Here is a 230686-nt window from a genome sequence, read left to right on the forward strand (position 1 = left end):
ACAGCACGCCATGGCGCATGCCCGAGTCTTCCAACTGGGTGAAGGTGCCATCATAGCTTTCGCGCAGCTCATAGCCGTAGCCATTGCCGCCACTGCCTTTGTTGAAGGAGCCGTGAGCACCAAGTTCATCGGCCTCGATATCCAGAGAAAGCGCAATCTCGAAGGCGACGGAAGGACCGTTGATGACCTGAATATCCGAGAGTTCGCCATCGACCGTGCCGTTGAACTCTACCGCATGGTAATCCTTCAGGCCGGAGAGGGTATTGCTGAATTTGCCGTTATCGGGCGTACCGAGTTCGTACTCGATCGTGAAGCCCTCGAGTGTCACGTTCTTGAGCGCCTCCATCTTCTCGACCTTGGCATCGCCACCCTCGAAATCGAAGTGCACGCCGCGATCGAGCGTTACGGTGCTGCCCTTGACGGAGGCGACCTGGGCCATGCTCGTGCGCAGCGGCGCATCATTCTTCTGCCATGAACTGTCGCCGATCCCGGCAAAGAAATCCCGATCGTTGTCCTGCCATACGCGCACCGTGTCACCCGTTTCGAGCCCGTGGCCGCCCTTCAGGGACAGGGTACGGTCGTTATCATCGGCATCGCTCTTGAGCGTACCGACGAATTCCGTATCGTCGCCCACTACATAGATACCATGGGCATCGTCATTGTCGAGCGCTTCATCGGTGAAGGTTATGGTGGTCTTGTCGGCGCCGGCCCCCACCAGCGATACGTCGGAGCGGGTAATGGTAATCGAATCGTCGAAGACATAGTCTCCGGCAGACAGCTTCACCGTGGCGCCTGAGGGAGCATCGTCGAGAAGTTTTTCGAGCTTGGCGGCGGTAATGTTGGTGTTGGCAGTGATGATCTTGGAACCGGTACTCATGCAGCATCTCAATCAGTAAAGTCTAATATAAAGGAGTGCGGATAGGCTCCACACGCCATGTCTTGTCACGTCGCTGGAAGGAAGGGCTGCCCCGAGGGGGCCCGATCAATGACAGAGGCTTGGTCGAGACCTGCGTACGGTGTCGCGAATACCGGGTTCCATTTCGCGGTGTTCGTGGTAGGCGCGCTGCTCCACGCCCCCAAGCTCATGTTTCTTTATTAGCCAGCACTTTGACAGCGGCGGCGATGCTACTGGCCTAGCGGAGCGGGAGGCAAGAGGAATTACCCTCTGGAGACTATCCGGAACCGAGCGTTACATGCGGCGAAAATATGGTTAAAAGTAAAATATTTTCAATGAGTTAACTGGGTTTCCTGTTGCCGTGTGCCGAATTCGAGTTAGGACGACCTCAGGTTTTATCTAGGGTGAAGCCTCTCATGGCGGAAGGCTGCTTTCGCATGATGAAATTAAGTGTAAAAATAGTGAAGTTTTTTGTCACAAATAAGGTTAGCATGCGGATGTGAAGCCATAGTGCCGTCTGAGATCCATTTTTTGTGTCGCCGGTATCACCCCAACACTGATTCTGCAGTAACGAATCTGATACCCTTGCAGCCAATTCGGCACGGCTGGGTTTTCGCCGCCTGATTCCGTTTCATCCAACCGATTCGATAGTGAGCATCCCATGGCCACTCCCCAGAACGCCACTGACCTGCAGCTCGCGTTGCGTGCCTGCAAGAGCTCGTTCCTTACGGTGGGGTTTTTCAGCATGTTCATCAACTTGCTGATGCTGGTTCCCCCTCTCTACATGTTGCAGGTCTATGACCGCGTCATCTCCTCGCGCAGTGAAGAGACGCTGCTGATGCTGACACTGGTCGTCGTCTTCCTGTTTGCGGTCATGGGCGGCCTGGAGATGGTCCGCTCGCGCATTCTGATCCGGGTGGGCAACCGTCTCGACACCCTGGTCAATCAGCGCCTCTACAGCGCCATGTTCCGCAAGAGCGTGGCGATGCCGGGCCAGCAGACCGCCCAGCCGCTGAGCGACCTGACCAACCTGCGCCAGTTCCTCACCGGCAACGGCCTGTTCGCCTTCTTCGATGCGCCCTGGGTGCCGATCTACATCGCCGTACTGTTCCTGTTCGACTTCTGGTTCGGCGTGTTCGCCATCTTCGCCGGCATCGTGCTGCTGACGCTGGCCATCGCCAACGAGAAGGCCACCAAGAAGCTGTTGGCCGAGGCCAATGCCGAGCACATCAAGGCCCAGGAGCTGGCCAACAGCAACCTGCGCAACGCCGAGGTGCTGCACGCCATGGGCATGCTGCCCGGCATCATGGGGCGTTGGGCGGCCAAGCATCATGTCTTCCTGGCCCGGCAGTCCCAGGCCAGTGATCGTGCCGGCGTGCTGACCAACACCTCCAAGGTGCTGCGCATGATGTTCCAGTCGCTGATTCTCGGACTGGGGGCGCTGCTGGTACTCGAGGGCGACCTGACACCGGGCATGATGATTGCCGGCTCGATTCTCATGGGACGTGCCCTGGCGCCTATCGACCAGATGATCGGCAGCTGGAAGGGCTTCGTCAGCTCCCGTGGCGCCTATCAGCGCCTGAACGAGCTGTTCACGCAGATCCCCGCCGAGCAGCAGCGCATGTCGCTGCCCGCACCACAAGGCGACGTGAGCATCGAAGGCGTGGCTGCCGCGCCTCCGGGCGCCAAGCTGGCCGCCATTCGCGGCATCAATTTCAGTGTCGAGAAGGGCGAGCACATCGGCATCATCGGGCCCAGTGCGGCGGGCAAGTCCACGCTGGCGCGCGTGCTGCTGGGCATCTGGCCTTCCCAGGTCGGCAAGGTACGCCTCGATGGTGCCGACATCTCCCAATGGAACCGTGACGAACTGGGCCCGCATATCGGTTACCTGCCGCAGGATATCGAGCTGTTCGACGGCACCATCAGCGAGAACATCGCCCGCTTCGGCGAGGTCGATGCCGAAAAGGTGGTCGCAGCCGCCAAGAAAGCCGGCGTGCACGACATGATCCTGCGTCTGCCCAACGGTTACGACACCTACATTACCGCGTCCAGCGGTGCTCTTTCCGGCGGACAGCGCCAGCGGGTGGGGCTGGCAAGGGCGCTCTACGGCAATCCGGTACTGGTGGTGCTCGACGAGCCCAACGCCAACCTCGACGAAAGCGGCGAACGCGCTCTGAGCCAGGCCCTGATGCAGTTGAAGAAGGAGGGCACCACGCTGTTCGTCATCAGCCATCGGACCAGCGTGCTCAAGTCCGTCGACAAGCTCCTGGTGCTCAAGGAGGGTCAGGTCAGCATGTTCGGCCCGCGTGATCAGGTCGCCGCGCAGTTCGCCAAACCCTCCGCGCAGGCGGGCAAGCAGCCCGGCCTGGCGGCGCAGCCGGCACGCGCATCGTCCGGCAAGCAACGGCTCTCCGCCATTAACGGCGGCGCGCCCTCGACGGATTCCCCCCAGGAGCAGAACTGATGGCTGGCAATCGACAACTTCCCAGCATCGACGTGACGCCGCAGCCGGCCAAGCGGCAGGACGTCATCGAAGACTCGTCCGGTACCAAGCTGCCGATCAGCGACAAGGGCTATCGCCGCGTGGGGCTGATCATTCTGCTGGTGGCTTTCGGCGGGTTCGGTGGCTGGGCGCTGGCGGCCAATCTCGCGGTGGCCGTCGTGGCGCCGGGTGCCGTCTCGGTCGAATCGTTCAAGAAGACCATTCAGCATTACGAAGGCGGCATCGTCAGCGACATTCGGGTCAGCGATGGTGATCACGTTACCGCCGGCGACACCCTGATCGTGCTCGACAATACCCAGTCGCTGTCGCAATTGCAGATCGCCCAGGCGCAGTACGACATCAATCGGGCCAGTGAGGTGCGTCTGCTGGCCGAGCAGAGCGGCACTGAAACGCTGTCATTCCCCGACGAGCTTCTCGACAGCACCTCGCCGCGGGTCAAGGAAGTGCTGGCGGTACAGCGTGGCCTGTTCCTCGCCCGGCGTCAGGCATTGCAAGGCACGCTGGAGGCGCTCGACCAGCAGATCGTGCAGATGAATGAGCAGATCGAGGGGCTTCAGGCGCAGACCGACATCAACCAGAAGCGTATTGCCTCACTGCGTGACGAGGCCGCCGACTTTCGCTCGCTGTTCAAGGAGGGGCTGGGCGACAACCAGCGCCTGCGCGAGCTGGAGCGTCAGATCCTGCAATATCAGGGGGAGAACGCTCAGCACAAGGCCGAGATCGCACGCCTGAAGTCGCAGATCAGCGAGAACGAGGTACAGAAGCAGGTGCGTATCCAGGAGTTCCAGAAGGAAGTGGGCGAGCAGCTGCGTCAGGCCCAGGCCCAGATCGCCGATGCCGAGGAGCGCATCACCGCACTCAGCGATCAGGTGCGCCGCACTACCGTCACCGCCCCGGTGTCCGGCACCGTGGTGGGGCTGAAAGTGCATACCATCGGCGCCGTAGTGCGGGCGGGCGATCCGATCATGGACATCGTGCCCTCCGGCGACGGGTTCGTCGTCGAGGCGCGGATTCCGGATCGCGACATCGACAACATCTATCCCGGCCAGTTCGCCGAGATCCGCTTCAGCGCCTTCAACCAGCGCCTGAGCAATGTCATCAAGGGCGAGGTCATCAATGTCTCCGCCGACAGCTTCGAGGACGAAGCCACCGGCGCGCGCTATTACAAGGCGCGGGTCAAGGTCACCGAGCAGGGCAAGCGGGAAATGACAGAAAACATGCAGCTACTCGCCGGCATGCCGGCGGAAGTGATGATCCGCACCGGTGAGCGAACCTTCGCCAGCTACATCGCCAAGCCGATCACCGACATGCTGGCACGTGCGATGCGGGAGGAATGATGCGGTCCCGAAACGCACTGGAAGAGTTATATCGCTGGTTGGGAAATGCAGTATTGGGGGGCACGGCGTTGTTGGCCGGCGTGGGCGTGGCCCATGCGCAGGCGCCCGGCGTGACGCCGCAGCCCGCCGTGACTGGTGCCGCGGCATCGGAGGCGCCGGTTCAGGGCGCGTCGCGTGCGCTGCCCTCGCTGCCCCGGCTGTTCGTTTTGGCGCTGGAGAATGACGCCGATCTCTCCCGTCAGCGCTTCGAACTGGAAGCCACCGAGCAGGAAGTTCCCAAGGCCTGGGCCGGGCTCAAGCCGCAGGTAGATGCCAGCTACTCCTACAGTTATCAGGAGTCGAGCAACATCTATACCGAGAATCCCGAGAACTACGCGCAGAACGATCTCTACGACGAGCGTGTGTCCGGGGAGCTGACCGAGAACTACTGGCAGGTGCAGCTCACTCAGCCGCTGTTCAGCCTGGAACGCTGGCGTCAGGTGGGCAAGGCCAAGGCGCAGGTCTCCGCGGCGGAGCTGCAACTGGCCGTGGTCGAGCGCGACCTCGCCCTGCAGGTGATCGAAGCCTATCTCAACGCCTATCTCGCCTCGCGCAAGCTCGGCCTGCTCGACTCCAAGCGCGAGGCGCTATCGCTGCAGAGCCGCCAGGCAAGCCGCGCCTTCGATCTCGGCGTGGGCGATCGCATCAATCTTCTGGAGGCCCAGTCCCGTCTGGATCAGGCAATTGCCGATCAAGTGCAGGCCGAGAACGAACTCAACAACGCACTCGGCGTGCTCGAACGCCTGACCGGGGTGCTGCCCGACTTCAGCGGCTACACCCTGCGCGATCTGGAAGACCTCAAGGTCGACGCTCAGTGGGGCGAGCCCGATGCCTGGCTGGCCCGTACCGCGGACAACGTGCAGGTCCTGCTGGCCGAGCAGCAGCAGAAGGTCGCCGAGGCGGATACCGACGTGCGCCGTGCCGGGCACTACCCGCAAGTCAACCTCAACCTGAGCTACTCCGACCGCAACAGCCCCGATGCCCTGCGGGCCAGCGAGGATACCCGCGCCAGTGTCGAGGTCCGCCTGCCCATCTATCGTGGCGGCTACACCTCGGCCAATGCACGCCAGGGGGAGCTCACCGTCGAGGCCGGGCGCGCCTCGGTCAACAACGAACGCAACCTCGCCCAGCAGGAAGTACGCCAGCGTCTGCGCAACCTCAATGGCGACGCGCGCCAGCTCGAGGCGCTCAAGCGCTCCATCGAGTCCAGCCAGCTGTTCCTGCAGGCCGCCGAGAAGGGCGAGCAGCTCGGCCTGCGCGATCTCGTCGACGTGCTCGACGCCCGCGCCGACCTTTACGATCTGCGTATTCAGTTCGTCGAGGTCATCCGCCAGTACCTGCTCGACAGATTGAACCTCGAAGCCGCCGTCGGCGGGCTGGAAACGAGCGACCTGCAGGAGGCCATGACGCTGCTGGCGAGCATCACTGACGGGACGGGGGAGGAGGGTGGAGCCGTAAGTCAGGTGTCGCAACTCGCGCCGTAGAACGATGTAATGACGATGTGCGGTTTGCTGCCATCGTCATCCCTCTTAGTAAAGACATGCTCAGAGAAGGCCCGCTACTCGGCTCTCACGGGGCGAGCCCTCTCCGACTAGACTCTCGCTTAATAGCCTTGACGGGGCATGCTTCCTGCGTTTTGTTAACTGTCGTTTGTTCTTACCAGGCATTATTCATGACGTCGAATCCCTCTTGCATGACTCCGCCCCCTGCCTATCCGCGACATGTTGCGATTCTGATGGGAACCTACCAAGGTGAGAAATATCTTGCCGAGCAGTTGGATTCCATTTCCAAGCAAACATATCCAAACTGGTCGCTTTGGGTGTCCGATGATGGTTCTACTGATGCCACTTGGGACATTCTGCGTGACTATCAGGCTAGGTGGGGGGAGGGCAAGCTGCATCTGCGCCGCGGTCCGCAGCGGGGGGTAGTGGCTAATTTTCTTGGCTTGCTGTGTGATGCAAAGATTCAGGCGGATTATTTCGCCTATGCTGATCAGGATGATATCTGGTATGAAAACAAGCTAAGCCGTGCCCTTCAGGCCCTCGATCCTATACCGGCGTCCCGCCCTGCACTGTATGGGGCACGTACATTGCTGGTTGATTCTCATAATCAGCCTATTGCCCTATCACCGCCAAGCCCAAGAACGCCTGCCTTCGCAAACGCACTAGTACAAAATATTGCGAGCGGAAACAGTATGGTGATAAATGCCTCTGCACGAGAGTTGCTCCGTCGTGCAGGGCCCGATATCGATATTAGTGTCCATGATGGATGGACGTACCTTCTGATAACCGCATGTGGCGGGCATGTTATCTACGATCCTGAACCCAGCCTACGTTACCGTCAGCATGATGCCAATCTCATCGGTATGCAGTCAGGATGGAAATCCTATGTCAAGCGTGCCCGGCTACTATGGGCTGGGCAACATAGGCAACATGTTCAGCGTAATCTGACGGCGCTCATGCCCTTGCAGGGATGGCTGACTCCTGCCAATCGTCGGCGTCTGGAAATCTATGCAGGTACGCGCCAGCGTAGTTTACCGTTGCGCTTGCTGGGGTTATGGCGTGCAGGTATTTATCGCCAGACCTGCCTGGGTACGTTGGGCATGCTGCTGGCAACAATTCTCAAAAAAACCTGAGTACTGTAAGATGCCAAGCCGCCTTGAAAGGGCCGGTTTCACAGGTCGCGTGGCTGGCCTGATCCACTTACATGAAGGTTCCGATGAATTTACACGCTCATCAATCGGTCTCGCCAAAAACGATGCTTGCCGACCTTTGGCAGTACCGCGAACTGATCGTACGCATGGTCCGTCGCGATGTAACGGGACGCTACAAGGGCTCTATGCTGGGGCTGGCCTGGTCGTTCTTTACTCCCATCATCATGCTTGGCGTCTATACTTTTGTTTTTACAGTAGTCTTCAACGCCCGCTGGGGAGTCGAGGCAGGGCAGGGCAAAAGCTACTTTGCCCTGCAACTATTCGCCGGGCTCATTGTGCATGGCCTTTTTGCCGAAGTTCTCATACGTACTCCTGGCCTTATCCTGACCAACACCAATTACGTCAAGAAAGTCGTCTTTCCGCTAGAAGTGCTGCCTCTGGTGCCCTTGGGCTCCGCCCTGTTTCACGCCGCAGTCAGCCTTGTGGTGCTATTGTTCGCACAAGGTGCCATTACCGGTAATATGCCCGTTACCATATTTCTGATACCGCTAGTGTTGCTGCCGCTGATCATTCTGGCCATGGGGCTTGCCTGGTTCCTGGCTTCTCTGGGGGTCTTCCTGCGGGACATCGGCCAGACTACAACGCTGTTGTCCACCGTATTGCTGTTTTTATCACCGGTCTTCTATCCGCTCTCCGCGTTGCCGGAATCTTTTCACCCTATTGTGCTTTCCAATCCTTTGACTTTCATTATCGAACAGAGCCGTGCGGTGCTGATTCAAGGCGACATGCCTGACTGGACAGGGCTTGCCACTTATACTCTGGTTGCGCTGGGGCTAGCCTGGTGTGGTTTTGCCTGGTTCCAGAAAACGCGAAAGGGATTTGCCGATGTACTCTGAGACAACTACTGAACGTGCTCTCTCGGAGGCTCGCGTCAGTGAAGAGGCACAGCAGCATGAGTCAGGCAGTGGCGAAACGGTTATCAGTCTGAGCCGCATTGCCAAGCATTATCAGATTTACGAGGCCCCGCGCGATCGCCTGAAGCAGTTTGTCATGCCACGCCTGCAACGACTGACGGGACGTCCTCCTAAGTCCTACTGTCGTGAATTTCATGCATTGGATGATATCTCTTTCGAGATCGCCCGAGGCGAGACGGTCGGTATTATCGGGCGCAACGGTTCAGGGAAATCCACTCTGTTGCAGATCATTTGCGGTACGCTCAGCCCTACCAGCGGACAGGTGAATACTCATGGGCGTATCGCTGCACTGCTGGAACTGGGGGCCGGGTTCGATCCGGAGTTCACGGGACGTGAAAACGTCTATATGAACGCTGCCCTGCTAGGGTTGAGCAAGACCGAAATCGATGCGCGTTTCGATGACATCCTTACCTTCGCAGAGATCGGCGATTTCATCGATCAGCCGGTCAAGACCTACTCCAGCGGCATGTACGTTCGTTTGGCCTTTGCCGTGATAGCTCATGTCGATGCCGACATTCTTGTCATCGACGAGGCGCTTGCCGTAGGAGATGCTTTCTTTGTGCAGAAGTGCATGCGCTTTCTGCGTAAATTCATGGAGACGGGTACCGTTCTGTTCGTTAGCCATGATACCTCGGCTGTGCTCAGTCTTTGTCAACGAGCGATCTGGATCGATGCAGGACGTATCGTATCTACCGGCGCGCCCAAGGAGGTCGCCGACGATTATCTCAAGGCCTATTTCGAATCCAACCAGGGTGAGAGCGCTTCAAGCGGTTCAGGCACCTCACGTGAGGATGAAGATCGTACCCGCCCCGTGGCGCGGGACATGCGGCTGGATTTCATCAATACCACACCCCACCGCAACGATATCGAACTGTTCGAATTCGATCCGTCAGCCAGCGGATTCGGCAAGGGTGGAGCGAGCATCGAAGATGTCGTTCTGATGGACGTCGAGGGCCATCCTCTAACCTGGGTGGTGGGTGGAGAAGAAGTCACCTTGCATGTGCGGGCCCGTACACAAGGGGAGCAGCCCCTAGTCAGCCCCATCATAGGGTTTTACGTCAAGGATCGCCTGGGCCAGACATTGTTCGGCGATAACACCTTTCTTACCTATCGCGACAATCCTGTAGGTGCCCATCCCGGCGAGTATCTGGAGGCCAGCTTCACCTTCCGTATGCCGATCCTGCCGCAAGGGGATTACAGCATCAGCACGGCCATCGCCGATGGTACCCAAGACGAACATGTCCAGCATCACTGGCTTCACGATGCCCTGTTTTTCAAATCTCACTCCAGCAGCATGAGTCACGGCCTTGTCGGTATCCCGATCCATGACATTTGCCTAAAGGTTAGTAGTCGCACATGAACCAGACGCAACAGGAATCTCTCCCCGGTACCGGGGAACGTTTCATTCCCGAATTCGAAGGTGACATCGTTGCCGAGCATCTGCATCGGTACCTGATGGCGAGACAGTATGTTGCAGGCAAGACGGTTCTCGACATCGCAAGTGGTGAGGGCTATGGCAGTGTCTTGCTGGCCGAGGTTGCTGAAAAGGTGGTGGGAGTCGATATCGACCGTCAGGCTGTGGACCACGCCTGCCGAAAGTATCGTCGCGACAATCTAGAGTTTCGTATCGGTAGTTGCACGGAAATCCCCTTGGCTGATGACAGCGTAGACATCATCATCAGTTTCGAAACTATCGAGCATCATGACCAGCATGATGAAATGATGATCGAACTCAAGCGTGTGTTGCGCCCGGGTGGGCTGCTCATCATTTCGAGCCCGGACAAGTACGAATACAGTATCGTCCCTGATTATCAAAATCCCTACCACATGCTCGAACTGTACCAGCACGAATTCGAGTCACTTCTGGAGGAGCATTTCCAGCATCATCTTCTACTGGGGCAGAGAGTCATCTATGGATCGGCAATTTTCACTGAGGCCGAATCCCATATCGTGAACTATACGCAGGATAAGCTCAATGGACGGCTTGGGCTGCCGCACCCTATGTACTTCATTGCCCTGGCTTCCGATGAGAAGCTGCCGGCCATCGGTAACAGCTTCTATCAGCAGGATGTCAATGACAGCAGTGCAGTACATGAGCGTGAAACCATTATTCATGCGCGGGAGCTCGAGCTGGAGGAACGGGGCGTTGTCATTGGCGAGCGTGATTGGCAGATCGGAGAGCTTCAACAGACTGTAGACGAGCGTAATAGGCAGATCACCGAACTTCAGCAGACTGTAGAAGAGCGTGATGGGCAGATCACCGAGCTTCAGCAAACTGTAGACGAGCGTGATGAGCAGGTCACCGAACTTCAGCAGACTGTAGAAGAGCGTGATGGGCAGATCACTGAGCTTCACCAGACGGTGGCTGAACGCGACAATGAAATTGCAGGGCTTCATCAGGTAGTGGAGGAGCGTGACGGGCGGATTGCCGCTCTTGTCGCTCAGCATGATCACCTGCTGAATTCCAAGAGCTGGAGGCTGACTCAGCCAATACGCAACAGCCGCCGTTATCTGACCGAGAAAGGCTACCAGATGTGGCGCAGCTTACCCCTCTCGGCCCAGCGCAAGCGGCAAGTCAAACATCGGCTATTTACACATTTACCCTTTGCCTTCCGTTGGAGCGGCGCCTACAAGCAATGGGCCGATCTGAATGCGAATGACGATGTTCAAGTGGCGGAAATTCAGGGGGCGGAGGAGTACCGCCCGGGATTCTTCCCCGACTTGGATACAGATGTGTATGTACCACGGCTCGAAGCTGAGCCGCTCGATGCTGTACCCGTCAGGCTGATTGCGCTCTACCTGCCTCAGTTCCATCCGATTCCCGAGAACAGCGAGTGGTGGGGAGAGGGATTCACCGAATGGACCAACGTGCGTCCGGCCCAACCTCAGTTTGAAGGCCATTACCAGCCCCATGTTCCGGGCGAGCTGGGCTATTACGACCTGCTTGAGGACGAGGACACCCAGCGCAGGCAGGTGGAATTGGCGAAGCTCTACGGTATCGGCGGTTTCTGCTTCTACTTCTACTGGTTTGGTGGCAAAACTCTGCTGGAGTCGCCGATCGAGAAATACTTGAACGACCCCGAGCTCGATCTGCCGTTCTGTCTCTGCTGGGCCAATGAGAACTGGAGCCGCCGCTGGGATGGCCTGGATCAGGACATCCTCATCGCCCAAGACCATTCTCTTGACGATGATCTGGCCTTCATTGAACACATCGCCCGCTATATGCGCGACGAGCGGTACATCCGTATCGAGGGTAAGCCGCTACTAGTGGTGTATCGCCCCAGTCTGTTGCCCGATGCTCAGGTGACCGTAAGCCGCTGGCGCGACTGGTGCCGACAGAATGGCTTGGGTGAGATCTATGTAGCCTGCACGCAGTCGTTCGATGCGGGGAATCCCAGTGAACATGGCCTGGATGCAGCGATCGAGTTTCCGCCCAACAACTCGGCGCCACCCGATGTCACGGATCAGGTGCAGCCCGTCACCGATTTCGCCGGCACCGTATACGACTGGCGCGTCTTCGTGGAGCGTTCACGGCACTACAAGGACCCCGGCTATACGCTGTTCAGAAGCGTTTGCCCCGCCTGGGACAACACGGCGAGAAAGAAGAATCGGGGAATCATCTTTGCCAACAGCTCGCCGCGTGGTTACCAAGAATGGCTGATGAACGGTATAGAAGATACCTTCACACGCTTCAAAAAGCCCGACGAACGGATAATGTTCGTCAATGCCTGGAATGAATGGGCGGAAGGGGCGCATCTGGAACCTGACCAGCGATACGGCTATGCCTATCTCGAAGCGACCCGCATGGCCATGCAGCGCGAAAAGTTGAAGCACAACGCCAAGGGATTGGAGTCGCAGCCAGAGCTGGCGGTGATCGTGCATGCCTTCTACCCCGAAATCCTCGAGGAAATTCTTGTCCGCCTGAAGTCCATCGAACATACAGCCAAGCTGTTCGTGACGACGGTGGAGGAACATACCCAGGAAGTGGAAACGCTGCTTCAGCAGTCAGGGATTGAGTACTTCCTGTTGGCCTGTGAAAACCGCGGGCGCGACATACTGCCTTTCCTAAAGGTTCTTCCCGAGGTGAAGCGACAGGGGTACCAGTGCTTTGTCAAGCTGCATACCAAGAAATCCCGTCATCGCCAGGATGGCGATACCTGGCGCCAGGATCTGTTCGACAAGCTGCTCGATGCCAAGAACGTGACCAAAAATATGGACCTTCTGCGTCATCGGGATATCGGCGTCGTCAGCCCTGACGGCCATTTGGTGCCAATGCAGACCTACTGGGGCTCGAACGCCGAGCGTGTCGAAAAGCTTTCCGAGCGTCTGGGCATTACACGCCAGCACTGCTCCACCTTGCCGTTCGTCGCTGGCTCCATGTTCTATGCCAGGCTGGAAGCCATGGAGCCCTTGCTGAATCTCGCCATCGATGCCGAGGACTTCGAGGAAGAGGCCGGCCAGGTGGACGGCACCCTGGCTCATGCTCTGGAGCGCGCCATCGCTCTCAGTACAGAGTCGGCGGGTTACCGCGTGGTCACGCAAGGGGGCTGTAGCCAGGCCAACGACCAATATGCGTTTGCCCAGCGCTCCCATTGATGTTGACCAAGCCGTGACTTTTTCGTAAACCGAGCGCGGCGCTGGATGCCCAGGGGGGCCAGCGCCGCTCGCTTGCGTACATGTCACTGCCTTCCATTCTTGCCATCCCCCCAAGCCACGGCACCTCTACTCAGCGGGCATTCAGTGCCTAACCCTGCTACCGGTGTCCTGCTGGGCCAACTTCCCCTCCTAGCCCACTCTCTATTGTCAATTTCAACTCTAGCCCTTTGTTATGTGTCGGTATGCGTCGACCAGCGGAAATTGAACGTAACCCTTCAGTTGCATGCGTGCCAGCCGATAGCCTTATTGTGGTTAGTAAGCGTGAACTATCAGTGCGGTGAAATAGACCCTCAAGATGTGTTAGTTCACGTTAATGAAAGAGTAGAACGATCGTAAAAAAAGGTGGTAGTCTGTCACGCAGTGAACAGCGCTGTTCACTTTTGCTGAGTTTCCGTATCACTTTGATTCGTAGCGTACAGCGCCGGCAGGGTGAGTAATGTGAACTTGGGTTAGCTCGGCACTCAGCCAGAGCATATGCATATGCTAGGAGATGTATTACATGGCTTTACAAGGTTTTGATAAAACGTATTATCTCAATGCGAAGCTGGAAGCACTGCAGACTAGCGAGCCGAATGCATGGGCGGACCAGAATGTTGATGACCTGGAGGCCTTTCTTCAGAACGCTGGGCTGACCGCCGAGCAGCACTACGAGCAGTATGGTTATCAGGAAGGCCTGGCGCCCAACGCCTACTTCGATCCGCAGGAGTACATCCAGGCCAAGGCCGTGGCGATGTATAATAATGCTGATTCCGATTACGCCAGCGTCGACGCAGCGGCCGAAGCCTTCGTTCAATTGTGGGGCGGTAACGTCTACCAGCACTATCTGCAATACGGTGCTGCAGAAGGCATCAATCCCTCCAATGCTTTCGACAGCTCCGCTTATCTGCAGGAAAAGCTCGAGCAGCTCCAGAATGCCGGAGAGACCCAGTATCAGAATATCGAAGATGTTCGTGAAGCGTTCGAAGCCGCTGGCTTGACGCCGCTGGCTCACTTCCTGGCCTATGGCGAGGAAGAAGGCTTGGTAGCCGTGCCTGTCGAGACTTCCGAGCCCATCCCGACATTCACGCTCACTGAAGCTGTCGCTGCCGACGAGCTGCCGGAACAGTACGAACTGACCGATGCCAGCGTCGATCTGGGCGCTCTGGCGGTGGCTGATGTCGCTGACGCTCAGGCTTACGCACAGAGCATCATCGAGGGTGCCAACAACGCCAGCGACCTGGCCCTGGACGCCAGCTACACGCTGAAAGACTCTCTGGCCAACCTCGAAGCGGCTGGTGCCGACGTCGTTGATGGTGCCGATTCCTACACCCTGACCGATGCCTCCATCGATCTGGGTACCGATCTCAGCGTCGATCAGGCGAGTGCCCAGCTGACAGAAGCACAGGCTCTCGTGGATGGTGCCGAGAATGCCATTTCGCTCGACGCCTCCTACACGCTGAGCGATAGCCTCGCCAATGTGGCGGCTGCCGATGCGGCATTAGTCGATGGCGCGAACGCGTATACCCTGACCGATACAGCGGATGCCTTCGAAGGCCGTTCTGTCGATAACGCATTGAGCAGCGATGAGCTGGCTCTGGTCAATGGCGCCACCAACGCCGCGGATTACACTTACAGCCTGTCCGACAGCGCCGAGAACCTGCTGGCAGCAGAAGCCTCCGTTCTCTCGGCTGCGGCCTCCGTGACCGTGACTGACGATAACGTGACCGCGGATCAGGCCAGTGCTCTCCAGGCACTGGGCAACTTCGACGGTAATCTGCCCAACGTCATTCCGACCATCAGCGGGCTGGGTGACACCACCGTCGTCGATGGCAACGCTGCTGTTGCACCGCTGTTCTCCGGCGCCACTATCGCGGATCAGGATGGCAACTGGGATGGCGGCAGTGTCGTCGTCTCCAGCGACAATGCCAACGACGCCTTTACCTTTGGCGGCGATGACAACTCCGGTGACGCCGTGACCACGGCAGCCAACGTCGTACTGGTCAACGGTCAGCCGGTGGGCACCTTCAGCGATAACAACGGTGTCCTGAGCATCACTTTCAACCAGAATGCCGACAGCTCGCTGATCAATCAGGTGCTGGGTAGCATCGAGATTGACGATACGAACAATCAGGGTGGCGAGCGCAATGTCAGCCTGAAGGTGACGGATGCCAACGGTGCAGAAACCACCGAAGCCGCCACGGTCACCGTCAAGGCGTCTGCCGTCAATGGCTCCATCACCAATTTCAACGATGACGAGACCGTCACCTCTCTGGGTGCGGCGGCTACCATCGTTGATACCGATACCAACGCGGGCGTTTCCTACATCCAGAATGTGGGTCTTGGCAACGTCAATCAGGTCAAGATGACCATCGCGCTGAGTGGCGATACCGAAGACAGCGATTCGCTGGCCCTGCCGACGGCACTGAACGGTGATGGCAGCATTGCCAATCTGGCCGGCAACCTGATCTACCAGGATGCTAAGGGCCAATACAATCTGGGTACCATCAGCGGCGGCAGCAATGGCGAAGACCTGGTGATCTCGCTGAGTGACGCGGCCTCCAACAACGCGACTGAGGTCCAGTTCGATGCCGCGCTGACTCAGGCGCTTCAGCAGCTGACCATCGATGCGGCTGCCAACGGCAACGACGGCGTGCGCAACGTGGATGTCACCATCGACGGCGCGGGCGACGCAGCGGCGGCTACCGCCAGTGCCAGCGTCATCGTCACCTCGGCCGGCAACATCACACTGACCGCTGATGCCGACACCCAGACAGCCGGTGTTCAGGGCGATACCAACGCGACCTTCGAGGCCGCCGGTTCTGCCGTCGATGCGCAGGGCATCAATGTCTTCGTGGCGTCGACCGGCACCCTGACCGCCGAGGACAGCTTCTCCGGTGGTGACACCCTGTACGATCGTCTGACGGCTGATCTTGCCGCCGATGCTGGTGCGCCGACCATCGACAATGTCGAGCGCTTCATTTTCAACACGACGGCTGATGCGGCCGCTCTGGATTTTGCCAACATCACCAACAGTGATGGCAACGACATGAGTGTGGTGGCCAGCGGAGACAACAACCTGTCGCTGAGCAACCTGAGCGGTGTGACTGATGTCGATGCCTCTGGTATGTCTGTTGATGGCAAGACGCTGACTGCTGGCTTCGCTACGGGCCAAACCGCGACCGTGACCGCCGGTACTGCCGATGTCGCTGTGTCTGCCAGCGATACTGACGCGCAGACCGACGACGCCAGCGTGACCATCAATGCCAAGAGCGGAGCTGATGTCGCGGTTCAGGGTTCGGCCAAGTTCGAGATCAACGGCCTGACCGGCGATTTCGATGGCCAGACCAACGATGCAACTGACACGATCACCATCGGGCTGGGCGACGCTGGTGATGATACAGTTACGGTTAACACCGGAACCGCAGACACCACCATCACCAGTCTGGCGAGCTCCGACACCCTGACCGTCGACGCCGAGGACATGGCTGATGACACGACCCTGACCGTTTCAGGTGAAGGGACGCTGGCTGTCAACAACCTGGAAGGCGATCTGGACCTGAGCGGCTACACCGGCGGCAACGCTGACGTGGCCATGAGCAACGTGACCGGCGATAGCGCCAGCATCACCCTCGGTGCCCTGGCGGCTGGCGATGCTACTGCCGATTTCACGGTATCTGCCTCCACGGCAGGCGACACCATCAACATCGACGCCACGGCGGCCAAGTCGGTCGACGCCAACGACGACGGTGTCGTGGATGCTGACGAGAACGTCGATCTGGCCTTGGTCGGTAATGCCAACTACGTGCTGTCCGGCGTGGCGGCCGATGTGGATGCATCAACCTCGACAGGCGACGTGACGCTGAACACCGTCGAAGATTCTGACATCGATGTTGCCACCGGCAGTGGCGCCACCAACCTGCGTGGCTCTGCCAGCCAGGTCGATGTCAACGCTGCGGCGCTGGGTGCTGCACTGACCCTGGGGCAGGCGGACAACAATGCGACAGCCGATGTCGACGAAACGGCTGCCTTCAACGGCGACGTGACCGTGACCGGTCTGGGTACTGCAGCAAATAGCTCGGTCAATGCCACGCACCTCAACGGGTCGCTGGACGTCAGAACCGTCGATGCCAACGGCGCTATCCTGACACTGGGTAGCGAGGTGTCCGACGCCGTGCTGAAGACGGCGACAACAAACAACAACGCTGCTGTAACCGTGGAGGCGGCTGACTTTGCCAACACCCTGACGCTGTCCGGTGCGCAGGACGTGACCGTCAACGATTTCGCCGGCACGCTCGACGCCAATGCCGATGTTGATGGTGACAGTAACCCCGATGCCGCGACCGGTGATCTGGCCGTCAACCTGGCGTTGGGTGCCGACGCGCAGCTGACGCTTGGCAACCACGGGGATTCTGCAACTGACGGCGCTGTCACCATTGTCGGTGCCGACAAGGCCAGCGACGAAACCACAGCCGGTTCCGTTTCGGTGGATGCAGGAGCTCTGGCGGACGACAAGGCCATCGCCATCAGCGACGGTGACATTGCGCTCGACGCTTCCGTGACCAACCTGATCGGCGACCTCGATCTGTCCGGCATGGACATGGTGGCTGCCACCAACACGGTGTCCGTCACGACCGGCGAGATTGCCAATGGTGCTGAAGTTAGTATCACGCTGGGTACCGCCCAGAACGTGGCCATCACCGGTGACGAGGCCGATGGTGGTACCGGTACGGTCAACGTCAATGCAGCCACCGCGATCGCGGGCAACTTCGATGGTGATGACGGCACCACGCCGGCCACCAATGTCCAGCTGACGCTGGACGGCGATGCAGACTTTGTGGTGGCTGACTCTACTGCTGACATCAATGCGGCAGATGCCACTGGCAAGCTGACGGTCACTGCGTTGGGGATGGAAACAGGCGCTCAGACCATCACCGTGGGCTCAGGCGGCTCCGACATCAACGCAGGCGGTGGCAATGATACCGTGACCGGCGGGGCAGGCGTAGATAGCCTCAATGGCGGTGCTGGGAACGACACCCTGACCGGCGGTGCGGGTGACGACATCCTGACCGGTGGCGCGGGTGTCGATAGCCTGAGCGGTGGTGATGGCATGGACACCTTCGTCTTCGCTGAAGGCGATTCCGGTGCCACTGCCACTACTCGCGACACGATCAGTGACTTCGTGATCAACGAAGACACCATCGATCTGAGCGGGCTGACCACCGACGGCGCGGCTGCACTGAGCTTCAACGATCTGAACATCTCCATCGGCCAGAGCAGTAGCGTGATCAGCTTCAGCTATGACACCGACGGTGTTGTCGATGATGGTGGTAATTCTGTACCCACTGACGGTACTAGCACCATGCAGATCGAGCTGACCGGTAACTACGTGGGTCAGAGCTTCTCTGCCTCCGACTTCACCTTCGCGTAATCCTCTCTTTCGGGAGCGGATGCCTTCCCCGGCTTTCCGGGGAAGGACAACGCGACAGGTTGTCTACAGCAAGACCACAGAACCCCCGGCTTCGGCCGGGGGTTTTTTCGTTGAAGCCGAGGAAAACCCATGACTCCATCCTTCGTTCGCCACACCACCCGGGCACGTCAGCCACCCTTGCCGCTGTTGCCTAATGAGCCGCGTCTGCTGAATCCGGCCCGTGAGAAGGCGCTCACGCAACGCTTTCTGCAGCCGGCCCGAGCAGATCTGGAGCGGCTGTTCGTCTGGCTGCGCCGCGAGCTGGATGGCCCCTTGCACGAGCAACGCCCCGAGAAGCTCGGCAAGCCCTATCCGTTGGGTCAGTGCCTGGAGATCAGCCAGGCGATGGCGCGGCGTCTGGCCAGCCTGAACGATGAACCGTTGGCGGGCACCGACGCCGAGCCGGGCTATCGTGCCCTGCGGGCCTTTCTCGATCACGGCGGCACGCTGCGTCAGGTGTGGGGCGATCTGCGTGGGCAGTACTTTCAGAATGCCTTCCTGCTGGGCGATCTCTACCTGGACGTAGCCAACGACACCGTGGACGCGGCCAAGCCGTCGGTGGAACTGTTGCCGTTCGCCGACTCCGGCCTGGTACCGATTCGTGACTACGCCCATTTCACCCGCGTCGCCGAGCGCTACTGGCAGGCGAGGGTGCTGCCCAATCACCTGCTGCCCGGCCTCGCGCCGTACTTTCCGCTGGTAGTGATTCAGCCGGGTGGCAGGGCGCAGTTGCATGGCCTGTTCGACTACCTGATCGCGCTGACCTGCCGTGGGGCCTTTCGTCCCAGCGAGGCGGCGTTGAAGGCCTCACCGCTCGATGAGGCGGTGTTTGCCCGGTTGCGGGAGGGGTGCGATCCATCGCTCAGGCTCCCCGAGTCCCCCCGCGACGGTCGCGAGCAGGCACTGGCTGGATGTCGTCGGGCTCGGAAGTCAGGTCGTCATCAGGACGTGGCAGCGCGCAATGCCGCGGTCAAGGCCGCGCTGGAGGTCAACGCGCGTTGGCAGCCACACCGGTAAGCATTGGGCGCCTCGAGCAGGTGGCTGTCGGGGGAGGCAATTGTTCCTTTGCGCTGAGGTCTGAGTTATCGGGTAGCCCTTTGTAGAATCTCTCGCGTGGCTATGGCGCGATGGTCCTGGCGGTGCGGTCCCGAAGAGTACTGGTCTATGCTACGAACCCTTATCGGAGGGCGGCCATAGCTCAGATTCCTCACAAATGCGCCACGACTACGCACGCCATCCGAAAGGCAATACAGCGATCGACGGATTCGGTCAGCATCGTCGCTGAGTCGCCACTACGGCATCAATTCCAAGACCGTACGCAAGTGGCGTAGCTCGAGAGACGGTTTAAGATACCCGGATGGGCCCAAGATCCCTCGTTCCACGTTATAGACGCCACTGGAGGAAATCGCCGCCGTCACCTTTCGGCAGAAGACCTGGCTGCCGCTCGGTGACTGTCTTCATGCCTTCCAGCGAGAGATTCCTTCGTTCACACCTGGTCGAGCCTGCATTGGCCTTACCAGCGTCACGGCAGCAGCCAGTACTCAAGGATAGCGAGCAGAAGCGTGACATAAATATCTACTGAACAATGTCATAATACCTGTGAAGCAGTATACTGGACTATGCTGTTAGCTCTCGGGCAGGGCAGGCAGCCAGTTGAATGTTAGGAGTGGCAGAGCTTCCTGTAGCCTAGCCCCATAACGGCTCGGGGATAGTGAATGATTCAAGTGAGTTGATCATGTTATCTTTTGTAGTAAGCGGGCCTCGTTTCTCTTTGTTTGCTATCAGCTTTTTGGCGGCGGGGCTGGTATATTTTTACCCGCTTAGCCACTTTACGCTCTCTATTGATGGAGAGTTTCAAGATAATTTCCTACATACCATTGCTCTGGGCCGTTGGGGGCATTCTCTGCTAAGGGCTTTTTTGTTGCCAGAGCCATTTACGCCTTATTTTACCCATCTAATAGCATTATTAACGATAGCTTATGCGGCCGTTATGGCGAGTGGCTTACTTAAATTATCCCGCTGGGCGGCGCTATTGTTTTGCATCGTATTCGTCAGCATGCCACAGTTGGCCTATCAGCTCCATTTCATAAATCAAGCAGATACTTTTGCTATCGGTTATCTGCTTGCCGTATTGGGGGTTATTGCTTTCTTAAGGGTAGATGGTTTAAATGGCGTCAATCGTTTGGGCTGCTATTTCGTAGCCTTGTTGGCTTGGACGTATGCGTTGGCCATTTACCAAGCACTGATAGTTATACCTCCCTTGTTGTTTCTTGCTGCCTTGATTGCCAACCCTGAGCTTGGGCCATGCCGGTTTAGTATTCAATGGCGTAGGCTGGCTACCTTTATGCTGCTGATGACCTTCGCTTGCTTGCTTTACTTGATCTTGGCGAAGTCGTTTCAACTAGTCTTCAATGATCAGTCTTATGATCAATTCAACAAAGGATATTTATCTTCGTTTATATCCATGAAGGGTGAAATAGGCGCTCATCTAAATCACGTTGTTGGAGAAGCGGCGAGGATACTGAGTGGCCAGGCATTCTATGGCTCTGGCAGCTTCATCATTGTAACGTTGGCTGCCATGCTGCTGATTGTTCAAGGGTTATGGAAAAACCATGGCAGATACCTATGGGAGGCGGTACTATTGGCGAGCATTTTATTGCTCCCATTTATTATGGCTGTGACTAGTCAATATGCGCTACCGGCCAGAATGCTGGTCGGCATGAACTGTTCCGCGGCCATACTATTATCTCTTTTAATAAGAAATTGGTCATGGCGTTTTCCGGCAGGTTTGGCTGGTATACTTCTGCTCCTGCACACGGCTTGGATAACTCAACTATTTTCTTCGGATAGCTATGTGCGGCAGCATGATGTTTTGCTGGCCAATCGTATTGTAATGTCAATTTATCAGAAATATCCTGATATCGATTTTAAGCATACACCAGTTTATTTTCATGGAGGAATGCTGAGAGATGACAATCATAAGCTAGCTCAGTCTGGCACTTTTGGAAGCAGTTTCTTTGCTTGGGATGGTGGTAATAACATCCGCTTGAAGCATTTTTTAGATTTCTATGGTCTTGCGAATATTCATACCGCTAACCGGTACCAGACAATGCAGGCTCTAAAAATTATAGATGAACTTCCAACTTGGCCGAATCCGAATTCCATATATTTATATCAGGGTGTATTAGTAATAAAGTTAGCAGAAAAGCGCGGCTGGTTGCCTTTCTCCGTATCTGAGTAAGAGTGAGGTGGAGTGTAGTTTTCGTTGTGGTAGCTCACTTTTTGGTTGGGAAAAAATAGTCCATTAACTGAATAGGTCAATGACAGTGCCAATCGAAATTAAGTGCTGTCCGGATACTCCGGCAAGGTAAGAATCAGCGATAAAGCGGGGTTTACGTGGTGTAAATGATCATTTGAGCTGATTTTTAACGCTGCATGAGTGAGCGCAGACATTTCTCAGAAGAGCGTAGGTCCCACCTCACGGATACAACGCTGGACATTATTGATCATTGATAGTAAAAAGGCATTAAGATTCTATAACGTTTGTAAGATACATTATACCATTCCCTCAGTATCACACAAACACAATGACTGAATTAGAAAAGCGTGGTGTCAGTCGCAAACTGGAGTGGTGAATATAATGGTAAGAATATTGTCTGGATGGGATTGATATGAGTGTCGGAAAACGTGTTTTCCCGGATTGGGTTCATGATGCAATATTGGGGGCAGTTATTGTTCTTGCAGTAGCGCTGCCTGGTTTCTTTTATGTCTCTGTGAATAGAGGGAAAATAGCTGACTCTGAACAGCTGTTCTTTTCGGGAAACGATTTTCTGGGGAATATCGATACATGTGAAATAGAAGCAGATCATGTTCTTGTCAGGGGGTGGGCGTTGGTGGTTGGGGAGGATAAAAATTCCCCAACCGAGGTGTTCATTGAAGATGATAACGGGAACATGGTTAGAATGAAATCTAGAGTGATTCCTAGGCCCGATGTTGATGAATATTTCGATATCAGTTATCGAAATAGTGCGGTTGGCTTCTCTGCTTCCTCAGGGCTTCTGTCAGAGACAATATCTCTTCCTACTAGAATTGCACTCGTTAAGGAATCCCTTTTAGGGGAAAGGCGCGGAGCTTATTATGACTGTCAAGGATAATGCCCACATTCGGGGGGTGGTCTATTTCTTGTTCCTGTTTATCTTCGTTATGGTCTATAGGGGACTATCGCTACAGGACGTAGCCGATGATGCTTACTATATTACAGTGTTGGATGACCGTACTCTATGGGACTTTATTCAAAGTCGCTACCAAGAATGGAGCGGTAGGACTTTATTGGAAGCCATAATGGTCAGTACGATACGATTTCCGGTGTTCTGGAAGGTTGCGATTCCGGCGAGCCTGTTGTTTTTATTCTATCAGATTTGGAAGCTTACTCTGAAGCATCATTTCTCACCGCACTTCGGTAGCTTGGTGGTTGCCTTTTTCATGTTCATGCTAAGTGGGCAGGTCGCTGCTTGGGGGGCATGGTGGATAACGGGGTTTTACAATTATTTGTTGCCGGTGGTTTTAGGGGTTTATGGGTTTTGTGTGGTGGTTAACAAGCATGGAAGTTCACTTTTTTTCAAGTCATTAGGCGCACTTGCTATCGTTACAGCTTGTCAGCAGGAGCAGGTAGCGATAGCGTTAATTGCCAGTCTCTCTGCTGTGATGATATATCGTAAGATTTTAGGCGAAAAGGTGTTTTTTGAGTTTTTAGTACTTCTCTTGGGCATAGTAAGCGCTTGCTTCCTCTTTTTGGCTCCTGGAAATTATTATCGGTTCCAGTCCGAAATAAGTTGGCTTCCAGAGTTTCTCAGTATGAGTCTGTGGGAAAAATTGATGCTGGGAGTCGATCGTGTCAATGCCCATGTAAGTGACGACGCAAATAATATATTCTTGATCGCAGTGGTGATGACATTTCTGGTCACTTGTTCCAAAGACCGATCATGGCGTATGAAACCCCTGGCCATAGCTCTTCTTGGTTTTTTTATTTTTAATAGCCTATTGAGTCAAACGCAACTCAGCCATTTTTCAGGAAAGTTGAGATTCACTGAGTTTATTGGGCCTGAAAATTGGTATGATTATGATATCTTTATCTCTTATGCTCTGACTCTTCTCATTTATGGTGTTATGGCCTGTTGTGCTATTTATATATCAGATAGTTGTAGCGAGTTATTGCAGTATTTTGGTGTATTAACACTTTCCTTTGGCGTGATCATGGCTTTAGCCTTTTCACCGACGATCTATGCCTCAGGGCCACGTATTTTATATCTCCCTGATGTATTGCTGGTAATCTATTCTTGCTTGGTTTTATCCAAAATGATGAGTGGCCGGAAACCAAGCATCGAGAGTTAACCATGGACGAGAACTCCTCTTGGCTGGTAAGTGAAGGCTTGTCTTATCATCGCAGTCTAGGTTGGGCTTGTTTAGGTAATCGGTTGCTTTTTAATAAATAAAAGTGACCGATTACGCGAGATGTTTTGTTAGTGTGCCTGGAGTACAGGTTTGCTTTATGTTGCGTGGATGAATTTTGTGAGATTTCAAGCCCAATATGTTTATTTTTGTATGCATTATATAAAAAAACAAACAATCTGTTACTTTGCATGCGGTTCTCTCTGCTAGGCTAGGTTAACGAACAGGATGGTTCGCACTGACTAAAGGTTTGTTTGGTTCGCGTTTTTAAATGAACTCACCTTTGGTTGGGATAACCGCAGCGTTTTTCAGCATGCGCTAAGCTAAGGAGAGAATGAATGGCCCTGCAAGGTTTCAATAAAGAATATTATCTTACCGCCAAGCTCGACGCCCTCCAGTCAGATCCAGCTACCAGCGCAGAGTGGCAGGGATCCGATACCGTTGCCTTGGAACAGACACTGATCAATGACTACGGTTTGACGCCAGAAGAGCACTACATTCGGTACGGTTATCAAGAAGGCTTGGCACCTAACGCCTATTTTAATTCTGAAGAATATATCTACGCTAAAGCGCAAGATATGGTCAATGACGGAAGCTCTGACTTTAACAGTATCGATGAAGCCCGAGATTATTTCTTGAGTGCCTGGAATGGCAATGTTTATCAGCACTATTTAGAGTACGGTGCAAGTGAAGGCATTAATCCATCTAATGATTTTGATAGCTCCGCTTACTTGCAAGCCAAGCTGGCTGACCTACAAACCAATGGCGAAACACAATACCAATCTACCCAAGATGTGTTGAATGCCTTTGATGCTGCCGGCCTGACTCCCTTGGGCCATTTTCTTGCTTATGGTCAAGCAGAAGGGCTTTCTGCGCCTACTGTACCGGTAGAGGAAGCCGTTCCAGATGAAGGTGGTGAGTTCTTGCTGGTAAAGGCTAGTGCTGAAGCACAAACAAGCTTTGGTCCTAACGACCTTGATGGTTACCGGGCGGTTCTCTTCTCCGGGTTCAATGATCGAACCCAACAGATCAACATTACGGGGGTAGAGGGCAAGCGTGTGTATGTTGAAGACAGCGCCATGACCCTTAATCTCAATAAAATGAGTTCCGCCCAGGTTGAGCTCGCTAGTTCGGATGTCCTTTTGTATGGAGATACGGGGGAGGATAATTTAACTCCGACAGGTATGTTGCAGTCACTCGGGCTCACTGTTACAAGCAACTCCAGCTTGGAGCTGGGTGCATCGGCGGCTGCCGGGCTGGCCAATGTGACGGTTGATGGTGCTGGAAGCTTGGCGCTGTCTGGCAACGCACTTCCTCAGGGCGCGAATCTCGATGCGTCTGCCATGACTGCCAGCCTTGATGTTAACGGCGGCGTGCTGGATGATGCAGCGACTGTCACGGCGGGTAGCGGTGATGACCAACTGACTGTCGATGACCTCGGCACCGTCAACGCGGACTACACCAGCACTCCCAGCGTCAGCATTGATGGCGGTGCCGGAAACGATAAGCTGACCGTTACCAGTGCCATGACCATAGACCAAGTGCCAGGCACTAATGCAGACGGTGAAGAAGTCAATGACATCAACAGTGGCGCAACCGTCAGCGCGGATGTCACTAACGTCGAAACCGTCATTTTCCAAGGCTACGTCGAAGTCGATGCTCAGGATTTTACAGGCACGAATGATTTCACCTTCGCTTCAGGTGGTAGCATCAGCAATATCAACGGACAATATGGACAAATAGTTACGGCGACTGCTGGTAATGTTCCCGATGGTCAGGGCGGCCTAAGCGGTTCTCCGCTTATCCTCCGCGATGCTGGTGATACGGTAAACGTTTCCACTGTTTTCCCGACGGGTAATGAAACGCTTGATCTGCGCGTCTACGACGACTCGGAAGAGGGCACGGGTACCGGTGGTACGCTTAATCTCTGGGGCAGTGGTGCCGTAACGTACGATGAAGCTGGCCGGCAATTCGGTACCATCGATGCAACCAACTTGTTCGGTGGCCTGGACTTTACCGGTGCCGCTTATGTCCAGGAGGGCATTCGCTTGGGTGCGGGCAGTGATAAGCTGAATGTAGCCAACAATTCTATCGTAGGTAGTGATGGTGACCGGATAGACAGCATTACTGGCTTTGATTCAACAAACGACACGCTGGATATTGGAACGGTCAGTAGCTTTGCCAGCGCTGATGTCAGTGGTGCGGCCTCCCTGACCGAGGCATTGGAGAGTGCCGCTACAGCATCGGCGGCAAATGCGAATGATTACGTTACTTTCGAATTTGACGGCAATACTTATGTCTATGCTGATACGGAAATCGATTCAACAGACGCAGAGGGGAATGTCACCGAAGTGAATGGGGAAGCCGGCGTTTCCTATAATGACTTCGCCATTCAACTGGCGGGTATTCCAAGTGATACAGAAGTCATGACACTAACTTGATCCAGGTCTTGTTGATCTAGCGTCAATCGAACTAACCCGGGGCTTCGGCTCCGGGTTAGTTCGTTTTGCAGAACTGAGCCCGTGACTGGCCGCAACTCCACGCTTTGCTGGTCGCTGACACGGCCTATGCTGGGTCCTTCAATGGAAACCTGGGCTTATCGGGATATCGGCGAGCGGCGCCGTTTCTTTAGGTAGGCCATAGCCATCCGGGACCCCGCATGAATCCTTCCACTCTGATCGGCATCGTTGCCAGCATGCTGTTGCTGGCCTGTGTCCTGTTGCTTAGCGCCGAATCGGCGATGAGCTTCGTCAACCTGCCTGGCCTGGTCATCGTCATCACCGGTACGCTGGCGGCCACCTTCATCAGCTACCCCCTGCGCGAGGTGGTACGGGTGGTGCGTCTGGTGGGCCTCGTCTTCCGCCGGGAGGACAACTATGTCAATGACGATATCAAGGAACTCGTCGACATGTCGCGGCTGTGGTTCAAGGGCAACGTCCGCGCCGTGGAGCAGGCGCTGAAAGACACCCGCAATCCCTTCCTGCGTACCGGCGTGCAGTTGGTGATCGATCATACCAAGGAGGAGGAGATCATCGACCTGCTGCGCTGGCGTATCGCCCGGCTCAAGGCCCGAGAGCTGGCCGAGGCGCATATCTTCCGCACCATGGCCAGTTACGCGCCGGCCTTCGGCATGCTGGGCACGCTGGTGGGGCTGGTGAACATGCTCGAGGTGATGGATGCGGGGGATCTCGCCGAGATCGGGCCGCGCATGGCCGTGGCGCTGTTGACGACCTTCTACGGCATCCTGCTCGCCAACTTGGTCTTCAAGCCCATTGCCGTGAAGCTGGAGCGGCGCACCGAGGAGCGCCTGATCGCCATGAACATGGTGCTCGAGGGCGTGGCGCTGATGTCCAAGCGGCGCCTGCCGTCCTTCATCGAGGAGACGCTGAACTCGTTCATGGCCAACTATCACGACGAGATCCGCGAGGCGCTGCCGCGCAAGAACGACGACAGCGGCGAGGCCGTGACCCATGCTTGAACAGCACCGCTCGGGCTCGCGGCACGACGCGCTGCTGGCCATCACCCCCGATGAGCGGGACGGCGATGCCTGGATGGTCAGCTATATCGATATCCTGACCCTGCTGGTGGCGCTGTTCGTACTGCTGCTGGCGGTATCGGGGCAGGCGAGCAGTCTGGGCGGGCTGTTCAGGCAGGGCGCTCCGGTAAGTGATGACACATTAACGGCGGTCACCATCTCGGCACCGCCGGTGATGATCACGCCGATGGCGCAGCACGCCGCGCTCGCCGTTGTGCAGCCGGTAGAGCCCACGGATAAAACGTCCATGGATACGTTGCCGCTCGCCGAGGGCGCCATTGCCGCGGCAGTCGGTGTCGTCGGTGTCGACAGCATCACGCCGCATGCGCAAGCGGCGGCGATTCGGGTCGCGGAAGCGTCTTCGATCAGCGATGCGGCACTGGAAGCGGCGCGACAGGTCGCGGCGTCACCGAGCATCGATCCGCAGGCGCTGGCCACGGCGGTCGAGGTGGCCGAAGCGCTGGAAAAATCGCAGGAGACGATGGCGCTGCCGAGCATTGACGGTGTCGAGGTGTCCCGTATCAAGGAAGGCATCAACCTGCGCATCCAGGACCATCTGCTGTTCGACTCCGCCGATGCCGCGCTGACCGATTCCGGGCGCGAAGTGATACAGCGGCTGGTGACCATGCTCAATCAGTTCGACGGCACGATCTCAGTGGAAGGCCACTCCGACAGCCGGCCCATCAACACGCCGCGCTTCCCCTCGAACTGGGAACTGTCGAGCATGCGTGCCACGTCGATACTGCGTTACTTGAGCGATGCTGGCGTCGATGCCTCTCGGATGCGTGCCATCGGTTATGCCGATACCCACCCGATCGCCAGCAACGACACGCTGCAGGGGCGGGCGGCCAACCGGCGAGTCGAGGTAATCGTTCACGAGACGCGGTAGCTGGGCATGCAAGGGGTTTTACCCTTGCAGCCATGTTGGGCATTCGGGACACTGGATGCCCAATATTCTGCTAGCGAGGTAACCATGGCGTCTTTTGTCCCCGTTTCCCGAGAGCGTCACGCGCAGCAGCACTGGCTGCCCCAGCGCGGTTACGAGTTTGCTGCTCACCAGGCGGTGGTGCCCATCGTCTTCGCTGAACTCTCCCAGACCATCAAACACTTCCCGCTGGGGTTCGTCCAGCAGGGCGAGCACTACCAGCTGGTGGCACTGACGGGGCTGAGCAATGAGCGCAATCTGTACGTCAACCATGATGGCCGCTGGCTGGCCGGATACGTGCCGGCGGCGCTGCGTGGGCATCCCTTCGCGCTGGGGCAGGGCGAGAACGACCAATGGGTGTTGTGCGTCAACGAGTCGATGACCCTGGAAGCGGCGGATCAGGGCGAGGCGTTCTTCGACGATCAGGGCGAGCCCGCCAGACGCGTGCGGGAAACCTTCGAATTCCTTCAGCAACGCGAGCGCAACCGTCGACTGACCGATCAGGCCTGTCGGCTTCTGGGCGAGCTGGGCGTGGTAGAGCCTTGGCCGCTGAAAGTGGAGACGGACGACAAGCCACTGACCCTCAATGGGCTGCATCGCATCAACGAAACCGCACTCAACGCGCTGGAGGGCGATGCCTTTCTGCAACTGCGGCGTGCCGGGGCCTTGCCGCTGGCCTATGCCCAGTTGCTCTCCATGCAGCAGCTGTCGCAGCTGACCGAGCGAGCCAGATACTTGGCGAATCAGACACCCATGCAGAACGAGGATTTCAGTTTCGGTGAGGGCGACGACGAACTGCGTTTCGATTTCGACAGCTGAGGCGCGGACGGGGCGCACTTGTCGATGAGGCACCATGCCTATCGTTTAAAAAGGTCATGTGGGCAAGCGTAGGGTTTGCTTGTTGTTAAGGGGAAAGGGGCGAAAAGCGGCTAAAATGATGTATCCGAAACCGTACGGCGAATAAACCCATGACTAGCATCCCTACCTCCTTTGCGCAGCAAGATGATTATCGGGTATCACCTGGCCAAGGATTGGATGGTGTCGTGAAGGTCAGCGCCGAGGGTTTCTACGGCACCGGAACCCTGCTGCCCACCGGTCGCCATATCCTGACGGCAGCGCATCTTTTCGAGCGCAACACGGTGGGGGATGTCATCGTGACGTTCGAGCTTCCCCTGGGCCTGCTTCGACTGGAAGGTACCTTGTTGCCCTTGCCTTCGGGATACCGTCAGGGTGAGGTCCATGACGATCTCGCCCTGGTACTGCTCGATGCCCCGGCACCGGTGGAAGCCGAGCGCTACGCTCTCTATCGCGACTCGGATGAGCTGGGGCAGATAACCCAGCTGGTGGGATACGGCCAGGCCGCTACCGGCGATACAGGCAAGATCGATAGCGGAGGCGCACCGGTCAAGCGGGCCGGATTCAATACCTTCGATGCCTTGGGTGAAACCCTGGATCCCATTACCCGATCTCAGGGATGGACGACGGAGCCGGGAAGCCAGTTGCTGACGGATTTCGATAACGGCAAGCGCGAGCAGGATGCCTTGGGGCGGCTGTTCGGTATCGACGAGCTGGGGCTGGGGGAGAACGAGGTCTTCATCAGCAGTGGCGACAGCGGCGGACCGGCTTTCATCGATAGTCGGATTGCCGGTGTAGTGACCTATGCCGCCTCACTGCAGAAGGGCAGTATCAAACCTGACATCAACCAGAGCGTCGACAGCAGCTTCGGCGAGGTCGCCGGCTTGCAGCGCGTGTCGCATCATGCGCAGTGGATCGATACGACGGTGCGCGATAGCCTGCTTGATGCACCAAGTCGCCCCGAGGAGGTGGAGCTGCGTATCGATGAGGGCGATACCGGGACGACACTGGCCTACTTTCTGGTGCAGTTGCCCAACCCGCCGGCCCAGGGGGCCAGCGTGAGTTATCGTACCCTGGACGGCACGGCGACGGCGGGTGAGGATTATCTCGCCGTCGCGGATACGCTGATGCTCTATCCGGGAGAAGCGCATGCGGTGATTCCGGTAGAGATCATCGGCGATACACGGATCGAAGGCGACGAGACGTTCGCGCTGGAAATCTTCAACCCGCTCGGGGGACGCTTCGCCAACGGCCAGGCGACGTTGCGTGCCGAGCGAACCATCGTGGATGACGATAGCGTTGAACTGATGGGGACAGCCTCCGAGGAAACTGCATGGCTGGTCTAGCTTGCCCCTGTTAAAGCCACGCCATGCCGCTCAGTACAATAGTGCTTTCGTATTTTAGCATCGGCCAATTGTTGCATTGTTGTCATACTTCCCTTTTTCGTGAGCGGCACTGCCCGTAAACTATGGCGCCGTTTCCCAGGGAATTTGGCCGTAATGAAAATACTTGTGACAGGTGGGGCCGGCTTCATCGGCTCTGCAGTAATTCGTCATTTGATCAACGACACCGATCATGACGTGGTCAATGTCGACAAGCTGACCTACGCCGGCAATCTGGCGTCGCTGGAAAGCGTCACGCAGAGCTCGCGCTATGCCTTCGAGCATGCCGATATCTGCGATGACGTAGCCATGCGCGATATCTTCTCCCGCCATCAGCCGGACGCGGTAATGCACCTTGCTGCCGAGTCCCATGTCGACCGTTCCATCAATGGCCCGGCGGACTTCATTCGCACCAACCTGATGGGGACCGGCGTGCTGCTCGAAGTGGCGCGGGCGTATCATGACGCTCTGCCTGAGCCACAGCGCGCGCAGTTCCGCTTCCATCATATTTCCACTGACGAAGTCTATGGCGACCTGGATGGCCCCGAAGGCCTGTTCACCGAGGAGACGCCTTACGCTCCCAGTTCTCCCTATTCGGCCAGCAAGGCGGGGTCGGACCATCTGGTGCGTGCCTGGTTCCGTACCTATGGTCTGCCGGTCCTTGTCACCAACTGCTCCAACAATTACGGCCCCTACCATTTTCCCGAGAAGCTGATACCCCTGATCATCCTTAATGCCCAGGCAGGGCGTGCGCTACCGGTCTACGGTGATGGTAGTCAAGTGCGTGACTGGCTATATGTGGAGGATCATGCCCGGGCACTGGTCAAGGTACTGGAGAAGGGGGCAATCGGTGAGACATACAACATCGGCGGGCATAACGAGCATCGCAATCTCGACGTGGTGGAACGTATCTGCGCGCTGCTCGACGAGCTGGCGCCGGATCATCCCGAAGGCATCGACCGTTATGCGGAGCTCATCACCTTCGTCAAGGACCGTCCCGGACACGACCTGCGCTATGCCATCGATGCCAGCAAGATCGAGCGCGAACTCGGCTGGCGGCCGCAGGAAACCTTCGACAGTGGCCTGCGCAAGACGGTGCAATGGTATCTGGACAATACCGATTGGGTGCGCAACGTGACCAGTGGGGCCTACCGCGATTGGACGCGACAACACTATGGATTGGATGACGATTGATGAAACGTAAAGGCATCATTCTCGCCGGCGGGTCCGGCACGCGGCTTCACCCGGTAACCCTGGCTGTCTCCAAGCAGTTATTGCCGGTCTATGACAAGCCGATGATCTATTATCCGCTGGCCACGCTGATGCTGGCGGGGATCGATGAGGTTCTGATCATCTCTACCCCTCAGGATACGCCGCGCTTCCAGCAGCTGCTGGGTGACGGCAGCCAATGGGGTATCCATCTCGAATATGCGGTGCAGCCGTCGCCGGACGGGCTGGCCCAGGCATTCATCATCGGCGAGGAGTTCCTGGCGGGGCATCCGAGCACACTGGTGCTCGGCGATAACCTCTTTTATGGCCACCATCTTCAGCAATTGCTCGATAACGCCATGACGCGTACTCGCGGTGCGAGCGTCTTCGCCTATCACGTCCACGATCCCGAGCGCTACGGCGTGGTCGACTTCGACAGCACCGGCCGCGCCACCTCTCTGGAAGAGAAACCTGCCAATCCCAAGTCGCCCTATGCGGTGAGCGGGCTCTACTTCTACGATGCCGATGTGGTGGATTACGCTCGCGATCTCAAGCCTTCCGCGCGGGGCGAGCTGGAGATCACCGACATCAACCGCCTGTACCTCGAGCGTGGCGATCTGTCGGTGGAAATCATGGGCCGCGGTTTTGCCTGGCTGGACACCGGCACGCATGAGTCCCTGATGGAAGCGTCCAATTTCATTGCCATCCTCGAACATCGCCAGGGCCTCAAGGTGGCCTGCCCCGAGGAAATCGCCTGGCGTAGGGGCTGGATCGACGACGAGCAACTTCTGCGGTTGGCGGCGCCGCTGGCCAAGAGTGGCTATGGGCAATACCTGCAGCGGCTGCTCACGGACTGGGAGCGTAACCGATGAAAGCGATCGAGACGGATCTTCCCGAAGTATTGATCCTGGAGCCCAAGGTCTTCGGCGATGCCCGCGGCTTCTTCATGGAAAGCTACAACCGGCGCGCCTTTCAGGAGGCGACCGGGCTGTCGCGCGAGTTCGTGCAGGACAATCATTCCCGCTCGGCACGCGGTGTGCTGCGTGGGCTGCATTATCAATTGGAGCGGCCGCAGGGCAAACTGGTGCGGGTGACGCGTGGTCGTGTATTCGATGTCGCGGTCGATCTGCGTCGCAGCTCACCGAACTTCGGCCGCTGGACAGGCGTCGAGCTCACCGAGGATAACCATCGCCAGTTGTGGGTGCCGGAAGGCTTTGGGCATGGCTTCGTGGTGCTCTCGGAGAGTGCCGATTTCCTCTACAAGGCAACGGATTATTATCACCCCCAGTCCGAGCGCTGCATCCGCTACGACGACCCCGAGCTGGGCATCGACTGGCCGGAGGTCTCTTCGCTGCAACTGTCGGACAAGGACCTGGCCGGCGCGGCCTTCCGTGAGGCGGAGGTATTTTCATGAGTGATTCGCCCATGAAATCCACCGGCATGAAATGGCTGTTGCTGGGAGCGGGAGGACAGGTCGGCTGGGAGCTGGAGCGCAGCCTGATGCCGTTGGGCGAGGGGGTGGCATTGACGCGTCGAGAATGCGACCTGAGCGACCTGGATCAGGTGAGAGATCGTGTCGCATCGTATCGGCCGGACGTGATTGTCAATGCGGCAGCCTATACCGCAGTCGATCAGGCAGAGGATGAGCCCGAACTGGCAAGGCGAATCAATGCCGAGGCTATGGGCGTTCTCGGAGAGAGCGCGCGTCAAGCGGGCGCCCTCGTGGTCCATTATTCGACTGATTATGTCTTTGATGGTAGCAGTTCGCGTGCCTACCGAGAGGATGACGCGACAGCTCCGGCCAGCGTTTACGGGCAAACCAAGCTGGCAGGTGAGATCGCCCTGCGTGACAGCGGCGCCGATCATCTTGTCCTGCGTACCGCTTGGGTATATGGCACACGTGGACGCAACTTCCTGTTGACCATGTTGCGCCTGGCTCAACAGCGTGACAGCCTGAACGTGGTCAACGACCAGTTCGGGGCGCCTACCTGGGCTCGCAATATTGCCGATGCGACGGCGCATATCGTCCATCAGGCGAGGCATGAGCGTGGCGAGGGGTGTTTCGCCTCGGAAGTATTGCATCTCACCAGTGGAGGATGTACCTCTTGGCATGGTTTCGCTGAAACGCTGCTCAGCGAGGCACACGACATGGGAATGGTGCCGTCGATAACGGTCAACCCCATCCCCAGCAGTGAATTTCCGCAACGCGCAGCAAGACCCAAGTACTCCGTGCTGGATACATCTCGCCTTAAAACGCGCTTCGGGGTTCAACTGCCATCATGGGAGATTCCTCTCTCGGCATGTCTGGCGTCGCTGTCTGCTACGCGTACCGATTGATCTGTCATGTCTGACCTTGGCGCCAAGCGTAGATTGTCATGAATAAAATTTTATCACTGGTTGTGCCTGTCAAGGATGAGGAAGAGGCGATCGGGCCGTTTCTTGATGCCATATTCGACACCCTGCGTGAGGTGGATTACGAGCTCGAGATCCTCTTCATCGATGACGGTTCCAGCGATGCGACTGCTGCCAGGCTGCAAGAGGCTGCTCAACGCGACTCGCGGATACGCTGGCTAAAGCTGTCACGTAATTTCGGTAAGGAAGCCGCGATGTCGGCGGGGCTCGATCATGCCCGTGGTGATGCGGTGATTCCGATGGATGTCGATCTTCAGGACCCCCCCGAATTGATCCATGAGTTCGTGCGCCTATGGCAGGATGAGGGGTACGACACGGTCTATGGCGTACGCGTTTCACGGCATGAGGATACACGACGTAAACGTGCCTCGGCGGGAATGTTCTATCGGGTGTTCAATCGCGTATCTCACACGCCCATCCCCAGCAATGCGGGTGATTATCGGCTGCTCGACAGACGTGTCGTCGAGGCATTGAAAAAACTGCCTGAACGCAACCGTTTCATGAAAGGACTATTCTCCTGGCCGGGGTATCGCTCGATCGGAGTCCCTTACTCGCGCCCTTCGCGACGCTTTGGAACGACCAAGTTCAACTACTGGAAATTGTGGAATTTCGCCCTGGACGGGCTGACCAGCTTCTCGACATGGCCCTTGAGGGTCTGGTCTTATATAGGCGGTGTCGTGGCGCTTGTCAGTTTTATGTACATGCTGGTCATTATCATCAAGACGTTGGTCTTCGGCATCGATATGCCGGGCTATGCCTCGCTGATGTCAGCTGTACTCTTCTTCGGGGCGATGCAGCTGATCTCGATCGGCGTGCTGGGCGAGTACATCGGTCGCCTGTTCATCGAATCCAAGCAGCGCCCTCTCTATCTGGTCGAGTACGATAGTCACGCCCTGTCTTCCCGGGAGGATGGCGTGGCCGCTCACTCGGAATACGACCGGGAGCGGGCATCATAATGGCAGGGTCGGCAAGGCAGGAGTTCGGTAAGCTCGTTCGATTTGGGATCGTAGGGGGGGGAGCGACACTCGTCCATCTAGTGGTCGCCTGGACCTTGCTCTACTTCGCCCCACACTGGTCGCCCCTGATCGTGAACTTTATTGCCTTTCTGGTGGCGTTCTCGTTCTCATATTTGGGCCATCGTCATTTCACTTTCAACAGCGAAGGTAGCGTTGCAAAGTTCTTCGTGGTCGCCTTCGCTGGATTTGCTCTCAATAACGGTCTGCTGGCTATTTTGCTCGGTGTGACACAATTGCCGGATTACGTGGCGCTGACAATAACTACGTTACTGGTACCGATCGTGTCCTATCTTGCGGCTCGGCTATGGGCATTTAAGTAAAGCCGGATTTCGCCAGGACAAGGATGCCGCCGCCTGGAAATCAGAAGTTTAATGATCCCGCCGCGACCGCAGCAGATACAGGAGCGAACGGCCGGCCATGGCCAGAAAGACCGGGGCGCCGGCCAGTAGATAGAAGTAGTAGGTCACGAAGCGCCAGATCAGAATGGCGGCAGCGGCGCTCTGCTTGCCCATCATCGGGGCGAGCAGGGCGGAGGAGGTGAGCTCGGCGCCTCCCGCGCCGCCGGGCAGGAAGCTGAGCTGGCCGGCAGCCATCGACAGCATCTGCACCAGAAAGGTCCAGGCCCAGTCGATGCTCTGGCCCAGGCCACGTACCGCCAGATAGAGCACGCTGTAGCGCAGCAGCCAGTGCGCGGTGCTGAGCAGGAAAACCAGCAGCAGCGTGCGGCGTGGCAGGCGCAGGGTCTCGATCAGCGAATTGCGAAAATGCAGCAGTCGCCGGGCCAGCCCGAAGCGGGTCTTGTGGCGCACCTTGAGCCGTTGCAGCCAGTGCCCGGTAAGTCTCAGCAGATGCGAATAGTGTCGCAGTATCAGCACCAGACACACCAGGCCACTGACCAGGAGCAGCACGGGCAGCCCCACCAGCCAGCCGAGCTGCAGGTTTACCGCCTCGACGAGCACGTACAGCGAAACGCCGATCAGCGCGGAGAGGAAGAACAGCAGGTCGGTCAGTTGATCGACGGCGAACACTCCGGAGGCCTGGGCGGGGCGAATGCCGCGCTGGGCGAGTAGCGCCAGTAGCGTGACCGGCCCGCCCGTGCCGCCAGGCGTGGCACAGTAGGCGAACTCGACGGACATCACGATACCCAGCGCCCTGGGCTGGCCGAGCGCACCGGCGCGTCCCGCCAGCAGCAGGCGCAGACGTATGGCGTTGATGTTCCAGCCGATCACGACCAGGCTGAGCATCAGCAGCAATTGGTCGACGGGAAAGGCCCGCAACTGGGCAAACAGGCCCTGCCCGCCGAGCAGCAGCGGAATCGCCAGCGCGGCGATCAGCCCCACGCTCAGCAGCAGTAAGGTACGTTTCATGCGGCGGCGGAGGTTCCTTGGTCGGCCTGGCGGTCCAGCCAGTCGATCTTGGTGACGGGGCGCCGACCTTCGGCAATCAGCGTGGCCAGGGTCGTCAGCCAGTAGTCGCGGACCCAGGCATGACGCATGTCGACCGGGTGCAGGCCCAGGCGCAGCAGAGGGGCCTCACGGTGACGCCGCCGCTGAGCTTCGCTGACCAGCCGCGACATGCCGCGCCGCCAGGCGCTGCGCGCACTCCACACCAGCCCCGGTGCATCGATACGGGTGAACTCGGGGAGCCGGTAGAGATGCTGGGGGTCGCTGGTGTAGCGCAGCGGACGTCGGGTCAGTGCACGGCGAGTGCCATCGCTCATCAGCCAGGCGGGGGCGACGAAGCCCGCGAGCGGCCAGTCGAACGCCTCGAACATGGCGATACCGGCATCCAGGCGCTCCAGCGCCTCGGCCTCGTCAAGCGAGTAGAACTCGCCTTCGACGGTATAGAAGCGTCGCATGAAATAGTCCCGGGGCGTGCGCGGCGGTGGCGCATCGTCGCAATGATAATAGCCATGCAGGGCCAGTTCGTCGCCTGCGGCCAGGCGTGCGTCGAGCCGGGCCCGGAAGGCGCTGTCCTGGCGGCAGTCGCTGTGGTGATGGAATTCGGGCACCACCAGCCAGGTGATCGGAATCGGGCCCACCTGGCGGGCCAGGATGTCCACCTCGGCAACGAAATCACGATAGTCGGGCCAGGTGGCCGGGGTCACGTCGTGCAGGACCAGGGCCAGGAAACGTTCAGCCATGCGGGCTCCTTGAGGGTGGGGGTGTCAGGCCCGTGAGTTCGCGATAGTGACGGACCAGTCCATCGAGCACCACGTCCCAGCCGTGTTGTCGCTCGACGTAGTGCCGGGCGTCACGGCCCATTGCCTCGACATCACGCTTGAACAACTCGTGGACCGTGCGGGCCATGGCCTCGGGCTGATGAGGGTCGCACAACATGCCACACTCGCGCGGCACGTTCTCGGTCAGCGCGCCTGCCCGTACCGCGACCACCGGTATGCCGCTGGCCATCGCTTCCAGCGCCACCAGGCCGAAGGTCTCTTCGGTGCCGGCATGTAGCAGGGCATCGCTGCTGGCCAGCCAGCGGGCAACCTCGGCCGCCGGCGTATAGCCGAGAACGGTGACGTTGCGGGGCACGCGGGTCGGCATCTGGGGGCCGACCAGCAGCAGGTGGTAGCCGTCACCGAGCTGGCGAGCGACGTCGAGCAGTTCGCCGATGTTCTTCTCGGGGCCGGCGCGTCCCGCGAAGACCAGCAGCCGGGTACCCTTCGCGAGGCCCAGGCTGTCACGCAGGGCGGGATCGCGATGGCGGGGATGGAAGGTATCGAGATCCACCCCGAGCGGCTGAAGATGCACGTTGTCGAGCCCGATCCGATGGAGATCCTCGACCATGACATGGCTGGGCGCCAGAACGCGATCGAAGCGGGTATAGAGTCGCCTGACGTAGTCTTCGGCACGTGGTGTGGCCCAACGGCCGAAGAAGGTGCCCATCAGGCGGGGCAGGTCGGAGTGATAGAACCCCACCACGGGAATGCCCATCCTCTGGCCGGCATCCAATGCAGCCCAGGCGGTCACGTAGGGGTCGCCGGCTTCGATGATATCGGGGCGCAGCGTTTCCAGCGCATGTCGCCAGGCTCGCTGGCGCAGCGGAAAGCGATAGCCATGGCTGAAGGGCAGAGGCGGCGATGCGAGGCGGTGGATATATCCATCTTGGTATGCCTTGCGGCCCGGAATCAGCAGGTGGTAAGCGATATCGGGGTACTGGGCGAGACGGCGCTGCTTGGCTTCGAGATAGGTTCGGACACCGCCGCTGGCGGGCGCGTAGAACATGGTGATATCGGCGATATGCAACGTACCGCTCCTTTCCATGGATCGCTGACATTCCTCGAACGGTCATGCCGGAACGAGTGGCTGTGCCAGACGGACGGTTATGCCCAATAGCCGTATCAACCTGGCAGGCCCCTCGCTGCCGGTACTGGCGGCGGGGAATGTCAGGAGACGCTGGCGGCATGGCCGAGAGGAACGCAGGGGGCAAGGCGGTGCCCCCTGATTCTCTTCAGGTTCCGTTCAGACGGGTCTGAAACGGATGTGGAGCTGACTCAGACGGCAGGCCGCGCCACCAGCGAGCGAGTGGCTTCACGAGCTTCGGTCAGTATCACCTGGGTCATGTCGCCGAGCTTGTAACGCGGCTCGCCTTCGATCTGGATGCGGCCTTCCTTGTCGTCGATGACCACCTTGTCACGATCGCTATGCAGCAGCGGCGCGGGAACGAAGGCGGTGGCGCCGTTGGCGACCAGGCGCACGCGCATGCCGCCACGCCGGATATCGATGATCTCGGCATCGAAGGTCGTGCCTTCCGTCGCAGCCGGGGTGAGGTAGCGTACGTACAGCCAGTCCTTGACGTCGCGCTCGGCCATGCGATTGAGACGACGGCGCTCGGTGAGCTGCTCGGTCAGTGTCGCGCTGGCTTCGGCAGGAGCGCTCTCCTTGTTGAGCACGCGCTTGATCAGACGGTGGTTGACCATGTCGCCGTACTTGCGGATCGGAGAGGTCCAGGTGGCGTAGGCGGGCAGCCCCAGGCCGAAATGCGGTCCCGGTTGCGCCGACATGTTGGTGTAGCCCTGGAAGCGACGCAGGCGGGCGTCCAGCCAGGCGTCCTCGCGGGCATCCAGCGTGCGGCGCAGTTCGCGATAGCGCTCGAGCTCCAGCAGCTGGTCGCGTTCGGCGGCGATGTCCTGGCTGGTCAAAAACTCCAGCGCCTGATCGGCCTTGTCCGGCTCGAAGGCGCGATGCACATTGAAGATGCCGTGGCCGATGTGCGCCGCGAGCAGGTCCGCGCAGCAGGCGTTGGCGGCGATCATCGACTCCTCGATCATGCGCTGGGCGATGCGCCGTTCCTCGGTGCGGATGGCCAGGACATTGCCGGCATCGTCGAGATCGAAGACGTAATCCGGACGATCCTTGAACACCAGGGCATGCTCCTCGCGCCAGCGCGAGCGTGCCTCGGTGAGCGCGGCCAGGGCCTTCAGCTGCTCGCCGATGCTCTCGCTGGGCGGTTGCCAGTCGCCCTGGCCTTCCAGCCAGTCGGACACTTCGTCATAGATCAGCCGCGCGTGGGAGCGTACGGTCGCGGCGAAGAAGCGGTACTCGCCGAGGCTGCCGTCGGCGCCGATCTCCAGAGTGCAGGCCAGCGCCGGGCGTTCGGCACCCTCCTTCAGCGAGCACAGATCGTCGGCGAGAATCTCCGGCAGCATGGTGACGTTCTGGCCGGGCAGATAGACGGTGAAGGCGCGGGTGCGTGCCTCGAGATCCGCCGCGTGGCCTTCTTCCACGTAGGCGGTCGGGTCGGCGATCGCCACGTGCAGGCGCCAGCCGCCTTCCGCGCGGGTTTCGACGCGCAGGGCGTCGTCCATGTCGCGGGTCTTGGGCCCGTCGATGGTGAAGAATGGGGCCTCGGTCAGGTCCTCGCGGGTGAGCCCTTCGTCGCGCAGTGGCCAGTCCTCGCCGGCTTGCGGAGAGGCCTGCTCGAGCGCGTGACGCGCCAGGGTGACACGCCATGGCACGGCCGGGTCATCGGCCTTGGCGATGAGCTCATCGATCTGGGTGAAGAAGCCGCGATCGTCGGGCTTGAGCGGGTGACGCACCAGATGCGCCACGACCCAGTCGCCATCGCTGATGCTGGTCTCGTCGATGCTGCGCTTGATGCGCGCCTTGAGCACGTTGTTGATCGAGGGATGATCCGGCACTACGGCCAGGCGGTCTTCGCGTTTCTGGACGCGGGCGACAAAACGTTCGAGACCGGCCTCGAGCAGCGTTTCGGGTTCCACCGACTTCTTCTCGCCCTCCTCCTTGAGGATGGCTTCGACACGGTCGCCATGCAGAACCTGCTTCATGGCAGGCGGCGGCACGAAATAGGATTCGCCGTTATCGGTCTCGAGAAAGCCGAAGCCCTTGTCGGTGCCCTTGATGACACCCTGGACCCTCGGGGTCGTCTCGCGGATCTGTTGCTTGAGCTGAGCAAGCAGCGCGTTGTTCTGCAGCATGGGAGTACGTTCGATGGCGGGGACAGACCGTCACTATACGGATTCAGACAGGGCGCGCCAACCGGCTGAAACAACGAGCGCGCCCGACGATTGTCGCTCAGTTCAAGGCATCGACCAGGGTGTACCGGCCATCGAGCAGGCCGAATTCCCGGTCGCGCAATGTACGTGTCTGGGCCAGATGGAGCAGGGCGTGGGCGACATTGGCCCGCGATACCCGATTGTCGTCGGCGTCTTCCAGTCGCGTGGCAATCCGCTGGCTGGCAGGCTCGTCGGTCAGGCGTCCGGGTTTGAGAATCACGTGGGCCACGCCGGCGGTACGCAGGTGGGCGTCGGCGGCGAACTTGGCGGCCATGTAGGGACGCATCTTCGCCGGCGCGGTCAGCGGATCCTCGGCGCGCAGGGCACTGACCATGATGAAGCGGGCCAGACCCAGCTCGGCAGCCAGATCGATGGCGCGTATCGCTCCGTACAGGTCGATCATCAATGTCTTGTCGGGGCCGGTATGGGGGCCGGAACCCGCCGTGAACAGGACCTGATCGCAGCCATAGAAGGCGTGACGCAGGCGGCCTTCCAGGTCGGCGATCACGGTCTCGATTCCGCGTTCGGCGAACCAGGCCTGTTGAGCGCTGTCGCGGATCATGGCGCGAATCGCCAGGCCGCTGCGCTGGGCAAGTTCGCAGAACTGGCGGCCGATCTGGCCGTTGGCGCCGATTACCAGGGTTTTCATCTCTACGCTCCTTTTCCTTGGATGGCCTTGAATGTCCTTGGGTAGCGAAGTGCGAGCCGCATATCAGCGCTGATTGTCGTCTGTCTTGCCCGGGGTTTCCAATCGGCGCAGCTGTTGCCACAGCTCGCGGCGCAGATCGCCGATACGAGGCGCTTCATCGTCGGCAAAGGGGAGCGGGCGCGTCATGCGCAGCGTGCGCAGCCCCAGGCGCGCGGTAAGCAGCCCGGCGCCCAGCCCTTGTCCGGCGCGGGCGGAAAGCTTGCCGGCGAGATTCATCGACAGCAGATCCATGCTGGCGTCGCTGGCCATCTCGCTGGCCCCGGCGAAGGCCATGTTGCGCAGTACGGCGCGAAACAGCTTGAGACGGCTGGCGTAGCCCAGCTCCAGGCCATAGAGCGCGGCCAGCCGGTCGATCAGCGCGATGTTGCGCCAGGCCATGAGCAGCATGTCCACCAGGGTCAGCGGGCTGACGGCGACCATCACCGCCGTCTCGCCGGACATGCGGGTGATCAGCCGGCGGGCCTGGCGATCGCGCGGAGACAGCACATGGTGGGCCAGCAGGGTACGGGTCTCGTGCGCATCATGATGGGCCTGATGTGCCTCGAGAAACGCCTGCCAGTGAGGGTGGTCCACGCCGAGGCCCATCTGCTTGCGCAATTGCTCGGCCAGGGCCATCGGGGTCTGCTCGGTGTCCTCCACGCGTTCCAGGCGTTCGCGCAGGCGCACGTGACGGCGCAGCCGGCGCAGGCGCCACAGCTCGCGCATCAGTGCGGCGCTGCCCAGCCCCACGGCGAGCAGGCCGAGCGCGCCCCAGGCGCCGGCCAGCCAGTCGCCCCCCAGCGCCGATTCATACAGCGCGCGCACCGCCTCGATGCCGCCCAGGGTCAGGGTGCCGCCAAGAATCGCTGCAAGCCCCCAGCGCCGCTTGCGTGGCCGGGAAAGCGCCGCGTCGAGTTCGATGTCGGGCGGCAGTTCCTCCTCCAGCGGCTGGGAGGCGAGCACCGGCGAGAAAGCCTCGGCCGGGCGCGGGTCGGCCCGGACGAAGGTCTGTTCGTCAAGTGTGAAGCGCTGGCCCGGGCGGGGATCGTTCATGTCAGTTTGTCTCCGATCAGCCAGTCGAGAGCGGCATCCATGCGGATATGCGGCAGATGCTCCTCTTCGAGGAGCGGCGGACGAAAGGCGGTGAAGTCGAAGCCTTGGCGGGCCCAGAAGTTCTGGTCAGGCAACCGCTCGGGCACTTCGCCGGGAAACAGCAGCACATCCTCGCCGGCCAGGGTGGTGCCGCGCAGCGCTGGCGAGCGCTTGCCGTCGACCGTCACCTCCCGCGCCTGGGTGGCGCGGATCGAGGCCAGGGACAGGGCGCGCACCGGGACATCGGCATAACGCAGATCCTTGATCGGCTCGGCGAGCAGGGATTCGAGCAGGGCGACGAGATTGCCGTGCTGCTCCGGCGTGACGTGGTCGGCCTTGGTGGCGGCAATGGCGAGGCGGTCGATGCGCGGCGCGAACATCCGGTTGAGTAGGCTGCGCTTGCCGTAGTCGAAGCTCCGCATCAGCGTGGCCAGGGCGCGTGAGAGGTCCTCGAAGCGCTCCGGGCCGGCATTCAGCGCGCCGAGCACGTCGACCAGCACGATCTGGCGATCGAAGCGCTTGAAATGGTCGCGATAGAACGGCTTGACGATCTTCTGCTGATAATGGGCGAAGCGTCGCGCCAGGGTGCGATAGACGCTGTTCTCGGGCAGAGCCTCCAACGCCTTGCGTTCGTTCTCGCTCGCGCCCGGCAGCGGAAAGAACTGCAGCACCGGGGCGCCCTCCAGCGCGCCCGGCAGCAGGAAACGCCCGGGTTGCAGGTCGGCGAAACCGGCTTCGCGGGCGCGCCTGAGTCCCATTGCATAGTGATCGGCAATGCTCGCCAGCTGTTGTTCGTCGGCTTCGGCGGCCGGATCGAGCCCGCTCACGGCGTCCAGCCATTGCTGCGTCAGGGCGCGGCGTTCGGCCCCCAGGGCCTGCTGCTGACGTTCGCTCCAGCTTAAGTAGTCGTGTTCCAGCAGCGGCAGGTCGAGCAGCCATTCGCCGGGATAGTCGATCAGATCCAGCGTCAGCGTGGCGGTATCCCCCAGCAGGCCCCGGGCCCGCCGGGTGCGATGACGCAGGATCAGGCGCAGTTCGCTGATGCCCCGGGTCGGCTCCGGCCAGTGAGGCGGCGAATCGGACAGCGACGTCATGGCCGCATCGTAGGGAAAGCGCGGAATCCCCAGGTCCGGCTGCGATACGCGCTGGGCGCCGAGCAGTCGGCCTTCGCGTGCGGCGCGTAGCAGATCGAGTCGTGCCGAAATGCCGGCATGACGCAGCTGATGGACGAGCGAGGTCAGAAAGGCCGTCTTGCCGGCCCGGGACAGGCCGGTGACGGCCAGGCGCAGCTGGCGGTCGCGGCCGCGCTCGAGCAGGTTGGAGAGTTCCTGGGTCAGGTGGCGACGCATGGTGGCTTCCACTGAGAATCTGTCGTTAATGTGACGGTAGAAGAGGGGAGAGACAAGGGGAGCAGGGTGGGAACGGCGATTCCCGCCGGGCAATGCCCGGCGGGAAGAAGGGTATCAGCCGGCAAAGGCGATGTAGATGGCGGCGACCATGATCAGCAGCAGGATGCCGACGACCTTGGCACCTTTCCAGGGGGTCAGGTCGACTTCGCCGCTGTCTTCGTGCACCCAGGCGGTGGCACGCGGACGCAGTTTGCCGACGGCCAGCATGAACAGCACCAGCAGCACGAACACGCCGGCCACGAAGTGGTACTGGTTGGTGACCTCGAGGATGCCGTTGAACGGCGGCAGGAAGTAGCCCGCGGCGATCAGCGCACAGCCACCTATCAGGCCGATCTTGGCGGCGATGGCCGGCACGCGCTTGGTCAGCAGACCCACCAGCACGACGGCCAGGATGGGAATGAAGTAGATCGCGTTCATGGTCTGCAGATAGCTGAACAGACTCTCCTGTCCCGCCAGCAGCGGGGCGATGGTCATGGCGGCGAAGGCCATGATCCAGCCGAATATCTTGCCTACCCGGACGACCTGCTCTTCGCTGGCGTTCTTGTTGATGGCGCCCTTGTACAGGCCCAGGCTGAACAGGGTCGTGGTGCTGTTGAGCGCCGAGTTGAACGAGGACAGGATGGCGCCGACCATGACCGCGGCGAAGAAGCCGGTGAGGTACGGCGGCAGCACGTTGAAGACCAGATGGCCGTAGGCCTCGTCCGGGCGCACGCCTTCATCGGCATAGAGGTGATAGGCGATGATGCCGGGCAGCACCAGATACAGCGGTCCGAGCAGCTTGAAGAAGCCGGTCAGCAGCACCCCTTTCTGGCCTTCGGCGAGATCCTTGGCGGCGAAGGTGCGCTGGATGATCTGCTGGTTGGTGGTCCAGTAGAACAGGTTGATCAGGAACACGCCGGTGAACAGGGTGGCGAAGGGAACCTGCTGATCCTCCTGGCCGATCGAGTTGAGCATCTGCGGCTCGGACTGCTTGAGCGTCTGCCAGCCGGCCATGATGCCACCGTCGTTGCCGACCGCCTGCAGGCCGAAATAGACGATGACGAAGCCGCCGATCAGCAGGCCGACGCCGTTCAGGGTGTCGGAGACCGCAACGGTGCGCAGGCCACCGAACAGGGCGTAGATCGAGCCGATCAGGCCGACGATCCATACCGTGCTCCACAGCAGCGCCGTATCCGACTCGATACCGGTCAGCCCCGCCAGGTCGAGCATGCCCTGCAGGCCCACGGCTCCCGAGTAGAGAATGATCGGCAGCAGAATGACCGCGTAGGCCAGCAGGAAGATGATGTTACAGATCAGCTGGGTGCCGGCATCGAAACGGATTTCCAGCAACTGAGGAACGGTGGCGATGCCGCTTCTGAGAAAGCGGGGCAGGAAGAACAGCGCCAGGATGACCAAGGCCACCACTGCGACCACTTCCCAGGCCATCACGCTCAGACCGTCGACGAAAGCCGATCCGTTCAGGCCGACCATCTGCTCCGTCGACAGGTTGGTCATCAGCAGGGAGCCGGCGATCAGCGGGAAGGTCAGGCTGCGTCCGGCGAGGAAGTAGCCCCGGGTGCTGCTATGGTCGTCGCGGCGGGTGATGAACCAGGTGATCAGTGCCACCAGGCCCGTAAAGAATAGAAACGAGATTAGAGTGAGGGCATGCATAGCGTCGAATCCTTTTGACGTATGAAACAAGATGCTGGGTCGGTCGCTGTCGCCAGAGCCGGCGGTATCCCGAGCGGGTATCCGGCGTTACGTATTGTCATGGGCGCTGATTCCATGTTGACGGTTCGTATGCAACCTAACCGAACAGTGTAGCTGTTTGGTGCGGCTACGCTATTTGTCAGTCATAACGCTGCTAATGTGTGCATTAGCAAGAGCGACACTTATGGTAAACCGTTTGGTTCCGTTAATCGAACGCCTGTTCGACTTGCCGATTGCCTCCGTCATGGTGGCGATAGCGCCGGGCATGAATCTTCTTCGATGCCGGAGCCGAAGAGGGATTCGGGGACGAACGGGCAAGGCCCGCAGGACGGACGGAAAATGGCGCCTTCGGCTCGATATCTTCCTCCACATGTTGTGCTTTCTTGGCTAGCCTTTATCCATATATGGTGTTTGTGTGGTGGCCGGAGTGGCGGTTTCTTGATCTGAAACAGCCGTGTTCGCGTAGTTCCGGCCTAGCATGCCGCCATCGAGATTCGGGCGAAGGCCTGTCGTTTTCGCGAACTGCTGGAGATTGCCATGAGCACCCCCGCCGAAGCTGCCAAGACATCCAACCAAGTGCCGTTGCAAGCGCCCTCCTGGGACATATGGGACGCCAAGTACCGCCTCAAGGATCGCCACCAGCAACCCGTGGATGACGATGTCGAGGCTACCTTCGATCGTGTGGCCCGGGCCCTGGCGGCGATCGAGGGCGACCAGGCCGATGTCTGGCTGCCGAAGTTTCGTTGGGCACTCGAGAATGGCGCCGTGCCTGCCGGACGAATCCTTTCCAATGCCGGGGCCGAGGAGTACAAGCCGGCGGTGAGTCTGATCAACTGCACGGTGTCCCGTGCCGTCCAGGACTCGATGCATGACATTCTCGATTCGGTGGTCGATGCCGGCATGACGCTCAAGGCGGGCTGCGGTATCGGTTACGAATTCTCCACGCTGCGTCACAAGGGGGCCTTCGTGTTCGGCTCTGGCGCCGGCACCAACGGCCCCCTGGCGTTCATGGATATCTACGACAAGATGTGCTTCACGGTGGCCTCGGCGGGAGGGCGGCGCGGAGCCCAGATGGCGACCTTCGATGTGGGCCATCCCGATGTCGAGGCTTTCATCGAGGCCAAGCGCGAGCCGGGGCGTCTGCGTCAGTTCAACCTGAGCCTGTTGATCACCGACGAGTTCATGGAAGCGGTCAAGCAAGACGCCGACTGGCAGCTTGCCTTCCCTCTGCACCCCGGCGAGAAGGAGGACGTGCGGTCCGAGGATATCCTCTACCGCGACTGGCCGGTCGTCGAAGAGGGCTACACCGTCGACGACAAGGGGCGGGTGGCCTGCCGCATCGTGAGCACCGTCAAGGCGCGCGAGTTGTGGGACACCATCATGCGGTCTACCTACGACTTCGCCGAGCCGGGCTTCATCCTCATCGACCAGGTCAACCGCATGAACAACAACTGGTTCTGCGAGGAGATCCGTGCGACCAATCCCTGTGGTGAGCAGCCACTGCCGCCGGAAGGCGCATGTCTGCTGGGGTCGGTCAACCTGACCCGTTTCGTGATCGATCCGTTCGGTGAGAATCCGCGCTTCGACTGGGAGCGCTACCGCCGAGTGGTGGCCATCTTCACGCGCATGCTCGACAACGTGGTGGACATCAGCGGCCTGCCGCTGCCCGGCCAGCGCCGCGAGATCGAGGTCAAGCGACGTCACGGCATGGGCTTTCTGGGGCTCGGCTCGACCCTGGCCATGCTCAAGATGCCCTACGGTTCGAAGGCGTCGCTGGGCTTTACCGACGAGGTCAGCCGGACCCTGGCCATCGAAGGCTGGAAGGTGGCCCTGGAGCTGGCCCAGGAGAAGGGCATGGCGCCGATTCTCGCCGAGGACGTCGAAATCACGCCGAAGATGATGCGTGAGCGCCCGGAACTGGGCCGGGACGGCTACGAGGTGGGCGACAAGGTGCCGGGGCGTATTCTGCATGCCCGTTATAGCCGTTACATGCAGCGTATCGCCGAAATTGAGCCGGAACTGATATCGGCGCTGGCCGAGCACGGGGCGCGCTTCACTCACCACTCGTCGATCGCTCCTACCGGCACCATCTCGCTGTCGCTGGGCAACAATGCATCCAATGGCATCGAGCCGTCGTTCTCGCATCGCTACTTCCGCAACATCATTCGCGCCGGGCGCAAGACCAAGGAGCAGGTCGAAGTGGTGTCCTTCGAGCTGGCCGCTTACCGCCATTTCGTGGCCCCCGATGCGGTGGAGAGCGATCTGCCGGAGTACTTCGTGACCGCCGATGCGGTGACGCCGGAACAGCACGTGGCGGTGCAGGCGGCGGCGCAGCGTTGGATCGACTCGGCGATCTCCAAGACGGTGAACGTGCCGACCGATTTCCCCTATGAGCAGTTCAAGAAGCTCTATCTCCAGGCCTACGACGAGAAGCTCAAGGGCTGCACCACCTTCCGCTTCAATCCCGAGGCTTTCCAGGGGGTGCTAGTGCGCGAAGACGATCTCAAGAACACCACCTACGTCTTCGAGCTGGAGAGTGGCGAGGTCCTCGAGCTGAAAGGCGACGAGAAGGTACTCTACGATGGTGAGGAGCACACCGCCGCCAACCTCTACGATGGCTTGAAGGAGGGGACCTATGGCAAGTGGTAAGCCACGACCTGCTGCGCTCGTGACGGCCTTGAACCGGCCTCGCTGGAGCGTCCGCCTACCCCTGTTCCGGAAACCCTTCCAACACCTGTTCCAAGGAGTCCGCTGATGGCCATCGAGATCAAGTCGAAGATCCTGTCGTATCACGTCAAGCCGGCGACGGAGAGGCAGGCGCCGCCGCTCGAGGAGAATCCCCTGACGGTGCGCATTCCCTCGCGCCCCGAAGGAACGCTGGAGGCGGTGTCGGAAAAGATCGCCTATGTCGGCGCCGAAGGGCGCAAGAAGGTCTACGTGCTGGTGGCGTTCATGCCGGTGGAGGGCGTGCTGAACGGCAAGCGGGTGGTGATCGAGCGGCCCGTGGAATTCTTCTTTCCCTCCGGGCAGCTCTCCAGCGAGCATCAGTGGATCACCGCCACCATGCGCAGCCTGTCACTGGCGGCACGCGGCGGCTACGTGACCCAGGCGCTGGCCGACCTGCGCAAGGTGGCCTGGGACAAGGGGCTGGTGCGCTGCGGCATGAATCGCTGGGGCAAACCGATGTTCCATGATTCCGAGGTCGCGGCGATCGCCTGGTCGATCCAGCAGATCCTCTATCGCCGCGGTTTCGTCGATATCGACGGCAACCAGGTGCCGGTCGATGAACTGGCGGAGCGCTACGCGCATCGCCTGATGCATGGCCATCCCTGGCAGCCGCCGGCTCCCGAGGAGACGACTTCGGTGGCGAGCGATCAGGCGGGCGGCGAGAAACCGACGGTAGTGGGGCATTGCCCCGAATGTCGCGGCGAATTGATCATGATGGACGGTTGCCCGACCTGCTATGCCGGTTGCGGCTGGTCCAAGTGTGGCTAGCGACACTTGACGTCATGCGGCGAAAAGGCTTTGGCTAAAGGGCCTTGATGAAGGGCTTGGTGAAGGGCAGGCGAAAGAGCCCTGACATCGAACTCTGAGGGCGAACGGGCCGATCATTGAGGTGAACGGCCGCTACCGTCTGGGTCAGCGGATGACTACCAGCGTACCGATCCTCACCCAGCGATCCAGCGATTGGATCTCGCTGTTGGTGACGGCGATGCATCCTTCGGTCCAGTCGAGGATGCGGTGAATGCCGGCGGGCCGGGCACCCAGCCCGTGAATGCCGATATGCCCGCCCAGCGGTGTGCTCGCCGGCGAGATACCGTATTGCTGGCGATAGCGGAGATAGTCACGATAGTCCCGGTTGCTGAGAATGCCGTTCTTCCAGGCTTCGCGCGCGATGGTCGGCGTCGGATAATCGATGCCGAAGAACAGCTTGAACCGGCTCTGGCGATTGATCCTGTCGACGTGGAACATGCCGGTGGGGGTCTGGCTGCTACCGCGCAGCCGGAGACGGCTGACGCCTGCGGTGCCCATGGCCAGATACGGAATCGTCAGGATACGCTCTGCGCCGCGATAGACGGCCAGTTTCCGCTCCGCAAGGCTGATGCTGACCCAGACCTGGTCCGGTGTCACGTCGGGCATCGCAACGCTGTCCAGCTCGCTCCATAGGGTCACGGGGGCCGAGCCCGGTACCGTGGCGGTCGGCGAAGGGTCTTTCAGGGCGGCTTGCACCGTCGTGGTGGCGAGCAGCAGGATGATGGTCAGTGCTCCCAGGCATCGCTTGGCCATGCAGGGCTCCGGATCATGTAGGTTCGTGTCGATTTTCATCGATCCTGGCTGGCCGCTATTTTCCGCAATGCATGCGTTTTGGTGCGCTGTTTGTCGCTTTGCCGGCATGCCTGGCTGCGGGTGGCGCTACGGCGCTGAATGGCCGACATGACGCGGACCATGACCTGGGGCAGCGCCATGGTTCAACGAAGCGTCATGGGCGAACAAGCCAGCCGTTGCGAAACGTGTCGGTTACTATGTAAAGATCGATGGGCGAGGGATGCTATCATGAAACGGAGCTTTAGCTTTCGTGTCCTTCTGCGGTATATCGAGTGGAAAAGAATACCGGATGGTGCACTCGCCATTGTGCTTGCCGCCCCATCGGGACAACAATAGGCTGCCGCAAACGGGCCATGGCTCGCCGCGTACAACACACAACACATCGCGGTAGCGTGAAGATGAGGCCGGCTGCATGGTCTTCGCGTCCGGCTGCATAGCCTTCACGTCCGGCTGCCGCAGGGATCGGGTCGAATAATCAGTAACAGCTCAAAAGAGTCTGCCTTCGGTTGGCGGTGTGAGCTGCGCTGCGCCGAAGCATGACAGCATCTACATGCCGGGCCTGGTGCGGTCCGGCACATGGCAAAGGAGTGATGAGGTGAATGCATCGAACCGACGACTTGCGGTGAGTTCCTACTGGCGGCGCGCAGCCCTGCCGCTGGCGGGAATCGTGGGCCTCTGGTGGGGGGTTATCGCTCCGGCCTGTTTCGCTTTTGGTTTCGAGGATGTGGCGAAAAAGGCAGAAGAGCTTGCCAAGCAGAGCTACCAGGCGCCGGAGAGCAACCTGCCCGACGCCCTGCGCGATCTTGACTATGCCGACTATGCCAAGATCCAGTTCAAACCCGAGCGTTCTCTCTGGCGCAGTGATAACCTGCCGTTCGATCTCAGTTTCTTCCATGAAGGCATGCACTACGATACGGCAGTGGATCTGCACACTGTCGATGGTGACGAGGTGCACGACATCACCTTCAATCCGGAGGACTTCAATTACGGCGATCTGAATATCCCGCCCGAGGCGCTCGAGTCTCTGGGGCTGGCGGGTTTTCGGGTCAATTATCCGATCAACTCCGATACCAAGCAGGAAGTCATGGTCTTCCTGGGCGCAAGCTATTTTCGCGTCGTAGGGCGTAATCAGGTCTACGGCCTCTCCGGACGCGGCTTGGCGGTCGATACCGCGCTGCCGTCGGGGGAGGAGTTTCCTCGTTTCGACGAGTTCTGGATCGTCAAGCCCAATCCCGACAGCCAGTACCTGACCATTTTTGCGCTGCTCGACTCGCCCAGTGTCACCGGGGCCTATCGTTTCGTGCTGCGCCCCGGCGATGACAGCATCGTCGATGTCCAGTCACGCTTGTTCCTGCGTAACCCGGTCGAGAAGCTGGGTATCGCGCCACTGACCAGCATGTACCTCTATAGCCCCAGTCAGCCCATCGCGACAGAGAACTATCGCCCGGCCATTCACGATTCCAATGGCCTGCTGGTGCATGGCTCGCAAGTCGGCTGGATCTGGCGTCCGCTGGTCAATCCCGCCAAGTTGATGGTGGATACCCGCAAGATCGAGACGTTGCGCGGATTCGGCCTGCTGCAGCGCAGTCACGCCTTCCACGATTACGAGGATCTCGAGGACCGTTACGACAAGCGCCCCAGCGCCTGGATCGAGCCGCAAGGCAACTGGGGAGCGGGCCAGGTGGAACTGGTACAGATTCCCACGCCCGATGAGACCAACGACAACATCGTCTCCTTCTGGACGCCGGAGCAGGTCGCGGAGCCGGGTACGCCGATCGATTACAACTATCGCATCTTCTGGACGACGAACGAGGACAAGTTCCACGATCCCAACCTCTCCTGGGCGGAACAGACGCTGCGTTCGCAGGGTGAGGTCCGTCAGAGCAACCTGATCCGCAAGCCGGATGGTTCTCTGGCGTTCGTCATCGATTTCAAGGGACCGGCCCTGCAGGCGCTGCAATCCGATGCCACGCTTGCCGTGGAAGCCAGCGTCGGAGAGAACGGTGAACTGGTCGAGAGTCGCACGGTGCGCAATACCGCCGAGGGCGGCTGGCGGGTGTTCGTGCGCGTAAAGCGCAACAACAACGACCAGCCGATGGATATTCGGGCGTTTCTCAAGGAGGGCGAACGTCGTGTCTCTGAGACTTGGTTCTATCGACTCCCCGCAGACGCCTGAGGTACCGGTCTCGGACGCGGCCGGAGACTATCTCGAGCGACTGGCCCAGGAGACGGCCTCGCGCGATGAGCGGCGCGCCCTGCTGGCCAGCGATCTCGACGCTCAGGGGCTCAAGGCGCTTCATGCCAGACTCGGGAGGCGCCCGGCGCCTCCCGAGGATCCGGCATCGGTTTCCGTAGGCCGGCGCCTGTCGCTGGCCTATGGCGAACTGGCGCCCGCCGATGTGCTGTCCACCGACGAGCAGGGTCTCACCCGGCTGAAAACGGCACCGCCATTGGCACGTACGCCGCTGGCCCCCGAGCCCTGGTCGACCAACCCCTTCGTGCGCTTCAACCAGTGGCTGCGCCGCTGGGCGGCGCGCGGCTACCGGCGAAGGCGACACAAGGTGGCCCAGGAGCGGCAGGATCCTCGCTGGCAGCGTGTGGCTTCCTTCAGACGCTGGATCCTGCTGATTCTGGTGCTCGGCCAGAGTCTGGTGGCGGCTCGCTACATGAGTACGGTATTGCCGTATGGCGGGCAGGGCGCGCTGGAAATGGCCATCCTGGCGTTGTTCGTGCTGCTGTTCTGCTGGGTGTCTGCAGGATTCTGGACCGCCCTGATGGGATTCTTCCAGTTGCTGCGCGGCCATGATCGCTACGCCATCGATTCCGGCGAGGTTGCCGACACGCCGATCCCGCAGCAGGCGCGTACCGCCTTGCTGGTGCCGATCAGCAACGAGGATGTGCCGCGCGTCTTCGCCGGCGTGAGGGCGACCCTAGAGTCACTGCGCGATACCGGCGAGGCGGAGCATTTCGATCTGTTCATCCTGAGCGACAGCTCCGACCCCGATGTGGCCATCGCCGAGACGCAGGCCTGGCTGACGCTGTGCCGCGAACTCGATGCCTTCGGGCAGGTGTTCTACCGTCGGCGCCAGCGGCGGGTGAAGCGCAAGAGCGGCAACCTCGACGATTTCTGCCGGCGCTGGGGGGCGCAGTACCGCTACATGGTGGTGCTGGATGCCGACAGCGTCATGAGCGGAAGCTGCCTGACGCGACTGGTGCGCATGATGGAGACCCACAGCGAGGCGGGCATCATCCAGACCGCACCGCGCGCGTCCGGGCGGCTCAATCTCTATGCACGCATGCAGCAGTTCGCCACCCGCGTCTATGGTCCGCTGTTCACCGCGGGGCTGCACTTCTGGCAGTTGGGGGAGTCGCACTACTGGGGGCATAACGCCATCATCCGCGTGGCGCCGTTCATGCGCCATTGCATGCTCGCACCGCTGCCCGGCAAGGGCGCGATGTCCGGCGAGATCCTGTCGCACGATTTCGTCGAGGCCGCGCTGATGCGGCGTGCCGGTTGGGGGGTGTGGATCGCCTACAATCTGCCCGGCAGTTACGAGGAGATGCCGCCCAATCTGCTCGACGAGCTCAATCGCGACCGGCGCTGGTGCCACGGCAACCTGATGAACTTCCGGCTGTTCCTGGCCAAGGGTTTCCATCCGGTGCATCGGGCGGTGTTTCTTACCGGCGTGATGTCCTACCTGTCGGCGCCGTTGTGGTGCCTGTTCCTGATCCTGTCGACGGCGCTGCTGGCGGTGCATACCTTGAGCACGCCGGATTACTTCCCGGAACCGGGCATGATGTTTCCGGTCTGGCCGCAGTGGAATCCGGGTCTGGCGGTGGGGCTGTTTTCGGCCACGGCGACCTTGCTGTTCCTGCCCAAGGTACTTAGCGTGATCCTGGTCATCGCGCAAGGTGCCCGCGATTTCGGCGGTGGACTGCGCCTGTTTGTCAGCATGGTGCTGGAATCGCTGTTCTCCATGCTGCTGGCGCCGGTGCGCATGCTGTTTCATACGCGCTTCGTGGTGACGGCGCTGTTGGGGCGTACCATCCAGTGGCGCTCGCCATCGCGTGACAACAGCGACACCTCCTGGGGCGATGCGGTGCGCAACCACGGCGGGCAGACGCTGCTGGGGGCGGTATGGGCCGTCGGCGTCTATCTCATGGAGCCCACCTTCCTCTGGTGGCTGTCGCCTATCGTCGGCGCGCTGATGGTGTCGATCCCGGTCTCGGTGTTTTCCAGCCGGGTCTCGTTGGGGCGGCGCTGCCAGCGTGCCCGGCTGTTTCGCATTCCCGAAGAGACCCATCCGCCTCGGGTACTGCGGCGTATGGTGCGTCATCTGCATCGCATGCGCCGGGTGGGCGCGCCATCCTTCGTGCAGGTCGTGGCGGATCCGGTCGCCAATGCGTTGGGCTGTGCGCTGGCCACGTCCCGCCATGGGATTTCCGAGCTGTTGGCCCGGCGGCGGCGCGAGCGGGTGGATAGCGCTTCTCATGGCGGCCCCGACAGCCTGGACAACAAGGCGCGGCTGAAATTTCTCGACGACCCGGTGTTGCTCTCCAAGCTGCACTACCAGGTTTGGGCGGATCCCGAGGCGCATCCCGGCTGGCGCGAGCAGGGTGTGCCCAAGGTACCTTCGCTGCGCGTGTCGCTCTGATCGTCGGCGTCCTGTCTCAGGGCGGGACGCCGACGATGTCGATAGGATATCGATAGAATGCTGGCGTCGAAGACGACGGTACCGCTATCGAAACAGCACGGTCTGCGAAATACCAACGATCGAAAGGGTGACAGGGAGGTGATGCCATATGTCGAGTCTGCATCCCGAGGATGTGCTGGAATTCTGGTTCGAGACGCTTGCGCCGCGTCAGTGGTTCGTCAAGGACGAGGCATTGGATAGCGAGATCGCCCGGCGTTTCGGCGACTTGCTGGCCGCTGCCGGACGTTGCGAATTGTGGCCGTGGCGCCGTACGGATGCGGGTCGTCTGGCCGAGATCGTGGTGCTCGATCAATTCCCGCGCAATGTCCATCGTGGCACGCCCGATGCCTTCGCCAACGATCCGCTGGCGCTGGCCCTGGCTCAGGAAGCCGTGGCACAGGGTGTCGATAGCCGTCTCGATCCTGACCGGCGTGCCTTCGTGTACATGCCGTTCATGCATAGCGAGTCGTTGGCGATACATGAGCAGGCGCTGCGTCTGTTCGATCAGCCCGGGCTGGAAGGCAGCCTGGACTACGAACGCCGCCACCATGCGATTCTGGTGCGCTTCGGCCGTTACCCCCACCGTAACGCCGTTCTGGGGCGGCTCAGCAGTGAGGCGGAGCAGGCCTTTCTTGAAACGCCCGGTTCCTCTTTCTAGCGGCGCCTCTTGCCGTGGCTCCTTGCCTGAGCGGGGATCGTAACCGGAGCGGAGCGCACAATATTCGATGCATGTCGCGTCGAGCGATCCCCAGCTCGAGGAAAGTCGATACGGCACAGCCGAGCGCCGGCGTGACACATCATCTGAGACGACTATGCTGAACGTGACGCGAAGCGGCGTCACCGAGGCATAGGGAAATCAATTCGTTTGGCAAGAAGGAGACGTAGGCATGGGTATCATCATGTGGCTGATCATTGGCGGCATTGCGGGCTGGATTGCCGGCAAGGTCATGCGAGGGGGCGGTTTCGGCGTGCTCGGCAATATCGGTGTCGGCATCGTGGGGGCGCTGCTGGGCGGTTTCCTGTTCAGCCTGCTGGGACTCTCCTCGAACAATCTCATCGGCTCGCTGGTGGTGGCGACGGTGGGCTCCATCATTCTGCTGTGGATCGCGGCCAAGGTGCGCAAGAGCTAGGGACTGTTGACGTTTCAGCGCGAACCGCGTTGCAGCGTCAAATGGTGCCAGGCAAGGCACGGGATCCAAGTGCTGCGTCATGCCGGCGCAGAGGCGGCGAGCGCCACTTGCGCTCGCCGTTTGGCTAACTACCTTGAAGAGGATAAAAACGAAAGGGTGCCGGTCGGAACGCCGTGCCGTGACAGCGGGAAGCTTCATGGGTAATGGAGTCGGTGCCTCGGGGTGTCCAGGGTCAACCAGCAGATATGGAGTATGTGCACATGGTGAAGAAGCCTCATACCACGAATACCGATGACGCCCACGATACGGATTTCAAGACCCACGAGAACAGCAAGGTCGATAGCCTCAACCGCTATCGCAGCGATGCGACGGGGCATGATCTGCGGACCAATCAGGGCGTGCGCATCGCCGACAATCAGAATTCGCTCAAGGCAGGTTCACGCGGCCCGACGCTGCTGGAAGATTTCATCTTCCGCGAGAAGATCAACCATTTCGATCATGAACGTATCCCGGAGCGCATCGTTCACGCGCGTGGCTCCGCGGCGCACGGCTATTTTCAGCCCTACCCGGAGGCGGCCAAGTACTCCAAGGCCGGCCTGTTCCAGGACCCCAACAAGAAGACGCCTACCTTCGTGCGTTTCTCCACCGTGCAGGGGCCGCGCGGCTCCAACGACACGGTGCGCGACGTGCGTGGTTTCGCGACCAAGTTTTATACCGATGAGGGCAATTGGGATCTGGTCGCCAACAACATGCCGGTGTTCTTCATCCAGGATGCGATCAAGTTTCCCGATTTCGTGCATGCCGTAAAGCCCGAGCCGCACAACGAGATTCCACAGGGACAGTCGGCTCACGACACGTTCTGGGATTTCGTGTCGCTGGTGCCGGAGTCCTCGCATATGGTGCTGTGGACCATGTCCGACCGGGCCCTGCCGCGCAGTTATCGCGCCATGGAGGGGTTTGGCGTGCATACCTTCCGCATGATCGACAAGCAGGGCAAGTCGCGCTTCGTCAAGTTTCACTGGAAACCGCTTAGCGGGACCTATTCGCTGCTGTGGGACGAGGCGCACAAGCTGTGGGGGGATCCCGACTACCACCGCCGCGATCTGTGGAACGACATCGAGAACGGGGATTTCCCGGAGTTCGAGTTCGGCATTCAGGTCGTCGAGGAGGAGGACGAGCACAGCTTCGATTTCGATATTCTCGATCCGACCAAGATCATCCCCGAGGAGCAGGTGCCGGTGATTCCGATCGGCAAGATGGTGCTCAACCGCAATCCGGACAATTTCTTCGCCGAGACCGAGCAGGTGGCGTTCTGTCCTGCGCATATCGTGCCGGGGATCGACTTTACCAACGATCCGCTGCTGCAGGGGCGGCTGTTCTCCTACAACGATACGCAGATGCTGCGCCTGGGCGGGCCCAACTTCCACGAGATCCCCATCAACCAGCCGGTATGTCCGACGCACAACAATCAGCGTGACGCCCTGCATCGGCAGACGATCAATACCGGCCAGGCGTCCTATGAGCCCAACTCCATCGACGACGGCTGGCCGCGCGAGACGCCGGCCGCTCCCGAGAATGGCGGATTCGAGTCGCATTACGAGCGGGTCGACGCCCACAAGGTCCGCGAGCGCAGCGACTCCTTCATGGATCATTTCTCCCAGGCGACACTGTTCTGGAACAGCCAGTCGGAGGTCGAGAAGGAGCACATCATCGAGGCGTACACCTTCGAGCTCTCCAAGGTGATGCGGCCCTGGATCCGCGAGCGCGTCGTTCAACAGATCCTGGTCAACATCCACCCCGAACTGGCGCGTCGCGTCGGCGAAAATCATGGCATCGAGGTGCCGGATCAGCCCACCGCCACCGCGGAGCAGCTGGGCAGAAGTTCCTGTCAGGATTCGCCCGCGCTCAGCCTGATTCGCGCGCGCAAGCCCAACGGCATCAAATCGCGCAAGGTGGCGATCCTGATTGCCGAGGGCATCGATGCCGATCACGTGGAAGCCATTCAGCGCAAGCTGAAGAAGGAGGGCGCGATGGGAATGCTGATCGCGCCCTCCATGGCGCCGGTCAAGACGCCCAGTGGCGCCACGCTGACGCCGGACGAAATGCTGGAGGGCCAGCCGTCGTTCACCATGGATGCCGTCATCGTGCCGGGCGGGGCGCAGGGCGTGAAGGCGCTGGCCGCTTCCGGTCAGGGGCGCCACTACGTGCTGGAAGCCTACAAGCATCTCAAGGTGATCGGCACGCTGGGCGAGGGCAGGGAGCTGCTGGCGGCGGCCAATCTGCCGACGGTAGAAGACGGTGTGCTCAATGCGGCCAAGCCGGACGACATGTTTGCCGATTTCGTCGCTGCCCTGTCTGAGCACCGGGTCTGGTCGCGTAGCGCCAAGGTCGCATCCATTCCCGCCTGAACGAACCATGTCGAAGCGACTCGGTACCCGGCCCCTCAAGGGCCGGGTTTTTCTTGCGGGTCACACGGTCGCCATGGCAGCAACGTACACTCTCGGTAATAATGGAGCATCACATAAGATGCCGGGCCGGATGCCCGGTTGCCGATGCATGACCCATAAGAGACGCTGCCATGGATGTCAGGAAGGAACGCTTCATCGGACTGGAGTGGCTGAGATTCCTGCTCGGCTTGTATATCGTCATTTTTCATACACTGCATGCCTATCCGTCGATCAGAGGCTGGTCGCACTACATAACCGATATCGGCTTCTTCTCGACCAGCGCCTTCTTCGTGCTGTCCGGCTTCCTGCTGGCGCACGTCTATCTGGATAAACGCAAGCGCTTGCGCGAGCCTGCCAGGAGCTTCTGGATCAAGCGTTTTTCCAACCTTTATCCAATTCACATCGGAGCGTTGGTGCTGGCCATGGCCATGGCGACGTTGATCGGCTATCTCGAGATCAGGCCCGAAGATGCCGATGCCTCGATCCGTTTCGTGCTTTACGACGTCAACAACGACATGGGGCAGACCGATCCCGGCAGCCTGCGTCATGTCATGGACAACACCGAACTGGCGGTCAATCTTCTCCTCAATGTCACGCTGCTGCATGCCTGGAACCCGTACTATCTGACTTTCAATCCGCCGTCCTGGTCGATTTCGGCACTCTTCTTCTTTTATCTGCTGTTTCCCTGGATTGCGCCTCGCCTGTTTCGCGTGCGCCATCGCTACCGCGCCCTGTTGCTGAACAATTTCTGTTATCTGCTGCCGCCCCTGGTCGTGATCGCGACCACCGACTTCGGCATGCCCGAAACGGGAATCCTGCATCGCAATCCTCTCATTCGCTTGCCGGAATTCGTCGCCGGCATCCTGTTGTGCTCGCTGTACTGGCACTATCGGCGCAGGGGCGTGGGACTAAGCCGTACCTATGGCTGGGGGCTGGCGCTATTCATCGCCGTATCGATCGTCGTTGCGGTACAGCTGCTCCAGCGGGGCCATGTCTGGTACTACCTGCTGCATAACGGGCTGCTGTTGCCCGCGCAGTTGTCACTGATCTTTCTGGCGGCCCACTGGCGCGCGCCGCAACGTCAGAGTCTCAAGCGTCTCGCAGGCAGGCTGGGGGGTGCTTCTCTGCCGATGTTCGCTCTGCATGTACCGTTGTTCGTCATCTTTACGCGGGTGGAAAGCGTGCTCGCCGGGGAGCCGGAACTGTGCCTTTCCAGCGTCTCGCAATGCTTCGAGGCGGCGGGCGACATCTCGCTGACGTACTACCCGCTGTTCCTGTTGCTGACGATCGTCTTCTGCGTCTACTTCCAGGAGATGTTCGTGATGCGAGTCAGGCGCTGGCTGCAGAAACTTCTGCTGTCACGGGAGCCGGTCTCGCATGTCGACAAGATCGCGTCGAGCTGAGCCCGGCGGGCGTGGATTTTCGCCATGCCGGAGGTGTCGTCATCGTCTGCCATGGCAAGGCTCCAATGTCTTCTCCCGTTGGCCAGGGCGCCTGCAGGCTCTGGCGAGCTTGGCGTCCTTTTTGCCGTCACGGCATCGGCGTGGTCAGGGCTTTTCCTATACACTATGGCGCCGTATCGTGACGATGCCATCGGCATCATGTTCTGGTCAGTGTGGTGAGGTGAGTCTTGGTCGATCCTCTTAGGGCCTGGTGGGCGCAGCAGCTCGTGCTGTGCGGCTGGGCATTCGAACCCGATCCGTCCTCGGTGGATGCCGATCTGGCATTGGCGCGGCTTCGCCTGCTCGAAGTGCGCGACCGAGGGGAACTGGGATGGCGACTGCTCGAGGCATGCGGGCCGGGACGCCCCGACCCGCTGAGTCTGCTGCAGGCGCTGGAACTGGTGGCGCTGGCCGGTGCCGCCGGCTGGTTGCCGGCGACACGCACCGATGCCTGGCGGATGACGCTGATCCGACACGTCCATGACCATTATCCTTCGCTTGACGCCTGGCTGGAGGATCTCCGACATGCGCGCAGTGAACAGGGTTGGTTACAGGGAGACGATGGATTTTTCGAGGCCTGCGAGGCGCTGGCGCAACTCGAGCGTGACGAGGAGGGTATCACCTGGGAAAGGCTGGGCAATGTCCTGCACGATCACACCGGTGCGTCCCGCGACGGGGCGTTATGGCCGGAGGCTCCCGATGAGATCATCTGGCGCGCGCGCGCCTCGTTTGCTCCGGTCATGGCGTTTCCCGCGGCGGAGTCGCTCGACTGGCCGGAGGTGCGTGGCTGGCTGGCGGAAGTCTGGTCGATTCACGATCGCGATGAGCTGATTCGCATCCTGTTGTGGCTGGCCGGTCAGGGGCATCGTTACGGCTGGGATCTGGACGCCTCGCGTCTGCTCGCGCGCGGGCGTGAGGCGCGCGAGACGTGGCTGGCCGAACTCGACGAAGAGAATACCTACGGTGAGGTGCTGCTGGGGTTCCTGCGCCAGGGCGAGCCGCTGGAGTGGGCAGCCTGGGACTGGCTGCGCCTGGTGGATCTGGCCTACGCCGGCCATGTGGCGGGCTGGCTCGGATCGGAGGAGGCAAGCCACTTCGCGGCACATGGCGTCGATCTGCTGAGCCGGCGCTACAGCGACTGGACGGCGCTCGCCCAGGCCTACCAACGTGGCCGAAGCCTGTTCGAGGGGCGCGATCACCTGACGAGTTTCAATCAGGACTGGGCGCTGCTGCTGCATTCATCGGTCAGTCCCTGGCGTCGGCCGCTGGCCGAATTGCTCGACGAGTCGACCCGGGAGGCGAGCCGCCATGCCATTCGTGCCTGGCGCGCCGACCCCTGGCACTGGGTGCTGGCCCTGGCCTCGATCCGCGAGCCGGATCTGCTCTATCGCCAGGGCGTGCCACCGCTACTCGATGATACGCGTCAGGAGGATGCGCGGCGCTATCTCGACGAAGTGCTCGGCATGGAGCCGGGACGGCAGGGAGAAGCCCTGGCGCGCTGCTGGCTACCGGCGCAGGCCCACCATCTCAACCAACTGGCTGCCGATGCCGCTCACGGAGCGCTGCCAGAGCCGGCGACACTCTTCGGGCGCCCCCAGCCCGGTGCACTGCTGATTCGCGATGCCCTCAAGACCTGCGCCCGGCATGCGGCCACCATCTACATGGCCGAGAAGTACGCCTTCCACCTCCTGATGGCGGCCGACAGCGGCCATGTCGAGGCTTCCGCCTCGGCATCTCTAGCCAAGGCGCTGCGCGATGCCCTCAGCCACTTCTATGCCGACTCCCGACGTCTGCTGGAGGCCTGGATTGCGTGGGAGAGCGCTCTGCCCGAGAGCGAGGGTGAAGGAGATTCCCTGGCCTACGAGATCCGCTGGCATGCCGAGGACATGGGCAGCCTTTTTCACTGGCTGGACTGGCATCACGGCGACTGGAAGGAGCCGGGTGCACGTATGTCGCTGCCGCGTTTCACCGCGCTGGCGCTGGCTGGCCCTCTCAACGCCGCCATCTGGAGCGAGCCCGTGCCGGAATCGGGGCGGGAGAGCGACGAGGTTCGCCACTGGCTGGATGCCCATTATGGCCTGCATTCGCCGGAGTCGTTGCACGAGTTCCTCGATTTCCTCGTCGAGGCGGGAGATCGCCAGGAATATCAGATCAATTACGCGCCCTATACACTGAACGCGGCACGCCTGGCGGAGGAGATCGCGATCCTCGAGTCCGGCGAGTGCGATGAGGAGGCTCGCAACCATCTGCTGCGTTTGCAGCGGGTGCGTGACAACGACGCAGGCTGCAACGAGCACGACATGACCGCCTGGGACGTGGCTCAGGTGGTGGATCTGGCCACCGCCGGGCGCCAGGTGGGCTGGTTGTCCCGGGAGCGATTCGAGGCCTACCTGGAAGCCTCGGTGAAACTCGCCCAGGCCCACTACGGGGACTGGCGCGAATATGCGCGCGGGCTCTATACGGGGTATGCCTTCTTCATGGGCGAGACGCCGGATCGGGAGAGTTTCCTGGCCAGTTTCCGTGAAGCCCTGATCGGCTGGCTGACGGGAGCGCCGCCGCTGTCGGGGCCCTGGTCGAGTCTCGATTTTCCTGGCGCGCGGCCACGCCATTGGGCTCCGGTGCATATCGACACGCTGCCAGGGGATGCTCGCACGCTGCATTGAGCCTGACGCTGCGAGCCCGGGCCTTGCGTGAGCGTCAGCGTTGAGAGCGGCGTGTCGCCGGCGATATGCCGGATGGCTATCATGCCGCTTGTGCGGTGGCGTTTGCCGCCGCCTGGGGGATGGGTATTCCATAACAGGCCGCTTTGGCGGTGGCGCCGGGTGCGTCACCTCCACAGCGACCCTCCTCGCGCTCATGCCGTCTGGCCATCATCGAGATGCCGCCAGATGCTGGCGGTTGCGTGCGAGGCACATCGAGAGCGAGAGGGCGCTTTTGCATGCGTCAATGGATGGCATTGAGCCTGGGACTGGCCGTTCTGATGGCCGGTTGCTCGGCGACTCCCCGCCAGGGACAGGTATCCCGAGACGAACTCAGCTACTATGCGATCGAGCTGCCTTCGCTGACCGCTTCCGCTCCTTCCGACAGGCGTGCTGCGCGGCGCTTGCGCGATGCCCCGCAGCCATCTCCCGCTCTGATCCGCCAGGCCCTGCTCGCCGAGCATCGACGCTGGGTGGGAACGCCCTACGTGCTGGGCGGCGACAGCCGCCGGGGCATCGACTGTTCAGCGCTGGTTCAGCGAGTCTACCAGGAGGCGTTTCTGTACGAGCTGCCACGCACCACGGAGGCGCAGCAGTACGAGGGCCGACGCATCGGACGTGACGAGCTGGCCCCGGGCGATCTGATATTCTTTCACTCTCCCGGACGCTACCGCCACGTCGGTATCTACGTCGGCCAAGGCCTCTTTCTGCACGCCTCGACCTCGCAGGGGGTCAAGCTTTCGCGTCTCGACAACGCCTACTGGAGCCGTAACTACCGTCAGGCCCGACGCCCGATGGAGCGCACCGAGCTGGCGCAGCGGGCCGTGCTGGCGCATGAGGGATGAGGGGTCGGTTGCCGTGTCATGATCCGGCTGCCGGTCGTTACTACGAGGAGTCCCGCGAGGGGGGCTTGGCGGCAAGGGCATCGATCGGGCTGTGTGCCAGGGCAAAGTCGACGAAGGCCCGTTCGGCGCGTGACAGGTAACCGCCTCGGATCCAGGCCAGGGCCAGATCCAGCCAGGCGGGAGGGTCGAAGGAGACGGCGACCAGTGCCTCTTCATCCACGACCCGGCGCAGGAAGGTGGTGATGCCGAAGCCCTGACGCACGATGGCCTTGGTCAGGGGAATCAGGTTGGACTGGAAGGCGATTCTTGGCGGACGCTCCAGCTGCCGGCTCAGCCGGTCGATGAATTCGCGATGAAAATAGCCATCCTGAAACACCACCAGCTCTTCATCGAAGAAAGCCTGGGAAGTCACCGACCGGCACCGGGCGAAGGGATGCTCGCGCGGTACGCACACGACCATCTCCTCGCGCAGGAAGTGCCGGGTTTCCAGACGTTCGGCGTGACTGTCGCCCACCACCACGCCGAGGTCCAGCTCGCCTGAGAGAATCATCTCCTGCAAGCGACGGGTGCCGGCTTCGATCACTGTCAGGCGGATGCCGGGATGGCGCGCCTTGAATCCCATCAGCAGCGGCGGGAAATAGTAGGAGCCCAGCATCGAAGGAATGCCGATGCGCACTTCTCCCTTGACCAGATCATGCAGCTCGCGCATGGCCAGATGTGCCGCATCGGCGCGCTCGAGCAGGGCACGCGCATGCTCCAGCAGGGCTTCGCCTTCCGGTGTCAGGGCGATGCGTCGCTCATGCCGGTGGAACAGGTTGAGCTCCAGGCGGGACTCCAGCGTGGCGATCGTCTGGCTGACGGCGGACTGGGCGACATGCAGTTCACGTGCGGCGGCGGTGAAGCCGCCATGGTCGGCTACGGCGAGAAAGCAGCGCAGGGCGCGTAGATCGAAGGGCAAGGCCATAAGCAATTCCGATGGCTGGCATCTTGATGTTCTATTTGGCTTATTTTACCCGATGCTCAATCATGTCGCCTCTACAGGAGGAACGAAATGATCGAGGCCCACAGCCGTGCTTGGTGGCGGGCGACCCTGGCGCTGTGCCTGGGGTCGTTCATCACCTTCGTCAACCTTTACGCGGCGCAGCCGCTGTTGCCGGAGCTGCGTGCGACGTTCGGCATATCGACCCTGGCGGCCGGCAGTGCGGTTTCGGTATCGACCCTGACCCTGGCGGCGGCCCTGCTGCTGTTCGGACCGCTGTCGGATGCCATCGGTCGGGCGATGATCATGCGCGTGACGCTGGTGCTCGCCGCCGGCTGCTCATTGGCATTGGCGTTCAGCCCCGACTTCACGACGTTCTTGGTCCTGCGCGCCCTGCAGGGCTTCGTGCTGGGCGGGCTACCGGCGGTCGCCATCGCCTGGATGGGAGACGAGTTCGACAAGCGGGCCCTGATGCTGGCGGTGGGGCTGTACATCAGCGCCAACTCGCTGGGCGGCATCGGTGGTCGGGTCATCGGCGGTGTCGTCGCCGAGCACTGGGGCTGGCAGGCAAGCTTCGTCGCCGTGGCGGCGTTGAGCGCCCTGTGTGTGGCGGCGTTCTGGTGGGCTCTGCCGCCGGCGCGGCAGTTCTCGCCCTCACGACCCCACGTCGGCCAGGCGCTGCGCGATCTGGCAGCCCATCTGCGCAATCCCTACCTGATCGGCGCCTATCTGATAGGCGGGTTCAACTTCTTCATCTTCATCAATCAGTACAGCTACATCACCTTCCGCCTGAGCGATGCGCCGTTCTCACTGTCATCGCAATGGCTGGGACTGATCTTCTTGACCTATCTCGGCGGTACCTTCGGCTCGGCGATGTCCGGGCGGGTTGCGCAGCGATTCTCTCAGCCGGTCTGCATGATGCTGGGCATCGGCATACTGATGGCGGGCTCGCTGGTCACGCTGGGCGCTTCGCTGGCGCTCATCGTCGCTGGCCTCATCGTCAACGCCTTCGGTTTCTTCTTCGCCCATTCGATGGCTTCCAGCTGGGTCAGTCGACACGCCGAGCGGGCTCGGGGCAGTGCCTCGGCACTGTATCTGGTGTTCTACTATCTGGGAGCCAGCTGCGGCGGGTTATATCTCGAGCCGTTCTGGAGCGCCTGGGGGTGGGGCGGTGTCATTGCGGGTTCCTGGCTGGTCCTGGCCGGTACGCTAACGACCGCGTTCTGGTTGTGGAGGCGCAGTCGATAGGCGTCGGCCGGTTGCATTCGTGGCCGTCAATGCCCGGCCGCGTCGCCCCAGACCTCTTTCAGACGTTCGTCACGTCCGCAGCCGGCCCGATAGAAGCGATAGCGTACCGGATTCTTGCGGTAGTAATCCTGATGGTAATCCTCGGCAGCCCAGAACTCGCCGGCCGGCTCGATCTGCGTGGCGATGTTGCGCTCGAAGTGCTGCTTGAGTGCGGCCTTGCTCTGCTCCGCGAGGCGGCGCTGCTCCTCGTCGTGAGTGAAAATCGCGCTGCGGTATTGGCTGCCGGTGTCGCAGAATTGCCGATCCTCGGCGAAGGGATCGATGTTGTGCCAGAACACGTCGAGCAGGGTGGCGTAGTCGATCACGTCGGGATCGTAGACTACCTTTACTGCTTCGGCATGGCCGGTCTGGCCGGCGCTGACCTGCTGATAGCTGGGATTGTCCACATGGCCTCCGGTGTAGCCGGAAGTTGTCGACTTGACGCCGTCGAGCCTGTCATAAGGCGGTTCCATGCACCAGAAACAGCCGCCGGCAAAGGTGGCGACGGCTTCGTCGGCACTGGCGGAATGGGGCAGCCCCGCCAGGGGCAGGAGCGCCAGCAGAACGGGCAGGGTTGAGCGCATGGCAACCTCCTGAGCGCTATCTTGCAGTTGAGGGGTCTTGTCGAAGGATAGTGTCTGGATGGGATGTCGGCAGGTGCCTTGGGGTTCCCTGATGGGATAATCTCCACCTATCTCCAAAGGACGGGGCGTTCCCGTTACACTGCGCAGCGTGAGACGCCTGCAAGGTGATGCGTGGGAGCGTCCCGAAGCGTGCAGCGGCGCCATGGGCAGGGAGGCGGGAGTGATATCCAGGTGGAAGACCGCGCTGGCGGCGGGTATCGTCCTGCTGGTGGCGGTGTATGTCGTCAGCGGTGCGCCTGAGGTGCTCACTCTGGACAGATTGCAGGCCGAGCAGTCTCGCCTTCAGGCATGGCTGGCAGACGAACCCGCGTGGGGAGCGGGCGGCTTCTTTCTGATCTACGTGATCGCGGCGGCGCTCTCCCTGCCTGGAGTGGTGCTGCTGACCTTGCTGGCCGGCGCTCTGTTCGGACTCGTGTGGGGCGTATTGCTGGTCTCGTTCGCCAGCACTCTCGGCGCGACGCTGGCCTTCCTGCTGTCGCGGTGGCTGCTGCGCGGGGTGGTCGAGCGTCGTTTCAGACGCCAGCTCGACTACGTCAACCGCGGGATGGCCCGCGAAGGCGCTTTCTATCTCTTCTCGTTGCGTCTGATTCCGCTGTTTCCCTTTTTCGTGATCAATCTGGTCATGGGGCTGACGCGGATGCGGGTGGGGACCTTCTACTGGGTCAGCCAGCTGGGCATGCTGCCGGGTACGCTGGTCTACGTGAATGCCGGGCGCGAGCTTGGCCAGCTCGAGTCGCTCGGGGACATTCTGTCTCCCTCGCTGATAATCTCATTCGCCCTGCTGGGGCTCTTCCCGCTGCTGTCGCGTCGTATCGTGCGGAGCCTGCGCCGTCGGCGTGCGGCACGCCGCTACTCGCGCCCGAGCCGTTTCGACTACGATATCGTGGTGATTGGTGCCGGTTCGGCGGGACTGGTGGCCAGCTATATCGCGGCCGCGCTCAGGGCACGCGTCGCCCTGGTGGAGCGCGCATCCATGGGCGGCGAGTGCCTCAATACCGGCTGCGTGCCGTCCAAGGCGCTGCTACGCGCGGCGCGCGCGGCAAATGACGTGCGCGACGCCGCGCGCTTCGGCGTGCATGCCCAGGCGCCGTGTGTCGATTTCGCCGCCGTCATGGATCATGTACGCGAATCGATCCGGCGGGTGGCCCCTCATGATAGCCGGGAGCGTTATGAATCCCTGGGCGTCGAGGTCTTCGAAGGACAGGCGTTCCTGCAGACGCCCTGGCGGGTAAGTGTCGGCGAGCGGGCCCTGTCCACCCGGCAGATCATCATCGCCACCGGTGGGCGCCCCCGTATCCCCGAGCTGCCGGGCCTCGAGAACGTCGAATTCCTCACCTCGGAGAACGTCTGGCAACTTGAATCGCTACCGAAACGTCTGGTGATTCTCGGCGCCGGCAATATCGGCTGCGAGTTGGGGCAGGCTTTTGTCCGCCTGGGCAGCGAGGTCACGCTGGTGAGCCACTCCGCGCAGATCCTGCCCCGCGAGAGCGAAGACGTCGCGGATGTCCTTCGACAACGTCTCGAAGCCGAGGGCGCGACGCTTCGCTTGGGCTGGAGGGCCACCCGGGTCGAGACGGACGAGCGGCACGGGCATGCTCTGCTGATCGAGCGGGACGGCGAAGAGATGGCGCTCGGTTTCGACCGGTTGTTGATCGCGGTGGGACGTGTCGCCAATGTCAGCGGCCTGGGACTCGAGGCGTTGGGTATTCCGCTGCGTGACGACGGCACGCTGGAAGTCGACGAGACGCTACGCAGCCTGCAGCCCAACATCTGGGCGTGCGGTGATGTGGCCGGCCCCTATCAGCTGACCCACGCCGGCAGTCATCAGGCCTGGCATGCCGCGGTCAACGCCCTGTTCGGGGCGTTCAAGACGTTCAAGGTCGACTATCGCACCCTGCCGATGGTGACCTATACCCAGCCGGAAGTGGCGCGAGTCGGTTTGTCTGAGCGTGAAGCCCAACGTCAGGGGATTGCCTTCGAAACGACCCGTTTCGAATTCGCCGAACTCGACCGAGCCATAGCCGAGGGTGCGACGGAGGGTTTCGTCAAGGTGCTGACCGTGCCGGGCAAGGGACGAATCCTGGGTGCGACCCTGGTCGGCGAACACGCCGGGGAGCTGCTGACGCCCTTCCTGCTGGCGATGCGGCACGGTCTGGGGCTGAACAAGCTGCTGGGGACGCTATATCCCTATCCGACGCTTTCGGAATCCAGCAGGGCGGTGGCCGGCCTCTGGCGTCAGAGGCACAAGCCGGAGCGCATACTGGCCTGGCTGGCGCGCTATTTTGCCTGGCGCCGCCGCGGGAAGCCCGGTAAGCGTATCTGAACGACGGTGGCCCGATGCATCGTCACGACGTCTCACGACAAGGAAAGCCTGCCATGATTTCATTCTCTCGCTATTCCCGCCTTTGCCACGTGATGGCGGGTTTCCTGCTGCTGGGAGCCGGCTTATCGACGATGCCGGCCAGCGCGGCCTCGGCGGATGAGCTGCGCCAAGCCGATTGGCCGCAGATTCGCCGCGAGGCGAGAGGAGAGGATGTCTACTTCCATGCCTGGGGAGGCAGCGGGCCGATCAATGCCTATATTCGCGATCAGGCTCGCCAGGCGGAAGGGGAGGAGGGGATCCATGTACACCATGTGCGGGTCGAGGACATTGCGCAGAGCGTGGGTACGCTGCTGGCGACCGAGACCGCAGGCCGCGAGGCGGGGAGCATCGATGTACTGTGGCTCAACGGTGAGAACTTCCGGGCGCTGAAGGAACATGACCTGTTGTGGGGGCCGTTCGTCACGTTGCTGCCCAACGCCGCCTATCTCGAGAAGGGCGTCGGTGAGACCGATTTCACGGTGCCCACCGAGGGGCTGGAGGCGCCGTGGGGTCGGGCCCAGCTGACCTTCATGGCGGATACGGCACTGGTCGAGACGCCACCGCGTTCCATGTCGGAGTTTCTCGATTTTGCCAGGGCGCATCCGGGGCGGGTGACCTATCCCCAGCCGCCCAGCTTTCACGGTACGACCTTCCTCAAGCAGGCCTTGCTGGAACTCACCGACACGCCGGCGCTTCTCGCGTCGCCAATTCCCGACCGTCAGACCTTCGAGCAGGTGACCGCGCCCTTGTGGCGTTATCTCGATGCGCTGCATCCCTTGATGTGGGCCCAAGGTGAACGCCAGCCCGACAGTGCCGAGGCGATGGAGCACCTGCTGGCCAACCGCGAGATCTGGCTGGCGCTGACCTTCAATCCCAGCGAGGTCGCCAATGCGCGGGCCGCGGGACGCCTGCCCGCGAGCATCGAGCCTTACCAGCATGAGGCGGGCAGCGTCGGCAATGTCCATTTCCTGGCAATCCCGCGCAGCGCGCCGCACAAGGCCGGTGCGCTGGTATGGATCAACCGGCTGCTGTCGCCCCGGGCCCAGCGGGAAAAGGCCGATCCCGAGACCTGGGGCGACCCGACGGTGCTGGATGTCGACAAGCTGCCTGCCGAGGCTCGCAGGGCCTTTGCGAGATTGGGGCAGATGCCCGGCTATCTGCCCGAGACGCAACGGGCAAAGCTGCTCCCCGAGCCTCATCCGGACTGGACCGATGCGCTGGAGGCTGAGTGGCAGCGACGCTACCGTCAGTGACGCCGGCGCGGCTGGGGTTCTGGTTAGCCCTGGCTCTGCTTCTGGGGCCGGCATTGGTAGGGGGGCTGGGACTTGCTCTGCCCGCCGCCGGTATCCTGCCGGCATTGGGGTTCGAGACATTCTCGCTGGATGCCTGGCGTGCCTGGTGGGCGCTGCCGGGGTTGGCGGCGTCGTTTCGGGTCACGTTGATCAGCGGGGTCGGTGCTACCCTGCTGGCGCTGGGCCTGACATTGGCCTGGCTGCTGGGAGGCGCGGCGGGGCGCAGTTCTCGCAAGGTCGAGCGCCTGCTGCTGCCATTGTTGGCGACACCGCATCTGGCGCTGGCGGTCGGCTTGCTGCTGCTGCTGGCACCCAGTGGCCTGCTGATGCGCTGCGTGGCGCAGGGGTTGGGGTGGGTGGCGCCACCGCTTGCCGGTTTGCCGGACCGGCACGGGGTGACGCTGGCGGTGGGGCTGGCGCTCAAGGAGGCGCCCTTTCTCATGCTGATGGCCCAGGCCGGGCTGACGCGACTGCCCTTGAAGCAGTATCTGGAGACCGGTCGGACCCTGGGATATTCGCCCCCTCAGGTCATGTGGCGTATCGTCTGGCCGTTGCTGGCGCCAGGATTGAAATTGCCGCTGATGGCGGTACTCGCCTACTCGCTGTCGGTGGTGGACGTCGCCCAGGTACTCGGTCCCAGTCTGGCGCCGACACTGGCGGTACGTCTGGTGGAGCTGTGGCGGGATCCGGATCCGGCGATGCGCCTGCCGGCCAGTGTCGGGGCGCTGATGCTGGCCGCTCTTGTCGGCGGGTGTCTGGCGATCGGTGACATGCTGGGACGTATCCTGCAGCCCCCGATGCGGCGCTGGCGCCTCGATGGCCGGCGACGTCCGCGGCGGCTGAGCCGGTTGAGCTGGCGAGGCGGCAGCCTCATGCTGGCAGGGGCGCTCGCGGCGGTGCTCGTCCTGCCGTGGCGGGCCTTTGCCGAGCGCTGGTTCTTTCCGGCGTTGTGGCCTCAGCAATGGGGTGTCGATGCCTGGCGGCAGGGGCTCGAGGGGCTACAGCCGGCACTGGTGAATACGCTGATGCTGGGCGGGGCGTCAGCCAGCCTGGCGCTGGGTCTGGCCATGGCCTGCCTGGAACATGAGCGGGAACGACCGCTGCCCCGCGGCTTCGCGTTGTGGATCTATGTTCCCCTGCTGCTGCCCCAGGCGGGGTTTCTGTTCGGAGTACAGGTCGTCATGCTGGCATGTGGCGTAGCTCCGGGGTGGCCCGGTGTGCTGCTCGGCCATCTGCTGTTCTGCCTGCCCTATGCCTGGTTGACGCTGGCCGGTCCCTGGCGGGGCTTCGACAGCCATCTCGAGCAGGTCGCGCGTCTGCTTGGACGAACGCGTTGGCAGGCGCTGGTTCAGGTCCGTCTGCGCCTGCTGGCAGGACCGTTGGCCATCTCCTGGGCGGTGGCCTTTGCCGTGAGCGTGGCTCAGTATGTGCCGACGGTCATACTGGGTGGCGGAAGGGTCGCGACACTGACTACCGAAACCCTGGCATTGGCGGGAGGCGCCGACCCGAGACTCACCGCGGTGGGCGCTTGCCTGCAGGCGATGCTGCCTCTCGGTGTCTTTGTACTGGCCTACCGAGTCAGGCGCATGGCGAGATAATTCTGGAAGGAGACGCTCATGCTGGACAGATGGACGGGAGCCTGGGTGCAGCCCCCCTTGAGACGGTTGGCAAGACAGCTTGCGCGGCGGGGGCTGACGCCGGTACAGGTCACTCTGGTGGGCTTCGCCGTCGGCATGACCGCCATCCCCCTGCTGGCGTTCGAGATCTATCCTTTGGCGCTGCTGGCGATACTGTTCAATCGCTTGTGCGACGGCCTGGATGGGGCCTTGGCCCGACATGAGTATCGCGCCAGTGATGCGGGAGGGTTTCTCGATATTGGCCTGGATTTCGTCTTCTACGCTGGCGTCGTGCTGGGATTCGCTCTGGCCGAACCGGAGCGAAACGCATTGCCTGCCGCGCTGCTGCTGTTTGCCTTCGTCGGCACGGGCAGCTCGTTTCTCGCCTTCGCCATCATGGCCGCCAAGCATCAACTGACACGCCCGCATTTCCAGCACAAGGCGTTCTATTACCTGGATGGCCTCACCGAAGGCACCGAAACCATTGTGGCCTTCGTGGCCTTCTGTCTCTGGCCGCAGCACTTCCCCTGGCTGGCGGGAACGTTTGCCGCAGCATGCCTGGTGACCACGGCGACACGCTTGTGGGGCGGATACCGGACATTGGTCGGCAGAAGGTGAGGGAAGGAGACGATGAAAAGCGAAGAATAGAGGAGCGAAGAACAGAAGAGGAGGCGTCGCTAAACGAAGGGCGGTGAGCATGAAACAGTGCCTGCGACCGGTTCATCGGTCGCAGGCACTCATCTCAAGGAGATGATACGAAGCGGATCAGTGCTGATGACCGCCTTCGCCATGGACGTGACCATGTTCGACTTCTTCCGGCGAGGCTTCACGGACATCGGTAATCTCGACGTCGAAGTTCAGCGTTTCGCCTGCCAGCGGGTGGTTGCCATCGACGGTGACGGTATCGCCTTCCACCTTGGTGACAGTAACCATCAGCGGGCCGCCCTGAGTCTGCGCCTGAAACTGCATTCCCGGCTGTACGTCGTCAACCCCCTGGAAGGCGTCGCGCGGTACGTCCTGAACCAGGGCAGGCTGATTTTCACCGTAGCCTTCTTCAGGCTTTACGGTGACTTTCAATTTTTCGCCGCTCGCACGTCCTTCCAGTTCCTTCTCCAAGCCCGGAACGATATTACCGGCGCCATGCAGGTACGTCAGCGGCTCACGGCCCTCTGAACTGTCCAGCACCTCACCCGCATCGTTGGTCAGCGTATAGTGGAAGGCGACTACGGAATTCTGGGCAATCTGCATTATCTAGAACCTTTCGGTGTGTGCATGTCCTTTCATGGTAACGTGCTGGTCCTGCCCTGTCAGGGGCGCTGGGGATTTTTCATGCTCTGCACCGGCTGCATGACGTATGTTCAACCTCACCGGGCAACTCAGGACCCTACCAGTGCCATCCATATCAGGCGCAGCGCGAGCAGCGTCAGCACGAGTTTGAAGAGCCGGTCGAAATGCCGGTTGCTCAATCGCGCGAGAAAGCGTAGACCCAACCAGGTTCCCAGCAAGCCAGCGCCAATCATCAGCGCCATGAGCCCGAGCCAGTCGCGGAACACGAACCCCGCGGCGCCGAAGATGAAGGCCTTGGACAGGTGCTGCAGGGTCATGGCCGTCGAGAAGGTGGCGACATGGCGCATGCGCTCCGCGTGTGCCTGCTTGATGAAAGCGGCCACCAAAGGCCCGGTGGCACCCACGAAACTGGAGAGAAAGGTCGTGACCAGGCCGGCAAGGGCGGTTCCCCAGCGACCAGTCGAGCGTGCCGGCAGGGGCGGCCCCCAGCACATCAGCAGCACGAACAGGGCGATACTGAATTCCAGCACCGCTTCGGGAAGCCGAATCAGCAGCCAGGTGGCAAGAAGGGCGCCAAGCAGCGCGCCAGGGATGAAAGTCGCGATTCTGAACCAGTCGATATGGCGCCAGGTCATGGTGGCGCGCCCCAGGTTGGACCCCAGCTGCACCATGCCGTGAACGGGAATCAGGGCCGCGGCAGGCATCAGCTGCGCCATGCTGATGATCAGCAGCGTGCCGCCGCCGATGCCTGCCGCGGCGGAGAGCCAGGAGGTCAGCGCCGCCAGCAGGACAAGGCCGAGATTGACCGTACCCGAGAGCGGGGAGAGGAGGTTCAGCCAGGCCAGCGGGCTTTCCACAAAAGGCTCCTTCAGGGGCAGGTTGTGTGGTGTTCGGGCGGCAAGAAAAATGTCAAACTATTCCCAGATTTTCGACCGCCTGTCAGGCAGGCCTGACACGGCAAGTCAAACGTTTCATCCCACATATCAGGAGATCGATACATGACCGTGACGCTTATCTGGCTGATCGCCTTCGCGCTGATTCTATTTCTGGCCCTGCGCGCCTGGGAAGGTCCGCTGGGGGGCTTCATCAGCCGCAACGTTCCCGCGATTCTGCGCCCGCGACATGGAACTGACGATCGTTGGGTGTGGTGCGGGGCGTTGGCCATTCTGGGAGCGACCTTCATCGTCGAGCCGGTCTCGATGCTGCTGACGCTGATCCTGCTTGCCGTCGTGGTATGGGTCGGCGTGCGCCTGGTACGTTGGGCGATGAGCAGGGTCAAGATGCACTGAGCGGTAGCGATGCCAAGCCCGGACACGCCATGAAAGCATGAAAAATCCCCGCACTTCGCGGGGATTTTTCATGTTGCGTCACAGCCAGGTGGAAAGGGTCAATGAGCCGAACTGGTCGTGTTCCCGCTGGGTCTCGAATTCATGTGTGCGCCATACGGTGGTATAGGCCAACTGCCACTGGTCCCAGGTCAATGCCACGCCGACCTGGGCGTCGCCGACCCATTCGCGTCGATCCACGGAGTGGCTGTCTTCGAAGGTGTTGCCATCGAGCAGCAGATTGTGAGCCATGTAGCGTCCTTCGAGGTTGGCGAAGGCGTACCAGCCAAAGCCCTGACCGGCCTGAAAGTACGTTCGTCCGCCATGCGCGGGGGCTACGGCAGGAATGCCGAAACTTCGATCGAGCCCTTGTCCGAAGCGTAACCCCAGCCCGCTGGAGGCATAGGTATAAAGGTTGCCCAACGAGAAACCGAGGCTTGGACCATATTCGAGTTCCAGGCCGGCAAGGCGGTCCTGTCGCCACCAGTGGCGCTTGTAAGCGAGATTGAGAATGGGCTCGTTTTCCAGTTGGTTGTCCCAGCCCCGCGGTTTCTCGCTACCGATGAGGTGGTGAAAGTTGCGCTGAACCTTCTCGCCGCCGGATGCCGGCCCGACGACCCCGACATCGAGATGCACGCTGCTGGCCTGACGCCATCCCGCATGCTGCACGTCGTCGAAAAGCGATACGCCACCCAACAGCAGGCCGGCGTAGGGGCGATCATCCTCGATCAGGCGCGGCGTACTGATGTCGTTAGGGGTGTAGATCTGTTGCCCGAAGCGATAGGCGACGCTATCGAGGCCGGAAGCCGACCAGCCGGGAAGGAGGCTGGCCATACGGCGTGTCCAATGGTCACCGCTGGGCTCAAAGGACCAGATGAGCTCGATGCCGTTGGTATAGTGCCCGTCGTCGCTACTGGCAAAGACATCATTCTCGGCCTTGAGTGACAGTAGCCCCTCGGCCGAAGCCGGGGCTGCCAGAGCTGCCAGTAAGGTAAAGAGGGTGAGGCGCTGCGAGAGGCGTCCTGTCTTCATGTCGTGTCCTTGTGCTGACTTATGTACATACAATAGCGTATGTAAATACCTGACGATAGCGCAACGGAACCGGTGAGGACAGATACAGCCGGTGTGAATAAAAAACGGCGCCTTTCAGGGCGCCGCTGCAATGATGGACGTCCCCTCGGGGAAGCATCCGTATAGGAGACCGGGATTTCTCAGTAGGGGGCGACGCTCAGGTTGGCGCCGCTGCCCACCAGTCGCACACGTTGCCCGACCTGCCAGTCGCGATCGGCACGCTGTACCACGATGATGTTGTCCCCGCTATCACGACGTATTTCCATCTCCCAGGCGGTAGTGCGGTTGGCAGCATCTTCCGTCTTGCGTCCGGCAACGCTGCCGCCAATCGCCCCTACTGCCGTCGCAATGGTGCGTCCCGAGCCGCCACCGATCTGGTTGCCCAGCAGGCCACCCACCACGGCGCCGCCGAGTCCGCCCAGAACGCCGCCGCTTTCATCGTTGGCCTGGATCTGGACCTGGCGTAGGGAGACGATGGTGCCATAGGAAACGGTCTGCCCGGTCTTGGCCTGATTGCCGGTATAGACATCCCCCGAGTAGGGTGCCGTATTGGCGCAGCCCGCAAGCGTCAGAACGCCCAGGGCGAGGATGGGAAGGTAACGCTTCATAGGAAACTCCTTGCTTCTATGCCAGCCGTGTCCGCATGCCAACATGTTCATGAAAACAGTGTTCTAAAATGATTTTAGTGTGTAACACGGGCTTCGACCAGCCCGCTGACGGAAAGTGTCATTAACGACGCGAAGTCATGAAGAGAATGATGCGAAGGAAATGATGCGAAGGAAATGGCATTCCAACGTCATCATGAGGATGTGGATAACGAAAAAAGGGAGGCCAGGCCTCCCCAAGGGTTCCAAACGCTTACTCGGAGCCAGCCGACATCAGCCAAACTGGTTCATGGTGTTGTCCTTGCCGCCGGCTTTCAGGGCGCCTTCGCCGGAGAAGTACTCCTTGTGGTCATCGCCCAGGTTGGAGCCGGCCATGTCCTGGTGCTTGACGCAGGCCAGGCCCTTGCGAATTTCCTGACGCTGCACCCCGGCCACGTAAGCCAGCATGCCTTCATCGCCGAAGTAGCCCTTGGCCAGGTCGTCGGTGGACAGCGCCGCGGTGTGGTAGGTGGGCAGCGTGATCAGGTGATGGAAGATACCGGCGTCGCGTGCGCCGTCGCGCTGGAAGTTGCGCGTCCACTCGTCGGCCACCGAGGCCAGTTCGGTATCGTCGTATTCGGCGCTCATCAGACTGGCGCGATCGTAGGCCGAAACGTCCTTGCCTTCCTGCTGCCAGGCATCGAAGACCTGCTGGCGGAAATTCAGCGTCCAGTTGAAGGACGGCGAGTTGTTGTAGACCAGCTTGGCGTTCGGTACTGCTTCGCGGATGCGATTGACCATGCTGGCAATCTGACCGACATGGGGCTTCTCGGTCTCGATCCACAACAGATCGGCGCCGTTCTGCAGAGAAGTGATGCAATCCAGGACCACACGATCCTCACCGCTGCCCTGGCGGAACTTGTAAAGCCCGTTGGGCAGGCGTACCGGCTTGCGCAGCTGGCCGTCCAGCTTGATGACCATGTCGCCTTCGACCACATCGTCGGCCGAGGCCACGGGAGTGGTCTCCAGGAAGCTGTTGTACTGGTAGGCCAGGTCGCCGGGCTGTTGCGATACCGGCACCTTCTGGGTCAGGCCGGCGCCCAGCGAGTCGGTGCGTGCGACGATCACGCCATCGTCGACGCCGAGTTCGAGGAAGGCATAACGTACGGCATTGATCTTGGCGATGAAGTCCTCGTGGGGCACGGTGACCTTGCCGTCCTGGTGGCCGCACTGCTTGGCATCGGAGACCTGGTTCTCGATCTGGATGCAGCAGGCGCCGGCTTCGATCATCTTCTTGGCCAGCAGATAGGTGGCTTCTTCGTTACCGAAACCGGCGTCGATGTCGGCGATGATCGGGACGACATGAGTCTCGAAATTGTCGATCTGCTCCTGGATCTTGCGTGCGCTGACTTCGTCGCCCTTGGCGCGGGCATCGTCGAGTTCGTGGAACAGATGACCCAGTTCGCGAGCGTCGGCCTGGCGCAGGAAGGTGTACAGCTCTTCGATCAGAGCCGGCACGCTGGTCTTCTCGTGCATGGACTGGTCGGGCAGCGGGCCGAACTCGGAGCGCATGGCGGCGACCATCCAGCCCGACAGGTACAGGTAACGCTTCTTGGTAGTGCCGTGATGGCGCTTGACCGCGAGCATCTTCTGCTGGCCGATGAAACCGTGCCAGCAGCCGAGCGACTGCGTGTACTGAGAGGCGTCGGCGTCATACTCGGCCATGTCCTGACGCATGATCCCGGCGGTATAGCGGGCGATGTCCAGGCCGGTCCTGAAGCGGTTCTGGACCTTCATGCGTGCGGCATATTCGGGATTGATGTTGTCCCAGGCGCCACCCTGGGCGTCACGCAAACGTGCGATGGCGTTGAGATCGTCTTGGTAAGCTGACATGGTGACATCCTTCTTCAGTAGGAGCGGATTGCCTGGAAGCCTATGACCCAGGACGCCATTGCGGTGGCATGCTGCGTACGGGCGTTGTCCAGGTTCGACCCGGCTGCCGGTATTGTTCGGGTCGGAAGCGGGGAGCAAGTCGGCGTCGGTCATGTTCACTACAAGCACCTCGAAGCGCATGCGGTGAGAGCCGTCGTCCTCGCGTCTTGGCAAGGACTATCTCCCAGGATGGCGGGGCTCAACAATTATTACTTAGGGGCAGGGGGCGTTGTAGTTTGACTACAAACAGGCCTCCTGACCTCGCGATCTTGTAGTCCGGTTTCGAGAAGAAAGAAGCCGGTCCGTTTTGCAGCGACCGGCAACCTGCGAAAGGCCTGGCGATGAACCCGCCGGATGGGTGCGGCAATGTGGCCCGGAGCTGAAACGAATGGGCTAGAGTTCGGCCTTCACCATCAAACCGCCGACAAGCGCATCATCGGTATCGTTCACTCCGCCCGGGTGCACGACGTACTGCACGTTGGGGCGCAGCACCAGCCAGTTGGCCACATGAAATCCGTAGTAGATCTCGGCGTCGTACTCCTCGCCCTGGGCCGGGCGTGGGCCCGGAGAGGGCTGTCCTCCCAGGGACGCCTCGTCGCGGCGCATGTAGGCATCGTAGTGTTCGTTGACGTTGGCCCAGGCCAGGCCGATACCGAAATCATCCTTGGGACGGGCATCGAAAGGCCCGTTGTAGTTCATCCCGACCGAGACGTACTTGTCGATATAGGCGGTGTCCTGATCGTTCCAGGTGCCCATGGAAAACAGGGACAGCCCCCGCGAGGCATCGCCGTGGTGAGTGGTGACCTGCTGGTTCACCACGTAGTAGAGCCCCATGCGATAGTCCTGCGTGGCCTCCTGCCGGTCGGCCGTGTAATCCGTGGCCTCGGCCGTGCTGTAGTAGCCCCCGATCTTGTACTGCCCAGGCAGTGAGTCGCCACCCAGTTCAGGTGTCCAGCCGAACTCCACGGGAATCAGGGCGCCGGTGGTACCGCTATGCTTGAGGTCCAGGCCGTGATCGGGGTCGAGATTGGAAGGGTTGAGATCGAAGACGCCCAACTGCACGTAATACTCGGGTGTGGCGTTCCACCTGACGCGCGTTGCCCATTGACTGACCGGCCAGTTGTACCAGATGGCGCCCGCCTGATTGCCTGGCTGGCTGCCACCCAGAAAAAGGTTCTGAAAGTTGCTGCTGAAGGTGGCGAAATCGTCGCTGACCGGAATGCGCCCGATCTTGAAATCCAGCGCCTCGTCGAAGAATTTCTGCCGATACCACAGCTGGGTGATGCGAGTGACGTTGCCCCGACCATGAACTTCCTGCACCGAGGAGACGCTGCCGCCTGCGGGGTTGACCAGACGATCTGCGGTGAGATCGTCGCCGTTGCGGTTGGTCAAGGTGAACTGAAAGCTTGCGTTCGGTAGGCCGAACAGCGTGTCGAGATCGAGAGAGAGGCCGGCAGTCCACTGGTCGCTGTAGCGCACCGTGCGATCGTGATCGTAGCCACCATGGGCGTTCCATGCCGACTCCGAAATATAGCGAAGATCGAACTCCAGACCCTGTCGCTCCAGGTTGCTGCGCGTACCGCCCCAGTCGCCAAGCATCCATGGCGAATCGGGGTCGAAAATGGAATACGCCTGAGCCTGGCCGCAGACACTCCATAAGCCGAGTGTCAGAATACCGTAACGAAGACCCCCTTTGATGGACATAATCCCCCCTTCATACTTACTGTGCGTCTCCTGTCCCGAGCGTCAACCGCATACTGCGGTGCACGATGCCTGCGTCGAGAAACTCGTCGCCGAAGGCCTCGAAGCCCAGGCGCTGATAGAAGGGTAGAGCATGTCGCTGGGCGTCGAGTAATACTTCGGAGTGTCCAGCATCCCGGGCGGCCTCGATGGCGGCCTGCATCAACATGAGTCCCAGACCCTGCCCGCGGCCTTCCTTGCATACTGCGACACGACCGATGTGCCCGTCGGGCAACAGACGTGCCGTGCCCAGCGGTTGCTCGTCCTGCACGAGCAAGAAGTGCAGACAGTCCGGATCACGACCATCCCACTCTTCCTGCTCCGGTACGGCCTGTTCCTCGATGAACACGAGACGCCGGATCTCGCCACATACCGCACCGAGTGTCTGCCAGTCCCCCTGGCGTATCGTGATGTTGCTCACGGTGGTCGAAGTCATGCGTCGTCTTCCTCTTCGCCCGGCCAGGTCAGGCTGCCGCGGTTCAACAGCCCGGCCAGCAGGGCGACGGCTTCCCGATCCTGAAGAATGTCGGCGTCGATGACGGCACTCGAGGCGAGATGACGAGCCAGGCGTGGCGAGCACTCGAGTCCATCGCCATCGACGAACAGGGTGGCTCTCTTGTCATCGAGCTCGCGGAACGCGAAGCGCGACCCCGGGGCACGCTCGAGAAGGCCGCCGTCACGCAGCCAGGCTTCGACCTCGCCGGCATCGACCGGCTCTTCGAGGGCCGCCGGCTGGTCGGCATACTTGGGCTGGGTCATGGTGCGGCCGAACCACTGCAGAATCTGGGCGGGATCATCGAGCGTGGCCAGCAGCAGGTCGCGGACTCGGTCGATCGCCTCGCTATCGATCTCGCCGGGATGGCGGGGGGGGGCGAGACCGGCATCGGAGTAGCGCAGCGACTCGGGGAGCTGTTCGCCGCGGTAGTCTGCATAGGAGGAGACGATCTCATCGGCCGAGGGGGCGCGAAAGCCTACCGAGATCGTCAAGCAGTCCTCGGACTGGCTGACACCGTGATGCGCGAGTCTTGGCGGGAGGTAGAGCATGTCGCCGGGTTCGAGAAGCCAGTCCTCGCCGGGCGTAACCTCGAAATGCTCGAGAATCCGCAGATCAATACCTTGGACGATGGGAGCATCATCCTCGATCAGGCCGCCCAACTGCCAGCGCCGGGTGCCGCTGGCCTGAAGCAGGAAGACATCGTAATGATCGACATGCGGTCCCACACTGCCGCCGGGAGGGGCATAGCTGATCATGATGTCGTCGAGTCGCCAACGAGGCAGGAAGTCGAACTGCTCGAGCAGCTCGGCCACCTCGGGTACATAGTGATCCACGGCCTGGACCAGCAGGGTCCAGTCCCGCTCGGGCAGCCGGGCGAAGGTGGCGTCGTCGAAGGGACCGTGACTGACCTGCCAGGCCTTGGGGTTGCCTTGCGGATCGCGCCCATGCTCCTCGACGAGCCGGGCCTCTACACCTTCCTCGCAGGCCAGGCCCGCGAGCTCATCGGGCGACAGGGGGCTGGTGAAGCCGGGCAGGGCGCCTCGGATCAGCAGAGGCTTCTTCTGCCAGTATTCGGTCAGGAACTGGGCGGCGGATCGCTCGCCGAGCAGGGTCAGAGGCGTGTTGGCTGTCATCTCGCTCTCCCGCGCTGAATGTGTTCAACAGCGTAGATGAAAAGGCAGGCACCGATTCCATGCATTTCAACAGGGAGCGGTGCCCGCCATGATGGGTGTGTAGTCTAACTACAGCGACTGGGCCTGGGCGGCGGCGTTGCCGGTGTAGGTGGCTGGCGTCAGGCCCTTGAGTTCCGCCTTGACCTCGTCGGGAAGTGCCAGCGTATCGATGAAGGCGGCGAAACCGGCCTGGTCGATGCGCTTGCCGCGGGTCAGTTCCTTGAGTTTCTCGTAGGGCTTCTCGATGCCGTAACGGCGCATCACTGTCTGGATCGGCTCGGCGAGCACTTCCCAGCTGTTGTCGAGATCTTCGGCCAGGCGCGCCGGATTGGCTTCGAGCTTGGAGATTCCCTTGAGCGTGGCCTGGTAGGCGATCAGCCCGTAGGCCAGGCCGACCCCCAGGTTACGCAGCACCGTGGAGTCGGTGAGGTCGCGTTGCCAGCGGGAAATTGGCAGTTTCTGGGCCAGGTGGCCGAGCACGGCGTTGGCCAGGCCCAGGTTGCCCTCGGAATTCTCGAAGTCGATGGGGTTGACCTTGTGCGGCATGGTCGAGGAGCCGATCTCGCCCTCGACGGTGCGCTGCTTGAAATAGCCCAGCGAGATGTAGCCCCAGACGTCGCGATCGAAGTCGATGAGAATGGTATGGAAACGGCATATCGCGTCGAACAGCTCGGCGATGTAGTCGTGGGGCTCGATCTGGGTGGTATAGGGATTGAAGGCCAGTCCCAGTTCTTCGACGAAGGTGCGTGCATTCGCAGCCCAGTCGATCTCCGGATAGGTTGCCAGATGAGCGTTGTAGTTGCCCACTGCGCCGTTGATCTTGCCCAGCAGTTCGGCGGATTCGATCTGCTTGAGCTGACGTCTCAGGCGATAGGCGACGTTGGCCATCTCCTTGCCCAGCGTGGTGGGGCTGGCGGTTTGACCGTGGGTACGCGACAGCATCGGCTGTTCGGCATGCTGATGGGCAAGCGCCTCGACTGCGGCGACGATGTCGCGCATCGCCGGCAACAGCACGCCGAGTCCGCCCTTGAGCATCAGGCCGTGAGAAAGGTTGTTGATATCTTCGCTGGTACAGGCGAAATGCACGAATTCGCTGACGGCATGCAGTTCGGCGTTGTCGGCGATGCGCTCCTTGAGGAAGTACTCCACCGCCTTGACGTCATGATTGGTGGTGCGCTCGATCTCCTTGATGCGGGCAGCGTCCTCCACCGAAAATCCGCTCAGCAGGGCGTCGAGGAAGCCCTTTGCCTCGGTAGACAGGGCCGGCACTTCGACGATCTGCGGGTGGGCGGCGAGCCGCTCCAGCCAGCGGACTTCGACGGTGACACGGGCGCGAATCAGGCCGAACTCGCTGAAATGCTCGCGTAGAGCCTCGGCCTTGCTGCCGTAGCGGCCGTCGACGGGAGAGAGGGCGGTAAGAGCGGAAAGCTGCATGGTCGGTTCCGAAATGATGACGGTGATAAGGAAAGGCGAATACGACCCTGCATCGGGAAACAGGGCAGGATCGACAAAGGCGAAGCCTCAAGTCTGGCGGCGGTCCAGCTCATCCAGCGCTCTCTTCATGCTGCTGCGGGCCACCAGCAGCTTCCAGCGCCGGCCACCCTGCTGATGCCAGAGCAGGGCAAAGCGGATACCGGCGAGTAGCGCCGTCCGGACCCTTTCCGGCATCGTGCGGCTCTGCAACAGGCTGGGATCGCCCTGTACCACGATCCGGTAACGGAAGGTGGAAAGCGTGTCCTGGTAGAGCTCTCCGAGGCTGGCAATCACATTCTCGTGAGTCTCGCCGAAATGTCGGGCCTGGCCCTGAACACGCGTCAATCGCTCACCCAGCGTCGCCATCATGTCCGGCCGCTTGCGCAGCTTCTGCATCAGCAGCAACAGGGAGAAGCCATAACGCATCACGGCCGGATCGGTGCGCTGACGGTTGAGTATCGCGTCCAGCACATCGATGCCCAGGCGCAGATTGTTGTGGTGCCCGCCATAGATTGCCTCGAAGCTCTCAGGGTCGGTATCGAGAGTGGCGCGTATCAGCGTGTTCCAGGCGCGCTCGTCGCATTGACCGGTGCGCGCCAGCGAGTCGACCACGGCGGCCGCCTGAAAGACTCCAGCCAGGGCCAATACCTGGCGGCTCACGGCGCTGTCCGGGGCGCGCTGTATCGGAGAGGGCGTCATGCCGCACGCTCCCGGGCGTTCCATGTCTCGCGGATCACGCCGCCGCCCAGACAGATATCGCCGTCATAGAGCACCAGCGACTGACCGGGCGTCACGGCACGCTGCGGCCGATCGAAGAGGACGTCGACGCCACCATCGTCACGCACCCGCATGCGACAGGGCACGTCGGACTGACGATAACGGGTCTTGGCGGTCAGTTGGGCTTCAGGAGCCGGCGCCTCTCCCGCGACCCAGTCCATGGCTTCGGTGGCCAGGCTGTCGCTATAGAGCAGGTCGTGATGCTTGCCCTGTACCGCGATAAGAACGTTGCGCTCGAGATCCTTGCCGGCCACATACCAGGGCTCCTCGGGATAGCGGGCCAAACCGCCGATTCCCAGTCCCTGACGCTGACCGAGGGTGTAGTACATCAATCCCATGTGTTCACCGATCACGTCCCCTTCAGGTGTCTCGATCCGCCCGGGTTGTGCCGGCAGGTATTGCTGCAGGAAGTCGCGAAAGCGCCGTTCGCCGATGAAACAGATGCCGGTCGAGTCCTTCTTGCGCGCGGTGGCCAGCCCGTGCCGCTCGGCCAGCTCGCGCACGGCCGGCTTTTCCAGCTCGCCGATCGGGAACAGGGTGCGGGCGATGGCCGCCTCGGGCACGGCATGCAGGAAATAGCTCTGGTCCTTGTTGGCATCGAGGCCCTTGAGTAGCCGGGCATGTCCGCCACGCTCACCGCGCCGGACGTAGTGGCCCGTGGCGATCTTCTCCGCGCCGAGCATCTCGGCGTACTCCAGGAACACCTTGAACTTGATTTCGCGGTTGCACAGGATATCCGGGTTCGGGGTGCGCCCGGCACGGTACTCGGCCAGAAAATGCTCGAAGACGTTGTCCCAGTATTCGGCCGCGAAGTTGGCGGTATGCAGCGTGATGCCCAGACGCTCGCAGACGGCCTGGGCGTCGGCCAGATCCTCCTTGGCGGTACAGTACTCGGTGCCGTCGTCCTCGTCCCAGTTCTTCATGAACAGGCCTTCGACCTGATAGCCCTGTTCGAGCAGCAGCAGGGCGGAAACGGAGGAGTCGACACCGCCGGACATGCCGACGATGACCTTGCCCGTGGCTCGAGGCCCCATAGGTTGAGACATAGTCACTTTCGGAATGGTCCCTCTCGAAATCGTCACTCTCGGAATCGTCACTCTCGGAACAGTCGTTCCCGGCTGAATGGAGTGAGAACAGTGCGCGACATCATACCCGAAATCGCCTTGACGCTTCGAGCGTCAGCGTTCGCGAATGATGTCGAGAGGAAACTGGCGGCCGCTGCGCGCATCGCGCAGACGCTGCATGACCAGGGCGCTGCGCAGCCGTCCGGCACGATGCAGGTCGTCGATCTCGTCCAGCGTCAGCCAGTGGGTCGCGACGATGTCCTTGTCCAGGGCGCTGTTCAGGTGGGCCAGAGGCAGACCGACGAAAGCGTGGCTATGAAAGACCAGCCCATCCGCAGCGGTGAAGACGTACAGGCCCAGATAGTGCGTGATGGCGACCTGCCAGGCCGCCTCCTCGCGGGTCTCGCGCTCGGCGGCCTGGACCAGCCGTTCTCCGGGCTCCAGGTGGCCTGCCGGCTGGTTGAACAGGCTGAATGGGCCGCCTCTGTCCTCCTCGACCAGCAGGTAGCGTCCCGCGCGCTCGATCACCGTGGCTACGGTGACTCGGGGTGTCCAGCGTTTCATCGGTGTCGCTCCTTGCCGGGGCGTGTGGAGAGGGAGCGTCTGCCCGGCCGTTTCGGAGGTTGCCGGGGGGCGTGCAGGGTCTCGGCGCGCCACTGTCCCGGTGCCAGGTCATTCAATCGCCAAGCCCCGATGGAGACGCGAATCAGGCGCAGCGTGGGATGACCGACATGCGCCGTCATGCGACGCACCTGGCGGTTGCGTCCCTCGGTAATGGTCAGTTCCAGCCAGGCGGTCGGTACACTGTCGCGGCGACGAACGGGCGGGTGTCGGTCGGGCAGAGAGGGCGGAGCGATGCGCCGGACCTTGGCCGGCCGGGTCGGGCCGTCATTGAGCGCTACGCCGCGTCGCAGTTCGGCCAGGGCGTCTTCGTCGGGTTCGCCCTCCACCTGGACCCAGTAGGTCTTGGGTTGCTTGTGATCGGGATGGCTGATGCGATGGGCCAGAGCGCCATCGTCGGTGAGCAGCAGCAGGCCCTCGGAGTCGTAGTCGAGACGCCCCGCGGGGTAAGCGCCGGGCACGTCGAACATGTCGGCCAGGGTGGCGCGGCCCTGGTCGTCGGTAAACTGGGAAAGCATGCGGTACGGCTTGTGCAGCAGGTAGAGGGTGCTCATCAGGGCGCCATTGAGTCGATTTGCCTGAGGTCGTCATCGCGACTTTCGATCGGTTCACCGGGAAAGCCTACTCCGGCTGGGGGGCGCGATGCTATACTCCCGGCTCCACTGAAGACACCACAGGGGAGTTACAATGGGGTTCCAGAAAATTGTCGTCCCTGAAGGCGGCGCAAAGATTACCGTCAACGCCGATAACACCCTGAACGTACCGAATGAGCCGATCATTCCGTTCATCGAAGGGGATGGCATCGGGGTTGACGTGACCCCGGCGATGAAAATCGCCATCGACGCGGCCGTGCAGAAAGCCTACAACGGCGAGCGCAAGATCCATTGGATGGAAGTGTATGCCGGCGAGAAGGCCACCAAGGTCTACGACCCCGACACCTGGCTGCCCGATGAGACGCTGGAAGCCGTCCAGGACTATGTCGTTTCCATCAAGGGTCCGCTGACCACGCCCGTGGGTGGCGGTATTCGCTCCCTGAACGTGGCGCTGCGCCAGAAGCTCGACCTGTACGTCTGCCAGCGCCCGGTACGCTGGTTCGAGGGCGTGCCCAGCCCGGTCAAGAAGCCTTCTGACGTCGACATGGTCATCTTCCGCGAGAATTCCGAAGACATCTATGCCGGAATCGAGTGGAAGGCTGGCACCGCGGAAGCCGAGAAGGTCATCAAGTTCCTGCGTGAAGAGATGGGCGTCACCAACATCCGCTTCCCCGAGATGTGCGGCATCGGCGTCAAGCCGGTTTCCGAGGAAGGCACCAAGCGTCTGGTACGTCAGGCCCTGCAGTACACCATCGACAACGACCGCGAGTCGCTGACCCTAGTGCACAAGGGCAACATCATGAAGTTCACCGAAGGGGCCTTCAAGGACTGGGGCTACCAGATCGCCAAGGAGGAGTTCGGAGCCGAACTGCTCGACGGCGGCCCCTGGATGACCTTCAAGAACCCCAATACCGGCAAGGAGATCGTGGTCAAGGACGTCATCGCCGATGCCATGCTGCAGCAGATCCTGCTGCGTCCGGCCGAGTATGACGTCATCGCCACTCTGAACCTCAACGGCGACTACCTGTCCGACGCGCTGGCGGCGGAAGTCGGCGGCATCGGCATCGCGCCGGGCGCCAACCTGTCCGATGCGGTGGCCATGTTCGAGGCGACTCACGGCACCGCGCCGAAGTATGCCGGCCAGGACAAGGTCAATCCCGGCTCACTGATCCTCTCCGCCGAGATGATGCTGCGCCACATGGGCTGGGTCGAAGCGGCCGATCTGGTCGTCAAGGGCATGGAAAAGGCCATTTCCAAGGGTGAGGTCACCTATGACTTCCACCGTGTCATGGAAAAGGCCGTGCTGCTGAAGTGCTCCGAGTTCGGTCAGGCCGTCGCTGACAACATGTAAGCCGACGCTTGCGCCAAAAGCCCTCGTCCGCTCAGCGGACGAGGGCTTTTTTGTACGGGAGACTTGCATCCCCCCAATGCCGGCGTCATCTTCAAGGAACCCGGACGTCAAAGAGGCGTCTAAGCTGGGCAGGAGGAGCGTCGCCACGACGCACCTCGTTACGGTCACTTTGCGTTGTGCCTGGCGTGAATTCATGGATTCAGCCACTTATGTTTGAAACAGACTATGATTTACCGAGTAGCTTCGTGCTGGTACCGATCAGGGCCGGCATGACCCGTCCGCCCGATCCCGAAGGGGACGAGCAGGGCGATGTGGCGGTTCGCCCCAGCGATCCTGAACTGGCACCGCCACCGATGTACAAGGTGGTGTTGCATAACGATGATTTCACTCCCATGGAGTTTGTCGTCGAAGTGCTACAGACCTTTTTCGCCATGGAGAGTGAAAAGGCGGTACAGATCATGCTGGCCGTCCATACTCAAGGTAAGGCGACCTGCGGCATCTTTACCCGCGATATCGCGGAAACCAAATGCCATCAGGTCAATCAATATGCCCGGGAATGCCAGCATCCGCTGCTGTGCGATATCGACAGGGCCGATTGAAGCGTGGCACGACACGTTTGTTTGCATGTGCCACTTGCGAATCTCCCGTTTGTGCCCGATTGTGAAAGAGCCGATTGATGCCCGAGGCGGCTAAAAGGGGACTGCCATGCTGAGCAAAGAACTTGAACTCACCCTGAACACGGCTTTCACCGTGGCGCGTTCCAAGCGACACGAGTTCATGACCGTGGAGCACCTGCTGCTGGCCCTGCTGGACAACGCCTCTGCTGCTGATGTGTTGCGTGCATGTGGTGCCAACCTGGAAAAGTTGCGTGCTGATCTGCAGGATTTCATCAACTCTACTACACCATTGATTCCCGATGACCAGGAGGATCGCGAAACCCAGCCGACGCTGGGATTCCAGCGCGTGTTGCAGCGTGCCGTCTTCCATGTGCAGTCATCCGGCAAGTCCGAAGTGACCGGCGCCAACGTGCTGGTGGCGATCTTCTCCGAGCAGGAGAGCCAGGCGGTCTACTTCCTGAAACAGCAGAACGTGGCGCGTGTCGATGCCGTGAACTACATCGCCCATGGCATCTCCAAGGTGGCCGGCCATGGTCAGTCCTCCTCCTCCGCTTCCCAGGAGTCCGAGGAGGCCGAAGAGGGCGTCACGGAGGGCAATGCCCATCCGCTGACGGGCTATGCCACCAACCTCAATGAGCAGGCGCGCCTGGGCAAGATCGATCCGCTGATCGGTCGCGATCACGAGCTCGAGCGTGTGGTGCAGATCCTGGCTCGTCGCCGCAAGAACAATCCGCTGCTGGTCGGCGAGGCGGGGGTCGGAAAGACGGCCATCGCCGAAGGGCTGGCCAAGCGCATCGTGGAAGAGGATGTTCCCGACGTCATCGCCGATGCGGTGGTCTATTCGCTCGACATGGGCGCGCTGCTGGCCGGCACCAAGTACCGCGGCGATTTCGAGAAGCGTCTCAAGAGCCTGCTCTCCGAGTTGCGCAAGGAGCCTCACTCGATCCTGTTCATCGACGAGATCCACACCGTCATCGGTGCGGGAGCGGCTTCCGGTGGGGTCATGGATGCTTCCAACCTGCTCAAGCCGCTGCTCTCTTCCGGTGAGTTGCGCTGCATCGGCTCGACCACCTTCCAGGAGTTCCGCGGTATCTTCGAGAAGGATCGCGCCTTGGCGCGGCGTTTCCAGAAGGTCGATGTGCCCGAGCCCTCCGTCGACGACACCATCCGTATCCTCAAGGGGCTGCGTGGGCGGTTCGAGGAGCATCATGCATTGAAGTACACCGATGCGGCACTCGAAAGCGCCGTGCATCTGGCCGATCGCTACATCAATGATCGCCATCTGCCGGACAAGGCCATCGATGTGATCGACGAGGCTGGTGCGCATCAGCGGCTGCTGCCACCGGAAATGCGCGTCGCGACCATCGATATCGAGCAGGTCGAGGCGGTCGTGGCATCGATTGCCCGCATACCGCCGAAGAGCGTGTCCAGTTCCGACCGCAAGCTGCTGTCGAATCTCGAGCGCGACCTGAAGATGCTGGTCTTCGGCCAGGACGAGGCGATCGAGGGGTTGTCGGCGGCCATCAAGCTGTCGCGTGCGGGCCTCAAGGCGCCGGATAAGCCGGTGGGAAGCTTCCTGTTCGCCGGTCCGACCGGGGTGGGCAAGACCGAGGTGGCCAAGCAGTTGTCGCAGTTGATGGGCATCGAGCTGGTGCGCTTCGACATGTCCGAGTACATGGAGCGCCACACCGTGTCACGGCTGATCGGGGCACCTCCCGGCTACGTCGGCTACGATCAGGGCGGTCTGCTGACCGAGGCGATTACCAAGCAGCCCCATTGCGTACTGCTGCTCGACGAGATCGAGAAGGCGCACCCGGAAGTCTTCAACCTGCTGCTGCAGGTCATGGACCACGGCCGCTTGACCGACAACAACGGGCGCGAGGCGGATTTCCGCCACGTCATCATCATCATGACGTCCAACGCCGGGGCCGAGCAGATGGCACGTCGTTCCATCGGTTTCCAGACGCAGGATCATTCCACCGATGGCATGGAGGTCATTCGCCGGACCTTCTCGCCGGAGTTCCGTAACCGCCTGGACGGCATCATCCAGTTCCACGGCCTGGCGCCTGCGGTGGTGCGTAACGTGGTCGACAAGTTCCTGGTCGAACTGCAGGCCCAGCTCGATGAGAAGCGTGTCCAACTGGATGTCGACGAGGAGGCCCGCGCCTGGTTGGCGGAGAGGGGCTACGATCCCGAAATGGGGGCGCGTCCGATGGCTCGCGTGATCCAGGAAAAGCTCAAGAAGCCCTTGGCGGAGATGATCCTGTTTGGCGAGCTGGCCGATAATGGAGGTGTGGTGCATATCACCGTGGAAGGTGATGAGCTGCATCTGGCGACGGAGGCAGAACTGGCCTGATCTGCCCCAGTGCCTGCTAACCAGCGACGCCCTGTCACATGACGGGGCGTTTTTTTATGTCTCTGCGTGCCATGTGGGCATTGTCGCGATGTCCGGGGCGACGACGCGTGTCGCGATCAGCGCGAGCGATAGACGATGCGTCCCTTGGAGAGATCGTAAGGCGTCAGCTCGACCTTGACCTTGTCGCCGGTCAGGATACGAATGTAGTTCTTGCGCATCTTGCCCGAAATATGGGCTGTCACGACGTGGCCATTCTCCAGCTCGACGCGAAACATGGTGTTGGGGAGGGTGTCGACGACGACCCCTTCCATCTCGATATGGTCTTCACGTGCCATATAGGCGTTTCCTCATGTGTCCGTTAGGTATCGCATTCGAATCGAATGCGAATCTTCAAATGTTCGGATTTGCGCTTTCGCAATAAAACAGGTAGCGCGTACCTGCATCGGTTTTGAAGATAGCCCGATATTGTGCCGCATGCCGCGCGCCAAGGCAAAAAACGTCAGAGGAAGCGGGGAATCTGGCGCCGCCAGCGCCGGTCATCGAGATATTCGAGTGGCTGGAAGGCGTTCTTGTAGTTCATCTTCGGCGATTCCTGTATCCAGTAGCCCAGATACACGTGCGGCAGCCCCTGGCGTCGTGCCAGTTCGATCTGATGGAGGATGGCGTAACTGCCCAGGGAGCGGCGCTCATGACGAGCGGCGGGATCGTAATAGGTGTAGATGGCGGACAGGCCGTGACTGAGCACGTCCGTGGCGGCCACGGCCAGCAGTTCGCCGTCGAGACGGAACTCGATCAGCCGGGCATAGGGGTGATCGAGGGTCAGGAAGGTTCGGTACTGCTCGTGACTGGGGGGATGCATGTCGCCGTCGGCATGCCGTGCCCGGATGTAGCGGGCATAAAGTGCATAATGCTCTTCGTCATACTCGGCGGAACGTATATGTGTCGTCATGTCCCGGTTGCGATTGAACAGTTTGCGCTGGGTGCGGCTTGGCGAGAAATCGTCGACGGGAATGCGTACCGACACGCAGGCCCGGCACCCTTCGCAGTGGGGCCGATAAAGATGGCGTCCGCTGCGACGAAAGCCGAGTAGAGCCAATGCATCATAGACGCCCTGGCCTGGCGACTCCTGCGGGTCGAGAAACAGTGTGGTTGCCTCGCGCTCAGGCAGGTAGCTGCAAGCGTGAGGTACCGTCAGGAAGAAGCGTAGATCCCGCTCGGGCTGCTGCGGGGTGTTACTGCTCACGTTGAGACGGGCTCCCATGATCATGGAGTGTGTGGCCATACCAGAGCCCCGCGGGTGGAGCCTGATGCGCATGATTCTCAAGATAGTCGATGAACGTGGCGCGGGCGATGTCGCGTGCGCCCAGGCTGGCCAGGTGCGGGGTGTACACCTGACAATCGATCAGGACGACGCCGTGGCTGGCAAGATGGCGGGAGAGATGCACCAGCGCTACCTTGGAGGCGTCCGGTACGCGGCTGAACATCGATTCGCCAAAGAAGATGCGCCCCAGCGAGATGCCATATAACCCGCCCACCAGTTGTCCTTCGTGCCAGGTTTCCACCGAATGGGCGTGACCCAGCGCGTGCAGCTCGCGGTAGGCGGACTCCATTTCCGGTGTGATCCAGGTGCCGTCCGTCTCGGCCCGCATGGTGGCGCAGGCGTGCATGACCTCGGTGAAGGCATTGTCGTACGTTACGCTAAAGCCCCCGTTGCGCAAGCGCTTGGCCAGGCTTCGGCGCACCTTGAGCTCTTGGGGAAACAGGACCAGGCGAGGGTCCGGACTCCACCACAGGATGGGCTGGCCTTCGGAAAACCAGGGGAAGATACCGTTTCGATAAGCGGCGAGCAGCCAGGCGGGAGTGAGTGCGCCGCCGGCGGCCAGCAGGCCATCGGGCTCCGCCAGAGCGCGGGACGGGTCAGGAAACTGCACGGGATGAGTGGGTAACCAGGGAAGCATGAAGGAACGATCACCATGTCGATAATGGAGCATCACGGCAGCCGGCCGGCAACACGGCTGGCGATTGCCTTTTTCTTTGCGCTCAATGGGCTGGCGCTGACCAGCTGGGCGGTGCGCCTTCCCGATCTGCGCGAGACGCTGGCACTTGGCCAGGCGGAAATCGGCCTGCTGTTGCTGTGTCCTGTCGTGGGCACCTTCAGTCTGACGCTGTTTTCCGGTTACCTCAACGGGCGTTACGGCAGCCGTCGAATGACGATCATGGCCAGTCTCGGCACGGCGGCATCGCTGCTGATCATCGGCCTGGCAGCCGATCGTCTCTTTCTGGGGCTGGGGCTAATCGTCTTCGGGGCTGGCGAGGGGCTGCTCAACGTAGCCATGAACGACCAGGCCGCCAGTCTGGAGCGGCGCTATCGGCGCTCGATCATGTCCTCCTTCCACGGCATGTTCAGCCTGGGTGGCATGGCTGGCGCCCTGATCGGCGGCGGCTTTGCGGCGCTGGGGCTGTCTCCGTCGATACACCTGCCGCTGCTGGCCTGTCTGGCACTGGTGGGCATCGGCCTGCTGGGCCGGTATCTGCTACCGCTCGAGCCTCGCGCCAATCCCGCTGCCGAGCCGTTGGTCGTGCGTCCGCGGGGACAGGTCTGGCTGCTGGGTGCCCTGGCCAGCTGTACCGTATTCATCGAGGGGGCCATGACCGACTGGTCAGCGATCTACATGACCGAGCTGGGGGCTCAGGGCGGGTATGCTGCGCTGGGGTTGGCGCTGTTCACCGCCCTGATGGCCGGGGGGCGGCTGGTGGGTGACCGCTGGCTCGATGCAGTGTCGAGCGTGGCGGTGTTGCGTATCGGCGGCTTGCTGGCCATTGCCGGAATGGGACTGGCGGTGGTCGTGGCCACTCCCGGTGCCGCGATGGCAGGCTTCGCCCTTACCGGGCTGGGATTGTCCACCGTCTATCCCTGTCTGATCGGCTGTGCCGGGCGTAGCGGGATCATGTCGCCTGCTGGCGGCATCGCCGCCGTCACCATGCTGGGGTACGTCAGTCTGCTGGGAGGCCCTCCCATGATCGGGCTGCTGGCCGAGTTCATCGGCCTGCGGGGTGCGCTGGTGGCCTTGGTGCTTGCCGGTGGCATGATCGTGGCGCTGGCCGGGCGTGCCACACGGGGTCTGCCTGCCCGCAGCGAGATGCGGCTTGAATCGTGACGGGTGCCGTTGCGCGCCGGGCCGAAAGAGAATCAAGGCGCGGCGGGAATCGGCACCTTGGCAGGAGTTCCAGCGTTCTCCGGGTCCGCCGGTCTCGACTGCAGGGCGGGCAGCGGGAGGCTTCGCGTACCCCTATAATGGCGGACGCTGGCTCGGTATGATGGCGGTCTTGAACCGCAGCGCTATCGGCTCTCCAGGGTAAGCGGATGATAAGGTAAGTGGAGGATGGCGCACTGTCCTGGCGGCGGACCACGCTCATCGGGCGTCGCCAGTGGTGAATGGCACTGTTTGCTGGATTTGAGATAGACGCCCTTCGTGGCGCAAGGGGGATGGCCACTTGAGTGTCAACAAGAAAACCGGCGGTCGCCGCCGGACAGCGACCCAGGCCAGAGAACGGGCACGCCGCTTCGGGGTTCGTCTGCAGGGCGTGACGCGCGAAGGCGTCATCATTGTCCTGCTGGCGCTCTGCGTGTTTCTGCTGCTGGCGCTGTTCAGCTACAACCCGGGAGACCCCGGCTGGTCGCATAGCGGTCCGGAACAGGAGGTTTCCAACTGGATGGGGACACTGGGCGCCTGGCTGGCGGATGTGCTGTATTCGCTGCTGGGTGCCAGCGCCTTGTGGGGGCCCGGTATGCTGGGCTTCGCGGCCTGGCGCCTGATGCGTTCCCGTCAGGTGAATTTCGAGTGGGATCCCACGGTGCTGGCGATCAGGACCGGGGGGCTGATGCTGCTGCTGCTCAGTACCACGACATTGGGGGATCTGCATTTCTATCAGCCGGACAGCGATCTGCCCTACGCCGCGGGCGGCATTCTGGGCAGAGGGCTGGCGGGTACGCTGCAGGCACTGGTGGATGTGCGGGGGGCTACGCTTCTGGCACTGGCGGCTTTCATGAGTGGCTTCACGCTGTTCACCGGCATGTCCTGGCTGACCGTCATGGACGAGCTGGGGGAAAGGGCTCACCGTCTGTTTCACTGGGTCCGCGGCCGATTCACGGGAATGCGAGACAAGCGTGAAATGCATCGTGACGCCGATGAGGATGCCATGCCTGCCGACACGGATGAGGCGGCGAATACCGATGCGGAATCGGTCTACGCGCATGACGACACACGGCATGCGTCCTGGTGGCAGCGCCTGATGCCCCGGCGCCGGACAGAGCAGCCCGCCTATCTCCAGCGCGAGCCCGAACTGGCGGGAGGGCCGCGTGTCGAGCCGTCGCTGCAGGACACGTTTGCCCAGGGCAGTGACGAGACGCAGGAACCCTCGTGGTCGGCCTGGCGTAACGATGGCAACAGCGATATTCCTTGGGACATGCCCGAGCGTACTCCATCGGCCAAGCAGCCGGCAGCGGCCTACAGTGCTCGTCAGGCGCAGGAGGAGGGGCCGACTCGCGAGGCTGCCCGTGTCCAGGGAGGCGACATGCCACCCTCATCGATCCCGGAACGGACGCCGCCGCTTGCGGCATCTGCCGCGGAGGGTGAGGCAAAGCCGCAGACGGCTGTCGCCGACGCACGAGCCGGACAGAGCGAGTCCAGGGGCGATGTCGCCCGGCGGCGCTTCCCTGAGAGCATTCCCGAACCCATGCTGGCGGATGACGACGACGATGATGAGTTGAGGGCCCCCTGGTCGGCGCCGATACAGGCACGGCGTGACGATGAAGAGACGCCCGGCGGGCAGGGTTTCGCAGCGCATACGGCACAGCCGGAGACCGCGCCGGTGCATCGAGACGCTGCTTCCCGACATGGCCCTGGCGCCGAGGATCGCTCTCGTGATGAGGCCGAATTCCACGACGAAGCCGCCGCAAGCCGGGCGGCATCTTCCGGGGAGGCGAATTCGCCGTCCGTCCCTGCCGCGGCCGATTCATCGACCGCCCGGCAGCAGGGCGCAGAAGCTGCCGCGGTGACGGCGCACGAGCCGCAGGCGAGCGATATTTCGCGTACCGAGGATCCTGTCACGCCGGCCCGGCCACGCCCTCGGGTCAGCTGGGACGATGCCGAGAGCGATAGCCCGGCTGCCGCAACACCGACGCCCCGTTCCGCTTCTTCTCCGGCGCCACCGGCTCCGCAAGCGCCAGCTCCGCAAGCATCGACCGAGCAACCGCCAGCGTCGCCGCTGTCGGTAGCGCCCCCCGAGCCGGAAGAGACCCATGCCCCGCAACCGATGGACGAGGCGTACGGGCGCATGGCCAGTGCCGAACAGGCGCGCGCTGCGGCAGAAGATCCCGAAGGCCCGACGTTGTGGACGGTCGAGCATCTGCAGAGCCAGCGTCCGGTCCTCGATGACCTGCCGGAGCCCGATGGCACGCTGCCTTCGCTGCAATTGCTGACGCCGGCCGACCCGCATCAGCCCAATTACACGCCGGAGCAGCTCGCCGACATGGCCGAACTGCTCGAGGTTCGGCTGCGGGAGTATGGAGTCAAGGCCGAGGTGGTCGAGACCTGGCCGGGACCGGTCATCACGCGCTTCGAGATCAAGCCGGCGGCCGGGGTCAAGGTGTCCAAGATCAGTAACCTTGCCAAGGATCTCGCGCGTTCGCTGATGGTCAAGAGCGTGCGCGTGGTGGAGATCATTCCCGGGCGTCCCACGGTGGGCATCGAGATTCCCAATCCCAATCGGGCGATGATCCGCCTGCGCGAGGTCATTGACTCCGATGCCTATCAGCAGGCCGCGTCACCGTTGACGTTGGCACTGGGGCATGACATCGGCGGCAGCCCGGTGGTGGCCAATCTCGGCAAGATGCCGCACCTGCTGGTCGCGGGCACCACCGGCTCGGGCAAATCGGTGGGCGTCAACGGCATGCTCATCTCGATGCTGCTCAAGGCCACTCCCGAAGAAGTGCGCATGATCATGGTCGACCCCAAGATGCTGGAGCTCTCGGTCTACGATGGCATTCCGCACCTGCTGGCGCCGGTGGTCACCGACATGAAGGAGGCGGCCAACGGGCTGCGCTGGTGCGTGGCCGAGATGGAGCGGCGCTACAAGCTGATGGCATCGATGGGCGTGCGCAACATTGCCGGCTTCAATGCCAAGCTAGACGAGGCCGAGCGTGCCGGTGCCCAGGTCGCCGATCCCCTCTGGGAGCCCCAGCCGTGGCAGATGCACGAGCAGCCGCCGGTTCTCGAGAAGTTGCCCTATATCGTGGTGGTCATCGATGAGTTCGCCGACATGTTCATGATCGTCGGCAAGAAGGTCGAGGAGCTCATCGCCCGTCTGGCGCAGAAAGCCCGTGCCGCCGGTATCCATCTGATCCTGGCCACGCAGCGCCCGTCGGTGGATGTGGTGACAGGGTTGATCAAGGCCAACATTCCAACGCGTATGGCTTTCCAGGTCTCCTCCAAGGTCGATTCGCGCACCATCCTCGATCAGGGCGGGGCCGAGAACCTGCTGGGCCACGGCGACATGCTCTACCTGCCGGCCGGGGCGGGCATGCCGACCCGCGTACATGGCGCCTTCGTCGATGACGACGAGGTGCATCGCGTCGTCGAGGACTGGAAGCGTCGCGGCGAGCCGGAGTATATCGAGGAGATCCTCTCCGGCGGCGTCTCCGCCGAGGCGTTGACCGGTCTCGAGGCCGAAGGCGGCGAGGCCGACGATGCCGAGCAGGATGCCATCTACGACGAGGCCGTGCAGTTCGTCACCGAGTCGCGTCGAGCGTCGATCTCCGCCGTGCAGCGACGCTTCAAGATCGGGTACAACCGGGCTGCGCGGCTGGTCGAGTCGATGGAGATGGCCGGGGTGGTATCGTCGATGGGCAGTAATGGCAGCCGTGAAGTCCTGGCGCCGCCGCCGGTCGGGGAGTGAGATGCCGCGTTGCGGCAATCGTGAAAGCAATACGATCGTGAAAGAAATAAGGAACGCCTGGCGGAGCTGCAACCCTTTGCCGCTCCGCCGGTCTACCTTCGGCAGGCATTGCAATAACGCTATCGGCCGAACCAAGGAGATGGAATGAAACTGTTGAAAACGCTGGTAACCCTTTCCATGGCCCTGATGCTGCCTCTGGCCGCGTCCGCCGACGAGCAGGCGGCGAGTCGCCTGACACGTCTGCTCAAGCCGCTCAAGACCTATTCCGCCGATTTTGAGCAGCAGATTCTCGATGGTTCCGGAGCGCGCCTGCAGGAGGCACGCGGCCACATGTGGCTGTCCCGTCCCGGCAAGTTCCGCTGGGAAGTCGAGGCGCCTTACCGCCAGGAGGTGGTCTCCGACGGTGAGCAGGTCTATCTCTACGATCCGGACCTGGAGCAGGTCACCGTGCAGCCGCTGGATACCCGGGTGACCCACACTCCGGCACTGCTGCTGTCGGGAAGTGCCGACGCGCTGACCGACGATTATGAAGTGAACCGTCAGCAGCAGGGCGCTACCGAAACCTTCACTCTCGTGCCCAAGGCCAACGATACTCTGTTCGAGCAGCTCAAGTTGAGCTTCTATGGGGAGGAACTCGGTTTTCTGCAAATGAGCGACAGTACCGGCCAGCGCACGGCAATCGCCTTCGACGATGTCGAAACCAACGTCACCATCGACGACGCGCGGTTCCACTTCGAGATTCCCGATGGGACCGACGTGATTCGTGAAACGTCTTGAGGCTCTTGCGAGACGTCCCCAGCTCTCTTGATTGAGCGTACAGTGCCCGACTCGGCGCCCGCCTCCCGGCGGGCGCCGGCGCTGTGGGCGGCTACTTTTCCCGGTCGGCCTGGGCGTCCAGCTCGGCGCGCCAGGCCAGCATCTGGCCGAAGCGCTTTTCCTGCCCGTACTCGCTGGGGACAAAGAAGGCCTGATGAGGAAGATCCGATGGCCAACAGTCATGAGCGCTGCCGGCAGGGTAGCCGTTCGGCTCGTTGTGAGCGTAGCGGTAACCCTCGCCATGTCCCAGTGAGGCCATCAACTTGGTGGGGGCGTTGCGCAGATAGGTGGGCACGTCGAAGTCGGGGTGCTCGTTGACGAAGGCCTTGGCGCCTTTCCAGGCGCGATCGATGGCGTTGCTCTTGGGTGCCACCGCCAAGTGAATGGCGGCGTGGGCGATGGCACGCTGGCCTTCGTAATCGCCCAGACGCAGGTAGGCGTCCCAGGCGGCCATGACCAGGGGCAGAGCGCGGGGCTCGGCATTGCCGACATCCTCCGAGGCGATGGCGGCCAGTCGGCGGATGACGTCCAGCGGGTCGCCACCGCCCTGAACGAACTGGGCGATGTAGAGCAGCGCTGCATCGGGACGCGAGGAGCGTACCGATTTGTGGATCGCCGATAGCAGGTCGTAATAGTGATCGCCTTGTTTGTCGAAGGCGCTGGCCTGATGGCCGATCACCTCCTGCAATGCATCGGCCTCCAGCCGTTCGCCTTCCGGTGTGGCGTGAGTGAAATCGCAGGCCGTCTCCAGCAATCCCAGAGCGCGTCGCGCATCGCCACCGGCGGCGCGGGCGAGAATGGCCAGTACCTCGTCATCAGCTCGAATGTGTCGTTCACCGAGGCCGCGTTCGGAGTCCTCCAGCGCACGCCGCATCACCCGGACCAGATCGTCTTCCTCGAGTTTTCTGAGCAAGTAGACCCGCGCCCGCGACAGCAATGCCGAGTTGACCTCGAAAGAGGGATTCTCGGTGGTGGCGCCGATCAGTGTCAGCAGGCCCGACTCCACGTGAGGCAGCAGCGCATCCTGCTGGCTCTTGTTGAGACGGTGGATCTCGTCGAGAAACAGCAGTGTGTGACGTCCTCCTGCCTGGGCGGTACGGGCGCGCTCCACGGCTGCGCGAATGTCCTTGACCCCGGCCATCACCGCCGAGAGATGTTCGAGTCCCGCGCCGGACGCCTCGGCCAGGAGTTCGGCCAGGGTGGTCTTGCCGACTCCCGGCGGTCCCCAGAGGATCATCGAGCGTACCGTGGCGGTCTCGGCCATGCGGCGCAGGGGTTTGCCCGGGCCGACCAGTGCCTCCTGACCGACATAGTCGTCCAGGCGCTGCGGGCGCATGCGGTAGGCCAGGGGGGCACTGTCGTGCTGGGCGTGTTGCGTGAAGAGATCCATGTCGTCGCTGCGAGTCGTGAGTGAATGTAGCGCTGCTGAGCGGCTTGCATCCCGGCCAAGGGTCTACGACCTTTGACGGAGAGGCAGAATGCTTTCTACCGACTAGGGTAAAACATTCAAGCCATGGCGGGCTGCGCTTGATGGCCCTGCCGGATAGACCCGATAAACCGCACCTACCTAGTGATGCCACCGCGGTGTGCTTCTCACCGCTCACGCCCGCCAGCAGAGGAGGCCCTCCCATGCCCATGCTGACCCAACTACGCCAGGATCATGCCAACATGGCGCGTCTGCTGCATGTGCTGCAGATGAAGCACAAGACCCTGGCCGAAGGTGAACGTCCCGATTTTCAACTGGTTCGTGAGGTGGTGGACTATATTCTCGATTATATGCATGGTTTTACCGTACCGCTCGAACGCATCTGTGGTGAGCAGCTGGCATCACGTGTCCCGGAAGCCTCCGAGCTGGTCTGTCAGTTATCCGAGGATTACCGGGGACTGCATGAACGGCTCATGCGCCTGTCGCAGGATATCGACATGATCCTCATGGACGCCGTCGTTCCCATCGACCGTTTCGCCGAGGATCTCGGCGCCTATCTGGAAGCCCACCGCGGCTATCTGCGTGCCGAGCGCGAGTCGCTGTTCCCATTGATACGCGAGCATTTCGACGAGGAGGATCTCGCACGCCTGGCAGCTGCGCTCCCCGAGGGTGCCGAGGCGGAGCTCGCGCGCCTGCAGAGCAGCTATCCCGAGCTCTACGCCGAGTTCCGTACCACGCCTTCACCCGTGGCGTGATGGCGAAACGTCGTCAGGCATAGGCAGCGAAGTCACGTGTATCGGCATCGTGCGCACCGAGGCGCTCATGATGTCGGCGTCCTCGGCTTCCCTGAAAAATCAGGTAGAATGCGCCCATCGATAGCCGAGGGTGGGACATGGATCGGTTGCAGGCGATGCAGATCTTCCGTGCCGTGGTCGAAACGGGCAGTTTTGCCGGCGGCGCGCGCAGGCTGGGGCTGTCCAATGCCATGATCAGCAAGCAGGTGGCGCGGCTCGAGGCGTTTCTCGGGGTGCGCCTGCTGACGCGGACCTCCCGTTGCCTGCAGCTCACCGCGGAAGGCGAACGCTATCTTGCCGGTGTGGTGCGCCTGCTCGACGAGTTGAGTGAGCTGGAAGCCGAGCTGGGCGAGCAGCGTGGCGAAATTCGGGGGCGGCTGCGCCTGTCGGCGCCGCTGGACTTCGGCGTGCGCGTGCTGATGCCGGCCCTGCAGCGCTTCGAGCAGCGCCATCCGGCGGTGGAACTCGATGTCGTGCTGGAAGACCGCCGTGTCGATCCGCTGGCGGAGGATTTCGATGTGGTCGTGCGCATTGGCGAGCTGGAGGATTCCAGCCTGATCGCCCGGCGTCTGGCCACGACGGCGGTGCACGTCTATGCCTCGCCGGAGTACCTCGAACGCCACGGTACTCCCACCCATCCTCAGGAGTTGAGCCAGCACCGCTGTCTGCACTATAGCCTGCAGCGCGAGGGGCCCTGCTGGCAGTTTCGCATCAATGGTACCCTGCAGCGGGTGCGTTTCATGCCGGTATTTACCTGCAACAATGGACGTGCGCTGACCGAGGCGGCCGTGGGCGGCATGGGATTGATCCAGAAGCCTGCCTTTCTCGGCGAGGCGGAAGAGGCCAGGGGCCGGCTGGTACGCGTGCTCGAGGACTTCGATCCCGATCCGCAGGCGGTATCGCTGCTGTACTGCGAGCGCGAATATCTCCCCGCGCGTCAGCGTGCCCTGATCGACGGACTGGTCGCCCACTTTGCCGGGAGAGCCGGATGAGTCGACCCATCCTGATCTTCGATTCCGGCGTAGGGGGGCTGTCAGTGGTGGAAGCGTTGCGTTCGCACCTGCCGGGGGCCAGTCTGGCCTACGTGTGCGACAACGCGGCGCTGCCCTATGGTACGAAGCCCGATGCCTGGCTGGTTCAGCGTATCGTCGACGTGTGTCTCGCGGCGGTGGAGGCCAGCAGGGCGAGTGCGCTGGTGGTGGCCTGCAATACCGCCAGTACCCTGGCGCTGGCCGCACTGCGGACACATCTGTCGATCCCGGTGATCGGCACCGTGCCGGCCATCAAGCCGGCCGCCGCCCGTTCGTACAGCGGCACCTTCGGCCTGCTGGCGACCACCGCTACCGTGCAGCGTCCCTATACCGATGCCCTGATTCGCGATCATGCCGCGCATTGCCGTGTCATACGTGTCGCTGCAGACCCCCTCGTGCTCCAGGCTGAGCGCCAACTGGCCGGGCAGCCGCTGGATCCGGCGGTGCTCGATGCCTGTCTGGCGCCGCTGTGGGCGGACGTCGCGCTGGATACCGTGGTATTGGGCTGCACCCACTTTCCCCTTCTGCGAAAAGCCATGTCGGCCCGCGCCCCGCGAGAGATCGCCTGGGTCGATTCCGGTGCGGCCATCGCGCGGCGCGTGGCGCAGGTCGCTCCGGTATCGTTGGGCGAGGGCCCCGGGCCCAGTTGGGCGAGCGCGCCGCAGCGTCAGGGGTTGGCCGTGGCGCTGGCAGGGTTCGGCTTCGCCGCGCCACGGGCGCTGGCCGTCGCCGATGTGCCCGTCTGCTGAGGGGCGGATTCCTATCGTCCATCCCTGCGTTCCGTTTTGGTCGTTTCCGTTTTCAGTCGTTGTTTTAGCCATTTGAAGGACAAGGAGGCTTCGTGGCCGTACCCGTTGTCGCGCCCGAGCATTACGATGAGCAGCTTGCCGCCAAGCGCGAGCGCATTGGTGCCCAGTTCGCGCATTTTGATCCCCCGCCGCTGGAAGTCTTTGCCTCGCCTCCCAGCCATTACCGCATGCGCTGCGAATTTCGTGTGTGGCACGAAGGGAGCGATCTCTTCTATGCCATGTTCGAGGTCGATCCCGAGGATCCCAAGAAGAAAGAAATCGTCCGGCTGGATCAGTATCCGGTGGCCAGCCGGCGCATCAATGCGTTGATGCCGGCACTGCGCGAGGCGCTGCTGGAGAGTCCCGTGCTGCGGCGCAAGCTGTTCCAGGTGGAGTTTCTCACGACCCTGTCCGGCGAGGCGCTGGTGACGCTCATCTACCATCGCCCCCTGGAAGCCGACTGGGAAGCCGAGGCGCGTGAGCTTCAGCGCCGCCTGGACGTGTCGATCATCGGACGCTCGCGCAAGCAGCGTCTGGTGCTCGAGCGCGACCACGTCTGGGAGCGGCTCGAGGTGGACGGGCGGATCTTCGTCTATCAGCAGGTCGAGAACAGCTTCACGCAGCCCAATGCCGAGATCAGTCGCGCGATGCTGGGCTGGGCACGCGACGTGACCCGGGACAGTCAGGCGGGAGACCTGGTCGAGCTCTACTGCGGCAACGGCAATTTCACCGTTGCCCTGGCGGAAAATTTCCGGCGGGTGGTCGCCACGGAGATCTCGCGCACCTCGGTGGCCTCGGCCAATGTCAATCTTGCCGCCAACGAGATCGACAATGCCGTGGTGGCGCGCATGTCCGCCGAGGAGTTCGCCCAGGCCCTCGGCGGGGAGAAGGAGGGACGTCGGGTCGCGGCGCTGTCGCTCGAGGATCACGCCTTCTCCACGGTGCTGGTCGATCCGCCGCGTGCGGGGCTGGATGCGCAGAGCTGCGAGCAGCTCAAGCAGTACTCGCGAATCGTCTATATTTCCTGCAACCCCGACACGCTGGCGCGCAATCTCGAGCAGCTTACGCAGACGCACCGGATCACCCGCTTTGCGCTGTTCGATCAGTTTCCCTGGACCTCGCACTGCGAGTGCGGGGTATTGCTGGAGCGTCGCGAGCCGAACTGAACCTTGATGGCGTGGCCGCGCGGGGCTGATCGCCAATGCCCAAACGACATGCACCATGACAAAGCTTCACTATGATGGGGTGGTGCGAGTCGCTGGAGTAAGCTTTAGGCAGGGCGCGGCGGTTGCCGTGCCCGGACATCTTCCGGTCGTGGAGAGCCCGGCGTGCCATTGCCGTGCGGTGCCTCGCGACCCGTGCAGCCGAGGTGATTGATGCAACACGTTGCGATCGAGGGCAAGGCGGAATTCCTTGCCCAGCTCAAGGAACAGCTGACGAAGCATCTGCCCGAGGAGAAGGTAAAGACGATCCTCGCCTTTGCCGAAGCCTTGTATGCCAACGCGCCTTACGAGGAAGCCGCGGATCGGCGCCTCGAGGATCTCTACGGCGCGACCATGGCGGCCTGGCATTTCATCCAGACCTACGATCCCAGCGAGGCCAAGGTGCGCGTGTTCAATGCCGACTTCGAGGAGCACGGCTGGCAGTCGCCGCATACCGTCGTCGCCGTACTGCACGCGGACATGCCGTTTCTGGTCGACTCGGTGCGCATCGAGATCAATCGCCGCGGACTCATGGTACATGCCATGCACAATTCGGTGCTGGCGGTGGAGCGTAACGCCAAGCATCAGCTGACGCGCGTTGCCTCGATCGAGGCGGCCGATGCGCCGGCCGGACGTGAGTCGCTGATTCTCATCGAAGTGGATCGCCATTCCGATGCAACGGTCCTGGAGGCGCTGCAGCTCGCCCTGAACGAGGTGCTGCTTGACGTACGCACCGCCGTGCAGGATTTCGATCCGATGCGTGACCAGGTGCGGGCGGCGCTCGAGGAGATCCGGGCGACGCGACCCGAGCAGATCGCCGCCGATGATCATGCGGAAGCCGCTGCCTTTCTCGAGTGGCTGCTCAAGGATCACTTCACCTTCCTCGGTTATGACGAGTACGAAGTGGTACAGGAGAACGGCCAGGAACGGCTGCGCCAGGTCAAGGGTAGCGAGCTCGGCGTATTCAAGCTCGATCAGCCGCGCTATCACGAGCGTATTCATAACGAGCAGGGCATCGAGGACGACCAGTATGTGCTGGTGCCGGAGCTGATCTCGTTTGCCAAGAGCGCCTATCACGCCCGTGTGCATCGCCCGGCCTACCCCGACTACATCTGCATCGATCGCTACGACGCCGGCGGACGGCTGATCGGCGAGCGGCGCTTCTTCGGGCTCTATACCTCGACGGTCTACAACGAAACGCCACGTCACGTACCGGTGCTGCGCAAGAAGATCGATGCAGTGATCGAGTCCGCGGGCGTCAACCCGAACGGCCATAACGGCAAGCAACTGCTGCAGATTCTCGAGGTCTATCCGCGCGATGACCTGTTCCAGATCGGCACCGAGGAACTGACGCGTACCGCCGTGGCCATCCTCAACATCCGCGAGCGCCGTCGTGTGCGCCTTTTCGTGCGCGAGGACCGCTTCGGCAAGTTCTATTCCTGTCTGGTATTCGTGCCGCGCGACGTGTTCTCCACCGACCTGCGCGTGCGGATCCAGAATCTGCTGTGCGAGGAACTCGACGCGACGTTCGGCGACTTCAATACCTACCTGTCCGAGTCGGTACTGGCACGTATCCAGCTGATCCTGCGTTTCAATGGCGATAGCCCGGCAGACTACGACGTGCGCCGCCTCGAGCAGAAGATCGTTCAGATCGCCCGCAGCTGGCGGGACGAACTGCAGTCCGCCATGCTTGAGGGGTTCGGCGAGGAGCAGGCCAATCGGCTGATGAACCTCTATCGCGACGCCTTTCCCGGCAGCTATCGCGACGACTTCTCGGCGCGCACCGCCGTCTACGACATCCAGCACATCCATGAGGTGGAAGAGGGAGCGCCGATCAGCCTGAGTCTTTACCGGCTGGTCGAGAATGCCGATGAGGGGGTCAACCTCAAGCTGTTCCACCGCGATCATCCGATACCGTTGTCGGATATTCTGCCGGTCATGGAAAACCTCGGGCTGCGCGTCATCAGCGAGCGGCCCTACGAGATCCAGCGCCCCGACGGCAGCTTCTGGATCCACGACTTCGATCTCGAGCATCGCGGTCATGAGGTCGTCAATCTGCAGAAGATGCGCGATATCTTCATCGAGGCCTTCAAGCGTATCTGGACCGGAGAGGCGGAGAACGACTCCTTCAATCGCCTTGTCATCGGCGCCAACCTCGCCTGGCGCGAGGTGGCGGTACTGCGTGCCTATGCCCGCTACCTGAAGCAGGTTCGTCTCAGTCTGTCCCAGCGCTACATCGCCACCACGCTGGCGGCCTATCCGGACATCACCCGATCGCTGGTGAGGCTGTTCACGCTGCGCTTCGATCCCGAGCACCAAGCGGACGACAATGCGGTGGAGGCGTGCATCACCGAGATCAACGGCCTGCTCGATCAAGTCGCCAGCCTCAACGATGACGTACTGATACGGCGCTACATCGACCTCATTCAAGCCACGCTGCGTACCAACTACTATCAGCCGCGCGAAGATGGCCAGCCCAAGGATTACATTGCCTTCAAGCTGGAGCCGGGCCGTATTCCCGAAATGCCCAAGCCGCGGCCGCTGTTCGAGATATTCGTTTACTCGCCGCGTGTCGAGGGGGTGCATCTACGTGGCGGGCGCGTGGCACGCGGAGGATTGCGCTGGTCGGACCGTCACGAGGATTTCCGTACCGAGGTGCTCGGTCTGGTCAAGGCGCAGCAGGTCAAGAACTCGGTCATCGTGCCGGTCGGCGCCAAGGGTGGCTTCATCTGCAAGCGCATGCCGGACACCACGGACCGCGATAGCATCCAGCAGGAAGCCATCGCCTGCTATCGGATCTTCATTCGGGCTCTGCTCGACATTACCGACAACCTGGTCGGAGGCGAGGTGGTGGCGCCGCGTGCGGTCATTCGTCATGACAGCGACGACCCCTATCTGGTAGTGGCGGCCGACAAGGGCACGGCAAGCTTTTCGGATATCGCCAACGCCATCTCGCTGGAGTACGGCTTCTGGCTGGGGGATGCCTTCGCCTCCGGTGGGGCGCACGGTTATGACCACAAGAAGATGGCCATCACCGCGCGCGGCGCCTGGGAGTCGGTCAAGCGCCATTTCCGCGAGATGGGACTCAACACGCAAGAGGATGAATTCAGCGTGGTCGGCATTGGCGACATGGCCGGCGATGTGTTCGGCAACGGCATGCTGCTGTCCGACAGGATCCGCCTGGTCGGAGCCTTCAACCACCTGCATATCTTCATTGATCCGACCCCGGATGTGACGCGCTCCTTCGCCGAACGCAAGCGCTTGTTCGAACAGCCGCGCTCCAGTTGGGAGGACTACGATACTCAATTGATCTCCGAGGGCGGCGGCATCTTCAAGCGCACCGCCAAGTCGATCCCCATCTCGGCGCAGATGAAGGAAGTCTTCGGCATTACCGCCAGCAAGCTTTCACCCAACGAGCTGATCCGCGCCATGCTCAAGTCCCATGTCGATCTGCTGTGGAATGGCGGTATCGGTACCTATGTCAAGGCGCATACCGAGTCCCATGGCGACGTCGGCGACAAGGCCAACGACGCCCTGCGCGTCGACGGCCGCGAACTCAACTGCCGGGTAATCGGCGAGGGGGGCAATCTGGGGTTCACCCAACGCGGACGCATGGAGGCCGCCAGACGCGGAGTGCGGGTCAACACCGATTTCATCGACAACGTGGGCGGCGTGAACTGTTCCGACCATGAGGTCAACATCAAGATCCTGCTCGACGATATCGTAAAGCGCGGCGACATGACCGACAAGCAGCGCAATCAGCTGCTCGCCGAGATGACCGAGGAGGTAGCCGAGTTGGTGATCCTCGACAGCTATCGTCAGACCCAGGCCCTGTCGCTTTCCGAGATCCTGGCCAAGGAGGGCATGGGCCCCTACAGGCGTTTCATCAACGAGCTGGAAGCTGCCGGCAGCCTGGATCGTGAGTTGGAGTTCCTGCCCAGTGACGAGGAACTCATCGAGCGAGCCAACGCCGAAGAGGGACTGACGCTTCCCGAGCTCTCGGTTCTGATCTCCTATGCCAAGAGCACGTTGAAAAGCGATCTGATCGCCTCCGGGGTACCCGATGATCCCTACATTCAGCAGTACATGGAACGTGCTTTCCCCCGTACCCTGGTGGAGCGCTTCCACACGGAGATGTACCAGCATCGCCTGAAACGCGAGATCGCCGCGACCCAGATCGCCAATGACCTGGTCGACCACATGGGAATAGCCTTCGTGCGGCGTCTGCGCGACGCCGCCAACGGCTCGCGGGTCGACGTCGCCCGTGCCTATATCGTCGCCCGTGACAGCTTCAACCTGCCCGGCCTCTGGAACCGGGTCGAGGCGCTGGATTACCGCGTCGCCAGCCGCGTGCAGTACCGCATGATGCTCGACCTGATGCGCCTGCTGCGCCGGGCCACGCGCTGGTTTCTGCGTCATCGCACCGGCCTGTCAATCCAGGACAGCATCGACCATTTCTCACCACGCCTGGCCCAGCTTCAGGAGTGTGTCGGTCAGCTGTTGCGCGGCGAAGAGCGTGAGCGCTGGGAAGCGCGGCGCGATGAGCTGGTCGAGGCGGGTGTGCCTGACGAGCTCGCCGATATCGTCGCCGCGGCCGGCAATCTCTATGCCGGTCTGGGTATCATCGAGGCCGCCAAGGCCACCGGCGAGAGCATCGAGCGCGTGGCCGAGGTGTACTATCACATCGGTCATCGCCTGGAGCTGCCATGGATGACGGCCCAGGTCAATGCGCTGGAAGTGAGTGACAGCTGGCAGGCTCAGGCTCGCGAGACGTTTCGCGACGACCTGGACCGTCAGCAACTGGCGTTGACGGTCAGTGTGTTGCACATGGAGGGGGGCGCGCAGGAGCCAGAGCCGCGAGTGGCACAGTGGCTGGAGCGCCATGCCGATCTGGTCGAGCGCTGGTGCGCGCTGCTCAATGAAGTCCGTTCCGGCGCGCAGTCGAGTTTCCCTCTTTTCGCCGTGGCAGTGCGTGAGCTGGTCGAACTGGCGGAAAGCAACGGCGGTACCTGAAACGCGTGATGCCACATTCAAGCCAAGCACGAAGCAGACCCCGTCGGCGGGGTCTGCTTTTTCGTTTGGGGCGATAGGCGGCGAACGAGAACGGAAATACGCCCTAGGGCGACGGAATAAGGCGAGACAGTGGCGCTCTCTGGTATGCTGTCACCCGTTTCCGGTTCGAAGCCATTAGAGAGGCCCCATGAATCATCGTGCGTTCTCCATTGTCGCCCTGGCAATAGGGCTGGCGAGTGTTCAGCCGCTAGCCTTGGCCGATGAAAGCCCTGCCCTGCAACGTGCGCGCGAAGCCGCCAAGCAGACCGACATGTCCCGGTTCTTCACGTCGCGCAGCGATGCGCGAAGTCAGAGTTTTATGTTCGGCGGCACCCAGGAGCATCCGTTCAGCGTGGAAAAGGCGGGTCGCTACGTTTTCGAGAGCAGCACGTTGCCCGGTGATTCCAACGATTACCATATCGAAGCCACGCTGCTGGACGATCAGGGAAGGATCATCGCTACCGAGGAAGCTCAGGGGCAGAATGGCGGCCTGCACCTCGAACAGCAGCTGGAGCCGGGCGATTATCGACTGCGCGTCAAGGCCAACAAGTTCGGGACCGCCAGTCGACAGGGCAATTCCTACGTCATCGAAGTGGCGGGGCTCGACGCGCGCGGGGAGCGCCTTTCCAGCGACGAGAGCGGCATCGAAGAGGGTGGCAGCGGGATCATGTTCGGCGGGCCCGGTCGAGATGGACGCACCACTGCCTTCGTCGATCATGACGATGAGGTCGCCGCCATTGCCGCGCCGCGGCGTAGTGCGGACACTGCCGAAACGTCACCGGATACGGCGACGACCGCCACCGGGGCGGCGACTACGACGGCCGCTGCGGGGGCATCTACCGCGATAGTCGCTACGCCCGGCAATGCCGACCGGGAGAGAGCAGAGCAGACCGAGCCGCAGATGCCGAGCGCGTTCGATGAAATCGTCGCGGACATCAAGATTCGTGAACGTGGCGAGGTAATGAGCTTCGACGTGGTCGAGCCCGGCACGGTCTCCATCGCGAGTTCGACCTTCCCGGGGAACGAGGGCACCTACCGGCTCGAGGCGAGGCTTCTCGATGAGCAGGGCAACGTGGTGGCCAGTGACAAGGGCGAAGGCTTCGCGGGAGATTTCAACATCGAGACTCGCCTGCAGCCAGGGCGCTACCGCGTCTGGGTCAATGGCCGGAAGTTCGGCTCCGCCATGAGCGGCGTCAACAACTACACGCTACGGGTCCAGCAGCTCGATACGGACTGATTCCGACAGCACGTCCTCCGCCCCCAGGCGTCGTCGCCTGGGGGCGGTTGCGTTATACTTCCGGCCGATCGTCCCGCCGCCGAGAAATCTATGTATACCCTAGCTCGTTCGCTACTCTTTCGTCTCGATCCTGAAACGGCACATGGCGTGACATTGACAGCGCTCGACCTTGCCCATCGACTTGGCATGGCCCGAACGCTGGGAGGCGGCCCCGTGGAAGACCCGGTGACCCTGATGGGGCTGCGTTTTCCCAATAGGGTCGGTCTGGCCGCCGGACTCGACAAGAACGGCGATCATCTCGATGCGCTGGGCGCGCTGGGGTTCGGCTTCGTCGAGGTAGGCACCGTGACGCCCAAGCCGCAGGCCGGCAATCCCCGGCCAAGGCTGTTCCGGCTCCCCGAGCGCCATGCCATCATCAACCGCATGGGCTTCAACAATGCCGGTGTCGACCATCTGGTCGCCAATGTACGCAAAAGCCGCTATCGCGGAGTTATCGGTATCAATATCGGCAAGAACCTGACCACTCCGGTCGAACGGGCCGTGGATGACTATCTGGCCTGTCTGACCCGGGTGCATGCGCATGCCGGCTACATTGCCGTCAATATCTCCTCGCCCAACACACCGGGACTGCGCAACCTGCAGTTCGGCGAGCATCTCGATGCCCTGCTTGGGGCATTGAAGGAGGAGAGCGAGCGATTGGATCGCGACATGGGACGGCATGTGCCGCTGGCGGTGAAGATCGCGCCCGACATGAGCCTGGAGGAGGTTGGTCTGGTGGCTCGTACGCTCTCGGCCAACGCCATCGATGCGGTGATTGCCACCAACACCACGATCGCCCGGGACACGGTGGCCGGGCTGGCGCATGCCGAAGAGGCGGGCGGATTGTCCGGCGCGCCGCTGTTCATGGCTTCCACGGAGATCGTGAAGGAACTACGGCGATTGTTGCCTGACATGCCCATCATCGGTGCCGGCGGGGTCGACAGTGGCGAAACGGCGCGGGCCAAGCGCGCTGCCGGGGCGGATCTGATCCAGCTGTACTCGGGATTCATCTACCGTGGGCCTACGCTGGTGGGTGACTGTGCCCGGGCCCTGGCAGGATAGCTTGGGGATAAGCGGTACGGTGAGGTGCAGTGAAACATGGCCCCTTGTCTTTTAACGACAGCGCTACTTTTAACGGCGGCGCTACCAAAAAGGCCCGCACTGGCGGGCCTTGGATGCTTTCGTGGGGTATGACCCCGATGAATCGTTGTGATCGCGTCACAGCATCGTGGGGTTCTTGTGGATGCCCGAAACGCCTGTCAGGCCGGCCCATTGATCACCACGACCTTCGCGCCAGCCGCTCATCCAGTATTCGCGAAGGTTCACCTCCTGACTGGGACAGTCATCCCGGGATTTCCCGGTAATGCCCGCCTTGTAGCCGTGAACGTAAGCACGCTGGAAGCGATCACGTTTCTGTCGTTTCATCGGATGACCTCTTGAAGATCCGAGTGGGAACCAGTGTCGATACAGGCTCAACGAGTGCCATTCGGCCTCGTCGGGCTTGCAGCAATTGTCCGGACAGAAAACGCATGCGAATGCAGTAGCTACAATGTATAGCTTTAGCGCAACGCGAGCCGGTCTGTCGACATTGGATTTGGCATAAGCGCTGTATCAAATAGTCATTACAGGAATATGTCCGGCCCGTGACGCCGGGATTAAACGGCATGAACGATACTCAAGCGATTGAAAACCTTAGCCTCTTTATCACCTGTCCGCGCGGCATCGAGATGCTGCTGGCTGATGAACTGGCGTCCCTCGGGGCGGAAATTTCCGGAACCACGGTAGCGGGAGTATTCGCCTCGGGGTCGCTGGAGGTGGCTTACCGCGCCTGCTTGTGGTCGCGCCTGGCCAATCGCGTCATTCTCTGTCTCTCCCGGGCGGAGGGGGTCGAACGTCCCGAAGCGTTGCTGGCCGAGGCGCGATCCATCGACTGGACCGCACATCTACTGCCCGGCAGGACTCTGGCGGTGGACTTTCATGGTCAGTCCGAACACATCCGCCATACCCGCTTCGGTGCCCAGACGGTGAAGGACGGTGTTGTCGAGGCATTGCGCGATGCGGGGCGCGAGCGTCCCTCCGTCGATCCACGCCAGCCGGACATCCGTCTCTATGCGCACCTGCATCGGGGCAAGCTGATGCTGGGGATCGATCTCTCCGGCGCGAGTCTGCATCAGCGCGGTTATCGCCGCGATCCCGGTCACGCTCCGCTCAAGGAGAACCTGGCGGCAGCTCTGCTGGTGCGCGCTGGCTGGCCGGAACGTGCCAAGCGCGGCGAGCCGCTTGTCGATCCCATGTGCGGCTCCGGGACGCTGTTGATCGAGGCGGCACTGATGGCGGCGGACATCGCCCCTCAACTGTCCCGGGAGCGATTTGGATTCGAGGCCTGGGCCGGACATGATCCCCAAGCGCTGCAGGAACTCAAGCGCGAGGCCGAGGCGCGAGCCGGCTTCGGGCGCCGTCGCGTCCAGTCCCGGCTGTTCGGCTATGACCAGAGCCCTCAGGCGATCGCCGCCGCCAAGGCCAATGCCATGCGCGCCGGCATTCCCGCGATGATCGAATTTACGGGAGCGTCGCTCAGCCAGTTGCGTCCGCCGCTGGGGATGCAGGGTCCCGGGCCGGGCCTGGTGATCACCAACCCTCCCTATGGCGAGCGGCTGGGCGAGCTGCCCGAACTGGTGCCGCTCTATGCCGATCTTGGCGCCCGGCTGCGCGAAGGCTTTCCCGGCTGGCAGTTGGCCCTGTTCACCGGCAACCCCGATCTGGGTCATCGCACCGGGCTGCGCGCAGAGAAGCAGTATGCGTTCAAGAATGGCCCGCTGGACTGCAAGCTGTTGATGATTCACGTACCGCAGGGGGAAGAGGGCACGCAGCCTACAGCTTCCACGCGCCATGGCGAAGGGGCAACGATGTTCGCCAATCGCCTGGAGAAGAACCGCAGGAAGTTGAAGAAATGGCTGAAGCAGTCCGGTGAAAGTTGCTACCGGCTATATGATGCCGACATGCCGGAGTACGCCCTGGCCGTGGATGTCTACGGTACGCGGGTGCATGTCCAGGAGTACGCGCCGCCCAAGTCGGTGAATCAGAACCAGGCCCAGCGGCGCCTGCTGGATGCCTTGGCAGTGATCCCCGAGGTCCTCGACGTACGCCCCGAGGATGTGTACTACAAGCAGCGATCACGTCAGAGCGGCAAGGCCCAGTACGTCCGCCAGGATACCAGCGGCGAGCGCTTCGAGGTCCGCGAGGGGCCGGCACGGCTGTGGATCAACCTGCGCGACTATCTGGATACCGGGCTATTCCTCGATCATCGTCCGGTGCGGCGCCTGCTCGGTGAGATGGCGAAGGGCAAGCGCTTTCTGAACCTGTTCTGCTATACCGCCACGGCTACGGTACATGCCGCGCTGGGCGGGGCCAGCGACAGCGTCAGCGTGGACCTTTCCAATACGTACCTCGACTGGGCGCGGGACAATTTCGCTTTGAACCGCCTCGACCCCAGCCGCCATCGGGTGGTGCGCGACGACTGTCTGCACTGGCTGGAGACCGCCGGTAGCCATTTCGACCTGATCTTCATGGATCCTCCTACCTTCTCCAACTCGAAGAAGATGGAGGCGACGCTGGATATCCAGCGCGATCATGGCCGGCTGGTAAGACTGGCCATGGCACGCCTGGCTCCGGAGGGGACATTGGTGTTTTCCAACAACCAGCGGCGCTTCGCACTGGATCGCGATCTCGTGGAACAATACGTCGTGGAAGATATCTCCTCACGCACGTTCGACCCCGATTTCATGCGGCGCCCCGATCTTCACCACTGCTTCCTGATTCGGCACAAGGAGCGCACATGACGGCGTTGACGCTTTACACCACACTGGGCTGTCATCTCTGCGAACAGCTCGAGGCGCATCTTGCCGAGCTGGGTCCCGCAGAGGCCTCGGTCGACCGAATCGAGATCAGTGAAGATCCTGCACTGGTGGCTCGTTTCGGTGAGCGGATTCCGGTGCTGGCCGACGAGGAGGGCGCGGAACTCGATCGGGGGTTCGAGCGTGAACGGCTGGCCGCATGGCTGGCAGAGCGTGGATGGCTGCGCGAGGCGGGGCGGGGCACGCCTGGCGAACCGCCGCAGCCGGGGCGAAGGGTGCGGCACGGTCGGCGCTATCTGGGCTAGGCCGGGTCAATAGCCGAGCAGCGACAGCTGACGCATGGCGTCGCGGCCCTCGGGAGTGTCGCCCTGCGTTTCGAGGACCTTGCGGAAACCCCGCGAGGCCTGGATGTGGTTGACGTCCTCGACCCACATCATGGCTTGCTCGAAGCTTTCGGCGAGCTGGTGCTTGAGCCCGCCGAACTGGGTGCCGATCTGTCCCCAGGCGCGGCTGAAGATCCAGTCGCCGAACATGTCCTGATGGACATGCACCAGCACATAGTCGTGTTCACTTTCCCAGCGGACGATCAAGGTAGCTCCTGGATATGAGTGGCGTTAGTCGGTTGGCAGCCTGATCCGGTGGCTTCAAAAGACTCGGGTCACGCCTGTACACTTCGTCTGGATCGAACGGCAGCGCCTATCCATCCGTTGCCTGCCGGTGGGTGCCGAGTTCGCCTGCCCGTCAAGGGCGGGGCTGGGCGAGAGCCATTTTAACCGCCCTTGGCAAGGGAACAAGGAGAGATGAGGCCATCATGCGCATCCTGGTGGATGAGAACATACCTCTGGTAGAAGAATTCTTCGGTGAACTGGGGGAGGTCACGCGGTTATCCGGCCGGGCGATCACGGCCGATGCCGTGCGCGAGCATGACGTGCTGCTCGTGCGCTCCGTCACTCGGGTCGACAAGGACCTGCTGAAAGGCTCTCGGGTGCGTTTCGTGGGAACCTGTACCATCGGCACCGACCACGTCGATACGGCGTACCTGGCGCAGCAGCGGATCGGCTTCGCCAGTGCGCCGGGAAGCAATGCCGACTCGGTGGTCGACTACGTGCTGTCGAGCCTGCTGCTGCTGGCCGAGGAGGAGGGCTTCTCGCTGGCCGGCAAGACGCTGGGAATCGTCGGTGTCGGCAACGTGGGCAGACGGCTTCAGGCACGCCTCGACGAACTCGACGTTCACTGCCTGTTGTGCGACCCGCCGCGTGCCGAGAAGGAGGGCGCCGAGGGATTCGTCGATCTTGACAGTCTGATCGAGCGGGCCGATATCGTGTGCCTGCATACGCCATTGATCAAGAGCGGTCCGTACACCACCCGCCATCTCATGAACCGCGAGCGCATCCAGGCACTCAAGCCCGGAAGCGTCCTGATCAATGCCGGGCGTGGTGATTGCCTCGACAACGCGGCACTGCGTGAGCGGCTGGAAGCTCGCAATGACCTGCGCACCGTGCTTGATGTCTGGGAGAACGAGCCGGGCATCGACGAGGCGCTCTATGCACTGGTGGATATCGCCACGCCGCATATCGCAGGCTACAGCATGGATGGCAAGATGCGTGGCACCGAGATGGTCTACCAGGCGGCAATGCGCTATTTCGGCTTGCCGGCACGCAGGAAGCTGGGCCAGCTCAAGCCCGAGCCCTGGTTGCGCAAGATCGTGCTGAACCATTGGGCGCCGCCTCTGGAGGCGCTGTCGCTGTGTACCCGGGCCTGCTACGACGTACGCCGCGACATGCTGGCATTCGATCATTACCGGCGGCGCATGGGCATGGCCGTCGGTTTCGACGCCTACCGCGCCGAATATCCCATGCGACGTGAATTCTTCACTCTGCGGGTAGAGCTCAAGAAGAACGCCAGAGGGCTGCGCGAGGTGCTGGAGGGGTTTGGCTTCAATCTCAAGCTGGCCGGCAAATAGCTTCCCATGGGTATCCTTGGGATATCCCTGAAAAAAGAGACCCGCCAACTGGCGGGTCTCTTTTCGTTCATGGCCGGTGTCGCCTATTGGCGATAGGCGGATTCCTTCAGTGCACGGATACGATCATCCAGCGGCGGGTGACTGGCAAACAGCCGCTCCATGATCTTGCGGCTCTGCCCGGTGGTAATGCCAAAGGCCGTGAAAGTCTCGGGCATCTGATTGGGCATCTGCGTTTCCGCCTTGAGGCGCGCCAGGGCGTTGATCATCGCTCCACTGCCGGCGAGCCTGGCGCCGGCGGCATCGGCGCGATATTCGCGAAAGCGCGAGAACCAGGCGACGATCATCGAGGCGACCAGCCCGAATACGATCTCGGCGACGATGACCACCGCGAAATAGCCGATGAAGCCCAGGCCACCACCCTCCTCGTCGCGGCGCAGGAAACTGTCGACTATCTGCGCGACGACGCGGGCAAAGAACATCACGAAGGTGTTGAGCACGCCCTGGATCAGCGCCAAGGTCACCATGTCGCCATTGGAGACATGGCCGATCTCGTGGGCCAGTACCGCACGCACCTCTTCCGGGCGCATGCGGTTGAGAAGCCCGGCGGAAACGGCGACCAGGGCATCGTTCTTGTTCCACCCCGTGGCGAAGGCGTTCGACTGCTGGGCCGGGAAGATGCCCACCTCCGGCATTCGGATGCCGGCATCGCGGGACAGCTCGCCGACAGTATCGAGCAGCCATTGCTCGGTGGAGTTGCTGGGTTGGGTGATGATCTGCGTACGCGTGCTCATCTTGGCCATGGGTTTCGACAGGAACAGCGAGACCAGCGAGCCGGCCATGCCGAACACGAAGCAGAAGATCAGCAGGCTGTTCATGTTCAGCCCATTGGCGTTGAGATAGGGCTCGACGCCGAGCAGGCGCAGGGTAATGCTGGCTACCAGCACCACGGCGAGGTTGGTCGCCAGAAACAGGATGATTCGCATCATCGGAAGGGTTCCTCGGTAGTCAGGGAGTGATTCGTTTTCTGGCACTTAGATGTGTTCCAGGCCGTTAGGTTTCAAGCGGACCGTGACGACGAGCGTTTAAAGGGTCCGCTTGACAGCATGGCGGGAATTATTGGCGATAGCGCGACAGGAACCGTGCGAAGCGATCCAGGGCGTCCTCGAGCTGCTCGGCCCAGGGCAGGGTCACGATGCGCACGTGGTCGGGTTCCGGCCAGTTGAAGGCCGTGCCCTGCACCAGCAGAATCTTCTCCTGCAGCAACAGGTCGAGCACCAGTTTCTGGTCATCCTGGATGTTATAGACCTTGGGGTCGAGACGCGGGAAGGCGTACAGCGCACCCCGGGGCTTGGTGCAGGAGACGCCGGGAATGGCGTTGAGTTTCTCGTAGGTGATGTCGCGCTGAGCGAGCAGCCGGCCCCCCGGCAGCACCAGATCGTTGATCGACTGATAGCCGCCAAGTGCCGTCTGGATAGCGTGTTGGGCCGGCACGTTGGCGCACAGGCGCATCGAGGCGAGCATGGTGAGGCCCTGGATGAAATCGGCGGCGCGCTGCTTGCCTACATTGCCCGAAAGAATCATCCAGCCGGAGCGGAATCCGGCGCAGCGATAGCTCTTCGACAGGCCGTTCATGGTCACCACCAACTGGTCCTCCTCGGCCAGCGCCCCTGTCGAGACGTGCTCAATGCCATCGTAGAGAATCTTGTCGTAGATCTCGTCGGAGAACACGACCAACTGATGCTGGCGGGCGATCGCCAGCAACTCCTTGACCACTTCGGGGGGATAGACCGCGCCGGTGGGGTTGTTGGGGTTGATCAGCACGATCGCTCGGGTGTGGCTGGTGATCTTGTCGCGGATGTCGGCAAGATCCGGTGCCCAGCCGGCCTGCTCGTCGCATATGTAGTGCACGGGGCGCCCACCGGCGAGATTGGCGGCGGCCGTCCAGAGGGGATAGTCGGGAGCGGGAATCAGCAGCTCGTCGCCGTCGTTGAGCAGCGCCTGCATGGCCATGACGATCAGCTCGGAAACGCCGTTACCGATGTAGATGTCCTCGACGCCGACACCGGGAATGCTCTTGCGCTGGCACTCCTGCATGATCGCCTTGCGTGCCGAGTACAGTCCCTTGGAATCGCAGTAGCCCTGTGCCGTCGGCAGGTTGCGCATGACGTCCTGCAGAATCTCCTCCGGCGCTTCGAAGCCGAAGGGTGCGGGATTGCCGATGTTGAGCTTGAGGATGCGCTGCCCCTCTTCCTCGAGACGCTTGGCGTGGTCGAGAACCGGGCCGCGGATGTCATAGCAGACATTGTCGAGCTTGTGCGATTTCCTGATCGGGGTGTCCATGGGGTTTCCGTATGCTGCGCAGCCGTATGGGAAGTGACGCGTTTTCGTCAGACGCTGTCGGGGCGGGCTGCACGCCGCTCCCCAGAATACCTTGCCGGGAAGGGCGCGCAAGAGCGGAACAGTACGCGGATGAAGGTTTTATTCGCTCTGCCCGTTTTCCTCGGCTCGCGGAGTATCGTCTTCGTCGTTCTGCGGTTCGGGCGCGGGAATATCCTGGGGTGTCTCCAGCGTCAGACGGCCGAGCTTGCCGTCGCGCAACTCATGGAGCAGTACCTCGGCGCCGCGGTGCAGATCCGGCTCGCCGCCGGGGCGCAGTCCGCCGCGTTTGCGTGCGACCTCGCGAACGATTGCCTGACCATCGAAGCCGGCCAGGGCCAGTAGGTCGACGCGGCGCGGACCGTCTGCCTCGACCTTGTCGGCGTCTGCATGGGGCACATAGGGCGGCAGCTCGGCGAGCTTGTAACGGGTCTTGAGGGCTTCGGGGTAGCGCTTGGCCAGTTCGGCGGCGGCAATCACCGCGACATCGAGATAGTCCATGGCGGTGTCGCGTATCGCGCCGCTGGCCGCGAGGCGGTAGGCGCTGGCCTGATTCTCGATCTTGGGCCATAGCACACCGGGGGTATCGGTCAGGGCGATGCGGCCTTCCAGCCGGATCTTCTGCTGACGCTTGGTCACCGCGGGCTCGTTACCGGTCTTGGCGACCTTCTTGCCGGCCAGGCCATTGATCAGTGTCGACTTGCCGACATTGGGGATGCCCATCACCATGACCCGTACATCGCGATCGGCACGTACCTGCCCGGCCAGCTCGTGGCATACATTGGGGATTCGCTTGAGCTCGCGGGCGTTGGTGGTCGTCACCGCCAGGGCACGGGTATCGGGTTGGGCATCGAAATGGGCGACCCAGGCCTCGGTGAGCGCCGGATCGGCCAGATCGGCGCGCGAGAGTATCTTCAGTACTGGCTTGTGCTCGGTCAGTTCGGCGAGCATGGGATTGGCGCTGGAGTAGGGCAGGCGTGCATCGAGTACTTCGATGACGACATCGATTTCCGGCAGTGCCTCCTTGATCTGGCGGCGTGCCTTGTTCATATGTCCCGGATACCAACCTAGCATACCGCTTCCCCTTGCATGTGCGAACGACCGGCCATTCTAACAGAAGCCTGGCCGGACGATGCAGGGACATCGTTGCGTCGATATCACTCCCCGGGGCGAAAATCCAATGCCACGGAATTGATGCAATAGCGTAGCCCGGTGGTTTCGTGCGGGCCGTCGGGAAAGACATGGCCTAGGTGGGCGTCGCAGCGCCGGCAGGTCACCTCGATACGTCGCATGCCGTGAGTGGTGTCGAGATGCTCTTCCACACTGGCATCCGCCAGGGGACGATCGAAGCTCGGCCAGCCGCAGCCCGCTTCGAACTTGTGCTCGTTCTCGAACAGAGGGGCGCCGCAGCATACGCAGTGGTAGATCCCCTGATCGTTAGTGACCTGGTAATCACCCGTGAAAGGGCGCTCGGTACCTTTTTCTCGGGTCACGTGGTACTGCTCGGGGGTGAGTTGCTCGCGCCATTGGGCATCGCTTTTATGCATCTTGCTCATCTCTCCTCCTGATCCGCCATCGCGGTATCTTACGCCTCATTGACGGCTTACTCTTATCGAGACGTTAGCCCATAAGTCCTGTCAGGGCCATAAACCTCAGTGACTTGCCGTTCGTTGGAGTGATCGGGCGCAGGACATCGAACGCATCCCAACGCTTGACAGCGAAAAACACGCTCAGTACTATACGCGCCACCTCGATGAGGCGAGGGATATTGCGTCCCATTCGTCTAGTGGCCTAGGACACCGCCCTTTCACGGCGGTAACAGGGGTTCGAACCCCCTATGGGACGCCATCTCACCTTTTCGGGTACCGGAGTGCGGGAATAGCTCAGTGGTAGAGCACAACCTTGCCAAGGTTGGGGTCGCGAGTTCGAATCTCGTTTCCCGCTCCATGCGCCGCTTGGCAGCGGCAGAGTAGGCAGCGAGGGTCGCGAGCTGGAACGCCAGCCCGGTCGGATCACGTTTCCCGCTCCATGCGTCCCATTCGTCTAGTGGTCCAGGACACCGCCCTTTCACGGCGGTAACAGGGGTTCGAACCCCCTATGGGACGCCACTTTCCGGTCAGCCAGTTGATAAGGCGAGCACTGCGGGAATAGCTCAGTGGTAGAGCACAACCTTGCCAAGGTTGGGGTCGCGAGTTCGAATCTCGTTTCCCGCTCCATATATCGTTTGGCAGCGATAGGGTAGGCAATGAGGGTCGCGAGCTGGAACGCCAGCCCGGTCGGATCACATTTCCCGCTCCATGCGTCCCATTCGTCTAGTGGCCTAGGACACCGCCCTTTCACGGCGGTAACAGGGGTTCGAACCCCCTATGGGACGCCACTTCGCCGTATGCAGCGCAAGCTGCCGAGTCCAGGACTCACTCTTCTCATGCGGGAATAGCTCAGTGGTAGAGCACAACCTTGCCAAGGTTGGGGTCGCGAGTTCGAATCTCGTTTCCCGCTCCAGTTCGTTTGGTTTCACCAGGGTGTGTAATGAGGGTCGCGAGCTGGAGCGCCAGCCCGGTCGAATCTCGTTTCCCGCTCCAGTTCGTTCGCTTTCTCCTTTCCCTCTGGTCGTCACGCTTCTCGTGCTGTACGGCAGAATCTCGTGATTTTGCAGTTCATTGCCAAGACAGGCGTTGATTTTTCCTTATTTGCCCGCATCATCTATGTCCTTTGTTTACTCGGCTAATCACTTGTCCGATCATTAAAAATAGGTGCGCTTGATGGCGGAACCGGCACTGTCCATCCGTGGGCTGACCAAGGTCTACGGTAATGGCTTCCATGCCCTTAAGGGCATCGATCTTGACGTCGCTCAAGGTGACTTCTTTGCATTGCTCGGCCCCAATGGGGCGGGCAAGTCCACCACGCTGGGAATTGTATGTTCGCTGGTCCAGAAGACCGCCGGGCAGGTGAAGATATTCGGCCTCGATATCGATCGGGAATTTGCCAAGGCGAAATACCATCTCGGTGTGGTGCCTCAGGAATTCAACTTCAATCAGTTCGAGAAGGTCGAGGACATCGTGCTCACCCAGGCGGGCTATTATGGCATGCCGATGAAGGAGGCCCGGCCCCGCGCCAAGCAACTGCTGACCGATCTTGGCCTCTGGGACAAGCGCAAGGGCAGTGCACGGATGCTCTCGGGGGGCATGAAGCGCCGCCTGATGATCGCCCGCGCCCTGATCCATCGTCCGCGGCTGTTGATTCTCGACGAGCCCACCGCCGGAGTGGACATCGAGTTGCGTCGCAGCATGTGGGAGTTCATGCGTCGTATCAATCAGGAAGGTACCACCATCATCCTGACCACGCACTATCTCGAAGAAGCCGAGAGTCTGTGCCGCAACATCGCCATCATCAACCATGGCGACATCGTCCAGAATACCAGCGTACGCGATCTCCTGGCGCAGCTCGACACCGAGATATTCCTGCTTGATCTGGCGCGCCCGATGCGTGAGATACCGGTGATCGAAGGGTTCGAGATCAGCAAGGTCGACGATGCCCAGCTTTCCCTGGCGGTGAAGCGCGGCCAGCAGCTCAACGATGCCTTCGCCCAGCTCTCTGCCCAGGGCTTCGATATCGTGTCGATGCGTAACCGCGCCAACCGTCTGGAGGAGATGTTCGTGTCGATGGTCGAGAACGCCAATATCGAGAGTGGCAGAACCGCCCAGGTCTCGGAGGTGCGCTCATGAATGCCTGGCAGACCTGGATCGCGCTCTGGACGATGGTCACCAAGGAAGTGCGCCGCTTCACGCGTATCTGGCCTCAGACCCTGCTGCCGCCCTCGATTACCATGGCGATGTATTTCATCATCTTCGGCAATCTGATCGGTTCGCGTATCGGAGAGATGGATGGCATCAGTTACATGGACTACATCGTCCCCGGCCTGATCATGATGTCGGTGATCACTAACAGCTATTCCAATGTCGCCTCGTCGTTCTTCTCCAACAAGTTTCAGCGCAGCGTGGAAGAGATGATGGTTTCGCCAATGCCCAACTGGGTGATCCTGGCCGGCTTCGTGATCGGGGGGATGGCTCGCGGTCTGGGCGTGGGCATCATCGTCACCGTGGTATCGATGTTCTTCACCGACCTGTCGATCCATCACCCGCTGGTAACCCTGAGCGTGGTACTGATGACGGCGGCACTGTTCTCCATCGGCGGCTTCATCAACGCCCTGGTGGCGCACAAGTTCGACGATATCTCCATCGTGCCGATTTTCGTGCTCACACCGCTGACCTATCTGGGTGGGGTGTTCTACTCGATCAACATGCTGCCCAACTTCTGGCAGAGTGTATCGATGGCCAACCCCATTCTGTATATGGTCAACGCATTTCGCTACGGGATTCTCGGGGTTTCCGACATCGCGGTGGGAGGTGCCCTGGTGGCGATTGCCGTATTCATCGTCGTGTTCTTTTCCGTTGCATTGTGGATGCTGAATCGTGGCAAAGGGATCAGGAGCTGAGCATGCATCATCGTCCCGAAACGCTGGAGGAGGCTCCGCTGGGCCGGGAATCCGCCTATCCGGAGCATTACGATGCGAGCCTGCTCTTTCCTATCCCCCGCGCGGCCAACCGGGCACCGTTGGGAATTGTCGATCAGGCATTACCGTTTGTCGGTGAGGACGAATGGCATGCCTTCGAGCTCTCCTGGCTAGACCCCAAGGGCAAGCCGGTCGTGGCCGTGGCACGCTTTCGTCTGCCGGCGACATCGCCCAATCTGATCGAATCCAAGTCATGGAAGCTCTACCTCAATAGCTTCAACCAATCGCATTTTTCCGACCGCGAGCAGGTTGCCGAGACGCTGCAGCGCGATCTCTCCGCCGCAGCCGGGGCAAGGCTGGACATCGCCCTGTTCGACGTCGACGACGAGGCGCTGATGCCTCGCCGCCTGCCTGGCGAGTGCCTGGATCATCTCGATATCGAGATGCATGGCTACGTGCCCGATCCCGGGCTGATCCGCGTAGGCGAGGACGTCGTCGAAGAGACGCTCCACTCGCATCTGCTCAAATCCAACTGTCCGGTGACCGGCCAGCCCGATTGGGGCAGCGTGATGATTCGTTACCGCGGTCCCAGGCTAGAACGTGAAGCGTTGCTGAAGTATCTGGTGTCCTACCGTCAGCATCAGGATTTCCATGAGCACTGCGTGGAGCACCTGTTTGTTGACCTGATGGCCTATGCCCGGCCCGAACGCCTGTTGGTACTGGCGCGCTACGTACGCCGTGGTGGGTTGGACATCAGCCCGTGGCGCGGTACGCCCGGCGAGCACCCGCCCGAGCCACTGCGTCTGGCGCGGCAATAAGCGCTGGCGTATGGCAGTGAGATTGTCGGCGGGTGGAAATGTCGGTTGTTGTGTTAAGGTGAGAAGGATTCTCGATTAAGTCTGGATGAAATAGGAGGTCTCTCTTGGACGCAATGACTTTGCTGCACGAACGCAGCTCGATGGGCAAGTTGACGGGGCCAGCGCCCGATGCTGCCCAGCTCAACGCCATGTATCGCGCCGCTCTGCGCGCGCCGGATCACAAGGAACTCACTCCTTGGCGCTTCATCGAGTTCTCGGGGGAGGGGCTGGATCGCCTGGGGGATCTGTTTGCCGAAGCGGAGCGCAGAAAGGATCCGCGAGCGGATGACAAGGCGCTGGATTCCGTGCGCAAGAAGCCCAAACGGGCCCCCATGATCATTGCAGTGATTGCCAAGGTGGTGCCGGAGCATCCCAAGGTACCCCGGATCGAGCAGCTGCTTTCGGCCGGATGTGCCGCGCAGAACATTCTTCTGGCCGCTCAGGCGTTGGGGCTTGGCGGCATGTGGCGTACCGGCACCTTCGCTTTCGACGATACCGTGCGCGAGGGGCTGGGCCTCGACAGGGACGATGAGATCGTGGCCTTCCTCTATCTCGGTCATCTCGGCGGGCGGCACAAGCCGGTGCCGCAACGCGACCCCGATGACTATGTCGAGCGCTGGGGCTGAGATGACGTTCCCTCAGAACAAGGCCGGCTGATGCGTCAGCCCGGAGTGCTGTATCCCCGCCTGCCGCTGCCTGACGCAGGGCAGGAGGAGGATCTGGATGCTTTTCACTTCTGGATGGAGCGGGCGATTCCGCTTGCCGGTCAGCTCGGGCTGAATGGCATGCATTGGCGGCAAGGCACGCTGGTCTGGGATCTTTCGCTGATTCCCAATCTCAACGACAAGGGCACGGGCTTCGGCGGGGCGTTGACAGCGCAGACGACACTGATCGGCTGGGTCTGGACAACGCTCTGGCTGCGTGCCCACGGAAGGGCCCAGGACGTCGTCGTGGCCAAGGCTTGCCAGCGTTTCCTGGCGCCTGTGGTGGACGACTACCGTTTGACTTGCACGCCGCTTGAGCCGGCAACCGAGTCTCGTCTTGGCGAAAGTCTGCAGAGCAGAGGGCGGGGGCGCATCGCGTTGCTACAGCGATTGTACTGCCATGACACGCTTTGCCTGGAGGCTGAGGGTGAGTATGTGGTACTGCCAACCCAGGCATGAGCTGAAACGGGAAAACCGCTTGCAAACGCGGGCTTAGCTCGTTACCATATGCGCCGTTCTGAAGGACAAGTGAAGGTGTCCAACGGGATGAAATGCGGAGAGGTGTCCGAGTGGTCGAAGGAGCACGCCTGGAAAGTGTGTAAGTCGAAAGGCTTCGAGGGTTCGAATCCCTCCCTCTCCGCCAAAGAATATAGAATAGATAAGCCGCTAATTTTAGCGGCTTTTTTTGTTTTTTATGCTTTGTAACCCACACTTTAACCCACGCCTTCGATTTAGCTTTCTCTGGTTTGTTCCGGATGCACTTGGACTCTAGATAACTTTAGCTGGGGGAGCGTCGGCTAGCTGGTGAGCGCTCAGGCACTCCCAGATTGGCCCTGAGCCTGGTTGACGATAGCCTACCGTTTAATCGAAAGGCCGACGTCAACGCCCAATCTGTTGAATCAGAACTTCACCTCCTATGGCGACGAACCAGAAATGGGACGGCGATATCACCTATCTGCCGACCGGTGAAGGTTGGTTCTACCTGGCGGTGCTAGTCGACCTATTCTCACGCAAAGTGATCGGCAGGGCGATAAGCGAACGGATAGCCACGGACCTGGTCTGTGATGTCCTCCAATGACCTTGGAGCACTGGAAGCTCCCCAAGGGGAGCCACCGTGTGCACAGGCCGTGGCAGCCAATACTACTCGACCCGGCATCAGTCATTGCTAGCCGGACACGGCCTTAAGTGCAGTATGTGTGCCAAGGGCAACTACTACGATTAACGTCTGTGCCGAGAGCTTCTTCCTCGACTCAAGATCGAAGCAATCCATGGTGAGTGTTTCGAGACCCGGTAGAGCATACGGGCGCAGGTGTTCGAATACACCAAGAGGAAGTACAACCAGCAACACCTGAACAGTGCGACTGGATGATCAGTCCCGAGGGCCTGCGAGGCCTAATGATCGCTTAGACCGGCATCCACTAAACCCTAGGTTAGGTCAGACCGCTTCGCTCAAGCGCATGAGTGTGGGGGTTAGGTGGCTCCCCATCCCTTTTTTCAAGGCGGTAATCTCCATAGTCGAAACCGGTCGTAGAAAAGCCTAAGGCAAAGCAGCTGTGTCCAGCCTATCAGGCACTATGTTGGTTCACTTCATTTGGTCTCTTCAAAGTGGCGACTGGCGTGGTAGGGTGGCTTGTAGGTATGCAGACTTACTAAAATGGTTGCCAAAGTGAAAGTACGACCACGTAGCAGTGCCCCAGCCCCAGCCCGTGCCTGGCTCAGCGAGTTCCTGCTGATTCGAGGCATTGTCCCCGCTCCCGATGGACGTTACCTGTATAGCTACCAAGTCACGCAGGAAGAATTTAATTCTCTCTGTAGCTTGTTGAAGAAGAGCAGGGCAGAAGCATTCAGCCCAGTTCAGGCTAGACATTATGCAGCATGCTTCTGCCTTTATGTTTCAGAGAGCTATCGAAGGAGTTATGACGGTGCGAGTGGCTGGTCCTGGGCGGTGTTTGAGGAACCAATCGCATGCAGCTTTAGTCCGCAACAGCACGCTGAGATGGTTAAAGTTGGCTTGGCTTATTGGAAACGCCCTGTGCGCAGGCGTGAGAATGGTCACGATTGGCTTGGATCATTGTTTTTAGAAGGTGGTTTGCCATGGCTGCTAGTCCAAAGCGAGTCGCATGGATTCGGTAGGGCAGTACGCAAGGGAATCAAGCAGTATCACCGCACTGAAGCTGGTCAGCGTACCATGGCTGACCTAATGGCTGATCACGAGCAATACCTGCCGCTTACTTTTCGGAACCTGGAAACCCGGCAGCTCCTGGCAGGCATCGTCGAGCAGCTGATATATTTAGTTGAGCAGTTCCCTTTAAGAGAACAAGAAGATCCGGCCGCTTATCTTGATGCACATTATCCTGCCTGGCGCTCTGCATTTCCCATCCCGCTGGGGGAGCGCAATGGTCGAGGCCTAGTAAATGACTGGCTCAAGAATGCAGGCCAGCGACGCAGGGAGGATAAAGAAGCTGCCGAGAGAACCCAGGCTTTCATATGTAAGCATCGGCTGTTAGGTGAATTGCCCGCATGGCACATCTGCACTGAACTGGTTCTCCCGAAGGAAGAGACACTGAAGCTCGATACCTGTGAGCTTAGTACGACGCGCCTAGAACTTGGTTACTATGAAGGTGAACAGCTGCTTGCTAAGGGAGGTGCTGTTTATGCTCAAATAGATGAGCATGGTGTGAAGGTGCGTTTTCCGAGTAGACAGGTCCTCTTAAATCGGCGAGAAACCCGTAACCCTGTCAGCTTACATTTGCTAGAAAACGGAAGATCTATACATATCTTTCACCTTAAGGATAGTGTGCTCGATTATGAAGATACTCCTCTAATATTTGAACCCCACGAGGAGGAGTGGTGGTTCGCTTCTAGTTTCAGTACATCGATTGCTGCTGAAAAGGTGCGATTAAGACTTCCTGAGCAATATAAAGTTACGAAGGGAACAGTTCAGGAAATCCTCAAGGAGGAGAACGGAGCAGAGTGGCTTGATTCCTCGGATGATATACAACTGTGTGATGGCCAGGACCTATTTTCGATTCGCCTTCGTAATACAGAAGGTACCTGCCCTAAGCCATACCTCTCGGGAGTAGCAGCCTTCTTTGGTTCTTTGCCGGCCAACACATTTCTAGGCTGGCCGCAACTAAAGGCGCCTGAGGAGTACTGGGCTAGCTACGGAGAACTGCGGGAATATGCGAATGGACAGCCAGCGGCCACTTTTCAGGAAAATACAAAGGCGGGCGTGGTCCGTTACAGTGTGAAGAACGCCAAAGGTGAGACTATCCTTCGCCGACGTTTTGGCTTTCTTCCCAAAAAATTCCAGGTTTACCTTTATCCAGCGCTTCAGAACACTCCCGCCCGTATTAAGATCCTTAATGGCGAAGGGTTAACCAGTCGTGTGGTTAACGAGAACGTAATTACGAAGACCACTGAGTCCACACAGGGTAACGAGATTTTCCTCTACCCTCGTGGAGAGATACCACCTTCTAGTCTAAAATTGGAGATAGTTGGCCAGTATGGCTCAGAACCTGTTCAGCTTCGCCTTCCCTATCCCGATCGGGGAGCAAGGCTTGTTGACAGCGATGGCGAGCTGTCGCCAAGACGCAAGCTGATACTGGATGAGTTGCTTGGGATGCGAATTGTCCTCTCTGCAAGCCTACCTCAAGAGCAGAAATTTTATTTGTCGCTGGAGCTTATTAACCGGTCTGGGCAGCTTCCCAAGCGTCAATATATGGTTCGTGTCGGAGCAGTGCCAGTTGAGCTGAGTATGTTTAGTTACCAGAACGACATGATTCAGATGCTTGGGGCTGTAGATAGCCAGGACGCATTTATCAGGATGACTGTCGAGACTGAGCAGCGCTTAATGGTGCTAGATATTCATCGCTATAATGGCTCGGTCCATTGGGAAGATACGGCTGAGCAATCCCTTTTCTCGATCCATAGTATCGGAGACCGCCAAAAGGTATTATCCGATGTTGGAGTGGCAGCTATGCTGCTTTCTGACCCTAAGCAGGCACCCCTCCATATTAGCGAGCAGACTAGCCAAGATGTGGGCGTGGGTAGGTACAGGATACCGACCGCAATGGAAAGAAAAGGGCCATGGTTGATTTATCCTGAAAATAATTCTGATATCCAGTTCCGGCCAGTGTTATATGTGCCTAGTAAGCTTTCTACTATGGGTCAGGTTGAGGCCCAGTCACTCCATCAGGCTACTGAGCTATATCATCCGTACCACAACCCTGGGGTGATTGATGGCCAGATAGCACAGATGGCGAACGACTTCGATCATAGCGGTTGGCAGTACTTGGCAGACTTGAAAAAAGGCTATAGCCACCTTCCCTTATCCTCGTTTGAAAGCTGGCTATCACTTGCTCGCCATCCACAAGCACTGGCAGCCGCAGTATTCAAAATGGAGCTGGACGAGGCTTTCTGTAGTCGTATTAAGGATGAACTCGCGGTGGTCTGGGAGTGGATACCCCTGCCTCTGTGGGCTAGCACCTATGTGAATTTTCGAAATTGGTTGGAGGACATGGCATTGCCTGCAGTGCTCCAGCAGCGGATCCTAGAGAACCGCAAAATAGTCATGCCTGCTGTTGTTTCTGGCTTCGAGTATGTTGATATCTATCTTGAGACGGCTGATAGTGGATCACTCAAATCGGTTGGGCCAGAGTATGTACTACCAACTTGGTATCAGGATTTGCGTCGACGTCATGAATCCAATGAACGCTGGCCCACTGAGATGGGCGAACTGCTGGCGAGTTGGGTAAATCAGCAGGACTTACCGAAGAAAGTCAAAGAATTATCCCAAATCTGGTTCACTGACGCAGTAACCTATTTCCCTATATTCATGGCTCATGTAACAGCCGGCAAGGCAAGATTGTACGACTTGCCTATAGATTTAACACTACTCAAGTTCATTACCAAGTTAATATCTGATTTTGATCGTAGTGGCTGGTATAGCCCTGTACATACCCTTATGGTTTCTTATTTACTGGCCTCGTCGGCCAAAGACGAGGGCTGAGGTTAAGATGGAATTCTTTAGAGAACTTGTTGAGCAAAGCCTGAACCGTACCCGCGAAGCGACTTTAAGTGTGCTAGGCATCAATGACACAGCCTTACGCCAGCATCTGGCCGAGGCCATGAGCAACGAACTGGGAGCAGAAGGCTGTTTCCTTGCCCCTCCCGTCTTCGAGCATACCTTTGGCTGGGAACAAGCCAGCAAGACGTTGGCCGATTTACAAGACAACCTTCTGTCATCGGCTATGTTAAATACACTTGACAGTGCAGGCTCTTATCAGTTCCCTAAGATTGCCCATCCCTATACTCATCAGCTGCAGGCATGGGAAGCGCTACTCGACGATGAGCCCAAGTCAGCTGTCATTACTAGCGGCACCGGCTCAGGCAAGACCGAATGTTTTATGGTTCCAATCATTGAGGACCTCATTCGTGAGCGCAACCAAAGTAATAGGCCACTTGTCGGGATACGTGCATTATTTCTTTACCCCCTCAATGCGTTAATCAACTCCCAGCAAGAGCGACTCGATGCTTGGACTCGCGCCTTCGGAGAGGACATACGTTTTTGCCTTTATAACGGGAAAACCGAAGAGCAGGAGTCTTCTGTCCGCAGGCTGCAGGCTGAAAGGCCTAACCAGGTGCTCTCGCGTGAGCGACTGCGTAAAGAACCTGCGCCCATCGTGATGACTAATGCCACCATGTTGGAGTACATGTTGGTACGTCAGGTTGATAGTCCCATTCTCGAAATTTCCCGCAAAGAGAAGTCTCTGCGTTGGATTGTGCTTGATGAGGCTCATACTTATATTGGTTCTCAAGCTGCAGAGCTATCATTGCTACTACGTCGTGTGGTACAAGCATTTGGAAAGGAACCCGAGGAAATTCGCTTTGTCGCGACTTCAGCTACTATTGCCGATAAGAATGCCAGTGAGCGCCTCAAGCAATACCTGGCGGACTTGGCAGGAGTGCGGCGTGACCAAGTCATCGTAATCGGTGGAAATCGTACGGTACCTGAGCTAGCTAAGACGAGTCAGCGAGCAGCTACTTCCTTGAAGATCGATGAGATCAGGCGCATCGACAGTCAGCACAAAGTATCGCCTGAGCGCTACCAGGCGCTCTGCGCCCATCCGGTGGCACTCCAGCTACGCAGCCTTGTGGTTGGCAGTCCCAGCCCTATGGATCTGAATGACTTGGTGCATCACGTTCAGGAGCAATTGACGTGCTGTACTCAACAGGAGCGGCAGCGAGAGGTGCTAGATTGGTTGGACCTAATGACCGGGACCCACCCTAAGGCTGGAGCGCTTCCTTTTCTAAAACTACGTATCCATCTTTTCCAGCGTATGCTGCACGGACTCTGGGCCTGCGTAGACTCGGCATGCTCGGCCAAGTCTGGCCTCCTTTGCAATTGGCCATTTGGAAACGTGTACGTGAGCCAGCGCATGCGCTGCCAATGTGGGGCTCCCGTCTACGAGCTGGCTTTCTGTGATGACTGTAAGACACCACATCTGCTTGCGGAAGAAACCTCGACAGGAGCTTTACAGCAGCAGAGCCCCTTTACAGGAGATGAATTCGCACTGAATTACGAGTCACCCGAGGATGGGGAAGTGCTAAACCCCTTGATTGAGGGACGTAACAGCGTAGGGGGGAACAAGCTTGTTCTTGCAGGACGTAGAACGGCAAAAGAGCCTTATGAAGCTCGTCCGCTAGATCTGGAAAGTCTTGAAATGGGTGCACTACGGCCTGCACGAAAAATTGATATAATCTTGGCTGAAGAGTCTAGGGCGTGCTGTAGCTACTGTGATTACGTAGGGCTGAAGGAAAAAAACTTCCTTAGGAAATCTTATCTCGGGGCACCTTTTTATGTCGCGAATGCAGTGCCTACTGTACTTGAGTTCTGTCCTGATCCCGATAGGAAAGATACCAACGAGGCGTCCCCGGAAGAGCTGCCTGGCCGTGGACGTAAATTAATTACCTTTACCGATAGTCGCCAAGGCACAGCTCGCATGGCAATACGCATGCAACAGGAGGCCGAGCGTTCTCGCCTGCGTGGATTGGCCTTCGAGGTGCTCCGTAATGCACAAGTGAAGGCTGATGCAGAGCCAAAGGATGAGCCTACAGGCAGTTATGAAGACCTAATGGCTCAGGCGGCAAGCCTAGAAAAGATGGGCATGGGCGAAACGGCCAAGCATCTTCGAATCACGGCAGAGGCGGCCAAGAGCGGAATAAAAAAATCGACGATTCATGAGGTAAAGTGGCAAACAGTTCTGGATGAGCTTGCCTCTTCTAAGGACATCTCACAGTCGATCCTGGATTATAACCGCTATGCTAACCCCGAGCTGTTTGGGGGCAATGAAGCGGGTACGACAATGGCTCGTCTACTACTTGCACGCGAATATGCTCGCCGTCCAAGAAATCAGAACAGCACCGAAACACTAGGGTTAATAAAGGTCAATTACCTAGGGCTTGAGCAGATAAATTCTACTCCGCAGTACTGGCTTGAGACAAAGGCCAAAGCAGCGCAGAAGGAATCTACCGAGGCTAGAAGTAACCTAACGCTTCAGGACTGGAAAGATTTCCTTAAGGTGGCTCTTGACTTTTATGTCCGCGAAAATACCTTTATTCGCCTAGACCCAGGTCTACAGCGCTGGATGGGAAGCCGCTTCACGTCAAAAGCACTATACCCACCAACTGCGTTTATCGAAGAGGATGCTACGAATAAACGGTGGCCCCAGATTAAACCAGGGAGCGGCCATCGCCTAGTTAGGCTGCTTGAGCTCGCCACTGGCCTTGATCGAAATCTTTCGACAGGCAAGGATAAGATAAACTACTGGCTTCAGTGCGCCTGGAGCGATCTTGTCGATAAAGCCAAGGTGCTAGACTCGGTAGGTATGGGATATTCGCTCAACCTTCAGACATTGACATTTTCACTACCGAGGGAAGCCTGGGTCTGCCCAGCCACCAATCGCCTGCTTGATACAACTTTCCGTGGGCTTACTCCGTATTTGCCTCGTAAGCTGCTGAAAAATAATGATTATCGTTGCCAAAAGACATCACTGCCTGATCTGGCTAGCTTGGGGCCAGATAGTAGTCCGACGCCGAAGGTAACGCAAATACGTAATAAAATAATAGAAAATCAATGTGTAAAGCGCCTTCGCCAAGAAAATCTTTGGACAGACTTGAGCGACCGGACAGCCGAGGGTGGTTTTTATTATCGGACAGCCGAGCACTCCGCCCAACAGTCTTCGAAAAAGCTCGAGGATTACGAGGCTATGTTCAAAATGGGTAAGATCAATGTGCTCAACTGCTCTACAACCATGGAGATGGGAGTAGATATTGGTGGCGTTTCTGCCGTAGTGATGAACAATGTGCCGCCACATCCAGCCAATTATCTCCAACGTGCTGGGCGAGCCGGGCGTAGAAGTGAAGCCAGAGCAATTGCTTACACGCTTTGTAAAGCTGACCCACACAATCAACGCGCCTTTACCCACCCTAAATGGCCTTTTGTAACAGCTATTCCGGCACCTAGCGTTACACTGAGCTCAAACCGAATAGTTCAGCGACACGTAAACTCGTTATTGTTGGGTATCTTCTTACGTGCCAGAACTATATCGGAAGTAGGCGACCGGACAAAATTGACTGTAAAGTGGTTCTTCGGGGGCGGTGAAGAGGCGCTTTACCATCAGTTTGCTGATTGGCTGGAGTCGCTTTCGGGGGAAGAGGAGATTTACATTCGTCGCTTAGTCAAGGGGACAGGTCTCGAAGCTTGGTCTGTAGCTTCTATTATTGAAGATACTTTATCGGTGCTCTATGACATAGCCGAGCGTTGGTCAATCGAGTATGAAAAGTTAAATTCTTCACTCGCTGCAGCTAAAGATGAGCCCTACAAGAAGGCACTGAGTCTAGAGCTTAAGCGGCATGAGGATGAGTACCTACTGCGGGACCTGGCAGGGCGGACATTTTTGCCAGGGTATGGCTTTCCAACCAATGTTGTGAATCTCAATACTAATAACGTCGAAGATTTTAAAGAGAAAACTAGGCAGAAGCAGGGCGGTAGCCGTGAAGATAATATCTTTACGCTAAAAGAGCAGCCCACACGTGGTCTGGATGTAGCGATTAGAGAATATGCACCCGGCTCACAAATAGTAATAGACGGGCGGGTCTATCGCTCGGCAGGCATTAGCCTACATTGGCACTCTGGAGGAGCAGTCAATGAGGCACAGAAGTTTGACATTGCTTGGCGCTGCAGTAATTGCGGCACATCGGACGTGGTAGAAAATGCCTATGCTAACAGTACTGGGCTGACTTGCCCTCACTGTGGGGTAGATATCACATTGCGAGATCAGAAAAGAGTCCTCTGGCCTGCCGGCTTCGTAACGGACTTCTATGAGCCGACTAGCAACGATATCACCTCACAGAAATTTATCCGTGTAGAGAGGCCCCGTGTCCAGCTAAAGGGCGATGCCTTGTCCCTACCCGATCCTCGCTGTGGTTATATCCGGTTTGGTCATGAGGGACGTGTATTCTACCATTCTTCTGGCGAACACGAGCGGGGCTATGCAGTCTGCCTCAACTGTGGAAGGGCAGAATCCATGCTAGCGACCGGCGAGCTGCCTTCGTTGCTGCGGCCTGACAAAAATCACCGCCCTATTGGTGGGAAAGCCGGGAGCCATAAAGATAAGGATTGTTCAGGTAATGAGGTGCTCAGTAATATTTATCTGGGCTATCATACTCAGACTGATGTTTTAGAGTTCGTTCTACGAAGCCCAGCTACTAGCCAATGGCTTTCTGATTCTTCGGCTGACCAAGTCATCGCGAGCACAGTAGCTGTTGCCTTACGTGATACGATTGCAGATCTACTGGGTATTGCAGCGACTGAGATGGGGTTTGGCATTCGGTTAGACAAAGATCACGAGACGGGGGCGGGCCGTTCGATAGTTCAACTGTACGATCAAGTCAGCGGTGGGGCAGGGTTTGTTCTGGCAGGTCTCGATAATATTGTGGAACTGCTGAGTAAAGCTAGTGACAAGCTCCGCTGTCCAGCGGGATGCGACAATGTTTGTTCCTGCTGCCTGGCAGGTCAAGACAGCAGAGTAGAACTTCAAGAGTTAGACCGTAAAGCGGCCCAGCGCTGGTTTGCAGATAACGGCTATTTCGAGCATCTAGCTCTGCCAGCCGAGTTCGACTCTATCCCTGGGGCAAGTTATTGTTCCTTTGATCCAAAACGCCTAATTCGCTCGGCCATCAAAAAAGGGGCTAGCTCTATTCATTTCGCCTTACAGGGAGAGGCTAAAGACTGGGACCTCAATCTGACGGCGTTCCGAAATCAACTCCTTGCTTTGAGTGTCGTTGATGGGGTCCAAGTCAGACTCGGCGTACCTGATATCGAGAAGATTCCTGAGGAAATGAAATATAGCTTCGCCTTACTTGAGAGATTTGGGATACAGCTTTTCGCGCTAGATCAGCGCTGGGAGGAACATGGTGTACCCCTATTGATACAGGCATGCAAGACTGACGGAAGTACAGTCAGCTTGTTTTCCTATGAATGTGAAGCGACTAAACCAGGTGAGTCATGGCTTCATAGTAGCGATTCAAGTGTATGGGTTTCTAGTAGCCAACTCCCCATGCTGAGCATTTCAGCGCTCGATCTTTCTGGTTGGGAGACAGTGGAAGCAGGTGCCAGTGTCTTAGAATGCACGACTGAGCTTAACGGGAGGCTAACGACACTACCTGATCGGCTTAATAACCTGCTTCTCAAGCAAGTACCTGAGTTTAAGAAACTGATAGAGAAGGATCAGGCGGTAACGATTAGCTATTCCGATCGCTACCTGAAGTCGCCCTGGGCTGTGATGGTTCTAGGTCGTTTCCTGGCTTTATTTAGTGGTGAAAGCCTAAACTCAGTTACGATCCAGACACTTGCAGCTGGTGGCGATCCTCGTGAGGGAAGAATTCTCAAGCATGACTGGCAATTTGCCTTCGACCAAGAAAATTGTATCAAGCTATGGTTGGGTCGGATGTTGGCTACAGATGTTACTATCCAATTAAAAGATAAGCCTTATGATCTTCAGCATAGCCGGGTTATTTACATTAGCTGGGCTTCGGGGAAAAGTAGTAAAATAATTCTTGATCAAGGCGTCGGATATTGGAAACCGAGGATGCCCTATAAAGAAGATTTGGCATTTGATTTTGGTCTGGATGCAGAGAGTCAAATGGAGTTAATGCAGGAAAAAGAGAATATAATGAACATGTATAATGGTGGGCAATGGCCAACTTTGGTTACGGTGACTTGAAGGTTTGGTAAATTAAAGATATTAAATATTAGGCCTGGCTGCTGTCAGCCAGGCTTTTTATATTAACTTCGTAAGCGTTGGATGAATTTTCCTGCGTAGTTTAAGCTACTCGCTATCGATATCCCCACTGGGGATAACGGTTGCTGTCTCATGTACCTCTGGCCGGAATCCCTGTTGGAATAAAAGAACAATCGAAGCAGGAGTGAGTACAGTGACACTTGTGCCTTCCTCAGGCAGCAACGCTGGCTGACTGTAGCCGTGGAAGGACCAGGGAAGCAGCTCTTTTTCTCCTACCAAAAAGGTGGCCCCATCCTGTTCGATGATCGTCCCGAACGGTAGGGTCTCAATGGCAGTCTTAAACGTGACCTTATCCCCGCTCTGAGCGGCCCGCTCGGCATGAAGCACTTTATCGATTGCTGCGATTGGTGGCTTTTCGCCTGGCACCAATTCCGGGTTGGCAGCGAGCCACTGTGCCTTGAATTCTCGATAGCGCTTGTTGCGGCATGAGGCACAGGGGCGGTGTCCCGCAGCAAAAGCCGTCGCTTCATCAAGGAAAAACAACTCGGAGTAGGAGTCGGGAGCGAAGATGGTGCGCTGGGTGTCGCCATATTCGAGCGCGCACGTCACCCAGGCCTTGGTTTTCCATGGGCGGACAATGTTCTTGTTTGCATCGTGCAGTTGGCCACGATTGCCCAGCAAGGCCCCTCGGGCTTGTACTGAGTGTAAGTTGCCAAAGGGATCAACGCGATTCTGTAGTGGCATAGATTCTCCTTGTGAGGGGCTGTGAATGGCCAGCGTTGGCCATGGCCTCAATTGATGCTTCCGCAGTGAGGCCTGTGATAACACTCATCCTTCAGGCCAACCTGTCGATGTGGCTAAGTCGCGCTCGCACAACATTTATACCGTTGCGACACAAGTAAATCCAACGCGTAGCTACTACTACGCTAATTAAGTCGGTCTAATGTTTCGAAGCTGGGAAACCAGGAGGGGATATGGCGGAACGCTTCACGATCGATGGCCTGATCTATGAGGTCGACTTCTCCGGCGATACCATCAACTTCGCCATCGTTGGCGGAGCGAACCCTGCCTATGACACCTACACCTATGATCCCTTTGATAGCCCCGATGACTGGGATAAAGAGCCGAGCGTCACGGCAGATATTGGTGTCACCCGCTATCCGCTGCGGGTGTATCGCCAGGTCCTGTTGCGGGTCTATGACTGGCTCGGTCGTACCCGACCGAAAACCTTCTCATTTAGCGCCTGGTCAGACCGGCGCTACTGGATCTACGAGCGGGTGGCTCGCCATCTGGCTGAGCGCTTCGATTATGACTTGCAGATCATCGGTAACGGTTTTTTTATTTTTCAAGCTGAAGCCCGTGACAGCCAGTCAGGAGGTGCCTCCTGCAGCCACCCATCGCCGTGCAACTACCTGATGAGTTTCGCCATGCCATTGTCTGCCGAGCGCCTGTCGCGTGCCTTGTTCGACACGGACCCCATGGGAACCTGCTGCAAGGAGAACGACTGCTTCGATGAGTATGACGCCATTGCCAACGATATCGTTTCGCGGTGCCAGAGGGGGCAGCCCCTGGATAATGCGTTGGATGAGACTTTCGAAGATTGGTTCGGGGCAGAGCTTGCCGAGCGCATCGATACGCAGGCACTGTGTACTGCGTTGACGAATCACACTAATGGCCCGTCGGCCTGATGCAGCAGTAGTAGCTTCAGGAGTTAGCTAACGGAAGAGCTACGTGCCGAAATGCAGCGAAGAACGGCACCATTATCTGCGTGGGAACTGCTACGCAGGATGGGCTACCGAAAGCTTGGCGAAGCAGCCTTACGTCGCCTGAACGAGGTGCTGGAAGACCCTGACCTGGGCCTGAGCAGTGGTGGCTTCGATTTTCGTTTCGGCAGCCGGGAATTCCTCTGCGCGCTTTGTGACGTAGTCGGCCTGGACGAAACGGATTACCTGCCGCTCATCGAGGCTCGCCAGCAATGGCTGAGCGATGAACGGCAGGCGTTCAAGCCCTACCTTTTTATTGATACTGGCTTCCGGCGTTCGGATCGTCCGGGGGCGGCGATTTTCGTTCTGGCGGTCTGCGAGGGTATGCGGCGCCTGACCTTCCCTGAGGGCTTCTGGCGCAAGTCGCTGGCCGAGCAGGTTCAACTGGCCCAGGCACGGGTGCGGGAATTCATGGCGGAAACGAGCGGCGACGTAAAAATATGGGGAATGGCCCACCGGTTCCTGTTCTTCCATGCCGAAGACGCTGCCATCGAATTGCCCCGTCAGGCGAGGTGCTGGGCGATTGGCAGGGTGTGGTACCCAACCAGGCCTCATGGCGGATCGGCAATCAGGCCATCACCACGCAGCCGCCTGGGTCGGACACGGATGATAGATAATAAACAAGGAGCGATATGTACGATCTGATCGGTGACATTCACGGCTACGCCACCCCTCTCAAGCATCTTTTGACCAAGTTGGGCTACACCGAGCGGGGCGGTGTCTGGCAGCACTCCGAGCGGCAAGTGATCTTTCTGGGCGATTTCGTCGATCGCGGGCCGGAACAGGTGGAAACCGTGCGTCTTGCCCGGGCCATGGTCGAGGCTGGGCAGGCCCTGGCAGTAATGGGCAATCATGAGTTCAATGCCGTGGCCTGGGCTACAGAAGATCCCGAAGCGCCCGGTACCTTCCTGCGGCCCCACAGTGAGAAGAATCGCAACCAGCACCAGACGTATCTCGACCAGGTCGAGGAGGGCAGTGCACTTCATCATGAGCACATTGACTGGTTCAAGACGCTCCCGCTATTACTGGATCTCGATGGCCTGCGGGTGATTCACGCCTGCTGGCATCCGCCGTCGCTGCGAGTCCTCAGTGACTACACGGATGAGCAGCAGCGCATTCTGGAGACTGCCTGGCTCGAGCTATGCCGCAAGGACACCGCGGCCTATGACGCGCTGGAAACGGCGGTCAAGGGACTGGAGGTGCCGCTACCGGCCGGGGCTGAGTTCTTCGACAAGGACGGCAATGCGCGCCACCACATTCGGACTCGCTGGTGGGAACTGGAGCGCCTGACCTACCGCGATCTGGCCATGGTGCCGGCCGATCAGATCGAGGCCATCCCCCATGACCCGGTGCCGGAGGATATTCTGCCCGGCTATGCCGGCGACAAGCCATTGTTCGTCGGCCACTACTGGCTGACTGGCGAGCCCAAGCCGCTCAACCGTTACATCGCCTGCCTGGATTACAGTATTGCCGCTGGCCACACGCTGAGTGCTGGTGAGGGCAAGCTGTGCGCCTACCGCTGGGACGGGGAGCGCGAATTGTCAAAAGACCGCTTCGTGTGGGTGACCAACTGATCGGTAACTTCCCTGATTGCCTGACGTCGCGGCCTGGGCGTGTCCGCCTGGTTGAGCGAAGGGCAGAAGACTTGAACAACACAATCACCACCGGACATGTGTATGGACCGCTACCGTCACGACTGCCAGACCGAGCTGGCAAGAATTCATGGCAGAACACTCAAGCAGGCGCTGGCCTTCACGCGGGCCAACCACGCGTTTGGAAAAATCACAGCCACCCAATGGGTCGAGATCTGTCCCCTCTGTGATGCCTATGCGCTAGGCATGGAAACCAATCATCCCTGGCCATTCTTCTGTGCGGACGGAGTGATGCGTACTGCCGAAGATTTCGATTCCACTACCCAACAACCCGGTGCGGAAAGCCTGGATTTTTATGGTCTGGAGTTCACCCGGTCGGCACTCGACAGCGCTATCAAGCTCGCTCAGCAGGAATTTGAGGAAACGCGCCGTCTCGAGGATATCGGCGCTACCCTCCTGAAGGACAACCCCGCGATGTCCTCGCTGGACTTCAGCCAGGCTGTGTGCAAGTGGGGCAAGGGACCACGGGTCTGGGGCAACCTGACTCGGCATTACCAGCTGCCCGATCTGGAGCAGGCCCTGGATGATTGGCTAGCATTCGCGGCAGCGACAGACGACGCTGCCAGCGCCATTGCGCCGGGTGTGGCCATCAAGGGCTTGGGCGTCTCCTTCGCCAGCAAGCATTTGCGGATGCTGGACCCGCAGCGCTATGCCGTGCTCGATGAAGTGATCAGCAAGGGGCTGGGGTTTGCCATGAACCCCACAGGCTATGCGCTCTTTCTTCGCTGCCTCCATGAGTTTCTGGCCAGGTATGGGCTGTCGTATAACATGGCAACCTTGGAATCGGGGCTCTTTTATCTGGTTCGCCAGTCAGTAAGAGCCAGGGACGACCAACCGGCCTAGGACAGTGCGGGTTCGCGTCTCGGAAAAATAACGATCAGGCAATGTAGGGAACAATGACACACGACCGTAACATTGACGAGACAAGAGGGCGTTTTCGTGGCTGTCTACTGGGGGGCGCTGGGCGCTTCGGTCGAATTCCTGTCGCGGGCAGAGATTCTCGTGCGTTTCGGCTCGGAAGGGATCACCGACTATGCGCCGATCTACGGCGGGCTGGGCAGAATCACGGACGATACTCAGATGACGCTGCTTACCGCCGAGGGGTTACTGCGAGGCTGGGTGCGTGGCGCCATCAAGGGCATCACGACGTATCCGGGCGTGACTGCTCACGCCTACCTGCGCTGGCTACAGACACAAGGCGAAGAGCCGCAGCATGACATCATGATCGGCCCTAATCCTTTCGGGTGGGAACCCGGCTGGTTAATCCAGCAGCGGGCACTGCATGACCGGCGTGCACCGGGTCATACCTGCCTTTCAGCATTGCGGGAAATGCCGTCCTTGGGTGCGTTGGCACGCAACAACAGCAAAGGCTGTGGTGGGGTCATGCGCGTTGCTCCGGTCGGCCTGTTTTGGGTGGCATTTCCGACACGGCCAAGCCTCGGAAGACGTGTTTCGTCTGGGCGCCGATCTGGCGGCATTGACCCATGGCCATCCCACGGGACAACTGACGGCTGGAATCTTGGCCATCCTCGTCCTGAGCCTGACCGATGGAGCGACCCTGACCGAGGCTCTGGAAGTCGCAAAAGCCTGCCTGCGACAGGAACCGCGTCATGAGGAGACGCTACGCGCCATCTTGCAGGCTGAGACCCTGGCGGGCACCGGGACACCACACGCAGAAGCAATTGCCCAGCTTGGCCAAGGCTGGATCGCCGAAGAGGCGCTGTCCATTGCCCTCTACTGCGCCCTGGTGGTCGAAGATTTCCAGCAAGGGATCACCCTGGCGGTCAATCATGACGGCGACTCGGACTCGACCGGGGCGATTGCCGGCAATCTGTCGGGGGCCTGGCTGGGGGAGCACAGCATATCGGTGGCCTGAGAACTGTCCGCCTTCGTTACTCGCATGTAGCTCGTCTGTCGCTTTCAGAAGCCGACGGTACCAGTTTATTGGGTTGGCCGTGAGTGACATCCCAGCAGCGTGAAGGCATAGTGGATATCAGCATGCCGTTCATAGCTTATTGCTAAGCGCCTCATCCGCCCCAGCCAGGCAAAGGTTCGCTCGACCGCCCAGCGATGGCGCCCGAGTCGCTGACCGTCTTCCACACCTCAGCGAGCAATGCGGGGCTGGATGCCACGAGCCCGGCATGACCGGTGGCAACGTCGGTGATTGTTAGCTTTATCCGCGTGAAGCTTGCGGAGGCGGCAACGAGGACGCCCTGGGCGACCCGATGAAACTGGCTGAACACTATCGAGCAGAGCCGCCAGAGGCACGCTGTCATGCATGTTGGCTCCCGACAGCAGGATGGCCAACGGGACACCCTGGCGGTCCGTCAGCAGGTGGTGCTTGGTGCCCGTCCGGCCCCGGTCCGTCGGGCTGGGGCCGATGACCGAGTCCCCTTTTTTGCCGGTACGGACGCGCTATCCATACAGGCCCGCTCCCAATCGAGCTGATCGGCATGGTGAAGATGCTCCAGTAGCGTCTGGTGCAGACGCTACCGGACCCCGCCTCCTGCCAGTCTCGCAGGCGCCGCCAGCAGGTCACGCCCGAACCGCAGCCCATCTCTTGAGGCAGCATCTCTCAGGGGATGTCTGAGCGCAGCACGAACAGGATGCCTGTCAGGGCGGCGCGGTTGGAGACGGGAGGCCGGCCATCACGCGGCTTGGGTTTCGGCGGTGGCAGTATCGGCTCGACAATAGACCAGAGTTCATTGGATACGATTTGTTTAGCCATACCGAAAATCTAGGAATGGCTGATGCTATTTTCAACGGTTTTTAAAAGTACTGTAAGCATGCATGCCAATTAATCGTAACTGTGCGATCTAACTCAAATTTAGAGCAGCTAAACCTGCATTACCCGAAGGTCCGCTCCTGGCCGAATGTTGAACTTCGAGCTACAGTTTATAGAACTGGTCCGGCAACTGTCGCATCAAAGCCAATATACTGGCAGTGAAGTGTTAGTTAATCAATATTATTCGACATACTCAGTAATAAGTATTTAGCCAGCCCGAAACTAATTCTCATATATTAAGATGGGTTGTGAGTGGGGCTGTGTGAGGTTTGATAAATTTAAACACCCTGCGCATTTATTCAATACCAGAGCGTGTTACATGATATATGTTAGCTCTTTGAGAAAGGCTTTATATGGATGTCAAGTTTATGCAGGAGTTACACAACAAAGAGTTCGCATTGAAAGAGAGCCTCGCCCAGCGAGCCAGCACGATTATTGGCTTCTGGCCGAAAGCTGCCAAAAGAAAAAAATCGCTACCAGTACCTATGCTCTGTCTGAAAATTGTCTGCGCTCATTCATGCAGCGTTAAAAATCAGTTCAAATATTCATTTACACCACGTAAACTCCGTTTTATCATTCATTCTTTCCTTGCCTGAGCATCACTCGCCGATTTTTCAGACAGAAATTAAAAACACTATTGCGCCGGAGCGTAGCCTGCTATTCACCAAGTCTTGATAGACGTGATTGACTGTGGATGCAGAAGCTCTTGCGAACCATAACGGTATGGCCTGTCTGGCTATAAGTGACTTGGCCTGGGTCGCTGTTATCCTCGCTCGACTATCTGGATTGGCTTGCTGGTGGGCCCGGTCAGGCTATCAAGCCGTAATGAGCATGGATGGGTTAGTAGGGTGCGGACCAAGATTCTGGATTCAAATTACAGCGATGGAAATGTCATCAAGCGCTATGTCGCCTGGCCCTAGGTCAAACGTATCTATTGTCAGTAATGCATGTGTATATCCGGCTTCTGCTACGGTGGCACCGAAGTTGGTCCATAACTTTTGATATTCATTCGTCAGTGTTGTAAGGCTGGTTTCGCCTTTTGTTGCGCTATGTAGTGTTTCATACGGGGTCGCACCAGATGCAGATGGGGACAGCGCAGCATATCCAACTCGCAAGCGAATGCTTCCAGATGCGCTTAACGTTTTTGCTCTGATAGAGATGTTTGCACGGCGACAATTTGTGTGCAGCGCAACCGCAACCGTAATGTTAACCCCGGCTCCAGTTCCGTATGTTTTCGAGAGCTTCAAGTAGGCGCTACCGCTATAGGCATTAATGGCATCATCTGTAACAACCGAGAGGCTTCCGCCTTCCACCTCATAACGACTCGTCGGCGTGCCCGGTGTCGTCAACCAAGCGTCGAGACCAACTACTCCCATCTCGAATAAACCGCTAGGCAAAGTGTTGTGCCATCTAAAACGATTCAGGCTTAAGCTAGACTCACTATCGGGACGCGGATTGATGACCCTGACTAATTCGGGATTAAGAGTGAACGCCGGTCCGCCAAAGGATGAGAATTTCACATTTTCGATAACGATAACGCCGGGAATAGCCCCAGCCGCTGAAAACTCCTCCTGTGCGGTATAACCTTCCTCCGGCCTGAATTGCCACCATCCCCCCGTCGCGTAGAAGGCAGCTAAGTGACTCACTTTGAAATGTGGCTGATCTCGCAATGTTCCCTCAACATGGCATCCGTGTAGCTCGATACCGCCATGTGTAGCTTCGATGTGAATATCGTTGTAATCCAGCGAGCAGTTATTCAGATAAACTTGACCATTGCGAGCGCCGACAAATATCCCTAAGCCGTTGTTGAAAACATTGCAGCTGACAAATACGCTGCGCTCGAACATATCGACATCATCTATATAACTGATACCGGTGGCATTGCTGTGTATTGAGCAGCTAATCCAAGTCAGGTTATAACTGCTTTGTAAGTGAGTTATTGCGCAATGCATGTCGCGAATTTGCACTCCTTGGAAGCTTGCCCCTGCGGTGGCAACAGTCCCGCCGATATTTGTATCTATCACAATTCCATTATTATTTTTCGTAACGTTTTTGCCTTTTCCAACGAAGGCAATGTCACGAATAGTGCACAGTGGATTCGAATAAGTGCTGGCCAAGTCATGCATATTCGTAAAACGGATGAAGCAATCTACATCGCCGACATGATCGGTAAAGGAGAGAACACCCCCGTCGCCGTGCAACGCCACCTTGCTTGAGTCAATAACCAACTGCTGGGAGCTGACGGAATACGTTTCGCCACTCAGCGTGACGATCGCGCGCTCATATCCCGGCGTTGTAACATTCAGTGCCGCTTGGATCGGGCCGTGGTTGTCGCAATTACCCGTCAAGGCACCAAAGTAGGCAACATCGTATTTTTCGATTGCTGTCCTGATAAAACATCCGATGCCATTAGGGTCTGATTCCCCGTCGCCAACACGGAACGCGGCCATCCGTTCCTCAGTCGTCCTCCCTGTTTGCTCCGCAATGGTAGGAACCGTAGGGCTAATGATCAGCGCGCCGTCATGATCCGCCTTTGCACGGGTGCTGTCCCATGCGAAAGTGCCCCCGCCCTTAAAGCGTGTCGAAGGATACAATGGGGTATGATAGCTCAGCACAGTTACCTGCTGCCCATCCCGCAGCAATAAGGGGCTGACTCCCTGAAGTCCGGCAATGCTTTCTACGTATAGCACGCGCTGATCCAGCGCATTGCGTAGTGTCTGTTGACCTGAGGCCGTCTCTATACCCAAGGTTCCGGTATCTTCGACATCGAGAAACTTGACCGGCACACTATAGACACGCTCGCCAAATGAAATGTGCAGGTCATAATGACCGTTTGGTGCGACAAACTGGATCTGACCGTTGCCGTCGGCGGTGAATGGGTTAGTCAAGACGTTGCCTTGACGATCCTTCAATCCGGTGGCCAGTACGGTGGTTCCAGGCAGATAGACATGCGCCGCTGCACCGGGGATCACCTGGCCGGTTTCGTCTTGGGCGAAGAAAGTCTTGAGTTCCATGGTTACTCCCGCATGACAACCGTTTCATTGGCCGCTAGCAGAGCGGTGGCCCTATAAGAGACTCGAATACCTTGACGAACCATTCTTATCGTAGGCATCGATGCCTCGCGTGGCCGGCACGGAACGCACCATCGTCCCGTTGTGGCGCTGAGCTTCCCTGTCATGATGGCGTAGACGCTTCTGCGCCTTCGCTATTATCCCAAGGGCGATGGAAAATGCCCAGGCCTGCTACGGCAGAACATTAGCCGGACGGATGCATGGCTTAGCCGATGCAGCGTATCTCGTCGACATAGGCAATGATGGCAATGAGCCGAGGCTTGACGGGCAATTTCGATGGTGTGGCCATCTTGTCATGGTTCAGAGCCACTGGATCGAGGGTCAGAGTGGGTTGAGGTTACCTGATGGTCCTCGTTGATATGCAGGGCGATGAACGGTGCTTTGGCTCGGCGCGAAAGGGCCCGTAATCTAGAGGGCATAACAACACGTGAGCGATGGTCGTGTCGATAGAAGAAGGGAAAAGGCGGGGAAACAGCATATGAGAACAGCGGCACGACCCGAAAGGTAAGTGGGAGCCGGCCGCTGTGTTGGACACCTGTCCATGTGTGGTTGACATCCTGTCGGCACGAATCCCTATGTGCTGTCTGCAGCGTCCTGCTGCAGTCGCAAAAGCTTCCGGTGCTGCCGGCCTCCTGCCGGTTGTACTTCCTGGTACATTGCTGATGGCGTCCTGCCATTGAGGTGAGATTAAACTCTTAATCCTCACCAGTAGTTAACAAAGATTAAGTTATTCTCAAAATTACTTTTTAATTACAATTCTTAATATTAAATCGCTATTTTAACCGTAATAGGCTTTAATTAACTTAAATATTCATAGGTCACGTGCCAAGCTTGGGTCTGCACGTTCAAGATGCAGATAAGTCGATTCAAATTCGGAAAATGATTTAAACGCTTCCCAGTCGTTTATCTGGAGATGTTTCTGCCTGAACGTGATCAACCCCTCTGAACGTAATTTCTGCATGACTCTATTGGTATGCACGATAGTGATTCCCATGGCTTCTCCCAGTTCCGCCTGGGTCAGAGGTAAATAAAAGCTATGGTTTGCGGTAAGCCCGGCCGCCCGTGATCGCACAAGCAACTCGCAGAACAGGTGGGCTAGGCGTCGATTGGCAGGCCGTGCGCCAAGATTGAGAAGCCACATGCGCAAGATCGATTCATCCACCAATGTCGACCAGAAAAGAGAACGGGCGAGTCGCGGATGATTGTCAATGATGTCTTCCATCTTCCTGCGCGGTATCGATGCGACTTTGGCTCGAGATAAGGTGCGAATCGAATGGTCCATCATGCGGTTAAGCAGCGTGACGTGCACGTCGCACAGGTCTCCAGGCAGAAGATAGGCCATGATCTGGCCTTTTCCCTGTCGGGTTACCGAATAGCGGCAGGCCCAACCATCGATCAGAAGCTGCACGTCACCGGGTCTTTGCCGCTCATTAAGGATGTCAATTCCTTTATCGACATCGACGACGCCGGAGACGGCGTCTTCGAGAATTGCGATTTCATCTGCAGAATGCTCCTGAAAATTATTCAGTTTCTGAATAAAGTTTGTAAGCAATCTATTCTCCTAGCGAAAAGAGGCTATCTGCTTACGACAGGGAAGCAGCGACCAAAAATAAACGATAAAACGAGGCAATGCCAAGCTCTATAACATAATTGAATTTTTTATGAATTTCCGTCACTTGCGATGGGTAGGGCGCCGGCGCGGGAGGGGCAGGCTCATGGGGAGGGTGACCAAGAAGCCAGAGTTTTAGAGGTTTACTAAGTTTTCTTAGTCATGAGGGGCGAGCCAGTCGAGTTGCAGCCAAGACTCGGGTAAAAGAATGAAAGAGATTAGGTGAAACGAAGTTGATATTTTGGAGCAGAAGTCTGAGTTCGTGAGCCTGATCGTTCAGCTGATTGTGAAGGTTGTACCGAGAATCCTGTCTTGTAAACGTTTTGATATTTTCATATTGTTTTTAGTTATGGATATGCCTTTTTTCGAAAAGGCAGCGAAGATTGCGCTTGCGTATGCCGAGTGTCGATTAGCACCAGCCTGTTAGCGAACGCCAGCCTCGTGTTCCTGGCGATCAGTATTCAGTATCTGGAGTACACCTGAATCACTTATTCTTCACCGCGCGATTGTGCTGGTCCTTTCCTTCCGAGTCTGCTGCGGCTTAGGTTGTGCGCGCTGTTGATCAGGCCTACGTGAGAAAAGGCTTGAGGAAAATTGCCCATCTGAATTCCATGAAGCGGATGATACTCCTCGGCCAGCAGCCCTAGGTCGTTGCGTACGGTGAGCAGCTTATTGAATAATTTGCATGCTTCCTCCCTGCGTCCGAGCAGCACCAGGGCATCGACCAGCCAGAAGCAACAGATGAAAAAGGCGCCTTCGCCTTTGGTAATGTGTTCACGTTTCTTGCAATCTGTAAAACGATACACGAAGCCTTCGTACACGAGTTCCTGCTGAATGGCTTCAATCGTGCCACGGACACGGGAATCATGAGCGGGTAGAAAGCCGACCTGGGGAATCAGCAGTAGCACGGCATCCAGCTCCTCCGACCCGTAGCTCTGCACGAAGCTGTTGCGTGCCTTGCTGAAGCCTTTCTCGCAGACTTCGTCATGAATACGCTGACGCAATGCCCGCCAACGCTGAACATCACCTTCAAGGCCGAAATCCTCGGCCCCCTTGATGACACGATCCACGGCCACCCATGCCATGATTTTGGAATGAGTGTAGTGTTTCGCATCGCCGCGCAGCTCCCATAGGCTGGCACCCTTATCCTGCCAATGCTGTTCGAGATATTCGATTAGCTGGCACTGGATTCCCCAGAGATCCTCGCTGGGCTCGATGTGATGGACACGGCCGAGGTGCAAACCATCCATCACTTCACCATAGATATCCATCTGACGTTGTAGATAAGCGCTGTTACCGATTCGGACCGGTTGGCTACCATTGAATCCGCTTAACCAGTCCAGCTCATGCTCGGCAAGACGGCGCTCGCCGGCAAGGCCATAGATCGGCTGCAACTTGGCCGGGTCTCCCGCTGCTGCACGAAGCAACCATTGGCGCCAGGCACAGGCTTCCTCCCGATAACCCGATGCCAGCAGTGCATACAGGGTGAAGGTGGCATCGCGCAGCCAGGTATAGCGGTAATCCCAGTTGAGATTGTCGCCCATCTCCTCAGGCAGGGAGCAACTGGCTGCACCGATGATACCGCCAGTTTCGATATGCGTGAGTGCCTTCAACGTAATCAGCGAACGTACCACCGGTTCACGGTAAGCCTCGTCAATATCGCACTGTGCACTCCACTTCAGCCACCACTGGCGGGTAGCCTCGAGTGCCGGATCGGCATCCTGGGCCGAGGGCGGTTTGCTGAAGGAGGGAAACCAGGTGAGGATGAAAGGGACGCGTTCTCCTTCCTGTACGGTGAAGACTCCCTGAATGTTATTGCTGTAGTTGTGCATTGGAATCGAGGTTTCCAAACGTAGCCCATCGGGGCCGCCAACGGCATGGAAACCGTGTCGATGGCAGTGGATCCAGGGCGCGACTTGACCGTATCCGAAACGGAAGACGGCATGGGATTGCATCTCCACCCGACCGGATCGTCCTTCCACGATACGGATCACATCGACAGTGGTATCGCCCTCATGCGACAGGGGCATGAAATCGATGACAGCCACGCTACCTGAGGCCGTCTCGAATAGCGTTTCGAGGATCAAGGTTTCGCCCTGGTAGCGGCGGCTCTGGGATGTGACATCCTCGGTCGGGTATATCTGCCAATAGCCGTTTTCATGTTCGCCGATCAGTGCTGCAAAGCAGGCATCCGAGTCGAAGCGAGGCAGGCATAGCCACTCCATGGATGCCTGCCGATCGACGAGCGCTGCAGTGCGCAAGTTGCCGATGAAGCCGTAATCCTCGATTCTTTTCTGCTGTTGCGCCATACCGCCCTGTCCCGGTGAGCTAATGAGTGTGTAGCCGATTATTATTGGCAAGCGTCTTCATCGAAGCGACAAGTGAGCAATGTGTTGGTAACACAATCATGAAAAAGACAAATTGCACTGTTTGTCCTGATTGTTGCATTCAATTTCTTTTGCCTTTGCCATGCTTTTCTACTCTGAATCAATATGTAGCAGATTTTCAAAATTCTTGGTTGCCATCAACATCGTGGCGTTACCGTCCAGTATCATTATAGCTGTGCGTATCGTATAACCATTTATATTAAAAGGATTTTTTTCATTTACGTAGTGGTTTTTCATGCCCGGGCAAGCGAAGTAGATCGAAGCGAAGCATAAAATGCAAGTTAGCCCATACGGGTATCCAGAACTATAGTTTTAACTCATGTAATGGTCATGTTGTGCAATATTAAACATGCAAACGTTCTGGCAGGGAGACTTGGTATGAGCGATCAAGTGGGCGATTTCCTTCTCAAACGTCTAGCCGAATGGAATGTAAGACGTATCTACGGTTATCCCGGGGACGGCAGCAATGGCATCATGGGAGCGCTAAATCGCGCCGGGGACCAGTTCGAGTTCATTCAGACCCGACACGAGGAAATGGCGGCCTTCATGGCCTGTGCACACGCCAAATTCACCGGTGAGGTGGGAGTGTGTACCGCGACGTCTGGCCCAGGGGCGATCCATCTGCTCAATGGCCTCTACGATGCCAAGAAGGATCATCAGCCGGTCGTGGCCATCGTCGGCCAGCAAGCACGCGATGCCATGGGCGGCTCCTATCAGCAGGAAGTGGATCTGGTCTCGCTGTTCAAGGATGTCGCCAACGAATACGTTCATATGGCGAGCACTCCGGGCCAGATCCGTCATTTGATCGATCGCGCCATCCGTATTGCGCTATCCGAGCGTACCGTCACCGCCATCATCATCCCCAATGATCTGCAGTCACAGCCGGCCGTCGAGCAGCCACCGCACGCCCATGGCACGGTGCATTCGGGAGTCGGCTTTCCCGTGCCGCGCACGGTACCGCATGAAGAGGAAATCAGGCGCGCGGCGGCAGTGCTCAACGAGGGTGAACGAGTCGCGATCCTGGTCGGTGCCGGGGCGCTGAATGCTACCGACGAGGTGATTCAGGTTGCGGAGAAACTCGGTGCCGGGGTCGCCAAGGCGCTGTTGGGGCGGGCGGCGCTGCCGGATGACCTGCCGTTCGTCACCGGCTCCATCGGTCTGCTCGGCACCAATCCCAGTTGGGAGATGATGGCGAACTGCGACACGCTGCTGATGATCGGTTCCACCTTCCCTTATTCTGAATTTCTGCCGGAAGAGGGCCAGGCGCGCGGGGTGCAGATCGACATCGACGGACGTATGGTGAGCATGCGCTATCCCATGGAGGTCAATCTGATCGGTGACAGTGCGGCGACCCTCCAGGCGTTGCTGCCTCACCTTGAACACAAGAGCGACCGTTCCTGGCGCGAGCATATCGAAAAAAGCGTCGCCCAATGGTGGGATGTGCTCGAAGAGCGCGCCATGGCCGATGCCGACCCGGTCAACCCGCAACGCGTATTCTGGGAACTGTCACCCAAATTACCCGACAATTGCATCCTGACCAGCGATTCCGGATCCGCCGCCAACTGGTATGCCCGCGATCTCAAGCTGCGTCGCGGCATGATGGCTTCGCTGTCGGGCGGGCTCGCCACCATGGGCAACGGTGTGCCTTACGCCATTGCGGCCAAGTTCGCCTACCCGGACCGGGTCGCCATTGCGCTGGTGGGCGACGGTGCCATGCAGATGAACGGCAATGCTGAATTGATGACCGTGGCCAAATATTGGAAGCGCTGGTCGGATCCCCGACTGATCGTCATGGTGCTCAACAATCAGGATCTCAACCAGGTCACCTGGGAGATGCGCGTCATGGAGGGTGACCCGAAATACGAGGCATCGCAGGATATTCCCGACTTCCCCTATGCCGAGTATGCCGAGCTGATCGGCCTCAAGGGCATCAAGGTTACCGAACCCGATGCGCTGGCCGGTGCCTGGGATCGTGCCCTGAACGCCGATCGTCCGGTTGTGCTGGAAGTCATGGCCGATCCCAACATTCCACCGATTCCGCCACACATCAAGCGTGAGCAGGCCAAGGCCTACATGTCGGCGCTGCTGCATGGCGATCCGGATGCGCTGGGCATCGTCAAGGCGTCCTTCAAGCAGTTCGCGAGTGACTTCATTCCCAAGGGGCGCAAGCACTGAGCCGGGTCCGCCATGGGGGGTGGATGTGACTATTCCGATCGAAAGCGTGACGGTTGCAGCCTATCGAATTCCCACCGATGCTCCTGAGTCGGACGGGACGCTGGCGTGGGATTCGACGACCCTCGTGCTGGTGGAGGCCAGCGCGGGGGGCAGGACCGGTCTGGGATATACCTATGCTCATCAGGCCTGCGCGACGCTGATCCACGACAAGTTCGCCGCGCTACTCCAGGGACATGACGCCCTGGCCGTGCGTGGCGGATGGCTGAAGATGGTCGAGGCCATTCGCAATCTCGGACGGCCGGGCATCAGTTCGATGGCCATCGCTGCGGTGGACGTAGCGATGTGGGATCTCAAGGCGCGGCTGCTGGATCTGCCTCTGGTCTCGCTGCTGGGCGAAGTGCGTCCGGCAGTGCCTGTCTACGGTAGCGGTGGCTTCACCTCCTACTCGAACGAACAACTGCAGCAGCAACTGGGCGATTGGGTCGGGGCGGGCATCCCGCGGGTCAAGATGAAGATCGGGCGTGAACCTGAACATGATCTGTCGCGCATCCGTCTGGCACGCGAGGCCATCGGCCCGGATGCCGAACTCTACGTGGATGCCAACGGCGCCTATGGCCGCAAGCAGGCCTTGGCCATGGCGGAGGCCTTTCAGCGCTACCGGGTGAGCTGGTACGAGGAGCCGGTCTCTTCGGATGACCTGGCGGGGCTGCGCCTGCTACGCGACCGGGTGCCGGCGAGCGTGGAGGTCTCGGCGGGAGAGTACGGCTACGACCTGCCTTATTTCCGGCGCATGCTTGAGGCCGGTGCCGTGGATGTGCTGCAGGCCGATCTGACTCGCTGCGCGGGCATCAGCGGCTTTCTCGACGTAGCGGCGCTTTGTGACGCCTACCGGATTCCCCTGTCGACACATACCGCACCGGCGTTGCACATGCATCCGGGGTGCTGTGCGACACCGGTACGTCATCTGGAATACTTCCATGATCATGCGCGAATCGAGGCGATGCTTTTCGAGGGCAGCGTCGCGCCCGTCAAGGGCGACATGTGCCCGGACCTTACCCAACCTGGCTTGGGCATGATCTTCAAGCGTAGAGAGGCGGAGCGCTTCCGGCTCTAGCCGTCCCCAAACGCAAGGAGGCAGCAGTGAACGATCTGACGACTCGCCGGTCGCGTTCAGTATCCCGGGCGGAAGCGGAGGAGTACCGGCAACTGGCGGATGAGTTGGCTGAGGCGATCGAAGGGGAAGTGCGCTTCGATAACGGTAGCCGGGCGCTGTACGCCAATGACGCCTCGAACTACCGTCAGCCGCCGATCGGCGTCACCATCCCCAGAACGGTGGACGACATCATCGCGATCCACCGCATTTGTCATGCGCATGGTGTACCGATCCTGTCCCGGGGTGCCGGTACCAGCCTATCGGGAGAGACCGTCAATCGCGCGGTGGTGATGGATCACTCCAAGTATCTGCACGAGATTGTCCATATCGATGACGAAAACCGTCTGGTGACGGTGCAGGGCGGTACGGTCAATGACAAGGTCAACCAGGCACTGGCGCCTTATCGGCTGGTCTTTCCACCTGATCCCTCTACACACAAGTGGTGCACGATCGGTGGCAATCTCGGCAACAACTCCTGCGGCATCCACTCCGTGCAGGCGCAGTGCTACGGTCACGGGCCCAGAACCTGCGACAACGTCCACTCGCTGGACATTGTCACTTATGACGGCGTACGCATGACGCTCAAGGACGGTTACAGCGAGGAGGAGATCGATGCCATCGTCGCGGAGGGCGGACGCCGCGGCGAGATATTCGGCGCCTTGAGAAACCTGCGTGACAAGTACATCGAGCAGATCCGCCAAGGTTACCCCCAGATCGCACACATGCCTCGCCGGGTATCGGGATACAATCTCGACGACCTGCTGCCCGAACGTGGATTCAACCTGGCCAGTGCCCTGTGCGGTTCCGAGGGAACCTGCATGACGGTCCTGCATGCCACGCTCAAGCTGACCGAGAACGTCAAGCACCGTACCCTGATGGTGGTCGGCTTCGACAATGTCGAAACGGCCGGCGATCACGTGCCGGCCATCATTGAGGCGCGACCGATTGCCTTGGAGGCCATCGACAAGCGCCTGTTCTGCAATGAAGCCGAGCAGGACATGAACAAGGAAACTCTCGAGCAGATGCCCGAGGGCGACGCCTTCCTGATGGTCGAGTTCGGCGGCGCAAACGCCGAGGACACCACGGACCAGGCGCAGCGATTGATCGAGCGTCTGTATCGTACTGCCAGTGCCCCTGCCGATTACAAGATCTTTGACGACAGGGAGCAGGCGAACAGAGTCTGGGAAGTGCGCAAGGCCGGACTGGGAGCGACGGCCTTTCCACCGCCGGAAAAGGCCCCGCACTGGCCCGGCTGGGAGGACTCCGCAGTGCCGCCCGACAAGGTCGGTGACTACGTGCGTGACCTGAAGGACCTCTACAAAAAGTACGGCTACGTGGGGTCCATGTACGGTCACTTCGGTCAGGGCTGTATTCACTCGCGGATCAACTTCGACCTGCAGTCGAACGAGGGTGTCGAGAAGTATCGTCGCTTCATCGAGGAGGCCGCGGATCTGGTGGTTTCCTACGGTGGTTCGCTGTCCGGCGAGCATGGCGATGGCCAGGCCCGGGGGGAACTGCTGGAGCGCATGTACGGCACCGAGCTGGTCGAGGCCTTCCGCGAATTCAAGCGTATCTGGGACCCGCAGTGGAAGATGAATCCCGGCAAGGTCATCGATCCCTATCGGCTCGATGAGAACCTGCGCCTAATGCAGTACGAGCCGGAACAGGTCGAGACGACGTTTGCCTTCCCCGATGACAAGCGTAGCTTCGCCCGGGTAGCGTTCCGTTGTGTCGGTGTCGGCAAATGCCGCAGCGATGACGGTACCATGTGCCCGAGCTACATGGTGACGCGAGAGGAGAAGCACTCCACCCGCGGCCGCGCACGGCTGCTGTTCGAGATGATGAACGGCGACGTGATCACCGACGGCTGGCAGTCGGAGGAGGTGCGCGATTCGCTCGATCTGTGCCTGGCCTGCAAGGGTTGCAAGAACGACTGTCCAGTCAATGTCGATATGGCCACCTACAAGGCGGAATTCCTGTCGCACTACTATGCTAAGCACCATCGGCCTTTGTTCCACTATGCCTTCGGGTTCATCGACCGCTGGTCGCGGCTGGCGTCGAAGGTGCCGGCGCTGACCAATTTCGTGACCCAGACGCCGCTGTTGAGCCACGTGACCAAGAGCGTGCTGTCCATGCCGCAGCAGCGACAGGCGCCGGTCTATGCCCCCGAGACGTTCAAGGCCTGGTTCGCCAGACGGCCGACCGTCAATGCACATGCCCCACCGGTCATGTTGTGGGCGGATACTTTCAGCAATCATTTCTATCCGGAAATTGCCCGGGCGGCGACCGAGGTGCTCGAGGCAGCGGGTTTTCGCGTGACGATTCCTCCCGAGGGGCTGTGCTGCGGTAGACCGTTCTATGACTTTGGCATGCTCGGCAACGCCAAGGCATATCTCGAGCAGGTAATGGCCACGCTGCATGATGTCATCCACTCGGACATGCCGATCATCGGGCTGGAGCCGTCGTGTATCTCGGTGTTCCGCGATGAACTGACCAACCTGTTTCCCGATGACGCCCGCGCCAGGCAGCTGCGCGACAACAGCATGATGTTCAGCGAATTTCTGATTCAACGTGCCGGGAATTACCGTCCACCGCAATTCAAGCGCAAGGCACTGGTGCATGGGCACTGCCACCACAAATCCATCATGCATCTGAATGACGAGCAGACCCTGATGCAGAAGATGGGGCTGGACTACGAAATTCTCGATTCGGGCTGCTGCGGCATGTCGGGCTCCTTCGGCTTCGAGAAGGAAAAATATGGCGTGTCGATCGGTGCCGGCGAGAGGGTGCTGCTACCCCAGGTACGCGAGGCCGACGAGGAGACCCTGATCATCACCAACGGCTTCAGTTGCCGCGAGCAGATCGCGCAGGCCACGCCGCGTCGTGCGCTGCATATCGCCGAGGTACTGCGCATGGCGATGGAGCGCCCGCAGATAGCTGCCGACGGACCTCCGGAGCGCATTGTCGAGCAGCGCCGGATGCAGGCCCGGCGACGTTCCAATCAGCGTGCCGCCGCGGTGGGTTTGGCCGTGGCCGGCGGGCTGCTGATGTGGAGATTGAGGCGTCATCAGCGCATCAGACCGGGAGGCGTCGAGTGAAGACGCTAGCGGCAGCTCAGTTGTCGCAGCTGCGGCCATTCATTACATAAGGAGTGTTTTACGATATGGAAAATCGTCATGAAATCGTGGTGATTACCGGAGCCGGGGCCGGACTGATGCGTGCCACGGCGCGTGAGTTTGCCCGCCGTGGTGCCTGGCTGGGCCTGATCTCGCGCAGCCCCGAACGCCTCGAGGCGGTGAAGAGTGAAGTCGAGGCCTTGGGGGGACGTGCCGTGACGGTCAGCGCCGACGTTGCCCAGGCCGGTCAGGTCGACAGGGCGGCCGAGCGTATCGAGACGGAGCTGGGACCCATCGACATCTGGGTCAATGGGGCGATGACCACCGTGTTTTCGCCTCTGCACGAGATGAGCGCAGAGGAGTTTCGGCGCGTTACCGAGGTCACTTATCTGGGGTTCGTGCACGGCACCATGGCGGCGCTGAAACGCATGCGTGCGCGCAACCGCGGCACCATCGTGCAGGTCGGCTCGGCCCTGGCCTATCGGCCAATCCCCCTGCAGACGGCTTACTGCGGTGCCAAGCATGCCATCAAGGGGTTCACCGAGGGACTGCGTTGCGAACTCATGCACGAAGGCAGTGACGTTCACGTCACGCTGGTCGAAATGCCGGGGCTCAATACACCGCAGTTCGAGTGGTGCAAGAGTCACCTTCCCAAGCGCGCCCGTCCCATGGCTCCGGTCTACCAGCCGGAAGTCGGCGCGCGGGCCATCTATTGGGCGGCTCATCATCGGCGGCGTCAGCTGTATGTCGGCATGTCATCGGCGTTGACCATCTGGGGCAATAAGCTTGTGCCTGCCTTGATGGACCGTTTCCTCGCCCGTACCGCCGTCAGCGGCCAGCAGACACCGGAGCCTCGCGATCCTCAGCGCTCCGACAACCTGTGGCAACCGGTCAAGGGGGATGTGGGCGCGCGCGGGCGTTTCGGTCGTGAGTCCCGTGACGACAGCGTCCAGCTGTGGATGGCCACTCACCGTGGCAAGGTGGGCCTGGCCGTAGGTGCGGCGCTGCTGGTCGGGGCCGCCGTCTGCGGGGCAAGGCGTCGGCAGCGTCAACAACATGACGAAGAAATGGCCGAGATCAGCAATGACGCACTGGCTCGGGATATCGAGGTCAATACCGAGAGCATGATCTAGTCAGTCGCCCGCAAGCCAGACACCCTCAACAAGTAGAGGAGCCATGCCATGGATACCGCTGTAGGGCGGACCTGCTGGGCCATCGCCGAAGGTTACATTCCCGGCGACAGCCATGGTCCCGAACCGCAGATGACCAGCCACGAGACGGCCTGCATTCTCAATGCTTCCTCTCGGGAGGCGCATGTCCGCATTACGCTGTTTTTTGCCGATCGCGACCCGGTGGGACCTTACGCGGTGTGGGTTCCGGCCCGGCGCACCCGGCATGTGCGCTTCAATGATCTGAAAGATCCCGAGCCGGTGCCGCGCGATACCGATTATGCCAGTATCATCGAGTCCGACGTGCCGATCGTCGTGCAGCATACCCGGCTCGACTCGCGCCAGAGCGAGCTGGCCCTGTTGAGCACGGTGGCGTTTCCCGTGAGCTGAAGCGCTTCGGCTGGCAGAACCGGGTAGGGCGTTCCTCACTCCCCGATGACGGTAACGGTGCTGGAAGTCGGTTGATTCTCGATCGACTGCGCCTGTGCCATGATCTGGGAGACGATCGTCAGCGCGTTACCCGACTGCCCTCCGGCCGCTCCGGCGGGAATGCCATAAACGACCCCGTCGAACTCGGTGGCGACGGCGGCCGAATCCGTTGACTGTACTGGCATCACATGGAAGAAAGGCTGCTCCCCCGCCGCCGTGCGTACCATCAGGGGTTGCCCCGTTGTCTGTTGGGCATGCACGACTTCGCCTAGATAATCCAACAACTCGGCTAGCGACCGGACATACAGCTCGATCGAGCCCTGACCCTCGGATACGAAGCTGACCCGAGCTCTTCCGGTACTGCCAAAGAAGCGGGGATCGGAGGCGGCATACTGATGCCCCACGCCAAAATCGCAATAGGCCTGCCGGAACAGCGGATCATGTGCCCGGCTAAAGCAGAACCGGGCGGCATCGCCCACCTTGACGAGATGGTAATGCCGGGCATCTTCGGTTTCCTGAATGGTCAGATCCTGCTGGTTCACGGATAACAGGTCATCGAGACTGGGGGCGTCCTGCATATGCAGCGTGGGACCGACCTGATTGACCAGGCTGACCATTTCCAGGGTCAGGCCTTCATCGACGAGTTGTCGGACGACACGTTGGAAAGCCTGGTACTGGTCTGGATGACCGGGTGAATTCACGACGCGCGTGTCGTCGCTGCCGGGCCGGTGGATATCAATGCGGCTGAGCAGCAGGGTAAACAACAGCTCGCGGGGAAAGGGGGCCTGTAGATAATAACTGGCCGTTGTGGTGCTGATGGGAGCCAGATAGCCGCGATAGAACTCCTTGTTGTCCAGCAGCGCAACCTCGAACCAGGGACCCTGTTCGATGGAAATCTGCGGATTGAAGGTGAACTGGGACGAGGCATCGGCGCCAAACGGCACGCTGAGATTGGCGCCGGCATCGACGCGGCTGCGTCCGCGAATCGTCGAGACGGAAGTGAAGTGCGCCGGGAGTGACACGCTGCGGCGCAGAATGTTATGCAGCAGCGCCTCGTCCTGAAGCTCGCCATATTCTTGGTTGAGGGTCGCCATGGAGGTCGAAAGACGTTCGCCGCCGACACAGCCGCCCAACAGCGCGAGGACCAGCAGGCCCGTCATGGGGAGAAGAGGATTCAATGGCATTGAGGGGTGGCACCTTCTCGCGCATGAAGAGGTTTCGTGCCCACGCCGAATGCGCAAGCGGTAATGGAGAGGCCGTGGGGCTCCAATGAACGGGCCGGAGAACAGGCAGCATGGCGTCAGGGCATGGGCGTCTGGCGCACCCAGTCGCTGGCGGCGTCCTTTTGCGTGGTGGTGAAAACGCTGATCTCCGGAGCACTCATCAGACGGTTCTCCCAGTCGACCATATGCTTGATCCAGCTACGGTCGGATATCACCGCGATGCGGTAGAAGCGGATGAGCTGACGCAGCTGGCTCAGGCCGTACCCCATGTCCTTGAGAATCGCCGCAATGCTCATCGCGCTCATGGCGTCGATGTCGGCATAGACGCTGATGCGGCTCTCTTCACGCTTTTTCGCCTCGAGCCGGTCGATGGCCTGTTCGAGGTCGGTCTCGTTGAGCTTGCCGCTGGCCCGCATGGCGACTACATGGGGGGCGGGAGAGGGGAGAAACTCGATCATGGGCCTGCTCCGCTGGAAAGTATCACTCTCAGCTTAGCAGGCTCGCGTCAGCGCAGCGTTCAAGGTGCTTCCTGCATCTCCCTCTCCAGGCGGCGGCTGATATCACCGGGAGAACCGGTACGCCGTGCCAGCAGGTCGTAGGCGACGGGCACCACCAGCAGGGTGAACAATGTCGCCGCTGCCACGCCGCAGAAGATAACCGTGCCGATGACGATGCGCGTCTCGGCGCCGGGACCGCTGGCGAGAATCAGCGGCACGGCACCGGCGATGGTGGTCACGGCGGTCATCAGGATGGGGCGCAGCCGGGTCACCGAGGCTTCGATCAGGGCATCGCGGAAAGCATGGCCCTCGTCACGCAGCTGGTTGGCGAACTCGACGATGAGGATGCCGTTCTTGGCGGCCAGCCCAACCAGCATCACCAGCCCCACCTGGCTGTAGATGTTCAGGGTCTGACCGGTGAGCCACAAGCCGAACAGTGCACCGCTCATCGCCAGCGGCACGGTGAGCATGATCACCAGCGGATGAACGAAGCTTTCGAATTGCGCGGCCAGTACCAGAAATACCACCACCACACCGAGAATCAGCAGGAACGATGTCGCACCGCTGGCCTCCTGATAGTCCCGCGACGGCCCCTTGTAGTCGAGGATGGCCTCGGAGGGAAGGATCTCGCTGGCGGTGCGCTGCAGGTAATCCAGCGCCTGTCCCAGCGTGGTGCCATCGGCGAGGTCGGCTTCCAGGGTGATCGCACGCACCCGGTTGAAGCGGTGGAGTTCGCTGGCGCCGGCATAGTCACTGAGCGTGACCAGGCTCACCAGCGGTATCAGCTCGCCGGTGCGCTGCGAACGCACCTGGATATTGTCCAGCGAGCGCGGGCTACGCTGTGTGTCGCGCGCGCCCTCGACGATGACGTCGTATTCCTCGCCGTTGTCGACGTAGCGGGTCACGCTGCGCCCGCCGAGCAGGGTTTCCAGCGTCCGCCCGATCTGGGTCACGGTCACGCCAAGGGAGGCGGCACGGTCATAATCGATATCGATGCGCAGCTGCGGCTGGGTCTCCTTGTAGTCGCTGTCGACATCGATCAGGCCCGAATCGTCTTCGCGGATTCTGGCGAACATGGCGTCGCGCCACTCGGCCAGCTCTTCGTAAGTCCCACCGCCAAGCACGAACTGGACCGGCTTCTGCACCCGACCGCCGAAACCCTGGCGCATCACCGGGGCCGCGGTGACGCCAGGCAGGCCGGCGAGCCGTGCGCGAACGTCGGCCATGATCTCCCAGGCGGATCGGCGCGTGCCCCAGTCGCTCAGGCTGATGATGCCCATGCCGTTGTTGAAGGTTTCGATATTGCCGTAGCCGCGCGGGGCGCGTATCGCGATGCGCTCGATCTCGCCATTGTCGACCAGCGGCAGCAGGCGGGTCTCGATCTCGTCCATGTAATCCTGCATGTAGGAGAACGTGGCCCCTTCCGGACCGTTGACGATCAGAAAGAAGCTGCCGCGATCCTCCTGGGGCGTGTACTCGTTGGGAATCTGCTGAAGCAGCCAGGCCGTGACACCCAGCAGCAGAAAGAAGACCACCACCGTCAGTGCGCGCAATCGCAGCAATCGATGCAGGACCCTGCGATAACCGTGCTGTGTCGCCTCGAGCAGAGTATGCACGCCGTGGCTGATGCGGCTCTCGTGCTGGCTCGGATCGAGAATCTTGGAGCACAGCATCGGCGCCAGCGACAGGGCGAGCAGGCTCGAGAGCGCCACGGCGGAGGCCAGTGTCAGGGCGAATTCGGCGAACAGCCGGCCGACATCGCCCTGCAGGAAGCTCAACGGTACGAAGACCGCGATCAGCACCAGCGTGGTGGCGATGACCGCGAAGCCGATCTGGCGGGTGCCGCGATAGGCCGCCACCAGTGGCGTTTCTCCCAGGACCTGCATGCGACGGTGGACGTTTTCGAGTACCACGATGGCGTCGTCGACTACCAGGCCGATCGACAGCACCAAGGCCAGCAGTGTCAGCAGATTGAGCGTGAAGCCGAAGGTGGCCAGAGCGATGAAGGTGCCCATCACCGCGACCGGTACCGTCACCGCCGGCACCAGCGTGGCGCGCAGATTGCCGAGGAACAGAAAGATCACCACCACTACCAGCGCCATGGCGATGAACAGCGTCGAGACGACCTCATCGAGCGCACCGGAGACGAATACCGACGAGTCGAAGCTCAGTCGCAGCACCATACCCTCGGGCAGCGTCGGCGCGAGCCGCGCCATCTCGGCCTGCACGCCCCGCGAGACCTCCAGCACGTTGGCGGTGGACTGCTTCATCATGCCCAGGCCGACCATGGGCACGGCGTTGCCGCGAAACAGCGAGCGCTCCTCCACCGAACCGACCTCGACCCGGGCGACGTCCGCCAGACGTACCAGATAGCCATCATTGCCCTGGGCCAGTGCCAGGGCACGGAAATCCTCGGGAGCGGCAAAGCTGCGCGGCAGGCGCAGCGTGAACTGGCGGTCGCGAGACTCCAGAAAGCCCGCCGGCAGTTCGACGTTCTCGGCGCGCAGGGCGTCCTCCACATCGCCCACCGTCAGGCCGCGCGCCGCCAGGGCGTTGCGGTCGAGCCACACGCGCATGGCGTACTCCTTGCCTCCTCCGACGCGGACACGCGCCACGCCGGGCTGCGTGGAGAAGCGGTCCACCAGGTAGCGGTTGGCATAGTCGGTGAGCTCGGCGATGCTGTACCCCTCGCCGGAGAGGCTCAGCCACATCACCACGTCCTCGTTGCTATCGGCCTTTTCGATCTCGGGCGGGTCAGCTTCGTCGGGCAGGTTGTTGGCGGCGCCGGAAATGCGATCGCGAATATCGTTGGCGGCGGCCTCGATGTCCCGGCTCAACGAAAACGTCACGTTGATCTCGGACTCACCGTCCTGGCTGGTGGACTCGATCAGCTCGATGCCCTCGATGCCGGCGATGCGATCCTCGAGGACCTGGGTGATGCGGGTCTCCACCACATCCGCCGAGGCACCCGGATAGCCGGTTTCGATGCTCACCACGGGCGGGTCGATGGCCGGATATTCCTGAAGGGGCAGGCGCTGGAGCGCCAGCAGGCCGAATGCCACCAGCAACAGCGACAGGACGGTGGCGAGGACCGGACGCTGGATGGAGAGATCCGACAGGCGCATCAGGACCCTCCGCCATTTTCGGCACCGGCGCCAGTGGGACGATGCGCCTTGAGAATCGCGGAGAGGTCCTGGCTGCCATCATCGATGGCGAGCAGCTCGACCCGGTCGCCCTCGCGCACCTTGAGCAGACCATGGCTGACCACCAGATCGTCTGCATCGAGGCCTTGCAGGATCTCGACCTCACCGGCGCGGCGCTCGCCGATCGCGACCTCGCGCTGCACGATCCGGTTGCCATCGGCTTCATCGATGAGCATGACGTACTGGCGCTCGCCATTGGGGATCAGTACCGCCTCGGGGACCACCAGCGTCTCGCGGGGGCGGCGCTCGAGTATGACCTCCATCAGCATGCCGGGACGCAGCTCACGGTCGGTATTGGGCAGCAAGGCACGCACGCTGACGCTACGCGTGACGGGATCAATGCGCGTTCCGACATGGCGCACCTCGCCGGTGAACGTGCGTTCAGGATAGCTGGGTGTGGTTGCCGACAGCGTCAGCCCGGGATGCAGCACCGACAGAAAGGTGGCCGGCACGGTGAAGTCGAGCTTCATGACATCGAGCTTGTCCAGGGTCACCAGCTCGGTCCCGGGGGTGACCAGCGACCCTACGCTCAGCTCGCGCAGGCCGACCGTACCGGCAAAGGGCGCGCGCAGACGGTGATCCGCCAGACGCGCCTGGATGGCCTCGATGTCGGCTTCCACCTGGCGCAGCCGGGCCCGGGTATCTTCGACATCGGCGCGCGGGCCGAGATTGCGCTCCTGTAGCTGGAGCGCACGGCTCAGGGCATTCTGGCGCTCGTCGCGCAGCGCCTGAGCGGCACGCAACTGAGCCTGTTCCTCGGCTTCGTCGAGACGAATCAGCAACTGGCCCTTGCTGACTTCTTCGCCACTGTCGAAGTTCAGTTCGGCAATCGTCTCGGTGACGGTGGCCGACAGGGTGATGCTTTCGTCGGCGCGCAGCGTTCCCAGCGCCTCCAGAGGATCGCTCCAGGAGGCGAGGGCGACCCGCGTGGCAATGACCTGGGTGCGGGCGTCATCCTGGCCCTTGGCAGTGGCCATGCCGAGCATCGCCGGCAGCAGGCCGAACAGTGCTACGCCAAGAAACCTTGCAAGGCGATAGCGATACCGAGCGGGGCGGGGACCGGATAAGCGGAAGGCTGGCATGGAAACTCGCTATGGACTGTTCGCTGCGCGATATGGCTTGCGTGCACCGGCGCGCAGACTTGACAAGGGAGACAAGAGACAGTTTGCCACAACATGGACGGTATGAGCGTGAACGTTACGCAAGGCTCCGTTCGCTACTGTGGCGATCTCCTGTCGCCCGATTCTGCTAGAATGCCCGGTTTTTCATGATCGGCTTACGGCGGGGCGGGGCAAACATGGCGCAGACATATGACGTGGTCGTCATCGGTGCGGGGGCGGCGGGTCTGATGTGTGCCCTGACGGCCGGTTATCAGGGCCGTCGTGTACTGGTGATCGACCACGCCAACAAGGCCGGCAAGAAGATCCTCATGTCGGGCGGGGGACGCTGCAACTTTACCAATCTGGCCACCTCGCCGGGACACTTCTTTTCCGCTAATCCCCACTTCTGCATCTCGGCGCTGAAGCGCTACACGCCGGCGCATTTCGTCGAGCTGGTCGAGCGTCACGGCGTCGAATACGTCGAAAAGGCCCCGGGCCAGCTGTTCTGTGCCGAGTCCGCCAAGGAGATCGTGGCCCTGCTTCTCACCGAGTGCGAATGGGCCGGGGTCGAGGTGCGTCTCGGGACCTCGGTGGAACGTATCGAGCGTCACGGAGAGGGCATGGCCATTCTCTCTTCGATGGGGCGGCTCGAGACCGGGGCACTGGTGATTGCCACCGGTGGCCTGTCGATCCCCACCCTCGGGGCCAGCGGTTTCGGCTACGACGTGGCGCGTCAGTTCGGGCTCGCCGTGACCGAGACACGCCCGGCACTGGTGCCCTTTACCCTGACCTCGCAGTGGAAGGCGCGTGCCGCCGAGCTCTCCGGCGTGGCATGTGACGTGGCGGTGCGGTGCGGCGGCGGGCATTACCGCGAGCCGCTGCTGTTCACCCATCGCGGGCTGTCGGGGCCGGCGATGCTGCAGGCTTCCAGCCACTGGCTGCCGGGCGAGACGTTGGAGATTGATCTGCTGCCCGGCGTCGATGTCGTCGAGACGTTGAAGGCGCTGCGCCAGACGACACCCAAGCGCCAGCTTGCGCCCTGGCTGGCCGAGCGCCTGCCCAAGCGCCTGGCTCAGGCATGGTGTGAGTGGTGGGGCTTCGATGGGGTGCTGGCGGATTACTCCAACGCCCGGCTCGAGGAGGTGGAGGCCCGGCTCAGGGCCTGGCGTCTCAAGCCGGCGGGCACCGAGGGCTGGCGCACCGCAGAAGTCACGCTGGGCGGGGTCGATACCCGCGCGGTGTCGTCGAAGACCTTCGCCGTCAATGACCTTCCGCAGCTGCGCTTCATCGGTGAGGTGCTTGACGTGACCGGCCAGCTGGGTGGCTTCAATTTTCAGTGGGCCTGGGCTTCGGGCGTGGCCTGCGGTCTGGAGATGTGATTCGGCACGCCCGGCCTTTCAGGTCGGCTCGGACGGTTCCAGGGCCCGGCGCCCCCGTGCCAGCCGGTTCAGGGTGGTTTCCATCAGGCGGCGCTTCCTGGCGACGTGTCCGGCGCCGAGAGCCAGTCCCAAGGTGCAAAGCAGCAGAGCCGCGGCGCAGGTGCCAATGGCGAGCAGGCGATGGGTGTCCCAGAACAGGGCGACGATCAGCAGCAACAGCATGGCGATCGCGAAGGCCAGCGTGATCAGGCTGGCACCGGCGAGCACCAGCAAGGTCAGCAGACGGTTGCGCTCGGCCTCGAGTTCACCGGTCACGAGCCGCAGATGCGTCTCGCCTTGAGCAAGCAGCGGGCTTAGCAGCGGACCGAGCAGGTGACGTGCGGTAGCGACGAGCCCCGGGCGCTGAGACGCGTCGCTGTGGTGAGAGTGTTCGGCTGATGACATGATCTTCTTTCCTGATGTCGGCAGCTCTTCAGCCTAGCAGAGCGAAGCGCAGCGTCAAAAGCTCACGCCCGGAATACCCGCCAGGAAAGTGTTGATGCTGAAGCCTAACCCCAGACGGTGATTGTTGTTGTCGTAGTCGATCAGGCTCTCTCCATAGCCGTGATAGTACTGCACGTAACCGCGGACCTTGCCGAACAGCGGAAAGGAGTAGTCCAACTGAGTGCCGTAGCGTCCCTTGCCTGGATTGCCACGCACCAGGAGCGAGACTTCCTTGTCGTCGAAAGCCCGCACCACGGTAATGTCGCCGTAGCCGATGTAGTTCTCCAGATCGGGGTTGTCGTCATCGCTGTCGCTTTCCGGAATGCGCCAGTGCGGCGCGACACTGAAAGCCCATTCTCCGCGCTGAAAGACGGTCTCGGCGTAAATCCGGTTCCAGCTGCGCGACAGGGGATCGGAGCGGCCATTGGATTGATGGATGAGGCCGATGCGATTGAGCGTGTTCGTCCAGCCGAGCAGCGACCAGCTATTGTCAAAGCTGACGAACGCTTCAGGCTCGTAGTTGGTTTCGCGAAAGGGCGAGGAGGCATCGGAATTGTAGGCCTGCCACCAGCTGCGCTGAGTGTAGGCGAAGTAGAGATCGCCGTTGTCGCCCAAAAGATCCTCGATCAGGTTGATCTTCAGGCTGAGCTGGAACTTGAGTTCGGCGTTGTCGGCATCCCCCTCGCTGCTGATGGCGCGAAAATCCCTCTGGTCGGGATTGGTGTTGTAGCTCCACGGCAGCAGGTAGTTGCGTCGATAGGTGGTGATGGCCAGCGGGTTGCGCGAGGATTCGCGCTCCAGGTCGCGCCGCACTTCCATCTGTGTGGCGACGGCATCGTTCTCCTCGTCGGCCTGAACGACATGACTCATCGGCCCCAGCATGAGGAGTCCGCAAAGGCTGACTGACCTGATCGACGTCATGACGCTTCCTGTTTGTCGGTGTGCAAAGGGTGTTTTCTACCATGGTCGTAGCACAAGTCAATGCGGATGTTGCGCCACGCCATGTCGCCGGGCGATGACAGGTTACTGCGTCGGGCGTGGCGACCCTGCCGAAGCCGGGTAAATTTGAGGCACCCAATTGCCAAGACGGAACGTGGCATCGACAATCGCGTTCGGGTTTCTTCACCATGAGGTCATACATGGCGCGCCGCGATGCCTGCCGGGTCTCTCTCCTGTTTGCGTTCCTGCTGCCGCATGTCCGTCGCTGTCTGACGGCGGGCCTGTTGCTCTGGTGTCTATGTTCCGGTGCGGGATTGGCCGCCGAGCTGCCTTCCGAAGAGGCGCTTCAACAGCGTCTGGAACAACTGCAGGGCATCGAGCAGCCCAGCGATGCTCAGACACAGGCGCTGGAAAGCACCCGCAGCGCCCGGGACGCGTTAAAACAGCTCACGGCCATCGAAAATGAGTTCGAGGCCCTCGAGGACAAGGTGGAGCGTGCGCCTCAGGAGACCCAGCATCTGGCGCGGGAGCTGGAGGACCTGAACGAGACGAGCGAGATTCCCTCGGCGGAGGATCTCGATGACATGTCGCTCGATGCCATCGAACAGCAGACCCGCTCGTCGCTCGAGACCCTCGATGATCTTCAGAATCAACTGGCCGACGTCAAGGCCCAGTTGATCAGCGCCCAGACCCTGCCCGAACGGGCTCAGGCGGCCATTTCCGAAGCGATGAAGCGGGCCGAGGAGTATCGCAGCAAACTCGACGCGCTCTCCAACGCTGGCGAGAGTGAACTCGTTCAGGCGCAGCGCGACCATTACGCGATCGCTCAGGCACTTGCGCAGCGCCAGGTGCAGCTGCACCAGCGCGAGCTTGCCCACAATACCCGCCTGCGGGAACTGGCCCTGCAGCGGCGTGATCTGTTGGAGCGACGCGTCGAGATCGAACAGAACCGGCTATCGGTATTGCAGACCGTGCTCGACCGTAAGCGTCGCCTGGCCTCCGAGCGCACCATTGCCGATGCCGGGCGGGACGACGCCGAAGCGACGGCGGGGCATCCGGTGCTCAACAAGGTGCAGGAAACCAACCGCCAGCTGAGCCAGGAATTGCTGCGCATAACCGACCGTACCAACGGTCTGATCCGTGACAGTATCGGCACACGGGCCCAGCTCGACCGGGTGCGCCAGGTTCAGCGCACGTTGGAGGAGCAGATCGAGGCGATACGCGGCAGCCTGCTGTTGTCGCGTATCCTGCGCGAACAGCGCAAGTCGCTGCCCAACGTGGATACTCGGCGTGGCCTGCAGGACGAGATCGCCGACCTGCGGCTGCGCCAGTTCGATCTCTCCCAGCAGAGCGACACGCTGCGCAATCCCCGGCAACTGGCCGAAGAAAGCCTGCAGAAAGCCGGCCTCGAGGTGACTCCCGCGTTGCGTGATGCCCTGATGCGGCTTTTCCAGTCACGCCGGGACCTGGTCGATCAGCTCGAGCAGGAATACGGTCGTTTGCTGACGGTGGCCATCGATCTGCAGCTCAATCAGCAGCAATTGTTGCAGATCAGCGATTCGCTGCGTGCCACCATCGAGGAGCAACTGTTCTGGGTGGCCAACGGCCGGCCGCTGGATCTGGCATGGCTCGAGCAATTTCCCGCTGCGCTGATGCAGCAGATCACCCAGGGCGAATGGCAGACGGCGCTCCAGAGCCTGTGGCAGCCGCCCCGGCCCGAGGCGGCATGGATGCTGCCGCTGGTGCTGCTGGCAGGAGGGTTGCTGGGATATCGCCGTCGCATCAAGGCCCATCTACTGGTGCTGCATGGCGAGATCGGCCGCCTCAAGCGCGACACGCAGATGCACACGCCGCGGGCCATTGCACTCAACGCCCTGCTGGCAGCGCATGGCCCGCTGTTACTGGCGGCACTCGGCGGTGCATTGACATTGGGGGGCGGGGCCTTCGCCATGGTGCTGGGCGATGCCCTGCTGCAATTGGCGCTGGCGTGGGGCGTGTTCGCCCTGGCCAGACGGCTGCTGATTCCCGACGGCGTGGCGTCGCGCCACTTTCACTGGTCCAGCCACTACGTGGCCCGTCTTCGCCGGCTGCTGTTCTGGCTGGGAATCGCGCTGATACCGGTGATTCTGATCAGCAACCTGAGCCAGTATACCGATGCGCGCCTGGCCGAACGGCCGCTGTCGCTGCTCCTGCTGCTTGGCGGGCTGGTGGCGATGAGCGTGCTGCTGACACGTCTGATCCTGGCCCACATTCCCTTTTTCGGCCCCAAGCTGCTTCGGTTGGCGCTCGGACTGGCACTGGCCGCGGTGCCGCTGGTGCTGGCCGGGCTGATCGTGCTGGGCTACGAGTACACCGCACTGCGGCTGACCGGCCGTTCGATCACCACCATCTATATCTTGGGACTCTGGATTCTCGTCGAGGCGGCGGTGGTAAGAGGGCTGGCGGTAGCCGCCCGGCGCCTGGCCTATCGCCGGGCTGTGGCAAGACGCCGTGCCCAGGTACAGGAGGGTGCGGAAGGCGGCCTGGAAGTGGTCGAGGAGCCGCCGTTGGACATGGATCAGGTCAACCAGCAATCATTGCGCCTGTCCAAGCTGATCCTGTTTCTGGTCTTCACTCTGGTGCTGTACCTGGTCTGGGCCGATCTGCTGACGGTACTGTCCTATCTCGATCGTGTGACCGTCTGGAACATCGAGCGCGGCGTCGGCGAGGCGCTGACCACCAGTCCGGTGACGGTGGCCGACATCTTTACGGCGCTGGCCTTCGTTGCGCTCACGCTGGTGATGGCGCGCAACCTTCCCGGCTTGCTGGAGGTGATGGTTCTGTCGCGCCTGAGCCTGCAGCAGGGCAGTGCCTATGCGATCACGTCACTGCTTTCCTATTTCATCATCGGTACCGGCATCGTCGTTTCGCTGAGCACGCTGGGGGTCTCCTGGGACAAGCTGCAGTGGCTGGTGGCGGCCCTGGGCGTGGGGCTGGGGTTCGGGCTGCAGGAAATCTTCGCCAATTTCATTTCCGGCCTGATCATTCTCTTCGAACGCCCGGTGCGCATCGGCGATACCATCACCCTGGGCAATCTGCACGGCACCGTCAGCCGTATTCGCATCCGCGCCACCACGATGACCGACTTCGATCGCAAGGAGATCATCATTCCCAACAAGACCTTCGTCACCGACCAGTTGATCAACTGGTCGCTGTCGGACAATGTCACCCGGGTGGTGCTCAGCTACGGCGTGGCGCACGGCTCGGATCTCGACACCGTTCATCGTCTGCTGCGCCAGGTCGCCACCGAGAACAAGCGAGTACTCAAGGATCCGGAGCCGCAGGTGTTCTGTACCAGTTACGGCCCGACGGCCTTCAATTTCGAACTGCGCATCTTCGTCAATGATCTGATGGATCGTCTTTACGCCGCCGACGAGATCAACCGGCGTCTCGACGCACTGTTTCGCGATCACGGCATCCGCATCGCCTTCAATCAGATGGACGTGTGGCTGCACAATAGCGAGGGTCGGACAGCCAAGGTCGGCTCGTCGCGTCCCGCGCCGCCTGACGCAAGCGAGATACAGGGTGAACAGAGCCGGGTACGAGACCCCGGCTTCGACAGCCTGGGTTACGCCGGGGACGGCGGAGGGAATGGCGACGCCGGAGGCGGCGGGGGGCGCTGATCAGTCGGCGACACGCTCGGCGTGGAGTAGGAATTCGCGGTTGCCGTCGCCGCCCAGGATCGGGCTGTCCTGCCAGTGATGGATCGTCAGCCCCTGTTCGCGGCAGCAGTCGCGGATGCGCCGTTCGACGTCGGCATAGAGCGTGGCGTCACGTACGATGCCGTGAGGGTCCACCTTGCCGGGGCCGACTTCGAACTGCGGCTTGATCAGCGACAGCAATTGGCTGCCTGGCGGCAGGACCGCGGCCAGTTCCGGCAGGATCAGGGTCTGCGAAATGAACGACACATCCATCACTGCCATGTGAATGCCTTCGGGGGCCAGCTCGGCCAGTTGCCGGCGGGGTAGACGCCTCGCGTTGACGCCTTCCAGGCACACTACCCGCGAATCGCCGCGCAGCTCGGCATCGAGCTGCCCGTGACCGACCTCGATGCCGATGACCCGGAAGGCGCCAAAGCGCAGCGCGCAGTCGGTGAAACCACCGGTGGATTGGCCAATGTCGAGTACCGTCAGGCCATCGAGGCGCAAGCCGAGCTGCACGAGGATCGCCTCGAGCTTGAGGCCGGCCCGGGAAACGTAGCGCTCCTCGGCATCTTCATGAATTTCGAAGCGGCTGTCCTCGACGAGTTTCTCGCCGGGTTTGGTCAATATCCTGGCCGCGCCGTCTGCGCCGATCAGGGCGACCTTGCCATGACGAATCAGACGCTGTGCCCGGGTCCGTGAGCGAACCAGGCCTTGGGTAACCAGCAATTGATCGAGTCGTGTCATTGCGTGTCTTCTACCGTGTGTCCTTGCGGAGCCCTCGAGGGGCATGGCGTTGGGGGCGTGCAGCCGGGCTTGTCGGCTGCCTCGGTAAAGCGTGTGAATTCCCGCTGCCAGCGCTCCAGCAGGCTATCGCGCTTGAGGGTGTCCAGCGTTGCCAGCAGCCCCGGCCCGATACGGATGGGCCGCAGGGCATCTCCCAGTTGCTCATGCAGGGCCTGGGCGCTGCCCGGTCCCGTGAGCTGCGGATGAACGGCGCCCAGCGGGGTATGCTCGGCGATGATCCGCTGGCCGGGCAGACTCAGCAGATAGGCGAGAAACTGCTGCGCCGTGTCGGGATGGCGGGCATTCCTGGGAATCAGCGCCAGGCGCTGGGTGATCAGGGCATAGTCGGTGGGTACCGCGACGATCAGCTCGGGGTGCTGCTCGACATAACGGCTGGCATAGCTGCCCAGCAGATTGTAGCCGATCAGGTAACGTCCGCTGGCAAGGCCCTCGAGCATGGCGCCGGTCGTCCCCTGCAGATCGGCCTCGGCTCCGCCGAGTGCCGCCACCAGATCCCAGTAGCGGGGGGATATCTGCGCGTCCTCGATGGCATAGGTGTAACCGACACCGCTCTCGACGGGGTCGTAGGTGACGACCCTGCCTTTCAGGGCATCGCGCTCGTGCATCAACAGCTCGAGCAGGGCCTGATGACTGTCGATGGGGCCGTAGCGCTCCTGCAACTCACGACGATAGACGATGACGATGGGTTCGAAGGTGAAACCGAACAGCTCATGGCGCCAGCGCGACCATTCGGGCCAGGCGCTGGCGACACTCGATGACAGCGGTGCCGCATAGCCCTGGTTGGCCAGTTGATATTGCCAGGGCATGGCCGACGAGAGGATGACATCCGCTTCCGGTGTAGCGGGAGTGGCGAGAAAGTGCCGATGGATCTCCATCGTGGTCAGGTTATGGTAGGTCAGTTCCACCGTCGGATGACGAGCCTGGAAATCCTCCAGCAGCGGCGCTGCCAGCGCCGGGTCGAGAGCACCGTGGATGGTCAGCGGTTGGGTTTCGCCGACGCTGCCCTGAAACGTCGGGCCCTGGGATGCAGAATAATGCAGCCGCGTCTCGGCATGCGCCAGCAGCGCGGCACACAGCAGCAGCAGGCTCAGCAGCGCTTGCCGAGGGAAATGTCCGCCGACCCGGCATGTCATGGTGTGGTCTCCGAAGCCGAGGGAAAGCGCAGGCTGACGCGCAGGCCGCGCCCCGCCTGGGCACTGTTCAGGCTCAAGCGGGCCTGATGGGTGCGGGCGATGCCGTCGACGATCGCCAAGCCCAGTCCCGAGCCATGGTTGCCCTCGATACCGCGATGGAAGGGACGTAGCATCAACAGGCGCTGGGGGGCGGGAATGCCGGGGCCGTCGTCTTCGACCTCGAGGCATGGCGGTGATGCCGTGACGCGTACCGTGATGCTGTGTGCCCCGTAACGGCGGGCATTGTCGATGAGGTTGGCCAGAGCCTCCTCGAGCTGCCAGTCGACTCCGCGGATCCAGACCGCCGTCTCGGGCAGTTCCAGCCCCAGATCGAGCCCGTCGCGATGGCAGGCACCGAGGGCGTTGCGTACCGCCTCCCGAGCGACGCCGCCAAGCTCCAGCGGCTGCCGATCGGGGGCGGCCTCGGGATTGTTGAGCCGGGTCAGCGAGAGCAGCTGGACCGCCAGGCGCGCCGTGCGTGCCGAGGTTTCCTGCATGACGACGAGGGCCTCGCGCCAGGCGGCCGGGTCCTGGTGGCGCAATGCCAGCTCGGCCCGTGCGGAGAGCCCGGCCAGCGGAGTTCGCAACTGGTGCGAGGCGTCACCGATGAAACGATCCTGGTTGGCCCGCACCCGGCGCATGCGCGCCAGCAGCTCATTGAGCGTTTCGCGCAGTTCGGCCAGCTCGCGGGGCAACGGAATATCCAGCGGCTCCAGAGTGCGCGGGTCGCGTTCGCGAATGGCGCGACGCAGGCGGGTCAATGGCGAGAGGGCGATGCGCGAGAATAGCAGCACGACAGCGGCAGCGAGCAGCGCCATCAGGGCAAGGCGAATCACGCTGCCGCGAAACAGCTCGCCGGTCAGCTGTTCGCGGCCCTCCCGGGTGTGGGCGACGCGAACCTCGAAACGATCGCGCCGATTCCAGCCCTCCAGTCGCGCCTGACGCACGCCGAGGCGTAGCGTATTGCCCTGCCAGTCGACGTTGCGAAACCCCATCTCTTCGTCGGCGTCCAGCGGCAGGCCGGGGAGTGGCGTGTTGCCGGTGATGAAGGTGCCCTCGGCGTCGTAGAGCGCATAGAAGATGCGCTCCTGGGCGTCGGTGGAGAGCATCTCCAGCGACGCGGGCGGCAGGTCCATCCATAGCCGGTCCTGCTGCCACTTGACCTGTTCGGCAATGGACAATGAAGCGGCCTCGAGCAGACGGTCGAAGGCCTGATCGGCGGCATTGCGAGCCGAGACGAAGGCCTGAATCAGCATCAACGTACCCAGCGCCAGCAACGGGGCCAGCAGCCATGTCAGCAGGCGCCCGTACAGGCTGTGACGCGCGCCGGACGAAGCCTGCGTCGCGCTCACGACACCTCCAGCAGATAACCCAGACCCCGCACGGTACGCAGCACGAGGCCGGAGTCGGCCAGGCGGCGGCGCAGGCGGTGGATATACACCTCGATGGCATTGTCGCCAAGGCTTTCCCCACCGAACGCCTCGGCGGATAGACGGCCCTTGTCGACCGGCTCCCCGACATGGCGCATCAGGCACGCCAGCAGGCGTTGCTCCCGGGGTGGCAGCGTCATGGACGTGTCGCCCAGGTGAAAGCGTTGTGCCACGCTGTCGAAACTGAGCGCGCCGACCTGGAGGTGGTCGCTGCTGGTCTGCTGGCGGCGGCGCAGCAAGGCGCGAACCCGAGCTTCGAGCTCGTCGAGGGCAAACGGTTTGGCCAGATAGTCGTCGGCGCCGAGGTCCAGACCGCGCACGCGATCCTCGATAGCACCGCGCGCCGTCAGGATCAGCACCGGCGTGTCGCGATCGATGCCCCGCAGGACCTCGAGCACTTCCAGGCCGCTGCGCCCCGGCAGGTTGAGGTCGAGCAGGACCAGCTCGACGCCGTGATCGGGTCGGGACAGTCGGGCGTGAGCGAGATCGCCGTCCTGAATCACTTCGACGCGATGGCCGTCGAGGCTCAAGGCGTCATGCAGGGTTTCGGCGAGCAGGGCATCGTCTTCTACCAGCAGTAGGGTCATGGTCTTGTCCCGAGAAGCGTCATACGGCGTCGCAGGTTGCAGGGAATGGCACGCCATGTCCCGTGCGCAGATCCGCGACGGCCTGGTGCAGCGCCTGTCTGGCCGCATCGGGATCGAGCCGGCCGACAGGGCCCGACAGCGCAAGCCACAACGCCTGGCCGGCCTGCGCCAGCGGCTGGCAGACCATGCAGCCACCCGGCAGCGACAGGGCCGGTGTGGCATCTGCCTCCATCATTTGCCAGCGGCTACCGGTGCTCAGGTCATGACGCAGCGCGCTTTCGGGATGGGCGACCAGACGACACTCCACCTGACGATCGCTGACTTCCAGCAGCGACGCGGTTTCTCCCGTCGTCATGGCCAGCGTTTCCAGTACCGGTTGCACCCAGCTCGCGAGCTGTCGTGAGGGAAGGTGCCGGCGAGCCAGGCGCGCCGGGGCCGGCCCCAGGCAGTAGCGCCCCTGGGTATTGCGCTGTACGTAACCGAAACGCTCCAGGGAGCCGATCAGGCGTAGCAGCGTGCTCTTGTAAAAGTGCGTGGCCTCGGCCAGTTCGGCCAATGACAGACTCTCCTGCTCGGTATCGAAGGCTTCCAGAATGGTCAGGGCCCGTTCGACGGCCTCGACACGGTCTTGTGCCATGTATTGCCCTCATGAGGCGTGCGGTTCGGGTATTCAACTTTAGTGGCAATGCAGAGGTTTGGCGTTGACGATCCCCACCGCGCGCACATACTTTCTGCCCAAAGGAATGACGTTCTGCCTTACAGAATCGTAAGGTAGTGTCAGCTTTCTGGCAACCCTTTCGTCTCGAATGTCTGGAGATAACGACAATGTCACTGAGAACGCCACTCAAGCTGTTCGCTGCAGTCACACTGACTCTGAGTGCCGGTATGGCCATGGCCTTCGAGCCGTCCGGCAAGGTGGAGTGCATCGCGCCTTCCGATCCGGGCGGTGGTTGGGATTTCACCTGCCGCAGCGTGGGCAATGTACTGGAAGAACTCGATCTGGTGCCGCGCAGCGTACAGACCATCAACATGGCGGGCGCCGGTGGTGGTGTGGCTTATGCACACACCGTGAGCAAGCGGGCCGGTGACGAACAACTGCTCGTCGCGGCATCCACGGCGACCACCACGCGACTGGCTCAGGGCCAGTTTCAGGGCCTCGACGCCGACATGGTCAACTGGATCGGTGCGCTGGGCGCCGACTACGGGGTCATCGCCGTAGGCAAGGATTCCCCATACCAGGATCTGCCGTCTCTGCTCGAGGCGCTGAAGCAGGATCCGCGTGCGGTGAAATTCGCCGGTGGCAGTGCCAAGGGAGGCTGGGACCACCTCAAGGTTCTGATCGCTGCCAAGGAAGCCGGGGTCGAGAACCTGCCGCGCATTCCCTATCTCTCCTACAACAATGGCGGCGAGGCCATGACGCAGGTGGTAGGCGGCCATGTCGACGCATTCACCGGCGACCTCACCGAAGTCCAGGGGTTCATGGAATCCGGCGACCTGCGCGTGCTGGCGGTGCTGGCCGATGAGCGCCTGGAAGGGGAGTTCGCCGACATTCCCACGGCCAAGGAGCAGGGCATCGATGTCGTCGGTCCCAACTGGCGCGGCTTCTACATGCCGGCGGATATCTCCGACGATGCCAAGCAGTACTGGATCGATGCCATGGACACCGTCTATGAGAGCGACGAGTGGCAGAGTGTCATGCAGCAGAACGGCCTGATGCCCTTCCACAAGAGCGCCGACGAGTTCGAAGCGTTCGTCAAGCAGCAGATCGATGACATCGAATCCCTCTCCAAGGAAATCGGGCTGATCCGGTAATGGCAATCAACGATCGCATCTTCGGTGTACTGATGCTCGTCCTGGCCGTCGCGTACGGCTGGGGCGCCATGCAGTTTCCCGAGCCGTTCGGTGGGTCCGAGTCGGTCGGCCCCGAGACCTTTCCCAAGATCCTGGCAGTGATACTCGCGTTGTCCAGCCTCTACCTGATCGTGAAACCCGATACCGACAATGCCTGGCCCGTGGGGCGCACGGCGCTGGAGCTGGTGGTTGCAGTGGTAGTGCTGGTCGCCTATACGCTGCTGCTGGAGCCGCTGGGTTTCATCGTTTCCACGACGCTGGCGGTGGGGACGCTGTGCTGGCGCATGGGGGCCGCACCGGTACGCGCCTATGTGACCGGACTGGTGGCGGGTGTGGTGGTGTTTCTGTTGTTCACCTTCGCCCTCGATCTGCCGTTGCCGATGGGCCTGCTTAGCGTGCTGGAGGCGAGCTGATGGAAACCCTGAATTACCTGATCGACGGGTTCGGCGTCGCTCTGGCGCCGCACAATCTGATGTTCGCCCTGATGGGAGCCTTTCTGGGCACGCTGATCGGCGCGCTACCCGGCCTGGGGCCGGCCAATGGCGTGGCGATCCTGATTCCGCTGGCCTTCACTCTGGGACTGCGCCCCGAAACGGCGCTGATCATGTTGACCGCGGTATATGCCGGGGCCATGTACGGCGGGCGCATCTCGTCCATCCTGCTGAACATTCCCGGCGACGAACCGGCGATGATGACCTGCCTCGACGGCTATCCCATGGCGCAGAAGGGCAAGGCCTCCGAGGCGCTGGCGATTTCCGCCGTGGCTTCGTTCATCGGCAGCCTGATCGCGACTATCGGTCTGATCCTGCTGGCGCCGTTGCTGGCCAGGTTCGCCCTGACCTTCGGGGCGGCGGAGTATTTCGCGCTGTTCGTGCTGGCGTTTGCCACGTTGGGCGGCATTACCGGCAAGAACCCGGTCAAGACGATCATGGCGGCAGCCATCGGTCTGATGATCGCCACGGTGGGGATCGATAATACCGGCACCCAGCGCTACACCTTCGGCTCGCTCCACCTCTACGAGGGGGTGGATTTCATTATCGCCATCGTGGGTCTGTTCGCGATTTCCGAGCTGCTGTTCTTCATCGAGGATCGTGCCGGCGGCGGCAAGGAGCAGATCAAGGTCAACAAGCTCAAGCTGTCGTGGAAGGACATTACCGGCATTCTGCCTACCTCGCTGCGTGGCGGCGTGCTGGGCTTCATCTCCGGCGTGCTGCCGGGGGCCGGGGCATCGCTGGGCAGTTTCATCAGCTATACCCTGGAAAAGAAGATTCTCGGCAAGAAGGGCTACTTTGGCGAGGGCGACCCGCGTGGCGTCGCCGCGCCGGAATCCGGCAACAATGGCGCTTCAAGCGGTGCGCTGGTGCCCATGCTGACCCTGGGCGTGCCAGGCAGCGGTACCACCGCGGTATTGCTGGCGCTGCTGATCTCGCTGAACATCACCCCCGGGCCGCTGATGTTCACCCAGCACGCGGATATCGTCTGGGGCGTGATCGCCGCGCTGTTGATCGGCAATTTCCTGCTGCTGCTGCTGAACATTCCGCTGGTCGGGATCTTCGTCAAGCTGCTGTCGGTGCCGCCGATGTACCTGCTGCCGATCGTGACCATGGTCGCTTTCGTGGGCATCTACTCGATCAGCAACTCGACCTTCGATCTCTACTTCATGGTCGCCTTCGGCGTGGCCGGTTATTTCCTGCGCAAGCTGGAGATCCCGCTGGTGCCGATCATCCTCGGGCTGCTGCTGGGGCCGGAGATGGAGAAGAACCTGCGCCATGCGCTGGATCTTTCCGATGGCGACTGGACGGTCCTGTGGAGCAGCGGTCTATCGCTGGGGCTATGGGTCGTGGCGATTGCCGGTCTGGTGCTGCCGGTGATCGTCGGGCCGATCCTGCGTCGACGCATGAAGGCCGCGGCTGGGGATCAGACCGACTGAGCCGGTGTCCGACTGAATCTCCATTGACGAAGTGTTAGGGTACGTCACCCCGGCGGGCAGGGTCCGCCGGGGTTTTTGCATGAAAGGATAGGGCGAGGAGGCCAGGTGAGTTCCGAGTCGGGAAAGGCTCTGCTGCGGGCGTTGCTGATCGGGGCGCTGGGCGGGGTGCTGTTTCAGCTGACAGGACTGCCGCTGGCCTGGATGCTGGGGCCGTTGATCGCCAATCTCGTCGCCTCGATGCGTGGCGTCTCGGTGAAGGTGCCCGAGCCGCTGCGTGAAGGCTTTCTGGGGATGCTGGGGCTGGTGCTGGGCAGTCAGGTGACGCCCGCGCTGGCCAGCCGCATGCTCGATTGGCCGCTTTCGGCGGCGCTGCTGGTGGCCGGTATCACGGTATCGGTGACCTGCGTGGCCGCCTGGTATCGCCGCTGTGGTTTCGACCCGGTCAGCGCCTGGTTCTCGGCGGCGCCGGGCGCGATGACGGCGATGATCATGATGGGCGACAAGGTGGGTGGCGACCCGCAGCGTATCGCGGTTGCCCAGTCGCTACGCGTGATCCTGGTGATCCTGACATTGCCGCCGCTGTTCTGGATGCTGGAGGATGTCGACAAGACCGCCGTTACGACGGTGGCGACGAGCGGCCTGTGGTTGCTGCTGGCGCTGCCGGTCGTGATTCCGCTGGGGCGCTGGCTGCGCCTGCCCACGCCTTCGCTGCTGGCGCCGCTGGCCCTGGCGGCGGTGTTGGGCATTACCGGTACGGCGAGCTTTCATCCCCCTCAGTGGGGGCTGGATATCATGCTCTGGGTGCTGGGCAGCGCCATCGGTTCGCGCTTCAAGGGGCTCTCGGGACGGCGGTTGTGGCGTTATGTGTTCGAATCCGGCGTCGCGACGGCCATCGCACTGGGAGTGCTGGCGGTTTTCGCCGAGCTGATCCATCTCACGGTGGGCGTACCGCGTGACGTGGCGTTGCTGGCGTTGGCGCCCGGCGGCATCGGCGAACTGGCCATCGTGGCGGTGGCACTGAATCTCGATCCGGTCTTCGTCGCCTTCCACCACCTGCTGCGCATGCTCATGCTGATGATCGTCGCACCGCTCTGGGCGCGCTGGCTCAAGCGGCAGCAGACGGCTCATTGGAAGCGACCTGGCCGCCGGTAACGCCGCATAAGGCGTGATCTCGCCGTGCCGCGCAAAGTTGACGGGCTTAATAACCCGGATCGGCTTGCAGCCCCGAAGCCGGAAGACGGTCCACGCCCCAGCTATGGCGAATCATCTCGATCACGGTGACGATCTCCTCCTCCGAGACCTCGGCCGGCTCGCCGGGTTCGAGTGGGTCGTAGTGGAAGATGTATAGCCGTGACAGGAACTGCTCGAAGGGCAGGGAGGCTTCACCGAAGCGCTCGCCGTGCCCCGCGGTACTCACCACTACGCCGTTGCCCCAGTCCTGGCCGCTGTCATTGTTGGGGTTGAAGAAGTACACCCGCATGGTCTGTTGCGGATCGAGATTGACGCGCAGCAGCGTGATCGCGTGCCAGCCGACGAAGCGCGCGGCGCTGTCGGTCACGGCAATGCCGGCCGGCTGCGGATGAATAACGGGCTGGTTGCCGTTGTAGTAGGGGTGGTAGCTGGCGTAGAAGTGGCGCAGAAAGTCTTCTAACTGATGCAGTTTGCCGGTGGCGACATCCACGGCGATGCGAAAGCCACGTCCCGTCCACCAGCCGTGGAATTCCGGATTGACCCAACGATGGGGATCTTCGCCACGATCGAGGCAGCGCCGCCCCATTTCGGCGTAGATGCGATCCAGATGCGGCACCACCAGCAGCGATACCGGGTCCAGATCCAGACTGGTTTCGGTCACCAGTCCCGTGGCGGCTTCCCTCGAGGAGACGGGTTGGCCTTCGAAGTGGATGATCACTTCATCGTCGCGGGCGGCCCAGGCGACGATTTGCAACAGATAGTCGGGATCGTTGTAGGCCCACATGGAGAGCGCTCGAGCCGACTGACAGGTTGGGTTATTGCCCTGGCCGACGCCCAGCGGCAGCCCCAGCATGCATAGCACGCCTTCGATCAGACGGGACTTGGGCGATGGCACATCACCGAAGCCCAGACGTAAGCGGGCTTCGGCCTGCGGAGACAGCACCAGAGAAATCTGGCGCCACAATGCCGGGGCGACCGGTGGCTGATAGAGGATGCCGCGCTCCAGCAGCAGGGAAAGGCCGAATACGGCCTGGCTGGTTTCCGGGTGGATGGCTTCCTGGATCAGGGTGCGAATCAACTGGTGGTAGCACAGCAGACAGTCCCGTCCGGTGCTGCTCAGACCCAGCGCCTCGGCGAGAAGATGTTCGCCGTGGTCGAGCAAATGGCGCAGCAGGACCGGGTGATAGGGCGAGACCAGCCCTGTATCGTGCATGGCGCGTGCAAAGCCCTTGGCTTCCTGCTGCAGGGCGGCGCTTTCCATCATGGCGATACGGTCCCAGTAAGCGTCAATGCCGGGATCCTCGCGGCTGGCGTGAGTCGGGCCGTAGAGACTGCTGATCAGGCGGTCTGCGCCGCGTCCGCTGGTGCCCAGGTCGACATCCGGTCGGGCCCGGCATACGGCGATCTGGGTGACCATGCGCTTGATCGAGGCGACCTGGATCGGACGCTGTTCCAGGATGCGCCAGATCTCGTCGATCAACCGATCGATGATCTTCTCGAAGCCGATGCCTTCGGCCAGATAGTGATAGAGCGCCCGGGTCAACTGGGCCAGGTTGCCCTGCTGAACGCGTTCTGCTTCGCTGGGAGCCGTGAACAGCAGTTCGAGGTTGAGCGCCAATACCTGAGTGAGGAAATGCTGGGCCTGTTCCACGGATATCTGCGGGTGCACGTAGTTTCCCCGTGCCACCGCCAGCATGCGTAGCTCGCTGAGGCATTCGAGCATCACCATGTTCGGCTCGCCGCTGCGCAGCGTACCCGGGACAAGCGCTGGCAAAAGAGTCTCGGGGTGGGCCCAGTCCGAGCCGCGAAAGATACCCGCCTCCTCCAAGGCAGGGACACGCTGCTCGATGGCCTCGAAACCTCCTTTCAACATCAGGACACGCTTGGCCACGGTCATCACCCGGCCGGTTTTCGTTGCCTTGGCGAAATCGCTGGTTCTGGCCAGGATTTCGATGGCTTCGTCCAGATTGGCCAGCAACTTCTCCAAGTTGCCGGCACTTTCATCGTGACTAGTCAAGCGTGCTCCTCGTTGCGCCCTGGGATTTCTAGACGTAGAAATCCAGATCTTCCTGGTGTTTTAGCAAATCGCGCATCCGGTGTGGATCGTCACCGAAGAAATACACGAGTCCCCAGTGCGTGCCGAAGGCCGTGCGCTTGGTGACGGTCTCCTCGAGAGGCGCGGTCAGTTCGTGGGACTCGAAGTAGTCGTGCTGCTCCGTTTCTTCGGGAATCTCCAGCTTGCTGACCACACGCCGGCGTGGATAGACGCCGAAGCAGCCGGCATACCCCTTGGCATCCACCACTTCGCGGGGAAAGAATGCCTTGACCTCTTCCTCGGTGGCCTTGGGGTCGAAGGCCAGCACCATACCCTGATAGGCGTTGAAACCGTAGGCGCGCTCCAGTAGTTCGAAAACCTTGAAACCCGGCGGACGATAGGCGACCTCGCCGAAATACATTTCGCCATCGCTGGTGACGAAGTACTCGGGATGAATGAAGCCGAACTGGATATCGAAGGTCTTGATCAGCTTCTCGATCTGCGCGGTGATCTGCGGGCGGTATTTTTCCAGCTCCGGCGTGGCGGGTACGAACACCGAATAGCCCAGCGTCACGTACTCGGAGATGTTCATGAAGCGGATCTTGCCATCGTGAATCCAAGCCTCGACGGCGAACTCCCAGCCGTCCAGATGGCTCTCCATCAGCACCGGAAACTCCTCTTCCGGGATCGTGTCGATCTCGTCAGGCGTACGAATCACCCGGTGCCCCAGGCAACCGGCCTTGTCGAAGGCCTTGAGATGGATGGGATCGTTGGGGTCGCCGTCAAGCTTGAGCAGGGTCTGGTTGACGCGCTTGAGGAAGCGCACCACGTCTTCGCGGTCGTGGGCTTCCTCGAAGATCCCCACGCGGATACCTCCCAGCTGGGCACGGCGCTTCATCAGCGCCTTGTCGCGAAACAGGATCGACTGTCCATACAGACGAGGGTTGTCCATCAGCACCGAGTTGATCGCGCCTGCCCATTCGACGGTTTCCTCGAACAGCGGAATGGCAACGTCGACACCTTCACCTTTAAGCGTTTCGGCGATCTCCATGGAGCGGTCATTGAGACGCTCGAAATTCCAGGGAATATACGGAATGTCGTGTTCCTTGCAGTAATCTGCGGCCCACTCCGGCGCCACGATGACATAGCGTCGGTCGAAGCGATCGAGCGCCTCGATGCAGCTGAGACTCCAGCCGAGAATGGCAACGTAACCCTTGCTGTTGTCCTTGTTCATGCGTGCATCTCCTGTCGGGCTGGTAGCGTCCTTAGCGGGGATCGTGACCAGCAGGTTGGCGAAATAGCAGATGAGCTCTGACGCCTTGGGAGTTATCGTTGTGTTTTTGCCAGTCTAGCAGTTGAGACCTCGTTCAAAGCAAATCTCTGCAGATTTGCATAATTTAACCTCACGAAACAAAAAGAGGTGTCATGTGCCATGTCGGGTGGCAGAGGCGCTACAGCGCCAATGCCGGACGTTTGTGAAGGACGCCGCCGGCTTTTCTGCGAGCAAGGTCCCTTGCCGTCGCTCATAGGCACTGGTATATTGCGCCCTCGCTCGGCAAGCCCTTCGTGGAGTGGCAACAGGCCACCTGCAAACAGGAAGCGGCAAAGCGCCGAATTGCTGTCTTGTACAGCACGCTGTGGTGGCCCCGTCGGTCCTCCCGCAACGCTAAACCGCGAACCCCGCCAGGCCCGGAAGGGAGCAACGGTAGTGGTGGCTGCGTGTGCCGGGATGTGGCTGGCGGGGCCGCCTCCATTTCAGGCGTCCGCCCGTCGAGTCTTTCCTTTGCGGCGTGAAGCCGAACCGCTAGAATAAGCCCACTCTCTTTTTTGACTTGCACTCTCGCTGTCAACGAGCGCTGCACGTTTCAGTGCAGCGGATATGGCAGCCATCCAGCCGTGAGGATTCCGCGCCGCATGAGCTATCAGGTACTGGCCCGCAAGTGGCGTCCACGCACCTTCCACGAGCTTGTGGGGCAGGAGCACGTCAGTCGCGCGTTGATCAACGCTCTCGATCAGGGGCGTCTGCATCATGCCTATCTGTTTACCGGGACGCGCGGTGTCGGCAAGACCACGCTGGCACGGATTCTCGCCAAGTGCCTGAACTGCGAAACGGGCGTGACATCGACGCCCTGCGGTGTCTGCGAGACCTGTCGGGAAATCGACGAGGGGCGTTTCGTCGATCTGATCGAAGTCGATGCCGCTTCGCGCACCAAGGTCGAGGATACCCGCGAGCTGCTCGACAACGTGCAGTACGCGCCCACCCAGGGACGCTACAAGGTGTATCTCATCGACGAGGTGCACATGCTGTCCACGCATAGCTTCAATGCGCTGCTCAAGACGCTCGAGGAGCCGCCGCCCCATGTCAAGTTCCTGCTGGCCACCACCGATCCCCAGAAATTGCCGGTGACGGTACTCTCGCGCTGCTTGCAGTTCACGCTGAAGAACATGCCCCCGGAGCGTGTGGTGGAGCATCTTTCCCGCGTGCTCGAGGCGGAGGAAGTGGCCTTCGAGGAAGCGGCACTGTGGTTGCTGGGCAAGGCGGCGGATGGCTCGATGCGCGACGCTCTGTCCCTGACCGATCAGGCCATTGCCTTCGGTCAGGGAAGCGTGCAGCGCGGCGACGTCGCCGCCATGCTGGGCACGCTCGATCAGCGTCATCTGCTGGCGCTGGCCGAGGCGCTGGCGGATGTCGATGCAGCGCGGGTACTGGCCGAGATCGCCAGTCTGGCCGAGCAGGGGCCCGATTTCGGCGGAGTGCTCGACGATCTGGCGGGCGTCTTTCATCGCCTGGCCATTGCCCAGATGGTGCCGCAGGCACTGGATAACGGGCACGGCGATCGCGAAGCGCTGCTGATGCTGGCGTCGCGCTTCACGGCCGAGGACGTACAGCTCTATTACCAGATCGCCCTGCAGGGGCGTGCCGACATGGTCAGCGCACCGGATATGCGCACGGCACTGGAAATGACCTTGTTGCGCATGCTGGCCTTCCGGCCTCAGGGCGTGCCCAAGCCGCCGCAGACGCCTTTGCCGATGCGCGCAGAGCCGACGCCTGAGACCGGGCCGGGGGCCTCTATCCCGGACGCGGCGTCTGCCGTGGCCTCCGCCGAGCATCGGATTGCACAATCCGCCGGTTCCCTTCCCGAGCGTGAGCCGGAACTGCCTCGGACGCAGGCGGCTTCTTCCGGTCCGGCGGATTCCGGTCCGGCTGAGCGGAGCAGCGATGAGGCCCGCTGGCCAGTGGCCGAGGCTGGCGCAGCGGAGGAGGCTGCTCCTCTCTCTTACGACGAGCCGGCCCTCGATAACGAGCCGACAACTGTCGCGGCCGATGCCGAGGAAGCCCGGCCCGCCTTGGCGGAGCCGCCGGATGAGCCGCCGCCCTGGGCCGTGGAGTCGCGCGTTTCGCCACCCCAGGAGTCAGCTCCGGCAAAGACGCCGAGTTCTGATGCAGGCACGCCTTCGGCACATGCCGCGCCAGCGTCGCGCTCTGACGCTTCGTCGCATTCCGCTGGCGTACCGCAAATGGACGCTGCTCCGGAGGAGGTGCCGCCCCCGGCAATGGATGAGCCGGCATCGGGGATTGACGAGGCCACCGCAGGAGCCTTCGACCACACGGCCTGGCTCGAACTGTTTCCGCGTCTGGCGCTGGGAGGGCTGACCCGTAATCTCGCCGCGCACTGCATCGTCGAGCGTGACGATGGTGACAGCCTGATGCTACGGCTGGACCCGAGTCAGGCGGCAATGCACGCCGAGGTTCATGTCGAGCGGGTGCAGGCGGCACTGAAGGATGCGGGGGTCGTCCGGCGGCACCTGGCGATCGAACCCGGTGATCTGCCTGGGCATGTCGAGACGCCCAAGGCCAGGAGCGACCGAGAAGCGCATGAGCGACATCTCCAGGCGGTTGAAGCGCTGCGCCGTGACCCTCATATTCAGGAGTTAGAAGTGCAGTTCGGGGCCCGCCTGCTGGAGCAGAGCGTGACCTCGCAGAATTCGCAACCCGCTTCCTGAGACGCCAGGCCGTCTCGCCAAGACGACGATACGAGGTGACAGCATGTTCAAGGGTGGAATGGGCAACCTGATGAAGCAGGCCCAGGAAATGCAGGAAAAGATGCAGCGCATGCAGGAGGAGGTCGCGCGCCAGGAAGTCACGGGCGAGGCCGGTGCCGGCATGATCAAGGTCACCATGAACGGTCGCCATGACGTGAGTCGCGTCGAGGTCGACCCTTCCATCATGGAGGAGGACAAGGAACTGCTCGAGGACCTGCTGGCGGCGGCCGTCAATGATGCCGTGCGCAAGGTGGAAGTCACCTCCAAGGCCAAGATGGAAGAAGCCACGGCCGGTCTCAATCTGCCGCCCGGATTCAAGATGCCGTTCTGATGAGCTTTTCGCCCCTTGTCGATCAATTGATGGAAGCGCTGCGCGTGTTGCCGGGCGTAGGTCCGAAAACCGCGCAGCGCATGGCGTTGCATCTGCTCGAGCGCGACCGTCACGGGGGGCGCCGTCTGGTGGAGGTTCTCGGACAGGCGCTGGAACAGGTGGGGTATTGCCGTAGTTGCCGGACTCTGACCGAAGAGCCGATATGTACGCTCTGCGCCGATGCCCGTCGCGATGAGGGGCAGCTGTGCGTGGTGGAATCCCCCGCCGACATGCTGGCCATCGAGCAGGCTGGTGGATACCGCGGGCAATACTTCGTACTCCATGGCCACCTGTCTCCGCTGGATGGCGTCGGCCCCGATGACATCGGGCTCGACCAGTTGGAGGCTCGATTGCAGCAGAGCGTGATCAATGAGGTGATTCTGGCCACCAACCCTACCGTCGAGGGCGAGGCGACGGCGCACTACATTGCCGAGCAGTTGCGGAGCTCCGATATTCGCCTTTCGCGGCTGGCATATGGCGTTCCCATGGGCGGCGAGCTGGAGTACGTCGATGGCGGCACGCTGAGTCGGGCATTCAATGGTCGTCTTCCATTCCAACGCGACGCCCTCGACTGAAGCTGCCGACGACATGAATTCTACCGGGCATGACAGCTCATGCCGGCATCCGTGCCAGGGCGCTCCGCTTGCCCGTCCGGCCCCGATCCTTCTGACATATAAACGTGACTCACGCGCAGTGGGCTGCCCCAGACGTATCATAAAGGAAATTCGATGTCCCTGAATTGCGAGATCCACTGGGTCGACACGGTCGAGGCGCTGGATGAGGCGTGCCAGACGCTGCGAACGGCCGAATGCCTGGCGCTGGATACCGAATTCATTCGCGAGTCCACCTTCTTTCCGATTCCGGCCCTGGTACAGTTGAGCGCCGGCAGCGAGGTCTATCTGATCGATCCTCAGGCGCTGTCCGCCTCACCGGCGCTGCAGCGCCTGCTGGGGGAAGAGGGCCCGGTCAAGCTGCTTCATGCCTGCAGCGAGGATCTCGAAGTCCTGGCCAACTGGGCCGGTGTCACGGTGCAGCCGCTGATCGATACTCAGGTCGCCCAGGCACTGCTTGGCGAGGATGCCGCCATGGGTTATCAACGTCTGGTCGAAGCCTGGACCGGCGAGCATCTGCCCAAGGATGAGACACGCTCCGACTGGCTGATACGTCCGCTCAGTGATGCGCAGATGCGTTATGCGGCGCTCGATGTCGCTTACCTGCCCGGTATCTGGTCGGCCCAGCGCGAGGCGCTCGAGGCCCGGCAACGGCTGGGCTGGCTGGAGTCCGAGTGTGCAGCGCTAGTCGAAGGAGCACGGCGTGACGACAGCGCCGACAGCGAGTGGTATCGGCGCCATCGCCAGCTGTGGCGCCTGACGCCCCGTCAGATGGCGGCCTATCAGCGTCTGACGGCGTGGCGGGAGGGCGAGGTGCGCCGGCGAAATCTGCCGCGCGGCTGGCTGGCCAGCGACAACGTGCTGTTTGCCGTGGCCACGGCACTGCCCAAGAATCGCTATGAACTGGCGGCCATCGAGGGCGTCAAGCCGTCTCTGGTCAAGCGTGAGGGTGACAGCTTGCTGGAGCAGGTCAAGGGAGTATTGCACCTCGGTGAATCCGATCTGCCCGAGCCGTTGCCCTCTCCCATGGCGGCACCGTTCAAGCGCCGTTTCAAGGCCTTGAAACATGTCGTCAGTGGCGAGGCGCAGCGATTGGGCCTGGTTCCTGAAATGCTGGCCAAGCGTCGCGATCTGGAGGCACTGGTCATCGCCGATCTCAATGGATTGCCGCTACCCTTGCCGGTGGGCTGGCGGGGCGAGCTGCTGGCCGAACGCTTCGAACATGCATTGACCGAGGTGGAGTGAACGATGCGCAAGATGCTATGTGAAGTATTCAAGAGTTCGCTCAAGGACGAAATGTACCTCTACATTGACAAGAGCCGGGGCATGGGCGATGTGCCCGAGGTGCTACTGGAGCGCTTCGGCAAGCCGGTTCCGGTGATGACGATGATTCTTACCGAGGACAAGCCTCTGGCGCGCGTCGAGGCCGCCAAGGTCATTGCCCAGATCGATGAACGGGGATACTACCTGCAGATGCCGCCGGCCAAGGAGGCGTATCTGCTGGATCTGTATCGGACACCGACCCAGGCCCGTTACTAGCGACCAGCCACGCTGCAGGCGATGATCGCCGAATCCGCTTGATCTGCCGGGCGTGGTCTGTCGACGCTTGTCATGGCGGGCGGGCCCGGAAATGCTGGTCGAGGCCTGAGCTTCTTGCTACATGGAAATCATCATATGCGCGAGCGATTCTGGGAGCGCTACTCGCTCGAGGAACTGACCCAGCAGGAGTGGGAGGCGTTGTGCGATGGCTGCGGGCGTTGTTGCCTGATCAAGATCGAGGATGAGGCGACGGGAGATATCGCCACGCTCGACGTGGCCTGCCAACTGCTCGATATCGGCAGTTGCCGCTGCAGCGATTACAAGCGCCGCTTCAAGCGGGTGCCGGGCTGCACCCAGCTGAGCCTGGACCGGATCGAACTGTTTCGCTGGCTGCCTCAGACCTGCGCCTACCGGCGCCTTGCGGAGGGGCGCAAGCTGGCACACTGGCATCCCCTGCGCAGCGGCGGCCCCGACAGGATGCATCGCAAGGGCATCAGCGTACGCTCCTTTGCCGTTTCCGAGTTGCATGTGCCCGAGCGGGACTACGAGGAGCACATCATCGCCATCCTGCCCATCGACGAGTGACCTCGCCGCTCTTGTTGAGCGGCGGCGGCGACCCCTGGAGCTGGCCGGAGCGTTCGACGGCATGGTCTGCTTCGAGCGCTCCGTACCGCCGGTTTCGGTGAGTGAGGTCGCTCGCCTCAGTCCGCCCTGTTCTCCGCCCGTCCCAGCGCCCAGAGAATGAAGGCGTCCTGGCGGGCGTTGTCATGCCAGGCCTTGAAACGTCCCGAGGCGCCGCCGTGTCCCGCTTCCATGTCCGTGCGCAGCAGCACCGGTCCACGTGCGCTGTCCAGTTCGGTCAGCTTGGCGTAGAGCTTGGCCGGCTCCCAGTAGGGGACTCTCGAATCGTGCCAGCTGCCCTGCAGGAAAACGGTGGGGTAGGGCTGCGCCGAGAGATTGTCCAGTGGCGAATAGGCGCGAATGCGATGGCGCGCGTCCGGTTCGTTGGGATTGCCCCATTCGGTATATTCGGCGGTGGTCAGCGGCAGGTCGGGATTCTCCATGGTGCGCAGGACATCGACGAAGGGAACGTCGAGCACCGCGGCACAGAAGGCTTCGGGTCTGAGGTTGAGACTGGCGCCGACCAGCAGGCCGCCGGCGCTGGCGCCATAGGCGGCGATGCGTTCGCCGTCGGCGATGCCGGACTCGACGAGCGCATCACGCGCCGCCAGGAAGTCGCGGAAGCTGTTCTCCTTGTGCTCGAGCTTACCCGCCAGATACCAGGGTTCGCCGCGATCGCCGCCACCGCGCACATGGGCCACGGCGAAGGCGACACCGCGTTCGAGCAGCTCGAGTCGGGCCACGGAGAACCAAGGGTCGAGCACCTCGCCATAGGCTCCATAGCCGTAGAGCAGGGTGGGCAGCGGTTCCTTGCCCAGCGTTTCCGCCAGACCCACCACCGAAACGGGGATCCGTTCGCCGTCGTGTGCCGTTGCCCAAAGGCGTCGGCAGACGAGCTGCTCGGGCTGGAGAGAGCCGTGGACCGGTTGTGCCTTGAGCAGGCGGCGGGCGTCGCTATCCAGGTCGTGCTCGATCCAGCGTACCGGCATGGTGAACGACTCCTCACGCAGACGTAGACGCCGGGCGGCGAAGTCGGGAGTATCGCCCAGCATCAGGCTGCAGGGCGACTCGGGCAGGGGCAAGCGCCGGACCTGACGGGGCGTGACGCCATCGGCGTCGAGTTCGATCACGCGCAGGTGGACCTGCGCTTCGTCATGATCGCGCTCGGTAAGGATGAGTCCCCAGGCGAAGGCGTCGATGCCCTCCAGAGTCAACGATTCATGATGCTCGATAAGCGGTGACCACCGGTCCGGCTGCCGCTCGGGAGCCGTGTCGAGGCGAAAGTGCGGTGCCTGCTCGTTGTGCAGGATGTAGAACGTTCCCGGGCGATGATCGATGCCGTACTCGACGCCGGGAACCCGGGTTCGCACGCAGCGTGGCGGCGTATGCGGCGCGTGGGCCGGAATCAGGTGACACTCGGAAGTATCCTTGGAAGCCGTCTCGAGAATCAGCCAGGTCTTCGAGCGGGTCTTGCCGAGGCCTAGCCAGAATTCGGGATCGGTCTCCTCGAAGATCTGAACGGGATCGCTGTCTTCACGATCCAACCGCCACACGCTGGCCGGACGCTGCGTGGCATCGTAGCGCGTAAAGAGCAGAGTGCGATTGTCCTCGGCCCAGGTCAGATCGGGGCCGATCCCCTTGGCCAGCCGCTGGGGATCGCCATCCGGCAGTTGACACAGAAACAGGTCGAAATATTCGTCGCCCTGCGTATCCTCGGTCCAGGCCAGCCACCGTTCATCCGGGGAGACCGCAAGATCGCCCAGTTCCAGATAGGGGTGCTGCGTGGCACGGGCTTCGACATCCAGCAGACATTCAGGGCGCTCGGGTGCATGATTGGCGTGACGCCACCAGATGGGATAGTCCGCGTTTGCGGCCGTCTCGCTCCAGTAGGTGTAATGGGTCAGTGCCGTTCTGAGCCCTTCGACGGCCAGTTCGCGGCGTGCAAGGTGGCCTTGGTAGAGCGTTTCGACCAAGGGCTCCAGCGGAGCGAACCATGTATTGAATTCGTGATTGGCTGCCTCAACGAACTCCTTGACGGCAGCATCGTCGCGGTTTTCCAGCCAGTGCCAGTGGGGATCTTCGGGGCGAAGGAACCGCAGGACGGGGGAGCGTTTGGCTGAGGGGGCAGTAACGCAGTTGTACGGCTGTGCTTTCATCGGGTGACGTGTACCATATTGTAAATGAATCGCGGAGAGAGGGGCGCAATGCTGATTTCCGATTCGCTGCCACTACTATGGCTGAGCTATGTCGTATTGTCGCTGGTCGTGCTGCTGACTGGCTATCTCGGGATTCGTTTCCTGCCGCGCCTGCCGCGGCTAATCGTGACGGGGCTGGTGGCTGGCATGCTGTGGGCGCCGGCGCCCTTCAGCATTGTCGTGGTGGATGCCGAACAGAGCTATTCCGGCGTGGCACCGGCCGTGGTGGTGACGGCCGTCGGCGTGCTGCAGCACGACACGGCGCAGATCAGCGTGGCCCTGCCGTTGCTGCTGGTCGGCATGGGCGTGGGCGCGGTAGCGGGTGTGCTGCTGTGGGTCTGGCGCCGACGCCGGGATGCGCATGATGACGAGCCGCCGTCTTCCCCACGCGGGGGACCGCGGCGCGAAACGTCGCGCGATGACGGGCGCTCCGAGACACCGAGGCGTCGTGAGCCGGTGCTAGGCTGAACTCGCGGTGCTGTATCGCCAGGTTCGGACTGCAAGCAAGCATGTCAGGCCGGATCACGATGGATTGGCTGAATAAGGAAATGGTCATGCGAGCCCTAGTGGCACTGTTATTGCTGGTAAGTTTCTTGCCGTCCTCCTGGGCTCAGGATGATGGCAAGGCACCCGATGTGCGGCTCGTGATCGATGTTTCGGGCAGCATGAAGGTCAACGATCCGGGGAATCTGCGGGTAGGGGCCCTGGAACTGGCCGTTTCGCTGCTGCCCCCCAACGCACGAGGCGGGTTATGGCTATTCGGGACCAACGTCCGCAATCCGCTGCCCAGCAGTCAGGTCAATGACGAGTGGCGTCAGCGGGCTCTGTCATTGTCCTCCCGACTTTCCAATTATCAGCAGTTCACCGACATCGAGGCGGCGATACGTCAGGCAGCCGAGGCGCCTCCTGCCAGCGGTGAACGCCATCTTATCGTGCTCACCGATGGTGTGGTGGATCTGCCGGCACAGGGTGGCAACAAGGCTGCGCGTGACGCGGCATCGCGCAATGCGCTGATCGAGACGCTGGCACCGCGCCTGGCCGGGCAGGACGTGGTGATCCATCCTATTGCCCTGTCCAACAAGGCGGATCTGGCACTGTTCGAACGGCTGGCCCAGGAGACCGGTGGACTGGCGGCCGTGGCCGAAACTCCCGAAGCCCTGCTGCGTGCCTTCCTGGACGTGCTCGATCGCATCCTGCCGGCGGATCAGGTGCCTCTCGAGAATCAGCGTTTTACCATCGACGATGAAATCGACGCCTTCACCGCGCTGCTCTTCCATGATCCCGAGGCACCGCCAGTGGTGCTGGTGGCTCCCGACGGGCAGCGCTATTCCTTCGATGATCACCCCGATCGGATTCAGTGGCGCAGCGACTCCCGCTACGATCTGATCAAGGTGCCGTCTCCTCAGCAAGGGGAGTGGCGGATCGAGGGCGAACTGGGCGGTGATAGCCGCATTGCCGTCACGTCGTCTCTGGTGTTGCGCAGCAACGCCTTGCCGGCCACTCTCTATCAGGGCTTTGCGGTACCGCTGGATGTCTGGCTGGAAAATGAGGGGCAGGCGCTGACAACCGACGCCCTGCCCGATGACCTGACGCTGCGTGCCGAGATGCGCAGTCTCGACGGCGATATTCAGGAAGCGGTGAACCTGTCGCAGGAAGGGGCGCATTTTCGTGGCCAGTTGCCCGGGGCCGGGGAACTGGGCAATGCGCGTCTGGCGCTCATTGCCGAAAGCGACGCCTTCTCACGCCAGCAGATACAGGGTGTCAACGTCATTCCGGCGATTACGGCCACGCTCTCCGAGAACCAGCGCCAGGTTGGGCTGCAGGCCCAGCATCCGGACCTCTCCACTGCCAATACCGAGATTCGCGCCCGACTGCTGGGAGAAACGCTCGAGACTCATGTTATCGGAGCGCGAGAGTGGCGCATCGATTTGCCCGAGATCGATCCGACACGCTCCGTTCCGCTGGAGCTCGAGGCGACCGTCACGCTCGATGGGAAAACGCGTACCCTGAATCTTCCCGATGTACGACTGAACCCCGGCGCCCGCATCGGCATATCGGGCGCGAGCGATCGTCAGCAACTCCAAGCCGAGGCGTTGCCGGGAGATGACCTGGCCGCCGACGAAGCGCAGCCCCAGGAAACACCGAGCTTGTCCGAAGTGGGCACGGCAATCTTCCAGCGCGCACGTACCGAATTGCAGAAGGTCCCCGATTACTTCCACAAGTACCGTGACGCCCCTCTGGCCTGGCTGTTGCTGGGGCTTGCCGTGGTACTAGTGCTGATCATCATGCAGCGACGCCGGGCGGCACGGCGCAGGAAAGCGCATGAGAAGCACCACCAGCACTGGGAGGAGCCGCATATCTGAGCCCTGACAGCCTCGCATTCCATGAAGAAATAACCGCCTCCCTCTGGAGGCGGTTATTCGGCTGGCTTGCGTGGCGTCGGCCCGACGGCCTCGGGCCATTGATGGCCGGAGTCGTCAGGGCTGAAGTTCCTTGTCGGCGAACAGCTCCTTGAACAGTGGCCCGCTCAGGTAGCGCTCGCCGCTGTCGGGCAGGATGACGGCAATGGCCTTGTCGCTGAACGCCGGATCTTCAGCCAGTCGCAGCGCTGCGACCATCGCTGCGCCGGAGGAGATGCCGCAGAGAATGCCTTCCTCGCGCATCAGGCGGTGCGTCATGGCCATCGCGTCTTCGCTGGAAACCGCCTCGGCTCGGTCGACCAGCGACAGGTCCAGATTGCCGGGAATGAAGTTGGCGCCGATGCCCTGGATCTTGTGCGGGGCGGGCGTGATGGATTCGCCACGCAGGGCCTGGGCGATGATCGGCGACTCGGACGGCTCGACGGCAACCGAGGTGATTGCCCGGCTACGCGTCTGCTTGAAGTAGCGTGACACGCCGCTGAGGGTACCGCCGGTACCCACACCGGCGACGAAGACGTCGAGTTCACCGTCGGTGGCTTCCCATAGTTCGGGACCGGTGGTTTCCTCATGGATGCGCGGGTTGGCCGGGTTCTCGAACTGCTGCGGCATGAAGTAACGGGCGGGCTCGGCCTGCTGCATCTCGTGGGCCTTGTCGATTGCGCCCTGCATGCCTTGTGCCGGCTCGGTCAATACCAGCTCGGCTCCGAGGGCCTTGAGCACCTTGCGGCGCTCGAGACTCATCGAGGCTGGCATGGTAAGAGTGACCTTGTAGCCGCGTGCCGCTGCCACGAATGCCAGCGCGATGCCGGTGTTGCCCGAGGTCGGCTCGAGAATTTCCTTGCCCTCGGTGAGTTCGCCGCGCTGTTCGGCGTCCCAGATCATGCTGGCGCCGATGCGACATTTGACCGAGAAGGAGGGATTGCGCGCTTCGATCTTGGCGTACAGCCGGGGATGCTTCGTCAGGCGGCGTATCCTGACCATTGGCGTCTGGCCGATGGTCAGCGAATTGTCTTCGAAGATCTGGCTCATGTCGTCTCCTGCGTTCCGTATCGGGGGAGTGAGAGTCAAGAATCTACTCCTTGTCGCCAGACGGGTCGAGCGATGAGAGGGCAATCCGGCCGGGTGGACATCCCGCCCCGGGAAGTACAAGGTGGGGGGTGAGCCGAGTATTGAACGTTAGTTTCAAGCATCTGTTTTAAGTCGGTCAGGCTTGATATAAAGGGGCGTCCGTCGCTGGGACGAGTGGTTGCCTGGCCGGTCGTCACCCGTGGGACAACAAGAACGCTCGGCAGCGGTTGTCGGCACATCATGTGGAGGAACAGTCTATGAGTCAGCAAGCCGCGGCTCCCATCATCTCCGGATCGGCGCTTGAGGGGCTGGAGGCGTATGCTTCCGTCGTCGATGTCTTCAACCGGTCCTGTGAGCGCTTCGCGGACAAGCCTGCCTTTACTTGTATGGGGCAGACGTTGACTTATGCCGACATGGACCGCCTGTCTCGCTGCTTCGCCGCCTGGCTGCAGCACGAGACGACACTGCAGCCCGGCGATCGCATCGCCATCCAGTTGCCCAATCTGCTGCAGTTTCCGGTCGCCGTCTTCGGTGCGCTGCGTGCCGGATTGATCGTGGTCAACACCAATCCGCTCTACACCGAGCGGGAAATGCAGCATCAATTCAAGGACTCCGGAGCCAAGGCCATCCTGATCCTGGCCAACATGGCCGACAAGCTGGAGCGGGTGCTCGAGCGCACGGACATTCAGCATGTCGTCGTGACCGAGATCGGCGACCTGCACGGCTTTCCCAAGCGGCTGCTGATCAACGCCGCGGTCAAGCACGTCAAGAAGATGGTACCGAAGTACTCGCTGCCCAAGGCCGTCGGACTACGAAACGCGCTGGCCCGCGGCGGGCGGCTCGAATACCGGCCGGTCGCGCGACAGCCCGAGGACGTGGCGGCCCTGCAGTACACGGGGGGCACGACAGGGGTGGCCAAGGGCTGCATGCTGACGCATCGCAACCTGGTCGCCAATGCGTTGCAGACGCGGATTTCCAACCTCTCCCATACCCGGGAGGGCGAGGAAACCATGATCGCACCGCTGCCCGTCTACCATATCTACACCTTCACCGTGAACTGCCTGTTCAACGTGCTGATGGGCAACCACTCGGTGTTCATCCCTAATCCACGCGACATCGATGGCTTCATCAAGACGCTGAAGAACACACGCTACACCGGGTTCGTCGGCCTCAACACGCTGTTCAATGCGCTGTGCAACCGTGATGACTTCAAGGCGCTGGACTTCTCCTCGCTGAAGATGACCATCTCCGGCGGCATGGCGCTGACCAAGGCGACCGCCAAGCGCTGGGAAGAGATCACCGGCTGCCCGATCATGGAGGGTTACGGTCTCACCGAGACGGCGCCCATCGTCTCCGCCAACCCGCCGGACGCCATCCAGCTCGGCACCATCGGCAAGCCGTTTGCGGGCACCTCGGTCAAGGTGGTCGACGAGGAGGGCAATACGCTGCCCTTCGGGGAAGCGGGTGAGCTGTACGTGAAGGGGCCGCAGGTGATGAAGGGCTACTGGAACCGTCCCGACGAGACGGAGAAAGTGCTCGACGGTGAAGGCTGGCTGCGCACCGGCGACATGGCGGTGCTGCAGGAGAATGGCTATATCCGCATCGTGGATCGCAAGAAGGACCTGATCATCGTCTCCGGTTTCAACGTTTATCCCAACGAGGTGGAGGATGTCGTGGCCGCGCATCCCGATGTCGTCGAGGTGGCTGCGGTAGGGATTCCCGACGAGAACAGTGGCGAGGCGATCAAGATATTCGTCGTCTCGAAAAACGACAATCTCGATGCCGAGACGCTGCGGGCCTGGTGCAAGAAGGAGCTGACTGGCTACAAGGTGCCGCGTTATGTCGAGTTCCGCGACGAATTGCCCAAGACCAACGTGGGCAAGGTGCTGCGTCGCGAACTGCGTGACAGTGCCAGACAGTCTTCCTGATGGCGGGTCGGTCTGAGCGGAGGTTCCTGGGTCCGGCATAGGCGTATCCGGCGCCTGGCGGTACAATGGCCTGCCCGTCAGAATGACGGGCAGGTTTTTTTGCGACCGGAAGAGGGCCTCTTGAGCGTACAACCCCGCGATCCCCTTGTACGAATGAAATCTCTCCAGACTGCTCTGGACGAGAGTTTGCTGCGCGATGCCCGGGAACAGGGGCGGCGCCTGTCGCGCCTGCAGGCCCGCATCCGGGCCGGCAAGCCCGTCGATCGCGCCTTGGCCGACATCGAGAAACGTCTGGACGCTTCCCGCGAGGCACTGGCGTTGCGGCGCGAGCTGCCGGTACAACTGAACTATCCCGAGACGCTGCCTGTCGCCGAAAAGCGTGCCGACATTCTCGAAGCGCTGCGTGATCATCAGGTCGTGGTGGTGGCCGGGGAGACCGGCTCGGGCAAGACGACCCAGTTGCCCAAGATCTGCCTGGAGCTGGGCCTGGGAAGGCGCGGGCTGATCGGTCACACCCAGCCGCGCCGTCTGGCGGCACGCTCTGTCGCAACGCGCCTGGCCGAGGAGCTCATGGTGCCGCTCGGCGATCAGGTGGGCTATCAGGTGCGTTTTACCGATATCACCAACGAGCGCACCCTGGTCAAGCTGATGACCGACGGCATCCTGCTGGCCGAGACCCAGCACGATCCCGACCTGTCGCGCTATGAGGCGATCATCATCGACGAGGCGCACGAGCGCAGCCTCAACATCGATTTTCTGCTGGGCTACCTCAAGCGGCTGACGGAGCGTCGCCCCGACCTCAAGGTCATCATCACCTCGGCGACCATCGACGTGGCGCGCTTCGCCGAGCATTTTGCCCAGCATGGCCGCCCCGCCCCGGTCGTACAGGTCTCGGGGCGCACCTATCCGGTCGAAGTGCGCTACCGACCGCTGGTGCGCGAGGCCGATGACGAGGAGGACCGCACCCTGCAGGAGGGCATTCTTCATGCTGTCGAGGAGATCGAGGCCATCGAGCGCGAAAAGCGCTGGTTCTCGGGGCCCCGCGACGTGTTGATCTTTCTGCCCGGGGAGCGGGACATCCGCGAGACAGCGGATACCCTGCGCCGTGCCGATCTCAAGAGCACCGAAATTCTGCCTCTGTATGCGCGGCTGTCGAATGCCGAGCAGAACCGCATATTCCAGCCTCACGCCGGTCGGCGCATCGTGCTGTCCACCAATGTCGCCGAAACCTCCCTGACGGTGCCGGGCATTCGCTACGTGATCGATCCCGGGCTGGTGCGCATGAGCCGCTACAGCTACCGCGCCAAGGTCCAGCGCCTGCCCATCGAGCCGGTGAGCCAGGCCAGCGCCGATCAGCGCAAGGGGCGCTGCGGGCGTATCGCGGAGGGGGTATGCCTGCGTCTTTACAGCGAGGAGGATTTCCTGTCGCGGCCGGCCTACACCGAGCCGGAGATCCAGCGTACCAACCTGGCCTCGGTCATCCTGTCGATGCTGGCACTGAAGCTCGGTGACATCGAGGCGTTTCCCTTTGTCGATGCGCCCGATTCACGCTTTGTCAGGGATGGCTTCCGGCTGCTGTTCGAACTCGGTGCCGTGGACGAGCAGCAACATCTCACCGACACCGGCAGGCGCCTGTCGCGCCTGCCCATCGACCCGCGCCTGGCGCGCATGGTGCTGGCCGGCGCCGAGTTCAAGAGCCTGCGCGAGACGCTGGTCGTGGTCAGTGCCCTGGCGGTGCAGGACCCGCGCGACCGGCCTGCCGAAAAGCGCCAGGCGGCGGATCAGAAACACAAGCAGTGGGACGATCCCGAGTCCGACTTCGCTGCGCTGCTGAATCTGTGGCACGGTTTCGAGACGGCACGAGAGGAGCTCTCGGGCAGCCAGCTGCGACGCTGGTGTCGCGAGAATTATCTCAACTACCTGCGTCTACGCGAGTGGCATGATACCTATCGCCAGTTGCGCCAGTTGGCGCGGGAACTGGCGCTGGAGGACTCGTCGGCGATGCAGCCGGCCGAGCCCGACGCCGACAATGTGGACGGGGTGCGTCGCCATCCGGTGGTCAACTACGAGCAGCTGCATCAGGCGCTGTTGTCCGGGTTGCTGTCGAACCTCGGCCAGTTGCTTGAGAATCGCGAGTATCTTGGCGCCCGCAATCGCAAGTTCATGATCCATCCCGGCTCCGGCCTGGCCAGGAAGACCCCCAAGTGGATCATGGCCGGTGAACTCGTGGAGACCACGCGGCTGTATGCCCGCAGCGTGGCGCGCATCCGCCCCGAGTGGGTCGAGCCTCAGGCGATGCATCTGGTCAAGCGCAACTACAGTGATGCGCACTGGGAAATGAAGCGGGCCCAGGTGGTGGCTCACGAGCAGGTCACCCTGTTCGGTCTGCCGATCGTCGCCGGGCGCAAGGTGAACTATGGACCCATCGCGCCTCGCGAAGCGCGTGAGATATTCATTCGCCGTGCCTTGGTGGAGGGCGAGTACCGCACCCGAGCGGAGTTCTTCGCTCACAATCGGGCAATGATCGGCGAGGTCGAAGAACTCGAGGATCGTGCCCGCCGTCGCGATATCCTGGTTGACGAGGATACGCTGTTCGAATTCTACGATCAGCGCATTCCCGCCGATATTCATAACGGACGCAGCTTCGAGCGCTGGCGGGAGAAGGCCGAGCGTGACGACCCCGGCATCCTCAAGCTCGACAAGGCCGACCTGATGGCCCGCGAGGCCGAGGATGTCACGGTCGAGCAGTATCCCGACGAACTGGTATGGAATGGCGTACGTTATCCGCTGAGTTACCATTTTGCGCCCGGCGCCAGCGATGACGGGGTGACCCTGACGCTGCCGGCGGCGATGCTGTCGCAGTTGCCCGCCGCGCGTCTGGAGTGGCTGGTGCCGGGACTGTTGCGCGAGAAATGCATCGCGCTGCTCAAGTCGTTGCCCAAGGCGGTACGCAAGCAGGTGGTGCCGATTCCCGACTGGGTGGATGCAGCACTGGCGACCCTGACGCCCGACGATGTACCGTTGACCGAGGCCTTGGGCGAGTTTCTGCGCCGCCGCACCGGGCTGCGCCTGCCCCCGGATGCCTGGCGTACCGACCAGCTCGAACCGCACCTGATCATGAACCTGCGGGTCGTCGATCACGAAGGCCGTATGCTGGGGGAGGGCCGCGATCTCTCCGTGCTGCAACAGCGCTTCGCCGCGGCGGCCACTCAGGGCGCCCGGGCGTTGAATGCCGAGGTGCTGGAGGCACCGTCACTGAATGAGTTGCCCGAGACGCCGCTACCCGAGTCACGCACCACGACCCAGGCCGGAATCCGGGTCGAGGCCTATCCGGCATTGATCGACAAGGGCGACACGTTGGCGGTGGAGCTGTTCGATCATCCCGACAAGGCGCGCGAGGCTCACCGCCAGGGAGTCAAGCGACTGGCGATGCAGCGACTGCCGGATCAGTTGCGCTACCTCAAGCGAGAGCTCAAGGGGCTGGATCGCTGCGCGTTGCTGTTCGCCAAGGTGGGCAGCAAGGCGCAGCTCGTCGATGACGTTGCCGACGCCGTGTTCCTGCAGGTCATTGCGCAGGATCCCCTGCCGCGCTCACGTCAGGCACTCGATGCGCGTATCGACGAGCGACGCGCGGAGCTGGTGCCGCATGCCGAGCGTCTGGTGGAGCATCTCTACAAGGCACTCGAGGGACACCTGGCGGTGACCAAGCAGCTGAAAGGCAATCTCAGTATGGCGCTGGCCTTGGTGTACAGTGACCTCAAGGCCCAGATGCAGCGTCTTGTACATCCGGGATTCGTGACCGAGGCGGGAGCTTGGCTGGAGCACTACCCGCGTTACATGCAGGCCGCGCTGATCCGTCTGGAAAAGGCCCCGCGCGAGCGCATGCGCGACCAGATGGCGATGCAGGAAGTTCACGACTTCGAGGCCCGTCTGGCCGCCCGTCGCGAAGCGACACGCCGCGAGGGAAGCGAGGATCCCCGGCTCGTCGAGTTCGGCTGGTGGCTCGAGGAATTTCGTGTCTCGCTGTTCGCCCAGCAACTCGGCACGCTGGAGCCGGTGTCGAGCAAGCGCCTCGAGCGGCGCTGGGCCGAAATCACCGGACGGCAGAAATGATGGGCTTTCTCCGGTGGCCGTGTGCTGCTGAAGGCCGAATCACCGCCATTCGAAGGCTAAAATAAGTGGCATCTGACGATGCCATGAGGAGACGACCATGACACATGCCGTGATTACCGGCACGGGGCTCTACACGCCGGAGCATGCGATCAGCAACGACGAGCTGGTGGCTTCGTTCAATACCTGGGTCGACCGCGAGAACACCCGGCATGCTCGGGAGATCGAGGCGGGCGAACGCGAGCCGCTGCAGTACTCGAGCACCGAGTTCATCGTCAAGGCGTCCGGTATCGAGAGTCGCTACGTGCTCGACGCCGAGGGCATTCTGGATCCCGAGCGCATGCGCCCGCGCCTGCCGGAGCGGTCCAACGAAGCGCTCTCCGTACAGGCCGAGATGGGACTGGCGGCGGCTCGGGAAGCCCTTGACGCTGCTCAGGTCGCGGCCGATGAAATCGATCTGGTCATCGTTGCCTGCTCCAATCTCCAGCGCCCCTATCCGGCAGTTTCCGTCGAGCTGCAGATGGCGCTGGGGGCCCCGGGCTACGCTTTCGACATGAACGTGGCGTGTTCCAGCGCGACCTTCGGTATCGAGATGGCGGCCAATGCCATCCGCGCAGGCAATGCCCGGCGCGTACTGATGGTCAATCCCGAGATTTGCTCGGCGCACCTCAATTTTCGCGATCGCGACAGCCACTTCATCTTCGGCGATGCCTGTACGGCGGTCGTGATCGAGGCGGCGGATGCTGCGCGCGCCGCGAGCCGCTTCGAGGTTCTGGGTACACGACTGAGCACGCGCTTTTCGAACGCCATCCGCAACAATTACGGGTTTCTCAACAATATGGCCGACACTGGGGTCGGCGAGGCGGACAAGCTGTTCGTTCAGGAGGGGCGCAAGGTATTCAGAGAAGTCTGCCCGATGGTGGCCGATCTGATCACTGAGCATCTCGAGCAGCTTTCGCTGTCCAGCGGCGATCTCAAGCGCCTCTGGTTGCACCAGGCCAACCGTCACATGAACGACCTGATCGCACGGCGCGTGCTGGGCAGCGAGCCGACGCTCGAGCAGGCACCGGTCATTCTGGACCGCTATGCTAATACCAGTTCCGCAGGTTCGATTATCGCTTTTCATCTGCATCGCGACGGACTCGAGGATGGCGATATTGGGGTGGTGTGTTCGTTTGGAGCGGGCTACAGTGCGGGCAGTGTACTGTTACGCAAGGTGAGCAACGGATGATGTTTTTCAAGGGAGTGATGGCGCTATGTGTCGCCGCGGTGCTCAGTGGCTGTGCATCGCAGGGAACGGTCGCGCCCGATCCCAACCCCCAGGATCCATGGGAAGGGTTCAATCGGCGCGTGTTCGCTTTCAACGATACACTGGATCGCTATGCACTCAAGCCCGTGGCTCAGGGGTACGACTACGTGACCCCCGAGCCGGTACAGACCGGGGTCGGCAACTTCTTCAGCAATCTGGGCGAGCTGGGCACCGCCTTCAACAGCATGCTGCAGTGGAAGTGGTCGAATGCCGGCATCGCCTCGGGGCGTTTCGTGATCAACTCCATTCTGGGCGTGGGCGGCGTTCTCGACCCGGCCACACGGATGGGGCTTCGCGAACGCGAGGAGGATTTCGGGCAGACACTTGCCGTCTGGGGCGTGGACGAAGGGCCCTTCTTGGTGCTTCCGATCCTCGGCGGACGTACGCTGCGTCATACCGCTGGGTTGCCTGTCGACTGGTACACCTATCCGCTGACCTACGTCGAAGAGGACAAGGTCCGCTATAGCTTGCGGTTCCTGGAACTGGTCGACCTGCGTGCCAGCCTGCTGGATCAGGAGCGGCTGATTCAAGGCGATCGCTACAGCTTTGTGCGTGACGCCTACCTGCAGAGACGGCGTTTCGAAGTCAGCGATGGGCAACTGGGGGAGGACCCCTTCGCAAGCGGGGCCTTCGATGAAGACTTTGAGTTCAGCGATGACGATTTCGCTGATTGACACGATGCCTTCATGGCCAGCCAGCAAATACTGATCGGCCTGATCGATCAACCTGGACAGAGACGAGATGCGCTTGCCCGGATCATCGCCGAGAGTGGCTTTGCCGTCACGACGGTCGATGCCCTGGCGGCGCTTCCGGCGGACACGGCATGCATCGTGGCGCACGCCCAGGCGGTCAGACGGTGCGACTGGCCGCGACTGTGCGAGCGCTTGCCGGCCATCATGGTCAGTGAAACGCGTCTCGACGACGATCTGCTCGGGGCGATCGATGCTGGCCTTGTCGACTATCTCGTCGAGCCTCTCGAGCACGGTGCGGTGCTGTGCCGGCTCATCGCCCGCGCCGTCGAGCATCACCGTCTGGCTGAGGCGCATGCACGTGATCGCGCTCGGCTGGCTGAACTCAATGAAAGCTTGGAAACCCACCTGGCCATGCTGCGTCTCGACCAGCAGGCGGGCAGTCACATCCAGCGCAAGCTGTTACCGCCGCGTCCCGTGACCTATAACGGCGTGACCGCCGATTATTGGCTGGAACCTTCGCTTTACCTTTCCGGCGATTTCCTCGACTTCCAGCCCTGCGACAGCCGCTACAGTTTCTTCTACTTCGCGGACGTGTCGGGCCATGGCGCTTCCTCGGCTTTCGTCACCGTACTGCTCAGGTATCTCTGCAACCGCTGGCTGTCGCGCTGGGACGGTCAAGCTCCTGAAACTTTCCCCTCGCGCTGGCTGACGGAGCTTAACCGGGAGCTGATCGACACCGGCATCGGCAAGCATGTGACAATCTTCGCCGGGGTGCTTGACCGCGAGCGTCGCTACCTCCACTATGCGCTCGGCGCGCAACTGCCCATGCCCGTGCTTCAGGAGGCTGGCGCCGTGACGGTCCTGGAGGGTACGGGATCGCCCGTCGGGCTGTTTGACGACGTCGAATTTCCTTCCTTCGGGCGCGAACTGGCGCAGAACTTTTGTCTTTGGATGTGTTCGGATGGAATCCTGGAATGCCTGCCCGGCGACACGCTCGATGCACGGCTTCAGGAGTTGGAGCGGCGCATCGCGCGCTGCTCCAGTATCCAGGCGTTGCGTGACAGTCTGATGCTGGGGGAAGCGTTGCCCGATGATCTCACCATGATGACACTGAGCGGTTTTGATAATGCATGAGGGGCGTATCAAGGCGGCCTTCGAGGCCGGTGTGTTCGTGCTCAAGCTGTGCGGCGATGTGCGGCTCACGCTCTGCGCCACGCTGGATGCCGAGGCGCAGCGCCTGGGCCAGATGCCGGGGCTGCGTGCGGTGATGGTCGATCTGCGCGAGGCGACCAACGTCGACTCCACCGCGTTGGGGTTTCTGGCCAAGGTGGCTCTGGCCGTGCAGGATCACGTCGAGCAGCGCCCGACCATCGTGGCCGATCATCCCGATGTGCGGCTCATGCTGGATGTGATGGGCTTCTCGCGTTATTTCACGCTGGTGACCTCACCCTTGACCGAGCCTGCCGAGCTGGACGATCTGCCGCAAGTCGAGGCCGGTGAGCGGGATATGCAGGAGCGCATTCTGGAGGCGCATCGCATCCTGATGCGCATGAGCGAGCATAACCGTCATGAATTCCAGCCGTTGATCGAGCTGCTGGAAGCCCAGCAGACCGATCCTCACCATAGTTGATCCTCTCAACTGCGCAGTTCACCCAGCAGTTCTTCCAGCTTGCGCTGATCGGCCATGAACTTGCGGATGCCTTCGGCCAGTTTCTCCGTCGCCATGGCGTCCTCGTTCATCTCCCAGCGGAATTCTCCTTCATCCAAGGGTTCCGGTGGTGAGGTTTCGGCACCGCCGGGCTGGAGCTGGCGCGTCAGCGAACCTTGGGACTCGGCCAGCTCCGCGAGCAGGGCGGGGGAGATGGTCAGGCGGTCGCAGCCGGCCAGTGCCTCGATCTCTCCGCTGTTGCGGAAGCTGGCACCCATGACGATGGTCTTGTAGCCGTGTCCCTTGTAGTGCTCGTAGATTTTCCGCACCGAACGCACGCCGGGGTCGCGTTCGCCGCTGAAGTCTGCTTCGGGATCGCGCGCCTTATGCCAGTCGAGGATACGTCCGACGAAGGGGGAGATCAGCGTCACGCCGGCATCGGCGCAGGCACGCGCCTGGGTGAAGCTGAACAGCAGCGTGAGGTTGGTACGGATGCCTTCGCGTTCGAGGCGCTCCGCGGCGCGGATGCCTTCCCAGGTCGAGGCGATCTTGATCAGGATCTTCTCCCGCGAGATACCGCGGCGCTCGTAGCGCTCGATCAGTGAGTGCGCCCGGTTGAGCGTAGCCCGGGTATCGAACGACAGGCGTGCGCTGACTTCGGTGGAGACGTAGCCGGGAACCAGCTCGCTGATCTCGCTACCCACGTCGACGGCGACGGCATCCAGTGCGTCATCGATGTCGGTACTTTGACGAGCGAGTTCGGCAAGCCGCACACGACGGCTTTCATGCTGTGCCGCCTGCAGGATGAGCGAGGGGTTAGTCGTGGCGTCGGTGGGCGTGAAACGCCGAATGGCGTCAAGATCGCCGGTGTCCGCAACGACGGTGGTCATTGCCTTGAGCTGCGTCAGTTTATCCAGAGCCATACCGTGGTCCCTCCTTGAGTCGAATCAGAGCCTCAACTTTACCAACTGCCCGATAGCGCGCCTAGCGCTCATCCGCGGACAGAGGTGATGCCCGTCTCGATGGCAGAGCGAACACCCGAGGTGGGCAAATGTTGTTATCATTAGCGGCTTCATGATAGTTCGGCTCACGCAAGGAGGCTTATGCTGACGCTCGATTCCCGGCGCGTCGCGCTGCTGGTCGCGGCCAATACCGCCCTGGCACCTTTCGCCATTGACGCCTATCTGCCGGCCATCCCCTCCTTGGCCGAGGCCGTGGGAGCCAGCGTTCACCATACCGAGCTTTCCGTCAGTGTCTTTCTGTTCGGCTTCGCCCTGGGGCAGCTGATCTGTGGGCCGCTGTCCGACCGTCTGGGGCGCAAGCCGATACTGCTGTCGGGGCTGGCGGTGTTTCTGCTGGCCAGCCTGGCCATCACTCAGGTCGGTTCCATCGGGCAGTTGTGGCTGCTGCGCTTTGTCCAGGCGCTGGGAGGCGGGGCCTGCGTGGTCAATTCGGCGGCCATCGTGCGCGACTGTTTCAGCGGGCGCGAGGCGGCGAAAGTCATGTCGACCATGGTCATGATCCTGATGCTGGCGCCGCTGGTGGCACCCATGGTGGGCAGCGGGCTGCTGTATCTGGCCGACTGGTGGGCCATCTTCCTGTTCCTCGCATTGTATGCGGCGTTTCTGCTGTGGCTGCTGAGCACACGCCTGCCCGAGACGCACGGCCGTGATCCGAATGCCGCCCCCTGGAGCCAGATTCTCGGCAACTATCTGAGCGTACTGCGTCATCGCGAGGCGATGGGGTATATCTTCGCCGTTTCGATGTCGTTTGCCGGCATGTTCGCTTTCATTACCGGCTCGCCCTATCTCTATATGCAGCATTACGGGCTTTCGCCGGCTGCCTATCCCTTCGTGTTCGGCGCCAACATTCTGGTCATGGCAGGCTCCAACCGCCTCAACATCCGCCTGCTCAGATCGCATTCGCCGCAGCAGAATCTGCTTCTCGGGCTCGGCATCCAACTGGCGGCGGGAGTGGCCCTGGTCACGATCTTTGCGCTGGGAGCAGACTCGCTGGTCAGCGTCGTGCCATTGATGGTGCTGTTCGTCGGCATGCAGGGGCTTATCAGTCCCAATGCCATGTCCGCCATGCTGGATCATTTTCCGCGCATGAGCGCTACCGCCACGGCCTTGCAGGGAAGTGTGCAGTTCACCAGCGGGGCGCTTGCCGGCGTGCTGGTCGGCGCCTTCGAGGTGGCCAGCGCGTGGCCGACGGTGCTGACCATGCTGGGTGCCACGCTGCTCGGCAATCTCGCCGTACGCGTACTGGCTCGGGGTGCCCTGCATGGCTGAGTTTTTGGGCGTATCGCTGCTGGTCTGGCTGGGGTGTGCCGCCTCGCTGTTTCTGGGCGCCTTCGTGCAGCGTGCCACGGGCTTCGGGTTGGCGGTGATCGGTGCACCCTTGCTGCTGATGCTGGAACCGCGACTGGTACCGGTGGTGCTGGTCATGTTCGGCTTGCTGGTGTCGCTGATGATGGCGGGGCGCTATCGTCACGAGATTCGTCTCGACGCCATCGGCATGGCGCTAGTCGGTCGCCTGCCCGGCAATGCACTGGGTGCCTGGCTGTTGCTGGCCGTGCCCCTGGCAGTGCTCGAACATCTCATTGCCGCTATCGTGCTGATTGCCGTGGCCGTAAGCCTGTTGCGCTTCAGCCTGCCGGTCAACCGGCTCAGCCTGTTTATCGCCGGCGTGGTCTCCGGCGTGTTCGGCACCGTGTCGGGTATCGGCGGGCCGCCCATCGCGCTGCTCATGCACCGCCTGCCGCCGGACAGCGTGCGCGGCAATCTGGCGGCGTTCTTCATCGTCGGCTCGATACTGACCCTGACGGTATTGGCCCTGGCCGGACGCATTCAGCTTTGGCATCTGGCAATGGCGGTGAGCTTCGTGCCGGCGATTCTGGCGGGAAGCTGGGTCGCGGCGCGCATCGCGCACCGGTTGGACCGTCGCACCCTGCAGTATGCTTCGTTGTCGTTATGCACCCTGGCGGCACTGGGGCTGCTGATCGATTGATACGCCACGAATCGGGCATCGTTGCTATTACCGACATCGTCTCCTGGGCTACCGGCATCGCCTCCTGGGCATGTCTCGATGCTGAGCCGGAGCATGATCTGCATAATACCGGGCGGGGTGAGTCCCGCTACTTCCTCGCTGGAATCCAGGCTCTCGTGCAGGCATCTTGCATTGGCGTGGCGCATCATGGTGGCTTGCGTCATGCGACAAATGTACGGCTGACACGAAACTGACATATTTCCTCGTTAACGTGGCCTCCGTAGCAGGTCGATGACCTCCAGGCGAACAGACGGCAGGAAGGCCCCATTCCCAAGAAGGCCCGATGCCCTGTCGCGTACGAAGCAGAGCGGTCCACTGAAGGAGCCATTCCATGTTGAAACATGTTGCAACGACCCTGATTTCCGCGTCCTTGGCGCTGGGCGCCACGGCAGCCGTCGCCGCTGACAGCATTACCGGCGCGGGCGCTACGTTTCCTTACCCCGTTTATTCCCAGTGGGCCGATGCCTATCAGGATGAATCCGGCGTAGGGCTGAACTATCAGGCAATCGGCTCCGGTGGCGGCATTCAGCAGATTACTGCCAAGACCGTGACCTTCGGTGCCTCCGATGCGCCGATGACGCCGGAAGAACTCGACAAGAATGGCCTGGTTCAGTGGCCGCAGATCATGGGTGCCGTCGTCCCGGTGTTGAACGTCGAAGGGATCGAAGAAGGGCAACTCAAGCTCGACGGGCCGACCCTTGCCGATATCTATGCCGGCGAGATTACCCGCTGGAACGATGAGGCTATCCAACAGCTCAACTCCGGCCTTGACCTGCCCGATACCCGCATCACGCCGGTCTATCGCGCCGAGGGTTCCGGTACCAACTTCCTGTTCACCCACTACCTGGCGCAGGTCAGCCAGAGCTTTGCCGATAACATCGGCGAGGGCAAGTCGGTAGCCTGGCCGGTGGGCGTCGGTGCCAAGGCCAACGCAGGTGTGGCCAATCAGGTCGCTCAGACCAATGGCGCGATCGGCTATGTCGAATCTGCTTATGCCGAACAGAATGACATGAACGTAGCGCAGATGAAGAACCAGGCTGGCCAGTTCGTCACTGCCGACACCGAAAGCTTCAAGGCTGCTGCCGCCAATGCCGACTGGCAGAACGCCGAAGGCATGTATCTGGTGCTGACCAACCAGCCGGGCGAGCAGAGCTGGCCGATCGTTGGGGCCTCTTTCATCCTGATGCACAAGCAAGTGGATGATGCCGATGCTGCCCGCCAGGCACTCGAATTCTTCGACTGGGCATTCGCGAATGGTGACGATGCCGCAGCGGAACTCAACTACGTGCCGATGCCTCAGAACGTTGCCGACATGATTCGCAACGATGTCTGGTCGCAGATCAAGGGGCAGGACGGTCAGCAAGTCTGGCAGCAGTAATAAACGCAGAAACATGTCCTTCAAGGCTGCGGGCTCTCTGCCCGCAGCTCTTTTGTATTCAGCCGCTTCGCTTTGCCCGATGCATGGGCTGGCGGATCGAACGAAAGTCACCCTGGGCTGGGTGAACCAAGAGTGATGAAAATGCCTGCTATTGCCGACAATCGCCATCTTCTGAGTGCCAGCGGGAACGAGCTTAAAGCGCTCAAGCGCAACGGCATGATCGATCGCCTGTTCGAGCGCGCGACGCTGTTCTTTGCTCTGCTGGTGCTGATCCTGCTCGGTTCGATCATGATATCGCTGATCGCCTCGGGGTGGCCGGCGCTCTCAACGCTAGGTCTCGATTTCTTCACCACCGATCGCTGGGCGGCGAATATCGAGAGATTCGGTGCATTACCGGCGATCTACGGCACGCTGGTCACCTCGATTATCGCCATCGTCATCGCCGTGCCGGTGTCGTTCGGCATTGCGATCTTCCTGACCGAAATCTGCCCGACGGTATTGAGGCGTCCGTTGGGTACGACGATCGAGTTGCTGGCCGGCATTCCGTCGATCATCTACGGGATGTGGGGCGTCGAGGTGCTGGCGCCGTTCTTGCAAACTCATTTCCCCGAAGTCTTTCCGGCCGGAACGGGCCTGGCTACCGCTGGGCTGATTCTCGCCGTGATGATCATTCCCTTCATTACCGCTATCACCCGCGACGTGATGGTGACGGTGCCGACGATGCTGCGTGAATCGGCTTACGGGTTGGGCTGCACCACCTGGGAAGTGGTGCGTAGCGTGATCTTTCCTTCGGTGCGGGGAGGTATGGTGGGTGGCGTGATCCTGGGGCTCGGACGGGCATTGGGCGAAACCATGGCGGTGACGTTCGTGATCGGTAACAACCTCTTTCTCAACCCGACCCTGACCGGTCAGGGCACTTCCATCGCCGCGCTGATTGCCAATCAGTTTCCCGAGGCGGATGGACTGCAGCGCTCGGCACTGCTGGCGCTGGGGCTGTTACTGTTTGTCCTCACCTTCATCGTGCTGGCCATTGCCCGTTACATGCTCAATCGCATAGAACGGCGCGCACCCTGAGGAAGCTTTCATGAATTCTGTCTATCGTCAGCGCCGCATCGTCAACCGTACCATCATGACGCTTTGCATTGTCGCCACTGCGTTTGGCATCTTCTGGTTGTTGCTGATACTCGCTGAATTGCTGTTCAAGGGAGTGACGGCACTGTCGCCGGATGTGTTTCTCGAGCGCACCCGAATGACGGGTGGCGGGCTTGGCAATGCTATTCTCGGCAGTCTGATCATGACTGCACTGGCGACAGTGGCTGGAACCATCATCGGTGTCGCGGCCGGTACCTGGCTGGCCGAATATGGCGGCAAGTCGCGGCTGGCCAGCCTCGTGCGTTTCATCAACGACGTACTGCTCTCGGCACCGTCGATTATCGTCGGCCTGTTCATTTACGCCGTCATTGTTCTGCCGATGGGGCATTTCTCTGGCTGGGCCGGGGTGGCTGCGCTCACTGTACTGATCATCCCGGTGGTCATTCGGTCCACCGAGGACATGCTGAAGCTGGTGCCCAACACCTTGCGAGAAGCCGCTGCGGCATTGGGAGCGCATCGCTGGTGGATAGTGGCCAAGGTGTGTTATAGCGGCGCAAGAGCCGGTATCACCACCGGTATTCTGCTGGGCTGCGCGCGCATCAGCGGAGAAACCGCTCCGCTGATCTTCACGTCGTTGAACTCCAATCAATGGAACTTCTTCGACATGAACAGCGAAATGCCAAACCTGCCGATGACGCTCTACCAGAACATGACGATCAACTCGTTCATTCCCCGCCAGGTCGAGCTGGCCTGGGCCGGGGCGCTCATACTGACGGCGGCGGTACTGGCGCTGAATATTGGCGCCCGCATCATCTCCAGCCGAAGCAGCAAACGCTAAGCTGCGAAGAGGTTAATCATGGATCTTTCACGAGACGCTTCGATGTCCGCGAGTACCGACGAGAGTCGGCTGTCACCTGCTTCAGCCGAGACGGCAAAACTCCTGATCAAGGATTTAAACTTCTACTATGGAAATTTTCAGGCGCTGAAGGATATCTCCATGGAGGTCCCGCCCAACCAGGTGGTTGCCTTCATCGGGCCTTCCGGCTGCGGTAAGTCCACCATGCTGCGCTGCCTCAATCGCATACACGATCTCTATTCGGGACAGCGGATGGAGGGACAGATTCTATTCGATGGCCAGGACATCAATGACAAGCGTGTCGATGCCAACCTGCTGCGCTCACGTATCGGCATGGTATTTCAGAAGCCGACCCCCTTTCCGATGTCGGTGTTCGACAATATCGCTTTCGGTGTGAAGCTGTATGAGCGGCTTTCCTCCCGCGAGATGGAAGAGCGTGTCGAGTGGGCATTGCGCAAGGCGGCACTGTGGGAGGAGACCAAGGACAAGCTCAAGCAGAGCGGTCAGGCGCTCTCGGGTGGTCAGCAGCAACGGTTGTGTATTGCGCGGACCATTGCGGTGAAGCCCGAGGTGATTCTACTCGACGAGCCGACCTCGGCGCTCGACCCGATCTCCACCGGCTATATCGAGGATCTGGTCAACGAGCTCAAGCAGGATTACACCATCGTCATCGTCACGCATAACATGCAGCAGGCGGCACGCGTCTCGGACTACACGGCGTTTTTCCATCTAGGCGAAATGGTCGAGTACAACGAGACCAAGCGCATGTTCTCGACGCCACGCACCAAGCGTGCCGAAGACTATATCACCGGCCGCTACGGCTGAGACTCGACCTTGGCTCGGCTCTGCCGGCTTGGGCTGGCCGAGCCATGATGCATTGTCGTACAACCAGGACAGCCCGACCGGTATTGTCGCGGTGCGACAGCGCTGCAGGCATGACAACTCGCTGGTAGTCTGTCGGCTGGTTTGCCGGGATCCGCCGAATGTTGACGCCTCTAATCTATTTTGCAGCTGCGCTAGCTGAAATCGCCGGCTGTTTCGCGTTCTGGGCCTGGTGGCGCCTGAACAAGACCATCGGTTGGCTGCTGCCCGGGATGCTCAGCCTGGCCCTGTTTGCCTGGTTGCTCTCGCGCGTCGATGCCGACTACGCGGGACGCGCCTACGCTGCCTATGGTGGTGTCTACATCGTCACGTCCCTGCTCTGGCTGTGGCTGGTCGAGCATCGTTCGCCCGACCGCTGGGATCTGCTGGGGGCTGCCATTTGCCTGGTCGGCGCGGGTGTGATCCTGCTCGGGCCGAGGGGCGGCTAAAATTAAAGCAGGCTGATCACAAGCCCGCCCAGCCCCACGAGCACCACCATGATCCAGGGTGGCGTCTTTCCATGTTCTCGACAGCACGAAACCGATCAATGCCGGGGCAGGGTCGTAGGGGCCGAGGATGGCGCTGGTCCAAACCGGCGGGTAAAGCGCCGCGCCGAGTATTCCCATGACGGCAGTATTAGCCCTCCGACAGGCAGAAGGAGAAGGCCGATGGCTATTGTTCTGATTGGTCTGCTGACGGTGCTGGCCAGCGGGCTGGGCACGCTGACCGGTTTCGGGACCTCGACGCTGATGGTTCCGATTCTGGCGATGTTCTATCCGTTGCCGCAAACCCTGCTGCTGGTAGGAATCGTACATTTTTTCACCAGCCTCTGGCGGGCACTGCTGTTTCGTCGCGGGCTGCGCTGGGATCTGATCCTGAAGTTCGGTATGCCAGGCATACTGCTGAGCATCGTCGGCGGCTGGCTGATGTTCCGGCTGCCACAGGATATCGGTGGACAAATACTGGGTGCAGTACTGCTGGCCTACGTCGTCTTCGTGCTAATCAAAGGAAGGGTCAGGCTGCCGCAGCGCACCTCTGTCGCCGTCATCGGCGGCGCCCTCTATGGACTGATCGCCGGAATCTTCGGTATCGGCGGGGCGGTACGCGGCGCTTTCCTGAATGCCTTCGATCTGGAAAAGTCGGTGTATCTCGCCGCGACCGGCGTCATCGCCTTGGCCGTCGACAGTAGCCGAGTGGCCACCTACTGGCTGGGTGGCGACGGATTACCCCCGACGCTGGCCTGGGGCCTGCTGGTGTTCGTGCCGTTGTCGTTGCTCGGCGCAAGGCTGGCCAAGGCCATTGTCGAACGTATTCCGCAGCAGTATTTCCAGCGTCTCATCGCCGTGGCTCTTGGTCTGATCGCATTCAAGTTGCTGCTGTTTCCGGCCAGCGGTTGAAATCGTTCCCGGTACGGTGAGTCGTTATCCCACATTGATCGCCGCACTTGGTTAGCCATGCATGGTTCTCCCACCAGGTCCGGGAGGGCGACATTGGTCGTGCTGTCGGTCTGTTGCGTTGACCGGATACAGGGCCTGTGCTTTTCTCGGCTAAACCAATCAAGCGCTAGTATCAATGCCATGACCGCCATGAACGTTTCTTCCCGACGCAGAGAACTGATTCGTATCGCCGCTGGTCTCTTCGTGGGGGAGGGATTCGAGCGGACGACCGTACGCATGCTGGCGCAGGAAATGGGCATCAAGTCAGGCAGCCTGTTTCATCATTTCCGCGACAAGCAGGAAATCCTGGAAGCCGTAATCGAGGAGGGCATGCACAGCGCCCTGGCCACGGCACGGGACATGCTTGACGCTGCCGGCGACGCGCCTCGCCAGCGTCTCGATGCCATGGCCCGTGCGCATCTCCAAACCCTGCTCGACGATCGCAATGCTCATGTCGTGGCGCTCTACGAATGGCGCCGTCTCGATGAATCCTCCCGGCAGCACTTGGCCCATCTGCGCGATGAATACGAGGCGCTCTGGCGTTCGGTGATCGACGAGGCGCTGCAGGCCGGGCTGATTCAAGGGGAGCCTTTCCTGGTGCATCGTTTTTTGCTGGGCGCATTGAACTGGACCGTCCGCTGGTACGATCCCCATGGGCCCCGTTCCCCCGAGTCCTTGGCATCGGGACTGGTGGCCATGCTCATGACCCCCGACGAGCCATTATCGCAGCGACAGGCATGACTCCTTCATTTTCCTTCCAAGGGGCACGCCTCGCTGGGGACATGCCACCAAGGTCGGGGATATGGTTTTAAACGAGCGCTTGACTCATATCCCTGTCTGGCATAATTTCAAACGCATGTTTGAGGCTGCGCTGGGTGCAGCTCTATCCGTGATTCAGGAGTGATCAACATGCCCGATTATCAGGCTCCCCTGCGCGACATGCGCTTCGTGATGGACGAACTGCTCGATTATCCTGCCCATTACGCTCATCTGCCCAATGCTGATGACGTGTCGCCGGACGTGGTTTCCGCCATTCTCGAAGAGGGCGCGCGTTTCACGCGCGAGGTCCTGCTGCCACTCAACCAGTCGGGCGATCAGGAAGGCTGTCGCCTTGAAGGCGGGGAGGTCAAGGCGCCTCAGGGCTTCAAGGAGGCGTATGCCCAGTACGTCGAGGGCGGTTGGCCGAGTCTCTCCGGGGATCCCGCTTACGGAGGGCAGGGGCTGCCACCTTCATTGGGAATGCTGCTGTCCGAGATGATCTGTGCGACCAATCTCGCATGGGGCATGTATCCGGGGCTGTCGCATGGGGCAGCCGATGCTCTGCGCCATCACGGTACCGAAGAGCAGAAAACCGCCTATCTCACCAAGCTGATCGAGGGGGTGTGGACCGGCACCATGTGCCTGACCGAGCCGCACTGCGGCACCGACCTCGGTATGATCAAGACACGTGCCGTGCCTCAGGACGACGGTAGCTATCAGATATCCGGCACCAAGATTTTCATTTCGGCAGGTGAACACGATCTGGCCGAGAACATCGTCCATCTGGTCCTGGCCAAACTGCCGGATGCACCGGAAGGTTCCAAGGGCATCTCCCTGTTCGTCGTGCCCAAGTATCTCCCCGACGCCGAGGGCAATCCGGGCGAGCGCAATGCGCTGGCCTGCGGCTCGCTGGAGCACAAGATGGGTATCCACGGCAACGCGACCTGCGTGATGAATTTCGATGGCGCCCGCGGCTTCATGGTTGGCGAGCCCAACAAGGGCCTGGCCTGCATGTTCACCATGATGAACGTGGCGCGCATCGGGGTCGGCATTCAAGGGTTGGGCCTGATGGAGGTCAGCTTCCAGAATGCGCTGGCCTATGCTCGCGACCGCTTGCAGATGCGCTCGCTCTCCGGCCCCAAGGCTACCGACAAGCCGGCGGATCCGATCATCGTCCATCCCGACGTGCGTCGCATGCTGCTGACCCAGAAATCCTTTGCCGAAGGCGGACGCATGCTGGTGCTTTATACCGCCCAGCTGGCGGACGTGGCCGAATGCTCCCAGGATGGTGCCGAGCGGGAACAGGCCGAAGTGCTGCTTGGGTTGTTGACGCCGATCGTCAAGGCCTTCCTGACCGAGGCCGGTTTCGAGGCGACCAACGAAGGCGTGCAGGTGTTCGGCGGGCACGGCTTCATCCAGGAGTGGGGCATGGAGCAGTTCGTGCGCGATTCGCGCATCACGCGCCTCTACGAGGGCACCACGGGAATTCAGGCTCTCGACCTGCTGGGCCGCAAGGTGCTGATGAACCAAGGCGAAAGCCTGCGGGTCTTCACCAAGCAGATCCACAAGTTCTGCAAGGCTCAGGAGGGTGACGCCACGCTGGAAGCATTCACCACACCCCTGGCCAAGCTCAATGCCGAGTGGGGCGAGCTGACCATGGCCGTGGGCATGAAAGCGATGCAGGATCGCGAGGAGGTCGGTGCGGCCAGTGTCGATTACCTCATGTATTCCGGCTACGTCACGCTGGCTTATTTCTGGGCGCAGGCTGCCCAGGCGGCGGCGCAGGCACTGGCAAAGGGGACCGATGAGCCAGCGTTCTACCAGGCCAAACTGGATACAGCTCGTTTCTATTATCAGCGGCTGCTGCCGCGCACTCGGGCGCATGCCGAAATGATCCGCGCCGGCAGTGCCTCTCTGATGGCGATCGACGCCGAGAATTTCGGGCTGGGCTTCGAAATCTGAATTCTCTCCGGTCAGGCGCTCTGACCTCGCTTGATGGCGGACTTCGGTCCGCCTTTTTGCTGCTAGTATTTTCTTTTCCGTTCGTACCTCCGGAGGGTTTGTGCTGCCTGACGTCCGGGGGCATGATGAGGGTTCCGATACTTCAAGGAAGAAGACCTCATGCCTCAGGGACAAGAGCCGATCCCGCCGAACGTTCCTCTGAATCTGACGTTGGCGCTGGCATCGATCGTGGTCATCATCGGCGGTATGCGTCTGGGGGCGGACCTGCTGGTGCCGATCATCCTTTCGCTGTTCATTGCCGTGATCTGTACGGCACCGGTGCACTGGTTGCATGAACATGGCCTGGGAACACGAACCTCGGTTCTGACAACGCTGTTCATACTGGGCGGCCTGTTCACGTTGCTGGGCGTTCTGCTTGCCAATAGTTTCGCCACTTTCGTCGAGGCGCTCCCCGCCTTGGAGGAACAGCTGCATGGGCATTACCTGAGCCTGCTGCAATGGCTGGCGGGGCTGGGCTTTTCCATTCATCCCCAGCAGTTTTCCGAGCTGCTGGATCCGGCCCAAGCGACAGGATGGGTGCCGCTCTTTCTCGGCGGAATCGGTAGCCTGCTCTCGCAGAGCATCGTGATCATGCTGCTGGTGATCTTCATGCTGTTCGAGACGCTGGATTTTCGTAACAAGGTTGCCCGCGCCCTGAACAATCCTGCGCCCAGTCTGGAGCGTTTCACCGAGTTCAGTCGTAACCTCAAGCGCTATCTAGCCGTGAAGACCGTCATCAGCCTGGTCACCGGCGTCCTGGTGTGGATCTCCTGTTGGCTGATCGGCGTCGATTTCCCGCTGCTCTGGGCCACACTGGCCTTCTGCCTGAACTACATTCCCAACATCGGCTCGGCGCTGGCGGCGATTCCCGCCGTACTGCTGACATTGGCCATGCCCGAAGGAGGATTGTTCAAGGCCATGTTGCTCTCCGGCGCCTATCTGGGAATCAATTTCCTGATGGGCAACATCATCGAACCACGGGTAATGGGGCGAACCTTGGGGCTGTCGACGCTGGTCGCCTTCCTGTCCCTGGTGGTGTGGGGATGGATTCTCGGTCCGGTAGGTATGCTGCTTTCGGTACCGTTGACCATGACGCTCAAGATCGCATTGGAAAGTCATCCCGAAACGCGCTGGCTGGCAAGGTTGCTGGGGCCCAACGAGCAGAGGCGCAAGCGCACGCTGCGGATACAAGGCCGAGGTGGCGAGGCCACATGAGAGACATGAGAGGAGGGCGGGAACACATCGCCCAGTGACTGGGCGATGTGCAGATGGGGCGGGGTATCAGGCGTTCTGATCGATGAACTGAGAGAGCTGGCTCTTGGACTGTGCGCCCACCAGGGAGGCGACCTTGGCGCCTGACTTGAACAGCATGACGGTCGGAACGCCGCGTACGCCATGTTCGGCAGCGATTTCAGGGGCATCGTCGACATTGACGCTGACGACCTTGAGGTTGTCGGCTTTCTCGTCGGCGACTTCATCGACCACCGGTGCCATCATCTTGCAGGGGCCGCACCAAGGAGCCCAGAATTTCAACAGTACCGGCTTGTCCGCCTTGATAACTTCCTGCTCGAAGTTGGCAGTGGTGACATCGACATTGTTAGCCATGGAAATCTCCCATTTCATTGCGCTTTATCGAGCGTAGTTCAGCGATGTTAGCCGGTGAGGGAAAGTGTGGCAAATCCCCGATGACGATAACGGCGATAGCGAACGTTTATCGTAGTAACGTTTTCTCGCTGGGCCTGGATGCTTGCCAGTGATTAAGATTTTACTCTAATATCTTATATCTTAAAGAAATTTCAATTTGCAATCTTATGCATTTTGGGTTGGATGGTGTCAGGAGGCAACGCTTACATGAAGCTCCAGCAGTTGCGTTATATCTGGGAAGTGACCCGTCACAACCTCAATGTCTCCGCGACGGCGCAAAGCCTGTTCACCTCGCAACCGGGCATTTCCAAGCAGATTCGTCTGCTTGAGGATGAACTGGGTGTCGAGATATTCGCCCGCAGCGGTAAGCATCTGACCCGCGTGACGCCGGCCGGAGAGGCTATCATCGAGCTGGCCGGCAAGGTGCTCAGCACGGTGGACAATATCAAGCATGTCGCCCAGGAGCACAGCGACGAGCGACGCGGCAGCCTGTCGATTGCCACCACCCACACCCAAGCCCGTTATGCGCTGCCACCGGTGATTCGCGAGTTCCGCCAGAAATATCCCGATGTGGCGCTACACATGCAACAGGGAACGCCCAAGCAGATTGCCCAGATGGTCAGCGAGGGGCAGGCGGATTTCGCCATCTGTACCGAGTCTCTGGAGCTGTTCAACGACCTGATCCTGCTGCCCTGCTATCGCTGGAACCGTTGCGTGCTGGTGCCTAAGGACCATCCCTTGGCCCAGCTCGGCGAGCTGACCCTCGAACGCCTTGCCGAGTATCCCCTCGTCACCTATCTGTTCGGCTTTACCGGACGCTCGCAGCTCGACGATGCCTTCAGAGCTGGAGAACTGACGCCCAACGTCGTGCTTACTGCGGCCGATGCCGATGTGATCAAGACCTATGTGCGGCTGGGCTTGGGGGTCGGGATCGTGGCGCACATGGCGATCGATCCGCAAACCGACGATGACCTGGCGGTACTCGATGCCAGCCATCTCTTTGCCAGTTCGACCACCAAGATCGGTATTCGGCGCGGTACCTTCATGCGCGGCTACATGTTCGATTTCGTGCAGCGCTTTGCACCCCACTTGGATCGCGATACGGTAGAAGCCGCTCTGGCGGCAGGGCCGCGTCACGAGCAGGTGCTGTTCGAGGGCGTGGAACTGCCGGTACGTTGAGGTAGGCTTCGACGAGCAGGTCTCGGCATCCCGCCGGCAAGGCGGGATGCCTAAGCGGGATGTGCGATTTCAGTACTGCAGGTGCAGTCCGCATTCACGCTTTTCCTCGACCTTGGTGGGGTCGAAGTAGTCGAAGTTGTTGGGCAGGTCATGCTGTTGCAGATAGCCGTACATGTCCTTTGCCGTCCAGTGCAGGACGGGTGCCACCTTGATCAGGCCATTGGCGTTGATCGAAACCGGTTGCATCTGGGCGCGCTGGGCGGTGTCTTCGGCACGTACGGCGGTGAACCAGACTTCCGGTGCCATCTCCTTCAAGGCACGCTCGAAGGGCTCCAGTTTCACCTCCTGAGTGAAGGCTTCGTGGCGAGGATCGTCGATCGACGGGGTCGCGCCGTCGACCGCTTCACGATGAGCCCGCGAGCGGCGCGGATGGTAGATGGTCAGGTTAAGGTTCAGGCGCTGGGTAACGTCGTCGGCAAAACGGTAGGTCGCTTCGGTCGCATAGCCGGAATCCATCCACACGACGGGAATGTCGGGGCGTACCTGGGTGACCATGTGCAGGATGACCGCCTCGAAGGGGCGAAAGTTGGTGGTGCATATCGCATGCTTGCCAAGGTCGAGCGCCCATCGGGTGAGAGCCTGGGGATCATGGCCGTGTTCGCGGTTGATGGCGTCGATATCGAGTGTCATGTCGGGCTCCTGAAAGAGTAGGCAAAAGCCGCCGAGCGGTTTTCGATCGCCTAACCCTAGCAAAACGTCACTACAGATCCCCAATATTCTTTGGTTCGGTCCTTATATACCGGAAACACAGGAAATGTCAGGCGTCTTAGAACCTCAGTTTCTCACCACCCAGGCGGCGTGTGGCTGCCAGCGGCGTGACGCGGGGCAGCTCGCCAGCGAGCCACTCGACATGGGCCTCGATGGCGTAGACCTCGCGCAGCCGTGCGGCGGTAAGCACTTCGCCCGGCGTGCCGCTCGCCGCCGTGCGGCCGTCCTTGAGTACCCAGATATGCTCAGCGAAGCGGGCCGCGAGATTCAGGTCGTGGATGGCCATGACGATGATGATGTCACGCTCACGCGCCAGACGTGACAGCCAGTCGAGCACCTGAAGCTGATGGTACAGATCCAGGGCGCTGGTGGGCTCGTCGAGCATCAGTAGACGCGGCTCGCGGACGACGGCCTGGGCGATGGCGACGCGCTGGCGCTGGCCGCCGGAGAGCGTGGCCAACTCGCGTTCGGCCATGGTTTCGAGCTCCAGCGCACGCAGGACGTCGCGAACCCGGTACAGGGCCGCTTTTCCCCGTTCCGCCATCCGGGTGCGGCGTGCCAGCAGCACTGCTTCGAAGACCGTCAGAGCCGCTCGTGAGCTGGTGTCCTGCGGCAAGTAATAGAGTTGGCGAGCGCGGCTCTCCAGCGATTGCCCGGCCAGAGACACGCCGTCGAGACTCAGACTGCCCCGGGAAGATTCGATACCGGCAATCGCCTTGAGCAGGGTCGACTTGCCGGCACCGTTGGGTCCGATCAGTGCCGTCACTTGACCCGAGTTCGCTTGCAGTTTTCCTACGCCATGCAGAATCTGGGTACCCCCCAGGCTGCAGTCGAGATGGTCGATAGCCAGTGTCATTCCCACAACTCCCGGCGACTGCGCAGAATCAACGACACGAAAAAGGGCAGGCCGATCAGTGCCGTGATGATCCCGATGGGAAACAGGATGCCCGGAATCAGGATTTTCGACAGGATCGAGGCCACCGACATGATCAATGCGCCCGTCAATGCCGCCATGGGCACGAATACCCGCTGATCCTCGCCTACCAACAGACGTGCGATATGCGGACCCACCAGTCCGACGAAGCCGATGGTGCCGACGAATGCCACCGCCGTGGCGGCGAGCAACGAGCAGCACAGCAAGACGGTCAGACGCAGGCGGCCGACGTTGATGCCCATCGCCTTGGCATGCACGTCGCCCAGGCGTAGCGCTGTCAGACGCCATCCCGCGCGCAGGAAGACGGGGAGGGTCACGATCAGTATCAGGGCTGCCAGCCCCACCTTGCCCCAGCTAGCCTTGGCCAGACTGCCCAATGACCAGAACACCAGCTGCTGCAGTGCCTCGGCGGAGGCCACGTACTGCAACACGCCGAGCAGAGCGTTGAAGAAGAACATGATGGCAATCCCCATCAGCACCATGGTCTGGACGCTGACGCCACGCAATCGACTGATGCCCCAGATCGTCAGCGAGGCGAGCATCGACAATACGAAGGCATTACCGGTCACCAGCAGAGTACCGGCTACGGGGATGACGCCGAAGCCGAGAATGAGGGCCAAGGCCGCGCCGAAACTCGCCGCCGAGGAGATACCCAGAATGAAGGGATCCGCCAGCGGGTTGTTGAGGATGGTCTGCATCTCGGCCCCGGCCAGAGCCAGGCTGATGCCGACCGTCAGCGCCATGCAGGCCACGGGCAGGCGAATCTCCCACACGACCATGCCAATAACGCGTGGCGCCTCGGCGGGATTGAGCAGGGTGCTCAGCACGGCACCGAGAGGGTATTGGCCGGGGCCGGTAGCGACATCGATGACGAATGAAACCAGCGTCAGAATTGCCATGAGCGCAATGATCGCGATATGGCGGCGGCGGCGCGCCATGTAGCGTGTGATGCTGTCGTCGGGCGCTGGCTGCGGCTCGGAAGCCGCGCGTGAAGGTCCGCTAGCCATCATGCCCCGCTGTTGTCGGAATTCATGGAGTGCTGTGAGAAAAAGCACGCTTTTACAATAACCGTTTGCAAGGTTACGCGGTGACAAGCAGGTTTCCTAGCTCGGGCCGAGCAGGCCGGGCACTGGGTCGTTGCGTCATGCGTAACGGAATACGGTTTGTTGCAGTAGCCGGCCGAGACTAGTCAGCGGTCAAGGCTTCCATGAGGCGGCGAACCTTGTCGAACGTCTCCTGATATTCCGCTTCCTCGCTGGAATCCGCTACCACGCCTCCGCCTCCCCAGACATGCAGCATGCCGCTATCGGCGACAACGGTACGAATGGCGATCGAGGTATCCATGCTGCCCCGAACATCAACGTACCCCAGGCTGCCGCAGTAGACGCTGCGCCGGCTGGGCTCGAGTTCATCGATGATCTGCATGGCCCGCACCTTGGGCGCCCCGGTGATCGAGCCGCCGGGAAAGGCGGCCGCCAGCACATCGAGCACGCGATGTCTCTCGTCCAGCTCCCCGGTAATCACGCTGACGAGATGATGCACGTTGGCATAGCTCTCCAGATGGCAGAGCTGTGGCACACGAATGCTGCCGGGGCGACAGACCCGGCCCAGGTCGTTACGCAGCAGATCGACGATCATGACATTTTCGGCACGATCCTTGAGGCTCGCGCGCAGAGCTTCGGCATTCTCTCGATCCGTTTCCGGGTCATGGCCGCGTGGACGCGTACCCTTGATCGGGCGCGTCTCGGCATGCCCATCGCGCACTGCGATGAAACGCTCGGGGGAAAGCGACAGGATGGCCTGGCCGTTCCAGGCCATGTAGCCAGCGAAGGGCGTCGGCGTGACCTGCCGAAGGCGCTGATACGCTTGCCATTCGTCGCCCTCGTAAGCGGCAAAGAAGCGTTGCGTGAGATTGACCTGATAGCAGTCGCCTGCCTGGATATACGCCTGAACCCGACGGAAACGCTTGCCATACTGTATTCGGCTCAGCTCGCTCCGAAACGGCGTGAGCGTGCGAAATCCCGGGGAAGAGGGTAATGCTGCCGCAAGCCATCGTTTCACCTGCATGAGGCGCTCTTCTGTGGCAACCAAACAGGCTTCGCAACGCTCGTGGTCCTGAATCAGGGCCCAGTCATACAGCCCGACGCGACTCCAGGGCAGCTGAGTTGCATTTCGGGCATGGCCACCGATCGTTTCGAGACAACGGCCCAGATCATAGCTCCAGTAACCGATGAGGCCGCCGGTGAAGGGCAGGTGCGTATCGGGTGGCTCGAGTTGCAGCCGATCGAGCAGAGCCTGTTGGGCAGAGAAGGGTGAGACAGGCAGGGTGGGAAACTGGTCACAATATGCCCGGCCCTGCTGATCGACCTCGAGCATGGCCAGCGGATCGCTGGACATAATGTCGAAGCGTCCCCCGGGCGCCTGAGGGCGGCCACTATCGAGCAGCACGGCGCCGGGACGTTGCCTCAGTGCCGCGAAACGTGCCAGAGGCGTGGCATGGTAAGGCAGGGGCACCAGTTCGAGTCGTTGTGTCATGCAAAGTGCTTCCGGGTCTCGGCGCTCCATTCTAGGCAAAGGCACGCGGTTTGTCCGCTGGGGTGCGGGACACGATAATGGTGCCAATACACTATTTTAGTCTTGGCGGAGAGGAGCGATTCATGCGTAAGGACAGGACGGTCCAGCAGGGTCTCCTCGAGCGCCCCGACCAACTTTGTCACTGGCGCCGACTGGAACTGCCCGGAACCCAGGGTGACGGGACTTTGCTGCTGTTGCACGGGGCCGGGGTCGCTGGTGGATTGACGTGGCTGCCGATGGTCGAGCATCTGCAGGCTTGGCGCACGCTGCTGATACCGGATCTGCGGGGGATGGGCGAGACCCGTGCGCCTGATGGTCAGGAGCGGGCATTCACCCTCGATGAGGTGGTGACGGATGTGGAGGCGCTGCTGGATGTTCAGGGTGTCGAATGTTGCGATGTGATCGGCTACTCCTTTGGCGGTCTGGTGGCGATGCGCCTCAAGCAGCGTCTCGAAAAGCGTATCGGAAAGACTGGCCTGCTCGAGCCGGCCCTGCTGGAGCGCGGGGACCGCGAGGTCATGATCCAGGTCCGCGAAGGGTATGCCGAAGCTGCAGAACGCATACGATGGGCCGATAGCGCGAAAAAAGGCATCGTTGCCTTTCTTGATCTCATTGCTCCGCATCGTTCGAAGAACCCGCGCGTCGAGCATCTGATGATAAAACGGCTGGCACACCGGCCTCTGGGGTTTGCCAATGCCCTGGATTGCGTGACCGACGCGGTACGCCATCTCGACAGGGAGGCTCTGCTGGCGGCGCAGCGTGACGTCATCAGTATCGTAGGAGAACGGAGTCTGTCTGCCATGAAGGCGTATCATGCCGCCATTGCGCAATCCAGAGATGACTGGCGTTATCATGAATTGCCGGGCACCGACCACTCCCTGCCGTTTCAGAAACCTCGGCGTATTGCTGCCACCTTGCAGTCGGAGTGGTGAAGGATTGTCGACAGCGTATGTGCAGTATTCGGCCATGTGCGCCGAAAGATGTAGAAACTAACTGCAAATGACGTGTTGACCGGCCCCTAGTGGCTGGCTAGAGTGCTTGCATTCCATTATTGTCAACAATCACCATGAATTCACTTCTTCAGAAAGAGACGCTGCCTGAGGTCCGCACGCTGGCCGAGCGCGTTTTCAATCAGTTGCAGAGCGCCATCGTGCGGGGCGAAATGGCGCCCGGCACCAAGATTACCGAGCCCGGTCTCTCCAAGGCCTATGGTATTTCGCGTGGACCGCTGCGTGAGGCAATGCGACGTTTGGAGGCCCATCGCCTGATCGAACGTGTCCCTCATGTGGGGGCCCGGGTCGTCAAGCTGTCGATGCGTGAGCTGCTCGAGCTGTTCGACGTGCGGGAGGCCATGGAGAGCATGGCGGCGCGCCTTGCAGCCAAACACATGACCGCCGAGGAGATCGCCGGGCTGCGTGAGGTGTTGGCCATGCACGAGCGCCAGGCCGATCTGCAGCGGGGAGAAGCCTACTATCAGCGCGAAGGGGATCTGGACTTTCATTATCGCATCGTCCAGGGCAGCCATAATCGCATGCTGATGACGATTCTCTGCGACGATCTCTATTACCTGGTACGCCTTTATCGCACCCAGTTCAGTGCCAGTGGCACGCGCCCTCAGCGCGCTTTTGTCGAACATCATCGCATTGTTGACGCTATCGAGGCCGGTGACGAGGAACTGGCAGAACTGCTCATGCGTCGCCATGTCAGCGCCTCGCGCGCGAACGTGGCGGAACGCTACGCTGCCGCTTTACAGGAAGAGGCCGAGGCCTCCTGCCAAGAAAGGAAACAACCATGACCTATCCGACACCCGGGGCGCGATTCCGCGCGGCTCTAGAAGCGCACCGTCCACTGCCGATCGTGGGTACCATCAACGCTTACAGCGCCCTGATGGCCGAAAAGGTCGGGCACCATGCGGTCTACCTTTCCGGTGGTGGCGTGGCCAATGCTTCCTTTGGACTGCCGGATCTGGGCATGACCTCGATGAATGACGTGGTCGAGGATGCGCGGCGCATTACCGGCGCGACCGAATTGCCGTTGTTGGTCGATATCGATACCGGCTGGGGCGGTGCCTTCAATATTGCACGGACCATAAAGGAAATGGGGCGAGCGGGTGTGGCGGCGGTGCATATCGAGGACCAGGTGGCCCAGAAGCGCTGTGGCCATCGCCCCAACAAGGCGATCGTTACCCAGGCGGAAATGGTCGACCGCATCAAGGCTGCGGCGGATGCGCGGCTCGATCCTGACTTCTATCTCATTGCCCGTACCGATGCCTTCCAGAAGGAGGGACTGGCCGCGGCAGTGGAACGCGCCAATGCCTGTATCGAAGCCGGAGCCGATGCCATCTTCGCTGAAGCCGTGCATACCCTGGATGATTATCGGGCGTTCTGTGACGGCATAGATGCGCCTATTCTCGCCAACATCACCGAGTTTGGCGCTACGCCGCTATTCAACCAGCGTGAACTGGCGGAGGTGGGGTGCCGCATGGTGCTTTATCCGCTTTCGGCCTTCCGTGCCATGAACGCCGCGGCGCTCGAGGTCTATCGCAATATTCTCGACAAGGGTGATCAGAAGGACGTGGTCGATATGATGCAAACGCGCGACGAGTTATATGACTTCCTCGACTACCACGCCTTCGAGCAGAAGCTCGATACACTCTTCGCCGATAAGCCGCAGGGCTGAAGCCCTCGCACCGGTCTAACGACAGTCGATCAAGGAGGCACGTCATGGCAGACACACCCAAAAGCACCGGCCTGAGAGGGCAGAGTGCGGGCAGCACGGCGCTTTGTACCGTGGGCAAGAGCGGATCGGGGTTGACCTATCGCGGTTACGATATTGCCGAGTTGGCCGAGCATGCCCGCTTCGAGGAAGTCGCCTACTTGTTGTTGAAGGGCAAGCTGCCCAACCGATCCGAACTCGATGGCTACATTGCCAAGCTCAAGTCGCTCAGGGGGCTCCCCGAGGCGCTCAAGGCAGTACTCGAGCAGATTCCGGCCAGTGCCCATCCGATGGATGTCATGCGCACCGGTGCCTCCATGCTGGGCAACCTGGAGACCGAGGAGAGTTTCGTCGAGCAGCAGGACCGAGCCGACCGCATGCTGGCGGTCTTTCCCTCGATCCTCAATTACTGGTACCGCTACAGCCATGAAGGTGTGCGCATCGAGACCGAGACGGACGACGAATCCATCGGCGGTCATTTCCTGCACCTGTTGCATGGCAAACCGGCATCCGAACTGCATGCCCGGGTCATGAACGTCTCCCTGATCCTCTACGCCGAGCATGAGTTCAACGCGTCGACCTTTACCGCGCGTGTCTGCGCCTCGACGCTGTCCGATCTTCACTCCTGCGTCACCGGAGCCATCGGTTCGCTGCGCGGTCCGCTACATGGCGGCGCCAACGAGGCCGCCATGGACATGATCGAAGGCTGGCAGTCGCCGGATGAGGCCGAGCGCGAGCTTCTCGGCATGCTCGAGCGCAAGGAGAAGATCATGGGCTTCGGACACGCCATCTACCGCGAGTCCGATCCACGCAACGCGATCATCAAGCAGTGGTCCCAGAAGCTTGCCGAGGATGTCGGCGACACCCGGCTCTATCCGGTTTCCGAGCGAGTGGAAGAGGTCATGTGGCGTGAGAAGAAGCTGTTCTGCAATGCCGACTTCTTTCATGCCAGCGCTTATCACTTCATGGGCATCCCTACCAAGCTGTTCACGCCGATCTTCGTCTGCTCGCGCTTGACTGGCTGGTGTGCGCATGTATTCGAACAGCGCGAGAACAACCGCATCATTCGCCCCAGTGCGGATTACGTCGGTCCGGAGCGGCAGGCGTGGGTGCCGATCGAACAGCGCCCCTGAGCGCCCCTGAAGACGACGCGGGACTGAAATTCACTAGATCGCGCGGCCGGGAGGTCGCGCCCAAGTTAGGGAAGATTTGATGAGCGCCAATGTCGATCTCAACAACCGCCCGGATTACGATGCCGAGCTGCAGAAAATCGCCGATTACGTTCTCAACTACAGGATCGAAAGCCCCGAGGCGCTGGATACAGCCCGCAACTGCCTGATGGATACGCTGGGGTGCGGCCTGCTGGCGTTGCGCTTCCCGGAGTGTACCAAGCATCTCGGCCCTCTCGTCGAAGGTACCGTCGTACCGCATGGGGCCCGCGTACCCGGTACTTCGTTTCGCCTCGACCCCGTCAAGGCGGCCTGGGACATCGGCTGTATCATCCGTTGGCTGGATTACAATGACACGTGGCTGGCGGCGGAATGGGGCCATCCTTCCGATAACTTGGGCGGCATTCTTGCCGTAGCGGACCATCTGTCCCAAAAGCGCGTCGCCGAGGGTGGCGAACCCTTGACCATGCGCACCGTACTCGAAGCCATGATCATGGCGCACGAGATCCAGGGGGTACTGGCGCTGGAGAACTCCTTCAACCGTGTCGGTCTCGATCACGTCGTCCTGGTCAAGGTGGCTTCCACGGCAGTTACCGCCAAGCTGATGGGAGCCGATCGCGAGCAGCTTCTTGCTGCCCTCTCTCATGCCTTCGTCGACGGCCAGAGCCTACGTACCTACCGTCATGCCCCCAACGCCGGTTCACGCAAGAGCTGGGCAGCCGGGGATGCAACGTCGCGCGCCGTGCGCCTTGCCGATATCGCCATGCGCGGCGAAATGGGCATTCCCGGCGTGCTGTCAGCGCCACAGTGGGGCTTCTACGATGTGCTGTTTTCCAAGACCAACAAGGATCAGCGGATCAAGCCGGAGGAAGAGCGCAAATTCCGTGTCAGCCAGGACTACGGGACCTACGTGATGGAGAACGTGCTGTTCAAGATCTCCTTCCCGGCCGAATTCCATGCGCAGACGGCGGCCGAGGCCGCGGTGATTCTGCATGCCCAGGTCAAGGACCGGCTCGACGAAATAGAGCGGATCGAAGTGACCACGCATGAGTCGGCGATCCGCATCATCTCCAAGGTCGGGGAACTAGCCAACCCTGCCGATCGTGATCACTGTCTGCAATACATGATTGCCGTGCCGCTGGCCTTCGGTGATCTGATCGCCGAGCACTACGAAGACAGTTTCCACAAGTCCAAGCCGATCATCGACGCGCTGCGCGACAAGATGGAAATTCGCGAAGAGCCGACCTATACCCGCGATTACCTGGAGGCAGAAAAGCGCTCCATTGCCAATGCCATCCAGGTGTTTTTCAAGGACGGCAGCAAGACCGAGCAGGTCGCGGTCGAGTATCCCATCGGCCATCGCCGCCGTCGCGAAGAGGGCATTCCCCTGCTGGAGCGCAAGTTCCAGAACAACTTGGCGACGCGCTTCCCGACCCGGCGCTGCGAGGAGATCTTCACGCTTTGCAAGGATCAGCAGACGCTTGAAAAGACCCCGGTCAATCGTTTCGTCGATCTGTTCACGATCTGATGTCACAACGGATGATATCGCAGCAGACAAAGCCATAACGCCTCTCCTCTGCCGTTTCTGCGCGCGGTAGGGGAGGGCGCTTTCACCGCAGGCAAAAAGATCTGGCGGACCTGACGGCCGTGATCTAGAATTTTTCCACTTAGGGGATTGCGCCCCACCTTTCGGTGTCGTAAAGTACGCCTCCGCTGCTGCCGACGCCCAGACGTCGCCGGCGGTGGGAAGTGAGGCAAGGCATTGGTATCGTTGGGTTTTTCGATGGCGCCGTGAGTTCAGGGTGCGCCGAAAACCGCTTGACGACGCCGCCGGAAACGGTAGAATGCGCCCCACTCGAGACGGCCGCCATCCCAGGGCGGGCCCGACGATCCGCAGCGGATCGCCAGGCCATCCGGGGTTGACAAATCCGGCCGGCTCAGTAGAATACGCCTCTCTCGCGGCGGGGCCCTCGGGCCGGAAGCGGCGCCAGGCGATGGTCTGGTGCGTTTAGCGAGACGCTCTTTAACAATCGATCAGGTAATTCATGTGGGCGCTTGCCGGCGAAGGGGTGAACAGTCACCAAGACCTTCAAGGCAAGCGACTCGTCAAGAGAAGCTTTGACCTTGAGCCAAGTTTGGTCCGCTTAACGGACCATATGATTTTAAACTGAAGAGTTTGATCATGGCTCAGATTGAACGCTGGCGGCAGGCCTAACACATGCAAGTCGAGCGGCAGCGGGAGGTGCTTGCACCTCGCCGGCGAGCGGCGGACGGGTGAGTAATGCATAGGAATCTGCCCGGTAGTGGGGGATAACCTGGGGAAACCCAGGCTAATACCGCATACGTCCTACGGGAGAAAGCAGGGGATCTTCGGACCTTGCGCTATCGGATGAGCCTATGTCGGATTAGCTGGTTGGTGAGGTAACGGCTCACCAAGGCAACGATCCGTAGCTGGTCTGAGAGGATGATCAGCCACACTGGGACTGAGACACGGCCCAGACTCCTACGGGAGGCAGCAGTGGGGAATATTGGACAATGGGCGCAAGCCTGATCCAGCCATGCCGCGTGTGTGAAGAAGGCCTTCGGGTTGTAAAGCACTTTCAGCGGGGAAGAAGGCCTGGGGGTCAATACCCCTCAGGAACGACATCACCCGCAGAAGAAGCACCGGCTAACTCCGTGCCAGCAGCCGCGGTAATACGGAGGGTGCGAGCGTTAATCGGAATTACTGGGCGTAAAGCGCGCGTAGGTGGCATGATAAGCCGGTTGTGAAAGCCCCGGGCTCAACCTGGGAACGGCATCCGGAACTGTCACGCTAGAGTGCAGGAGAGGAAGGTAGAATTCCCGGTGTAGCGGTGAAATGCGTAGAGATCGGGAGGAATACCAGTGGCGAAGGCGGCCTTCTGGACTGACACTGACACTGAGGTGCGAAAGCGTGGGTAGCAAACAGGATTAGATACCCTGGTAGTCCACGCCGTAAACGATGTCGACCAGCCGTTGGGTCCCTTGAGGACTTAGTGGCGCAGTTAACGCGATAAGTCGACCGCCTGGGGAGTACGGCCGCAAGGTTAAAACTCAAATGAATTGACGGGGGCCCGCACAAGCGGTGGAGCATGTGGTTTAATTCGATGCAACGCGAAGAACCTTACCTACCCTTGACATCCTGCGAACCCGGAAGAGATTCCGGGGTGCCTTCGGGAGCGCAGAGACAGGTGCTGCATGGCTGTCGTCAGCTCGTGTTGTGAAATGTTGGGTTAAGTCCCGTAACGAGCGCAACCCCTATCCCTATTTGCCAGCGGTCCGGCCGGGAACTCTAGGGAGACTGCCGGTGACAAACCGGAGGAAGGTGGGGACGACGTCAAGTCATCATGGCCCTTACGGGTAGGGCTACACACGTGCTACAATGGCAGGTACAAAGGGTTGCAAGACGGCGACGTGGAGCGAATCCCAGAAAGCCTGCCTCAGTCCGGATCGGAGTCTGCAACTCGACTCCGTGAAGTCGGAATCGCTAGTAATCGTGAATCAGAATGTCACGGTGAATACGTTCCCGGGCCTTGTACACACCGCCCGTCACACCATGGGAGTGGACTGCACCAGAAGTGGTTAGCCTAACCTTCGGGAGGGCGATCACCACGGTGTGGTTCATGACTGGGGTGAAGTCGTAACAAGGTAGCCGTAGGGGAACCTGCGGCTGGATCACCTCCTTAATCGACGACTCGCCTCTTCCCGGCAAGTGTCCACAATGAATTACCTGATCGGCCAGAGCAAAAGACTGTTTGGGTCTGTAGCTCAGTTGGTTAGAGCGCACCCCTGATAAGGGTGAGGTCGGCAGTTCGAGTCTGCCCAGACCCACCATGCCAAGTCAGAAGAAACAAGAGATAAGAGATAAGAAGGGGTCTTCTTCGTTCTTTCTTCTTCACTCTTCTTTCTTGTATTAGGGGCCATAGCTCAGCTGGGAGAGCGCCTGCCTTGCACGCAGGAGGTCAGCGGTTCGATCCCGCTTGGCTCCACCATCCTCCTTCCCGACAGTCCTCGTTTCGTGACCAGTGATAAACGCTGTATAGGCCCTCCGGCCTGGCTGAGCGCTTATCACTGTTCTCTGAACAGTCGCTCTTTAACAATATGGATCATGCTGACAAAAGTCTCTCTTAGGCATAAGAGAGCAAGATACGTCTCAAGCGTATCCGGCAATTGTCGTGTAGTGATCGCAGACCAGACCCCTTCGGGTTATATGGTCAAGCGATTAAGCGCATACGGTGGATGCCTTGGCAGCCAGAGGCGATGAAGGACGTGGAAGCCTGCGATAAGGCTCGGCGAGGTGGCAAACAACCTGCGACCCGGGCATTTCCGAATGGGGAAACCCACTCACCATCAGGTGAGTATCGCTGCATGAATACATAGTGCAGCGAGGCGAACCGGGGGAACTGAAACATCTAAGTACCCCGAGGAAAAGAAATCAACCGAGATTCCCCCAGTAGCGGCGAGCGAACGGGGACCAGCCCTTAAGCGTTGGGGCCGATAGGCGAACAGGGTGGGAAACCTGACCATAGCGGGTGATAGTCCCGTAGCCGAAATCCAACCAACGTGAAATCGAGTAGGTCGGGGCACGTGAAACCTTGACTGAAGACGGGGGGACCATCCTCCAAGGCTAAATACTCCTGGCTGACCGATAGTGAACCAGTACCGTGAGGGAAAGGCGAAAAGAACCCCGGCGAGGGGAGTGAAATAGATCCTGAAACCGTATGCGTACAAGCAGTGGGAGCCCACTTGTTGGGTGACCGCGTACCTTTTGTATAATGGGTCAGCGACTTATTTTCAGTGGCGAGCTTAACCGAATAGGGGAGGCGTAGGGAAACCGAGTCTTAACTGGGCGACCAGTCGCTGGGAATAGACCCGAAACCGGGCGATCTATCCATGAGCAGGGTGAAGGTTGAGTAACATCAACTGGAGGCCCGAACCGGGATCTGTTGAAAAAGATTCGGATGACTTGTGGATCGGAGTGAAAGGCTAATCAAGCTCGGAGATAGCTGGTTCTCCTCGAAAGCTATTTAGGTAGCGCCTCACGTATTACCGCCGGGGGTAGAGCACTGTTTCGGCTAGGGGCCCATCCCGGGTTACCAACCCGAGGCAAACTCCGAATACCGGTGAGTACAGCGTGGGAGACACACGGCGGGTGCTAACGTCCGTCGTGAAAAGGGAAACAACCCAGACCGTCAGCTAAGGCCCCAAAATCCTGGTTAAGTGGGAAACGATGTGGGAAGGCTTAGACAGCTAGGAGGTTGGCTTAGAAGCAGCCATCCTTTAAAGAAAGCGTAATAGCTCACTAGTCGAGTCGGCCTGCGCGGAAGATGTAACGGGGCTCAAACCAGGTGCCGAAGCTACGGGTTCATCCTCTGGATGAGCGGTAGAGGAGCGTCGTGTACGCCGGTGAAGGTCTGTTGAAAAGCAGGCTGGAGGTATCACGAGTGCGAATGCTGACATGAGTAACGACAAGGGGAGTGAAAAACTCCCCCGCCGGAAGACCAAGGGTTTCTGTTCTACGTTAATCGGAGCAGAGTGAGTCGGCCCCTAAGGCGAGGCCGAAAGGCGTAGTCGATGGGAAACGGGTCAATATTCCCGTACCGGATGTGGTTGCGATGGGGGGACGAAGAAGGCTAGGTGAGCCGGGCGTTGGTTGCCCCGGTGAAAGTGCGTAGGCTGGGACTTCAGGTAAATCCGGAGCCCCAAGGCCGAGACACGAGACGAACACCCCACGGGGTGGAAGTCATTGATGCCACGCTTCCAGGAAAAGCCTCTAAGCTTCAGATCACATGCGACCGTACCCCAAACCGACACAGGTGGTCAGGTAGAGAATACCCAGGCGCTTGAGAGAACTCGGGTGAAGGAACTAGGCAAAATGGTGCCGTAACTTCGGGAGAAGGCACGCCGGCATTAGGTGAAGCCCCTGCGGGTGGAGCCGACGCCGGTCGAAGATACCAGGTGGCTGCAACTGTTTATTAAAAACACAGCACTCTGCAAACGCGCAAGCGGACGTATAGGGTGTGACGCCTGCCCGGTGCCGGAAGGTTAATTGATGGTGTTAG

169 protein-coding genes, 9 tRNA genes, 2 rRNA genes, 1 other RNA gene and 3 pseudogenes (2 of these 184 running past the window's edge) are annotated in these 230686 nt (G+C 60.8%); 123 read left to right on the plus strand and 61 right to left on the minus strand.

Annotated elements, in window-relative coordinates:
• Positions 1 to 877, minus strand: the start of a protein-coding gene (locus tag ACYQ12_RS06115; RefSeq protein ID WP_459869137.1) for a calcium-binding protein. It extends 1148 nt beyond the left edge of the window; only the first 877 of its 2025 coding nucleotides appear in the window; the start codon lies at positions 875 to 877; its stop codon lies off the left edge, out of view.
• Between the two features lie 679 nt (positions 878 to 1556).
• Here ACYQ12_RS06115 and ACYQ12_RS06120 point away from each other — a divergent pair.
• The 23 genes from ACYQ12_RS06120 (at position 1557) to ACYQ12_RS06230 (ending at position 35605) form a co-directional block, all read left to right on the plus strand.
• Positions 1557 to 3359 (plus strand): type I secretion system permease/ATPase, encoded by a 1803-nt coding sequence (locus tag ACYQ12_RS06120; protein WP_459869139.1) that lies wholly within the window; start codon positions 1557 to 1559, stop codon positions 3357 to 3359.
• Positions 3359 to 4735 carry an HlyD family type I secretion periplasmic adaptor subunit gene (locus ACYQ12_RS06125; protein ID WP_459869141.1) on the plus strand — a complete coding sequence of 459 codons (1377 nt, stop codon included), beginning with the start codon at positions 3359 to 3361 and terminating at the stop codon, positions 4733 to 4735. The genes ACYQ12_RS06120 and ACYQ12_RS06125 overlap by 1 nt, the downstream gene beginning before the upstream one ends.
• Positions 4735 to 6258 carry a TolC family outer membrane protein gene (locus ACYQ12_RS06130; RefSeq protein WP_459869143.1) on the plus strand — a complete coding sequence of 508 codons (1524 nt, stop codon included), beginning with the start codon at positions 4735 to 4737 and terminating at the stop codon, positions 6256 to 6258. Before ACYQ12_RS06125 ends, ACYQ12_RS06130 begins: the two co-directional genes overlap by 1 nt.
• A 188-nt stretch (positions 6259 to 6446) precedes the next feature.
• Complete coding sequence (locus ACYQ12_RS06135) at positions 6447 to 7409, plus strand: glycosyltransferase family 2 protein (protein WP_459869145.1); 963 nt, start codon at positions 6447 to 6449, stop codon at positions 7407 to 7409.
• 83 nt (positions 7410 to 7492) lie between these two features.
• A complete protein-coding gene (locus ACYQ12_RS06140; RefSeq protein ID WP_459869147.1) occupies positions 7493 to 8323 on the plus strand; it encodes an ABC transporter permease in 831 nt (276 codons plus the stop codon).
• The gene (locus tag ACYQ12_RS06145; protein WP_459869149.1) at positions 8277 to 9761 is read left to right on the plus strand and encodes an ABC transporter ATP-binding protein; all 1485 of its coding nucleotides are present in this window, start codon (positions 8277 to 8279) and stop codon (positions 9759 to 9761) included. Before ACYQ12_RS06140 ends, ACYQ12_RS06145 begins: the two co-directional genes overlap by 47 nt.
• Positions 9758 to 12997 carry a glycoside hydrolase family 99-like domain-containing protein gene (locus tag ACYQ12_RS06150; protein WP_459869151.1) on the plus strand — a complete coding sequence of 1080 codons (3240 nt, stop codon included), beginning with the start codon at positions 9758 to 9760 and terminating at the stop codon, positions 12995 to 12997. Before ACYQ12_RS06145 ends, ACYQ12_RS06150 begins: the two co-directional genes overlap by 4 nt.
• Positions 12998 to 13556: 559 nt before the next feature.
• Complete coding sequence (locus tag ACYQ12_RS06155) at positions 13557 to 18464, plus strand: beta strand repeat-containing protein (protein WP_459869153.1); 4908 nt, start codon at positions 13557 to 13559, stop codon at positions 18462 to 18464.
• Positions 18465 to 18593: 129 nt separating this feature from the next.
• A complete protein-coding gene (locus ACYQ12_RS06160; RefSeq protein ID WP_459869155.1) occupies positions 18594 to 19520 on the plus strand; it encodes a hypothetical protein in 927 nt (308 codons plus the stop codon).
• A 718-nt stretch (positions 19521 to 20238) separates the two neighbouring features.
• Positions 20239 to 21744, plus strand: coding sequence for a glucosyltransferase domain-containing protein (locus tag ACYQ12_RS06165; protein ID WP_459869157.1), 1506 nt, complete (start codon positions 20239 to 20241; stop codon positions 21742 to 21744).
• Positions 21745 to 22174: 430 nt separating this feature from the next.
• A complete protein-coding gene (locus ACYQ12_RS06170; RefSeq protein WP_459869159.1) occupies positions 22175 to 22657 on the plus strand; it encodes a hypothetical protein in 483 nt (160 codons plus the stop codon).
• Positions 22641 to 23894: a hypothetical protein gene (locus ACYQ12_RS06175; protein WP_459869161.1), complete on the plus strand. Its 1254-nt coding sequence runs from the start codon at positions 22641 to 22643 to the stop codon at positions 23892 to 23894. Before ACYQ12_RS06170 ends, ACYQ12_RS06175 begins: the two co-directional genes overlap by 17 nt.
• Positions 23895 to 24289: 395 nt before the next feature.
• Positions 24290 to 26392: an autotransporter outer membrane beta-barrel domain-containing protein gene (locus ACYQ12_RS06180; RefSeq protein WP_459869163.1), complete on the plus strand. Its 2103-nt coding sequence runs from the start codon at positions 24290 to 24292 to the stop codon at positions 26390 to 26392.
• Positions 26393 to 26610: 218 nt separating this feature from the next.
• A complete protein-coding gene (locus tag ACYQ12_RS06185; RefSeq protein ID WP_459869165.1) occupies positions 26611 to 27429 on the plus strand; it encodes a motility protein A in 819 nt (272 codons plus the stop codon).
• Positions 27422 to 28375, plus strand: a complete 954-nt coding sequence (locus tag ACYQ12_RS06190) for an OmpA family protein (RefSeq protein ID WP_459869167.1) — start codon at positions 27422 to 27424, stop codon at positions 28373 to 28375. Before ACYQ12_RS06185 ends, ACYQ12_RS06190 begins: the two co-directional genes overlap by 8 nt.
• A gap of 84 nt (positions 28376 to 28459) precedes the next feature.
• A complete protein-coding gene (locus ACYQ12_RS06195; protein ID WP_459869169.1) occupies positions 28460 to 29230 on the plus strand; it encodes a SapC family protein in 771 nt (256 codons plus the stop codon).
• Positions 29231 to 29379: 149 nt separating this feature from the next.
• Entirely contained in the window at positions 29380 to 30612 is a 1233-nt protein-coding gene (locus tag ACYQ12_RS06200; protein WP_459869171.1) for a Calx-beta domain-containing protein, read from the plus strand.
• A gap of 153 nt (positions 30613 to 30765) precedes the next feature.
• Positions 30766 to 31842 (plus strand): dTDP-glucose 4,6-dehydratase, encoded by a 1077-nt coding sequence (rfbB, locus tag ACYQ12_RS06205; protein WP_459869173.1) that lies wholly within the window; start codon positions 30766 to 30768, stop codon positions 31840 to 31842.
• On the plus strand, positions 31842 to 32729 hold the full coding sequence (gene rfbA / locus ACYQ12_RS06210; RefSeq protein ID WP_459869175.1) for a glucose-1-phosphate thymidylyltransferase RfbA: 888 nt from the start codon (positions 31842 to 31844) through the stop codon (positions 32727 to 32729). The genes rfbB and rfbA overlap by 1 nt, the downstream gene beginning before the upstream one ends.
• A complete protein-coding gene (rfbC, locus tag ACYQ12_RS06215; protein ID WP_459869177.1) occupies positions 32726 to 33271 on the plus strand; it encodes a dTDP-4-dehydrorhamnose 3,5-epimerase in 546 nt (181 codons plus the stop codon). Before rfbA ends, rfbC begins: the two co-directional genes overlap by 4 nt.
• The gene (gene rfbD / locus ACYQ12_RS06220) at positions 33268 to 34194 is read left to right on the plus strand and encodes a dTDP-4-dehydrorhamnose reductase (RefSeq protein WP_459869179.1); all 927 of its coding nucleotides are present in this window, start codon (positions 33268 to 33270) and stop codon (positions 34192 to 34194) included. Before rfbC ends, rfbD begins: the two co-directional genes overlap by 4 nt.
• Positions 34195 to 34232: 38 nt before the next feature.
• The gene (locus ACYQ12_RS06225) at positions 34233 to 35225 is read left to right on the plus strand and encodes a glycosyltransferase family 2 protein (RefSeq protein WP_459869181.1); all 993 of its coding nucleotides are present in this window, start codon (positions 34233 to 34235) and stop codon (positions 35223 to 35225) included.
• Positions 35225 to 35605, plus strand: coding sequence for a GtrA family protein (locus ACYQ12_RS06230; RefSeq protein ID WP_459869183.1), 381 nt, complete (start codon positions 35225 to 35227; stop codon positions 35603 to 35605). Before ACYQ12_RS06225 ends, ACYQ12_RS06230 begins: the two co-directional genes overlap by 1 nt.
• A 48-nt stretch (positions 35606 to 35653) precedes the next feature.
• Here the strand turns inward: ACYQ12_RS06230 and gpgF are convergent, their stop codons facing one another.
• The 8 genes from gpgF to ACYQ12_RS06270 form a co-directional block, all read right to left on the minus strand.
• Entirely contained in the window at positions 35654 to 36652 is a 999-nt protein-coding gene (gene gpgF / locus ACYQ12_RS06235) for a glucosaminyl phosphatidylglycerol flippase (RefSeq protein ID WP_459869185.1), read from the minus strand.
• Positions 36649 to 37428, minus strand: coding sequence for an N-acetylglucosaminyl phosphatidylglycerol deacetylase (gene gpgD / locus ACYQ12_RS06240; RefSeq protein ID WP_459869186.1), 780 nt, complete (start codon positions 37426 to 37428; stop codon positions 36649 to 36651). Before gpgD ends, gpgF begins: the two co-directional genes overlap by 4 nt.
• The gene (gene gpgS / locus ACYQ12_RS06245; protein ID WP_459869188.1) at positions 37421 to 38536 is read right to left on the minus strand and encodes an N-acetylglucosaminyl phosphatidylglycerol synthase; all 1116 of its coding nucleotides are present in this window, start codon (positions 38534 to 38536) and stop codon (positions 37421 to 37423) included. The genes gpgD and gpgS overlap by 8 nt, the downstream gene beginning before the upstream one ends.
• 248 nt (positions 38537 to 38784) lie before the next feature.
• Positions 38785 to 40728 carry an exoribonuclease II gene (locus ACYQ12_RS06250; protein WP_459869190.1) on the minus strand — a complete coding sequence of 648 codons (1944 nt, stop codon included), beginning with the start codon at positions 40726 to 40728 and terminating at the stop codon, positions 38785 to 38787.
• 97 nt (positions 40729 to 40825) lie between these two features.
• Positions 40826 to 41455: an SDR family oxidoreductase gene (locus tag ACYQ12_RS06255; RefSeq protein ID WP_459869192.1), complete on the minus strand. Its 630-nt coding sequence runs from the start codon at positions 41453 to 41455 to the stop codon at positions 40826 to 40828.
• A gap of 63 nt (positions 41456 to 41518) precedes the next feature.
• Positions 41519 to 42547 carry a YcjF family protein gene (locus tag ACYQ12_RS06260; RefSeq protein ID WP_459869194.1) on the minus strand — a complete coding sequence of 343 codons (1029 nt, stop codon included), beginning with the start codon at positions 42545 to 42547 and terminating at the stop codon, positions 41519 to 41521.
• A complete protein-coding gene (locus ACYQ12_RS06265) occupies positions 42544 to 43935 on the minus strand; it encodes a YcjX family GTP-binding protein (RefSeq protein WP_459869196.1) in 1392 nt (463 codons plus the stop codon). The genes ACYQ12_RS06260 and ACYQ12_RS06265 overlap by 4 nt, the downstream gene beginning before the upstream one ends.
• Before the next feature lie 114 nt (positions 43936 to 44049).
• Positions 44050 to 45645, minus strand: a complete 1596-nt coding sequence (locus ACYQ12_RS06270) for a solute:sodium symporter family transporter (protein WP_459869198.1) — start codon at positions 45643 to 45645, stop codon at positions 44050 to 44052.
• Between the two features lie 576 nt (positions 45646 to 46221).
• Between ACYQ12_RS06270 and ACYQ12_RS06275 the strand changes: the two genes are divergently transcribed.
• Positions 46222 to 48333 carry an adenosylcobalamin-dependent ribonucleoside-diphosphate reductase gene (locus ACYQ12_RS06275; RefSeq protein WP_459869200.1) on the plus strand — a complete coding sequence of 704 codons (2112 nt, stop codon included), beginning with the start codon at positions 46222 to 46224 and terminating at the stop codon, positions 48331 to 48333.
• Positions 48334 to 48438: 105 nt separating this feature from the next.
• Positions 48439 to 49179 (plus strand): ribonucleoside-diphosphate reductase, encoded by a 741-nt coding sequence (locus ACYQ12_RS06280; RefSeq protein ID WP_459869202.1) that lies wholly within the window; start codon positions 48439 to 48441, stop codon positions 49177 to 49179.
• A 144-nt stretch (positions 49180 to 49323) separates the two neighbouring features.
• Here ACYQ12_RS06280 and ACYQ12_RS06285 read toward each other — a convergent pair whose 3' ends face one another.
• Positions 49324 to 49971, minus strand: coding sequence for a L,D-transpeptidase family protein (locus ACYQ12_RS06285; RefSeq protein WP_459869204.1), 648 nt, complete (start codon positions 49969 to 49971; stop codon positions 49324 to 49326).
• Between the two features lie 634 nt (positions 49972 to 50605).
• Between ACYQ12_RS06285 and ACYQ12_RS06290 the strand changes: the two genes are divergently transcribed.
• The 8 genes from ACYQ12_RS06290 to ACYQ12_RS06325 all read left to right on the plus strand — a co-directional run bounded on the left by ACYQ12_RS06290 (position 50606) and on the right by ACYQ12_RS06325 (position 63267).
• On the plus strand, positions 50606 to 52186 hold the full coding sequence (locus tag ACYQ12_RS06290) for a glucan biosynthesis protein G (protein ID WP_459869206.1): 1581 nt from the start codon (positions 50606 to 50608) through the stop codon (positions 52184 to 52186).
• On the plus strand, positions 52143 to 54665 hold the full coding sequence (gene mdoH / locus ACYQ12_RS06295; protein ID WP_459869208.1) for a glucans biosynthesis glucosyltransferase MdoH: 2523 nt from the start codon (positions 52143 to 52145) through the stop codon (positions 54663 to 54665). The genes ACYQ12_RS06290 and mdoH overlap by 44 nt, the downstream gene beginning before the upstream one ends.
• Positions 54666 to 54813: 148 nt before the next feature.
• Positions 54814 to 55362 carry a DUF924 family protein gene (locus ACYQ12_RS06300; protein WP_459869210.1) on the plus strand — a complete coding sequence of 183 codons (549 nt, stop codon included), beginning with the start codon at positions 54814 to 54816 and terminating at the stop codon, positions 55360 to 55362.
• A gap of 229 nt (positions 55363 to 55591) precedes the next feature.
• Positions 55592 to 55834 (plus strand): GlsB/YeaQ/YmgE family stress response membrane protein, encoded by a 243-nt coding sequence (locus ACYQ12_RS06305; RefSeq protein ID WP_459869212.1) that lies wholly within the window; start codon positions 55592 to 55594, stop codon positions 55832 to 55834.
• Positions 55835 to 56094: 260 nt separating this feature from the next.
• A complete protein-coding gene (gene katE / locus ACYQ12_RS06310; protein ID WP_459869213.1) occupies positions 56095 to 58242 on the plus strand; it encodes a catalase HPII in 2148 nt (715 codons plus the stop codon).
• Positions 58243 to 58412: 170 nt separating this feature from the next.
• Positions 58413 to 59684, plus strand: coding sequence for an acyltransferase family protein (locus ACYQ12_RS06315; RefSeq protein ID WP_459869215.1), 1272 nt, complete (start codon positions 58413 to 58415; stop codon positions 59682 to 59684).
• A gap of 227 nt (positions 59685 to 59911) precedes the next feature.
• Positions 59912 to 62386: a DUF1266 domain-containing protein gene (locus ACYQ12_RS06320; protein WP_459869217.1), complete on the plus strand. Its 2475-nt coding sequence runs from the start codon at positions 59912 to 59914 to the stop codon at positions 62384 to 62386.
• A 275-nt stretch (positions 62387 to 62661) separates the two neighbouring features.
• Positions 62662 to 63267: a C40 family peptidase gene (locus ACYQ12_RS06325; protein WP_459869219.1), complete on the plus strand. Its 606-nt coding sequence runs from the start codon at positions 62662 to 62664 to the stop codon at positions 63265 to 63267.
• Between the two features lie 40 nt (positions 63268 to 63307).
• On the opposite strand, the gene ACYQ12_RS06330 is transcribed toward ACYQ12_RS06325, so the two are convergent.
• Positions 63308 to 64231: a LysR family transcriptional regulator gene (locus ACYQ12_RS06330; protein WP_459869221.1), complete on the minus strand. Its 924-nt coding sequence runs from the start codon at positions 64229 to 64231 to the stop codon at positions 63308 to 63310.
• A gap of 87 nt (positions 64232 to 64318) precedes the next feature.
• Here ACYQ12_RS06330 and ACYQ12_RS06335 point away from each other — a divergent pair, with 87 nt between their 5' ends.
• Positions 64319 to 65494, plus strand: coding sequence for an MFS transporter (locus ACYQ12_RS06335; protein WP_459869223.1), 1176 nt, complete (start codon positions 64319 to 64321; stop codon positions 65492 to 65494).
• A gap of 26 nt (positions 65495 to 65520) precedes the next feature.
• Here ACYQ12_RS06335 and msrA read toward each other — a convergent pair whose 3' ends face one another.
• The gene (msrA, locus tag ACYQ12_RS06340; protein WP_459869225.1) at positions 65521 to 66117 is read right to left on the minus strand and encodes a peptide-methionine (S)-S-oxide reductase MsrA; all 597 of its coding nucleotides are present in this window, start codon (positions 66115 to 66117) and stop codon (positions 65521 to 65523) included.
• A 223-nt stretch (positions 66118 to 66340) separates the two neighbouring features.
• On the opposite strand from msrA, the gene ACYQ12_RS06345 reads away from it, so the two are divergent.
• The 4 genes from ACYQ12_RS06345 to ACYQ12_RS06360 are packed head-to-tail and all read left to right on the plus strand — an operon-like array spanning position 66341 to position 72065.
• A complete protein-coding gene (locus ACYQ12_RS06345; RefSeq protein ID WP_459874471.1) occupies positions 66341 to 68500 on the plus strand; it encodes a dihydrolipoyl dehydrogenase family protein in 2160 nt (719 codons plus the stop codon).
• Positions 68501 to 68553: 53 nt separating this feature from the next.
• Entirely contained in the window at positions 68554 to 69792 is a 1239-nt protein-coding gene (locus tag ACYQ12_RS06350) for an ABC transporter substrate-binding protein (RefSeq protein WP_459869227.1), read from the plus strand.
• Positions 69768 to 71429, plus strand: a complete 1662-nt coding sequence (locus ACYQ12_RS06355) for an ABC transporter permease (protein WP_459869229.1) — start codon at positions 69768 to 69770, stop codon at positions 71427 to 71429. Before ACYQ12_RS06350 ends, ACYQ12_RS06355 begins: the two co-directional genes overlap by 25 nt.
• 18 nt (positions 71430 to 71447) lie before the next feature.
• A complete protein-coding gene (locus ACYQ12_RS06360) occupies positions 71448 to 72065 on the plus strand; it encodes a CDP-alcohol phosphatidyltransferase family protein (protein ID WP_459869231.1) in 618 nt (205 codons plus the stop codon).
• 147 nt (positions 72066 to 72212) lie between these two features.
• Here the strand turns inward: ACYQ12_RS06360 and ACYQ12_RS06365 are convergent, their stop codons facing one another.
• Together ACYQ12_RS06365 and ACYQ12_RS06370 are read right to left on the minus strand one after the other, a co-directional pair.
• A complete protein-coding gene (locus ACYQ12_RS06365; RefSeq protein WP_459869233.1) occupies positions 72213 to 72695 on the minus strand; it encodes an FKBP-type peptidyl-prolyl cis-trans isomerase in 483 nt (160 codons plus the stop codon).
• A 128-nt stretch (positions 72696 to 72823) separates the two neighbouring features.
• Positions 72824 to 73591, minus strand: a complete 768-nt coding sequence (locus tag ACYQ12_RS06370; protein ID WP_459869235.1) for a sulfite exporter TauE/SafE family protein — start codon at positions 73589 to 73591, stop codon at positions 72824 to 72826.
• A 141-nt stretch (positions 73592 to 73732) separates the two neighbouring features.
• On the opposite strand from ACYQ12_RS06370, the gene ACYQ12_RS06375 reads away from it, so the two are divergent.
• Positions 73733 to 74023, plus strand: a complete 291-nt coding sequence (locus ACYQ12_RS06375) for a hypothetical protein (RefSeq protein ID WP_459869237.1) — start codon at positions 73733 to 73735, stop codon at positions 74021 to 74023.
• 78 nt (positions 74024 to 74101) lie between these two features.
• Here the strand turns inward: ACYQ12_RS06375 and ACYQ12_RS06380 are convergent, their stop codons facing one another.
• The 11 genes from ACYQ12_RS06380 to ACYQ12_RS06430 all read right to left on the minus strand — a co-directional run bounded on the left by ACYQ12_RS06380 (position 74102) and on the right by ACYQ12_RS06430 (position 85543).
• Positions 74102 to 75091: a lipid A deacylase LpxR family protein gene (locus ACYQ12_RS06380; protein WP_459869239.1), complete on the minus strand. Its 990-nt coding sequence runs from the start codon at positions 75089 to 75091 to the stop codon at positions 74102 to 74104.
• A gap of 179 nt (positions 75092 to 75270) precedes the next feature.
• The gene (locus ACYQ12_RS06385; protein WP_459869241.1) at positions 75271 to 75738 is read right to left on the minus strand and encodes an outer membrane lipoprotein; all 468 of its coding nucleotides are present in this window, start codon (positions 75736 to 75738) and stop codon (positions 75271 to 75273) included.
• Between the two features lie 270 nt (positions 75739 to 76008).
• Complete coding sequence (locus ACYQ12_RS06390) at positions 76009 to 77607, minus strand: isocitrate lyase (protein ID WP_459869243.1); 1599 nt, start codon at positions 77605 to 77607, stop codon at positions 76009 to 76011.
• A gap of 432 nt (positions 77608 to 78039) precedes the next feature.
• Positions 78040 to 79350: a carbohydrate porin gene (locus ACYQ12_RS06395; protein ID WP_459869245.1), complete on the minus strand. Its 1311-nt coding sequence runs from the start codon at positions 79348 to 79350 to the stop codon at positions 78040 to 78042.
• A 16-nt stretch (positions 79351 to 79366) separates the two neighbouring features.
• A complete protein-coding gene (locus ACYQ12_RS06400; protein ID WP_459869247.1) occupies positions 79367 to 79822 on the minus strand; it encodes a GNAT family N-acetyltransferase in 456 nt (151 codons plus the stop codon).
• Entirely contained in the window at positions 79819 to 81015 is a 1197-nt protein-coding gene (locus ACYQ12_RS06405) for a JmjC domain-containing protein (protein ID WP_459869249.1), read from the minus strand. Before ACYQ12_RS06405 ends, ACYQ12_RS06400 begins: the two co-directional genes overlap by 4 nt.
• Before the next feature lie 108 nt (positions 81016 to 81123).
• The gene (gene purB, locus ACYQ12_RS06410) at positions 81124 to 82488 is read right to left on the minus strand and encodes an adenylosuccinate lyase (protein ID WP_459869251.1); all 1365 of its coding nucleotides are present in this window, start codon (positions 82486 to 82488) and stop codon (positions 81124 to 81126) included.
• Between the two features lie 87 nt (positions 82489 to 82575).
• Positions 82576 to 83226, minus strand: a complete 651-nt coding sequence (gene hflD / locus ACYQ12_RS06415) for a high frequency lysogenization protein HflD (protein WP_459869253.1) — start codon at positions 83224 to 83226, stop codon at positions 82576 to 82578.
• Positions 83223 to 84350, minus strand: a complete 1128-nt coding sequence (gene mnmA / locus ACYQ12_RS06420) for a tRNA 2-thiouridine(34) synthase MnmA (protein WP_459869255.1) — start codon at positions 84348 to 84350, stop codon at positions 83223 to 83225. The genes hflD and mnmA overlap by 4 nt, the downstream gene beginning before the upstream one ends.
• A 132-nt stretch (positions 84351 to 84482) precedes the next feature.
• The gene (locus tag ACYQ12_RS06425) at positions 84483 to 84932 is read right to left on the minus strand and encodes an NUDIX domain-containing protein (RefSeq protein WP_459869257.1); all 450 of its coding nucleotides are present in this window, start codon (positions 84930 to 84932) and stop codon (positions 84483 to 84485) included.
• Positions 84929 to 85543, minus strand: a complete 615-nt coding sequence (locus ACYQ12_RS06430) for a pseudouridine synthase (protein WP_459869259.1) — start codon at positions 85541 to 85543, stop codon at positions 84929 to 84931. The genes ACYQ12_RS06425 and ACYQ12_RS06430 overlap by 4 nt, the downstream gene beginning before the upstream one ends.
• Before the next feature lie 133 nt (positions 85544 to 85676).
• On the opposite strand from ACYQ12_RS06430, the gene icd reads away from it, so the two are divergent.
• The 3 genes from icd to clpA all read left to right on the plus strand — a co-directional run bounded on the left by icd (position 85677) and on the right by clpA (position 89906).
• Positions 85677 to 86933 (plus strand): NADP-dependent isocitrate dehydrogenase, encoded by a 1257-nt coding sequence (icd, locus tag ACYQ12_RS06435; RefSeq protein ID WP_459869261.1) that lies wholly within the window; start codon positions 85677 to 85679, stop codon positions 86931 to 86933.
• 209 nt (positions 86934 to 87142) lie between these two features.
• Positions 87143 to 87532, plus strand: a complete 390-nt coding sequence (gene clpS, locus ACYQ12_RS06440; protein WP_459869263.1) for an ATP-dependent Clp protease adapter ClpS — start codon at positions 87143 to 87145, stop codon at positions 87530 to 87532.
• Between the two features lie 106 nt (positions 87533 to 87638).
• On the plus strand, positions 87639 to 89906 hold the full coding sequence (gene clpA / locus ACYQ12_RS06445; RefSeq protein WP_459869265.1) for an ATP-dependent Clp protease ATP-binding subunit ClpA: 2268 nt from the start codon (positions 87639 to 87641) through the stop codon (positions 89904 to 89906).
• A gap of 116 nt (positions 89907 to 90022) precedes the next feature.
• Here the strand turns inward: clpA and infA are convergent, their stop codons facing one another.
• From infA to aat, 3 genes are all read right to left on the minus strand, one after another.
• Entirely contained in the window at positions 90023 to 90241 is a 219-nt protein-coding gene (infA, locus tag ACYQ12_RS06450; RefSeq protein ID WP_013332816.1) for a translation initiation factor IF-1, read from the minus strand.
• 164 nt (positions 90242 to 90405) lie between these two features.
• Positions 90406 to 91149, minus strand: a complete 744-nt coding sequence (locus tag ACYQ12_RS06455) for an arginyltransferase (RefSeq protein WP_459874472.1) — start codon at positions 91147 to 91149, stop codon at positions 90406 to 90408.
• On the minus strand, positions 91139 to 91864 hold the full coding sequence (aat, locus tag ACYQ12_RS06460; RefSeq protein WP_459869270.1) for a leucyl/phenylalanyl-tRNA--protein transferase: 726 nt from the start codon (positions 91862 to 91864) through the stop codon (positions 91139 to 91141). The genes ACYQ12_RS06455 and aat overlap by 11 nt, the downstream gene beginning before the upstream one ends.
• A gap of 15 nt (positions 91865 to 91879) precedes the next feature.
• Here aat and ACYQ12_RS06465 point away from each other — a divergent pair, with 15 nt between their 5' ends.
• From ACYQ12_RS06465 to lolA, 3 genes are all read left to right on the plus strand, one after another.
• Positions 91880 to 93064, plus strand: coding sequence for an MFS transporter (locus ACYQ12_RS06465; RefSeq protein WP_459869272.1), 1185 nt, complete (start codon positions 91880 to 91882; stop codon positions 93062 to 93064).
• Between the two features lie 337 nt (positions 93065 to 93401).
• Entirely contained in the window at positions 93402 to 96863 is a 3462-nt protein-coding gene (locus ACYQ12_RS06470) for a DNA translocase FtsK (protein ID WP_459869274.1), read from the plus strand.
• A gap of 144 nt (positions 96864 to 97007) precedes the next feature.
• Positions 97008 to 97640 carry an outer membrane lipoprotein periplasmic chaperone LolA gene (gene lolA, locus ACYQ12_RS06475; protein ID WP_459869276.1) on the plus strand — a complete coding sequence of 211 codons (633 nt, stop codon included), beginning with the start codon at positions 97008 to 97010 and terminating at the stop codon, positions 97638 to 97640.
• A gap of 91 nt (positions 97641 to 97731) precedes the next feature.
• On the opposite strand, the gene ACYQ12_RS06480 is transcribed toward lolA, so the two are convergent.
• Positions 97732 to 99069 carry a replication-associated recombination protein A gene (locus ACYQ12_RS06480; protein ID WP_459869278.1) on the minus strand — a complete coding sequence of 446 codons (1338 nt, stop codon included), beginning with the start codon at positions 99067 to 99069 and terminating at the stop codon, positions 97732 to 97734.
• Positions 99070 to 99314: 245 nt separating this feature from the next.
• On the opposite strand from ACYQ12_RS06480, the gene ACYQ12_RS06485 reads away from it, so the two are divergent.
• The 7 genes from ACYQ12_RS06485 (at position 99315) to ACYQ12_RS06515 (ending at position 110310) form a co-directional block, all read left to right on the plus strand.
• Complete coding sequence (locus ACYQ12_RS06485; protein WP_459874473.1) at positions 99315 to 99860, plus strand: hemerythrin domain-containing protein; 546 nt, start codon at positions 99315 to 99317, stop codon at positions 99858 to 99860.
• Positions 99861 to 99997: 137 nt separating this feature from the next.
• Positions 99998 to 100891, plus strand: coding sequence for a LysR family transcriptional regulator (locus tag ACYQ12_RS06490; protein WP_459869280.1), 894 nt, complete (start codon positions 99998 to 100000; stop codon positions 100889 to 100891).
• On the plus strand, positions 100888 to 101679 hold the full coding sequence (gene murI, locus ACYQ12_RS06495) for a glutamate racemase (RefSeq protein ID WP_459869282.1): 792 nt from the start codon (positions 100888 to 100890) through the stop codon (positions 101677 to 101679). The genes ACYQ12_RS06490 and murI overlap by 4 nt, the downstream gene beginning before the upstream one ends.
• A 92-nt stretch (positions 101680 to 101771) precedes the next feature.
• Positions 101772 to 102884 carry a tRNA (uridine(54)-C5)-methyltransferase TrmA gene (trmA, locus tag ACYQ12_RS06500; RefSeq protein ID WP_459869284.1) on the plus strand — a complete coding sequence of 371 codons (1113 nt, stop codon included), beginning with the start codon at positions 101772 to 101774 and terminating at the stop codon, positions 102882 to 102884.
• Between the two features lie 210 nt (positions 102885 to 103094).
• Complete coding sequence (locus ACYQ12_RS06505) at positions 103095 to 107933, plus strand: NAD-glutamate dehydrogenase (RefSeq protein ID WP_459869286.1); 4839 nt, start codon at positions 103095 to 103097, stop codon at positions 107931 to 107933.
• Between the two features lie 187 nt (positions 107934 to 108120).
• Positions 108121 to 109209 (plus strand): hypothetical protein, encoded by a 1089-nt coding sequence (locus tag ACYQ12_RS06510; protein WP_459869288.1) that lies wholly within the window; start codon positions 108121 to 108123, stop codon positions 109207 to 109209.
• Positions 109210 to 109299: 90 nt separating this feature from the next.
• The gene (locus ACYQ12_RS06515) at positions 109300 to 110310 is read left to right on the plus strand and encodes a quinone-dependent dihydroorotate dehydrogenase (protein ID WP_459869290.1); all 1011 of its coding nucleotides are present in this window, start codon (positions 109300 to 109302) and stop codon (positions 110308 to 110310) included.
• 156 nt (positions 110311 to 110466) lie between these two features.
• On the opposite strand, the gene rmf is transcribed toward ACYQ12_RS06515, so the two are convergent.
• Positions 110467 to 110673: a ribosome modulation factor gene (rmf, locus tag ACYQ12_RS06520; RefSeq protein WP_459869292.1), complete on the minus strand. Its 207-nt coding sequence runs from the start codon at positions 110671 to 110673 to the stop codon at positions 110467 to 110469.
• Between the two features lie 239 nt (positions 110674 to 110912).
• Here rmf and rlmKL point away from each other — a divergent pair, with 239 nt between their 5' ends.
• A complete protein-coding gene (gene rlmKL, locus ACYQ12_RS06525; RefSeq protein WP_459869294.1) occupies positions 110913 to 113087 on the plus strand; it encodes a bifunctional 23S rRNA (guanine(2069)-N(7))-methyltransferase RlmK/23S rRNA (guanine(2445)-N(2))-methyltransferase RlmL in 2175 nt (724 codons plus the stop codon).
• Positions 113084 to 113407 (plus strand): glutaredoxin family protein, encoded by a 324-nt coding sequence (locus tag ACYQ12_RS06530; protein ID WP_459869296.1) that lies wholly within the window; start codon positions 113084 to 113086, stop codon positions 113405 to 113407. Before rlmKL ends, ACYQ12_RS06530 begins: the two co-directional genes overlap by 4 nt.
• 6 nt (positions 113408 to 113413) lie before the next feature.
• Here ACYQ12_RS06530 and ACYQ12_RS06535 read toward each other — a convergent pair whose 3' ends face one another.
• The gene (locus tag ACYQ12_RS06535) at positions 113414 to 113692 is read right to left on the minus strand and encodes a hypothetical protein (RefSeq protein WP_459869298.1); all 279 of its coding nucleotides are present in this window, start codon (positions 113690 to 113692) and stop codon (positions 113414 to 113416) included.
• Positions 113693 to 113913: 221 nt separating this feature from the next.
• Here ACYQ12_RS06535 and pdxB point away from each other — a divergent pair, with 221 nt between their 5' ends.
• Entirely contained in the window at positions 113914 to 115065 is a 1152-nt protein-coding gene (gene pdxB, locus ACYQ12_RS06540; protein ID WP_459869300.1) for a 4-phosphoerythronate dehydrogenase PdxB, read from the plus strand.
• 83 nt (positions 115066 to 115148) lie between these two features.
• Here pdxB and htpX read toward each other — a convergent pair whose 3' ends face one another.
• The 4 genes from htpX to msrB form a co-directional block, all read right to left on the minus strand.
• On the minus strand, positions 115149 to 116051 hold the full coding sequence (htpX, locus tag ACYQ12_RS06545) for a protease HtpX (RefSeq protein WP_459869302.1): 903 nt from the start codon (positions 116049 to 116051) through the stop codon (positions 115149 to 115151).
• A gap of 127 nt (positions 116052 to 116178) precedes the next feature.
• Positions 116179 to 117405 (minus strand): pyridoxal phosphate-dependent aminotransferase, encoded by a 1227-nt coding sequence (locus tag ACYQ12_RS06550; RefSeq protein ID WP_459869304.1) that lies wholly within the window; start codon positions 117403 to 117405, stop codon positions 116179 to 116181.
• 138 nt (positions 117406 to 117543) lie between these two features.
• A complete protein-coding gene (ylqF, locus tag ACYQ12_RS06555; protein WP_459869306.1) occupies positions 117544 to 118515 on the minus strand; it encodes a ribosome biogenesis GTPase YlqF in 972 nt (323 codons plus the stop codon).
• A gap of 83 nt (positions 118516 to 118598) precedes the next feature.
• A complete protein-coding gene (gene msrB, locus ACYQ12_RS06560) occupies positions 118599 to 118997 on the minus strand; it encodes a peptide-methionine (R)-S-oxide reductase MsrB (protein WP_459869308.1) in 399 nt (132 codons plus the stop codon).
• A gap of 216 nt (positions 118998 to 119213) precedes the next feature.
• Here msrB and ACYQ12_RS06565 point away from each other — a divergent pair.
• The 15 genes and pseudogenes from ACYQ12_RS06565 to ACYQ12_RS06635 all read left to right on the plus strand — a co-directional run bounded on the left by ACYQ12_RS06565 (position 119214) and on the right by ACYQ12_RS06635 (position 134803).
• Positions 119214 to 119289, plus strand: a tRNA-Glu gene (locus ACYQ12_RS06565).
• A gap of 24 nt (positions 119290 to 119313) precedes the next feature.
• Positions 119314 to 119388 (plus strand) — tRNA-Gly (locus ACYQ12_RS06570).
• An 85-nt stretch (positions 119389 to 119473) separates the two neighbouring features.
• Positions 119474 to 119549 (plus strand) — tRNA-Glu (locus ACYQ12_RS06575).
• Between the two features lie 33 nt (positions 119550 to 119582).
• Positions 119583 to 119657 (plus strand) — tRNA-Gly (locus tag ACYQ12_RS06580).
• Between the two features lie 85 nt (positions 119658 to 119742).
• Positions 119743 to 119818, plus strand: a tRNA-Glu gene (locus tag ACYQ12_RS06585).
• 50 nt (positions 119819 to 119868) lie between these two features.
• Positions 119869 to 119943, plus strand: a tRNA-Gly gene (locus ACYQ12_RS06590).
• 260 nt (positions 119944 to 120203) lie between these two features.
• Positions 120204 to 121166 carry an ABC transporter ATP-binding protein gene (locus ACYQ12_RS06595; RefSeq protein ID WP_459869310.1) on the plus strand — a complete coding sequence of 321 codons (963 nt, stop codon included), beginning with the start codon at positions 120204 to 120206 and terminating at the stop codon, positions 121164 to 121166.
• Positions 121163 to 121936, plus strand: coding sequence for an ABC transporter permease (locus ACYQ12_RS06600; protein ID WP_459869312.1), 774 nt, complete (start codon positions 121163 to 121165; stop codon positions 121934 to 121936). The genes ACYQ12_RS06595 and ACYQ12_RS06600 overlap by 4 nt, the downstream gene beginning before the upstream one ends.
• Before the next feature lie 2 nt (positions 121937 to 121938).
• Positions 121939 to 122772, plus strand: coding sequence for an NADPH-dependent 7-cyano-7-deazaguanine reductase QueF (gene queF / locus ACYQ12_RS06605; RefSeq protein ID WP_459869314.1), 834 nt, complete (start codon positions 121939 to 121941; stop codon positions 122770 to 122772).
• A gap of 104 nt (positions 122773 to 122876) precedes the next feature.
• Entirely contained in the window at positions 122877 to 123437 is a 561-nt protein-coding gene (locus ACYQ12_RS06610) for a nitroreductase family protein (protein WP_459869316.1), read from the plus strand.
• 30 nt (positions 123438 to 123467) lie between these two features.
• Complete coding sequence (locus ACYQ12_RS06615; RefSeq protein WP_459869318.1) at positions 123468 to 123974, plus strand: YiiD C-terminal domain-containing protein; 507 nt, start codon at positions 123468 to 123470, stop codon at positions 123972 to 123974.
• Positions 123975 to 124070: 96 nt separating this feature from the next.
• Positions 124071 to 124158, plus strand: a tRNA-Ser gene (locus ACYQ12_RS06620).
• Between the two features lie 242 nt (positions 124159 to 124400).
• Positions 124401 to 124540: pseudogene (locus ACYQ12_RS06625) on the plus strand (DDE-type integrase/transposase/recombinase); the annotation flags it as partial.
• Between the two features lie 629 nt (positions 124541 to 125169).
• A complete protein-coding gene (locus ACYQ12_RS06630) occupies positions 125170 to 128526 on the plus strand; it encodes an STY4851/ECs_5259 family protein (protein ID WP_459869320.1) in 3357 nt (1118 codons plus the stop codon).
• Between the two features lie 7 nt (positions 128527 to 128533).
• Positions 128534 to 134803, plus strand: a complete 6270-nt coding sequence (locus ACYQ12_RS06635) for a DEAD/DEAH box helicase (RefSeq protein WP_459869322.1) — start codon at positions 128534 to 128536, stop codon at positions 134801 to 134803.
• 105 nt (positions 134804 to 134908) lie between these two features.
• Here ACYQ12_RS06635 and ACYQ12_RS06640 read toward each other — a convergent pair whose 3' ends face one another.
• On the minus strand, positions 134909 to 135565 hold the full coding sequence (locus ACYQ12_RS06640) for a hypothetical protein (protein ID WP_459869324.1): 657 nt from the start codon (positions 135563 to 135565) through the stop codon (positions 134909 to 134911).
• Positions 135566 to 135795: 230 nt separating this feature from the next.
• Here ACYQ12_RS06640 and ACYQ12_RS06645 point away from each other — a divergent pair, with 230 nt between their 5' ends.
• The 6 genes and pseudogenes from ACYQ12_RS06645 to ACYQ12_RS06670 all read left to right on the plus strand — a co-directional run bounded on the left by ACYQ12_RS06645 (position 135796) and on the right by ACYQ12_RS06670 (position 140112).
• Positions 135796 to 136509, plus strand: coding sequence for a hypothetical protein (locus tag ACYQ12_RS06645; RefSeq protein ID WP_459869326.1), 714 nt, complete (start codon positions 135796 to 135798; stop codon positions 136507 to 136509).
• Between the two features lie 99 nt (positions 136510 to 136608).
• Positions 136609 to 137229: a hypothetical protein gene (locus ACYQ12_RS06650; RefSeq protein ID WP_459869328.1), complete on the plus strand. Its 621-nt coding sequence runs from the start codon at positions 136609 to 136611 to the stop codon at positions 137227 to 137229.
• Positions 137217 to 138158 (plus strand): metallophosphoesterase, encoded by a 942-nt coding sequence (locus ACYQ12_RS06655; RefSeq protein ID WP_459869330.1) that lies wholly within the window; start codon positions 137217 to 137219, stop codon positions 138156 to 138158. Before ACYQ12_RS06650 ends, ACYQ12_RS06655 begins: the two co-directional genes overlap by 13 nt.
• A gap of 102 nt (positions 138159 to 138260) precedes the next feature.
• The gene (locus ACYQ12_RS06660; protein ID WP_459869332.1) at positions 138261 to 139079 is read left to right on the plus strand and encodes a hypothetical protein; all 819 of its coding nucleotides are present in this window, start codon (positions 138261 to 138263) and stop codon (positions 139077 to 139079) included.
• Positions 139080 to 139238: 159 nt separating this feature from the next.
• A pseudogene (locus tag ACYQ12_RS06665) lies at positions 139239 to 139514 on the plus strand (ADP-ribosylglycohydrolase family protein); the annotation flags it as partial.
• Between the two features lie 4 nt (positions 139515 to 139518).
• Positions 139519 to 140112, plus strand: coding sequence for an ADP-ribosylglycohydrolase family protein (locus ACYQ12_RS06670; protein WP_459869334.1), 594 nt, complete (start codon positions 139519 to 139521; stop codon positions 140110 to 140112).
• A 65-nt stretch (positions 140113 to 140177) separates the two neighbouring features.
• On the opposite strand, the pseudogene ACYQ12_RS06675 reads toward ACYQ12_RS06670, so the two are convergent.
• From ACYQ12_RS06675 to ACYQ12_RS06690, 4 genes and pseudogenes are all read right to left on the minus strand, one after another.
• Positions 140178 to 140964, minus strand: a pseudogene (locus ACYQ12_RS06675) (IS5 family transposase).
• A 926-nt stretch (positions 140965 to 141890) separates the two neighbouring features.
• On the minus strand, positions 141891 to 144035 hold the full coding sequence (locus ACYQ12_RS06680) for a hypothetical protein (RefSeq protein ID WP_459869336.1): 2145 nt from the start codon (positions 144033 to 144035) through the stop codon (positions 141891 to 141893).
• An 868-nt stretch (positions 144036 to 144903) separates the two neighbouring features.
• Entirely contained in the window at positions 144904 to 145644 is a 741-nt protein-coding gene (locus tag ACYQ12_RS06685; RefSeq protein ID WP_459869338.1) for a Crp/Fnr family transcriptional regulator, read from the minus strand.
• A 545-nt stretch (positions 145645 to 146189) separates the two neighbouring features.
• The gene (locus ACYQ12_RS06690; protein ID WP_459869340.1) at positions 146190 to 148010 is read right to left on the minus strand and encodes a glycoside hydrolase family 15 protein; all 1821 of its coding nucleotides are present in this window, start codon (positions 148008 to 148010) and stop codon (positions 146190 to 146192) included.
• Between the two features lie 456 nt (positions 148011 to 148466).
• Here ACYQ12_RS06690 and ACYQ12_RS06695 point away from each other — a divergent pair, with 456 nt between their 5' ends.
• The 5 genes from ACYQ12_RS06695 to ACYQ12_RS06715 all read left to right on the plus strand — a co-directional run bounded on the left by ACYQ12_RS06695 (position 148467) and on the right by ACYQ12_RS06715 (position 156091).
• On the plus strand, positions 148467 to 150263 hold the full coding sequence (locus ACYQ12_RS06695) for a thiamine pyrophosphate-requiring protein (RefSeq protein WP_459869342.1): 1797 nt from the start codon (positions 148467 to 148469) through the stop codon (positions 150261 to 150263).
• A gap of 25 nt (positions 150264 to 150288) precedes the next feature.
• Entirely contained in the window at positions 150289 to 151377 is a 1089-nt protein-coding gene (locus ACYQ12_RS06700) for an enolase C-terminal domain-like protein (protein ID WP_459869344.1), read from the plus strand.
• A 26-nt stretch (positions 151378 to 151403) separates the two neighbouring features.
• On the plus strand, positions 151404 to 154514 hold the full coding sequence (locus tag ACYQ12_RS06705) for an FAD-binding and (Fe-S)-binding domain-containing protein (RefSeq protein WP_459869346.1): 3111 nt from the start codon (positions 151404 to 151406) through the stop codon (positions 154512 to 154514).
• A 65-nt stretch (positions 154515 to 154579) separates the two neighbouring features.
• On the plus strand, positions 154580 to 155665 hold the full coding sequence (locus ACYQ12_RS06710) for an SDR family oxidoreductase (protein WP_459869348.1): 1086 nt from the start codon (positions 154580 to 154582) through the stop codon (positions 155663 to 155665).
• Positions 155666 to 155713: 48 nt separating this feature from the next.
• Positions 155714 to 156091 carry a sensory rhodopsin transducer gene (locus tag ACYQ12_RS06715; protein ID WP_459869350.1) on the plus strand — a complete coding sequence of 126 codons (378 nt, stop codon included), beginning with the start codon at positions 155714 to 155716 and terminating at the stop codon, positions 156089 to 156091.
• Positions 156092 to 156126: 35 nt separating this feature from the next.
• Here ACYQ12_RS06715 and ACYQ12_RS06720 read toward each other — a convergent pair whose 3' ends face one another.
• From ACYQ12_RS06720 to ACYQ12_RS06735, 4 genes are all read right to left on the minus strand, one after another.
• Positions 156127 to 157314: a hypothetical protein gene (locus ACYQ12_RS06720; protein WP_459869352.1), complete on the minus strand. Its 1188-nt coding sequence runs from the start codon at positions 157312 to 157314 to the stop codon at positions 156127 to 156129.
• A 116-nt stretch (positions 157315 to 157430) separates the two neighbouring features.
• Entirely contained in the window at positions 157431 to 157811 is a 381-nt protein-coding gene (locus tag ACYQ12_RS06725) for a SpoIIAA family protein (RefSeq protein WP_459869354.1), read from the minus strand.
• Between the two features lie 59 nt (positions 157812 to 157870).
• Complete coding sequence (locus ACYQ12_RS06730; protein WP_459869356.1) at positions 157871 to 160975, minus strand: efflux RND transporter permease subunit; 3105 nt, start codon at positions 160973 to 160975, stop codon at positions 157871 to 157873.
• Positions 160975 to 162135, minus strand: coding sequence for an efflux RND transporter periplasmic adaptor subunit (locus ACYQ12_RS06735; RefSeq protein ID WP_459869358.1), 1161 nt, complete (start codon positions 162133 to 162135; stop codon positions 160975 to 160977). The genes ACYQ12_RS06730 and ACYQ12_RS06735 overlap by 1 nt, the downstream gene beginning before the upstream one ends.
• A 215-nt stretch (positions 162136 to 162350) precedes the next feature.
• Here ACYQ12_RS06735 and ACYQ12_RS06740 point away from each other — a divergent pair, with 215 nt between their 5' ends.
• The gene (locus ACYQ12_RS06740) at positions 162351 to 163532 is read left to right on the plus strand and encodes a BaiN/RdsA family NAD(P)/FAD-dependent oxidoreductase (RefSeq protein WP_459869360.1); all 1182 of its coding nucleotides are present in this window, start codon (positions 162351 to 162353) and stop codon (positions 163530 to 163532) included.
• Positions 163533 to 163550: 18 nt separating this feature from the next.
• On the opposite strand, the gene ACYQ12_RS06745 is transcribed toward ACYQ12_RS06740, so the two are convergent.
• Both ACYQ12_RS06745 and ACYQ12_RS06750 read right to left on the minus strand, forming a co-directional pair.
• Entirely contained in the window at positions 163551 to 163976 is a 426-nt protein-coding gene (locus ACYQ12_RS06745; RefSeq protein ID WP_459869362.1) for a phage holin family protein, read from the minus strand.
• Positions 163977 to 164030: 54 nt separating this feature from the next.
• Entirely contained in the window at positions 164031 to 164885 is an 855-nt protein-coding gene (locus tag ACYQ12_RS06750; protein ID WP_459874474.1) for a phospholipase A, read from the minus strand.
• 269 nt (positions 164886 to 165154) lie between these two features.
• Between ACYQ12_RS06750 and mscK the strand changes: the two genes are divergently transcribed.
• Entirely contained in the window at positions 165155 to 168616 is a 3462-nt protein-coding gene (gene mscK / locus ACYQ12_RS06755; protein ID WP_459869364.1) for a mechanosensitive channel MscK, read from the plus strand.
• Here the strand turns inward: mscK and ACYQ12_RS06760 are convergent, their stop codons facing one another.
• Genes ACYQ12_RS06760 through ACYQ12_RS06780 form a run of 5 tightly spaced genes read right to left on the minus strand, consistent with a single transcriptional unit; the run spans position 168617 to position 173267 of the window.
• On the minus strand, positions 168617 to 169381 hold the full coding sequence (locus ACYQ12_RS06760; RefSeq protein ID WP_459869366.1) for a TlyA family RNA methyltransferase: 765 nt from the start codon (positions 169379 to 169381) through the stop codon (positions 168617 to 168619).
• Positions 169378 to 170574: an ABC transporter substrate-binding protein gene (locus tag ACYQ12_RS06765; RefSeq protein WP_459869368.1), complete on the minus strand. Its 1197-nt coding sequence runs from the start codon at positions 170572 to 170574 to the stop codon at positions 169378 to 169380. Before ACYQ12_RS06765 ends, ACYQ12_RS06760 begins: the two co-directional genes overlap by 4 nt.
• The gene (locus ACYQ12_RS06770) at positions 170571 to 171965 is read right to left on the minus strand and encodes a sensor histidine kinase (protein WP_459869370.1); all 1395 of its coding nucleotides are present in this window, start codon (positions 171963 to 171965) and stop codon (positions 170571 to 170573) included. The genes ACYQ12_RS06765 and ACYQ12_RS06770 overlap by 4 nt, the downstream gene beginning before the upstream one ends.
• Positions 171962 to 172630, minus strand: coding sequence for a response regulator transcription factor (locus ACYQ12_RS06775; protein WP_459869372.1), 669 nt, complete (start codon positions 172628 to 172630; stop codon positions 171962 to 171964). Before ACYQ12_RS06775 ends, ACYQ12_RS06770 begins: the two co-directional genes overlap by 4 nt.
• 19 nt (positions 172631 to 172649) lie before the next feature.
• Positions 172650 to 173267, minus strand: a complete 618-nt coding sequence (locus ACYQ12_RS06780) for an IclR family transcriptional regulator (protein ID WP_459869374.1) — start codon at positions 173265 to 173267, stop codon at positions 172650 to 172652.
• Positions 173268 to 173455: 188 nt separating this feature from the next.
• Here ACYQ12_RS06780 and ACYQ12_RS06785 point away from each other — a divergent pair, with 188 nt between their 5' ends.
• From ACYQ12_RS06785 to ACYQ12_RS06800, 4 genes are all read left to right on the plus strand, one after another.
• Positions 173456 to 174442, plus strand: a complete 987-nt coding sequence (locus ACYQ12_RS06785; RefSeq protein ID WP_459869376.1) for a Bug family tripartite tricarboxylate transporter substrate binding protein — start codon at positions 173456 to 173458, stop codon at positions 174440 to 174442.
• The gene (locus tag ACYQ12_RS06790) at positions 174442 to 174894 is read left to right on the plus strand and encodes a tripartite tricarboxylate transporter TctB family protein (RefSeq protein ID WP_459869378.1); all 453 of its coding nucleotides are present in this window, start codon (positions 174442 to 174444) and stop codon (positions 174892 to 174894) included. Before ACYQ12_RS06785 ends, ACYQ12_RS06790 begins: the two co-directional genes overlap by 1 nt.
• Positions 174894 to 176411, plus strand: a complete 1518-nt coding sequence (locus tag ACYQ12_RS06795) for a tripartite tricarboxylate transporter permease (RefSeq protein WP_459869380.1) — start codon at positions 174894 to 174896, stop codon at positions 176409 to 176411. Before ACYQ12_RS06790 ends, ACYQ12_RS06795 begins: the two co-directional genes overlap by 1 nt.
• Before the next feature lie 105 nt (positions 176412 to 176516).
• Positions 176517 to 177563, plus strand: a complete 1047-nt coding sequence (locus tag ACYQ12_RS06800) for an AbrB family transcriptional regulator (protein WP_459869382.1) — start codon at positions 176517 to 176519, stop codon at positions 177561 to 177563.
• A gap of 46 nt (positions 177564 to 177609) precedes the next feature.
• Here the strand turns inward: ACYQ12_RS06800 and ACYQ12_RS06805 are convergent, their stop codons facing one another.
• Positions 177610 to 179619, minus strand: coding sequence for a hypothetical protein (locus tag ACYQ12_RS06805; protein WP_459869384.1), 2010 nt, complete (start codon positions 179617 to 179619; stop codon positions 177610 to 177612).
• A gap of 28 nt (positions 179620 to 179647) precedes the next feature.
• Complete coding sequence (locus ACYQ12_RS06810) at positions 179648 to 180871, minus strand: ATP-grasp domain-containing protein (RefSeq protein ID WP_459869386.1); 1224 nt, start codon at positions 180869 to 180871, stop codon at positions 179648 to 179650.
• Positions 180872 to 181284: 413 nt separating this feature from the next.
• On the opposite strand from ACYQ12_RS06810, the gene ffs reads away from it, so the two are divergent.
• From ffs to ACYQ12_RS06845, 7 genes are all read left to right on the plus strand, one after another.
• An RNA gene (gene ffs / locus ACYQ12_RS06815) (signal recognition particle sRNA small type) lies at positions 181285 to 181381 on the plus strand.
• A 170-nt stretch (positions 181382 to 181551) separates the two neighbouring features.
• Positions 181552 to 183642 carry a DNA polymerase III subunit gamma/tau gene (gene dnaX, locus ACYQ12_RS06820; protein ID WP_459869388.1) on the plus strand — a complete coding sequence of 697 codons (2091 nt, stop codon included), beginning with the start codon at positions 181552 to 181554 and terminating at the stop codon, positions 183640 to 183642.
• A 43-nt stretch (positions 183643 to 183685) separates the two neighbouring features.
• Entirely contained in the window at positions 183686 to 184012 is a 327-nt protein-coding gene (locus ACYQ12_RS06825) for a YbaB/EbfC family nucleoid-associated protein (protein ID WP_459869390.1), read from the plus strand.
• Complete coding sequence (gene recR / locus ACYQ12_RS06830; protein WP_459869392.1) at positions 184012 to 184626, plus strand: recombination mediator RecR; 615 nt, start codon at positions 184012 to 184014, stop codon at positions 184624 to 184626. Before ACYQ12_RS06825 ends, recR begins: the two co-directional genes overlap by 1 nt.
• A gap of 153 nt (positions 184627 to 184779) precedes the next feature.
• Complete coding sequence (rnd, locus tag ACYQ12_RS06835; RefSeq protein ID WP_459869394.1) at positions 184780 to 185907, plus strand: ribonuclease D; 1128 nt, start codon at positions 184780 to 184782, stop codon at positions 185905 to 185907.
• 3 nt (positions 185908 to 185910) lie between these two features.
• Complete coding sequence (locus ACYQ12_RS06840) at positions 185911 to 186201, plus strand: YcgL domain-containing protein (protein ID WP_459869396.1); 291 nt, start codon at positions 185911 to 185913, stop codon at positions 186199 to 186201.
• 135 nt (positions 186202 to 186336) lie between these two features.
• On the plus strand, positions 186337 to 186786 hold the full coding sequence (locus ACYQ12_RS06845) for a YcgN family cysteine cluster protein (RefSeq protein ID WP_459869398.1): 450 nt from the start codon (positions 186337 to 186339) through the stop codon (positions 186784 to 186786).
• A gap of 116 nt (positions 186787 to 186902) precedes the next feature.
• Here the strand turns inward: ACYQ12_RS06845 and ACYQ12_RS06850 are convergent, their stop codons facing one another.
• A complete protein-coding gene (locus tag ACYQ12_RS06850) occupies positions 186903 to 188978 on the minus strand; it encodes a S9 family peptidase (RefSeq protein WP_459869400.1) in 2076 nt (691 codons plus the stop codon).
• Positions 188979 to 189026: 48 nt separating this feature from the next.
• Here ACYQ12_RS06850 and ACYQ12_RS06855 point away from each other — a divergent pair, with 48 nt between their 5' ends.
• Positions 189027 to 189485 carry a hypothetical protein gene (locus ACYQ12_RS06855; protein ID WP_459869402.1) on the plus strand — a complete coding sequence of 153 codons (459 nt, stop codon included), beginning with the start codon at positions 189027 to 189029 and terminating at the stop codon, positions 189483 to 189485.
• A gap of 86 nt (positions 189486 to 189571) precedes the next feature.
• Positions 189572 to 191380, plus strand: coding sequence for a VWA domain-containing protein (locus ACYQ12_RS06860; protein WP_459869404.1), 1809 nt, complete (start codon positions 189572 to 189574; stop codon positions 191378 to 191380).
• A gap of 114 nt (positions 191381 to 191494) precedes the next feature.
• On the opposite strand, the gene cysK is transcribed toward ACYQ12_RS06860, so the two are convergent.
• Positions 191495 to 192466, minus strand: a complete 972-nt coding sequence (gene cysK, locus ACYQ12_RS06865; protein WP_459869406.1) for a cysteine synthase A — start codon at positions 192464 to 192466, stop codon at positions 191495 to 191497.
• Positions 192467 to 192762: 296 nt separating this feature from the next.
• On the opposite strand from cysK, the gene ACYQ12_RS06870 reads away from it, so the two are divergent.
• The 6 genes from ACYQ12_RS06870 to ACYQ12_RS06895 all read left to right on the plus strand — a co-directional run bounded on the left by ACYQ12_RS06870 (position 192763) and on the right by ACYQ12_RS06895 (position 202174).
• Positions 192763 to 194433 (plus strand): AMP-binding protein, encoded by a 1671-nt coding sequence (locus tag ACYQ12_RS06870; RefSeq protein WP_459869408.1) that lies wholly within the window; start codon positions 192763 to 192765, stop codon positions 194431 to 194433.
• 153 nt (positions 194434 to 194586) lie between these two features.
• Positions 194587 to 198546 (plus strand): ATP-dependent RNA helicase HrpA, encoded by a 3960-nt coding sequence (gene hrpA, locus ACYQ12_RS06875; protein WP_459869410.1) that lies wholly within the window; start codon positions 194587 to 194589, stop codon positions 198544 to 198546.
• 97 nt (positions 198547 to 198643) lie between these two features.
• On the plus strand, positions 198644 to 199774 hold the full coding sequence (locus tag ACYQ12_RS06880) for a beta-ketoacyl-ACP synthase III (protein WP_459869412.1): 1131 nt from the start codon (positions 198644 to 198646) through the stop codon (positions 199772 to 199774).
• Entirely contained in the window at positions 199771 to 200526 is a 756-nt protein-coding gene (locus tag ACYQ12_RS06885) for an MlaA family lipoprotein (RefSeq protein WP_459869414.1), read from the plus strand. Before ACYQ12_RS06880 ends, ACYQ12_RS06885 begins: the two co-directional genes overlap by 4 nt.
• Positions 200527 to 200538: 12 nt before the next feature.
• The gene (locus ACYQ12_RS06890; protein WP_459869416.1) at positions 200539 to 201678 is read left to right on the plus strand and encodes a PP2C family protein-serine/threonine phosphatase; all 1140 of its coding nucleotides are present in this window, start codon (positions 200539 to 200541) and stop codon (positions 201676 to 201678) included.
• The gene (locus ACYQ12_RS06895; RefSeq protein ID WP_459869418.1) at positions 201665 to 202174 is read left to right on the plus strand and encodes an STAS domain-containing protein; all 510 of its coding nucleotides are present in this window, start codon (positions 201665 to 201667) and stop codon (positions 202172 to 202174) included. Before ACYQ12_RS06890 ends, ACYQ12_RS06895 begins: the two co-directional genes overlap by 14 nt.
• A gap of 5 nt (positions 202175 to 202179) precedes the next feature.
• On the opposite strand, the gene tal is transcribed toward ACYQ12_RS06895, so the two are convergent.
• The gene (gene tal / locus ACYQ12_RS06900) at positions 202180 to 203115 is read right to left on the minus strand and encodes a transaldolase (RefSeq protein ID WP_459869420.1); all 936 of its coding nucleotides are present in this window, start codon (positions 203113 to 203115) and stop codon (positions 202180 to 202182) included.
• A 183-nt stretch (positions 203116 to 203298) separates the two neighbouring features.
• On the opposite strand from tal, the gene ACYQ12_RS06905 reads away from it, so the two are divergent.
• The 11 genes from ACYQ12_RS06905 (at position 203299) to ACYQ12_RS06955 (ending at position 214838) form a co-directional block, all read left to right on the plus strand.
• A complete protein-coding gene (locus ACYQ12_RS06905; RefSeq protein ID WP_459874475.1) occupies positions 203299 to 204483 on the plus strand; it encodes a Bcr/CflA family multidrug efflux MFS transporter in 1185 nt (394 codons plus the stop codon).
• Positions 204476 to 205201: a sulfite exporter TauE/SafE family protein gene (locus tag ACYQ12_RS06910; protein WP_459869422.1), complete on the plus strand. Its 726-nt coding sequence runs from the start codon at positions 204476 to 204478 to the stop codon at positions 205199 to 205201. The genes ACYQ12_RS06905 and ACYQ12_RS06910 overlap by 8 nt, the downstream gene beginning before the upstream one ends.
• 370 nt (positions 205202 to 205571) lie before the next feature.
• Positions 205572 to 206618 carry a phosphate ABC transporter substrate-binding protein PstS gene (gene pstS / locus ACYQ12_RS06915; RefSeq protein WP_459869424.1) on the plus strand — a complete coding sequence of 349 codons (1047 nt, stop codon included), beginning with the start codon at positions 205572 to 205574 and terminating at the stop codon, positions 206616 to 206618.
• A 141-nt stretch (positions 206619 to 206759) separates the two neighbouring features.
• The gene (gene pstC / locus ACYQ12_RS06920) at positions 206760 to 207692 is read left to right on the plus strand and encodes a phosphate ABC transporter permease subunit PstC (RefSeq protein WP_459869426.1); all 933 of its coding nucleotides are present in this window, start codon (positions 206760 to 206762) and stop codon (positions 207690 to 207692) included.
• Between the two features lie 10 nt (positions 207693 to 207702).
• Positions 207703 to 208548 carry a phosphate ABC transporter permease PstA gene (pstA, locus tag ACYQ12_RS06925; protein WP_459869428.1) on the plus strand — a complete coding sequence of 282 codons (846 nt, stop codon included), beginning with the start codon at positions 207703 to 207705 and terminating at the stop codon, positions 208546 to 208548.
• 42 nt (positions 208549 to 208590) lie between these two features.
• Complete coding sequence (pstB, locus tag ACYQ12_RS06930) at positions 208591 to 209391, plus strand: phosphate ABC transporter ATP-binding protein PstB (RefSeq protein ID WP_459874476.1); 801 nt, start codon at positions 208591 to 208593, stop codon at positions 209389 to 209391.
• Positions 209392 to 209549: 158 nt separating this feature from the next.
• Complete coding sequence (locus ACYQ12_RS06935) at positions 209550 to 209876, plus strand: YnfA family protein (RefSeq protein WP_459869430.1); 327 nt, start codon at positions 209550 to 209552, stop codon at positions 209874 to 209876.
• A 219-nt stretch (positions 209877 to 210095) separates the two neighbouring features.
• Complete coding sequence (locus tag ACYQ12_RS06940; protein ID WP_459869432.1) at positions 210096 to 210824, plus strand: sulfite exporter TauE/SafE family protein; 729 nt, start codon at positions 210096 to 210098, stop codon at positions 210822 to 210824.
• 189 nt (positions 210825 to 211013) lie between these two features.
• The gene (locus ACYQ12_RS06945) at positions 211014 to 211604 is read left to right on the plus strand and encodes a TetR/AcrR family transcriptional regulator (protein WP_459869434.1); all 591 of its coding nucleotides are present in this window, start codon (positions 211014 to 211016) and stop codon (positions 211602 to 211604) included.
• Positions 211605 to 211772: 168 nt separating this feature from the next.
• Positions 211773 to 213584: an acyl-CoA dehydrogenase C-terminal domain-containing protein gene (locus tag ACYQ12_RS06950; RefSeq protein WP_459869436.1), complete on the plus strand. Its 1812-nt coding sequence runs from the start codon at positions 211773 to 211775 to the stop codon at positions 213582 to 213584.
• Positions 213585 to 213743: 159 nt separating this feature from the next.
• A complete protein-coding gene (locus ACYQ12_RS06955) occupies positions 213744 to 214838 on the plus strand; it encodes an AI-2E family transporter (protein ID WP_459869438.1) in 1095 nt (364 codons plus the stop codon).
• Positions 214839 to 214904: 66 nt separating this feature from the next.
• Here ACYQ12_RS06955 and trxA read toward each other — a convergent pair whose 3' ends face one another.
• Entirely contained in the window at positions 214905 to 215228 is a 324-nt protein-coding gene (gene trxA / locus ACYQ12_RS06960; protein WP_459869440.1) for a thioredoxin, read from the minus strand.
• Positions 215229 to 215474: 246 nt separating this feature from the next.
• Here trxA and cysB point away from each other — a divergent pair, with 246 nt between their 5' ends.
• A complete protein-coding gene (gene cysB, locus ACYQ12_RS06965; RefSeq protein WP_459869442.1) occupies positions 215475 to 216446 on the plus strand; it encodes an HTH-type transcriptional regulator CysB in 972 nt (323 codons plus the stop codon).
• A 69-nt stretch (positions 216447 to 216515) separates the two neighbouring features.
• On the opposite strand, the gene ACYQ12_RS06970 is transcribed toward cysB, so the two are convergent.
• The 4 genes from ACYQ12_RS06970 to pabB all read right to left on the minus strand — a co-directional run bounded on the left by ACYQ12_RS06970 (position 216516) and on the right by pabB (position 220683).
• Complete coding sequence (locus tag ACYQ12_RS06970; RefSeq protein ID WP_459869444.1) at positions 216516 to 217136, minus strand: phosphoadenosine phosphosulfate reductase domain-containing protein; 621 nt, start codon at positions 217134 to 217136, stop codon at positions 216516 to 216518.
• Positions 217137 to 217272: 136 nt separating this feature from the next.
• Complete coding sequence (locus ACYQ12_RS06975) at positions 217273 to 218070, minus strand: ABC transporter ATP-binding protein (RefSeq protein WP_459869446.1); 798 nt, start codon at positions 218068 to 218070, stop codon at positions 217273 to 217275.
• Complete coding sequence (locus tag ACYQ12_RS06980) at positions 218067 to 219155, minus strand: FecCD family ABC transporter permease (RefSeq protein WP_459869448.1); 1089 nt, start codon at positions 219153 to 219155, stop codon at positions 218067 to 218069. The genes ACYQ12_RS06975 and ACYQ12_RS06980 overlap by 4 nt, the downstream gene beginning before the upstream one ends.
• A 178-nt stretch (positions 219156 to 219333) precedes the next feature.
• Positions 219334 to 220683 (minus strand): aminodeoxychorismate synthase component I, encoded by a 1350-nt coding sequence (pabB, locus tag ACYQ12_RS06985; RefSeq protein ID WP_459869450.1) that lies wholly within the window; start codon positions 220681 to 220683, stop codon positions 219334 to 219336.
• A 122-nt stretch (positions 220684 to 220805) separates the two neighbouring features.
• Here pabB and ACYQ12_RS06990 point away from each other — a divergent pair, with 122 nt between their 5' ends.
• The 9 genes from ACYQ12_RS06990 to ACYQ12_RS07030 all read left to right on the plus strand — a co-directional run.
• Entirely contained in the window at positions 220806 to 221654 is an 849-nt protein-coding gene (locus tag ACYQ12_RS06990) for an alpha/beta fold hydrolase (RefSeq protein WP_459869452.1), read from the plus strand.
• A 134-nt stretch (positions 221655 to 221788) separates the two neighbouring features.
• Positions 221789 to 222517, plus strand: coding sequence for a GntR family transcriptional regulator (locus ACYQ12_RS06995; protein WP_459869454.1), 729 nt, complete (start codon positions 221789 to 221791; stop codon positions 222515 to 222517).
• Complete coding sequence (prpB, locus tag ACYQ12_RS07000; RefSeq protein ID WP_459869456.1) at positions 222514 to 223401, plus strand: methylisocitrate lyase; 888 nt, start codon at positions 222514 to 222516, stop codon at positions 223399 to 223401. The genes ACYQ12_RS06995 and prpB overlap by 4 nt, the downstream gene beginning before the upstream one ends.
• A 44-nt stretch (positions 223402 to 223445) precedes the next feature.
• Complete coding sequence (gene prpC, locus ACYQ12_RS07005) at positions 223446 to 224570, plus strand: bifunctional 2-methylcitrate synthase/citrate synthase (protein ID WP_459869458.1); 1125 nt, start codon at positions 223446 to 223448, stop codon at positions 224568 to 224570.
• Between the two features lie 79 nt (positions 224571 to 224649).
• On the plus strand, positions 224650 to 226134 hold the full coding sequence (gene prpD / locus ACYQ12_RS07010; RefSeq protein ID WP_459869460.1) for a 2-methylcitrate dehydratase: 1485 nt from the start codon (positions 224650 to 224652) through the stop codon (positions 226132 to 226134).
• 636 nt (positions 226135 to 226770) lie between these two features.
• Positions 226771 to 228310: ribosomal RNA gene (locus ACYQ12_RS07015) — 16S ribosomal RNA — on the plus strand.
• A 71-nt stretch (positions 228311 to 228381) separates the two neighbouring features.
• Positions 228382 to 228458, plus strand: a tRNA-Ile gene (locus ACYQ12_RS07020).
• Between the two features lie 82 nt (positions 228459 to 228540).
• Positions 228541 to 228616: transfer RNA gene (locus ACYQ12_RS07025), tRNA-Ala, on the plus strand.
• Positions 228617 to 228836: 220 nt separating this feature from the next.
• Positions 228837 to 230686: ribosomal RNA gene (locus ACYQ12_RS07030) — 23S ribosomal RNA — on the plus strand; it runs 1039 nt beyond the window's last position.
• Together the 16S and 23S rRNA genes with 2 tRNA genes alongside form the textbook arrangement of a ribosomal RNA operon.

This window comes from Halomonas shantousis, assembly GCF_054654615.1.

Bases quoted from the DNA above. Each gene is read 5' to 3' on its own strand.
- ACYQ12_RS06810 (WP_459869386.1), bottom strand. From the start codon at position 180,871: ATGAACAAGGACAACAGCAAGGGTTACGTTGCCATTCTCGGCTGGAGT.
- ACYQ12_RS06775 (WP_459869372.1), bottom strand. From the start codon at position 172,630: ATGACCCTACTGCTGGTAGAAGACGATGCCCTGCTCGCCGAAACCCTG.
- rfbA (WP_459869175.1), top strand. From the start codon at position 31,842: ATGAAACGTAAAGGCATCATTCTCGCCGGCGGGTCCGGCACGCGGCTT.
- ACYQ12_RS06180 (WP_459869163.1), top strand. From the start codon at position 24,290: ATGGCCCTGCAAGGTTTCAATAAAGAATATTATCTTACCGCCAAGCTC.
- ACYQ12_RS06385 (WP_459869241.1), bottom strand. From the start codon at position 75,738: ATGAAGCGTTACCTTCCCATCCTCGCCCTGGGCGTTCTGACGCTTGCG.
- ACYQ12_RS06515 (WP_459869290.1), top strand. From the start codon at position 109,300: ATGTATACCCTAGCTCGTTCGCTACTCTTTCGTCTCGATCCTGAAACG.
- ACYQ12_RS06600 (WP_459869312.1), top strand. From the start codon at position 121,163: ATGAATGCCTGGCAGACCTGGATCGCGCTCTGGACGATGGTCACCAAG.
- ACYQ12_RS06200 (WP_459869171.1), top strand. From the start codon at position 29,380: ATGACTAGCATCCCTACCTCCTTTGCGCAGCAAGATGATTATCGGGTA.
- pstA (WP_459869428.1), top strand. From the start codon at position 207,703: ATGAATTCTGTCTATCGTCAGCGCCGCATCGTCAACCGTACCATCATG.
- ACYQ12_RS06940 (WP_459869432.1), top strand. From the start codon at position 210,096: ATGGCTATTGTTCTGATTGGTCTGCTGACGGTGCTGGCCAGCGGGCTG.
- purB (WP_459869251.1), bottom strand. From the start codon at position 82,488: ATGCAGCTTTCCGCTCTTACCGCCCTCTCTCCCGTCGACGGCCGCTAC.
- ACYQ12_RS06360 (WP_459869231.1), top strand. From the start codon at position 71,448: ATGCTGGACAGATGGACGGGAGCCTGGGTGCAGCCCCCCTTGAGACGG.
- ACYQ12_RS06790 (WP_459869378.1), top strand. From the start codon at position 174,442: ATGGCAATCAACGATCGCATCTTCGGTGTACTGATGCTCGTCCTGGCC.
- ACYQ12_RS06120 (WP_459869139.1), top strand. From the start codon at position 1,557: ATGGCCACTCCCCAGAACGCCACTGACCTGCAGCTCGCGTTGCGTGCC.
- ACYQ12_RS06190 (WP_459869167.1), top strand. From the start codon at position 27,422: ATGCTTGAACAGCACCGCTCGGGCTCGCGGCACGACGCGCTGCTGGCC.
- ACYQ12_RS06130 (WP_459869143.1), top strand. From the start codon at position 4,735: ATGCGGTCCCGAAACGCACTGGAAGAGTTATATCGCTGGTTGGGAAAT.
- pstC (WP_459869426.1), top strand. From the start codon at position 206,760: ATGCCTGCTATTGCCGACAATCGCCATCTTCTGAGTGCCAGCGGGAAC.
- ACYQ12_RS06260 (WP_459869194.1), bottom strand. From the start codon at position 42,547: ATGAACGATCCCCGCCCGGGCCAGCGCTTCACACTTGACGAACAGACC.
- clpA (WP_459869265.1), top strand. From the start codon at position 87,639: ATGCTGAGCAAAGAACTTGAACTCACCCTGAACACGGCTTTCACCGTG.
- ACYQ12_RS06760 (WP_459869366.1), bottom strand. From the start codon at position 169,381: ATGACACGACTCGATCAATTGCTGGTTACCCAAGGCCTGGTTCGCTCA.
- ACYQ12_RS06880 (WP_459869412.1), top strand. From the start codon at position 198,644: ATGACACATGCCGTGATTACCGGCACGGGGCTCTACACGCCGGAGCAT.
- tal (WP_459869420.1), bottom strand. From the start codon at position 203,115: ATGGCTCTGGATAAACTGACGCAGCTCAAGGCAATGACCACCGTCGTT.
- murI (WP_459869282.1), top strand. From the start codon at position 100,888: ATGAGTCGACCCATCCTGATCTTCGATTCCGGCGTAGGGGGGCTGTCA.
- ACYQ12_RS06155 (WP_459869153.1), top strand. From the start codon at position 13,557: ATGGCTTTACAAGGTTTTGATAAAACGTATTATCTCAATGCGAAGCTG.
- ACYQ12_RS06730 (WP_459869356.1), bottom strand. From the start codon at position 160,975: ATGCGCCTGTCGGATCTCTCCATCCAGCGTCCGGTCCTCGCCACCGTC.
- pabB (WP_459869450.1), bottom strand. From the start codon at position 220,683: ATGACACAACGACTCGAACTGGTGCCCCTGCCTTACCATGCCACGCCT.
- queF (WP_459869314.1), top strand. From the start codon at position 121,939: ATGCATCATCGTCCCGAAACGCTGGAGGAGGCTCCGCTGGGCCGGGAA.
- ACYQ12_RS06330 (WP_459869221.1), bottom strand. From the start codon at position 64,231: ATGGCCTTGCCCTTCGATCTACGCGCCCTGCGCTGCTTTCTCGCCGTA.
- ACYQ12_RS06375 (WP_459869237.1), top strand. From the start codon at position 73,733: ATGACCGTGACGCTTATCTGGCTGATCGCCTTCGCGCTGATTCTATTT.
- gpgF (WP_459869185.1), bottom strand. From the start codon at position 36,652: ATGAAACGTACCTTACTGCTGCTGAGCGTGGGGCTGATCGCCGCGCTG.
- ACYQ12_RS06650 (WP_459869328.1), top strand. From the start codon at position 136,609: ATGGGCTACCGAAAGCTTGGCGAAGCAGCCTTACGTCGCCTGAACGAG.
- rfbB (WP_459869173.1), top strand. From the start codon at position 30,766: ATGAAAATACTTGTGACAGGTGGGGCCGGCTTCATCGGCTCTGCAGTA.
- ACYQ12_RS06695 (WP_459869342.1), top strand. From the start codon at position 148,467: ATGAGCGATCAAGTGGGCGATTTCCTTCTCAAACGTCTAGCCGAATGG.
- ACYQ12_RS06690 (WP_459869340.1), bottom strand. From the start codon at position 148,010: ATGGCGCAACAGCAGAAAAGAATCGAGGATTACGGCTTCATCGGCAAC.
- rnd (WP_459869394.1), top strand. From the start codon at position 184,780: ATGTCCCTGAATTGCGAGATCCACTGGGTCGACACGGTCGAGGCGCTG.
- ACYQ12_RS06845 (WP_459869398.1), top strand. From the start codon at position 186,337: ATGCGCGAGCGATTCTGGGAGCGCTACTCGCTCGAGGAACTGACCCAG.
- ACYQ12_RS06335 (WP_459869223.1), top strand. From the start codon at position 64,319: ATGATCGAGGCCCACAGCCGTGCTTGGTGGCGGGCGACCCTGGCGCTG.
- katE (WP_459869213.1), top strand. From the start codon at position 56,095: ATGGTGAAGAAGCCTCATACCACGAATACCGATGACGCCCACGATACG.
- recR (WP_459869392.1), top strand. From the start codon at position 184,012: ATGAGCTTTTCGCCCCTTGTCGATCAATTGATGGAAGCGCTGCGCGTG.
- ACYQ12_RS06350 (WP_459869227.1), top strand. From the start codon at position 68,554: ATGATTTCATTCTCTCGCTATTCCCGCCTTTGCCACGTGATGGCGGGT.
- ACYQ12_RS06425 (WP_459869257.1), bottom strand. From the start codon at position 84,932: ATGAAACGCTGGACACCCCGAGTCACCGTAGCCACGGTGATCGAGCGC.
- ACYQ12_RS06405 (WP_459869249.1), bottom strand. From the start codon at position 81,015: ATGACAGCCAACACGCCTCTGACCCTGCTCGGCGAGCGATCCGCCGCC.
- ACYQ12_RS06225 (WP_459869181.1), top strand. From the start codon at position 34,233: ATGAATAAAATTTTATCACTGGTTGTGCCTGTCAAGGATGAGGAAGAG.
- ACYQ12_RS06970 (WP_459869444.1), bottom strand. From the start codon at position 217,136: ATGACACTCGATATCGACGCCATCAACCGCGAACACGGCCATGATCCC.
- rfbD (WP_459869179.1), top strand. From the start codon at position 33,268: ATGAGTGATTCGCCCATGAAATCCACCGGCATGAAATGGCTGTTGCTG.
- ACYQ12_RS06630 (WP_459869320.1), top strand. From the start codon at position 125,170: ATGGTTGCCAAAGTGAAAGTACGACCACGTAGCAGTGCCCCAGCCCCA.
- ACYQ12_RS06670 (WP_459869334.1), top strand. From the start codon at position 139,519: ATGACCGGCGTGCACCGGGTCATACCTGCCTTTCAGCATTGCGGGAAA.
- rfbC (WP_459869177.1), top strand. From the start codon at position 32,726: ATGAAAGCGATCGAGACGGATCTTCCCGAAGTATTGATCCTGGAGCCC.
- ACYQ12_RS06715 (WP_459869350.1), top strand. From the start codon at position 155,714: ATGGATACCGCTGTAGGGCGGACCTGCTGGGCCATCGCCGAAGGTTAC.
- ACYQ12_RS06400 (WP_459869247.1), bottom strand. From the start codon at position 79,822: ATGACTTCGACCACCGTGAGCAACATCACGATACGCCAGGGGGACTGG.
- ACYQ12_RS06860 (WP_459869404.1), top strand. From the start codon at position 189,572: ATGCGAGCCCTAGTGGCACTGTTATTGCTGGTAAGTTTCTTGCCGTCC.
- ACYQ12_RS06870 (WP_459869408.1), top strand. From the start codon at position 192,763: ATGAGTCAGCAAGCCGCGGCTCCCATCATCTCCGGATCGGCGCTTGAG.
- ACYQ12_RS06195 (WP_459869169.1), top strand. From the start codon at position 28,460: ATGGCGTCTTTTGTCCCCGTTTCCCGAGAGCGTCACGCGCAGCAGCAC.
- ACYQ12_RS06135 (WP_459869145.1), top strand. From the start codon at position 6,447: ATGACGTCGAATCCCTCTTGCATGACTCCGCCCCCTGCCTATCCGCGA.
- icd (WP_459869261.1), top strand. From the start codon at position 85,677: ATGGGGTTCCAGAAAATTGTCGTCCCTGAAGGCGGCGCAAAGATTACC.
- ACYQ12_RS06745 (WP_459869362.1), bottom strand. From the start codon at position 163,976: ATGTCATCAGCCGAACACTCTCACCACAGCGACGCGTCTCAGCGCCCG.
- ACYQ12_RS06165 (WP_459869157.1), top strand. From the start codon at position 20,239: ATGTTATCTTTTGTAGTAAGCGGGCCTCGTTTCTCTTTGTTTGCTATC.
- ACYQ12_RS06640 (WP_459869324.1), bottom strand. From the start codon at position 135,565: ATGCCACTACAGAATCGCGTTGATCCCTTTGGCAACTTACACTCAGTA.
- ylqF (WP_459869306.1), bottom strand. From the start codon at position 118,515: ATGCTAGGTTGGTATCCGGGACATATGAACAAGGCACGCCGCCAGATC.
- mscK (WP_459869364.1), top strand. From the start codon at position 165,155: ATGGCGCGCCGCGATGCCTGCCGGGTCTCTCTCCTGTTTGCGTTCCTG.
- ACYQ12_RS06530 (WP_459869296.1), top strand. From the start codon at position 113,084: ATGACGGCGTTGACGCTTTACACCACACTGGGCTGTCATCTCTGCGAA.
- cysB (WP_459869442.1), top strand. From the start codon at position 215,475: ATGAAGCTCCAGCAGTTGCGTTATATCTGGGAAGTGACCCGTCACAAC.
- ACYQ12_RS06780 (WP_459869374.1), bottom strand. From the start codon at position 173,267: ATGGCACAAGACCGTGTCGAGGCCGTCGAACGGGCCCTGACCATTCTG.
- ACYQ12_RS06595 (WP_459869310.1), top strand. From the start codon at position 120,204: ATGGCGGAACCGGCACTGTCCATCCGTGGGCTGACCAAGGTCTACGGT.
- ACYQ12_RS06140 (WP_459869147.1), top strand. From the start codon at position 7,493: ATGAATTTACACGCTCATCAATCGGTCTCGCCAAAAACGATGCTTGCC.
- ACYQ12_RS06485 (WP_459874473.1), top strand. From the start codon at position 99,315: ATGCTGACCCAACTACGCCAGGATCATGCCAACATGGCGCGTCTGCTG.
- ACYQ12_RS06395 (WP_459869245.1), bottom strand. From the start codon at position 79,350: ATGTCCATCAAAGGGGGTCTTCGTTACGGTATTCTGACACTCGGCTTA.
- hrpA (WP_459869410.1), top strand. From the start codon at position 194,587: ATGAAATCTCTCCAGACTGCTCTGGACGAGAGTTTGCTGCGCGATGCC.
- ACYQ12_RS06750 (WP_459874474.1), bottom strand. From the start codon at position 164,885: ATGAGTCATGTCGTTCAGGCCGACGAGGAGAACGATGCCGTCGCCACA.
- ACYQ12_RS06255 (WP_459869192.1), bottom strand. From the start codon at position 41,455: ATGAAAACCCTGGTAATCGGCGCCAACGGCCAGATCGGCCGCCAGTTC.
- ACYQ12_RS06855 (WP_459869402.1), top strand. From the start codon at position 189,027: ATGCTGATTTCCGATTCGCTGCCACTACTATGGCTGAGCTATGTCGTA.
- ACYQ12_RS06945 (WP_459869434.1), top strand. From the start codon at position 211,014: ATGAACGTTTCTTCCCGACGCAGAGAACTGATTCGTATCGCCGCTGGT.
- ACYQ12_RS06710 (WP_459869348.1), top strand. From the start codon at position 154,580: ATGGAAAATCGTCATGAAATCGTGGTGATTACCGGAGCCGGGGCCGGA.
- prpC (WP_459869458.1), top strand. From the start codon at position 223,446: ATGGCAGACACACCCAAAAGCACCGGCCTGAGAGGGCAGAGTGCGGGC.
- prpB (WP_459869456.1), top strand. From the start codon at position 222,514: ATGACCTATCCGACACCCGGGGCGCGATTCCGCGCGGCTCTAGAAGCG.
- ACYQ12_RS06305 (WP_459869212.1), top strand. From the start codon at position 55,592: ATGGGTATCATCATGTGGCTGATCATTGGCGGCATTGCGGGCTGGATT.
- ACYQ12_RS06720 (WP_459869352.1), bottom strand. From the start codon at position 157,314: ATGCCATTGAATCCTCTTCTCCCCATGACGGGCCTGCTGGTCCTCGCG.
- gpgD (WP_459869186.1), bottom strand. From the start codon at position 37,428: ATGGCTGAACGTTTCCTGGCCCTGGTCCTGCACGACGTGACCCCGGCC.
- ACYQ12_RS06170 (WP_459869159.1), top strand. From the start codon at position 22,175: ATGAGTGTCGGAAAACGTGTTTTCCCGGATTGGGTTCATGATGCAATA.
- ACYQ12_RS06765 (WP_459869368.1), bottom strand. From the start codon at position 170,574: ATGACATGCCGGGTCGGCGGACATTTCCCTCGGCAAGCGCTGCTGAGC.
- clpS (WP_459869263.1), top strand. From the start codon at position 87,143: ATGTTTGAAACAGACTATGATTTACCGAGTAGCTTCGTGCTGGTACCG.
- ACYQ12_RS06280 (WP_459869202.1), top strand. From the start codon at position 48,439: ATGGCCATCGAGATCAAGTCGAAGATCCTGTCGTATCACGTCAAGCCG.
- lolA (WP_459869276.1), top strand. From the start codon at position 97,008: ATGAAACTGTTGAAAACGCTGGTAACCCTTTCCATGGCCCTGATGCTG.
- aat (WP_459869270.1), bottom strand. From the start codon at position 91,864: ATGCTTCCCTGGTTACCCACTCATCCCGTGCAGTTTCCTGACCCGTCC.
- ACYQ12_RS06365 (WP_459869233.1), bottom strand. From the start codon at position 72,695: ATGCAGATTGCCCAGAATTCCGTAGTCGCCTTCCACTATACGCTGACC.
- pstB (WP_459874476.1), top strand. From the start codon at position 208,591: ATGTCCGCGAGTACCGACGAGAGTCGGCTGTCACCTGCTTCAGCCGAG.
- ACYQ12_RS06840 (WP_459869396.1), top strand. From the start codon at position 185,911: ATGCGCAAGATGCTATGTGAAGTATTCAAGAGTTCGCTCAAGGACGAA.
- ACYQ12_RS06315 (WP_459869215.1), top strand. From the start codon at position 58,413: ATGGATGTCAGGAAGGAACGCTTCATCGGACTGGAGTGGCTGAGATTC.
- ACYQ12_RS06735 (WP_459869358.1), bottom strand. From the start codon at position 162,135: ATGCCAGCCTTCCGCTTATCCGGTCCCCGCCCCGCTCGGTATCGCTAT.
- ACYQ12_RS06910 (WP_459869422.1), top strand. From the start codon at position 204,476: ATGGCTGAGTTTTTGGGCGTATCGCTGCTGGTCTGGCTGGGGTGTGCC.
- ACYQ12_RS06185 (WP_459869165.1), top strand. From the start codon at position 26,611: ATGAATCCTTCCACTCTGATCGGCATCGTTGCCAGCATGCTGTTGCTG.
- ACYQ12_RS06740 (WP_459869360.1), top strand. From the start codon at position 162,351: ATGGCGCAGACATATGACGTGGTCGTCATCGGTGCGGGGGCGGCGGGT.
- ACYQ12_RS06160 (WP_459869155.1), top strand. From the start codon at position 18,594: ATGACTCCATCCTTCGTTCGCCACACCACCCGGGCACGTCAGCCACCC.
- pdxB (WP_459869300.1), top strand. From the start codon at position 113,914: ATGCGCATCCTGGTGGATGAGAACATACCTCTGGTAGAAGAATTCTTC.
- ACYQ12_RS06890 (WP_459869416.1), top strand. From the start codon at position 200,539: ATGGCCAGCCAGCAAATACTGATCGGCCTGATCGATCAACCTGGACAG.
- ACYQ12_RS06975 (WP_459869446.1), bottom strand. From the start codon at position 218,070: ATGACACTGGCTATCGACCATCTCGACTGCAGCCTGGGGGGTACCCAG.
- ACYQ12_RS06325 (WP_459869219.1), top strand. From the start codon at position 62,662: ATGCGTCAATGGATGGCATTGAGCCTGGGACTGGCCGTTCTGATGGCC.
- ACYQ12_RS06825 (WP_459869390.1), top strand. From the start codon at position 183,686: ATGTTCAAGGGTGGAATGGGCAACCTGATGAAGCAGGCCCAGGAAATG.
- infA (WP_013332816.1), bottom strand. From the start codon at position 90,241: ATGGCACGTGAAGACCATATCGAGATGGAAGGGGTCGTCGTCGACACC.
- ACYQ12_RS06615 (WP_459869318.1), top strand. From the start codon at position 123,468: ATGCGTCAGCCCGGAGTGCTGTATCCCCGCCTGCCGCTGCCTGACGCA.
- ACYQ12_RS06725 (WP_459869354.1), bottom strand. From the start codon at position 157,811: ATGATCGAGTTTCTCCCCTCTCCCGCCCCCCATGTAGTCGCCATGCGG.
- ACYQ12_RS06230 (WP_459869183.1), top strand. From the start codon at position 35,225: ATGGCAGGGTCGGCAAGGCAGGAGTTCGGTAAGCTCGTTCGATTTGGG.
- ACYQ12_RS06125 (WP_459869141.1), top strand. From the start codon at position 3,359: ATGGCTGGCAATCGACAACTTCCCAGCATCGACGTGACGCCGCAGCCG.
- ACYQ12_RS06380 (WP_459869239.1), bottom strand. From the start codon at position 75,091: ATGAAGACAGGACGCCTCTCGCAGCGCCTCACCCTCTTTACCTTACTG.
- cysK (WP_459869406.1), bottom strand. From the start codon at position 192,466: ATGAGCCAGATCTTCGAAGACAATTCGCTGACCATCGGCCAGACGCCA.
- ACYQ12_RS06680 (WP_459869336.1), bottom strand. From the start codon at position 144,035: ATGGAACTCAAGACTTTCTTCGCCCAAGACGAAACCGGCCAGGTGATC.
- trxA (WP_459869440.1), bottom strand. From the start codon at position 215,228: ATGGCTAACAATGTCGATGTCACCACTGCCAACTTCGAGCAGGAAGTT.
- ACYQ12_RS06785 (WP_459869376.1), top strand. From the start codon at position 173,456: ATGTCACTGAGAACGCCACTCAAGCTGTTCGCTGCAGTCACACTGACT.
- ACYQ12_RS06390 (WP_459869243.1), bottom strand. From the start codon at position 77,607: ATGTCAGCTTACCAAGACGATCTCAACGCCATCGCACGTTTGCGTGAC.
- ACYQ12_RS06550 (WP_459869304.1), bottom strand. From the start codon at position 117,405: ATGGACACCCCGATCAGGAAATCGCACAAGCTCGACAATGTCTGCTAT.
- ACYQ12_RS06465 (WP_459869272.1), top strand. From the start codon at position 91,880: ATGTCGATAATGGAGCATCACGGCAGCCGGCCGGCAACACGGCTGGCG.
- ACYQ12_RS06950 (WP_459869436.1), top strand. From the start codon at position 211,773: ATGCCCGATTATCAGGCTCCCCTGCGCGACATGCGCTTCGTGATGGAC.
- ACYQ12_RS06635 (WP_459869322.1), top strand. From the start codon at position 128,534: ATGGAATTCTTTAGAGAACTTGTTGAGCAAAGCCTGAACCGTACCCGC.
- ACYQ12_RS06505 (WP_459869286.1), top strand. From the start codon at position 103,095: ATGCAACACGTTGCGATCGAGGGCAAGGCGGAATTCCTTGCCCAGCTC.
- prpD (WP_459869460.1), top strand. From the start codon at position 224,650: ATGAGCGCCAATGTCGATCTCAACAACCGCCCGGATTACGATGCCGAG.
- mnmA (WP_459869255.1), bottom strand. From the start codon at position 84,350: ATGTCTCAACCTATGGGGCCTCGAGCCACGGGCAAGGTCATCGTCGGC.
- htpX (WP_459869302.1), bottom strand. From the start codon at position 116,051: ATGATGCGAATCATCCTGTTTCTGGCGACCAACCTCGCCGTGGTGCTG.
- ACYQ12_RS06510 (WP_459869288.1), top strand. From the start codon at position 108,121: ATGAATCATCGTGCGTTCTCCATTGTCGCCCTGGCAATAGGGCTGGCG.
- pstS (WP_459869424.1), top strand. From the start codon at position 205,572: ATGTTGAAACATGTTGCAACGACCCTGATTTCCGCGTCCTTGGCGCTG.
- ACYQ12_RS06645 (WP_459869326.1), top strand. From the start codon at position 135,796: ATGGCGGAACGCTTCACGATCGATGGCCTGATCTATGAGGTCGACTTC.
- msrA (WP_459869225.1), bottom strand. From the start codon at position 66,117: ATGCGCTCAACCCTGCCCGTTCTGCTGGCGCTCCTGCCCCTGGCGGGG.
- ACYQ12_RS06955 (WP_459869438.1), top strand. From the start codon at position 213,744: ATGCCTCAGGGACAAGAGCCGATCCCGCCGAACGTTCCTCTGAATCTG.
- ACYQ12_RS06655 (WP_459869330.1), top strand. From the start codon at position 137,217: ATGTACGATCTGATCGGTGACATTCACGGCTACGCCACCCCTCTCAAG.
- ACYQ12_RS06990 (WP_459869452.1), top strand. From the start codon at position 220,806: ATGCGTAAGGACAGGACGGTCCAGCAGGGTCTCCTCGAGCGCCCCGAC.
- hflD (WP_459869253.1), bottom strand. From the start codon at position 83,226: ATGACGCCCTCTCCGATACAGCGCGCCCCGGACAGCGCCGTGAGCCGC.
- ACYQ12_RS06300 (WP_459869210.1), top strand. From the start codon at position 54,814: ATGTCGAGTCTGCATCCCGAGGATGTGCTGGAATTCTGGTTCGAGACG.
- dnaX (WP_459869388.1), top strand. From the start codon at position 181,552: ATGAGCTATCAGGTACTGGCCCGCAAGTGGCGTCCACGCACCTTCCAC.
- ACYQ12_RS06265 (WP_459869196.1), bottom strand. From the start codon at position 43,935: ATGCGTCGCCACCTGACCCAGGAACTCTCCAACCTGCTCGAGCGCGGC.
- ACYQ12_RS06850 (WP_459869400.1), bottom strand. From the start codon at position 188,978: ATGAAAGCACAGCCGTACAACTGCGTTACTGCCCCCTCAGCCAAACGC.
- ACYQ12_RS06175 (WP_459869161.1), top strand. From the start codon at position 22,641: ATGACTGTCAAGGATAATGCCCACATTCGGGGGGTGGTCTATTTCTTG.
- ACYQ12_RS06285 (WP_459869204.1), bottom strand. From the start codon at position 49,971: ATGGCCAAGCGATGCCTGGGAGCACTGACCATCATCCTGCTGCTCGCC.
- ACYQ12_RS06250 (WP_459869190.1), bottom strand. From the start codon at position 40,728: ATGCTGCAGAACAACGCGCTGCTTGCTCAGCTCAAGCAACAGATCCGC.
- ACYQ12_RS06660 (WP_459869332.1), top strand. From the start codon at position 138,261: ATGGACCGCTACCGTCACGACTGCCAGACCGAGCTGGCAAGAATTCAT.
- ACYQ12_RS06935 (WP_459869430.1), top strand. From the start codon at position 209,550: ATGTTGACGCCTCTAATCTATTTTGCAGCTGCGCTAGCTGAAATCGCC.
- ACYQ12_RS06490 (WP_459869280.1), top strand. From the start codon at position 99,998: ATGGATCGGTTGCAGGCGATGCAGATCTTCCGTGCCGTGGTCGAAACG.
- ACYQ12_RS06150 (WP_459869151.1), top strand. From the start codon at position 9,758: ATGAACCAGACGCAACAGGAATCTCTCCCCGGTACCGGGGAACGTTTC.
- rlmKL (WP_459869294.1), top strand. From the start codon at position 110,913: ATGAACGATACTCAAGCGATTGAAAACCTTAGCCTCTTTATCACCTGT.
- ACYQ12_RS06885 (WP_459869414.1), top strand. From the start codon at position 199,771: ATGATGTTTTTCAAGGGAGTGATGGCGCTATGTGTCGCCGCGGTGCTC.
- ACYQ12_RS06795 (WP_459869380.1), top strand. From the start codon at position 174,894: ATGGAAACCCTGAATTACCTGATCGACGGGTTCGGCGTCGCTCTGGCG.
- ACYQ12_RS06275 (WP_459869200.1), top strand. From the start codon at position 46,222: ATGAGCACCCCCGCCGAAGCTGCCAAGACATCCAACCAAGTGCCGTTG.
- ACYQ12_RS06270 (WP_459869198.1), bottom strand. From the start codon at position 45,645: ATGCATGCCCTCACTCTAATCTCGTTTCTATTCTTTACGGGCCTGGTG.
- ACYQ12_RS06980 (WP_459869448.1), bottom strand. From the start codon at position 219,155: ATGGCTAGCGGACCTTCACGCGCGGCTTCCGAGCCGCAGCCAGCGCCC.
- ACYQ12_RS06995 (WP_459869454.1), top strand. From the start codon at position 221,789: ATGAATTCACTTCTTCAGAAAGAGACGCTGCCTGAGGTCCGCACGCTG.
- rmf (WP_459869292.1), bottom strand. From the start codon at position 110,673: ATGAAACGACAGAAACGTGATCGCTTCCAGCGTGCTTACGTTCACGGC.
- ACYQ12_RS06430 (WP_459869259.1), bottom strand. From the start codon at position 85,543: ATGAGCACCCTCTACCTGCTGCACAAGCCGTACCGCATGCTTTCCCAG.
- ACYQ12_RS06480 (WP_459869278.1), bottom strand. From the start codon at position 99,069: ATGGATCTCTTCACGCAACACGCCCAGCACGACAGTGCCCCCCTGGCC.
- msrB (WP_459869308.1), bottom strand. From the start codon at position 118,997: ATGAGCAAGATGCATAAAAGCGATGCCCAATGGCGCGAGCAACTCACC.